Genomic DNA, 180,380 nt, shown 5'->3' with positions numbered 1-180,380 from the left:
GGCATGGGCGGGGGCGAGGTCGGTGGCGAGCGCGAGGCCCACCGTCTGCGTGGTGTGGAGCCCAGCCCCGACGAGGAGGAAGGCGAGTGCGGCCGCCACGTGGCCGACCCAGTGCGGCCCGGTGGTGTCGCCGGACAGGATCAGCAGGGCGAAGGGCATGATGGCGAGGCCGCCGAACTGCAGCAGCGTGCCGAACCAGATGTAGGGAACCCGCCGCCAGCCCAGCACCGAGCGGTGCGTGTCCGAGCGGAAGCCGACGAGCGCCCGCAAAGGCGCGAAGACCAGCGGCAGCGACAGCATCACCGCGACGATCCAGGCCGGCACCTCGAGCTCGACGATCATCACCCGGTTCAGCGTGCCGATCAGCAGCACCGCAGCCATGCCAACGGTGGCTTGGAACAGCGCGAGTCTGAGCAGGCGGCCAAGGGGCAGTTCCACCGTCGCCGCGTCGGCGAAGGGGAGGATCGACGGGCCGATGCGCAGGAGCGCATCGGTGAGGGCGCGGGTCGGCTTCATGAGCGACGAAGCTCCAGCGCGTTCGACAGGTAGAAGAAGCTGTTGATCCGCTTGGTGCGCTCCACCGAGAAACGGCCCAGCGCCGATTCCTTGGCGATCAGCCGCTTCAGCCCGCCCTCGGTGACCGGCACGATCGCGGGTGCCCGGTCGCTCTTCGGGAAGAACGAGCCTGCCGCGTGCATCACGGTGAGGAGCGCGGTGCGCGGCGCCACGGTGAAGACGATCGAGCCGTCGGTGCGCAGGGCCAGTTCGGCCAGGGCGCGGACGATGTCGGTGCTGCGATAGTGGATCAGCGAATCCATCGCGACGACGTGATCGAAGCGGCCGAGCCAGGGATCGAGCATGTCGCCCACGCGAAAGTCGATCGAGCCGGGGCCGGCGATCTCCGGCAGGCGTTCACGGGCGAGGCCGACGAGCGTCGGCGAGACGTCGATGGCGACGACCTCGGCCCCGCGCCGGGCCGCTTCGACGGCAAGCGCTCCGGTGCCGCAGCCGGCATCGAGCAGGCGCTTGCCGGTCATGTCCTCCGGCAGCCACGAGAGCAGGTTCGCCCGCATGGCGTCGCGCCCGGCCCGCACCGTCGCGCGGATCTTGGAGACCGGCGCATCGGAGGTCAGGCGCGACCAGGCCTCGACCGCGGTGCGGTCGAAATAGGTGGTGAGCTGGCCGCGGCGGAGGCTGTAGGTCGAGCTGGTCATCGCGCGAAAAACCTCAATCGAACCCGAGGAACTCGAACAGGTCGCGGTCCTTCATCGGCGTGGCGAGGCATGGATCGCCGCCGGCCCAGAGCGTCTCGGCGAGTTTCATGTATTCGGCGACGACGAGGTCGCGCTCCGGCGAGGCTTCCATCTCGAACAACGTCGACTTCTTGAGGCGCGAGCGCCGGACGATGTCGAGATCGGGGAAATGGGCGAGACGCTTGAGGCCGACGGCGTCGTTGAAGCGGTCGATCTCGTCGGTCTTAGCCGAACGGTTGGCGATGACGCCGCCGAGGCGGACATTGTAGTTCTTCGACTTGGTGTGGATCGCCGCGACGATGCGGTTCATCGCGAAGATCGAGTCGAAATCGTTCGCGGTGACGATCACCGCCCGGTCGGCATGCTGGAGCGGCGAGGCGAAGCCGCCGCAGACCACGTCGCCGAGCACGTCGAAGATCACCACGTCGGTGTCTTCGAGGAGGTGATGCTCCTTGAGCAGCTTCACGGTCTGGCCGACGACGTAGCCGCCGCAACCGGTGCCGGCGGGCGGTCCGCCGGCCTCGACGCACTTCACGCCGTTATAGCCCTCGACCACGAAGTCCTCGACGCGCAGCTCTTCCGAGTGGAAGCCGACGGCTTCGAGGGCATCGATCACTGTGGGGGCGAGGCGCTTGGTGAGCGTGAAGGTCGAATCGTGCTTCGGGTCGCAGCCGATCTGTAGGACGCGCTTGCCCAGCTTCGAAAAGGCGACCGAGAGGTTCGACGACGTCGTCGACTTGCCGATGCCGCCCTTGCCGTAGACCGCGAACACCTTGGCGGTGTCGATCTTCAGGTCCGGATCGAGTTCGACCTGGAGGCTGCCCTCTTCCTTGCGTCCGATGACCGGGTTGCGAATGGCGATGTTCATGCGGCGACTCCTGCCGGGATACTTGCCGTGATGCCTTCGAGGCGGTCTTCGAGCTCTTCCTCGGCACGGTCGAGCGCGTCGCGCGTCTCCGAGTCGGGGGTCCAGAAGCCGCGGCGGTGCGCCTCGATCAGTCGCTGGGCGACCTTGGCCGAGGCGGTCGGGTTGAGCGCGGCCATGCGTTCGCGCATGGCGGGGTCGAGCACGTAGGTCTCGGTGATGCGCTGGTAGACCCAGGGCGCCACCGCGCCGGAGGTGGCCGACCAGCCCATGGTGTTGGTGAGATGCGCCTCGATCTGGCGCACGCCCTCGTAGCCGTGGCCGAGCATGCCCTCGGTCCATTTAGGGTTGAGCATGCGCGTACGGGTCTCGAGCGAGACCTGCTCGGAGAGCGAGCGCACGACGCCCTCGCCCCGGGTCTGGTCACTGATGAAGATCGGCACCGCGTCGCCCTTGGCGCGGGCCACCGCCCGGCCCATGCCGCCGAGACCGTCGAAGTAATGGTCGACGGAGGTGACGCCGACTTCGACCGAGTCGAGGTTCTGGTAGGCGAGGTCGACCTTGGCGAGCACGCTCGCCATCAGCCCGCGCTGCGCGGCGGCCTTGCCGTCGCGGCCGTAGGCGAAGCCCTTGCGGCGCGAGAAGGTCTCGGAGATCTCGTCCTCGTCCTCCCAGCGGCCGGATTCGACGAGCTGGTTGACGTTGGCGCCGTAGGTGCCCTCGGCGTTCGAGAAGACCCGGAGCGCCGCCGTCTCGATGTCGCAGCCATGCTCGGCCTGATGGGCCAGGGTGTGCTTGCGGACGAAGTTCTGCTCGACCGGCTCGTCGGCGGTGGCGGCGAGGAACGAGGCCTCGGCGAGAAGCTTCGTCTGCAGCGGCAGCAGGTCGCGAAAGATGCCGGAGAGGGTGACCACGACGTCGATGCGCGGGCGGCCGAGGGTTTCGAGCGGGATCAGCGTCGCGCCGCAGAGCCGGCCGTAGCCGTCGAAGCGGGGCGTTGCGCCGACGAGGGCCAGGGCCTGGGCGATCGGGCCGCCCTCGCTCTTCAGGTTGTCGGTGCCCCAGAGCACGATGGCGACGCTCTCGGGCAGCGGCGCACCCTCGTCGCGATAGCGGGCGAGGATGCGGTCGGCCTGCCGCCGGCCGTCGGCCACGGCGAAGGCGGAGGGGAGCCGGTAGGGGTCGAAGCCGTGGATGTTGCGGCCCGTGGGCAGAACGGACGGGTTGCGCAGCAGGTCGCCGCCGGCGACGGGGGGAATGAAGCGGCCGTCGAGCGCCCGCAGCAGGGCGGGGATCTCGTGGTCGCGTGACAGCAGTGCGTCGGTCTCGCGCAAGGCCGTGAAGGCTGCGCGGTGGGTGTCGTCGAGCGGCAGGCCGCCGGCTGAGAGGGCCGCGTCGATGCTCTCGCCGGCGACCAGGGCTTCGATGCCGGCGCGCTCGGGGATCAGGCCGTTCGAGGCCTCCGCCAGCGCGAGCAGCAGGTCGACCCGCTCTTCGGGCGGCGTGCCCTGGCCGACGACGTGCAGGCCGTGCGGGATCAGGGTGTGTTCGAGTTCGGAGATCGCGAGGCCGAGCTTCAGCACCTTGCCGCCGAGGTCGTCGGCCCAGATCGGCTCGGCCGGCACGAGGTCGAGGGCGGCGGCCTGGATCTGGATCAGCTCGGCGAGGTCGTGGCGCTCGCCTTCGGCCTCGGGCTCCAGGGCACGCCAGCGCTCGATCGAACTCTTGAGGTCGATCAGGCCGCGATAGAGTCCGGCCTGGGCGAGACTCGGCGTCATGTAGCTGACCATGGTGGCCGCGGAGCGGCGCTTGGCGATCATGCCCTCGGAGGGGTTGTTGGCGGCGTAGAGGTAGATATTCGGCAGCGATCCGATCAGCCGCTCCGGCCAGCAGGATTCGGACATCCCGGTCTGCTTGCCGGGCATGAATTCCAGCGCGCCGTGCGTGCCGAAATGCAGCACGGCGTCGGCGCGGAAATCCTCGCGCAGGTAGCGGTAGAAGGCCGAGAAGGCGTGCGTCGGCGCGAAGCCGCGCTCGAACAGCAGCCGCATCGGGTCGCCCTCGTAGCCGAAGCCCGGCTGCACGCCGACGAAGACGTTTCCGAGCTGCACGCCGAGGACGAACAGGACCGAGCCGTTGCTGTTCTGGCGGCCCGGAGCCGGCCCCCATTGCGCCTCGATCTCGGCGAGATGCCGCTCGCGACGGACGTGGTCGTCGGCGGGAATGCGGTGATGGACGTTGGCGGGCGTGCCGTAGCGGGCGGCGTTACCGGCGAGCACCGCGTTGCGCAGATCGTCGACGCTCTCCGGGATCTCGACGTCGTAGCCCTCGGCCTTGAGGCCCTTCAGGGTGTTGTGGAGCGACTGGTAGACCGAGAGGAAGGCGGCCGTGCCGATCGAGCCGGCATTCGGCGGGAAGCCGAACAGCACGATCGCGATCTTGCGCTCCGCCACGGCCTTGCGACGCAGCGACACCAGCCGCTCGACGCGGGCGGCCAGCATGTCGGCCCGCTCGGGATGGGCGCGCATGTCGCGGGCGTTCGCGCCCATCGAATTGCTCGAACGTCCGCCGAACACCATCGGCGCGGTGGCGCCGTCGAGTTCGGGGATCGCCACCATCATCGTGGCCTCGACCGGCGAGAGGCCGCGATCGGAGCCTTCCCACTGCTCGATGGTCTGGAATTCGAGCGCGTGGGCGGCGAGGTAGGGCACGTCGAGGCCGGCCAGGGTCGCCTCGGCCGCGGCCGCATCGTTGTAGGCCGGGCCGCCGACGAGGGAGAAGCCGGTGAGCGAGACCACGGCATCCACCGCCGGGCGGCCGTCGCGCGTGAAGAAGGCCTCGACCGCCGGGCGGTTGTCGAGGCCGCTGGCGAAGGCCGGCACGACGGAGAGCCCGCGGCCTTCCAGCGCCGCGATCACGCCGTCGTAATGCGCGGTGTTTCCGGCGAGCACGTAGGAGCGCATCACCAGCAGGCCGACGCGGCCCTTGCCGGCAGCAGTCACGGGAAGCCGCGAGACGTCTTCGCCGATGCGGCCGCTCATGCGCGGGTGGTAGAGGCCGGTCTCGGGGTAGCTCAGCGGCGACGCCGCTGCGGCGATCTCGCGCCAGGCTTCGCGCGGGCCGGCGGCGTAGCGGCCGACGAGGAAGCGCACGAGGTTGGCGATGTTCTCGTCCGAGCCCGAGAGCCAGTATTGCAACACGAGGAAGTAGGAGCGCAGGTCCTGCGCCTTGCCGGGGATGAAGCGCAGGATTTTTGGCAGCTTGCGGATCATCGCCATCTGCTTGGCGCCGTTGCCCTGGGCCCCCGGCTTGCCGCGCAGCTTCTTCAGGAAGTCGAGGGCGCCCGGCGTCGTCCCGTCCATGTTGAGACGGTTCATCCGCGTGGTCTTGACGATCTCGGAGGCCGAGAGCGCGCCGATCATCGCGTCGCACTGCCCGCGCCGCGCCAGCAGCGACGGCAGGATCGCCTTCACGTGCTCGTCGATGAACAGCATCGCGGAGAAGACGATGTCGGCGCGGGCGATGTCGGCCTTGCACGCTTCGAGCGCGCGCGGGTTGGTGTCCCATTCGGACGCCGCGTGGAAGTCGACCACGAGGCCCGGCATCTCGTCGCGGAGCCGCAGGCGGCCGCGCTCGAGCGCGCTCGCCATGTGGTTGTCCATCGTCACGAGGACGATGCGGAGCGTCGGGCGCTCAGCGGCCGAAATGCGCTTTGGCATCGTACAGGGTCTCGACTGTGATGATCGCGAGTTCGCGCTCGCGGGCGAAACGTTCGGTGTTCGCGCGGGCCTTGCCGCGCACGAAGAAGGGGATCTTTCGCAGTTCCTTTTCGGCGTCGGCGGCCCAGGGGGCGGGGCCGTCGATGGTGATCGATGCAGGGATCGGGGGCGCAGGCGACGGCGCGAGCGGCGGAGCAGCCGTCGCCTGCTCCACGGCGTCGGCGCTCTCCCTCGGCTTGCCGCCGAGATGCGAGGGCGCGACGCCATCGTGGAATTCGGGGTCCTCCCGGAACATGCCGAGGAGATGCTCTTCGAGGCCCATCATCAGCGGGTGGACCCAGGTGTCGAACAGGACGTTGGCGCCCTCGAAGCCCATCTGCGGCGAGTGGCGGGCCGGGAAATCCTGGACGTGGATCGGCGCCGAGATCACCGCGCAGGGCACGCCGAGGCGCTTGGCGATGTGGCGCTCCATCTGCGTGCCGAGCACCAATTCCGGCTGCGCCGCCTGGATCGCGGCCTCGACGTCGAGGTAGTCGTCGGAGATCAGCGCCTCGATTCCGTGCTCCGCCGCCTCGGCCCGGATCTCCCGGGCGAACTCACGAGAGTAGGTGCCGAGGCCGACGACCTTGAAGCCGAGTTCGGTCGCGGCGATCCGGGCGGCGGAGAGGGCATGGGTGGCGTCGCCGAAGATGAAGACGCGCTTGCCCGTGAGGTAGGTCGAGTCGACCGAGCGCGAGTACCAGGGCAGCCGCGAGGGCGCGCCGGCGAGCACCGGTGCCGGATCGACGCCGGCCAGTTTCGCGACCGCCTCGACGAAGCGCTCGGTGGCTTTCACGCCGATCGGGACGATATCGACGAAGGGCTGCTTGTGGGTCTTCTCGAGGTATTGCGCAGCGGCTTTGGCGATCTCGGGATACATCACGACGTTGAAATCCGCCGCGCTCAGCGTGCCGAGATCGGCCGGGGTGGCGCCCATCGGGGCGACCACGTTCACGTCGATGCCGAGTGCACCGAGGAGTTTGCGGATCTCGACGATGTCGTCGCGGTGGCGGAAGCCGAGGGCGGTGGGGCCGAGGATGTTGCAGATCGGCCGGCGGTTTTCACGGGGCGCGCGCTCGACCGGCTGATTGGCGAGAGCCCGGACCAACCGATAGAAAGTCTCGGAGGCGCCCCAGTTTTCCTTCTTCTGGTAGGCCGGTAGCTCCAGCGGGATCACCGGGATCGGCAGGGCCAGCGCCTTGGCGAGGCCGCCCGGATCGTCCTGGATCAGCTCCGCCGTGCAGGACGCGCCGACGATCATCGCCTGCGGCTGGAAGCGCTCGTAGGCTTTCGCGACGGCGTTCTTAAAGATCTCGGCGGTGTCGCGGCCGAGGTCCTGAGCCTGGAAGGTGGTGTAGGTGACGGGCGGGCGGGCATCGCGCCGCTCGATCATCGTGAAGAGCAGGTCGGCGTAGGTGTCGCCCTGAGGCGCGTGCAGCACGTAGTGCAGGCCCTTCATCGCCGTGGCGATGCGCATCGCGCCGATATGGGGAGGCCCCTCGTAGGTCCAGACGGTGAGCTGCATCAGGAGCGCTCCCCACCGAAGTGGACGCCGGTTCGGCGCAAGGGAGCGCGACCGCCCTGGAAGCTGAGATCATGCATGATTGCGCAGCGATTAGGCATGATCTCAAACCTCCAGCCGCGTCCGCCGCACCAGCGGGCGGCAGAAGAGTTCGGCGAGGTCGCCGGCCTGGTCGTAGCCCTGGATCGGCGTGAACAGGAGCTCGATCGACCACTTGGTGGACAGCCCCTCCGCTTCGAGCGGGTTTGCGAGGCCGAGGCCGCAGATCGTGAGGTCGGGCTTGGCCGCCCGGCAGCGGTCCATCTGGTCGTCGAGGCTCTGGCCCTCGTTGACGACGGTGCCGCGCGGCAGCAGTTCGAGCTCGTCGGCGAGATGGGCACGGTGCAGGTACGGCGTGCCGACCTCGACCAGCTCGGTTCCCATCTCACGGGATAGGAAGCGGGCCAGCGGCACTTCGAGCTGCGAATCGGGGAAGAAGAAGATGCGCTTGCCCGCGAGCCGCTCCCGGTAATGGGCGAGAGCCTGGCCGGCGCGCTTCCTGCCCGGTGCCGTCGCCGCCTCGAAATGCTGCGGATCGACACCGAACGCGTCGGCGGCGGCCTGCAGCCAGCGGGTCGTACCCTCGGCCCCGAGGGGGAACGGTGCGGCAATCCGCCGGGCGCCACGCTCTTCGAGGGCGCGGGCGGTGTCGGTGAGGAAGGGCTGGGCCAGCAGGTAGCGGGTGTTGCGCCCCACCGCCGGCATCTCGTTCGCCCGGCGCGCAGGCAGGAAGCGCACGTCGTCCAGGCCCATCTCGGCGAAGATGCGCGCGAACTGGTCCTCGACCACGTCGGCCAGAGCGCCGACCACGAGGAGCGAGGCGGCGGCTTCCGCCGGTTCGGCCGGCAGGTCGGGCACCAAGGACGCCAGGCAAGCATCCTCGCCCTGCGTAAACGTCGTCTCGATGCCGGAGCCCGAATAGTTCAGCACACGCACGTCGGGCGCGAGGCTCTTGGACAGGCGCAGGGCGGCGCGGCTGAGATCGAGTTTGATCACTTCCGACGGGCAGGAGCCTACGAGGAAGAGCAGCTTGATGTCCGGCCGGCGCTCGATGAGGCGACCGACGACGCGGTCGAGCTCGTCGTTCATGTCGGCGATGCCGGCGAGATCGCGCTCGTCGATGATCGCGGTCGCAAAGCGCGGCTCGGCGAAGATCATCACGCCGGCGGCCGACTGGATCAGGTGGGCGCAGGTGCGCGACCCGACCACGAGGAAGAACGCGTCCTGGATCTTGCGGTGCAGCCAGACGATGCCGGTGAGGCCGCAGAACACGGCGCGCTGGCCGTATTCCTGGCGAATCTCGACGCCGCAGCCGGCGGCATCGGGTAGAGGAGCGTGAGCGTTCATCGCGCGCCCTCCGCCATCATCGGGAGGGAGCCGGCGTCGGGCGAGGCCTGGAGGCGCGCGGCGCGCAGCTTCAGAATGAACTGGCCGGCATTGACCACGTAGGTCGCGTAGGCGGCGAGCGCCAGGATGAGCAGGGCGTGGGGTTCGAGCCAGCCGGTGGTGAGGGCGATGAGATAGGCCGTGTGCAGCGCCAGGACGGCCATGCTGAACACGTCTTCCCAGTAGAAGGCCGGGGCGAACAGGTAGCGCCCGAAGACCGCCTTCTCCCAGATCGAGCCGGTCACCATGATCGCGTAGAGCGTGAGCGTCTTGACGACCACGGAGAGGTTGGCGGCGAAAAGCCCTTCGCCGGTGGCGAGGGTGCGCAGCACCAGCGTGAGGCTGACGAGGAAGACCAGGAACTGCAGGGGAGCGAGCACGCCCTGAACGATCGTCCAGGGCGAGGCGTCCCGCCGCTGGCGTTCGGCGCTCGTGTAGAGCGGTGGTGCCGGCTGGTCCCGTCTCGGACCCATGCTTCCGCCCTCTGGTTGCCTCAGGTCCCGTCGTTGCGGGGCCTCCCGGATGACCCGAGCCTAAGGCGGAGATCCGGCAAGTGTCAATCCAGCTTTACGTCCATTCACGTTTACATGCGTTTTCGTCTTTGTTGGAATTCTACCATTGCCAAGAAGCCGGTCTCGGCTATCGTAGGATGAATTAAAGTGGGAACAACCTGAAGTCGCTTGCCGACCCAGACGTCCAGCCGAGCCGCACGGAATGGGAGACGCAGATGGGCGCCTGGAGGCATTACGGACGAGGCTTCGAGCCCGCCGCCGCGCCACCCGAGTGCGGCTCCGTGCCGTCGCACAGCCCGAGTCGCGCCCCCGACACCGCCAAGCATGACGGCTTCTCCCTTCAGGGCGATCTGGCGCGAATCATCGAAGGCGAGATCCTTCCCCGGTTGATGCTCGCGCATCGCGAGGCCGCCGAGCCCACGCGGCTGATGGTCGAGCGGCGTCCGTCCCAGGATCAGATCGCGCAATTCAGCGCGTTGCTGCTTGATCCCGCTGCCGACGACATCACCGAGCATGTCCTTGCGCTGCTCGACGAGGGGCTTTCCCTCGACAGCCTCCTCTTGGACCTGCTCGCCCCCGCGGCGCGCCACCTCGGCGAGTTGTGGGAGGAGGACGAATGCGACTTCCTCGACGTCACCGTCGCGATCGGGCGGCTCCATGCCGTGACGCGCGAACTGTGCTCGCAGATGGAAGGCGAATCGGGACGCGGCAACGGGCGCAGCATCCTGCTGCTGCCGTGTCCCGGCGAAACGCACATCTTTTGCCTGTCTATCGTCGCGAGCTTCTTCCGGGAGGCGGGCTGGGAGGTCACGACGACGGGGGCGGATCCCGGCTTCGATCTCGTCGAACTCGTGCGGGCCGAGTGGTTCGACGTCATCGGCCTAACGCTCTCCTACGACGTTCTGCTTCCGGCCCTGACGCAGGCCGTGCGCGACCTGCGCAAGGCCTCCTGCAATCGCCAGGTCCGCGTGATGGTCGGCGGACCCCTTTTCGTTCGCCACCCCGAGCAGGTTCGTCTCGCCGGCGCCGACGCGATGGCGAGCGACGGGAAAATCGCCCCTGGTATCGCCGAAAGCTTGCTTGAAAAGCGGGCGCAAGCCTGCTGAAAGGACCCGCTTTACTCTGTAACGAAGTGGTGAACTTGACCTCGCTGGCGAGACCTATCCCGCATCGCCCCTCCGCGGCGTTGCAGCAGGCGGCCGGTCTCCTCGATGGCGAGGCGACCGGGATCCTGATTGCTGCCACCACGGACCTGTCGCTCGTGGTGGACGAGGACGGGATCATCCGCGACGCAGCCTTCAGCGGCGACGATCTCGGCTCCGAGGGCGTGGAGACGTGGCTCGGGCGCCCCTGGATCGACACGGTGACGATCGAGAGCCGGCCGAAGATCGATGCGCTCCTGCGCGATGCCGCGCCGGGCGCGATCACCCGCTGGCGGCAGGTCAATCATCCCTCGCCGCGCGGTATCGACCTGCCGGTCCGCTACTCGACGATGCGCCCGAAGATCGGCGGTCCCGTCATCGTGCTCGGACGCGACCTGCGTTCCGTCGCCGCGCTCCAGCGCCGGCTGACCGAGACGCAGCAGGCGCTGGAGCGCGACTACGTCCGCCTTCGCGCCGCCGAGACCCGCTACAAGCTGCTGTTCCAGCTTTCGGGCGAGCCGGTGCTCGTGGTCGACGCGGGCACGCGGCGGGTGACCGAGGTCAATCCCGCCGCGGCCCGGCGGCTCGGCCGGCCGCAGAAGCGGGTGATGGGCCAGGATGTCGTCGAGCTGTTCGACCCGTCGAGCGCGCGCGACCTGCAGGTCCTGTTCGCGGGTCTGCGCGTGACGGGACAGGCCGCCGACCTACAGGGCCGCCTGGCTGGCGGACGTGGCGAGACCCGCATCTCCGCCTCGTTGTTCCGCGGAGAGACTGCGACGAGCGTGCTCCTGCGGCTCTCCCCGGAGCCGGCGCAGCTCGAGGTTGCCCATCACGGCACGGCCAACGCCCTCGGCGTGATCGCGAAGCTGCCCGAGGGCTTCGTCGTCACTGATACCGCTCGCCGCATCCTGACGGCCAACCCCGCCTTCCTCGACCTCGCCCAGCTCGCCACCGAGGAGCAGGTGCGCGGAGAGCCGCTGGAACGCTGGCTCGGCCGCGAGGAGACCGAGGCCCAGGCCTTGTTCGCGACGCTGCAGGAGCACGGCGCGGTGCGCCATTTCGCGACGGCCCTGCGCGGCAGCTACGGCTCCTCGGAGGAGGTGGAGGTCGCGGCCGTCTCGGTGAGCGGGGGCGAGCAGCCCTGCTTCGGCTTCACAATCCGCTCGATGCCGCGCCGTCCGAATGCGGCGGCGTCCACGGGCGGCGGCCTGCCTCGCTCGGTCGAGCAGATGACCGAACTGGTCGGGCGCGTCTCGATGAAGACGCTCGTGCGCGAGACCACCGACCTGATCGAGAAGCTCTGCATCGAGGCGGCTCTGCGCATCACCCGCGACAACCGCGCCTCGGCGGCCGAGATGCTCGGCCTGAGCCGGCAGGGGCTCTACGCCAAGATGCGCCGCTACGGCATCGGCGACCTCGACTCACACGATAGTGAACTCAACTGATCGGCATTATCCTGCGGAAAATCTGCGGATGGGCTGGCGCCGATCGCGGCGCACAGGTTGTTTGTGTAAACAAAACTTGACACCTGGGCCGCCGGAAATCTAGCCTCGGATCATGCAAACGCCCCCTCCGAGCGCCGTCGCCGCGTGTCTCAGGTTGCCGAGCGGGCGTGCTCAGGTCCGGGCCTGCCGCTGCCCCACGGCCATCACAGGCGCTCTGCGATGACCCCTCTGTCGTTCTCCTGGTTTCAGATCGTCCGGCTCGGCCTCGTCCAGACGGCGCTCGGCGCGGTGGTCGTGCTGATGACCTCGACCATCAACCGCGTGATGGTGGTGGAGCTGGCGCTGCCGGCCATGGTGCCCGGCGCCCTTGTCGCCCTGCATTACGCGGTGCAGATCCTGCGCCCGCGCTGGGGCTACGGCTCCGACAGAGGCGGCCGCCGCACGCCCTGGATCGTCGGCGGCATGGCGGCTTTGGCGCTGGGCGGCTTCGGCGCGGCCGCTGCCACGGCGCTCTGCGAAACCGACGTCGCGGCCGGGCTCGCGCTCGCGGTGCTCTCCTTCCTGGCGGTCGGCATGGGCGCGGGCGCCGCCGGCACCTCGCTGCTCGTGCTTCTCGCCACCGGCGTCGACGACCGCCGCCGGGGCGCCGCCGCCACCGTCGTCTGGGTGATGATGATCGTCGGCTTCGCGGTGACCGCACCGCTCGCCGGCCATTTCCTCGATCCGTTCTCGGGCGCGCGGCTGATGGCGGTGTCCGGTACCGTCTCCGTCATCGCCTTCCTCGTCGCCGTGCTGGCCGTCACCGGGATCGAGCCCCCGCGTTCAGTCGCGGCATCCGCGAACGCGAAGACCGGCAAGAACTTCATGGAGGTGCTGGCGCGGGTCTGGGCCGAGCCGATCTCGCGGCGTTTCACGGTGTTCATCTTCGTGTCGATGCTGGCCTACAGCGCGCAGGAACTGATCCTCGAACCCTATGCCGGCCTGATCTTCGAGATGACGCCGGGCGCGACCACCAAGCTCTCAGGGCTCCAGCATGGCGGCGTGCTCGCCGGGATGCTGCTGGTAGCCGGCATCACCATGGGCATCGGCGGCCCGGTCTTCGGCTCGCTGAAGCTCTGGACGGCAATCGGCTGCCTCGGTTCGGCCGTGGCGCTCGGCGCCATCGCGGCCGGCGGACCCGTCGGCGCGGCCTTTCCCCTGCGGCAGGCGGTGTTCGCCCTTGGGCTTTCGAACGGCGTCTACGCGGTCGCCGCGATCGGATCGATGATGGGGCTCGCGGGCCAGGGCGGCGAGGCCGAGCGCGGCACCCGCATGGGCGTCTGGGGCGCGGCCCAGGGCATCGCCTTCGGGGCCGGCGGCTTCCTCGGCACGGCGGCCGTGGACTTCGCCCGGCTCGTCACCACCGATCCGACCTACGCCTACGCCTCGGTCTTCGCCGGCGAGGCCGTGCTCTTCGTCGGCGCCGCGATCATCGCGATGCGGATCGAGCACGCCCCGGCCACGGCGCGACGCGCCAACCCGCTGACGCAGGCGGCGACCTTTCAGCTCGATCCCGGTTTTGAGGCGAGGTAGCTCCTATGTCCGAGTCTCCTGTCGATCTTGAAGTCTTCGACGTCGTCGTGGTCGGAGGTGGTCCCTCCGGCGCCACCGCGGCCACCGACCTCGCGCGGGCGGGGCGCCGCGTGCTGCTTCTCGACAAACCGGGCCGGATCAAGCCCTGCGGCGGCGCGATCCCGCCGCGCCTGATCCGCGATTTCGCGATCCCCGACGACCTCATCGTCGCCCGCGTCCGCTCAGCCCGGATGATCTCGCCCAAGGACAAGCGCGTCGACATGCCGATCGGCGAAGGCTTCGTCGGCATGGTCGACCGCGAGCATTTCGACCCCTGGCTGCGCAACCGCGCCGCGCTGGCCGGCGCCGAATTGCGCGAGGCCTCCTACGACCGCATCCTTCGCGATGGGCAGGGAGCGACCATCGTCCACTACACGACCGGCAAGGGGAGCGACCTCGCCCGTCACTCCGTCCGCACCCGCCTCGTCATCGGCGCCGACGGGGCGACCTCCCCGGTCGGCCGCGCCGAGATCCCCGGCCACGACCGGATGAAGTCGGTCTTCGCCTATCACGAGATCGTCAGGCGCCCCGCCGACGGCAGCGGCGACTACGAGGCGACGCGCTGCGACGTCTACTACCAGGGCAAGCACTCGCCGGACTTCTATTCCTGGGTGTTTCCGCACGGCGAGACCATCAGCGTCGGCACCGGCTCGGCCCACAAGGGCTTTTCCCTGCGCTCCTCGATCCGGGCCTTGCGCGAGGCCAGCGGCCTCGATGCCGGCGAGACCGTGCGACGCGAGGGCGCGCCGATTCCGCTGAAGCCCCTCAAGCGCTGGGACAACGGCCGCGACGTCTTGCTCGCGGGGGACGCCGCCGGCGTCGTCGCCCCGGCCTCGGGCGAAGGCATCTACTACGCCATGCTCGGCGGGCGCCTCTCGGCGGAAGCCGCCGACGTCTTCCTGCGGACCGGCGATCCCCGCTCGCTCGCCCTGGCGCGCCGCCGCTTCATGAAGCTGCACGGCCGCGTCTTCATGATCCTCGGCATGATGCAGTGGTTCTGGTACCGCAACGACGGCTTGCGCGAGCGCTTCGTCTCGATCTGCCGCGACAAGGACGTCCAGCAGCTCACCTGGGACAGTTACATGAACAAGGAGCTGGTCCGGAAGAAGCCGGTCGCGCACATGAAAATCTTCTTCAAGGACCTCGCGCACCTGTTCCGCTGGGTCTCTCCGTGACGGCACTCCTCGGGGACGGCTGGGTCCCTCCCCTGGTCGCAGCGATCGTGGCGGTGCTCGTCGCAGTCGCGGGCGCCGTCGCGACGACGACGGACGCGTGGTACGGCGGGCTGCGCAAGCCCGCATGGAAGCCGCCGGACTGGGCCTTCGGCCCGGTCTGGACCGTGATCTTCGCGCTCACGGCCACGGCCGGCGTGCTCGCCTGGAACGGCGATCCGAGCCCTGTCGCCCGCGGCGCCCTGATCGCGGCCTACGGCGTCAACATCGTGCTGAACATCGCCTGGAGCGTGATCTTCTTCCGGATGCGGCGGCCGGACCTCGCGCTGGTCGAGGTCGTTCTGCTCTGGCTCTCGATCCTCGCCCTGGTGCTCGTGACCGGCCGCGTCACGCTCGTGGCGGCGCTCCTGAACCTGCCCTATCTCGGCTGGGTCAGCGTCGCGACCTTCCTCAACCTGCGGATCGTGCAGCTCAATCCGCGCCTGCGGGAGGCCTGAACCGATGCCCGAGCTCTTTGCCAGCGGCCGCATCGTCGACGGCATCCTCGTGCTCGTCGCCCTCGAGGCCGTCGCGCTGCTGGTCTGGCGCTGGCGGCGCGGACGCGGCCCCTCGCCGCTCGCCTTGATCGGCAACCTCGCCTCCGGCGCGTCGCTGATGCTGGCGGTACGCGCGGCGCTCACCGGTGCCGACTGGACGGTGATCGCCGGGTTTCTGCTGGCATCGCTCGTCGCGCACCTCACGGACCTGTGTCTCAGGTTACGGGATGAACAGCCGGAGGCGCTTCGTCGCAGATCACAGTCGAGCGAGCCGGGAACATCGCCCGAGACAGCAGCGTTCACCGCCCGGACCCAGCCTGGAATGATTTCACCTTAAATCTGCCCGGCACACGGAGACGCGCTTCATGGCCCATCGCACCGCGCTCGCATTCGGATTGCTGATCGGTGCCGGCCTCTTCGCTCCTCCCCCCGCCTCCGCCCAGGGCGCTGAAACGGATCCGGTGAAGCGCGGCGCGTATCTCGCCACCGCCGGTGACTGCGTCGCCTGCCACACCGCCCCCGGCGGCAAGCCGTTCGCCGGCAATTACCCGCTCAACACGCCGATCGGCGTGATCATGACCCCGAACCTCACCCCGGACAAGGAAACCGGCCTCGGCAACTGGACCGAGGAGGACTTCGAGAAGTCGTTCCGGCACGGCATCGGCAAGGACGGCAAGTACCTGTACCCGGCCTTTCCCTTCGGCTGGTACACCAAGGTCACGAGCGACGACACCAAGGCGATCTTCGCATATCTGAAGTCGTTGCCGGCGGTGAACGAGAAGAAGAAGGACAACGGGATCGACTTCCCGTTCAACATTCGCTCCGCGCTGATCACATGGCGGACGGCCTTTTTCAAGGAAGGTGAGTTCAGGCCCGACCCGAACGCCAGCGCCGAGGTGAACCGCGGGGGATACTTGGTCGAAGGTCTCGGCCATTGCGGCATGTGCCACAACGAGAACAAGCTCGTCGGCAATTCGAGCCTCGCGGGCAAGCTCGGCGGCGGCGTCATCGACGGCTGGTACGCGCCGAACATCACCCCCGATGACCACCAGGGCATCGGCGCCTGGACCGACGAAGAGGTCGTGTCCTACCTCAAGACCGGCACCGCTCCCGGCAACCGCCCCGGCGTCGCCGCCGGGCCGATGCGCCAGACCATCGACGAGTCCCTCTCCAAGATGACCGATGCCGACCTGAAGGCGATCGTCGCCTATCTGCGCTCGGTGCCCGCCAAGAAGACCTTCAAGCAGCAGGAGTTGCAGGCATACAACCAGCCCGGCGCGCCCGGCGGCGAGACCTACCTGACCTACTGCTCCTCCTGCCACCGGCCGGACGGCAAGGGTGTCGAGGGGGCGATCCCGGCGCTCGCAGGCAACAGCTCGGTCCAGACCAAGGGGCCGGAATCGGTTTTGCGCGTGATCTACGGTGGGCTTGCCGCCCAAAATGGCTACGCGCCGATGCCGGCGATCGGCCAGGAGATGACCGAGCAGCAGGTCAAGGAGGTCACCGACTACGTCCGCAACTCCTGGGGCAACAGCGCTCCGGTCATGAATGCGGGATCTGCCGTCTCGACGGCGAAGGAGGCGACGAAGACGATGCTGGCCGGCACCGCGCCCTGCGCCGAGATCGCCCCGGACAAGCTCAAGACAGCCTTCGACGAGGCCGGCGTCGCCGACGCCCTGAAGGGTATCTCGCAGACCGACTTCGTGCCGCGTCTCTCCCAGATCGTGCCGAAGGTAAAGGCCGCCGCGACCGGCGCCAGCGACGACGACATCGTCAACGGCCTGCAGGCCGCCTTCTGCCGGGCCGGGACGGCCGCCGGCCAGCAGGACAAGCCGGGCTGGACCGCGATCCTCGGCTCCTTCGGCAGCGTCGCCTACAGCCAAGTGCGCCACCCCGAGAAGCAGGCCAGCGCCAAGCCCGGCGCACCGCCGGCCTCGGACATGAGCGCACCGAGCCGGAACTGACCCGGACTAACGGTTCAGGTCAGCCGGAGCCGGGCGAAGTCGAGTTCGGTCTCGACCGACCTCAGGAGATAATCCAGGGCGTTGGCGTCGAGCCCGGCCTCCTTGAGGCGCTTGCGCAACTCGGCCGTCTCCGCCGCCGGATCCTTGGAGGGCCGCTTCGCCGGCATCAGGCGCCTCAGCATCGGGCTCATCAGCGCATCGCGATCGTAGCCGCGATGCGCAGCAAGACGGCGAATGCGCCCGATCAGGGCGTCGAAATCCTGGTCGGCGGCCCGATAGCCGGCGGCCGGTGACCGCCGAGGTCGCAAAAGCATGGTGCAGGGCTCCGTCCGATCCTCCGCAACCCTACCGCGTAACCGTCTAGATTTCGTTCCAGCCCGTTGTGAGCCGGCATGGTGGGCGGTGACGGGCTCGAACCGCCGACCCTCTCCGTGTAAAGCATGGCGTCAGGTGTCGCTCGAATGCCCGCTCACTAATTAATTTCCGAAATATCAGCTATTTAGCGCTCGGACCCTCACATACCTGTTGCCATAGGCGATCAAAAATAATCAGGAGTTTGCTTCCCATCGCTTCCCAGCCGAGGCCGTTGTGCGGCTTTCTCGTACCAATTTCGCCACCCTGAAAATTGCGGACGGGAAAACCGAGCGAATCGTGTTCGATGATGCGCTACCGGGTTTCGGGCTGCGGTTGAGAGCTGGCGGCAAGCGCACATGGATCGTGCAATACCGGATTGGGGCGAAACACCGCCGTGTCACGTTCGGGAATGCCGAAGCTGTAGACCCCGAGGACGCACGGAAGCGGGCACGGGATATTCTCGCGAAGGTCCACCTTGGCGGCGATCCGCAAGGTGATAAGGCCGAGGCACGCGCCCGGGCCGCCCTGACTGTGGCGATCATCGCCGGGCAATACCTGTTGACCGCGAAAAAGCGGCTACGGCCGAATTCTTATGCGGAGGCCGATCGGTATCTGGTCCGGTATGTCGCCCCGATCGGGGATTTCCCGGTGCACGGTCTCAAGCGTCGCGACGTGGCGGTGTGGCTCAACGAGATCGCCGAACAGCGCGGACCACACGCTGCCAACCGAGCACGAACCTGCCTCTCAGCAATGTATACGTGGGCCATGCGACAGGGGTACGTGGATGCGAATCCGGTAATTGCGACTGGAAAAGCTGTCGAGGAAATTAGCCGAACGCGCGTCCTCACACAGCTAGAAATCTGCGAGGTTTGGAACGCAACGCAGGACGACGATTACGGGCGAATTGTCCGGCTGCTCTTTTTGACGGGGCAGCGTCGAAATGAGGTCGGCGCGATGCGATGGTCGGAAATTGACGAAGCTGCGAGGATATGGCGGCTGCCCGCCGAGCGAACCAAAAATGGGCTGCCCCACGACGTGCCATTATCGGACGCGGCGCTTGCGGTAATAAATGGCGTGCCGGTCCGAGAAAATCGGGATTTCCTGTTCGGCGAAAGAGCAGGTGCATTTCAGGGTTGGTCGAAATCCAAATTCGCACTCGACAAGCGCATTGACCTACAGCGCGGGTGGTTTTCCGGTGAGGGGGCCGTTTCCGTTGCGCCGTGGAGAATTCACGATATCCGCCGGACGGTAGTCACGCACATGAATGAGCACCTTGGGATATTACCCCACGTGGTCGAGGCGGTGGTCAATCATATTACCGGCCCATCGAAAATGGGCGTGGCTGGAATTTATAACCGAGCAATTTATGCGGGCGAGAAACGCCACGCCCTCAATAAATGGGCGGAATATGTTTTTGAGCGAATGAGAATGCGAGAACAAATAAATTCAGATGGCTCGGCAAACTCGGATTTAGTTTCATCAAGCGTTTTGACAGAACCGAACCACTTCAGAAACCGCTGAGATAGCTCTTGACAGCTTGAAGTATCTTGACCAGATCTATCGTGTTGGAGTCTGAGCAAGGGCCTATCAATGGTGCAAGATTATCTGGCCGGTTTACCAATGGAAGTTGTATCGCGTCTCGCGCTTGACAGAGTAGTTGGGACAAAAGAAGCAGCTATGCTGTGCAATATTTCCGTCGTTCATTTACGGCGTCTTGTAAAACAGAACAAAGTTCCTGCGCCAGTTCGTTTGAGCGAGAGGAAGATGGGCTGGCGCCTTGGAACGCTAAATGAATTCATTGCCCAGCGGGGCGGATGAGCCATGGGGCAAGCTGTAGTAGCGCTTGAGGGCGGTGGAGCGCCCGCCGTAGGTATGCAGGTCGCCTCGCCGCCTGCCGGTCGCCAGCGGCGCACCCCTGCCCCCGTAGACGCCGCTGTAGGCGTGGGGCACCCGCAGATGCCCTTGGACCACATAGCCCGCGGTCTCGCCAGGATCGCCGTGAAGGGCGTGCGCACCGCCAAGGTGGTCGATATGGGCGGGGTGCCCGTCGTGATGACGAAGGACCTCCCCAAAGGCGTCCACGCCATGATGCTGGTGGACCGTATCGTGGCCGTCAGAACCGCCACAGGGCGTGTGGTGGCTACGGTGGCACGGGCACGGGATGCACTTCCCTGTTCCACTGCCCTGCCCGACGCTGGCGAGTCTAACGAGACAGGTGCATTCGACCGCCCAAGCGCCCTGGACGCTGCAACCGTCAGCCTCGGTGCATGACGATTTCGAGGGCGCAAAAACGTGCCCTCGCCATTTTCCAATTTTCGGGCACGTTGCCCGCCGGTCCGTGACAAGCCCGTTTAGGCTAAATCTGCACGTCGCTGAGAATAATGCTCAGTGAATTCTCGGACCCGGTGGCTACTAGTTGCCTATGCAAGAATGCCTCGCATAGCGACGACCGGTATCTAATACCGCATTCGCGAGGACGATAGGTCGGCTTGAAATAGAGCTAGGCCCGAGCGTTACCGCGTGATGGCTAATTCCACGTGATGGCTCGAACAACCACCGAGCTAAATTGTGGAGAATTCAAATGTCGAGCCGCAACCAAAATCGAAACGACAAACTTGCGCCGTCGATCCGTGCACGTAGGCTTGAAATCAAGTCCACTGGATTTGTCCGGTCCCTCGAAAATCTAACCAGTGAGGAAATAGCAGAGGCGAAAAAATTAGACTCGGAGGCTTCGCGTATGCGTCAGCACCAATTAGAAAAAAGATCTCGTTTATACCCTAATTGGCTTGAGAGGCGTTCATTATGGACGGTTTATGCTTGGGCTATGCACCCTGAGTACGATGTTTTTGTGGATTTGCTCCTACGGGACGAAACGGATGGCGCTGTAGATCGTGCTCGTCTGCCGGGCGTTTCGGTCGAGGCTGTCCAAGAACGCATTGAGCTTGTGGACACGGCGCTAGCAGACCGCTTGCAGCAAATTGAAGAGCGATAAACGCAGCGGGAGCGCGTCCGCCAAGACTGCGCTCCCGCTTTTTCAGGCTTGCCGGCCGCAGATGTCGCCAAATAATCCGCACCTTTTACCGAGACCTAATTTAATGAACGCACCCCTCAAGTCAACGCCGAGTTTTCGTGCGGCAACACAGCATTTCATCGATTCTGGAATATCCGACCGTTCGCTGATTCCGATCGCTCCTGTTGGCGCGAAAATATCCAGCAAGGGACACTTGGAAGACCGTAGCCTCGGCAAAGCCCCCGGGAGGTTTTTGCCCCGAGAGAATGCGTGGTGTGGTCTCGGCAAAAACGGCGATGGGGACCAGTGCGTAATTGAGGGCGGCACCCCGGACGACGCTCGGGAGTGGCTGAATTGGCCAACACAGAACGCTGGCCTCTTGGGACGGTACTATCCGGCTATCGACAGCGATGCCGAGAGCCCGGAGGCCGCCGCCGTCGTGGTCGAGGCAATGGAGCGGGTGTTCGGAAAGGGCGTACTGGCGGCCGAGCGGTTGCGTGGGGAATCACCGCGCCGCCTCTTTGCCTTCGAATGCCGCGACCCCGACGATCCGGCAGCCCAGGTCCAGTGCTGGAGCCTGAGATTTCGACTCCCATCAGACCCTGAGGGCGAATTTCATGGCCTCGATATCATCGGCCGCGGCAAACAGTTCGTGGCGGCTGGCACGCATCCGAGCGGATCGCCCTACCGCTGGCATCCGGATTATGCCCTGTGCGGCCTGTACGGGGCCGATGAACTGGCGCGTGCCGACAATGCTGACATGCTCGAATTCCGGGCCGTCCTGACAGGATTGATCGAGGATCGCGGGGGTGAGGTTCGGCAGGGGACCAGTGCCGGCGGGGGAGGCAAAACGCGGGACCATTCCGACGTCGACCCCATTATGCCCGTGGAGGATGTTTTTGCTGGCCTGGACGCCCTGCCGAACAGCCGGGACCACTTCCCCGACCGGATAGACATCGTGCGCTTCCTAGCCTCGCTGAGGGCCGCCCTCGGATGCGAGGCCGAACCGAATCGGGACCGGATCGAGGAATGGGCGTGCGCCGACCCGGTGTGGTGCTCGCCGGAATATTTCGCGAAGGTGTGGGACAGTTTCGACGGGGAGCGCGTCCGCCAGCATGCATTAGACGAGACGTTCCGAAAAAATCGGATCTGGATAAGCGCACAGTCCGATTTTCCACCGCTCACGGCCGAGGAAAAGGCAGGGATCGCAAAAAGCATCGAACAGGCAAAGGCGAGCAAGGACGCCCTTTTAGGTCTGTTCCCACCCGAATACGCTATCGGCATTGTAAATATTGCCAGCAACAATCCAATTTGCGAAATCCGCCGCAAATCCAACCCGGGCGTCTCGGTGCGCGGGCTGGATTTCTACATGGGCCGCTGTGACTGGATCGGTACAAAGCCCTTGGACGCGCTGCGCGCGAGCGGACGATACTCTCCAACCGAGAAGGGGTTTTGGGAGTTTGTCCGAGACCTCAGGCGAAACCATCCTCAAATGTTTTTCGATGGCACTACCCTGGACCCACGCCATCCACGTGGGGCGGTGGTGCCAGAACAAAACCCGGACGGCCCGCCCACGCTCAGACTCAATATGCGATTCCAATCTCCGATTATCCGACTGGCAGAAAAGCCCCCGCGAAACCCTGAGCAAGCCAAGGAGGACCTTGAGCTTTGGCTGGATTTCGTAGGACGCCTGTTTGGCCCCGATGCAGATTACGAATTGGATACCCTCGCCTACATGGTCCAGACGGGCAATAGACCCGGCAATTTCCTCTATATGGTCGGCGACCCCGGTGTCGGAAAAACCTCGCATATCCAAATTCAGGCAGCGTTATTCGACGGGCTTGGTCGAAACCAGGGGGCGATAGACGGCACCAAACTGGTATCGGAGGGCTCTCGCCGTTTTGCTCTTGCCGGTATCGAGGGGCGCCGCGTTGTCAGCATCCAGGAATTGCCCGACAATATTTCGGCCACGGCGCGGTCGCAAATTACCGCCACTCTTAAGCAAGTTGTCGATATAGGTGGTGGAGGGGACTACATCCAAATCGAGCGGAAGGGGAAGGATATCATGACGATCCCAAACCACGCCCGGATATGCGTGAGCACGAACTACGAAAACGCCTTACCGATCGAGCAAAACGACCGCCGATGCTTCTACGTCCGGTGCAATATCACGGCCGCGGACAAGCCTTCGTCGGCCTTTTATGAGCGCCTTGCCGCAGTCGGGAAAAGCCCGGAGCGGTTGGCGGCGTTGTGGCGATATCTCGAAGCCCGCAGCATCCTCGACTATGACCCGGCGAAACCCCCGCCTCTCTCGCACGCGAAACTGGAGGCGCAGATTGCCGGGATTGATAATCCAGCAAAGCGGCACGTCATGGCTGCGCTCGAATTGCTGAAGGCCCACGGGCGGGAAATGACCGATATGCGGGAACTAGCCGCTATCGCATCGCGGATGAGCGAGAACGAATACCAAAACTCAGACAGCGCCTTGGACTGTCGGGAGAATTACGATTTCCAAGGCGCCGGTGCTGGTTTGCAGGAAGCGCTCCGGCATCTGCAGGCGGAAGCCGTCAAGGTCGGCGTGGGCAAGGACGGCCGCGGCTACAAGGTCGATGGCGGCCGAAAGCGTCTATCCATCATCTATGCCTTCAAGGGCACCCCGGTGCTCAAGCGGCTGGCCGGGGCAGACCGTGCCGACGTGCTAGACGCACTGGATCGAGACCGAGCACAGCACCCGCTCAGCGACCGGCACCCGCTGCGAGCGTTCGCCGGCCCGCGTGAGCCGGAGGACGAAGGGGTTTGGTAGCCGACGCCTGAGGCCGGCGGCCCGGCGCGTAGCGGTTTCGGGGTGTCTCGGGGCCACCAGGGCTGTGCAGTAGCTATTTGCACGTGAGGCCGTGCCGCAGGTCGAGCACGGCTTGCGCGGCGCTGCCCGGCGAGGACTGTGCCACGCATCTGGCGCCGCCAGGGGGGCCTCGCCCCGCCCCGGGCTTCACCTGCGGAGATCGGGCTTGTTCAGCCGCCCCTCTGGTCGGCGTGCCGGGCTTGCGTCGGCGTCTACATGATTGAGTTGGACCCCATGCCGATCAAGGCCGCGCTAGCCTATTCCCCCTAGTTAATTCCGAGTCTGCCAATTTGGGATAATTAATTCCGCTCGGGCCATCGGAGCCAATTAAATCGGCTCAAGCGGCGGGTGGGTAGCGCGCTCGGGCTGTGCGTGGAGAACGTCACCGGATGCTGCTCGGAAAGGACCGGGGTGTGGACCAGGGTAGGGACCGCGTAAGGGACCAGGGTAAGGACCAGGGTAAGGACCAGGGTGTTTATAGGATAAGCTACTGATATAACTTGGTTATCTTGGAAGGCGCTTTCTGATAGGGGCGAATCTCATGCGAGCGCGCGCCTGCGCCCGCCCACCCGCACACGCGCCCGCACGGCAAAATCTGGGGGGACCCTGGTCCACCCTGGTCCCGCTGGTCCTTTGCCTCTTTGTTCTGGCGGACCGAACGGAATCATTTGGGAGAGTGCCGGTCACCGGCATGCGTCTGGTTCAGGTTTGTCAAATCGCCGGCACCAGACAGTCGCAGATACATCACGGCCTTGCGAGCAAGCCGATCGAGTGTTACAAAGCAATCAACGAACATCGATCGCAACGTAACGAGCAGTCGGAATGGCTGAGGGGCGGTTTATCAGCTACCTGAGAGTGAGCACCGCGAAGCAAGGCGCAAGCGGCCTCGGGCTGGAGGCCCAGCGCGCGGCCGTTACCGAATATCTCAACGGCGGCCGTTGGACCGTCATCAACGAAGTGGTCGAGGTCGAGAGCGGCAAGCGGAACGACCGCCCCAAGCTCGCCGAGGCGCTGCGCCTCTGCCGGCTACACAATGCGACGCTGGTCATCGCGAAGCTGGACCGCCTATCCCGCGACGCCGCCTTTCTGCTGAATCTCCAGGCCGGCAACGTGCGCTTCGTGGCCGCCGATATGCCCGAGGCCAACGAAATGGTGGTCGGCATCATGGCCGTAGTGGCACAGGCAGAGCGAAAGATGATCTCGACCCGCACCAAGGCCGCCTTGGCCGCCGCCAAGGCACGTGGAGTGAAGCTCGGGGGCGATAGAGGCGTCGTCCCGCCGGCAGGCGCCAGCGCCCGCGGAGGCGCCGTCACGAAGTCTAGGGCCTCCGCTCGCGCGTGGGACGTGGCGCCGGTTATCGAGGAAGTACAAGCGGACGGTGCCGTGTCCCTGCGGCAGATTGCGGCCGGCTTGAATGCCCGGGGCATCCCCACCGCCCGGGGTGGCCAGTGGTCGGCCGTCCAGGTTAAGCGCGTCATGGAACAGCCCTGATAAGGTTCGGGGCGCTACCGGCAGCCATTGCCCCCGAGGCGAGCCCATAAGGGTCCCCCACGGCAGCCCGAGGCCGTCCACCAGGGCAAACCTGCTTGAAGGCCCCCCACCCCGGGCAAGAGGCTCGGCGCGGCGATTATAGCGGTGGTCACGTGCCACGGTCCCCCGAACCGGTTCTGTGACCCCCCACCTACCCCATTAAATTGGCGCAGGCTCACTCGGCAAAAACCCGGGGGCATGTCGGTGCGAAGACCGCCTACATCGCGCCAAGTTCACCGTGGGAGAAGCGCCCGCCATCGGTCGCATCGTCGAACGTCGTCATGGCGACCAAGCCGCTGGTGCGGAGCGCGGCCGTGATGGTGGTGGTTTTCCAGTGCCCCTGTGGGACGCCGACGCGGCAGCGTTCACCACGTGGGGCGCGGCCGTAGCGGCGCGCCATGGCCGTGGTCGCCGCGGTCTCGTCGAGGAAAACGAGCCTGTCGGGATCGAGTTCGTCCTGGGCCTCGAACCAGTCCTCGCGCTCGGCCTTAACGTCCGCGCGGTCCTGCTCAGCGGCGTGCGCTGTGTTTTTTTGCGCGTGATCCCATCACGCTTGAAGAAGCGCAACAGCCCGCTCTCGCTGGTCGCCACGCTCTGCTCGGCCAGCAGGATACTTAACTCCGACAGGAAGATCGTCGTCCGTGCCTCGTAGAGGCTTAGGATCAGGTCCGCATGCGTCTCGATGTGCCGCGAGCGCCGGTCGCCGCCTTGCGGCTTAGCCGCCACCCGGCCGTCCTGCCCGTAGCTCTCTTGTGAGCGTATCGCGCTGGACGGGCTGCCCCCGAAGCGCTTGGCGGCCCCGCGACGCGAGGCCCCTTCCTCCACGGCATGAACGACGCGCTCACGCAAATCGGACGACAACGGTGACGACATCGACCCTCCTGTCAAAAGCGGACAGGGAACCAGACCAGTCCGCTTCTGAAAACCTGGACCGACTCCACGTGATCGGCCGCCGCTCTAGTTGAAGGCCTGGAAGCGGACGTTCAGCTTTGCGCCCATCGTGGTCGTTTGCCTGGGTTCCGCAATATCTCAAAAGCGGACAGGAGAAGGTCGCGTAGTCGAAGGAAGGTCGGGCCGGCCACCGAATTGTCAGAGGAAGGGTTCGGTCCGCTCCAGCACAATCTTGCGGATCCGGTCCAGCATGGGTTCGCCGGTGCCGGCGTATTTGGAGGGGAGCGCGAGGACGGTTACCGCGTCGAACAACTGCCTTGCGCAGCTCGCCATCGCGACCGACGCGCGCGACGCTGAAAGTTCGATTGTTTGCGCAAGCGTCTTGAACGCTTCGGGGTCCAGGCGGCTGTCCTTTCCGGCGAGTTTAAGTGCCATCCGATCGTGTTCGAGGTTCGGAAAAACTCGCGTCGTCACCACGTCGTAGACTGGCGCCAAGCGGACCGAATCGAATCGCGCAGCCTCCGCATCGGCAACTTTGAGGAGCGCGACGTTTTTTAAGTGCATGTCGCCGTCGGCGATCAACCACGCGAAGACGGCGCGGCGGAATAGTAGCTCCACATCAGCATCCGGGTCCGTGGACAGGGGGCGTAGCCCTCGGGCTGCCCGTTCAATGGTGCTGTCGTATTTCCGGCTGGGTGGGAGATCGAGAACGGAGCAGAAATCCTCCATCGCGATGCGGTGCGCATCGTCTCTCGTTCGTCTGATGTCGAACCGCTCGACGAGCAAGGCCGGAGCCATGCCGTCGGGCATGTCGATAAGGGCAAACTCGGGGACAATGAATTGTGCGGCCTGGGCCAGGCTTAAGCAGATCCACTCGACTAGTGGAAGGTTTTCGAAACCGCTCGTGCCTGCAGGCTTGAGGATGTGAGTGAAAGGCATGTTAACAGCCGGGGTCAGATCCCCCTTCCGATCGAGATTCATTGGTGCCTTGATCTGGACGCCGGATAGTCTCGGCGTATCGCTTCTGGCAAACAGCTCTGCGAGCTTCTCTTGAAAAGATTGCTCGATATTCTGCTTGGTCGGGCCGCCATAGCGGCCCGTAAACAGTCCGTGTTTCTGAAAAACGGCCAAGCGGCCGTCGATGACATCCACCGGCAGGGTCGCGATCTCATTTGGGTCCTGAACGATGATCACGTTGGACATGTAGCGACTTCCGCTTCGCAGCGTCTCGCGTTCGTCCCGGTCGTTTAGGACCTGCGCCAGCCATCCCTCCGGCAGGAGCGATTCGATAAAGGGCGGTAGGCTGCCGGGACGCGTTTCCCGTATCAACACAAGCTGTTCATTGTCGGCTGCCTTCCATCGCCATTCGGCTCCGTCGTGCACTAGGTTGCCGACGATCTCGCCGTGCCACGCCACGACCAGATCGAGACGGGCCTGGTTGACAGGTGCCGCAGCTTGAACATTGTTCAGCAGATAATGTTCGGCGGCTTCGGCTTCGCGCACCCACTTATTTGCCCGACCGATCGTCCAGAGTGCGTCTGCCGCACGGTCGCGGCTCCCGAATTCCTGGATCAGCCGGTCGGCCATTTGCTTGCGCAGACCGGGGTCGATTGCACCCGCATGCTCGCTACGCTGCCGAAATGCCTCCAGAAAGCGTTGCCGTGGCGAGGACGCTTTGAGATGGATCTCGCCCATGTCATCGCCGACCATCACAGGGACCGTCGAGGGCTTCTGCGGTGCTTCGTTCTGGATGATCTCTAAAGCGCGTATGCGGGTCCGCTGGTTCCGCCGCCCGGTCAGGAACAAGCGACCGTCTACGGTCGGTGCCAGATTTGCCGCGCTGTAACCGGATAAATAGGCGTTCGGATACAAGAAGGCTGCTATGCGGACCGCATGGTCAATGATCGTTCGATTTATGTCGTCGGATGCGTCTACATAGATGCTGCGGTACACTCCGATCAGCTGGCCGACTTCAGCCGCTGCGTGCGCGCTTACGCGATCAATCGTCTCTCCGACAAGATGGAGTGCCATCGAATTTTCCCGTATCTCAGATGCGCGAAAGTTATGAGACGCACGGCGAAAAGCCAACGGGCTTAGCGGAACGGCATCGAAAATCGGCTCATTATGCGATCTACCTCACGATGGCGGTTCCAATGTCGCGAATTTTCGCGCATTATGATCCGGAGACCCTGGAACGTATCGCAACCATGACCCATTCAATCCCGACCGATGTCTTACGATACGTTCGCGACGCGGCCGACCTTACCCAGGCAGCGTTGGCCAAACTGATTGGGACAGTTCCAAGCGTTCTGTCCAAGCTTGAACGCGCCGAGGAAGCCGAACCCGAAATGGCAGAGCGCTACTTGAGCGCCATCGCGTCCGATCTCGCAAAGGAAGTCCAGGATTATTACGGTCGGACATGGCTTCAGGAAAGGCCGCCCTCGTTCCTGCATCCCGATCGAGAAGACCTCTGGACCATAAATCAAGCGCTTGCCGATCTAGCCGCGTTCGCAGCCGAAAATAACGATCCCATTCTACGCGGCCCGATAGGGCTTCTTGAGGGAGAGCTGCGGACGGCCGAGGCTTACCTGCGGAGACGCGATCACGTCATCGCATGGGTCGGCGACATAGGCGTGGGTAAGACGACGGCACTGACCTACGCGGTTGGACTGCTCGTCGGAGATGGCAGAAGCGGACGCAAACCCGCGTTTCCGGTCGGTTCTGGGCGAACGACCGTCTGCGAGACAGCTATTCGGAGCGCTCCTACCTACGGAATCCTCGTCGATGCGCTCGAGGACGAGGAGGTTTTGCGCCTGACCCGTGAACTCGTTTCCAGTCTCGTACCCGGCGCGACCGGCAGCGGCGTTTCCGCTGAAATCTCTCGCGTTCTGCGCAACATGTCCGAGACGAAACCCGAGTCTACCCTGGTCGGAGACGAGATCATATCGATCGACCCAATCGTCGAATACTTCAAAGGGAAACTCGGCATCGACGAAATAACCGATCGCCTTGTTGCCGCTATGAAGCTCGCGGATCGCAGGGAGCGGCAGATCATCCTACCCGAAGGAAGCGAAGATGGCCTAACTTGGGTTTCGACCCTTGTAACGAAGATTAACAACGGTCTCGAAAAACGCTTCAGCGTACCGCGCCGGATAACAGTGCTGATGCCATCAGCACATCTCGGCGCCGATAGTCAAAGTCTGCAGGTCGTCGACACGAGAGGCGTGGAGAGCGTGACGCAGCGCCCGGACCTTGCCGAGCATAGCGACGATCCGAGGACCCTCATGGTCCTTTGCACGAAGTTTGCCGATGCGCCGAACACCACGGTGCAGCGCCAGCTGCAGGAATCGGTCGAGAGCGGCTCGGACGCGGCCGAGAAATGCCGCCAATGCATTCTTGTCCTTCCTCGAGGAGACGAGGCGCTTGAAATGCCTGGATTCGACTTGCCGCTCCCGTCCCGACAGCAGGGCTACGCAATCCGTCGAAAGGATGTGCAGCAGGCTTTGTCGCAAGCTAGCCTACCCCAAACATCCGTCTACTTCTTCGATGCCCGAAACGACGATCCCGAAAAATTCTGGGCACAACTTCGTAGCCAAGTTGCGTCGATGCGAGCGGTCTATGGCGCTCGGGGACGTGCGGCTGCCGAAGGTGTCGCCAACTTGCGCGACAATGTCGATAGCGTTCGCGCGGCCCAAGCACGCAAGGATGTTGAGCAGGAAATGGAGCGAATTCTTGGTCAGGTTGCTGACCTTCCCGACATCAAGCGCCTCGCTCATCAAAACCTGATGGACCAGATGGCGATTGGCCATCACAGCTCGATCGCTGCATCAATCGTACGTCGCGGTGAATGGAATTCCTTCCAGTTCTCGCACATTCTCGGACAGGGCGTCCGTATCGACGCGAATCTTCGGACCAGTCCCCTTGCGCTACGGATCGAGCACAAGCTGGACGACCTAGAGGACAAGTATCAGGACCTCGCCGCAGTAGTCCGGAGCCTTCAGGCGCTTCGCGAGCGGCTTGCGGAGCGGCGTCAGGACTTCCTCGCGATCGCCCGAATTATCGGACGCGACGCCTACGGATCGCTGCTCGACGACGCAGATATCTGGACCAAAAGCGCGAGCCGCTACGGTCAAGGCTCCGGATACAAGCGCGACGTCGCAAGCATGTGGCGCGACTGGTTTGAAACCAGCCCGGACGCCGCCGACACGGCGAAAGCTACAAGCCACAGGCTACAGGATGCCTGGACCTCATCGGTCATCGAACCGCTTCTGCAAACAACACGTAGCGAATCGGACGGTACAGATTGACTTAAAAACTAGCGGTGGCTCCAACGTCCGTTTTGCCCACTGCTATGCCGGAAGCCGCCGTTCCGCCTTCGGCCAAATCGCGTCATTCGACATCGCTGCTTTGCGCCATCATCGGACATTCAAAGTGAGCCTCTAAGCAGACGTCCTGAAGGGTAAGGCCCTCAGGCTCCGGCGCGATGCTCATCATCGGCCGCCCCGACTGACCGAGGAGGGTAGTGCTGCTTACAAGATCATGGAACTGCGTCGCACCTCGCTCCGATCAGCCCACGAACTCTTCCACAATCAGATATCTGCCATCGGCATCAACGGGAGGCCAAGCTCCTTTAAGAACGCGTTGTGATTCACTGTGGCAATCCGGATTTCCTCTTCGAGTTTAATTAGCTCCTCGTGGGTTGCTGCAAGTTCTACCTCTTTGTTGACCACAGACGTGCTGATGTAGCGGGATATGTTCAGGCTGAAGCCTTCCTCAGCAATTCGATCCATACTCACGCGCTTGGAGTAACGGCTTTCTTCCGTGCGGAATTGGTAAGTGGAGATAATCTTTCCAATATGATCCGGCGCCCCATTCTTGCCATTTCCCAAATTATTTTGGCGCTTGTCCCTCAAGAAATATTCGGCCGCGTTGATGAAAAGCACGTCGTCGGGCTTCTTGCACTTCTTCAACACGAGGATGCAGACCGGGATGCCGGTTGAGTAGAACAGGTTGGCAGGCAGGCCTATGACCGTGTCGATGTGACCATCCTTCAGCAGCTTGGTTCGAATACGCTCCTCCGCGCCGCTTCGGAAGAGCACGCCGTGCGGCAGGATGATCGCCATAACGCCCTCATCCTTTAAATAGTGGAAGCCGTGCAGCAGGAATGCAAAGTCGGCGGCAGATTTGGGCGCCAGTCCGTAATTCTTGAACCGCACATCGTCGCCCATGGCCTCTGTCGGTTCCCAGCGGAGGCTGAAGGGCGGGTTAGCCACGATGGCATCGAAGGAGGGCTTTTTGGCGGGGTTCAACTCGCGCAGGATGTCCCAGTCGTTGGTGAGCGTGTCGCCGTGATAGATTTCGAACTCGGTGTCCTTCACGCCGTGCAGCAACATGTTCATGCGTGCGAGGTTGTATGTGGTGATGTTCTTTTCCTGCCCGTAGATTTTGCCGATGCCGTGCGGCCCCATGCGCTTGCGCACATTCAGCAGCAGCGAACCGGAGCCACACGAGAAATCAAACACGCTGGCGAGCCGTTCTCGCTTTCCGGTAGCGGGCTCCTGGCTGTCGAGCGTCACGATCGCGGACAGGATGTCTGACACCTGTTGCGGGGTATAGAACTCGCCTGCCTTCTTGCCCGAACCGGCGGCGAATTGGCCTATCAGATATTCGTAGGCGTCGCCCAGCGCATCAACATCAGAGGAGAAGTTGGCGAGCCCTTTGGCGATCTCTGTGATGATGGCGCAGAGCTTGGCGTTGCGATCAGCGTATGTCCGGCCGAGCTTGTCAGAGCCGAGATTGATTTCCGAGAACAGGCCTCCGAACGTGCTTTGGAACGAGTCGTTTTCGATGTATTTAAAGCCTGCTTGCAGGGTATTGAGCAACTCGCTGTCTTGTGTGCGCGCCAAATGGGCGATGCTGGTCCAGAGGTGCTCCGGCTTGATGACATAGTGCGCTTTAAGGCGCATCTGATGTTCAAAAGGCGCAACATCATCGGGATACTGCGCGTACCACACAGATAGAGGCGAGCGCCCGCCATTGCCGATCGCGCTGGTATTGGGGTAGTCGCGCCCCAGCTCCTTCTTCGCGGCCACCTCGTAATTGTCGGAGAGGTAGCGCAGAAAGAGGAAAGACAGCATGTAATCACGAAAATCGTCCGCGTTCATCGCTCCGCGCAACTGGTCGGCAATATTCCAGAGCGTCCTGCCCAGCTGCTTTTGAATTTGGTCGTTCATTGTACTTCCTGTACATCTTCAGGGAACAAAGCTGGGCTGAATGGATGCAGCGTAATAAACTGCTTCAGCAGCCTGCCAAAGTGCTCCTTGTTCTCAGGTATCATCTCGCGTGGCTCATATAACGAGTAGTCACCATGGCTCATCAGGTCGATAACCCGTTTGTAGATCGTCTCGTTTGGATCGTTCACTTCCGGCTTGATGCAGTCGTGCCATCTGGGATAGCCAAAGAAAGCGGCGGTCTGCTCCATGACCCGGCGCAACATGTTAAAATGATGAGTATACAGCGCCTCTGATTTCTGCGCCTGATGCATCTCAACCAGCGACGCTAGATGATAAAGAAACGGCGTACTATCGGTCTCTTGCACCTTGAAAATTTGCCCGCCCGCCTGTTTTTTCCGAATCAGAAAGTACATCCGAGGTTTCTTCATCTCGTTGCAGAGCACGTTGAAAAACAGCACGTGATGCGACGACACAACCACCCGAATGCGGCTCGGCGCGTCCTTCAACATCTGAGAAAGGTGATTCGCCACCATCACAGCGTTGGATTCATCGAGCGAAGAGATAGGGTCGTCTATGTACACATAGCGGACCCAAGTGTATGCCTCGGCCTCGTCTAGAGCGAGCTGAACGACGGCCAGGAAGAAGCACCAGATGAAAATGTTCTCTTCGCCGCGGGAAATCTTGATGTCTTCAACCGTGGCAGTGGTGCCAGCCGTTTCTACCACTCTCGAAAAACTGACCGCCCATTCCGTCGTATCGATCCTGAAGTCGAAATCGGTATAACGATGCAGCAGAGGACGGATACGGTTATCCATCTCCAACTCGTCCAAGCCCGCGAAAAAACGCGAGTTGCTGTTGATCTTAAGCACACGCGCACGGTCGTTCGCCAGATCGTTGTCCCAAAAGAAAAGGTCTTCGGTGAAGGCATTAAAGTAGAGCGTGTCCTGCAATGTCGTCTCGCCATCAGCACTCATCACCTTGCCGAGGTCCTTGAACGCGGTCGACAACCGAGTCTTGCCTGTGCCGTTATAGGCATAGATCAGAACCGATTTCTTCGCCTCAAGCTCGTCCCGCAGGTGCTGTGCCAACGAGCGCAGATCGTCGAAGGAGGCGTTTGGCACAGATTAAGCCTCCCCAACCCGGGGGAAAAGCCGCTGCATCAGCCCCTTCTTGTGGGTCTTGAGAGCGTCTAGCTTTTGGGCCTCGGTGGCGATAAGGCCATCTAGTGAGTTAAGGCAGTCGGCGACGCGCTGCTGCTCAGCCAACAGAGCCGGCCATGCCAACTCTAGGGAATTAAAGCGCGAGCTACCAAGATGAGCCACAGATGTTGTTTTGGTGGCAACGTTTGCAAAAGTTCCGTCTTTCTGGCATTTCCGAAAGGCTTGCGCCGCGAACTCCCGACAGGTTGAAGGGTACGCACGAAAGCGAAGTAGTTGGTTCTGCATCGCGCAACGTCCATCGAACTCGTCGCGGTACATCGCGGCGCGCCCGACGAGTTCCAGCGACTGGCCTTCGTTCAACAAGATGTCTCCATCGAGAATCTCAAAACGATCGAACTCAGCGTCTGTCATCGGCATCGTCAGCACATCTGAAAGGTCGATTGCGCCGTCCAAGACATTTTTCGTTCTCAGATATGGCCGCTGCGGGCCCAGTGCATTGACCGCCAAGGCCTTTCCCGCGAGCACACTGCCTCGTTCATCGACCCTCTTCACCTCCCACCCCTCCGCGTCGCGGAACTCAGGAAAGCGGAGGCGCGGTTGGGTCTCGGCTTCCTGGGTAAAAAGCTGCTGCATTAGGCCCTTCTTGTGGGCCCCTAGCGCCTCCACCTTCCGCCCCTGCGCCTCGATCAGCGCATCTGCAGAGTCCAGGCACTCCGCTATTTTTTGTTGCTCAGGAAGGTCTGGAACACAGATGTCACCCTTAAGGACATCAGCGTTATTGACCTTCATGTCATTCTTGGCGCCCTTCCTTACGATGGGCTGCAAGTACGAATTCAGGTGAAAGTCGACGGAAAAGAAATGATCTAAATAAGCTGGGCAGCAGTCAGGAGTGGGGCGATAGACCGCATACAAGGTGGAGACTATCCCGCGTTTGCCTTTGTTTTTCTTGATGATTCCGTAAGGATTTTTCTTGAGGGGGCTCTTGGTATAAACAATGTCACCGTGCTCAACGACATGATAGTCCTTGACGGTCACGCCAGCATAAGAGCGCCCCATGAACTCGATCTGGTTAACACAGCCATACTCACCAGATACGGAAAGAACGTCAGCGGGGCCAAGCTCAAGTGACCTGTTCCGATGCTTCGCCTCGAACAAGAGAGAGTTTAGCTTCGTGACGTGCCAGCCGTTTGCATCCTGAAACTCAGGAAAGCGCAAATTCGGCGAAGGAGCCGGTTCGCCATCCTTCGCTGTAGTGAATGTCCCTTTACTGCTCATAAGCGCTCAGCCCCGAAATCTCGCGCCCACCGGCGCGCTTAAGCAGCAGCGGCATCAGGTCGGCCATCAGGTCCAGTTCCTTCACCCGCCGCGCCTTCCAGTTCAGGCCAAGGGGCTCCATCAGGTCAGTCAGTGTCTCTCCGTCAAAGACCGAGCGTTGCAGGATGGTGTTGATGAAGCCCTGCAGCGCCTCCCCGGCCAGCCCGTGCTTACCCGCAATACCCGCCAGTTCAGCCGCGCTCTTTTCCGTCTTAAAGCGGTTGTAGCCGTCACGGATGGCCTTCTCATTAAGCCCCTCACCTGCCTTCAGCGTGGTGATATAGGCGGCGATATCTTCACGCTCGTCCATGAACTTGGCATCGGACTGGATCAGGCCGATCAGCTCGTGACGACTCATCTTCTGCTTGTCGGGGATCGCCTCGGAATAGCGGGCGATGAGGCCCATGATAAAGTCGTAGTCGATGACGGCAGAGGCAAAGAGGACAAACTCGAAATCGAGTTGGTCAGCTTCCGGCGTAGGCTTGTCTGCGCCCTTGCCCTGCTGAGCCCGAAGGCGCTGGGCTGTTTGCAGATAGGCACCGCGGAAACCCAGAAGTATTTCGCGCGGAAGGACCCGTTCGATCGTCGCGGCGTTACCCGGCGTCAAATCGGTGTACTGGTCAAGCTGGGTCTTAAGCCGTTGGACCTCCTTGAAATGCTCGATGAAGGCCGCGCGAGCCGCGTCGCCCTTAAGGTTGGGTACAGCGTCGGGGGCGCAGTAGAGGCCCTGCGATCTCATGAAGATATCAAGTTTCTGGACAGCGTTTTCCAACTTTTTGATGACCACAGGAGCCTTTTCGACCAGCCAGATTTCGCGTGCCTTTTCGGCGGCCGCCTCTCCCGAGAAGAGGGTGATCGCGGCATCGACGGCATCTTGCTGTTGGCGAAAATCGAGGATGTTGCCATAGGGCTTGGTGGCGTTCAGCACGCGATTCGTGCGCGAGAAAGCCTGGATCAGGCTGTGATGCCTCAGGTTCTTATCGACGTAGAGAGTGTTCAGGAACTTGGAATCAAAGCCGGTCAGCAGCATGTCAACGACAATCGTGATGTCGATCTTGTGGTACGGCTGATTGGGGTATGCCTTCTTGAGATCGGCATCCGGCCATTGCTGATCCTTGATGCGCTTCTGCACGTCTTGATAGTAGAGATCAAATTCACCAATCTTGTGGTTCGTGCCGTACTGGGCGTTGTAATCGGCGAGGATGGCCTTCAGCGCTTCCTTTTTTTTCTCCGGCTCAACCGCGTTGTCTTCCTTTTCCTGCGGCAGGTCTTCCTGGATTTGCTTCACATCAGAGTCGCCGTCAGCCGGCGGGGAGAAGACACAGGCAATGTTCAGCGGCCGGAAGCCGGGATCGGCGGCCAGTTTCTCGGCTAGCTTGGTTTTGAAAAGGGAATGATACTCGATGGCATCGTTGATCGATGACGTGGCAAGTAGGGCGTTGAACCGGCGCTGTCCGGTGGCCGCGTCGTGCTTGGACAGAATCGCCTCGATTACCGCCCGCTTCGCCAGTGGTTCACCCGGCTTGGGCACAGTCTTGCCCTGCGGCTTGTAATAGTCAACGTGGAACCGAAGGACGTTGCCGTCCTCGATCGCATGCGTGATCGTGTAGGTGTGCAGACGCTGCTGGAAGAGATCTTCCGTCGTCCTCATACTTGCCTGAGTGTCTTCGATTTTCTGCTGAGCCGCATTCTGATCGAAGATGGGGGTCCCCGTGAAGCCGAAGAGCTGAGCGCGCGGGAAAAATTCCTTGATGGCCTTGTGATTCTCTCCGAATTGCGAGCGGTGGCATTCGTCGAAGATGAAAGCAATTCGCTTGTCGCGAAGTGGTTCGAGCTGTTCCTTGAAGCTCTTCCTGCCGTCCTTTTTCTGCTGCTTGTTGCGCTTACTATTTTCGTCCAATGCGAGGCCGAGCTTTTGGATCGTGCAGACGATGACCTTGTCGGCGTAGTCGTCTGAGACCAGGCGGCGGACAAGAGATGCAGTGTTGGTATTTTCCTCGACGCAGCCTTCCTGGAACTTGTTGAACTCGTCGCGCGTCTGCCGATCGAGATCCTTCCGGTCCACGACGAAGAGACACTTCTCGATGTCCGGATTGTCTTTGAGGAGCGTTGACGCCTTGAAAGAAGTCAGTGTCTTGCCGCTGCCCGTCGTATGCCAGACGTAGCCGTTACCGCAGTCTTGCGCGATGGAGTCGACAATCGCCTTGACCGCGTAGACCTGGTACGGCCGCATCATCAGGAGCTTCTGCTCGCTCGCCACTAAAACCATGTAACGGCTGATCGTCTGGCCGAGGGTGCACTTGACGAGGAAGGTCTCGGCAAAACTGTCGAGGTGGACAATTTTCTTGTTGTCGACATCCGCAAACTCGTAGACCGGCAGAAAACGCTCTTCCGCATTGAATGCGAAGTGCCGAGCATTGTTGTTTGCGAAGTAGAACGTCTTATCGCGGTTGCTGACGATAAATAGTTGGAGGAAGCACAGAATTGTCTTCGTGTAGCCGTTTCCCGGATCGTTCTTGTACTCAACGATTTGCTCCACAGCACGACGCGGGCTGATCCCGAGACTCTTCAGTTCTACCTGAACGACCGGCACCCCGTTGATCAAGAGAAGGACGTCATAGCGATGGTGACTGTTGTCCGTATTGATGCGAAGCTGGTTGATAACCTCGAAAGAGTTCTTGCACCAATCTTTGATGTTGACGAGGGCGTAATTGAGCGGAGTGCCATCATCTCGCGTAAAGCTGCTTCGCTCACGAAGAGTCCGCGCGGCGGTAAAAACATCCGGCGTGACAATTTCGTCTATGAGACGAGCGAATTCGGAGTCAGTGAGGCGAACGCTATTTAATGATTCAAACTTCCCGCGGAAATTGCTCTCTAACGCTACACGATCTCGGATATCGGGACGGTAGTCCCATTTGAGATCCTTCAGCTTTGTGACGAGCGACTGCTCCAAGGCGCGTTCGAGGTTATCCATAGGGAAAGCCGCGGTCGAGGTTGTCCATGGGGGGAGCATCGCTCCCCAAGCTCTGAGGGGTATGCGTGATTTGCATTAGGGCGCCAGTACCTCAGACAGAGAAAAAAAGGTAGCAGGCGTAGGCGTTGCAACGTCCCATGATTGTCGCTCTGCGCGTGCCAAGATCGGGACTGTAAGCCGATCACAATGGCATGCCCAGGTTGGCGGTTTGGCTACCCTGATCATCGCTGCACCCTATGCAGCACCCTTAAAGCCGTACTGTCAGCAAGCGGACGTTTGGGGCGTCCGCAACGGGTCACGACCGGACCTTCCCCTTTCGGCTCGAAGCAGACGTTCTACCTCTGACCCAAAAAAAGGCCGCGCGCGATCGCAGCGGCCTTTCCGACTGGTACTTTGTGGCGGTTAAGCCTCCGGGGTGTACATGGCCTCCACCTCCCACAAACCGGACGGCTGGCTGTGGAGCTGCCAGAAGTGCTCGGCTACTGCTGTGGCGTCCTTCTGGCTGTTCATGAAGCCCGCAACCGTCACGGTAGCGACGTGCACGCCCTTCTCCTTGAACGGCTGAGGGCTAGGGGGGCAAAGGGCACAGTCCGTCTAATTGAGGCTCCGTGCGCTTTAGGCCACCGTGCAGGGTAAACTGCGAGCGCAAGGATGCAACATGCGTTCTGATGCTTCCCATAGGCTTCCCAAGGGATTTATTGGGAAGCAACTAAGCTGGAAAAATCACGCTAACTATTTGATATCTTTGGTGGGCGGTGACGGACTCGAACCGCCGACCCTCTCCGTGTAAAGGAGACGCTCTACCAACTGAGCTAACCGCCCGGGCAACGGCCGGGAGCGTTACGGAAAGCGCCCGGGTTTCGCAAGCGTCGCGGGCGGTTCAATAATGCGGTGGCGGGGCCTCGGGGCCGCTGCCGGCGCCGCGGGCGGAGGCTTCTTCGAGTTGGGCGGCGAGGCGCTCGACGCTGCGGGTGAGCTTGTCGATCATGCGCCATTGCGCGGTGATCGTGGCGTTCAGGTCCTCGATCACGGCCTCCTGCTCGGTGAGGCGGATCTCGAGGCGGTCGAGGCGGGCGTCGGTCATCAGCGCAGGGCCTCCGGCGGGTGGTCCGGCCGCTCGACGAGGCCCGGCCCGAGCGCGATGCGGTCGTCGAAAACGAAGCAGTCGCCGGTCCAGCGGCTCTCCGCCTCCGGCACGGTCTCCAGGTATTTCAGGATGCCGCCCTTGAGGAGATGCACGGTCGCGAAGCCGCGCCCCTTGAGATAGGCCCCGGCCTTCTCGCAGCGGATGCCGCCGGTGCAGAACAGCGCGATCTCCGGTGTCGCCGCCGGGTCGAGTTCGTCCGCGAACGCACGAAACTCCCCGAAGGTCTTCAGGCCGGGATCGACGGCGCCTTCGAACGTGCCGAGCGCTACCTCGAAGGCGTTACGGGTGTCGACCAGCAGCAGGTCCGGCCGCTCCAGCAGGGCGTTCCAATCCTCCGGCGCGACATTGGTGCCCGTGCCGCGCGCCGGATCGGTGGCGCCGTCGTCGAAGGTGACGATCTCGGGCTTGAGCTTGACCTTGAGCCGGCGAAACGGCGGGCCTTCCGCCGTCGAGAGCTTATATTCGAGGTTGTCGAGCCGCCCGCCGAAGAGGTTCGGGGCGTTCAGTTCGCTCAGGAACGCGTCGATCGCCTCCGCCGACCCCACCACCGTCCCGTTGATCCCCTCCCCAGCCAGCAGCAGCGTGCCGGTGATGCCGAGCGACCCGCACAGGGCCTGCAGCGGCGCCTGCAACGCGGCGGCGTCGGGGAGCGGGGTGAACTGGTAGAGGGCGGCGACGGTGTGGGGCATTGGGATGCGCATCTAACAGTACCGCGCATGCGGGGAAACTTTCGATGTGCCGCGATGTATCAAGACCACCAACGGAATGGTTCTGTAACTCCGAGGACGGTCGAGCCCCTGACGGGAGCGCGAAGCCATTTCACCTATCGTAGGACTTAAATCTTGACATTCCGATGGCGATTGGATAGAAGGGCCAATCTTCGGAGGCTTGCGCGATGTCACGTCACTTAGACTTTGATCGAGCTTTGCAAATTGCGCGTATAGATCTAGCGCGTCTCAAACTGAAGACAGCACTTGTGCGGCACGCACTCGGTCAGAAAGGATATAATCCAAGCCAGCCTCGCAATCCTGCAGGCCAACCCAATGGAGGTCGGTGGACAGGAGACGACGGATCAGAGGCATCGAAAAGCCGCCAAGCTCGGCAAAACCCACGAATACGTCTCGCTCAGAATTCTCAGGATTTCTGTGACGATCAGTACAAACGTGATGTCTTTCAATGTAAAATGGTCGGCTTGCGGAGTTGCTACTCCCAGGCAATGGTTCGTCTCGTGGCATGTGAGCGTGGTCACGATATTCCGCCGCTGAATTATTGACGAGGGAAAATGATCATCGCGACCCGCAATCTCAGTGTTCAAGAAAATGGCGTACGACATCCGGTTCAAGTTCGTCTATTTGCACCTGAACAAGACGGCGACAGCTGGATGTGTCGATATGAGATCGATTGGCCGGAAGTCACGAGGAAAAGTTTTGCCGCCGGATTGGACACGATTCAGGCGCTGCACTTGGCACTGCAAAAAATCGGTATCGATATCTACATGAGCAAGCATCATGAATCCGGGGCGCTCATCTGGATCGATCCCGATGATGGGTATGGATTTCCGGTTCCGAAAAATGGACGGGATTTCCTTATCGGGTCGGATAAAGCCTTCGAAGGTCGATAGCCTTACGAGGTCTTGCCGGGACGCCATTTGATCAATGCGCCTCCTCCCAATTCCCAGCCGCCCGCGCCTCCACCACCAGCGGCACGCGCAACACCACAGCTGGCGCCGGCGCCTCCACCATCACCCGTGAAATCACCGGGATCGCCGCTGCGATCTCCTCCTCCGGCGCCTCGAACACCAGTTCGTCGTGCACCTGCAGCAACATGCGTACGTTCAGGCGCTCGGCCTTCAAGGCTCCCTCCATGCGGATCATCGCCCGGCGGATAATGTCGGCGGCGGTGCCCTGGATCGGGGCGTTGATGGCCTGGCGCTCGACCGAGGCGCGCTCGTTCGGGTTGTTGGAGCGGATCTGCGGGTAGTGGCAGACGCGGCCGAACAGCGTCTTGACGTAGCCGTGCTCGCGGCAGGATTTCTTCGTGGTGTCGATGTAGTCGCGGATGCCGGGAAACCGCTCGAAATACTGCTTGATGAAGGCCGAGGCCTCTTCGCGGCCGATGCCGAGGCGGTCGGCGAGGCCGAAGGCCGAGATGCCGTAGATGATGCCGAAGTTGATCGTTTTCGCCTTGCGGCGGAGGTCGCTCGTCATCTGGTCGAGGGGCACGCTGAACATGGCGGAGGCCGTGGCCGCGTGGATGTCGAGGCCCTGCTCGAAGGCTTCGCGCAGCTGCGGAATGTCGGCGATGTGGGCGAGGAGCCGCAGCTCGATTTGGCTATAGTCGGCCGAGATCAGCCGCGTGCCCTCGGGCGCGACGAAGGCCTTGCGGATGCGGCGGCCCTCCTCCGTGCGGATCGGGATATTCTGTAAGTTTGGTTCGGAGGAAGAGAGCCGGCCGGTCGTCGTCGCGGCGAGCGCGAACGAGGTGTGGATGCGGTCGTCCGAGCGGTCGGCGTGCTCCTGCAGCGAGTCGGTGTAGGTCGATTTCAGCTTCGAGAGCTGGCGCCAGTTCAGGATTTTCTTCGGGAGGTCGTGGCCGGCCTGGGCCAGCTCTTCGAGAAGAGTCGCGGGGGTGGCCCACTGGCCGGACGGGGTCTTCTTGGCGCCGGGCAGGCCCATCTTGCCGAACAGGATGTCGCCGATCTGCTTCGGCGAGCCGACCTGGAATTTCTCCCCGGCGTCCTCTTGGATCTCCTCTTCGAGCCGCGCCAGGATCTGCGAAAAATCGCCCGAGAGGCGGCTCAGCATGTTGCGGTCGATGCGGATGCCCTCCGCTTCCATGCGGGCGAGCACGGGAATCAGCGGCCGCTCCAGGGTCTCGTAGACGGTGACGCGCCGCTCGGCCGCGAGCCGCGGCTTCATCATCCGCCACAGGCGGAAGGTTACGTCGGCATCCTCGGCGGCGTAGGCGGTGGCCTTGTCCAGGGGTACGCGCTCGAAGGTGATCTTGTTGCGGCCGGTGCCGCAGACCTCGGAGAAGCTGATCGGCGTGTGGCCGAGATGGCGCTTGGAGAGCTCGTCCATGCCGTGCCCGCCCTTGCCGGCATCGAGGACGTAGGAGATCAGCATGGTGTCGTCGAAGGGCGTGATGGCGATATCGTAGCGCGCCAGCACCGACAGGTCGTACTTGATGTTCTGGCCGATCTTGAGCGTGCCGGGGTCTTCCAGCAGCGGCTTGAGTGCCGCCATCGCCTCCTTCAGCGGGATCTGGCCCGCGACCGGCTCGGTGATCTCAGACGCGCCCTTGTCCCCGAACAGGTCGCCGCCGCCCTTGGCCTCCATGTGGGCCAGCGGGATGTAGGCGGCGCGGCCCGCGCCGACGCAGAGCGAGACGCCGACGAGGCCGGCGCGCTGCGCGTCCAGCGCATCGGTCTCGGTGTCGACGGCGACCACGCCCGCCTCGAACGCTTCGGCGATCCAGGCATCGAGCTGTTCGCGCGAGCGGATGGTCTCGTAGGCGGCGGTGTCGAACGGCTTGACGGATTCAGCCGCGCGCGCGCTGACGACGGTGGACGGCGTCGGCTCGGCCGGGCCGCGTTTTTTGGCAGTCGGCGCATCGGGTAGATCGAGACCGGCGAAGGGGTCGACGTCTGGGGGGGCTTCGCCGGGGCCCCGCTCGGCGCCGCCGGCCTCGGTCTCGGGATCGTCGAAGGGCACGTCGCTGTGCGGGTCCCCTGCCCCGGGCGCGAGCGCGGGGTCCGGCTTCACCTTCTCCGGGTCGACATGCAGCATGTCGGCGATGCGGCGGGTGAGCGTGTTGAACTCCATCGCCTTCAGGAAGCCGACGAGTTTTTGCGGGTCGGGCTGCGGCACGCCGAGGTCGTCGAGACCGACGGGCACGGCGACGTCCTCGACCAGCGCCACCAGCTTTCGCGAGAGCCGGGCCTGCTCGATGTTGGCGAGCAGGGTCTCGCGGCGCTTCGGCTGCTTGATCTCGCCCGCGCGCTCCAGCAGCGGCTCGAGGCCGCCATATTCCTTGATCAGCGCGGCGGCCGTCTTGAGGCCGATGCCGGGGACGCCCGGCACGTTGTCCGAGGTGTCGCCGATCAGCGCGAGCGCATCGCCGATTTGGTCCGGGTTCAGCCCCTCCCACTTCGCGACGATGGCCTCGCAATCGAGGTTGCGCTCGGGCCGATAGCCCGGTTTGCCCTTGGCGCCGGATTCGAAATCGTAGAACCGGATCTTTTCGGAGACGAGCTGCATCAGGTCCTTGTCGGAGGACACGATGATGACGCCGGCCCCGCGCGCCTCGGCCTGCCGCGCATAGGTCGCTATCAGGTCGTCGGCTTCGTACGTGTCCATCTCGATGGCGTGCAGGCCGAAGGCGCGCACCGCGTCGCGCATCAGCGGCATCTGCCGCTTGAGGTCGTCCGGTGCGTCGGGGCGGTGCGCCTTGTATTCGGGGTAGAGCGCCTTGCGGAACGAGTTCTCGGATTTGTCGAAGACGATGCCGAGATGGCTCGGCTTGATCCCGGCCGCGCCGTCCTGGAGGAACTGGGCGATCTTGGTACAGAACAGCCGCACCGCCCCCGTCGGCAGGCCGTCCGAGGGCCGGGTGTTGTACTTCTGGTCCTGGTTGATCGACTGGAAATACGCGCGGAAGATGAAGGACGAGCCGTCCACCAGGATCACCTGATCGCCGTCGCCGACGGGCTTCTTCGGTTGGGCGTCTGGCTCGGCGGTCATGCGGTCGGACTCTTGTGCGGGTCGTGGCCCTGTCTAGAGGGACGCGCGCGGGCGCGCCACCGTCGCCATGGGCAACGGAGCCGCGGGCCGGGCGTTCTCGATGCCGACGGGATCGCCCGCTTTCAACGAAGACGTTACGGGAGAACAGGATGAGGAAACACGTCAGATCGGGCCTGCTCGCTGCTTTCGCTTCGCTCGCGGTCTCCGGCGCGGCCTTCGCGGCCGACGATCACGGACTGGTGGAGACGCCCGACGCGGCGTCGGTGACATACGGTCCCGGCCCGGCGAACCTGCCGAAGGGCACGCAGCTCGCGGTGCTCTCAGGCGACCCTTCGAAGCCCGGCCCGTTCGCGCTGCGGATCAAGTTTCCCGCCAACACGCTGATCGCGCCGCACACCCATTCGAAGCCCGAGACGCTGACGATCCTCGGCGGCGCGATCTTCCACGAGCACGGCAAGACGGTCGACAAGACCAAGGGCAAAGAGCTGCGGGTCGGCGGCTTCGTCTACCTGCCGGAACTGATGCCGCATTCGCTCTGGACCACGGACCAGCCGGTGGAGCTGCAGGTGAACGGCTCCGGCCCCTTCGGTGTCGACTACATCGACCCCGCCGACGACCCGAGCGAGAGCCGATAGCCCACGGGGCATCGCCGCGGCGGCATCGTGCGGCGGAGCAGGAGCACCGCCGTTTTCGTGTGGAGCGAGGCGCGAAGGGACAAGCTGTCGATCGCTGCCGCGATCGCCGTCGAAGCTTCGAATAAATATTCGCCAGTCCAGAAACGCGTTCATGATAATTTAAGATTTAATCGCTGCGTGCGCGGAACCCTCCAGCGCATCCTTCCGTTGAAATCGGGTCGGCCCAGCTTGGCGGAGCCGTAAGGGAGAAGGCATGCGCTTGCACTGGAATGCCCGCGCTCGAAAGCCTCTCGCCGTCGGTCTTGCCGCGGCCGGTTTGATCGTCATGACCGTCGGCGTCCATGCCCAGGACGGCGGCAGCTTCTTCGACATGTTGTTCGGTGCCCAGCCGCGACAGGCGGCCCCTGTCGCGCCAGCCTATGGCGGCCAAGGCGCCTATGGCGACGGCTATCGTCGTCGTGCCCGTTCCGATCGGCGGCATGCTTGGAAGCTCAAGACGCGCTACGCCGCCCTGCCCCGCGCGGAAGCGGTCAAGGGCGATCCCGACAAGATCCTCGGCAAGCAGCCGGTCGATCAGAAGGCGATTCTCGACAACCCGACCAAGGCGCTCCTCGAAGACAAGACGCTGCGGCCCGGCGACATCGTCGTGATGCCCGGTGGCCCGAAGGTGTTCACCGGCGGCTCCGAAAAACGCCATCGCATGAGCGACTTCGAGGACGTCAAGCATTCGCGCATGGTCGACAGGAAGACGCGTGGACAGCTTCTGGCGATGATGGTGCCGCTCGGCGCGATGCCGGCCGATCAGGCCCGCAAGGTCATGGCGGTGAAGCTCAAGCTCGCCACGCAGGACGAGATCGAGGCTGCCGAGGCCGGTAGCGCTCTCAAGGAGGCCACCGCCGGCCCGCGCATGATCATGCCGTGGAAGACCACGCCCTGACGTGATCGGTGGGGCTCAGGTCGCCAAGTCGCCGACGCGCTTGAGATCGTTCACGAAGGCCGCATAAGCCGCGGCCTTCGCAGCCTCGTCCGGCAGGCGCAGCAGGTAGGACGGGTGGACGGTAATGAACCCCTGGAAGGGCTTGCCGCCGAAAGCGAAGGGTCCGCGATTACGCGTGATCGGCACGGCCTTGCCGGCCAGGGCCAGCACCGCCGTCGCCCCGAGCGCCACCACGATCTTCGGCCCGACGAACTCCAGTTCGCGATCGAGCCACCAGCGGTAATGGCTGACCTCGCCGGCCGTCGGCTTCTCGTGGATCCGGCGCTTGCCGCGCTGGGTGAACTTGAAGTGCTTCACCGCATTCGTGACGTAGGCGTCGCCGCGCGTCAGCCCCGCCTCCTGCATCGCCCGTGAAAACAGCTGTCCGGCCGGCCCGACGAAGGGGCGCCCCTGCAGGTCTTCCTGGTCGCCCGGCTGCTCGCCGACGAAGGCGATCGTGGCGCCCAAAGGTCCCTCTCCGAGCACGGCCTGCGTCGCGCCGGGCACCAGAGGCTCCGAGCGCTTGATGATGGCGTTGAGCTCGTCGAGCGAGGTCGGGTTCTGGTCGGCCATCGCGGCGACGGCCTTTGCGGGATCGCGCTTGATCGGCATTTGCGGCGGCCTCTCGATCATCTCCGTGGTGCGGGCGGCGGCCTGCCGGACTAGGGCCGGGATCGCGGCCGTTTCCGGCATGTTCTTCCAATACTTCTTCGGCATCTCGGCCCGCATGGCGTCGAGGTTGAGCCGGGCCGGGTTGAAGGTGCTCTCGTAATAGCCCTGCCAGCCCGCCTCGAAGCCGTCGCCGTCCGGCACGTCCTCGCGCCGGCCCGGCGGGCCGAAGCGGACGGTCTCGCCGTCCCAATGCGCGGAGCCCTCCGGCGTGAGGATCGACCAGTCGAAGGCGCGGAAGCGGTCGACGAAGAACGGTGCGGCCGCTTCCAGGATGTGATGGTCCGGCTCGAACCAGGCCGCGAAGGTCTCGCGGACACCGCCGGCCACGCGGCGGAAGCGCAGGAAGGCGTGCATCTTGTGCAGGTCGCGCCCGATCGCCTTCCGCATCAGGTGCAGGCGGTGGACGAGCGGATCGCTCGCGACCTCGAGCAGCGCGCGTTCGCCGCGGGTGACGCGCCAGATCAGGGCGTAGAGCAGGGCGTAGCGCTCCGGGTCGCGGTGGGGCACCACCATCGGGATCAGGGCGGCGACGGCGCGGGGCAGGCTGAGCGGCGGGCCTCCGGTCTGCACGACGGCGCTGTCGAACAGGCCCGGCGCCTCGCCGATCTGCCAGAGCACGTGTTCGGGGGGGAAGCCGGCGGCGATCAGGCGGCGGGCGGCGGCGCGGAAGCCCGTGAGATCGGCGCCGGGGGCGAGTGAGGCGACGGAAACCCCTCTCTCCTCTCCTGCGGAGAGGGAAGGGTTCGACGGCAGCACGCTCGGCATCAAAACAAGCTCAACTGCTGCGCCGGCTCCGCCAACTGTGCCCTTAAGTCGAGCCGTTGGCTCCCCGCGCTCGGCTTGAAGTCTTCCGCGATCAGGAACGCCCGTGCCCGCTTCAGCCCCGAAGTCAGCCGGGCGACGTCGTCGAGACGAAGCGACGTATGGCGGCGCGCCTTGAGAATCGTGTCGACCGCGCGGGTCCCCAAACCCGGAACCCGAAGAAGCATCTCGCGGTCGGCGCGATTCACGTCGACCGGGAAGAGATGGCGGTTCTTGAGGGCCCAGGCGAGCTTGGGGTCGACATCGAGCGCCAGCATGCCGCCGTCGGTGGCGTCCGCGACTTCCTGGGCCGAGAACTTGTAATACCGGATCATCCAATCGGCCTGGTAGAGCCGGTGCTCGCGCTTCAGCGGGGGCGCCTGCGGCGGCAGGGCCGAGGAGGCGTCGGGGATTGGGCTGAAGGCGGAGTAGTAGACGCGCTTCAGGCCGAAGGTGCTGTAGAGGAACGAACTCTTGGCGATCATCGCGGAATCGTCGGTGGCGTCGGCGCCGACGATGACCTGGGTGGATTGCCCGGCCGGCGAGAAGCGCCGTTTCTCCGCCTTCGCCTCGACGATGCGCTCGCCGATCTGGCCCATGGCGTGCTGGATCGTGGCGCCACTCTTCTCCGGCGCCAGCTGATTCAGGCTTTCGTCGGTCGGCAGCTCGATGTTGATCGAGAGCCGGTCGGCGTAGAGGCCGGCCTCCTCGATCAGCCAGGGGCTCGCCTCGGGGATCGACTTGAGGTGGATGTAGCCGCGGAAGCCGTGCTCGCGCCGGAGCTTCTTCGCCACCAGCGTCATCTGCTCCATCGTGTAGTCGGGCGAGCGGATGATGCCGGAGGAGAGGAACAGGCCCTCGATGTAGTTGCGCTTGTAGAACTCGACAGTGAGTGTGACGACCTCATCGACCGAGAAGCGGGCGCGCTGCACGTTCGAAGAGCGCCGGTTCACGCAATAGACGCAGTCGAACAGGCAATAGTTTGTCAGCAGGATCTTGAGGAGCGAGACGCAGCGGCCGTCCGGCGTGTAGGCGTGGCAGATGCCGGCGCCCGTGGTCGAGCCGAGTCCATCCTTGCCGGCCTTGCGCTTCGGTGCACCCGACGAGGCGCAGGACGCGTCGTACTTGGCGGCATCCGCAAGGACGCGGAGTTTCTTGGCGAGAGCTTCATCCATCGAACGGAAGATGAACGTCCCGTCCGGTGCGAACAAGGCCGGAGGCGCTGGAACCACGCCTCCGGCCGCGCGAAGGGGTGTGACCGATCAGCCCTGGTCGAGCGTGGCCTGAAGCGTGACCTCGGCGGTGAGCAGCTTCGAGATCGGGCAACCGGTCTTGGCGTTGCCGGTCAACTCGTCGAACTTCGCCTGGTCGATGCCGGGGATCTTCGCGGTCAGCGTCAGGGCCGACTTGGTGACCTTGAAGCCGTCACCGTCCTTGACCAGCGTCACCACCGACTTGGTGTCGAGGGCGTCGGCCTTGAGGCCGGCCTCCTGCAACTGGAAGGCGAGCGCCATGGTGAAGCAGCTCGCATGGGCCGCCGCGATCAGCTCCTCCGGATTGGTGCCGGGCTCGTTCTCGAAGCGGGTGTTGAAACCGTAGGGGTTCTTGTCGAGCACGCCCGACTGCGTCGTGATCGTGCCCTTGCCGGACTTGCCGTCGCCTTCCCAGTGGGCGCTCGCGTGGCGGTCGGTCATTCGGTACTCCTTGCATCGGGATGGTTGCGCAATGGAGATCGAGGTGGTGCGCAACGCCGCGAAGTCGAGGCCTGTCTCTACGGGTCCGGCCCGTCGTCGGTCGCGTCGATGACCGCTTTCGCCACCGGATAAGAGAACCCGGCCCGCGCCATCGCCGCGAGATCGCGTTCGCGGTAGGCCGTTCGCGCCTCCGCCCTGCGATGCGGGCCGAGGCGGCGGCGGCGGGCATAGGCCTGCGCGGCCGTCGATTCGATGGTCCCGCTATCCTCCGCCTCCTCCTGTTCGGCAGCGAAGGCGGCTTCGACGACGGCGCGGTCGACACCCTTGGCGGCGAGCGCCGCTCCGGCCCCGCGGGTCGAGGCGCCGCGCCGGCGCAATGTCGCGAGGCGGGCCGTGGTGAAACGCTCGTCGTCGACGAGGCCGGCGCGCACGGCGCGGGCGACGGTCTCGTCGATGATGCCGGAATGCTGGCCCGGATCCTCGTCGCGCTCGCGGGAGCGTTTGGCCACGCGACGGGCTAGTACGCGGCGCAGCATCTCCTGCGTGGCGCTGTAGCGGTCGAGGTAGTGCAGGGCGACGCGCTCCAGCCACGCGGCCGTGACGGGAGGCGTGGGTCTTGCTTTCGCTCCAGGCGCAACATTCCGGGGCTTCATCGGTTCTTCACGATCTGGACAGGTTTCCGATCCATGATTTCGGTATGGATAGCACGCCGCAACGATCGCTTCGGCGCTCCGTCGCCGCCTTCCTGTCTGCCTTCCTCATGAGGCGGGAATGGCTCCTCGTCCTGCTCGCTCTCGGCCTCGCGGCCGTCGCCGGGGCCGTGGTCTATCTGTCCCGTCCGACAACCCTCACCGTTGCGGTCGGCCCGCGCGACGGCGCCGAGGCGGCGCTGATGGACGCCTATGCGAAGGCGCTCTCGCGTAACCGCGAAGACATCCGCCTGAACCTGCTGCCGCTCGACGGCGTTGAGGACAGCGCCAGGGCGCTTCAGGAGAATCGCGCCGACCTCGCCGTGGTGCGCCCGGACGTGAAGCTGCCGGATAACGGGTTGACGCTCGCCGTGCTGCACGACGAGGCCCTGATCGTCGCCGCGCCCGAATCCTCCGGCATCGAGACCTTCCCGGATCTCTCGAAGCGCCGCCTCGGCGTCCTCGTCCGCCACGAGGCCGACCTCGGCTTCATCAACCACCTGCTCGACTTCTACGATTTCGTGCCCGCCACGGGCAGCGAGGCCGCCATCGGCAACGCCCTCGGCGCGGGCCGCGTCGGCATCGTCCCACTCAAGGCCTCCGAGGTGAAGGCGGCGCTCGACGAGAAGCGGGTCGACGCCGTCGCGGTGATCGCCTCGCCCGCCTCCAAGCCGGCGGTGTCCGTCGTGCGCGCCGTCGCCGCGGCCTCCACCGACCGCAAGGTGACGCTCGTCGGCGTGCCGGACGGCAAGGCGATCATCCAGCGCTTTCCAGAGCTGCAGCCGATCTCGGTGCCGGCCGGCACCTTCGGCGGCCGCCCGAAGCTGCCGGAAGAGGATGTGGAGACCTTGGGCGTCTCCTACCGCCTGATGGCGCGCGGCTCGGTGAGTCGGGTCGCGGTGGCCTCGGTGGTTCAGCACCTGTTCGAGTGGCGGCCGCGGCTCGCCGCGGTCACGCCGCTGGCCAACCAGGTCAAGGCGCCGGAATACGAGACCACCGTCACCGCGACGAGCGCACGTCTGCCGAACCACCCCGGCGCCGTCGACTATTTCGAACGCGAGCAGCAGACGTTCCTCGAACGCTACGAGGACTGGATCTACCTGCTCGCGTTCTTCGGCGGCACGATCGGCTCCGCCTTCGCCTGGCTCGGCCAGCGTCTCGCCCGCAAGCGCCGCGAGCGCGTCGACGGCGTGCTCGACCGCCTGCTCGACATCCTGGCCGAGGTCCGGAACGCGGAAAGCATCGAAGCGCTCACCGCCATCGGCCGCGAGATGGACGGGCTCGTCGCCGACGTGGTGCGTCAGGCCCGCGAGCGCTCGATCGACACCCGCGTGCTCAGCGCGCTGATCCTCGCCATCGATGCCGTCCATGCCGCGCTGGACGACGCCCGCCGCAGCCTCGGCGTCGTAGCGCCCCTGGCCGAGAGCCCCGGTACGGCTCGAGTGCGTACGGCCCGGCTGCTGTCGCTGAACTTTCCGGCGGCCGAGTAGAGCAGGCGTCCTCAGCCCTTCGCGTCGTCGAGCAGGCCGGCCAGCCCCTCGCGATAGGTTGGGAATGCGAGTTGCACCCCGAGTTCGTCGCGGATCAGGCGATTCCGCACGCGCTTGTTCTCGCCATAGAAACTGCGCGCCATCGGGCTGAGTTCGGCTGTCTCGAAATCGACCACTGGCGGCAGCGGCAGGCCGGTGAGCGCCGCGGCGTGCTCGATCACGGTCTGCGGCGGCGTCGGCTCGTCGTCGGTGACGTTGTAGATCGCGCCCGCCCGTGGCCGCGCGATCGAGGCGGCGAGCGTGGTGGCGATGTCGGCGACGTGGATGCGGTTGAAGACCTGGCCCTCCTTCACGATCCGCTGCGACTTGCCCTCGCGCAACTTGGTGATCGGGCTTCGGCCGGGGCCGTAGATGCCCGAGAGCCGAAACACCTGCACCGCCTTGCCGGTCTCGGCGCCGAGCGCCAGCCAGCCCTCTTCCGCTTCGAGCCGTCCCTTGGACCGGCCGCTCTTCGGCAAGGCCGCGACGCTCTCGTCGATCCAGCCGCCGTTCTGGTCGCCGTAGACGCCGATGGTCGAGAGGTAGCCGATCCAGCCGATCCGGCTCTCGGCGATGGCCTCCCGGTGGCGGGCGAGGACGGTGTCGCCCTCTCGGCCCGGCGGGGCCGAGACCAGCAGCAGGTCGGTGTCGGCGAGGTCTCCGGCGATGCGGTCGTCGTCGGTGTCGGGGCCGAAGGCGCGCATGGCGAACCCTGTCTCCGCGGCGATCGCCTCCGCCCGCGCCTCTTCCGTGACGGTGGCCCGCACGGTCGCGAAGCGCGCCCGCTCGCGCTCGGCGAAATGCCGGGCCGTGTAGCCGAGGCCGAAGACGAAGAGGTTCATGCGGTTGGAGTTCCGGTTGGGGCTGGAGTGGTCCGCCGGGCCTTCCCTCTCTCCCCTGCGGGAGAGGGTGGCCCGCGAAGCGGGTCGGGAGAGGGGGGCGACGGTGCCGGAGAGGGCGCACCCCTCTCCCGACCCCTGCTGACGCAGGGGCCACCCTCCCCCGCAGAGGGGGGAGGGTTCAAGGCGCGCCATTCTTGTTTCACGTCGGCGTCGCTCTCGCCCGGCGCATGCTCGGCGTAAAGCGCCCTCACCCGTATCCCGTCGAGCAACCGCCCGCACGCCCAGACGGCGGCCCCGCGTACCACCGGGGCCGGGTCGTCGAGACACCGCACGGCCTCCTCGGCCAACGCCGCATCCCCAGAATTGCCGACCGCGATCAGCACGTTGCGCAGGAAGCGATCACGCCCGGTGCGCTTGATCGGCGTCCCCGCGAAATGCGCGCGAAAGCCGGTGTCGTCCAGGCGTACCAGATCCGCCAGCGCCGGCGAGGCGAGGTCGGCCCGAGCCGCCATCTTCGCCTCCCCGGCCTGCACGGCGAACTTGTTCCACGGGCACACCGCGAGGCAGTCGTCACACCCAAAGATCCGGTTGCCGATGGACTCGCGGAATTCGTGCGGGATCGGTCCCTCGTGTTCGATGGTGAGGTAGGAGATGCAGCGCCGCGCATCGAGCCGGTAGGGCGCGGGGAACGCGTTCGTCGGGCAGATGTCGAGGCAGCGCCGGCAGGAGCCGCAGGAATCGCGGCCCGGCGCGTCGGGTTCGAGCTCGGCGGCAGTGTAGATCGCGCCGAGAAGCAGCCAGTTGCCGTGTTCGCGCGAGACCAGCACCGTGTGCTTGCCCTGCCAGCCGAGGCCGGCGGCCTCCGCCAGGGGTTTTTCCATCACCGGCGCGGTATCGACGAACACCTTGGCGGAATGCCCGCTGCGGGCCGAGAGGAGTCCGCCGACCTCTTTCAGCTTGCCCTTGATGACCTCGTGGTAGTCGCGGCGCTGCGCGTAGGCGGCGATGCTGCCGCGGTCCTTTCGCGCGAGGTTGTCGAGGGGATCATGCTCGGGCCCGGCATTGAGACCGAGCATGACGATGCTGCGCACGCCGCCCCAGAGCGCGGCCGGGTCGGCGCGCTGGTCGCTGCGCTCGGTCATCCAGGCCATCTCGCCGTGGTGGCCCTCCGCGAGCCAATGGGCGAGGCGGCCGGCCAGTCCCGGCACGGCGTCGGGACGGGTGACGGCGAAGCTGTCGAAGCCGAGCTTTTTCGCGCGGTCCTCGATGACCGCGCGCAGGTCGCCGCCCGTCAGAAACCGGCTCGGTGCCTTCAGAAGTCCAGGTCCGCGTAATGCGCGGCCGGGGCCATGCCCGGCGCCCGGTCGGCGAGGATCGCGCGGAAGGACGGGCGCGACTTTAGCCGCGCGTACCAGTCCCTCGCCATCTCGTCCTCTTCCCATGGCACGTCGCCGAGATAATCCACGCAGGACAGGTGGGCCGCAGCCGCGAGATCGGCATAGGTCAGATGGTCGCCCGCGATCCAGCGCCTCTGGCCGATCAGGTAGCCGATATACTTCAGATGATAGCGCACGTTGGCGCGCGCCGCGCGGATCGCACCCATGTCCGGCGGACCGCCGCCGTCGGCGCTCTTCATGAAGCGTTTGTAGATCTTTTCGGTGACGAGGTACTCGGTCACCTCAGTGTCGAACTTGACGAGGAACCAGTGCAGCAGGCGCCGCACCTCGACCCGCGCGGTGGTGGTGTCGGGCAGGAGCCGGCGACCGCTGAGACCTAGGCCTCGGGTCTCGTCGAGATATTCCGCGATGATGCCGGCGCCGGGGATCGCGAGGCCGGTCTGCTCCACGAGCACCGGCGTCGATCCTGCCGGGTTGAGCAGCAGGAAGGCGTCGCGGCGCTCCCAGGGGCGCTCTTCCACGAGTTCCGGCTCCATGCCCATCTCGGCAAGCGCGAGACGGATGAAGCGGGAATGCGGGCAGAAGGGGGAGTGGTGCAGCGTCGCCATTCAGGCCGTATTCTGGCTGGGAAGGCCGGCGGGACGGGCGGCGGAATAACGTTTATTGCCCGATCGTTGCCGCCTCATTAACACGCTCGAACCACGGCGGTAACCGCCCATCAACCGTCACGGGCGACATCTCCCGGATGATCGGCGCGCGTCGCACGTGTTGCCGCCACCCCGTCACAGCGAGTCAGGCACGCCGATGGATTTCGCAAATATTCTGAAGGCGCTGGTGCTCGCCGTGGTCGAGGGGGCCACCGAGTTCATCCCGGTTTCCTCCACCGGCCACCAGCTCCTGATCGGGCATTTCATCGGCTTCAAGTCGCCGAACAACACCTACGAGGTGCTGATCCAGCTCGGCGCGGTGCTCGCGATCCTCTATGCCTATTTCGGGCGCCTCACGAAAATCGCGACCGCGTTGCCGACCGACCCGCGGGCGCGCCGATTCGTCGCCTCGATCCTGCTCGCCTTCATCCCGGCGGCGATCATCGGCGGCCTCTTCTCGAAGTATATCAAGTTCTATCTGTTCAACCCGTGGATCGTCTGCGCCACTCTGGTGGCCGGCGGGCTCGTGTTGCTGGTGATCGACGAGGCCGACCCCTACCAGCAGACCGACGCGGAGGGCGAGGACGACCGCAAGGTCCGCACGGAGCGGATCGAGCGCAAGGACGACGTCTTCGAATTCAGCCTGCCGATGGCGCTGAAGATCGGTGTCTTCCAGTGCCTTGCCATGATCCCCGGCGTGTCGCGTTCCGGCGCCACCATCGTCGGCGCCATGCTGATGGGCGCGAGCAAGCGCGCAGCGACCGAGTTCTCGTTCTACCTCGCCATGCCGACCATGGCCGGCGCCTTCGCCAAGGACCTGCTCGACAATTACAAGAACCTGTCGAGCGACGACGCCCTGGTGATCGTCATCGGCTTCGTCGCGGCGTTCATCGCGGCGCTCGTCGTCGTACGCAGCGTACTCGACTACGTGTCCAAGCATGGCTTTTGGCTGTTTGCCTGGTGGCGGATCATCGTCGGATCGCTCGGATTCGCGGGGCTGATCCTGTTCGGCTGACGCGCTTTTTCGGTTCGGACCCCATCCGGTTTCCGGAGGCTCCGTCGAACGCGCCGCATCGGGAGCTCATTCACCGAGAAGCGAAGATTTTCCCGATCTTCGTGGCCATCTCACGCGGCTTACCGCTAAGGTTCGCCCGCACTGCCTCCGCGTCCGGTTCGACCGCGCAGGTCGATGACCATGGCGACGCCCTGTCGCCCGGAGGACAGCATGGGACGCGTCTCCACCCTCACGGCCCTCACCCTCCTGCTCGGCGCCCCGGCGCTGGCGGCGGGGGAGACCCCGTTCGAGACGGTCAAGGGCTGGGAGGTCGAGCACGCGGCGCCCGGCTCGAAGGGCCCGTCCTGCCTGATGAGCAAGTCCTACAAGGACGCAGACGACGACAACGCCGAGAACGCCCTGGTCTTCGCGCTGGCGGGGGATCAGGCCATCGTGAGCTTCGTCTACGAGCACTGGACATGGGATAAGAACGAGAAGCTCCAGGTTCCCCTTGTCCTCGACAAGAAGGTCGCCATCGCCAAATCGGCCTGGACGGGCGACGGCCAGACCCTGACGGCCCTGCTCACGGACAGCATCGTGCCGAACCTTCTGGCCGCCAAGACGATGGTGCTCAAGCTCGACGGCGCCGACGCGGACTTCAAGCTCGCCGGGTTCGCCGAGGCCTACGCCTCGCTGCGTCGCTGCGAAAGTGCGCCGGCCAAGGCCCCCGTCGCTGCGGCTCCGCCGGCGGTTGCCGTCGCGGCCGCGTCATCGTCGGAATCGACCCATATCGAGAAGGCCATGACCTTCCCGGGGGACGGCGACGTTCCGCCCCAGACGGTCTTCGCCCGCACGGCACCCAAGATCCTGCTGGCTCTGGCGGTTCCCGCCGCCAAGCCCGGCGACAGCCTCACGGCGGCCTGGATCGCGGAGAAGACGGACGGCACGCCAGCGAATTTCACGATTGCGTCCATCGCGATCCCGCTGGGGGCAAGTCCCACCGTCTCGTCCAGCTTGGGTAAGCCCGATGCCGGCTGGCCTCCGGGTCAGTACCGGGTCGACGTGAGCCATAACGGCGGCCCCATCGAATTCAGCCAGCGCTTCACCGTCCAACCGTAGACCATCCCTTACATCCGCGGGCTCGGGCTTTCGTGCCCACGAGGCGCAAACCCGACGTCAGCCGATTGCACGGCCCCTTGAGGCAGTGCATGGGCTTGCGGCGACGTCACGGGCATCTCAAAACCCGTGGGACATGCCAATGCCGGGGCCTTGAGACCGATGGAAGACCGTCCGCTAGCCGAGCTGTTCGAGCCCGCGACCGAGGCGCGCTGGCGTGAGGCCGTCCAGGCGGCCCTGAAGGGCGGCGACTTCGAGAAGCGCCTCGTCGCGAAGACCGCCGACGGCCTGCGCATCGAGCCGCTCTACCCGGCCGCCGCGCCGATCGCACAGCCGGTGCGCGCGCCCGGCCCGTGGCGGCTATCGCAGCGCGTCGACCATCCCGATTTCGAGAAGGCCGCGGCGCAGGCGCTCGCCGACCTCGAAGGGGGCGCCGACTCCCTGACGATCGTCCATGCCGCCTCGCCTACCGCCCGCGGCTTCGGCCTCGACATCGGAGGCGTCGAAGACCTCGACGCGGCGCTTGACGGGGTGATGCTCACGATCATCGCCCTGCGGCTGGATGCCGGCCCCAAGGGATTCGAACTCGCCGCGCATCTCAAGGCGCTCGTCGAGAAGCGCGGCGACGATCCGGCCGAGCTCGACATCGATCTCGGCCTCGATCCCATCGGCCTCTTCGCTGCCACCGGCCATGCGTCCGAGGGCTGGCAGACGGGACTCGCCAAGGCCGTCGTCGATTTCGAGGCCTATCGCGGCCGCGTCGCGCTCGCCGACGGGCGCGCCTATCACGAGGCCGGCGCCAGCGAGGTGCAGGAACTCGCCGCGGTGCTGTCCACGGCCGTCGCCTATCTGCGCGCGCTCGAGGCCGAGGGCGTCTCGCTCGATCGTGCCCGCGATGCGCTCTCCATCCTGCTCGTCGCCGATGCCGACGAGTTCCTGACCATCGCCAAGTTCCGCGCGATCCGCCGGCTCTGGGCGCGCGTCGAGCAGGCCTGCGGCCTCGATCCAAAGCCCCTGCGCCTCCACGCCGAATCCGCCTGGCGGATGATGAGCCGCCGCGATCCCTTCGTGAACATCTTGCGCACCGGCATGGCCGCGGCCTCGGCTGGCCTCGGCGGCGCGGATTCCGTCGCCGTCCTGCCCTACACCCTGGCGCTCGGCCTGCCGGACGCGTTCGCGCGCCGCGTCGGCCGCAACAGCCAGACCATCCTCATCGAGGAATCGAGCCTGGCCAAGGTTTCGGATCCAGCCGCCGGTGCCGGCGGCTTCGAGTCGTTGACCGCCTCGCTCACCGAGGGCGCCTGGGCGGCGTTCCAGGAGATCGAGGCCGAGGGCGGCATCCTCGCCAGTCTGAAGGCCGGCAAGGTCCAGGCCCGCATCGCCGCAGTTCGCGAGGCCCGTGCCAGGCGCATCGCGACCCGGCGCGAGCCGCTCACGGGCGCCAGCGAGTTCCCGTTCCTCGCCGAGAAGCCGGTGGAGGTTCTCGAGATTGCACCGAAGGCGCCCGCCGCCGTCGGCGAAGGCGCCCTGCCCTCCCTGCGCCTGACCGAGCCGTTCGAGGCACTCCGCGATTCCTCCGACGCCTACCTCACGGCGCACGCGGCACGTCCGGCTGTGTTCCTGGCCAATCTCGGCCCCGTGGCGGTTCACAACGCCCGCTCGACTTTCGCCGCCAACGCCTTCGCGGCCGGCGGTATCGCGGCGCTCGGCAACGAAGGCTTTTCGGATCCGGCAGACCTCGCTCAGGCGTTCAAGGAATCCGGTGCGGCCATTGCCTGCATCTGCTCCTCGGACAAGCTCTACGAGACCGATGCAGCGCCCGCCGCGAAGGCGCTGAAGGAGGCGGGTGCCGACACGGTCTATCTCGCGGGCAAGCCGGCCGATGCCGACGCCCTGACATCGGCGGGCGTCGACGGCTTCCTGTTCGCGGGCTGCGATCTGCTCGCCCTGCTCACGCAGGCCCAGGAGCGGGCGACCGCGAAAGCTTGAGCCTGAAACCTCAGGTCGCCTCGGACGTTTCTGCTGGGTTAGAAACCGCAAGCGCTACGCCGCAGGGGCCGTCCATGAGAATCCCGATCCTCGCCGCCACCATCGTCGCCGTGTCCGTCGGCGGCCTCACTGGTCCGGCGGACGCCGCCAAGCGCAAGGTTGCAGTTCCGAACAAGTTCGACGGCAACTGGAGCATCGAGGTGGTCACGCAGGACGGACCCTGCGATCGCGCCTATCGCTACGGCATCCAGGTCTACAAGGGCGAGGCGATCTATCCGGGTGGGGACGTGTCCATCCGGGGTCGCGTTTCGAAGGCCGGCCTGGTGTCCGGCGTGATCGCCCGGGGCTCCGATTCCGCTCAGGTCACCGGACGGCTCACCGTCGGCGGATCCGGCGGCGGCAGCTGGGGCAGCACCGGCAACGGACCGATCGGCTGCAGCGGCCGCTGGACTGCCGTCAAGCGCGGCTGAGTGTCGGCCGCCTCAGCGGTCGTTTTCTGTGGCGCGGCGGTGACAGGTGCGGCGGCGGCGTGCGGCAGTTCATTTTGCGCCGCACATCGCCCTGTTCCGGGCTCATTTCTCCGGTGATACTCGATCGCATCAGCCCTGCTTCGAGGCACCTGTCATGAAAGCGCTCCTCGCTTCCGGTCTGGCCGTCGTTCTGTTCACGGCGGGTGCGCAGGCCCGGCCCGAGCAGCGCGTTCCCGGCAAGCCGCATCCGGTCATGGCTCCGCTCGAGCAGGCGGCCACGGATTGCTTCGCCGAAACGGTGATGGCGAACCCAAAGGCGACCGGTCTCGCCAGAGCGGGGCGCTGGTATGATGCGGCCGGGGTGATCGGCTTCCTGTGCCGGCCGGAAGTCGGGCGCATGGTGCAGGCCCATGACCGGCTTTACGGTGCCGGAACGGGCGACCGCTACTTCAAGGGCGCCTATGCACGTCACCTCGACAAGCAGCTCGAGGCCCGCCTGCAGCCGATGCTCGAAACGAAGACGCTCGCGAGTGCCGAGCCGCCGGCCGACAAGTCGGGCGCCGGGCTGCCTGCCGATGCGGCATCTGCCGCCGAGACGGCGCAGTGACGTTGTGACGCTTGGGGCCGGCGGTCCCTTCGCTCGCCCCGTCACCTCAGTTTAGCAGCGACACCTCGGGCCGCTCCAGCTGGCGGGCGAGGGACGACGCGATCTCGATGAGCACCATGTCGACGAGCGCGTGCAGGGTCGGACTCTGGATGTCCTGAACCGCGCCCCGCAGGTCGATCGCCAGACCCGCAGCGCGATCCAGTGCGGCGAGCACCTTTTGGGCCTTCAACGGCACCGTCGCGGCCTCGGTGCCGGGGTAGTCGAAAAGGGCGCCGCAGGCCCAGTCCGCCGTATCGTGCTCATCGAACGACAGCCGCATGAGATCGAGGATCGTGCGCGGCGCGGCATCGCCGGTGTCGGACACCCGATAGATCGTCTGCTCGAGGCCTTTCCGACCATGGCTCACCCGTCCCGAAAAGGCGGCGCGGTCCTTCGGATGAAGCGCCGGCACGAAGGCCGAGACCGGCGCACCCTCGCGAATGATCGCGGGATCGAGGCGGAAGATCCGCGCCATGCCGACGCACGGGAAAATCCGGTTCTCCGCGATGTTCCACTCGAAAAGGCCGACGATGTTCGCCGCGTCGAGGATCGGCTCCAATGGGGCGAGATCCGGCCAGGGCGGAAGGCGCTGCAGATGGGGCAAGATAGACCTTCCAGGCCGGGAATGGAGCGATCCGCATCATCGGCTGCGGCACCGGGAAACAACGGCAACGGTCAACACTGTATCGGCCGGCCGTTCCGTCGCCAAGTTGTCATGGTTCTTGGATGCCGTTATTCCGCCGCAACAGCAATCTTCGCCCGTGGCGGGACAGATGTGCCCGGGCGGCATACAGGCCGCTACGGTTGAACTTTTGCCCGCTCGGCGCCGAGCGCCTCCGCCCTCGTCCGATCTTCCTTCGTCAGCCCGGTCAGCGATTGATCGAGCCACGCATCCGACAATCCCTGGGCCGCCGCCGCAAGGTTCCAGGCTCCGGCCTCGACGAGGTTCTTGTTGACGCCGCGGCCGACGACATAGAGACGGGCGACCCGGTTCTGCGCGATGGCGTTGCCGCGTGCTGCCGCATGCAGGAAATAGCGTGCGGCACGCGCCTCGTCCTTGGCTACGCCGGTGCCGTTGAACAGCAGGATCGCGAATTCGACCTCGCCGGCGAGATCGCCGTTGTCGGCGGCCCGTCGAAAGTAATCTGCGGCCTTGGCCGGATCCTTCGCAACGCCGCGGCCCTGAAGATAGAGCACGCCGAGATCGTGCTGCGCCGGAGCGAGTTCGGTCTTGGCCGCCTTCTCGAACAGGGCCGCAGCCGTCACGACGTCCTCGGGCTTGCCGGAACTCAGCTGGAGTAGCGCAAGATTGTAGGAAGCGGATGCCTCGCCCTTCTCGGAGGCCTGTTCCAGCCAGTGTTTGCCAGCCTTCTGGTCCTTGGCCTGACCGCGCCCGTCCATCGCCATCAACCCGAGGGACGCCATGGCGTGCGCGTCGCCGAGGCCTGCGGCGAGGCGGTACCATTCCAGCGCCCGCTTCGGGTCCTGCTTCACGCCCAGGCCCTGATTGTAGAGCTCGCCGAGCAACGTCAGCGCTGCCGCATCCTTCGGGTTGGTCTCGATGCGTTTCGAGGCTTCCCGGAAGGCGGTCTTGTAGCGCCCGCGCTGGTAGGCGCCGTACGCCATGTCGGCGTTTGCGGTGGAGGCCGGCCGCAAGCCTTCGGCATTCGGCGTGTAGGGCGTTGGGAGATCGCGGGAGAACCCCTTGGGCGCCACTTTGGGATCGACCGACTTCAGCGTCTGGTCCATCGTCGGGGGGACGATGGAAGGCGGGTTCGGAGCCGCCAGGGCATCGAGCGGGCTCGCCAGCAGCGCCAGGGCGAAGAGGCCGGCTCCGACCCGCGTCATCGTGCCGCGCCCGCTGCCGTGAGCGCCTCCATCGCCGCCGCGACGTCGTCGGGCGCATCGAACCAGAGAGATCCCTCCAGCCCAACGAACTCGGCGCCGGTCTTCGCGAGCGCCTCGACCTCCACCGCCTCTACCGCCACCGCGATGCACGGCGTCTCGAAGATTTCCGCCCACCACGCCGCCCGCTCGCGGACGAGCTCGCGGTCCGGCGCGACGCCGTCCGGATAGAGGCCGCCGAACATCAGGTAGTCGGCCTGGGTCTCGCCCGCCGCCATCGCGGCGTGCTTCGATTCGAGAAAGCCGCCGCAGCCGAGGATGCGGCCGTCGCGCAGCCGCCCGCGGAGGTCGCGCAACTCCGTCTCGTCCGCCTTGTCGACGTGGACGCCGTCCGCCCCGCCGCGGGCGGCGACGCCGACGGGATCGCCCTGGAAGCCGGGGATGCAGACGACGACGGCCGCGCCATGCTCCTGCACCGGCGGCGCCAGGCGCTTCACGAGGCTCACGAGGTAGCGCTCGTCGGACGGGGCGAGGCGCAGGATCACCGCAGCGACGTCACCGGCCGCGCAGGCCGCTCTCAGCGCGTCGATCGTCTTCTCGGCCTGCGCGTCGTCGATGCCGTAGGGCGTCAGCAAGGCGAGGCGGGGGGCGTCTTCGGACATCGGCTCCGCGGGTGGCTGACGCCCTCCCCGGATCGGGGAGGATCGACGTGGGGATGGATCTCGCGGGGGACTTCGATCCTCCCGCGAACGAGACTGGCGATCAGCCGTCGATGCGCGGGTCGAGCGAACCGTCCGCGTAGCGCTTGGCCATCTGGGCGACGGAAATCGGGCGGATCTTGGAGCCCTGGCCGGCGGTGCCGAACTCCTCGAAGCGCTGCTTGCAGAGCTTCGTCATCGCCTCCATGGCGGGCTTCAGGTACTTCCGCGGATCGAACTCGGCCGGATTCTCCGTGAGGATCTTCCGGATCTGGCCGGTCATCGCCATGCGGTTGTCGGTGTCGATGTTGATCTTGCGCACGCCGTGCTTGATGCCGCGCTGGATCTCCTCCACCGGCACGCCCCAGGTCGGCTTCATCTGCCCGCCATACTGGTTGATGATGTCCTGCAGGTCCTGCGGCACCGAGGAGGAACCGTGCATGACGAGGTGGGTCGTCGGCAGGCGGCGGTGAATCTCCTCGATCACGTTCATGGCGAGCACGTCGCCGTCAGGCTGCTTCGTGAACTTGTAGGCGCCATGGCTGGTGCCCATGGCCACCGCCAGCGCATCGACCTTGGTCTCGCGCACGAACTTCACGGCTTCGTCCGGGTCGGTGAGGAGCTGGTCGTGGGAGAGCTCACCCTCGGCGCCGTGGCCGTCCTCGGCCTCGCCCGTGCCGCTCTCGAGCGAGCCGAGCACGCCGAGCTCGCCCTCGACCGAGACACCGGCCCAATGGGCCATCTTGGTGACGTTGCGGGTAATCTCGACGTTGTAGGCGTAGTCGGCCGGGGTCTTGCCGTCGGCCTTCAGCGAGCCGTCCATCATCACCGAGGTGAAGCCGTACTGGATCGCGGTGGCGCAGGTGGCTTCGTTGTTGCCGTGGTCGAGATGCATACAGACGGGGATGTGCGGATAGATCTCGACGAGCCCGTCGATGAGCTTGGCCAGCACCACGTCGTTGGCATAGGCGCGCGCGCCCTTGCTGGCCTGCAGGATCACGGGCGAATCGGTGGCGTCGGCCGCGGCCATGATCGCCAGCCCCTGCTCCATGTTGTTCAGGTTGAACGCGGGCACGCCGTAGCCATGCTCGGCGGCGTGATCCAGGAGCTGCCGAAGGGTGATGCGTGCCATGTTCCGTTCCCCATGCCAGTCGATCGGCATCGAACGGCCGATCCCAAACAAACCACCTCATCGTGAGGTGCCGTAGCAGAGCGGAGGCCTCGAAGGAGGGCTCCTGTTACCACTGCGATCCCTGGAGCCCTCCTTCGAGGCCTGCTGACGCAGGCACCTCAGGGCGATGGTGGGATCGCGCCGTGCGTTCTCAGCCCTTCGCCCGCAGCGCTTCGACGCCCGGCAGCTCCTTGCCTTCGAGCCATTCGAGGAAGGCGCCGCCCGCCGTCGAGACGTAGGTGAAGTCGTCGGCCACGCCCGCATGGTTGAGTGCGGCGACGGTGTCGCCGCCGCCCGCGACGGAGACCAGCTTGCCGGCTTTCGTCCGCTCGGCGGCATGACGCGCCGCCGCGACGGTGGCGGCGTCGAACGGCGTCAGCTCGAAGGCGCCGAGCGGGCCGTTCCAGACCAGCGTCGCGGCCTCGTCGATCGCAGCATTGACGAGTTTTACGGAATCTGGACCGGCATCGAGGATCATCGCGTCCGCGGGCACCGCGTCGACCGAAAGCGTCTCGGTGATGGGATTTGCCTTGAATTCCTTCGCCGTCACGGCGTCGGTCGGGAGGATGATGCGGCAGTTCGCGGCCTTGGCGGCCTCGATGATGCGCAACGCCGTATCCGCGAGATCCTTTTCACAGAGCGACTTGCCGACATCCTTGCCCTGGGCATGCAGAAAGGTGTTGGCCATGCCGCCGCCGATCACCAGCATGTCGACCTTGGCGACGAGGTTCTGCAGTAGGTCGATCTTGGTGGAGACCTTGGCGCCGCCGACCAGCGCAATCACCGGATGTTTCGGCGCTTCCAGGCCCTTGGTCAGCGCCTCGAGTTCCGCCTGCATGCCGCGCCCGGCATAGGCCGGCAGCAGCCGCGCGATGCCCTCGGTCGAGGCATGGGCGCGGTGGGCGGCGGAGAAGGCGTCGTTGACGTAGAGATCGCCGTTCTCGGCGAGCGCCCTGGCGAAATCGGGGTCGTTCTTTTCCTCGCCCGGATGGTAGCGGGTGTTTTCCAGGAGCAGGACGTCGCCGTCCTTCAATGCGGCGGTTGCGGCCCTGGCCGGAGCGCCGATGCAATCCTCCGCGAAGGCGACCTCGCGCCCGAGCGCCTTGGACAGCGGTCCGACGACGGGCAGGAGGGAGTCCTTCGGATCGCGCTTGCCCTTCGGCCTGCCGAAATGCGCGAGCAGGACGACGCGGCCGCCCTTGTCGGCGATGGCGCGGATCGTCGGCACGATGCGCTCGATCCGGGTTGCGTCGGTGACGCGGCCCCCGTCCATCGGCACGTTGAGGTCGACGCGCACGAGCACGCGCTGGCCTGCGAGCGAACCGGCGTCGTCGAGGGTACGGAAGGCGCTCATCGGGTCTCGCTCAGGGCTGCGTCGCGGCGGGGGCGGCGCGCTGGGGCAGCATGCTGTCGATGTTGAGCCGCTGTACCGCCACGGTGAGTACCACGGTGAGCACCGCGGTGATGATCGCGGTGAGCACCAGGGCACCGGTGCCGGGGCTGCGCTTCACGCGCTCGTTGATGCTGCGGACTTCGCCGCGGAGCGCCGCGAGATCGGACTGGCGGGCCACCTCGTTCATGCGGGTGGTGGCGCCCTCGATCTTCTCCTCCATGCGGGAGAGGAGCTGCTCGGAGCGGGCGTACTTGTCCTCGATCCGCGCAGTCTTGTCCTCGATCCGGGCGAGCTGGTCTCCGACCGCGGAGCCGGCCGGCGCCGGCGTGCTCGGCGCCACGGCGGCGGCCGGCTTCTCGACGGCCGCCGGTGTCGGAGCGGGAGCGGGGGCTGGCGAAGCCGACATGAAATTCGGTCCACCGATCTTGGTCTGAGCGTCGTCGGCCATCGTTGAAAAGACTCCGGCTGTCGTTCGAGGAGGCGATGCATCCGGAGGGCACCGCCCCCCGGCGCCGATCAGATCAGCTTGCCCAGTGCAACCGCCGTATCGACCATGCGGTTCGAGAAGCCCCACTCGTTGTCGTACCAGGCCAGGATCCGCACGAAGGTGCCGTCCATGACCTTGGTCTGATCGAGGTGGAAGGTCGAGGAATGCGGGTCGTGGTTGAAGTCGATCGAGACGTTGGGCTGGTCGGTATAGGCGAGCACGCCCTTGAGCGGGCCGTCGGCCGCCGCCTTGATCGCGTCGTTGATCTCCTGAACCGAGGTCTCGCGCTTGGCCGTGAAGACGAGGTCCACCGCCGAGACGTTCGGGGTCGGCACGCGGATCGAGGTGCCGTCGAGCTTGCCCTTCAGCTCCGGCAGCACGAGCCCGACGGCCTTGGCGGCGCCCGTCGAGGTCGGGATCATGGAGAGCGCGGCGGCACGGGCCCGGTAGAGGTCCTTGTGCATCTGGTCGAGCGAGGGCTGGTCGTTGGTGTAGGAGTGGATCGTCGTCATGAAGCCGCGCTCGATCCCGACGAGATCGTGCAGCACCTTGGCCACCGGCACGAGGCAGTTGGTGGTGCAGGAGGCGTTCGAGATCACGAGGTGGTCGGCGGTCAGCTTGTCGTGGTTGACGCCGTAGACGACCGTCAGGTCTGCGCCGTCGGCCGGGGCCGAGACGATGACGCGCTTGGCGCCCGCCTCGAGATGGGCCTTGGCCTTGTCCTTCGAGGTGAAGATGCCGGTGCATTCGAGCGCGATGTCGACGCCGAGTTCGCGGTGCGGCAGCTCGGCCGGGTTGCGCACGGCCGTGACCTTGATGCGCTTGCCGTCGACGATGATGAACTCGCCGTCGACCTCGACCTTGCTGTTGAAGCGGCCGTGGATCGAATCGAAGCGCAGCAGGTGGGCGTTGGTCTCGACCGGGCCGAGATCGTTGATGGCCACCACCTCGATGTCGGTGCGGCCGGCTTCGTGGATGGCGCGCAGCACGTTGCGGCCGATGCGCCCGAACCCGTTGATGGCAACCTTCACCGTCACGGCGTGACTCCTTCGCAAGCTGCGGCGCTCCGGCGCCGTTCGATCGGACAATGTTGCGCCGCCACGAGGCGGCACCCGCCGCTCCATGACGGCTCCGCTTGAACCTCGGATGAACCGGGGTGGATCGGCGGCGCCGCGGCCCGGCGGGCGCTCGGGATCATCCGGGCGGCGGACGATCTGCGCGAGGGGCCGGAAGGTGTCACGGGCTGGAATTCCGGAAAACTGTGCGCGCCATGAGACGATCGCGGCGCGCGCCGGGTCTCTAACATGGCGATGGGGGCTGTCAAAGCACGCGGAAGCGCTTCGAAAGGGGATTATGGCGCGGCGAAGGCTGGAAAATTCTTGTCCGCCGGGCGAAACCACGGACGTGGGAGAATGGTGCGAATGGCGGTGATCGCGGACGCGTTGCGGCGGCTGGACTTGGCCATGGTGCGCCTCGAAGCGGCGGTCACCCGGCGCGTCGAGGCCGAGACGGCCCGGGCCGACCGTGACGTCGAGCTGGCGCTGATGGACGAGGACCGCGCGCGCCTCGCCGCCGAGCTCGATGCGGCGAGCGCGCAACTCGCCCGCATGGCGAGCGTCACCGGCGACGTGGAGCGCCGCCTTGGCCGCGCCATCGAGACCGTCGAGACCGTGCTCGACCGCCGCCCGCCGTCGCGTCCCGGGGCCTGAGGGAGACCCGCATGGCCCATGTCACCGTCACCATCGCCGGCAAGACCTACCGCATGGCCTGCGGCGCGGGCGAGGAGGATCACCTCACCGCCCTCGCCACCGGCTTCGACGCCAAGGTCGCCGAGATGCGAAAGGCCTTCGGCGAGATCGGCGACATGCGCCTCCACGTCATGGCCGCCCTCACCGTCTCGGACGAACTCGCCGAGCTGAAGAGCCGTTTCGCCGCATTGGAAGCAGAAGCCGCGGGCCTGCGCGAAGCCGCATCGTCCGGCGAGGCTCGGTTGGCAGAGGGGATCGAGAAGACCGCCGAGCGGATCGAGCGGTTGACGCAGTCGCTGAATACGCCGGCACCGCGGGTGGACGCCACTGGATCGGACGGGGATCGGTAACAGAAGGGTCCCGTGCCCTGCGCAGGCGGCCGGGCGCCGGATCGATTGATTGTCGGCAAATTCCCCGGCCCCGAACGGCTGGTGCCACTGGCGTCCGAGCCCCGTCGCGATTACATCGGTGAGGCGGGGCTGCAGGGTTCGACTGGAGCACTATCCCCGGGGCCTTATCGACTCCCCAGGGAGCTGTCCCTGGCCTTGTCCCTGGACTTGGCCAACACGGCGCCCACCTACACTGTAGGTTTCCCGGGATCGATCCTCCGACGGCCCACGTGGCTCCGCACCTTCATTTTTCAGACATGCCCGACACGCCTGCTCTCCCCGACAAGGCCCGCCTGCGGGCCGAGGTTCTTGCCCGACGCGACGCGCTGGAACCGGAGGCGCGTAAGGCCGGCTCGGTCGCCGTCGCCGAGACCGTGATTGGCATTCCGGCGCTGGGAGACGCGGAACTCGTCGGCGGGTTCTGGCCGATCCGCAGCGAGATCGACCCGCGTCCCCTCATCGAAAGGCTGTTTGCACGCGGCCAGCGCGTGGCGTTGCCGAAGGTGACGCCCAGCGGCCTCGTGTTTCGCGAGTGGCGAGCGGGCGAAGCCCTGGTGCGCGGCGGTTTCGGGTTGAGCGAACCGCGCGACGACTTGCCCGAAGTGTTTCCCACAGCGCTGATCGTGCCGCTGGCGGCCTTCGACCGCACCGGTAACCGCATCGGCTACGGCAAGGGCTATTACGATATGGCGATCGAGCGCCTCTCCAGACGCGGCCAGGTTCTGACCATCGGCATCGCTTTCTCGGTGCAGGAGGTCGCGCACGTGCCGGCCGAGCCGCACGACCGGCCCCTCGACCATCTCGTCACCGAAACCGGCCTCGTGCCGCTGTCGAGGTCTTAGTTTTGCGACTGCTCTTCCTCGGCGACGTCGTCGGCCGTCCCGGTCGCCACGTGGTCGCCGACAGGCTCCCGCGCCTGCGCGAGCGCTGGCGGCTCGATTGCGTCGTAGTCAACGGCGAGAACGCGGCCGGCGGATTCGGGATCACCGAGTCGATCTGCGACGAGATCCTCCAGGCCGGCGCCGACGTCGTCACCCTCGGCAACCACTCCTTCGATCAGCGCGAAGCGCTCGTCTTCATCGAGCGCCAGCCCCGCCTGATCCGCCCGGCCAATTACCCGCCAGGCACGCCGGGGCGCGGCGCGGCCGTGGTCGAGACCCGCACCGGCGCGCGCGTCCTCGTGGTCAACGTGATGGGCCGGCTGTTCATCGATCCGATGGACGACCCCTTCACCGCGGTCGACCGCGAACTGTCCTCCTGCCCCCTGCGCGACGCGGCCGACGCGGTGATCGTCGACGTCCATGCCGAGGCGACCAGCGAGAAGGAGGCCTTCGGCTGGTTTCTCGACGGCCGGGCGAGCCTCGTCGTCGGCACGCACACGCACGTGCCCACCGCAGACCACCGCATCCTGCCCGGCGGCACCGCCTACCTCACCGATGCCGGCATGTGCGGCGACTACGATTCCATGCTCGGCATGCAGAAGGAGGAGCCGCTGCGCCGCTTCCTGCAGAAGACGCCGGGATCGCGGCTGGAGCCAGCTACCGGCGAGGGCACGCTCTGCGGCATCGCCGTCGAGACCGACGATGCCACCGGGCTCGCCAAGGCCGTCCATGCTGTGCGTCTGGGGCCGCACCTGGAGGAAACCTGGCCGCGCGCGTGGGATTGAGGCGTGTGAGCGCGCTGCGGAGTACGCGCGCGGCTTGATCGGTCCGGGACCAGACGCCAGAGTGCGCGCCGATCGGCCCCGCCTCGCAACAGGTGGGCTCGACCCAACGAGAGCCCGGATCCGATGGCGGCCCGACCCGCGTCCCCTCCCCTCAGCAAGCCCGGCATCTACCTCGTCCGGATGCTGGTCTTCCTGATTCTCGTCGGCTTCCTCGCCTTCGTTCTCTTCCGGCAGATCACCCCGGCCTTCCTCGCCAATCCGGGCCTGAACGGCCTCATCCTCGGCGTCCTGCTGATCGCGGTGCTGCTCGCCTTCGGGCAGGTGTTTCGGCTCTTCCGCGAGGTCTCCTACGTCAACGCGGTCGCGGCCGGCGAAACGCCGGCCAAGGGCGGGGCGCGCCTGCTCGGCCCCCTCGTGCCGGCGATCGATGCGCGCCGGGACGGCGCGACGCTCTCGGGGACCCGCGCCCATCTCGACACCACCGCCGTGCGCCTCGACGAGGGCCGCGAGATCCTGCGCTACGTCGCCGGCATCCTGATCCTGCTCGGCCTGCTCGGCACCTTCTGGGGCTTGATCGACACGCTCTCGGCGGTCGGCAACGTGATCAGCGGCATGCGCGGCGGCGGCGACGCCGCCGTGATGTTCGACGAACTCAAGAACGGCCTCGCCGTGCCGCTCTCCGGAATCGGCCTCGCCTTCTCGGCCTCGCTGTTCGGCCTCGCCAGCTCCCTGGTGATCGGCTTCCTCGACCTCCAGGCCGGTCAGGCCCATGCCCGCTTCCACAACGAGCTGGAGGATTGGCTGGTCTCGGGCGAGGAGCAGGCGGTGACCGTGAAGGGTGCCGTCCCAGCGCCGCAGCAGGACCCGGCTTTCTCCCGCGAATTGCAGGAGACCCTCGATCGGCTCACCAAGGTCGTCGCCGAGGGTTCTGGCAGCCGTTCGGCCACGCAGGCCATGACCAATCTGGCCGAGGGTATCCAGGGCCTGGTGCAGCACATGCGCGCCGAGCAGCAGATGATCCGCGACTGGGTCGAGGCCCAGGCCAGCCGCGAAAAGGAGTTGAAGCAGGTGCTCGACCGGCTCGGCCGCGAGCGCGTGGACTCGTAGGATGGCTTCTTCCCGCGTCCGCAGCGCACGCGGCATCAACGTCTGGCCGGGCTATGTCGACGCGCTGGCCACGCTGCTGCTCTCGGTGGTGTTCCTGCTCACGATCTTCGTCGTGGGGCAGTTCTTCCTCTCGCAGGAGCTGACGGGGCGCGACGAGGTATTAAACCGCCTCAACCGCCAGATCGCCGACCTCACCGACCTGCTCGCCCTGGAGCGCTCGAGCCGCCGCACGCAGGAGGAGAGCGCCGCCTCGCTCAAGAGCAGCCTGGAGCGCGCCGAGAGCGACCGCGACCGCTTCCAGGCTCTGGCCGACGCGGCGCAGGCGGACAAGGGCCAGTCGGCCGACGTCGACAAGCAACTCGTGGCCGAGCGCGGAGCCACCACGCGGGCGCAGAACCAGATCGACGTGCTCAACGACCAGATCCGCGCCATGCGCCGCCAACTCGCGGCGCTGGAGGACGCGCTCTCGGCCTCGGAGAAGCGCGACAAGGAAAGCCAGACCCGCATCGCCGAACTCGGCAGCCGCCTCAACGTCGCGCTCGCCCAGCGCGTGCAGGAACTCGCCCGCTACCGCTCCGACTTCTTCGGGCGCCTGCGCCAGATCATCGGCAACCGCTCCGACGTCCGTATCGTCGGCGACCGCTTCGTGCTGCAGTCGGAGGTGCTGTTCCCGGTCGGGTCCGCGACCCTGAAGCCAGAGGCTGGCCCAGAGATCGACCGCATCGCGAACGCGATCCTCGACATCGCCAAGGAAATTCCGGCCGACATTCCCTGGGTGCTGCGCGTCGACGGCCACACCGATACGCGGCCGATCCAGTCGGCGCAGTTCCCTTCGAACTGGTCGCTCTCGGCGGCGCGCGCCATCGCCGTGGTGCAGTATCTTCGCGGGAAGGGCATCCCGCCGCAGCGATTGCTGGCGGGTGCCTTCGGCGAATTCCAGCCGCTCGATGCAGGGAGCACCGAGGAGGCCTATGCGAAGAACCGGCGGATCGAGATGAAGCTGACGGAGCGGTGACGCGTCACGCGGAGGCGAAGATGCCGCGATACGCGAACAACCCCGGCGCACCGCCGGTCATCAGGAACAGCACCGCATCGCCCGGCCGATAGGCCCCGGCCCGCACGTCGGCGAGCAAACCCGAAAAAGCCTTGCCGCTATAGACCGGATCGAGCAGCAGCCCTTCGGTCGTCGCCATCAGCCGCACCGCTTCCAGCATCCCGTCCGTCGGAATGCCGTAGCCGTCGCCGCGGTGGTCGCCGTCGATGACGATGGCGTCGCCGGGAAGCGAGACGCCGATCAGGTCGGCGGTGGCCTCGGCCTTCTCCAATGTGATCCGTCGGGCCTCCTCGAGCGGCGCGAGCACCGTGTAGGATTTCGCCAGACGGGGATTACGTCCGAGCGCCGTCAAGCCGGCGACGAGCCCGGCATGGGTGCCGCTGCTGCCGTTGGCGGTGACGACCTGCGCGAGGTCGAGACCCATCGCCGCCGACTGATCCAGGACCTCGGCGGCACAGGCGGCGTAGCCGAGGCAGCCGAGCGCGCTCGATCCGCCGGAGGGGAAGACCGCGACGCGCCGGCCCTCCCGCTCCAGTTCGGCGGCCCGCGCGTGGGCGGCGGCAAGCGAATCTGCGTCGCCCGGCAGCAGGTGCACGCGGGCGCCGAACAGTTCGTGCAGGAGCCGGTTGCCGTTGCCGGTATAGTCGGGATCGTCGCGGGCCACCGAATGCGTGAGGAATAGCTCGCAGGCAAATCCGCAGCGTGCGGCCGCCGCAGCGGTCAGCCGGGCGTGGTTCGATTGCAGGGCGCCGACCGTGATGACGGTGTCGGCGCCGTCCGCCCGCGCCTGCCCGAGCAGGAATTCGAGCTTGCGCAGCTTGTTGCCGCCACCGCCCACCGGGCCGATGTCGTCCCGCTTCACGAACAGGCGTACGCCGGCGAGCGCAGCGCCGAGATGCCGGCTCAGCCCGTCGAGGGGCTGGATCGGCGTCGGCGCGTCGGTCAACGCGACTCGTGGGAAGCGGGAGAGGTCGAGCATCGGCTACTCCGCCGGCAAGATTTCCGCGGACAAGGCTTCGCGCTTGAGGTGCGGGTCGCGCGGCCGGGCGCTGTCGTCGAGGGCGTCGGTGAATTGCAGGCTCGCGAGCTGCGCGTAGAGCTTTCCGCGGGCGAGCAGGCTCTCGTGGGTCCCCTCCTCGACGATGCGGCCGCCGTCGAGCACCAGGATGCGGTCGGCGGCGCGGATCGTGGCGAGGCGGTGGGCGATGACCAGGGTGGTGCGGCCCTCCATCAGATGGTCGAGGGCGTTCTGCACGGCGCGCTCGCTCTCGGCGTCGAGGGCCGAGGTCGCCTCGTCGAGGAGCAGGATCGGGGCGTCCTTGAGGATGGCGCGGGCGATGGCGACGCGCTGGCGCTGGCCGCCGGACAGCGTCATGCCGCGCTCGCCGACCACGGTGTCGTAGCCCTGCGGCAGGGCCCGGATGAAGCCGTCGGCATTGGCGAGCTGCGCCGCCCGCACCACGTCGGCCTCGCTCGCGTCAGGTCGCCCGTAGCGGATGTTGTCGACGATGCTGCCCGAAAACACCGTCGGATCCTGCGGCACCAGCGAGAGGCGTTCGCGCAGCGCATCCGGATCGGCGGCGGTGATGTCGACGCCGTCGACGCGCACGTGCCCGCCCTGCGGATCGTAGAAGCGCAGCAGCAACTGCAGCACCGTGGTCTTGCCGGCGCCCGAGGGGCCGACCAGCGCCACGCGCTCGCCCGAGGCGACGTTGAAGCTGATGCCGTCGAGCGCGTTGTGGCCGGGCCGGGTCGGATAGACGAAGCGCACGTCCTCGAACGCGACCTCACCCCGCGGCGGTTGCGGGAAGCTGACCGGATTGAGAGGTGTCCGGATCGTCGGTTCGGTGGCCAGGATCTCGCCGAGGCGCTCGGCAGCGCCTGCCGCCTGCGCCAGTTCGCCGTAGACCTCGGAGAGCTGTCCCAGCGCACTCGCGCCGAACACGGCGTAGAGCACGAACTGCGACAGCACGCCGGCGGTCATGGTGTTCGAGAGGACGCTCTGCGCGCCGTACCACATCACCCCGACGACGGAGCCGGAGATCAGGAAGATCGCCACGCCCGTCAGGATCGCGCGGGCCGTGATCGAGGCGAGGGCTGCGGAATAGGCGTTCTCGGCAGCGCCCCGGAAGCGCGTGGTGGTGGCCGGCCCCATGCCGAAGGCCTGCATGGTGCGCACCGCACCGATCGCCTCCGAGGCATAGGCGGATGCGTCGGCGAGGCGATCCTGCGCCGCCCGCGAGCGGCGGCGGACGCCGCGCCCCGACAGGATCAGCGGAAACACGATCAGCGGGATGGCGCCGAGCACCAGGATCGAGAGCTTCGGGCTCGTCCAGACCATCATCGCGACGGCGCCGACGAAGAGGAAGGCGTTGCGCAGCAGGATCGAGATCGAGACGCCGAACACGGCCTTCACCTGCGTCGCGTCGGCGGTGAGGCGTGAGACGATCTCGCCGGATTGCGTGCGGTCGAAGAAGGCCGGATCGAGTGTGGTCAGCCGAGCGAAGACCGCGCTGCGCAGGTCCGCGACCACGCGCTCGCCGAGGCTCACCACGGTATAGTAGCGGCCGGCGCTGGAGAGCGCGAGCACCGCCACGACGCCGAGCAGCGCCAGGAAGTAGCTGTCGATGAAGGTGTGGCCCTCGGGCGAGAAGCCGTGGTCGATCACCCGGCGGATCGCCACGGGCACCACCAGCGTGGCGCCGCTCGCGAAGACCAGCGAGAGGAAGGCCGCGAAGATGCGTCCGCGATAGACGGCAGCGAAGGGAATCAGCGGCTTCAGCGCACCGAGCGGCGCGCGCTTGGCGGCATCGCCGCTCGCGTCGGCCGTGCCTGCCCCGCCCCTTCGCTTTCCCCTCGCCCCACGGGCGGTGTCACGCGCGGCGGCCATCGGTCCTCGTCATCGTTTCGTCCCTGTCGTGTCTTGCTTATGGTTCTGGCGCCGGCCTTGTTCGCCGGGTGCGGCTGGGGTATAGGCCCGGCTTCACCGAAACGCGCGTGATATTCGGCCGCGGACCGCTGCGCCGTCCGGTCGGCGTGACCCAATCAGGACTTCGTCATGGCAAAAGATGCGGCCGCCAAGGCCAAGGGGACCGAGCATCCCGACTACCACTTCATCAAGGTCGTGATGACCGACGGGTCCGACTACATGACCCGGTCGACCTACGGCAAGGAGGGCGACGTCCTCAACCTCGACATCGACCCCTCGACGCACCCGGCCTGGACCGGCGGCGAGCAGAAGATGCTCGATCGCGGCGGCCGCGTCTCGCGCTTCAACTCGCGCTTCGGCAGCATGGCCTTCGGCAAGAAGTAATTTTTGGGGCTCTGGCGTTCGGCCAGGTCTCGGACAGAAAAAAGGCGGCGCCCGAGGGCGCCGCCTTTTTCGTGTCCGGTGCCGATCGGGACGATCAGAGTCCGCCGAAGGCCGAGCGCAGCAAGCCCTGCTGGGCCGCGACCGGGCTCTCGACCGGGCGCGGTGTCGGGCGATCTTCGGTGATCAGGCCGTCGAGGTGCAGGATACGGGCATGCAGCCGGCGCGAACGCTCGACGAGATCCTGAAGCCGCTCCGGCAGCAAGGCGAAGCCGTCGCCTTCGTCGATCATCCGGGTTTCCGACGCGGTCAGCTTGACCCTCCGCTTCTCTTCCTGTGCTTGGCCATGGGTGATCTCGCCCTCGGCGACGGCGCGCTGGACCAGCAGCCACGATGCGATCTGCATCAGGCGCGTGGTGAGCCGCATGCTCTCGCCGGCATAGGCCAGCGTCGCATCACGCGAGGCGCCCCGCGACTCGTCGCGCCCGTTGCCGTCGAGATAGGCCGCCGTCTCCTCGACCAGGGTCATGCCGTCGCGGAACAGGCCCTTGAAGCTTTCGGAGGCGACGTAGGTTTCGCCGAAGCTGACCCAGTCGCTGTCGTCCCGGAACATGACGTCTAAGCCGGTCATCGTGTCTCCTGTGGCCCATCCGTTTGGATACGGCTTGAGAAAGCGAATCCGTGGGGCCGACGGAGTGAACCTAGCGCATTCCGCGCCGGCCGCACCGTTTACCAGGGCTTAACGTTAATCGGCCGGCTTGGTGCCTCGGCGCCCGTTCACGTTCACGCGCGGCCGGAGGGCGCGACGGCGCAAAAAAAAGCCGCCCCGGAGGACGGCTTTGACGAAGTCGAACAGGGAGGCATCAAACAGAGTGGACGGAACCACTCGATATCCAGCGCACTGGACATGCTCTCGTCATGACTTCGAAAGGTTAATGGACCGTTACGGTCCGCCTTCCCCGCCGGCCCGCTGGCCTTGTCAGGGCAGGCCCCTTCTACGATCTGAGGCATGCCGGGCCGTCCGGCCGAGGCCAGGCCAGAGGACGAGGCGTGAGCAAAACCGAAAAACAGAAGATGCTGGCCGGTGAACTCTACCGGCCGGGCGATCCCGAGATCCAGGCGGACATCGCGGCCACCAAGGACTGGATGGTCTGCTACAACGCGGCCTTCGCCGCGTCCCCGGCCGAGCGGCGTGCCTTGCTCGCCGAGCGCTTCTCCCATGTCGGAGCCGACGCGGTGATCCGGCCGCCGTTCTTCTGCGACTACGGCTTCAACATCAGCATCGGCGACGGTGCGTTCATGAACTTCAACTGCGTGATTCTCGACGTCTGCAGCGTCACCATCGGCCACGGCACGCAGATCGGTCCGGCCGTTCAGATCTACGCGGCGGATCATCCGCGCGATCCCGAGCCGCGCAGGGCCGGGCTCGAATTCGGCCGGCCGGTGGTGATCGGCTGCAACGTCTGGATCGGTGGCGGTGCACTGATCATGCCGGGCGTCACCGTCGGCGACGACGCCGTGATCGGCGCGGGCGCCGTGGTGACGCGGGACGTCGCCCCCGGCACGACGGTCGCCGGCAATCCGGCGCGTCCGATCGTGAGCCGAAGCATGGCGTCGAAATGACCTGTTCGAATTGACTTGGGCAGGACCATCCGACATAAGCCCGCGTCATGTGAAGCGGCGCCCCCTTTCGGGCGCTCTTCGCGCTTGCCGACACATTTCTTGAGGGACGGTTCGGTCCTCAGCGCGCCCTGGCGCCGCTTGGATCCTCATCCCGTCCGCCGGAGTCCATGCCATGAAGAGAACCTACCAGCCGAGCAAGCTCGTTCGGAAGCGCCGCCACGGTTTCCGCGCGCGTATGGCGACGGCCGGCGGCCGCAAGGTCATCGCCGCCCGCCGCGCCCACGGCCGCAAGAAGCTTTCCGCCTAAGTCAGCGGATTGCGCGTACCGGCCCGTCGGGGCCGGGCGCCGGAGGTCAGTGGCTGTGCCGAGCATTCGACGCCTGAGGCGGCGACCGGACTTCCTCGCCGCGGCATCCGGCCGGCGCTACCATACCGAGCGCATGACTGCGCAGGGTCGCCTCCGCGAGCCTGGCGAGATGCGCGACGGCGGCCCCGCCGAGGGGGTCTATCTCGGCTTCACCATCACCAAGCGGGTCGGCCACGCCACCGAGCGGAACCGCATCAGGCGCCGCCTGCGCGGTGCCATCGCGGTGCTCGGCGACGACGCGCCCGGCTGCCCGGCCGATGTCGTCTTGGTGGCGCGCCGCCCTGCCCTCGATGCCGCCTTCGAAACGCTCGTCGATGACCTGCGCCGGTCGCTCAAGGCGGTGACCAAGCCGCGCGGCCCCAAGGACACGCCTGCTGGCAGGAGTGGCGGCTCCGGCGCCGCGGCCCCTGGCGCTCGGCCCCGAACGGGGGCACATGTCCCCCGCCAGCCGAATCCCGGCAAGATCAAAACACAGACGGCGCACGGATCGACCGATGGGTAACGACAAGACGAACATGTTCGTCGCGATCGCCTTGTCTCTGGCGGTGCTGCTCGGCTGGAACTACTTCGTCGCTGCGCCGATGAGCGAGCGCCAGCGTCAGACCCAGGCCCAGAACAAGGCCGCCGGTCAGCCGCTGGGCAGCGATGCCGTCCCTACGCCGAGCTCGAAGGAGGGTGGCCCCTCCGCTCCCGTGCCCGGCACCGTGCCGAGCGCCGGTCAAGCGCCCGTCTCGCGCGACGAGGCCATCGCCCGTTCGGCGCGTCTGCGCGTCGACACCCCGGCCTTGTTCGGCTCGATCGCCCTCAAGGGCGGCCGCATCGACGACATCCTCCTGAAGAATTACCACGAGACCGTCAGCGACGAGAGCCCGCGCATCGTCCTGCTCTCGCCCACCGGCAGCGCCAACCCCTACTATGCCGAGTTCGGCTGGGTCGGTGCCGATGCCGGCCCGTTGCCGAATTCCGAGACGGTCTGGAAGGCCGATGCCGAGGTTCTGACGCCGGGCAAGCCCGTGACCCTGACCTGGGACAACGGTGCCGGCCTCACCTTCAAGCGCATCGTCGCCGTCGACGACAAGTTCATGTTCACGGTACGCGACGAGATCGACAACACCGGTTCCAAGGCCGTCACCCTCTATCCCTACAGCCTCGTCTCGCGCTGGGGTAAGCCGCAGACCCAGGGCTACTACGTGCTGCACGAAGGCCTGATCGGCGTGCTCGGCACCGATGGCCTGCAGGAATACACCTACGACCACGTCGCCAAGGAGCCCGCCTACGGCGGTGCGAACACCAAGGGCAAGGCCTGGACGAACGTGACCGGCGGCTTCGTCGGCATCACCGACAAGTATTGGGCTGCGGCCTCGATCCCCGATCAGGACAAGCCCTTCACCGGCGCCTTCACCGAGCGGACCGATGGCGCCACCAAGGTCTACCAGACCAGCGTGCGCGGCGATGCCGTCTCCGTCGCGCCCGGCGCGTCCTCGGTCGCCACGCAGCGCCTGTTCGCCGGCGCCAAGGAGGTCAACCAGATCAACGCCTACCAGAAGGAACTCGGCATCAAGCAGTTCGATCTGATGATCGACTGGGGCTGGTTCTGGTTCCTGACCAAGCCGATGTTCAAGGCGCTGGATTTCTTCTTCCACTTGCTCGGAAACTTCGGCGTCTCGATCCTGCTCGTGACCGCGATTCTGAAGCTGTTCTTCCTGCCGATCGCCAACCGCTCCTACGTCTCCATGGCCAAGATGAAGGCCGTGCAGCCCGAGATGGCCTCCATCCGGGAGCGGTACAAAGACGACAAGATGAAACAGCAGCAGGCCATGATGGAGCTGTACAAGAAGGAAAAGATCAATCCGGTCGCCGGCTGTTGGCCGGTGCTGATCCAGATCCCGGTCTTCTTCGCGCTCTACAAGGTGCTGTTCATCACCATCGAGATGCGGCACGCGCCGTTCTTCGGCTGGATCCAGGATCTTGCCGCGCCGGATCCGACGAGCCTGCTCAACCTGTTCGGCCTGCTGCCGTTCGCGGCGCCCGACTTCGTCCATCTCGGCGTCTGGCCGCTGGTGATGGGCGTGACGATGTTCGTGCAGATGAAGATGAACCCCACGCCGCCGGACCCTGTCCAGGCGCAGGTCTTCACCTTCATGCCGATCATCTTCACCTTCATGCTCGGCTCGTTCCCGGCTGGCCTCGTGATCTACTGGGCCTGGAACAACACCCTCTCGGTGATCCAGCAATACGTCATCATGCGCCGCAACGGCGTGAAGGTGGAGTTGTGGGACAACCTGAGGGGCACGTTCAGCAAGAAGACGCCGCCCGGCAAGGGCGCCGCCGCCAAAAGCTGAAGATCAAGGGCTGACGTGACTTCATCCGACACCGAACAGGCCGGCCTCACCGAGGCCGGCCGCCTGCTTTTCGCCGGAGCCGCCGACTTCATCGCCGCCGCGCCGTCGATCGGCGTGCTGCCGCCGATGGACGGCGTCGAGATCGCCTTCGCCGGCCGCTCCAACGTCGGAAAGTCGAGCCTCGTCAACGCGCTGACGGGCCGGAATACCCTGGCGCGCACCTCGCACACGCCGGGACGCACCCAGCAGCTCAACTTCTTCAAGATCGGCGAGCGTCTGACGCTGGTCGACATGCCGGGCTACGGCTACGCCGCGGTGGAGAAAGCCAAGGTCGCGGCCTGGACCGAACTGATCCACGCCTACCTCAAGGGCCGGGCCAACCTCGCCCGCGTCTTCATGCTGATCGACTCGCGCCACGGCCTGAAGGAGATCGACACGGACGTGCTCGACGGCCTCGACAAGGCGGCGGTGTCCTACCAGATCGTGCTGACCAAGGGTGACGCGCTCAAGAAGCATGAGATCGACGCGCGCATCGCGGGCATCCAGGCAGCCATCGCGCGCCGGCCTGCGGCGTTTCCCGAAATCCTGCTGACTTCGAGCCGTGATGACCGCGGCGTGGCGGAGTTGCGCGCTTGCGTGGCGCGGCTGTTGTCCGAGCGCGGCGCGTGACCCCACTCGACCGCGTTCTCCTCGCGCTCGCCGGCCTCTCGGGCCTGCTCGGCGTCGCAGCGAGTGCGGCTGCCGCCCATACCAGCGGCTGCGAGACGCTGAAGACCGCCGCGCAGTTCCTGCTGTTTCACGCGCCGCTCGTCGTTGGGCTCGTGACGCTCGGCGCTTCCGGGCTGACCGGCCCGCGCATCACCCGCGCGGCGGCGGCCGCGGTGCTGATCGGCCTCGCGCTGTTCAGCGGCGATCTCGCCATGCGGTCGCTGACCGGCGCCGCCCTGTTCCAGATGGCCGCGCCGTCCGGCGGTTTCGCGCTGATGGGCGGTTGGCTGCTGGTCGCCGTCGCGGCCTTGGTGCCCGTGCGCCGCTGACTCCTACTTGATCAGGTCCGGCAATGGCGGCGTCACACCCGCCGGCAACGCGGTGCGAGCCATGTTCAGGGTCATGGCGAGCAACGTGTAGTAGCCGTTGATCCCGGCGAGATCGATCGCGCCCTGTTCCCCGAACTTCTCCACGACACGTGCGTAGGTCTTGTCGCTGACCGCCTTGTTGCGGTGGAGCTCGGTCGCGAAGGCGTAAACTAGGGTCTCGTCCTCGCCCATCGCGTCGGGGCGGCGTCCCTCCCGGACGGCCTCGACGATGGCCGGATCGAGACCGGCCTTCCGCGCGATCGGCTCGTGGATCTGCCATTCGAGCTGCTGGCTCCACTCTCGCGCCGTGAGCAGGATTGTGAACTCGCTGAGCTTCAGCGGCACGACGCTGTTGTAGCGCAGGTAGAGTCCCATGTTGCTGGCGTTCAGCATCAGTTGCGGGCTGCGCAGCAGCGGCACGAACGGGCCGAACACCGGCACCTTGCGGGCCACCAGGAACTCTTCGGAGGCCTTCTTCTGGGCCTCAGTCTGCGTGTCGGCCGGGATCTCCGGCATCCGGTCCTGCGCGCGTGCGGCTGAGGGTGCCAGGAGGCCGAACGCGAAGGCGAGTGCAATGCGCGTACGCATGTTCATAAATCCCGTCGGCCGTCAGCCGGGCAAAACCGGCGGATGATACTCCAGCGTGAAGGCCAGCGCCCACAGCAGGAACAGCACAACCGGCAGGTGGAAGATCAGTTGCAGGAAGCTGAAGCCGACGATGTCGCGCGCCTTCAGGCCGAGGATGCCGAGCAGCGGCAGCATGAAGAACGGGTTGATCAGGTTCGGCAGGGCCTCCGCTGCGTTGTAGACCTGCACCGCCCAGCCGAGATGCACTTTCAGCTCGTTGGCCGCCTGCATCACGTAAGGCGCCTCCAGCAGCCACTTGCCCCCGCCGGACGGCACGAAGAAGCCGAGCACGGCCGAATAGACGCCCATCGCCAGCGGGAAGCTGCCCTGCGTGTTCAGCGCGACGAAGGCGTGGGTGATGACGTCGGCGATGCTGCTGCCGGCGGCATTCTTGGCGCCCGTCAGGATCGCGGCGATGGCGGCATAGAACGGGAACTGGATCAGGATACCGGCGGTGGCGGGCACCGCTTTCCCAAGCGCGTTCAGGAAGCGCTTCGGCCGCCAATGCAGAACGAAGCCGAGCATCAGGAACAGGAAGTTGTAGGTGTTGAGGTTCGAGATCGCGACGATCCAGTCCTGGCGCGCGAATTCCTGGATCAGCCAGCCGACGGCGAGAAATCCGATCAGGATGGTGAGCAGCGGGGCGTGTTCCAGCCATTCGCCGGGCTGTCGGGGGCCGGTGATCGGCTCCTCTTCGCGGCGCGGATCGATGCCGAGATCCTGCGCCGTCACCGCGCTGTCGCGGCCCGGGGCGGAGGCGAGCGCGATCACCGCCGACATCGTGACGAGCACGGCGGCGATGAGCATCGACTGCCAGAGGAAGATCGTCTCGCTGAAGGGGATCACGCCGGTGATCGGCAAGAGGCTCGGCGGCAGGCTCTTGGCGTTGGCCTGGAGTTGTGCGGCCGAGGACGACAGGCCCATGGCCCAGGTCGCGCCGAGGCCGAGATAGGCGGCGGCGCCTGCCGCGCGGTAATCCATGCGCAGATCTTCGCGGCGCGCCAGCGCGCGGGCCAGAAGTCCGCCGAAGATCAGGCTCAGGCCCCAGCTCAGCAGGGAGGACAGCATCGTCGCGATGGCGATGAGGCCGATCGCGCCGCGCCCCGTCTTCGGCACCAGCGCGATGCGGTCGATCAGGGCCTGCACGGGCGGCGAGGTCGCGACGACGTAGCCGCCGATGGTCACGAAGACCATCTGCATGGTGAAGGGGATCAGGCTCCAGAAGCCGTCGCCGAAACTCTTGGTGACCGCCTGGACCGGCGCACCGTTGAGGAGCGCGGCCCCCGCCACGATGACCACGGCGATGGCCACGAACACGAAGGCGTCCGGGAACCACTTCTCCGCCCATTCGGTGAAGCGGAGCGCCAGACGCGCCAGGGCGCTTTCCTCTTTGCGTGGTCCTCGGTCGGGGTCGCTGCCCTGCCTCGGTGTCCGCTGCGCGTGTTCGGCCATGGTCGCCCTCTCCTGCGCAGCATAGGCGCCGAAACCGGGCGCGGCCTCAAGGGACTACGGCGCTCAAGGCGCGCGAACGCTCAGGAATTCCACGGCCTTCGCCTGTTCCGCCACGAAGACGCCCGCGGTCAGCGCGCCGCCATAGACCGCGCCGGTGTCGAGGTTGGTGCGATAGGCATGAACCTCCGCGCGCGTGTCCGAGAGCGGCGTGTGTCCATGGACAACGTGGCGGCCGAAATCGTGAGGCTCTGAGAGAAACGGTTCGCGGATCCAGAGTCGCGTCTCGATGTCGGGATCGGGCACCTCAGCCTCCGGCCGGAAGCCGGCATGGACGTACCAGCGCAGGGCGTCTTCGTGCAGCGTCGGCAGCGCCTCGATCCAGTCGAGCACGTCGCCGGGCAACTCTTCCGGCCCCGCGGCGCCGAACGCGGCGAGCGTCTCCGCGCCGCCGTTCTGGAGCCAGAGATCGAGGGCGCCGCGCTCCTGCAGTGTCTTCAACAGCATCGCCTCGTGGTTGCCCATCAGGCAGACGACCGCCTCCTCCTCGCGCCATTGCAGCTTGCGCAAGGTTTCGATCACTCGCGCACTGTCGGGGCCGCGGTCGATATAGTCGCCGAGGAAGACGAGTTTCCGCGCGCGGCACGCCGCGTGAGCGTCGATTTTTTCGAGCAGGGCGTCGAGAAGGTCGGCGCAGCCGTGGATGTCGCCGATGGCGTATGTCAGCGTTGCCGCAATCATCCTCTCGTTGTCGGGGCAAAGTCTTGCCGACGCAATGACGAGGACGACACCCGGCGGCGATGACCGCCGCCGGCAGAGCGTTTAGTTCAGCGTCGCCCCCAACGGCCGCCGCTCGCCGCCAACCGAAACGTCGCCGATCATCAGCCCCATCGGCCCGAGCCGCACCGGCACCGCCTCGCCGTCGTGGAGCTGCCCGGAGAGCAGCAGTTCCGCGAGCGGATCCTGCACGGTCTTCTGGATCACGCGCTTGAGCGGGCGTGCCCCGTAGGCCGGGTCGTAGCCCCTGTCGGCGAGCCAGCCCTCGGCCTCGTCGTCGATATCGAGGGCGATCTTGCGCTCGTCGAGCAGTTTCTGCAGCCGGGCGAGTTGGATCTTGACGATCGCACCCATCTCGGAGCGAGCGAGGCGGTGGAACAGGATGATCTCGTCGATCCGGTTGAGGAATTCCGGCCGGAAGTGCCCGCGCACCACGCCCATCACCTCCTCGCGCACCACGTCCGTGTCCTCGCCCGCCGGCTGATTCACCAGATATTCGGAGCCGAGATTCGACGTCATGATCAGCAGCGTGTTGCGGAAATCGACCGTGCGGCCCTGCCCGTCCGTCAGGCGCCCGTCGTCGAGCACCTGCAGCAGGACGTTGAACACGTCCGGATGCGCCTTCTCGACCTCGTCGAACAGCACGACCTGATAGGGCCGCCGCCGCACCGCTTCGGTCAGCGCCCCGCCCTCCTCGTAGCCGACATAGCCGGGAGGCGCGCCGATCAGCCGGGCGACCGCATGCTTCTCCATGTATTCCGACATGTCGATGCGCACGAGGGCGGTGTCGTCGTCGAACAGGAAGCCGGCGAGCGCCTTGGTCAGCTCGGTCTTGCCGACGCCGGTGGGGCCGAGGAACATGAACGAGCCGATCGGCCGGTTCGGGTCCTGCAGTCCGGCCCGCGCCCGCCGCACGGCGGTCGAGACCGCCTCCACCGCCTCGCGCTGGCCGACGACGCGCTTCGCCAACGCATCTTCCATCGCCAGCAGCTTTTCGCGCTCGCCCTCCAACATCTTGTCGACGGGCACGCCGGTCCAGCGCGAGACCACGCCGGCGATGTGGGCCGGCGTCACCGCCTCCTCCATCATGCCGTCGCGGTCCGCAGCGGATTCGGCCGCGGCCTCGATCTCGGCGAGCGTCTTCTCCAGTCCCGGGATCACGCCGTAGGCGAGCTCGCCCGCGCGCTGGTACTGGCCCTGGCGCTGGGCGTTGGCGAGGTCGGTGCGGGCCTCGTCGAGCTTCTTCTTGAGGTCGGCCGCGGCGCCGAGCTTGTCCTTCTCCGATTTCCAGCGGGCCGTGATCGACGCGGACTGCTCCTCGAGCTCGGCCAGCTCCTTCTGCAGGCGCTGGAGCCGGTCACGGGAGGCGGCGTCGGTCTCCCTCTTGAGGGCCTCGCCCTCGATCTTGAGCCGCACGATCTCGCGGTCGACGTTGTCGAGTTCCTCCGGCTTCGAATCGACCTGCATGCGCAGGCGCGAACCGGCCTCGTCCATCAGGTCGATCGCCTTGTCGGGCAGGAAGCGGTCGGTGATGTAGCGGTTCGACAACGTCGCCGCCGCGACCAGGGCGGAATCCTGGATGCGCACGCCGTGGTGCTGCTCGTACTTCTCCTTGAGGCCGCGCAGGATCGAGACCGTATCCTCTACGGTGGGCTCGGAGACGAAGACCGGCTGGAAGCGCCGGGCCAGAGCCGCGTCCTTCTCGACATGCTTGCGGTACTCGTCGAGCGTGGTCGCGCCGACGCAGTGCAGCTCGCCGCGGGCCAAAGCGGGCTTCAGAAGATTCGACGCATCCATGGCGCCGTCGGCCTTTCCGGCGCCGACCAGCGTGTGCATCTCGTCGATGAACAGGATGATGCCGCCGGCCGCAGCCGTGACCTCGGACAGCACGCCCTTCAGCCGCTCCTCGAATTCTCCGCGGTACTTGGCGCCCGCGATGAGCGCGCCGAGGTCGAGCGCCAGCAGGCTCTTCTCCTTCAAGCTCTCCGGCACGTCGCCGTTGACGATGCGCAGGGCCAGCCCCTCGACGATGGCGGTCTTGCCGACGCCGGGCTCGCCGATGAGGACGGGATTGTTTTTGGTGCGCCGTGACAGCACCTGGATGGTGCGGCGGATCTCCTCGTCACGCCCGATCACCGGGTCGAGTTTGCCCTCGCGGGCAGCCTCCGTGAGGTCGCGGGCGTACTTCTTCAGCGCGTCGTAGGCGTTCTCGGCCGAGGCGTTGTCGGCGGTGCGGCCCTTGCGCAATGCGTTAATTGCGGCATTGAGCGAGGCCGCTGTGACGCCGGCGGCGGCGAGCGCCCGGCCGGCCTCGGATTCCTTCTCGACGGCGAAGGCGAGTAGGAGCCGTTCGACCGTGACGTAGCTGTCGCCAGCCTTCTCGGCGGCTTTTTCCGCCGTGTCGAACAGGCGCACGAGATCGCGCGTCGCCTGCGGCTGCGCACTGTTCCCCGAAACCTTCGGCTGCTTGGCGAGCCACTGTTCGATCTGGGCCAGCGCGACCTTCGACTGGCCGCCGGCTCGGTCGATCAGGCCCGCGCAGAGCCCTTCCGTGTCGTCGAGGAGCACCTTGAGCAGGTGCCCCGGGGCGAGCTGCGGATGCCCCTCGCGCATCGCCAGCGACTGCGCCGCCTGGACGAAGCCGCGAGCCCGCTCCGTGTATTTCTCGAAATTCATGCGTCGATACCCTCATCCCGATCGAACGCCCTGCCCGGCCAACCGGCACAGCCACGCCCGATGCGACCTCCCGCGGGGTCGGCCCCGCCGGGACACCGACGCCTCATGAGGCCGCCGGTGAGAGGAATTTGGTGTTGTATATTCGTGACACAAGGGGTCTGAACGGGCCGACTGCGTAAGCCGAGATCGCTGCTTGGTGGCTTGTCGCGAGGCAGCGCCGGGATTAGCCCGGTTTCATGAGCCAGCCTTCGGAAATCCGCATCGCGCATCTCTATCGTTACCCTGTCAAAGGGCTCTCCCCCGAACGCGTCGCCTCGGCCGAGCTGGAAACCAGCGGCTACTTTCCCGGCGACCGGCTCTACGCGATCGAGAACGGGCCTTCGGGCTTCAACGAGGTCGCACCGCGCCACCTGCCCAAGATCGTCTACCTGATGCTGATGCGGAACGAGGCGCTGGCCCGGCTGCGCACCCGCTTCGACGACGCATCACACAGGCTCACCATCGAGTACGGAGACGATGCCCCGGTCGTCTACGACCTCGGCAGCCGTGAGGGGCGCGATGCACTCGCCGCGTTCATGAAAGGCTTTCTGCCGCACGAATTGCGTGGCGAGCCGCGGGTGCTGGAGGCCCCCCCGGGCTACCGCTTCACGGATTCGCGGACGGGCTTCGTGTCGTTCATCAATCTCGCCAGCGTGCGCGCGGTCGAGGACTTCGTCGGCGCGCCGGTCGACCCGCTGCGTTTTCGCGGCAACGTCCTCCTCGACGGTCTCGACCCCTGGGCCGAACTCGACCTCGTCGGCCGCATCGTCGAGGCGCCGGGGGGCGCCCGGCTCAAGGTTACCGCGCGGACGCAGCGCTGCGCGGCGACGAACGTCGATCCGCAGACCGGCTTTCGCGATCTCGCGATCCCGCGCGCGCTCGACGAGCGGCTCGGCCACATGGATTGCGGCGTCTATGCCGAGGTGATCGCAGGCGGCGTCCTGCGCGAGGGCGACGCTCTCACGCTCGACAGGTAAAGCGCCGCGTTCCGCGCGGCGGCGGTCATCCGCCGGGCGCGCGGAACGCGACCCTCGGCCGAGGGTCGCGCGAACGACAGTCAGTGATCGACAGGCTCGGCCACCGCGGCGAGCTTGGTGCGCCGTTCGCACATGATCTTGAGGTAGCGTCCGTCTCCGCCTGGAAGGCCTGCCGAGGCAGCGGAGGCCTGGGCGTGCATCATGCACTCCATGGCCGAATGTGCCGGTGCGACGATGATGTCGAGGGCGGTATCGCGCGAGCAGTCCACGGAGGAGAGCGTGGTCGCGCAGACGAGGGCGACGGCGAGAAGTTCAGGCATGACGGACCCCATTTTCGTGTTGCGAAAAGGTCCGCGGGGTTGCTCCGGCGTGGGAGTCACCGCGTGGTCGTTGCCTGGGCGTCCCCCTCTTGCTTATCGTCTTGCGGGCGTATCACGCAGAGGCCGTGCCAAATCTGCCTGAGCACTCCCGGTTGGGGGCCTGACGTGTGATGCATGTCACAGCGCGCGGCGAGGTCGAACGGTCAGTCGCGGGCCTTGAGCCAGGCCGGCTCAGGCTCGCTGCGCGGCATCAGGGCGGCCACGGCGTCGAGGTCGACGGTGAAGTTCTGGGTCAGGCGATCCCAGATCTCGGCCTGCGACGGCGCATTCTGACCGAAGGCGTGGAGCGCGCGCGCCAGGAGATTGGGGCTGGTCAGTGTCGGGCGCGGGGTGAACAGGTCGGTATCGAGCATGGTCGTGTTCCTGGGCGGCAGGAACACTATCCGTCGGCATGGTTAATCGAGCGTTAAATTTGATCTTTTGTTAAGGCCCGCTCGTTAAGCAGTCTGCCGAAGCTTTCGCCAGCACCGTCGATCTTATCCCGGCATGACGTGCGCCCGGCGCGCTGTTCCGCAGCGCCGGGGGCTAATCCGATCCGTTCGCCTCGCCGCCGACCTCGCCGAAGATCGGGACGAAAGCCGCCCGCAACGCCATGTCGGCTTCGTCCATCGAGACGATCCGCCCGAGGTCGGCGAGGCTGGTGACGCCGTGCCGGCGCACCCCGCACGGCACGATGCCCGAGAAATGCGAGAGATCCGGCTCCACGTTGAGGCTGATGCCGTGCAGGCTCACCCAGCGCCGGACGCGGATGCCGATCGCCGCGATCTTGTCCTCGACGCCCTCCCCCTTCTCCGGACGCCGCACCCAGACGCCGACGCGGTCCTCGCGGCGCTCCGCGCGCACGTTGAAGGCGTCGAGGCTGGCGATGAGCCAGGCCTCCAGGCTGGCCACGTAGGCACGCAGATCCTGCCGGCGGCGGCCGAGGTCGAGCATCACGTAGGCCACGCGCTGGCCCGGTCCGTGATAGGTGAACTGCCCTCCCCGCCCCGTTCGATGCACGGGAAAGCGCTCCGGCTCGACGAGGTCGACGTCCTGGGCGGAGGTGCCCGCGGTGTAGAGCGGCGGGTGCTCCAGCAGCCAGACGAGCTCTGGGGCATTTCCCCGCGCGATGGCGGCCGCACGCGCCTCCATGGCCTCCACGGCCTCCTCGTAGCCGACCGGCGTATCGCTCACCCGCCACACCACCGGCGGCGAGCCGGACGCGGGCAGGAACGAGACCGGGCTCACCGACAGGCGCGGGGTGGAGTTTCGTGGGCCGATCGCCCCGTCGTTTACCAAGGCTTCACCATAACGCGCGGAAGGTCGGTGCTGGCATCATACCCATGGATCCCGCCGCGTCGGCGCCGGGGCCATCGGTACAGGAAACGTGGCGTGGCCGTTCTCGAAGACCTCAAGGTCGACCTCAAGGTGGTGCTCGGGCGCAGCCACATGCCGCTGCACATGCTGCTGCGCATGGGCCGCGGCGCCGTGATCGAACTCGAATCCACCGAGACCGATATGGTCGAGATTCTCGCCAACGACCACCCGATCGCGCGCGGCCAGATCGTGGTGACGGGCAACCGCATATCGATCGAGGTCACCGAGCTGATCCGCAAGGCCTCCGTCATCCGCACCCCCGGCGTGACCATCGGCGAAGGCGAGGTCCCGATCCTCGAACGGGGCGACGACCGCGCTTGACGCAAGGGGGCGAGCCGGCGCCGTCGTGCGATTGGCTCGGCGAAAGTGGAAACCGCGCTTGTGCCTGCCGAAACCATCTGGTACTCGCTGCGCCGCTCACACGGGCTGACCGGCCCCGCTCGCGGCGCTGGCCCGGGACATGTGGCGAGCGGCCATGGCGGAATTGGTAGACGCGCTAGCTTGAGGTGCTAGTCCCGCGAGGGGTGGAGGTTCGAGTCCTCTTGGCCGCACCAACCTAACGGTTGGTGTTTTTTCTAGATCGACGCTTCCGACGATCGAGGCGCAGACTTTGCCCTCGGAGGCGAGCGCGTAGCTCAGCTGGTAGAGCAACGGACTTTTAATCTGTAGGTCCTGGGTTCGAGTCCCAGCGCGCTCACCACATTGCTCGGACGGGCTGCCGAGGCCCGGCGTGCGGGTGATCCCGCAAGATCTCACCTCCTCATGATTGTATGCGTGTGCGGGCCTCGTCGAGGATGCGCGCCAGGGAGTTCGCCAGAGCGATACGCGGCTGCCAGCCCGTCGCGCGGGTGAGCGCCGAGGCGTCGCCGCTGGCCGTCGGAATCTCGGAGGGGCGCAGCCGGTCGGTCGCGATGCGGATTTCGAACGGCACCCGCGCCCTTTCGCGCAGGCCGTCGAGCAGTTCGGAAATCGGCCGGGCGCGACCCGACCCGACATTGAAGATGCTGGCCGTCTCAAAGTCGTCCGTCCTGCGGATCACGGCGGCATAGGCGGCAACGACGTCGCCGACGTCTAGGAAGTCGCGCCGGGCGGACAGGTCGCCGACCTCCAGCACCGGCTCGGACAGCCCGGCCTCGATCCGGGCGATCTGGCAGGCGAAGGAGGCGACGACGAAGCGCTCGTCCTGCCCTGGGCCGATATGGTTGAACGGCCGTAGCGCGACCGACCTGATGCCGGCGGCGGGCAGTACGTCGGCGAGCAGGCGCTCTCCCGCGAGCTTCGTGCGGGCATAGGTGTTGGCGGGCATCGGCACGGTGCGCTCGTCGAGTGCCGTGCCTGCGAGGAAGGCGCGCCCGTAGACCTCGCCGGAACTCGCGAACAGGAGGGTGGAGCCCGGCGCACCCGCGATCACGGCCTCGGCGAGATTGAGCAACCCGACGACGTTCGCCTGCCAGGTTTCCGCCGGCGAGCCGCCGGCCTGACTCACGGATGAGAGACCTGCGAGATGCAGGATGTGGGTCGGCGCGAAGCCGGCGACGAAGCGCGAGAGGCCGTCACGGTCGAGCAGGTCGATCGCGGCCAGGATCGCGCCTTCGGGCGCGGCCTTGGAGATGTGGAGGTCGAGCCCCGCCAGTGCGTCGCCCGGCGCCTGGGCCTCGGCCAGAGCCCGCAGCGCGTGACGGCCGACGAAGCCGCCGACGCCGGTGATCAGGATACGTGGCAGCGTCCGCTCCCCTTGCTCGACGCGACGGACGTCGCGTCGCGGTCCGATGGCTTATCGGACAAATCCGGCTTGCAGACGAGTTTCGCCCATCGGCGCCGTCCTCAAGCCAATTCAGAGCTATGACGCGATGGGTGCCGCAAGGAAGATCGAGCGCGGCGCCGGGGCCCCCGTCCATCACCGCGAGTTCACGGCCCGGTAAGCCCGAGCCGATACGAACGCATCGCGAGCGCGCTGCTCGCCGCATGTCGGGGAGGCCTATCATCGACTCTCGGTCCGTCGCCGCCTATGGCCGCATCCGACACCGCGCCTGTTCACGCAGCCACCGCACGGAGCCCCTCGTCATGAACGCACAGGCGGGGCCTGCCTCCCGGGACCGGCCCTCCGAGGGCTTCACCGTCGGCGAGCCGCCAGCGTTCGGCGCGCGCAGGAACGAATAGTATCGGGCCCTCATCGGCGAAAGCCAGCGATTCAGGGCTGGGCCGAATGCTCATGGCGTCTCGTGAAATCTATTCGCGTCGTCGAAACGCCGAATCAACAACTCGAGCGGCTCTGCATAATCTCCACGAAGCCCGAGCCGGTCGTGCGCACCCTCCAGCTGAATCGTCGCCTGATCTACGAGGCACGCAGCTGAAAAGGAGCGCGACCTGCTCGATCCAACTGAAATTCGTGGCGGACCTCGCATCCGCTGCCTGATCCGATCCAACGCACGGGACGAACGGAAATGAGTGAGAACCCCACGTCGAAAAGCGCCGACGTCAGTTCATCCGAAGGTGTCGCGGCCGACGAACTGAGGCAGTTCATCGAGCGGATCGAAAGGCTGGAGGAAGAGAAGGCGGGCATTGGCGGCGATATCAAGGAGGTCTTCCAGGAACTTCGCGGCAGGGGCTTCGACGTCAAGGCCGTGCGGACATTGATCCGCATGCGTAAGAAAGATCATAGCGAGCGCCAGGAAGAAGAAGCGATCTTGGATCTCTATATGCAGGCTCTCGGCATGGTCTGAAAATGAGATTGTAAATTATTCTATATTTGAAGGCTGAAAACATTTTGGAATTGGCCCGGCCGATAGCAGTTGTTTGAGATCGGTCGGGCTTTGATTTGCGGTCTGACGGCGATTGCGCCATCTGGCCATGATCGTGAGGCACCTCGTCGGGAACGGATCGAACCGAAGGATGCCGGGGTGTTGCCCGTCGCATCGCGTACCGAGGCCGGGCCGCCGGGACGCGTCGCGGTGGCTTCTCGAAGCGCCTGCGAACTCAGTCGGCACGGTCTTTCGCAAGAATCGGATCCATCGATAGAGAATCTTCTACTGCGGCTGCAAAACAAAGAAACAGATTTCGCCGGACCTCGGCTATATCGATCGCATACAATATTATGCGGACGGGGTCGGCTGACATGGTCGAAGTTCTGAATCGGCGCGGTTTTCTGAAGGCGTCCACGGCTTTCGCGACGGGGGCGGCAGCCGGCTTCTCCTGCATCGAGCTCGCCAGCGCTGCCCCGATCGAGATACCGACGATCGACAGGTTGAGCCTGCGCGTCTTGATCGATTCGGCTCACGATCAGTTCCTCAAGCCCAGCACGGTCCGGGGCGTGGTGCATCAGCCGCCCGGCAATGGCCGCGGGAGCGACTATCGCAAGGTCCTGCACAACCAGTGGGGCTTGTCCCTCTTCGTCGAATCGCAGCGCGCGGACGAGTCCCGGACGATCCTGCTCGATTTCGGCTACAGCCCCGACGCGCTCCTGAACAACATCGAGATCCTGAAGGTCGACCCGACCAAGATCGACGCCCTGATCGTGAGCCACGGCCATCACGATCATTACGGCGGCCTGACCGGATTTCTCGACAGCTATCGGGACAAGCTCGCACCCGACGTGAAGCTCTATGCCGGCGGCGAGGACAATTTCTGCCACCGCGTCAGCCCGAGCGGCGTGCAGGGCCAGTTCACGGATTTCGGCCAGCTCGATCGACGCGAACTGGCCGCGCGGCGGATCACCACCGTCCTGTGCGAGACGCCGACGGTGGTGGCCGGCCACGCCTTCACCACGGGCCAGATCAAGCGCTCGTCGATCGAGCGCATCCTGCCCAACACGTTCGTGGAGCGCGGCAGCAAGGACGGCCTGGGCTGCGATGCGAGCCACTATTCGCCGCCGGAACTGCAGGGCAAGATCCTGCCGGACGAGCACGTCCACGAGCACGCGACGTGCTTCAACATCAAGGACAAGGGGCTCGTCGTCATCAGCTCCTGCGGCCATGTCGGCATCGTGAACTCTGTCCGGCAGGCCCAGGAGGTCTCCGGCGTGAAGAAGGTTCACGCCATCGTCGGCGGCTTCCATCTCGGGCCGGCCCCGAAGGAGTATCTCAGCCAGGTCGTCGCCGAGATCGGGAAGCTCGAGCCCGACGTCGTCATCCCGATGCATTGCAGTGGCCTGAATTTCGCGCTCGAAGCGCAGGCACAGATGCCGGCCGGCATCCTCGTTCCGACTACGGGCAGCCGGCTCACGTTCGGTGCGTAGCCTCGCGGCCGGTGCGGCGCTTCTGGCGGTCCTCGGCTGCCACCCGGCGCTGCCGGCATCGGGCGAGAGCCCGACCCGTCAGCGCTCCGCGGCCGAGCTGATGGACGTGCTGATGTGGAATCGCGAGCCGGTCGGCGGCCCGTTCGCGCTCGTCGATCACGAGGGCCGCCCGAGGACGGAGGCGGATGTCCGCGGCAGGCTCCTGCTCGTGTATTTCGGCTTCACGTCCTGTCCCGACATCTGCCCGACGGACCTCCAAGAGATCGCGCGGGTCCTGACCATGCTCGGGGACGAGGGCGACGCGATCCAGCCGCTCTTCGTCACGCTCGATCCCGAGCGCGACACGGTCGCCGCGCTCGCCGAGTACGTGCCGAACTTCCATCCGCGTCTGGTCGGCCTGACCGGGAGTGTCGAGAGCGTCCGCGTGGCCGCCGACGCCTACAAGGTCTTCTACGAGAAGGTCGCGCGCGCGAACGGCGAGTACACGATCGACCACTCGGCCTTCATTTATCTGATGGACCGGTCCGGCGGCTATCTCGGCTTCTTCCCGCCGGGCACCTCGGCCGAGCGGATGCTGACGATCATCCGGCCGCATCTGGCGCGGCGCTGAGGTCGCTGCGCTCTTGTTAGGGGATCGGTGTCGCGTGTGGTCGGCCCGGATGCCTTGAGCCCTTCGAGCAACCCCATTTCCATGGTCCTCGGGATCGCGTTCGCGATCTGAGCAGCCTCTGGATCGGATAGATGCGAAACGCGGAACGACGAGTTTCAGGGGCCGGTGTTACGCCGGAGCTGCCGAAACATCGCCAGGGCAGGGTCGGTCCCGCCGTCAAACGATCGACCACCAAGCCTGAAAACCTGGTGGAGCTGAGCGGGCTCGAACCTACGTTCGATTAACCCATTGCGGTTATGGAAGTCTTTGGACGACCGAAGGATTTCGGGACGCATCCTGGGACGAACGTGGGACTTATCCTCCCGTAGCTTCGGATCTTACCCTTGCCTCGCCAGCCAGATCCCAAGAAGGCCTATCTCGAACTCCACGGCACGACCTGGCGCGTCAGCGTCGCCGTTCCGAAGGAGGCTCGCAAGACGCTCGGCACCGGGCGGCTGAAGCACAACCTCGGCACCGACAGCCTCACCGTCGCGAACGTCCTCAAGCGACAGCACGTCGAGCGTTTCAAGAAACAGATCCAGGACGCCCTCGACGCGATCCGCGGCCCGAGCAAGTCCGACCTGCACGTCGCACTTGAGCTGGGCAAGGTTGCGGTACGGCTGCGGGAGCAAGGGTCGCCTGAGGAGTGGCGCGCCTTCACCGACGCTGTCTACGAGCGCCACGCCGAGATCCGTTTCAAGGATGCCCGCTGGATCACGGTCGAGGACCCGGAGCACGGTCCGTTCGAGCAGGAAGAGGCGCGTCCGGAGCAGGCCCGGAAAGCCGACCTGTTCTCCGACGTCGCCTACGGGCGCGCGACGCCCATCGACCTTCACCATGAGGCCTACCTGGCGCAGCTGTTCGTGACACGGCGTACGAAGTCCGACGACGAACGCGCCCTCAAGCTCATCCTTCAGTGGTGCGCGAGGGATGGAATCCCCCCGTCGGTCGAGAGGATCGACGGGAAGAGGGCCTATGCCTTCGCCGATGCCCTGAAGGAGATGACCGGTCTCGATCATGTGACGCTCAACAAGTACATCGGTCGCCTGTCGTCGTACTGGCAATACCTGGTGCAGCGGACGGATGCGGCGAAGACCAACGTGTTCGCCGGCGTCGTGGTGAAGGGACCGAAAAAGCCCCACGACCAGAAGGAGCGGCCCTTCTCGAACGGAGAACTGGCACGGCTGCTCCTGGGGCCGGCGACGCCGCACATGTCGGACTTGATGATGATTGGCGCGCTGACCGGCGCCCGTCTCGACGCCATCGTCCGGCTTAGGGTGTGCGATACCGCGAACCGCTGCCTGCTGTTCCAGCCGCAGAAGTCGGAGACGACCGCGCGCTACGTCCCCGTGCATCCGGACCTCGCGGTGGTGATCGCGCGGCGAACGGCGGGGAAGGCGCCAAGCGACGACCTCTTCCCCGAATGGCCGCCTGTGTTGGACCCCAACTCGAAGCGCGAGCGCAGCTTCAAGGCCTCGAACCATTTCACGGATTACCGACGTTCGATCGGCGTCAGCCACGACATCCCTGGGGTGCGGCGCTCCCTCGTAAATTTCCACTCATTCCGGCGGTGGTTCATCTCCCGCTTGGAACAGGCAGACGTTGCCGACAGCCTGATCGCCGCCGTTGTCGGCCACAAGCGCAGCGGCATCACGCTCGGCGTCTACAGCGAGGGTCCGGTGATGCGGTCCGCGCGCAGGGCTGTGGCGAAGGTGAGATTGCCGCCGCTGGACGGCAGCCGTGTGCAGGAGCCGGACCAGGTCATCGCGCGGTCTTAGCCGTCGCGCCGACATCCGGCCCGAGACGTCACCCGAAGGTCCGGCATCCCCTTGCGCCCCGCCCGAAACCCTAGCCTCGCCGACGGCAGGGAATTGCCGGCGAGGGCCATCCCGAAGGAGGCTTTCCCATCAGCCCAGCATACGACTCCTACATCAGGTCGCCTGCCTGGCAGGCGAGCCCGGCCCGCCTGGCCGAGATCGAGGCGGCGGGACGCCGGTGCCGTGTCTGCTACGCGGGGGCGGCGGACGCCGTGCTGGAGGTCCACCATCGAACCTACCTCCGCTTCGGTCGCGAGCATCCCTCGGACCTGACGTTGCTGTGCAGACCCTGCCACCGGGTGGTGACGGACGAGCTGCGCCGTCGCCGTTACGCCCGCAGACCGGTCGGGCCGCCGCAGGACGTCCGAGACCTAGTTCCCGGTCGCCGCCTGACCGGCCGGGCCGCGAGACCTTGGCCGCGTCGGCCATCTGCCGCCCGTTCATCCCGCCGGGCAGGCCGACGTCGGTCATCAGCAGGTCGATGCGCACGTCCGATTGCAGCACCTTGAGGCCCGAGGTGCCGTCCGCCGCCTCGATGGCGGCGTAGCCAAGATCCTCCAGCGCCTCCGTGACGAGCATCCGCACCGTGGGCTCGTCGTCGACCACGAGCACCGTGTCTCCGACCTTGGCCCGGGCCACCTCCGACAGGTCGGGGACCGCTTCGGACGCCTCCGCCTCGCCGCGGTGGCGTGGCAGATAAAGGCAGACCATCGTGCCGTTGCCGGGCTCGGAGCAGATCCGCACCTGACCGCCCGACTGCTTGGCGAAGCCGTAGATCATGCTCAGGTCGAGGCCCGTGCCCTCACCCATCGGCTTGGTGGTGAAGAACGGATCGAATGCCTTCGCCACCACCTCCGGTGGCATGCCGCTGCCGTTGTCCTAGACGCACAGCGCCACGTACTGCTCCGGCTCCAGGTCGCGCTCGCGGGCGCTCCGACATCGGCGCCCTATTCACCGACGTCGACATGCCGGGCACCATGTGGGGGATGACCCTGGCTGGGCGCGTGCACGAGGCCTGGCCCGATATCCGTCTCGTCGTAACCTCTGGACGACAGTGGTTCGCCGACGGCGAGATCCCCGATCACGGCCTGTTCGTGCCGAAGCAGTACAGCTCGGATCAGGTCATCGATGCGATCCGTCACGCGACCTGATCCGAGCCATACGGCCTTGAGCATCCTCATCTCAGCCGGGGCTGGAAGCCGATGTCGATCGCCACGGCCTTCAAGCGGTCGGGCTCGCGTTCCTTGCGCTCGGAGTAGCGGTCGACGAGGTAATCGGATCGCTCGCGGGTCAGGAGCGTGAATTTGAGCAGTTCCTCGCAGACATCGACCACCCGGTCGTAGAGCGGCCCGGGCTTCATCCGGCCGGCGTCGTCGAACTCCTTGTAGGCCATCGGCACAGACGACTGGTTCGGGATAGTGATCATCCGCATCCAGCGCCCGAGCACGCGCAGACCGTTGACCGCGTTAAACGATTGCGAACCCCCCGAGACCTGCATCACGGCCAGGGTCCGCCCTTGCGTCGGGCGCACTGACCCTTCCGCTAGCGGCAGCCAGTCGATCTGGCTTTTGATGACCCCGGTCATGGCGCCGTGCCGCTCGGGGCTGACCCAGACATGGCCCTCGGACCAGATCGAGAGGTTCCGGAGTTCCTGGACCTTGGGGTGATCGGGCGCGGCGTCGTCGGGCAGCGGCAGGCCGTGCGCGTCGTAGATCCGCACCTCGCCGCCCATCGCCTCCAGGAGGCGCGCGGCCTCGTAGGCGAGGAAGCGGCTGAACGAGCGCTCCCGGAGCGAGCCGTAGAGGATCAGGAAGCGCGGGGCGTGGGTGAACGGCGCCCCCACCTGCATTTCGGCCGTCGTCGGGACTACGAAGTGCCCCTCGCTCAGGTTCGGCAGGCCGTCGGCGAAGGGCTGTCGAGGCTTGTCCAAGGAGCTTCTATCCTCTACGTTTCAACGATGGTTGAGATATTGACATCATGATGGACGAACGGCAAGCCGTCGCCGCCTTTGCGGCCCTCGGCCAGGAGCATCGCCTGCGCATCGTGCGCCAGCTCGTCACCGCGGGGCCTAACGGGATGGCTGCCGGCATGCTGGCCGAGGCGGTCGGCGTGTCCGGCACCAACCTGTCGTTCCACCTGAAGGAACTCAGCCATTCCGGCTTGGTCACCTCCCGGCGCGAGGGCCGGTCGATCATCTACATCGCCGCCTACCCGGACCTTTCCGAGCTCATCCAGTTCCTGATGCGCGATTGCTGCCAGGGCCGCCCCGAGGTCTGCGCCCCGGCCGTCGCCGCCCTATCCGCCTGCTGCAAGGAGACCGCCTGATGGACGTCGTGATCTACCACAACCCGGATTGCGGCACGTCCCGCAACACCCTGGCCCTGATCCGCAACGCCGGCATCGAGCCGCACGTGATCGAGTACCTGAAGATGCCGCCGAACCGGATCATAATCCGCCAGCTCGCGCAGCGCGCCGGCATCACCGTGCGCGACCTCCTGCGGGAGAAGGGTACGCCCTATGCCGAGCTCGGCCTGGGCGACGCGACGCTCACGGACGACCGGCTTCTCGATGCCATCGAGGCTCACCCGATCCTGCTGAACCGCCCCTTGGTCGTGAGCCCGACGGGCGTAGCCCTGTGCCGTCCCTCCGAGGCGGTCCTCGACCTCCTGCCGGCCCAGCAGGGCGAGTTCGTCAAGGAGAACGGCGAGCGCGTCGTCGACGAGCACGGGCGGCGCGTCGCCACCGCCTGATACGTCCCGAGCTTCCAAGAACAAGAAACGGTCCCGATGCTCGCTCTCGCCATCTTCGTGGTCACCCTGGTCTTCGTCATCTGGCAGCCGAAGGGGTTTGGCATCGGGTGGAGCGCGCTGATCGGGGCCGGGGTGGCGCTGGCCACCGGGGTTATCCACGAGGGTGACATTCCAGCGGTCTGGCACATCGTCTGGGACGCCACGTTCACCTTCGTCGCGCTGATCATCATCTCGCTGCTGCTCGACGAGGCCGGCTTCTTCCACTGGGCGGCGCTCCACATCGCCCGGTGGGGCGGCGGCCGGGGGCGCCTGCTGTTCCCGTTGGTGATCCTGCTCGGCGCCGCCATCGCGGCGGTGTTCGCCAACGACGGCGCCGCCCTGCTGCTGACCCCCATCGTGCTGGCCATCCTGCTGCGCCTGGACTTCAAGCCGGCGGCCGCGCTGGCCTTCATCGTCGCCTGCGGGTTCGTGGCGGATTCAACCAGCCTACCGCTGGTGATCTCGAACCTCGTCAACATCGTCAGCGCGAACTTCTTCGACATCTCGTTCAGCCGCTACGCCGCGGTGATGGTGCCGGTGAACCTCGTCTCGCTCGCGGCGACCCTGTTGGTGCTGTGGCTGTTCTACCGGCGCGACCTGCCGGCAACGTACCCGGTGGCCGAACTGGAAGCGCCGCGGCACGCGATCAAGGACCCGCTGGTCTTCAGGGCGGCCTTCCCGCTTCTTGGGGTGTTGCTGATCGCCTACTTCGTGACGGCCCCATTCGCCGTGCCGGTCTCGGTGGTCACCAGCGCCGGCGCCCTCGTGCTGCTGGCGCTGGCCAATCGCAGCCGGGTCATCCCGATCCGCAAGGTGCTCGCCGGAGCTCCCTGGCAGATCGTCCTCTTCAGCCTCGGCATGTACCTCGTCGTCTACGGCCTGAAGAACGCCGGCCTGACCGACTACTTGGCGCAAGGCCTCGTCTGGCTTTCGGGCCACGGACCGTTCGTCGCCACCATCGGCACGGGGGTCGCCGCAGCCATCCTGTCCTCGGTCATGAACAACATGCCGAGCGTGCTGGTGGGCGCGCTCTCGATCCAGCAGGCCCCGGACCTGTCGCCCTTGATGCGCGAGCTCATGGTCTACGCCAACGTCATCGGCTGCGACCTCGGTCCGAAGTTCACGCCCATCGGCAGCTTGGCGACCTTGCTCTGGCTGCACGTCCTCGACACGAAGGGCCAGCGCATCACTTGGGGCCAGTACATGCGGGTCGGCCTCGTGATCACCCCTCCGGTGTTGCTCGTCACCCTGGCGGCCCTGGCGCTGTGGCTACCGATGCTTGGGGCTCGGTAGCGTAGCGATGACCCGTCGCGCCGCTGGTCCGCCATGTCGGCCCTGGGCGTAATCCAGGTCCTGACCTGGGGCTCCTCGTTCTACCTTCCGTCGGTATTGGCGAAGCCAGCGTCTTAGTACACGGGGCTGACGTATGCGGGCGCCGATGCGACCTATTCCCTACTTGGCGTGCTCGCCCTGGCGATCGTCGCGCTTGTTGTCTGCCTTCAGCGCGTCAGGCAGTCCGGTCGCTTCCTTGCCGACCCGCGATGTGGCATCGTCCGTCCGTGACCTTCTGGCTCGCCTTCCGGCGGCTGCTTCCGCTTTTCGCAGTGCTCAGCCTCGCCCTCGCGCCGGTGACCGCTTCCGCGGCCGCCGCGGGCATGCGCGCGCCGACGGCCGTCGAGGGACACGCCATGGCGATGCCTGACGACGCCATGGACGACATGCCGTGCTGCCCCAAGGAACGGCCTGACCTTCCCGATTGCTCCAAGGCCTGCCCGCTCATGGCGCTGTGCCTGGCAAAGGTGGCCACGGGCTTGCCCGGCGGTTTCGGGATGCCCGTACGCCTCGCTGTCGTCGAGGGAACGGTGTGGGTCGTCACCGCGTCCTTCGAAAGCCTCTCGCAAGGGCCACCCTCCGAGCCTCCCCGAGCCTGAATTCGATGTCGCCGGCGCTTGCGCCGGCACGGTGACGCGCGTCCGCGCGTGGCCATCCATCGCGTTCAGGAGACAAGCCCCGTGACCATAAACCCTTTCGCGCGCGCCATGACCGCCGCGCTGCTCGGCCTCGCCCTCACCTCGGCGGCCAGGGCCGATATCAAGGACTACGAGTTCCAGCTCGTGAAGAACGAAGCGAAGCAGGGCGACGCCATCCTAGACGTCCGCCTCGTCGACAAGCGCACGTCCAAGCCTGTGTCCGATGCCGTGATCTTCGCCAAGCGCATCGACATGGCCCCGGACAGCATGGAGGAGATGACGTCCAGGATCGAGCAGATGCCCTCGCCGGAACCAGGCATCTACCGGTTCAAGGCGAAGCTGACGATGGCCGGCGGCTGGCGCCTGTCGCTCGGGGCCAAGGTCCCCGGCGAGACCGGTACCGTCGAGAACAAGCTGGTGCTCAAGGCCACCAAATGAGTCGGTCGGCTTGGGCAGCCGGGACCCTCGCCGCGATCGCGGCGGGGGTTTTGGGATATGGCGCGGGGCGGGAGGGGAGCCACGTGCCGGCGCTCGTCCAGCAGGCGCGGACAGGGTTTGCCCATTGGCTGCCGGGAACATCCCGGCCGGCTTCCCCGATGCAGGCCCCGGTCGCGGCGAAGGCGACGGGACCGGTCGTCTACTTTCAAGACCCGGACGGGAAGCCGGACTACGCCTCCGAACCCAAGCGGACGGCGGACGGTCGCGACTACCGCGCCGTCCGCGCGAGCGAGGACGTGCGCTTCGATGAACCCGACGAGGCCGAGGCGATGCCCGACGCCGGCCACGGCGACATGGCAATGGGTCAGCCCACGACGCCTGCGAGCGCCCGCAAGGTGCGGTTCTACCGCAACCCGATGGGCCTGCCCGACACCTCGCCGACCCCGAAGAAGGACTCGATGGGGATGGACTACCTCCCCGTCTACGAGGGCGAGGACACCGACGACGGCACCGTGAGGATCTCGCCGGGCAAGCTCCAGCGCACCGGGGTCCGGACGGCGGTCGCCGAGCGACGCGTCCTGTCGATGCCGGTGCGCGCGCCGGGCGCCATCGAGGAGGACGAGCGCCGGATCTCGGTCATCGCGATGCGCACCGACGCATTCATCGAGAAGGTCGAGGCCGTCACCACCGGCGACCACGTCCACAAGGGCCAGCCGCTCCTGCGCCTGTTCTCGCCGGAGATGAACGCGGCCGCGGCGCAGTACCTCACCGGCATCGGCTACGAGGGCGCCCGCCGGCGCCTGGAGAACCTCGGCATCCCGCCCGAGGTCATCGACGAGATCGAGCGCACCCGAAAGGTGCCCTCCACCATCACGTGGTCGGCGCCCCGCGACGGCGTCGTGGTCGAGCGCAACGTCTCCGACGGCATGCGCGCGAAGTCCGGCGACACCCTCTTCAAGCTCGTCGACCATTCCAAGGTCTGGGTCCTCGCCGACGTGACCGAACGCGACCTGGCGGCCGTGGCCGAAGGCCAGACGGCGACCGTGCGCGCCAGGACCTTTCCGGATCGCGTCTTCACCGGCGCGGTGACCCGGATCTACCCGCACCTCGCCATGGGGACCCGGACCGCCCGCCTGCGCATCGAGCTGCCCAACCCGAACGGCGACCTGCGCCCGGGCATGTTCGCCGACGTGACGATCGCCACCGGCAGCGACAAGCCGGTGGTGGCGGTGCCCGACGACGCGGTCATCGACACCGGCACGAAACAGGTCGTCCTGCTCGACAGGGGCGAGGGCCGCTTCGAGCCGCGGCCGGTCAGGCTCGGCACCCGTGGCGACGGCTACGTCGAGATCCGCGACGGCATCGTCGCCGGCGACCGCGTGGTGACGTCGGCGAACTTCCTCATCGATGCCGAGAGCAACCTGAAGGCGGCCCTCCAAGGTCTTTCCGAGCCGAAGCCCGATCCCGGGCCGCAGGCCGCCGCCGAGGGGAAGGCGCCATGATCGCCCGCCTGATCGCCTGGTCGGCGAGGAATCTGATGCTGGTCCTGATCGGGACGGTGTTCGCGGTGGGAGCCGGGCTCTACGCCCTCAAAACCCTCCCGCTCGACGCGATCCCGGACCTCTCGGACGTCCAGACCATCGTCTACACCGAGTACCCCGGGCAGGCGCCCCAGGTCATCGAGGATCAGGTAACCTACCCGCTGATCACCGCGATGTTGACGGTGCCGCGGTCGAAGGTCGTGCGCGGCTTCTCGTTCTTCGGGGTCTCGTTCGTCTACGTGATCTTCGAGGACGGCACCGACCCGTACTGGGCCCGCAGCCGGGTGCTCGAATACCTCAACACCGTGGCCAAGCGCCTGCCGGCCGGCGTGACCCCGACGCTGGGACCGGACGCGACCGGGGTCGGCTGGGTCTACCAGTACGTCGTGGTCGCCAAGGAACGCACGCTGGCCGAACTCCGCTCGCTCCAGGACTGGGTCGTCCGCTTCGGGGCGTCGCGTGCCGAGGGCGTCGCCGAGGTCGCGGGCGTCGGCGGCTTCGTGAAGCAGTACAACGTAGTGGTCGATCCGAACCGGCTGCGGGCGCAGGGCATCACCCTGTCGAAGCTCCGGGACGCGGTCCGGGCGAGCAATGCCGACGTCGGCGGCCGCACCGTCGAGCTCTCGGAGTTCGAGTTCGTGGTCCGCGGAAAGGGCTACCTTCGGAGCGTCGCCGACATCGAGAGCATCGTCCTCAAGACCGAGGCGGGCACCCCCCTGCGGGTGAAGGACGTCGCCCGGGTCGAGCTCGGTCCGGACGAGCGCCGCGGCATCACCGAGATAAACGGCGACGGCGAGGTCGCCGGCGGCATCGTCCTTCAACGCTTCGGGGCGAACGCCCTGAACGTCATCGAGAACGTGAAAGCCCGCCTTTCCGAGGTCGCCGCCAGCCTGCCCAAGGGCACGGAGATCCTGCCGGTCTACGACCGCTCGCACCTGATCGAGGCGGCCATCGAGACCCTCAAGGGCACGCTGATCGAGGAGAGCGCCATCGTCGCCCTCGTCTGCGTCGTGTTCCTGCTCCACGTCCGCAGCGCGCTGGTCGCGATCCTGATGCTGCCGGTCGGCATCCTGATGGCGTTCGCGGGCATGAAGGCCCTCGGGCTCGGGGCCAACATCATGAGCCTGGGCGGCATCGCCATCGCGGTGGGTGCCATGATCGACGCCGCCATCGTGATGATCGAGAACGCCCACAAGCACCTGGAACGGGCGCCGCCGGACAAACCCAGGGTCGAGATCCTGATCGAGGCGGCGGGCGAGGTCGGGCCGTCGCTGTTCTTCTCGCTCCTCATCATCACGGTGAGCTTCCTGCCGATCTTCACCCTGGAGAGCCAGGAGGGCCGCCTGTTCGGTCCGCTGGCCTTCACCAAGACGTTCGCCATGGCGGCGGCGGCGGTGCTGTCCCTGACCCTCGTCCCGGCGCTGATGGTCCTGTTCGTCCGCGGCCGGATCATCCCCGAGCACCGCAACCCGGTGAACAGGTTCCTGATCTGGATCTACCGCCCCCTCATCGCAGGCGTCCTGCGGGCGCGGGTGCTCACCATCCTGCTGGCTCTCGTCGTCCTGGCGGCGACGGCGTGGCCGGCGAGCCGGCTCGGCTCGGAGTTCATGCCCGACCTCGACGAGGGCACCCTCATGTACATGCCCACCACCCTGCCGGGCATCTCGGTGACCAAGGCCGGCGACCTGCTCGCCACCCAGGACAGGATCATAAAATCCTTCCCCGAGGTGGCCTCGGTCTACGGCAAGGCCGGACGGGCCAACACCGCGACCGACCCGGCGCCGTCGGAGATGTTCGAGACCATCGTCAACCTGAAGCCGAAGGCCGAGTGGCGCCCCGGGGTCACGACGGCGAGCCTGAGGGCCGAGATGGACGCCGCGCTCCAGTTCCCCGGGGTCTCGAACGCCTGGACCCAGCCGATCCGCGCCCGCATCGACATGCTCTCGACCGGCATCCGCACGCCGGTTGGGATCAAGGTGCTGGGGACGGACCTGACCGAGATGGAGAAGGTCGCCCGCCAGGTCGAGGCGGTGGTGAAGGCGGTGCCGGGCACGTCGAGCGCCTACGCCGAGCGCGTCCAGGGCGGCTACTTCCTCGACATCACCCCCGACCGCGAGGTGCTGGGTCGGTACGGGCTGACGGTCGGCGAGGTGCAGGACGTGATCGGGATGGCGCTGGGTGGCGAGAGCGTCACCGACACCGTCGAGGGCCGCGAGCGCTATACCGTCAACGTACGCTACCCGCGCGCCTTCCGCTCCGACCCGCGATCTATCGCCTCCGAGGTCCAGGTGCCGATTGCTGGCGGGGGTACGGTGCCGCTCGGTGAGGTCGCCAAGGTGCAGTTGAACCGCGGCCCGACACAGATCCGGACCGAAAACGGTCAGCTCGCGGTCTTCATCTACGTCGACGTCGCCGGTCGCGACCTAGGGGGCTACGTCGCCGAGGCGAGGTTGGCTGTAGCCAACGAGGTCAACCTCCCACAGGGCACCCTGGTGCAGTGGAGCGGACAGGTCGAGTACCTCGACCGTGCAACCGCCCGGCTGAAGGTCGTGGTGCCGCTGACGCTGCTGATCGTGTTCCTGCTGCTCTACCTCAACTTCCAGAGGCTCACCGAGACGCTCATCGTCATGCTGTCGCTGCCCTTCGCCCTCGTCGGCGGGGTCTGGCTGATGTGGTGGATGGGCTTCAACCTGTCGGTGGCGGTCGCGGTCGGCTTCATCGCGCTGGCCGGCGTGGCCGCAGAGACCGGGGTAATCATGCTGGTCTACCTCGACCATGCGCTGGCCGAGATCCGGGCCGGATGCGACCGCGACGGCAGGGCATTCACCCGGAAGGACCTGCGACGGGCCATCATGGTCGGCGCGGTCGAGCGGGTCCGCCCGAAGATGATGACGGTGGTCGCCATTATGGCCGGACTCCTGCCCATCCTCTGGAGCACGGGATCGGGCTCGGACGTGATGCAGCGGATCGCGGTGCCGATGATCGGCGGCATGGTCTCGTCGACCGTGCTGACCCTGCTGGTGATCCCGGCTGTCTACGGCTTGGTAAAGGGGTGGGGCCTTCCGGATGTCGAGGAGGTACGCGAACCCGTCTTCGGGCAGGCTATGCCCTTGGCGGCCGAATGAGGGAACGAAAGGAGAATGAACATCCATGATGCGATGCGGCCGTCGCGGCGGTCGCTGGTGTTCGGAACGTTGGCCTCGGTGTCCTTCGCGCGCCTCGCGATGGCCGACGCGCTGGCGCTGGTGGCCAAGGACCCGAATTGCGGGTGCTGCGGGTAGTGGATCCCCCACGTGCGGGAGTCGGGCTTCACGGAGACCGTGAGCACGGGACCGGTGAACCCCATCAAGGTACGCCTCGGCGTGCCGCGATACCTGGCGGCGTGCCACACCGCCCAGGTGGGCGGCTACGTCGTGGAGGGACACGTCCCGGCCGGGGCGATCAAGCGGCTGCTGGTCGAGAGGCCAGAGCGGACTGGGCTGGCCGTGCCGGGGATGCCCGTCGGATCGCCCGGCATGGAGGTCGAGGGCATGGAGCCCGATACCTACGCGGTGGTGCTGTTCGGGCCGACGGGACGAAGCACGTTCGCGCGTCACCGCGGCGGTGAGGTGGCTTAGTATCCAGAGACGCTCAGGGCTCCTGGGGGGAGAGTGCGTTCTTCCATTCGGCTGAACGAGGAAGGGTGGAACGCGCATCACGCATTCCACCCCCGAGGCGAGCTGCGCACGGTCCGACCGAACCGCGGGAAGCCGAATGCCTACATGCGGTGACCGCGGTGATGGCCCATCATGTGGCCGCGGCGATGGCCGTGACCCATCATGTGATGACCATGCCCGTGGCGCATCATGCGATGGCCGTGATGGTGACCATGACCCATCATGCGATGGCCGTGCATGCCGTGCATGCCGTGCATGCCGTCCATCCGGACCTCGGTCACGGTGGTCGGGGCATCGACGGCGCCGATCATACCGGCGGCAGCCGAAGCCGGGGCGACCGAAACAGCGCCCAGGGTTGCCAGGATGGCGGCGGCGAACAGGGACTTCTTCATGGGCTTCCTCATGTCGTTGTCGGAGATGCGTCGGAACGGACGGCAACCGAGTGCGGGGAACGGCTCCGCTTACAAAACCGTTCCGCGGGGTACGTTCTTCTCCAACTCACGTGCTTTACGAAATATTGGATTTCTGCCGTGCTGATCGTCAGCCCCGCCTTTCGCCTCAGCCGCCGAGCCCATCGGACCCATCAGCCGCCCCTGGCCGGCCAACGATGATGCAGGTCGTCGATGACGTAGGCATGGGCGTGACGGCGGTCTCCATGCAGGTGCGGGTGCCGGACGTCGAGGTCCGCGTGCGCGTGCTCGATCACGTCGGGGTCCGGCGCCGGCCATAGCCGGGCCGCCGCGGCGACACCGGCAAGCGTCACTGCCCCGAGGATCGCCAGCGTGGCGGACATTCCAACGGACGGGCCGAGCCAGCCGGCCAGCGGATAGGTGAGCAACCACGCCGCATGGGACAGGGCGAACTGGGCGGCGAAGACGGCCGGCCGGTCCTCCGGGGTCGCCGAGCGGCGCAGGAGTCTGCCGGTAGGGGTCTGCACGGCGCAGTAGGCGATGCCGAGCACCAGCCAGGTCCCGAGGAGAAGCGGCCAGCCGATGGTCCCGCCCCCGGTCATGGCGGCGACACCTAGGAGAACCACGCCGCTTAGGGCCGCCGCGGGGATCATGACGGCGCGGTCCGATAGTCGGTCGAGCAGGCGCGGCAGTGCCAGGGCGGCGATCATGGAGCCGCCTCCGAACAGGCCGAGGGCAAGGGCCACGTCGGTCTGGGCTCGGCCCAAGAGGCCCTGCACGATCACCACGGTGTTGACGATGACCATTGCGCCGGCCGCGGCGACCGCGAGGTTCAGGGCGAGCAAACCGCGCAGGCGCGGCGTCGCGAGGTAGATCCGAAGGCCGCGCGTCGTTCGGTCGTAGATGCCGCCCTGCCAGTCGGACCGTGTGGCGGTTGGCAAGGTGACTGACACCACCAATGCTGCCGAACACAGGAAGCCGACGACGGTGCCGCCGAACAGCGCGTTGTAGGGGACGACCGTCAGGAGAAGCGCCGCCAGGGTCGGGCTGACCAGGTTCTCCAGGTCGTAGGCGAGGCGCGAGAGCGAGAGGGCGCGGGTGTAGTCCCGTTCGTCCGGCAGAATGTCTGGGATGGTTGCCTGGAAGGTTGGGGTGAACGCCGCCGAGGCCGATTGCAGGACGAAGATCAGCAAGTAGATCTGCCAGACTTGATCGACGAAGGGCAGCGTCAGGGCGATGGCGGCGCGGACGAGGTCCGTGGCAACCAGGAATGCGCGTCGTGGCAACCGACCCGTGAAGGCCTGGGCCACCGGGGCGACGAGGACGTAGGCGACCATCTTGATGGCCAGCGCCGTGCCCAAGACCGTGCCTGCGCGATCGCCCGCGATCCGGAATGCCAGAAGGCCGAGGGCGACCGTTAGCAGGCCGGTGCCGACCAGGGCGATGACCTGGGCCGCGAAGAGATGGCGGTAGGTGCGATGGGCGAGGACGCTCAGCATCAGGTCCTCAAAGGTACTTCGCTAGGGCCTTGAACTCGGCGATGGCATCCCTGGCCGCCTTGGCGCCGTGCTCGATCCCATGGCCGAGGCAATGCTCGACATGATCCTCGATCATCAGGCGCTTCGCATTCGTGATCGCGCTCTCGACCGCATGGAGTTGCTGGGCGAGGTCCACGCAAGGCCGGCCTTGCTCGATCATGGCGATGACGCCAGCAAGGTGGCCATGGGCTCGCTTCAGGCGCTTGACGAGGTCCGGATGCGAGGCGTGTTCCATCCCCAGATCCTATCCCCCTGGAGGGGATATCGCAAACGTTCGGCGCCATCGTTCCCATGCCGTCATGGCATCTATGAGAGCCGCCGAAACAGTGTTGGGACCGGGGCGATCAGGATCGTTGCCGTCAGGAACGCCCGTCCGGCGTCCTTGCGGACGTGCGGTCTGACCCTGCGCCGCCCCCAGCCCCCTCCCCAGGACTCCATCCGGCATCCGAGCTTCTTGCCCTTCACGGCATGGACAACCGATACCGACGGATCTTGCGATCGTCGGCCAGGTATTCCGAACGGTGTCGCGTCGGGAGGCTCACGGGACGCCCGGGCCGAGCAGCTCAGCCACGTGGGCGTCGGCGGGGTGACCCGTGGCGGCGCGGTGGCTTTCCGAGCAGGCCGCGTAGTCCGGGCCGGAGGCCGACATCACTAGCTCCCGCGTACCGTCGGGCATCGCGCGCGTTGCAAGGACGGTCCGTCCTGAGGGCCATTCGAGCGATCCGGGTACGGGTCCCGGTCGCGGCTTACCGTATCGAAGGATCCCTTCCCGCCGGACGGCGTCACGCGCGATGACGTGGGCCGCGTCGGCTAGCGGCCGCCCGACCCAGACGACCTGCTGGAGGCCCTCCTCCCGGCAGACCACGAGGACCACCTCGACTGTGTCGGGACCCGAGGCGAGCGGTTTGTCGTGCAGGTAGTATAGCCCGGTCAGGTTGGCCTCGCGGTCGATCATGGAGGGCGTGTCGATCCGGTCCACCGGACCCCATGCCAGTCCGAACGGCCCCTCGCCGGCGGGTCGCTCCGCCGCGTGCGCCGTCCCGGCCAGGGCCGCCAGAACGAACGCGGTCGTGAAGCCCCATCGGCAGGTCATCGGCCTACTCCGCGGCCTGGGGAACCATGGGATGGGGGCCGGCCCCGGCATCCGTCGCCTTGGCTTGGTCGGGGACGACGGCCCCGGCGAAGCGGGCGTACAGCGCCGGCAGCACGACCAGCGTTAGGAGCGTCGCCGATATGAGGCCGCCGATCACTACCGTCGCCAGGGGACGCTGGACCTCCGCACCGGTCTCCGTCGCCAGGGCCATCGGCACGAACCCGAGCGACGCCACCAGGGCGGTCATCGCCACCGGCCGAAGCCGGGTCATGGCGCCTTCGAGGATCGCCTCGCGGCGCGGCTTCCCCTCCGCGATCAGCTGCTTGATGTAGGTCAGCATCACGAGTCCGTTGAGGACGGCCACCCCCGACAGGGCGATGAACCCCACCGCCGCCGGCACCGAGAACGGCATCCCCCGCAGCCAAAGGGCGGCGATGCCACCGGTCAACGCCAGCGGGACGGCGCTGAACACCAGCAGGGCGTCCCTGGCCGAGTTCAGGGCCGAGAACAGCAGCAGGAAGATCAGGAAGAAGCATACCGGCACCACCACCATCAGGCGCTGGCGGGCCGAGGCCAGGTTTTCGAACTGGCCGCCCCAGGTCACGTAGTACCCCGCCTGAAGCTGAACCCCGGACGCGACCTTGGCCTGCGCCTCGGCCACGAGCGATCCGATGTCGCGGCCGCGCACGTTGGCGGTGACCACGACCCGACGCCGCCCGTTTTCGCGCGAGATCTGGTTCGGTCCCTCGGTGACGGAGAAGCTCGCCACCTGTTTCAGGAGCACCGAGGACGCCCGCCCGTTAACGCCCGGAGGCAGCGGTACCGGTATGTTCTCAAGGGCCTCGCGGTCCTCGCGCACCTTGTCGTTCAGGCGCACGACGATGGGGAAGCGCCGGTCGCCCTCGAACACCGTGCCCGCCTCGCGACCCCCGATGGCCGCGCCGATGACGTCCTGGATGGCGGAGGTGCTCAGGCCAAGGCGGGCCGCCTCGACCTTGTTGATCTTGATCTCAAGGAACGGCAGGCCCGCCGTCTGCTCGACCTTCACGTCGTCGGCGCCCTCGGTCCCGCGCAGGATCGCGGCGACCTGGTTGGCCGCCTTGAGCATCGGCTCGAACTCCTCGCCGAACACCTTCACGGCGAGGTCGCCGCGGGTGCCGGCCAGGAGCTCGTTGAAGCGAAGCTGGATCGGCTGGGAGAACTCGTAGACGTTGCCAGCGAGTGCCCCCAAGGCCTTCTCGATCTGCTCCTGCAGCTCGGCCTTCGACAGGTCCGCGTCGGGCCATTCCTCCTGCGGCTTCAGGATGACGAAGGTGTCGGACGAGCTCGGCGGCATCGGGTCGGAAGCAACCTCCGCGGTGCCGGTCTTGGAGAAGACGTAGGCTACCTGGGGGAAGCGGCTGATCGCCTGCTCGACCTTCAGCTGCATCGCCTGGGACTGGGTCAGGGAGGTCGAGGGGATGCGCTGGGCGTTCAGCGCGATGCTCTTCTCGTCGAGCTGGGGGATGAACTCCTGCCCCAGCTTGGTGAACAGGAACCCGGCGCCGACGAGCAGCACCAGGGCGACCGCGACGAAGGTCATCGGGACGCGCAGGGCGGCGCCGAGGATGGGGCGGTAGGCGGCCTTGATCCCGCGGATGAGGACGTTGTCTGTCTCGGTCACCTTGCCGGTGATGACGATTGCGATCATCGCCGGCACGAAGGTGAGCGAAAGGATGAACGCCGAGACGAGGGCGATGATGACGGTGAGCGCCATCGGTTCGAACATCTTGCCCTCGACCCCGGTGAAGGTGAGGAGCGGCACGTAGACGAGGATGATGATGGCCTGCCCGTAGAGGGAGGGCTTGATCATCTCCTCGGCCGAGGCCCGAACGGTCGACAGGCGTTCCTCCAGGTCGAGCTTGCGCCCGAGCTCCCCCTGCCGCTCGGCGAGATGCCTCAGGGCGTTCTCGGTGATGATGACGGCGCCGTCGACGATGAGGCCGAAGTCGAGCGCGCCGAGGCTCATCAGGTTGGCGCTGATCCGGCCCTGGACCATGCCGGTCATGGTCATCAGCATCGCCACCGGGATGACGAGGGCGGTGACAATGGCCGCGCGGATGTTGCCGAGCAGCAGGAACAGGATGACGATGACGAGGGCGGCGCCCTCGGCCAGGTTCTTGGCGACGGTCCGGATCGTGGCCTCGACCAGCAGGGTCCGGTTGAGGACGGTCTGCACCTCCACGCCGGGGGGGAGCGTGCGCCGGATCACCGTCATCCTCGCGTCGACGGCGGCCGAGACCGTCCGGCTGTTCTCGCCGATCAGCATCAGGGCGGTACCGATGACGACCTCGCGCCCGTCCTCGCTGCCCGACCCGGTGCGCAGGTCGCGCCCGATCCGGACCTCGGCGATGTCGGAGATGCGGACCGGCACGCCGCCGCGCGTGGTGACGACCACAGAGCCGATGTCCTCCATGGTCTCCAGGCGGCCGGCGGCGCGCACGACGTATCCCTCGCCGTTGTCCTCCAGGTACCGTGCGCCCTGGTTGGCGTTGTTGGCCTCCAGCGCCCGGCCGATGTCGGCGAAGGACAGGTCGAGGGCGGTGAGCTTCATCGGGTCGGGCTGGACGTGGTACTGCTTGTCGAAGCCGCCGATGCTGTCGACGCCGGCGACACCCGGGACGGTTTTCACCTGGGGGCGGATGATCCAGTCCTGGACCGTACGCAGGTAGGCCGTGCGTTCGAGTTCCGTCGCGAGTCGTTGGCCCTCGGGTGTCAGGTAGCTTCCGTCCGATTGCCACCCGGCCTTACCGTCCGGAGAGACCTTGCGCTCCTTGGATTGGGCGTAGTGGATCGACCACATGTAGATTTCGCCAAGGCCCGTCGAGATCGGGCCCATATGCGGCTCGGCTCCCGGCGGCATGGTCGACTTCGCCTCGCCGATGCGCTCCGCGACCTGCTGGCGGGCGAAATATATTCCAGTCGCCTCCGAAAAGACGGCGGTGACCTGCGAAAACCCGTTCCGCGACAGCGAGCGGGTATATTCCAGGCCCTTGATCCCGGCGAGCGCGGTCTCGACCGGGTAAGTCACTTGCTTCTCAATATCGACGGGCGAAAGCGACGGAGCCGTCGTATTGATCTGCACCTGGTTGTTGGTGATGTCGGGCACGGCGTCGATGGGGAGCTTGGTCAGCGAAAACACGCCGAAGCCTGCCGCGAGGAGCGACAGGAGCACCACCAGCCAGCGCTGGTGGACGGAAAAGTCGAGGATCTTCGAGATCATTGCCGCGCCCCCCTCAATGGTCGTGGTCGGCTTCGGCCTTGCCGAGCTCGGCCTTCAGGACGAAGGAGTTGGCCACTGCGACCTCGTCTCCGGGCTTGAGGCCGGTGAGGATCTCGAAGGCGTCGTCGTCGGCCTTGCCGATCGTCACGTCCCGGCGTTCGAACCCGTCCGTATTGCGGACGAAGACGACTTTCTCTCCGCCGATGGTCTGGATGGCGGATTTGGGCAGGCGGACCTTCACCTTGTCCTGGGCGATCTCGACCTCGGTGGTGACGAAGGTGCCGGGCCGCCAGGCCATGTCCTTGTTCGGCAGGGCGACGATGACCCTGGCGGAGCGCGTGTCCGGGTTGAGGATCGGGCTGACGAATACGACCTTGCCCTCGGCGCCGGCGTCGTCGCCCCCGACGATGGTCACCTTGGCGCCCTCGCGGACCTTCGACAGTTCGGTGGTGGGGACGGCGAGCTCGATCCACACGGAAGACAGGTCGGCGACGGTGTAGACGTCGGCAGGATCGCCCTCCTTGCCGACGGCGGTGCCGACGTCGACCTTGCGCTCGACCACACGCCCGGCGAGGGGCGACCTCAGTTCGTAGCGGCGCAGGCTCGATGAGTTCGGGGTTGTCTCGTCCTTCTTGGCCGAAGCGGCGACCTCGGTCGCGTTGAGGCCGAGCGCCGAGAGCTTCTGCCTAGCCAAGTCGACGCGCAGGGTCGCCTCCGAGTAGGCCGCCCTTGCGTTCAGGAATGCGGACTCGGCCGAGATCTTCTTGTCCCAGAGCGCCTGTTGGCGGTCGAAGTTGGTCTTCTCCAGGTCCGCCTTCACCGTCGCGGTGAGGAAGTCGCTCTTGGCCTCGGCCACCTCGCGGCTGTCGAGGACGGCCACGACCTCCCCCTTGGCCACCGCCTCGCCGAGGCGTTTGCGCATTTCGGACACGGTGCCGATCACCCTCACGGGCACCCGGGCGATGCGGTCGGCGTCTTGGGTGATGGTTCCTGGCACTAGCAGGTGGCGCGAGAGGATGCCGCCCTCGACCGTCGCCAGTCTGATATCCTGCTCCGCGGCCTGCTCGGCCGTCATCTTGATCTTGCCCTCGCCCTCCTCGTCGTGGCCGTGCGCCTCGCCCTCGGCGTGCTTGTGGCCGGCGGCTTCCGGCTTGGCCTCACCTTCGGAATGCTTGTGCTCCCCGGGAGGCTCGGGCTCGCCCTCGGCATGCACATGGCCGTGCTCGGCGTGACCGTGTCCGTCGTCGGTCGCGGTGGCCGCGGGCTTGGTCATGGCCGCATTGGTGGGCGGTGCCCCCCGGGCTTTCGTCATGCCGGCGGCGGCGAGTGCGCCCTGAACGGCCTCGGATACACGGGGGAAGGCACCGCCGATGGCGATGCCGATGGCCAGGAAGGCCACGGATAGAAATGCACGCATGGGAATGGGCCGGGTTCCGACCGGGAGGCCGCATCACCGCTCGGGCGGCTGAAGACGGTCCCGTACTGGGTCTTTCGCGAAGGTGAGGCAGCCGAGCCCCGCGAGGGACCGGCCGGGACGCGCCACGGACGTGGCTGCGTCGCCTCAGATGCGAGGCGGCCTAGGGAGGCGATCGGGGGAAACGGACCCGCCTCTGGTGGTCAGCGTGGCGTATATAGCGCGCCCAGTTTCCCGAGTTGGCGATGTCAGCGTGCCGTCGACACTGAGCGCCTGATGGCACCCGCAGTTCGCGTGGCAGGCAGGGCAGGCATCGGCATGATCGGCCGTCGCCCCGTCGGCCGATGCCGTAAGCTCGTGCCCGACGGATCGATGGGCCTCGGCAGAGTGGATCGCGCCAGGGACGACCAGTGCCAGCACCAGGACGAACGAAAGTATGCGGATGGTCGTCGCCCACCAGCCGCGTGACGTCTCGTAAGCCTTGATCCGGGATCCTGTGCCCATGGCTGCCTTATGAACGACTCCGCACCACCCGTACATCACAGATGATCAAGTCGCTGTCCGACCCTCAATCGTCGTCGTGATGATGGTGATGGTGATGCCGGTCCTCGAAGTATGCCGGGCGCTCGTCGTAGTGAGGCCGATGGCGGTGCACGACTACGTCGTCATGGTCACCGTGGCGGTAGCGGTCGACGTGGACGTGATCCTCGCGTCGCTCGAAGCCGCCGCCGTAGTATTGGGCCGACGCGGCGACCGGAGCGAGGATTAGGCTCAAGGCTGCCAAGACGGGAATTCGGGCTCGCATCACTCGTCCCTCGGGCTGGTGTCATAGTCAGGATGGGCGCGGACAGTTGAACGATGGCTGAAAACCCCGTTCATCCATCCACGCCCGAGTCGTGGGTCAGTGGCGCTCGATGACCGTGGTGGAGTGCTCACCGCCGTGGTCATCGTGGTGGTCGTCGTGATGATGATGGTCGCGCACGACCTCGTGGTGGTCATCGTGATGGTCATGATGACCATCGCCATGGACGCCGACGCCGCCTGGCCCGACGTCGATGTGCTGCGCGAGGGCAGCGACCGGAGCGAGGGCCAACGACAGTGCGGCGGCGTATGCGAGAAGGCTCGTCTTCATGTTCACTCTCCCGTGATCGAAAGCGAGCGAGCAACGCATCGGTACGCAAAAACCGATCCTAATAATCCCGGCCCGACCCGGGAAATTTCGGCAAGAAAGTGCCGACTACCTAAATTCCTGATGCCGAATGCCCCGCGGTCGTCGCCGTTTCCGTCACACGACTTGGTCGGATACGAGTGGGCAAGCGGTGTCGCCGCCGGTCTCGATCTGGAGGGTGGTGTGGCCGATGCCGAACCGTTTCTTGATCCCGGCGGCCGCGTCCATGAGGAAGGCGTCGTCGTGTCGGCCGCCGGGCATCAGGAGATGGGCCGTGAGACAGGTTTCCGTGGTGCTCATCGCCCAGACGTGCAGGTCGTGCAGGGCGGTGACCCCGGGCAGGCCTTCGAGGTGGCTTCGGACTGCGTCAGGGTCGATGCCCGGCGGGACGGCGGCGAGGGACAGGGTGAGGCTGTCGCGCAGGAGTCCCCAGGTGCTCCAGACGATGACCGCCACGATGGCGAGGCTGACGACGGGATCGAGCCAGGTCCAGCCGGTGTAGAGGATCACGAGGCCGGCGATGACCACGCCCGCCGAGACGGCGGCGTCCGCGGCCATGTGTAGGAAGGCGCCCTTGATGTTGATGTCGCCCTTTGCGCCGGAGGCGAACAGCCAGGCGGTGATGCCGTTCACGAGGATGCCGATCGCGGCGACGATCATCACTGTCTTGCCGGCGACCGGTGCGGGCTCGCCGAAGCGCTGGATCGCCTCCCAGGCGATTGCGCCGACAGCGATCAGCAGGAACACCGCGTTGAACAAGGCCGCCAGGATCGACGAGCCCTTCATCCTGTAGGTGTAGCGGGCGCTCGGTGCGCGCTTGGCCAGCACCATTGCGACCCAGGCCACCACCAGCCCGAGCACATCCGAGAGGTTGTGGCCGGCGTCGGCCAGCAGGGCCATCGAGTTAGAAAGCACCCCGTAGGTGGCCTCGACGCCGACGAAGCCGACGTTGAGGGCGATGCCGATGGCGAACGCCTTGCCGAAGCTCGCGGGGGCATGGGAATGGCCCGGCCCGTGTGAATGGCCCGCATGGCCCTCGGCCGAGTGGGCCTCGTGGTCATGCGATCCGTGATCGTGGCTGGCGTATGCGTCGTGCGTTGTCATGGCGTCCTGTAGGGGGCGGTATCGGTCGATGGATTGCGGCGGGGCCTATTCGGCTGGCGTTGGGTGGGTCGCGATGGTGCCTTCGCGGTGCTCCGCCCAGGCCTGCCGCAGGATCTGGACGGATGAGGTCAGGAAGATGCCGGCCATGACCGCCGCCACGGCGAGATCGGGCCAGGCGCTGGAGGAGCCCCAGACTCCGAGCGCGGCGACCATCACGACGACGTTGCCGATCGCATCGTTGCGCGAGCACAGCCAGACCGAGCGCACGTTGGCGTCGCCGTCCTTGTAGCGGCGAAGGAGGAGGACCGATCCGAGGTTCGCGGCCAGCGCCATCATGCCGATGATGCCCATCACCTCGGCCTGGGGCACGCCGAGGACCATCGTCTGGTAGACTGTGCTGCCGAACACCCAGAGCGCCATCAGGAACAGCGACGCGCCCTTGAACAGGGCTGCCTTCGAGCGGGTGGCCAGGGTGGCGCCGATCACCGCGAGGCTCAGTCCGTAGGTGACGGTGTCGGCGAGGAAGTCGAGGGCGTCGGCCTTGAGCGCTTGCGAGCCGGCGAGTTGGCCGGCCGCCATCTCGGTCACGAACATCGCGCCGTTGATGCCGATGACCGTCCACAGGACGGCCTTGTAGTGCGGGTCGACGCCGTCGAAGACTGGGACGCCGGCCGAGCAGCATGAGACTTCGGAAGCCACATGGTCTTGGCCGTGATTGGAGGAGGCTGAGACTGGCGGCGCAAGCCTGGGCGGCGAACCGGATTTTGAAACCGTCGTCGCGCCGCAGCAATGATCGCTCATGTCTTCGCCTTTCCAACGGACGAGGAGGAGCGTACGACCTCTAGCGGCTAGAGCTGCAAGCGGAAAATCATGGAAATCTCCATCGGCGAGCTGTCGCGACAGACCGGCGTGAAAGTCCCCACGATTCGTTACTACGAGCAGGTCGGGTTGATGCCGGAGCCCCCCCGCACGACCGGCTCTCAGCGTCGCTACGGGGAGGCCGAGGTGGCGCGTCTCAACTTCATCCGACATTCCCGCGAACTTGGTTTCGAGGTCGATGCCGTCCGGGAGCTGTTGACATTGAACGCCCATCCGGAGCGCTCTTGTGCCGAGGTCGACGCGATCGCCCGTCGCCATCTCGCTGAGGTCGAACGACGTATCGAAAAGCTTACGGGATTGCGGGACGAGTTGAACCGGATGATCGCGGAATGCGGCCAGGGTCGCGTCGGCGAATGCCGTGTGATCGAGACGCTATCGGATCATGGCCAGTGCGCCCACGAAAGCCACTGACACGGCATCCACGTCCGGACTGACCGTCCGGTATTTTCGGCGCCATGCCCGGGTTCGCCGGTCGCGTATGCATCAGCACTTGCGCAGACGGCGGTTCTCCTTGTCGCGCCCGAGACTACGCCACCGAAGTACGTGCCGTTGATCTCGACTACCCCGTCGAGCCTAAGCCCTTCGTCCCTAATGCGGTCGGCCTCCTTCGGTCGGCCGTCATTCCCCCTTGCGACGATACCACCTGGTGCGGTCTTTCCGCGTCTCGCGCTCGAAATACTTCGTGTGGGTCACCCGGATGCCCATCTTCCTGTTGAGCGTGCCCCGCGACAGGGGAGCGCCATTGCTGATCGCTTGGCGGGCCACGAACGGGGACAGGAGCTTGATCACCTCGCGGTCCTGCACCCAGACGTCCGGTGGCAGCACGCTCCCGATCTCGCGCATGACGCGATCCCAGAACTCCTCCGCCACGAGGTCGCCCACGCGCTCCCGCAGCTTCGCCACTTCGGCTTCCAACTCCGCTACGCGCGCCTTCGAGAGCTCGGCTTCGCGTAAGGCCACCTCCGCCTTCACGTATGCCTCGTCCATAAGCTCGCGCGCGGCTTGCCTCTCGGCCTCCACCTTTCGCCGTCTGTCCTCGAACCGTTCCGAGGCCTCGATCAGCGCGGCTTGCCAAGCCCGCTCCATGAATGCGGCGTGCTCGCTCTTGAGCCGGGCCGGAAACTCCTTGGCGTCCAGCCTGGCATCGTAATGACGGGCCGCCTTCCATGACAGGAGATGGGGGCCGACCTTGCGCGGCGACCTGCCCCGCAGACGTCCCTGCAGGACCGCGATCACCCGGTCCTGGTTGACCGGCTCGCCCGTACGATGGACCTCGTCCGCCGCTGACCAGACATCCTCTTCCAAAGTCATCCCTGGCCCCTCCCCAAGGGAGGTTAAGCCCGCCGCGCTCGACAATTCCTTAATGGCAGGGAAGCGAGTCCCTCCGAGTCGGGAAGCAGGAAGTAGAAAGCGTGATCCGCTTCCCACTTCCCCACGTATTTCGTCGCGTGTCCTGAGCGCCGGCGCCCCGGCCCGGTAACCCCACTGCGAAAAGCTGACGGAAGCCCCTTCCCTTCCGTTAACGATAGCGGCCATAAAGCTCTAGCCACTAGAGGTTTTGCTTGATGATGGATGCAATCGTGGGGTACTATTGCCTCGTTAGTCCTCCCGGCATGCGTATTGAGGCCCGGAATGAACATCGTATTCTTCGCCGACGACCCTTCGGCAGTCCACGCCTCCCTTCTTGCAGACTACGCCCTCAATAGTCCCACCCCCCGCCGGCCGACGGCCGGGCCGGGTTTCCTGGCGGGGGCCGAAGCCGTCGCCGACCGCCTTCCCGACCGTCTGGAGGCCGCATCGTGCGATGGGGGCACCCTGATCGCGGCGCTCCCGCTGCGGTTGCTCCAGACCCCCTCGATCCGCGAACGGCTCGACCTCGCCGTCGTCACCTGTGGATCGGACCCGGAGTCGGCTGAGCGCGCCGTCGACGCACTGTCCTCGGACAGGAATGGATCCACGCGTGAATGCCCGCCGGCTTGGTTGCTCCCCTGCCGGCGGCAGGAGTGGCCGGACCTGCTGCGCGTCCTTCCGACCTCCGTCGGCGTACGGCGAGGACGGGGTCTCGGCTATCTTCGTTCCGGAGGTCCCGCCGGCGCGACGGCCCGACAGGCTCTCGGGCTGGCCGCAGCCCTGCTCGTCGCCGCAGAGGACCCTTACCTCCCCGCATTGGAGCCGGGGCAGGTCCTCGACATCCTGTCGGGCCAGACGACGGCGGCCGGCCTGTCGCTGCGCAAGAGGCTCCTCGACCTCGTCGCCGACCTGGACGAAGCGGCCGACGAGCTGATGCCCGCCCGGGCGACACGGCGTCCCCGCGGGCGCGCAACCATGCCGGCGGATCCTCCGCGAGGCACCGCACCGAGACGGGCGTCGAACGGGTTGTATCTCCCCGAGGCGACCCAGGACCCGGATCCTTGGCGGACGGCGCGACGCGTTTCGAAAACCGTCAGAGAACAGTAATCGGAGGTACCGACATGACCTTACGTGCCGTCATCAGATCCGCGACAGACACCGCCCCGGCATACATATCCGATCCCGGCCGGGGTCGCCGAAACCGAGCGCATCAGGCCGAACGCGGTCGAGGGCGTTCGGCACGGCGAAGCGCCCAGGAGGGCAGCAGATCGCCTCCTCCCCCCGCGGTCGTACGGGACCTCGCGGAAGAGACCTTCGACGAGCCGACCGAGACGATGTGGTCGTCCGCGGTCCTCGATGCCGACTTCGACATGGATGCCGACGACCTGCTGGCCGGCGCCACGAGCATGCACCGCGCGGTCAACGCGGAAGAAGACGGGTGGGAGTGACCTGCGGAACTCGCGAACTGCCGGCGTTGCCGACAGTTCGCGATGCGACTTTCTAAAATCTCTAAAAGGCCTCGGCGAATTAACCAAGACGTCAATAGGCTACTTGCCTTCACTGTGATGTACTTGCTAAGAACGAGGGTTTCGTTCTATAATTCGCCATCCCATAAAACGCGTCCATCGCTTCGTCCGCAGCCTTCCCCTGCGGCCGCGAACCCGTCGGCGCCTTTGCGGAGATTGCGCATGATCATAGCTTTGTTTGGCGCGTCGGGCCGGACCGACGCCGCACATGCCGCCCTCATGCTGGTGGACGCCAAGCTCGTCGAGGGGGGAGCCGCGCGGTTCGTCCGCGTAACGCTGCCGGGCGAGGCGGAGCTGCCGAAGCCGCTTTACCGGCCGGACGACCTCGTCGTCGTTCAGGCAGAGGCGGCTGACGTCGGCGAGGTCCCCGCGATCGTCATCGGAGAAGTTGCGGCGGCGAGTCGTTCGGAGGGTGACCTAGTTCTGGACCTGCCTGCCGCCTGCCTCGCGTATCCGGATGTCCTGGATCGGATCGAGGTACCGGTCGTCGTCGTCGGGCCGACGCCCTTCGACGAGCATGCCGCGGCCTTCCTGTTGTACACCCTCGCCGGAAACCCGGTTGCCGAAGGTGTTAAACAGCCGTGGCCATGGCTCCTCGGCTGCGGCCGCGCGGATGCCCTCGCGTCTTCCACCTTCGAGCGCGCCATGGGCAGCATTGCCTGCGGCATGGACATAGCACGCACGCCGCGGGTGCTCCCCGTGACCTTACCGACGTTGAGCAGAGCCGAGGCGTTGCGCATCATAGTCGGAGACCGGAGCGCCCGCACGCTCGCGGTCGGCCTACCGCTTCTTGCAAGTCTTCGGGCCGCGCGGGAGAAACCCGATGCGTTTTCCATCGACGCCGGAAGCCTCGCTTCCGCTTTCAGCGCCGACGCGGACCCCGGCAAGACGGCCCACCGACGGGACGTCGGCGACCGGCTTCGGGATCTCGCCGATGCGCTGCAGGCTATCGAGGATTACGACTCCCCGACCCAGATCGAACTCGATTGCGCTCCCCGGATCGAGGACTGGAAGTCGGCGGGCCGCGAGGTGCGCGTCGTGACAGGTCGCGTCTACGGCCACCCCAATATCGCGGACGGGCGCCCTATCGTGACGTCCGACCTCTACGCCTCGGACGGCGCGTCCTGGGCGAGGACGCTCTCGCGATATTATCGCCTCGGCAAGCCCGCCCGAGGTCAGGACAGTCGCGACTTCCGTTAGGCGCGAGGCCCGTATCCCTGCCCGGCGCCTCCGTCCGAACGGCGGCGAGCGCCCCACCATGCCCTGCCGATGGAGAACGCATGCGCCCAAACCGCGCCAACGATGCCGCATGCGATCGGCGACCCAACGTCCGGCCGCTTTGCGATGCCAGCGCGACCGTCGATCGGCCGCTCGAAGCGTGGCGCACGCTCGACCGTGAACGGATCGGGCCGGACGTCGTGGCGACGATCCGCTGTGCTCTCTCCGATCCCGTCGCTATCCTCGACGGACGCTGGCCCGGCGTCCGACGCGGCGACGCGGCGTCTGCGGTCGGGGTGGCCGTGCGCATCCTCCGGCTGGCGGGGCTTCCTTCGCCGGTCTGCGACATCGCGATGTCGGCGGTGCTGGTTCACGCCGTCAAGGGCGACCCCGCCGCCGCCCTCGTGCTGGCACACGGCCTCCATGTCGTAGCGAGAGGACACCGAGACGCGGCCCGGCTGAACGGCTGCGGAAGGCTTTGGGCCGCCGGACCCTCGCGCGGCCCGCCCGACTCGCGCGCGTGATCTTTCCGCCAGTGAATGAAAATCCCTCCGACCTAGGATGGTGCATCGCATGCGGTTGTGGTTGTTCTCGGATCTGCACCTCGACCTGTCGCGGACGCCCTGGAGGCCGGAGGCCATCCCCGAGGCCGACGTCGCCGTGGTTGCCGGCGACATCGGCCAGGGCCTGGCGGACACGGTCTCTTGGCTCGCCGCGACCGTACGGCCCGCGATGCCCGTCGTGCTCGTCGCCGGCAACCACGAGTTCTACGGCGGCGCGATGGACGAGGAGCGCGCGCTCGGGAGAGAGGCGGCCAAACGGCAGGACATCGTCCTGCTCGACGACGCCAGCGCCGTCGTGGCCGGCTGCACCTTCAGCGGCTGCACGCTCTGGACCGACTATTGGCTCGACGGCGGCGAGGCGAGACCGGACAGGATGTCGGCCGCGCTCCACGGCCTGAACGACCATCGCCGGATCACCTCGACGCAACGTCCCGCTTGGAGGAGGTTCTGGCCGGAGGACGCGTTCAAGCTCCACGAAGCGTCCCGCATCTTCCTCCAAGATGCCCTGCTTCGCGTCGATCCGCCCGGCGGCCGCAACCGACCCCACGTCGTGGTCACGCATCATGCGCCGAGCCCCCGGTCGATCGCTGCGGCCTACGCCGGAAGCGCGCTGAACGCAGCCTTCGCCTCGGATCTCGACGCGTTCGTCCAGGCGGCGAGGCCCGACCTCTGGGTGCACGGACACACGCACGCCGCCTTCGACTACCGGCTCGGCGACACCCGCGTCGTCTGCAATCCGCGGGGCTACGACGGCGAGCGGACGGGCTTCGCCCCCGGCCTGGTCGTCGACGTGGGCTGACGCCTTCGAGCGGACGCCGCCCCTTCCCGATCCATCCCGAACGCGCCGGTCCCGGAACCGTCGCTCGGCCAAACGCGGGTGAACCATGCCAAGAGACGACCTCGCATTCTTCCGCGACGACATCGAAGACGAGTTGGTTTCCTCCTCGGGTCGGTCGGGTATCCGCAGGCCGGCCCTGGAAACGCTCGCCGCCTTCGCCTTGGAGGAAGTGCTTCCGACGGCGCTTCGCCGTCGCTTGGCGCGCTCGGGTCCCTTCGCCCTGGTGATCGAGGTGCCATCGGCCGATTGGGTCGAACCGGTCGCCAAGGCGTGCGCCGAGCTGGCGTCGTGGACGTCTTCGTTCGCACGATCCGGGTCCTCACGGACGGAGGACAGACCGGAACGCGGCAACGACAAGGTCGCCCAGACCCTCGCCCGCGGCGGCATGGCGCTCGGCGTGTCTCAGGCTCCCGAGCGCCTGCTTCCCGCGGCCCTCGTTGCCGTCGCCGACGCTCGTATCCGCATCGGCCAACCGTCGAATGCCGTCGTCGCCCGGGTCATCCGAAACGCCACCCGCGGGCGACTTGCCCCCATGCCGCCACGCATCGCGGCAGGCCTGACCTACTGGGAACTCTGTGCCGCGGTCAGGGGCTCTCCCCGCACCATCGTCGATCGCCTCGCCGCGCTCGGAAGGGCCAGGTCGGAGGCCGATCCGGCCGTCGCTGGCGCGCCGGCCTTCGGCGATCTCGTGGGCTACGGCGAAGCCCATGCCTGGGGACTTCGGTTCCTCGACGACCTGGAGGCTTGGAGGCGGGACGAGATCCCGTTCGACCGCATCGACCGCGCGGTCGTTTTTGGGTCGGAACCGGGACTTGGAAAGTCAAGCTATGTCCGCGCTTTGGCCAGGGCCGCCCGGCTGCCACTGTCGGTCAGTTCCGTCTCGACCTGGTTCACGCAATCGAACGGCTTCCTGGACGGCGTGCTGCGCCAGATCGACGGCGTGTTCGAGAACGCCGCTTCGAGATCGCCTTCGATTTTATTCCTAGATGAAATCGACAGTATACCAGATAGAAATACTCTAGATAGTCGCGCAAGAGAGTGGTGGAACACAGTAATAACTCACGTTCTCTTGACTATTGATCGAGTAATGTCTGATCCAACGATTAATCTCTGCATCGTCGGCGCCACGAACTTTGCGGATCGGCTCGACGCCGCTCTCGTCAGGCCAGGGCGGCTGAACCGCGTGATCTTCATCGGCTCGCCGTCTGCGGACGACCTGACCGTGATCGCACGACAGCATCTGGGCGACGACCTTGCCGGGAGCGACCTCGCCGTGTTCGGCGAGATCGCCTTCGGCGCCACCGGCGCCCAGGTCGCTGGTTGGGTCAAGGACGCGCGTACGGTGGCCCGCGCCGCCGGCCGCCCCGTCCTGCTCGACGACCTGCTCCGGGCCGCCGCTCCCCCGGACACCCGGCCCGAAAGCGTAAGATGGCGATGCGCGCTCCACGAGGCCGGTCACGCCGTCAGCGTCGAGATTCTCCGGACCGGGCACATCAAGCAAGTCGATATCGTCGCCCGCGCTTCGAACGGCGGCGCCACCGCCATCGTTCCGAACGACTTCTCGATGCCGCTGAAGGACGATATGGAGCGGCTGGTCGTGTCATTACTGTGCGGACGCGCCGCGGAATTGGTGTTCCTGCGCGAGGCCTGCGGCGGCTCCGGCGGCGCGAAAAACTCCGACCTCGCCCGTGCAACGGCGCTGGTCGCCGGCATCCACGGTTCCTTTGGCCTTGGAAGCGGCCTCGCCTACCTCGGCACCATGGACGAGGTCGCCAGGGGGTTGCGCAACGACGATGCCGCGCGAGTAGCGGTCGAGACCGACCTCGCCAGGCTTCAAGACGAGGCCGTCCAGCTGATCGAGCGTTACGCGGTTCCAGTGCGGACGGTCGCCGAGCGCCTGATCGCGCATCGGGTGGTCTCGGGCGACACGTTGAGAGCCATCCTCGCCAGATCGGATGCGGCCGGGGAGTGCCGCTCATGACGGAGCGCTTCGCATGCGCCGCGGATGGGCCCGACCGTACCGTCGTGGCCGCGCCGACGCGTCCCGCGCAGGGCGGCCTCCGGCTCTGGGTCATGTCCGACATGCGGATCGACCGCAGGCCCCTCGCCATGCCCGACCCACTCCCGGACTTCGACGCGTTCGTCGTCGCCGGCAACGTTTGTCCCGGCCTCGAAGCGTCGCTGCGCTGGCTCGCCGACACCCTCCATGGTCGCCAGGGCCGGCGTCCGGTGGTGCTGGTTCCCGGCAACGTCGAGTTCTGGGACGGACGACCAAAGGGCGAGAGCCTCCGGCGAGGCCGCATCCTCGCCGAGGATCTCGGCATCGCCTTGCTGTCGGACACCGCGCTCAGGGTGGAGGACAGAAATGGTTCGGGTGTCCACTTCGTCGGGAGCACGCTCTGGACCGACTGGGCGTTGCACGGTCGCAAGGCCGCGACCCTGGCGCGCGGATATGCGCGCCACTACCACCGCGACAACGGCAGGATCGCGGTGGCCGAGGGAGTGCCCTACCGGCCCCACGACGCCGCGGGCGCCCATGCTCGGTCGCGCGCCTTCATCGAGGACGTGCTGCTCTCGATCAAGGTAGCCGCGCAAGGCTTCGGCCTGTCGTCGACGGCCCTAGTGGAGGACGTACGGCCGGGCGATCGCGCCGTGGTCGTGACCCACCACGCGCCTAGCCGCGCCAGCCTGTGTTCGAGGTTGTCGTCCGATGCCTGCGAACCGTGGATCTCGGCATCATGCGCTTCGGACGTCGAGGACGCCATGAGGACGTGGGCCGCGCCCGCGGCCTGGATCCACGGGCACGTCCTGAGTCCTGCGGACCACGCGGTCGGGCGATGCCGCGTGGTCGCCAACCCGCGTCCGCGGACCACTGGCACCAATACCTTCGACCCCGCTTTCGTCGTGGAGGTTTAATCTTGGAAACGTCAGCCCAACGCACGTTGCCCTTCGCGACGCCCGCGCATTCGGTCAAGCCTTCCGACGAGCCCCGGCCGATGGCTGTGCGGCGCCCGGCTGGCTCCCCGTCGACCGAGCTGCCCCGACGACTCCTGGCGCTGGATATCGAGACCGTGCCGGATGACGTCATGCCGGCCGACTGGCCGCCGGACAAGTTCCCTAAAGCTCCTTGGCACCGGATCGTGGCAATCTCCTTCGTCGAAGCGGAGATCCGGCGGGACGAGGAAACCGGGCTTGAGGAATACCACCTGGCAGCGTGTCGCAGCGGCGGCGGCGAGGGCTGGGACGAGGGACGCCTGTTGAGGGCGTTTTGGAAGTTCTTCGACGAGGGGGACTTCCGCGTCGTCACCTGGAACGGAAGGAGCTTCGACATGCCGACGATCGTGGCGCGCTCGATGATGCATGGCATCTCGGCGGCGGCCTGGTACCGTCGCGGGACCAAGTGGGCGGGGTACGCCCATCGGTACGCGCCGGACTGGCATACCGACCTGATGGACGTGATGGCCGATTTCGGCGCGACCTCGCGGTTGACGCTTGAGGAGGCAGCGACCCTGCTCGGGCTGCCTGGCAAGCTGGGCGAGCATGGCAGCCGGGTAGCGGCGATGGTCGCGGATGGCCAGACGGGCCGGGTGCGCGACTATTGTGAGACCGACTGCCTGAACCTGGCGGTGCTGTACGTCCGCTTCGCGTTCCTGACCGGCAGGACCGGTCCGGAAGGGCATGACCGGTTCGTCGAGGAACTCATGGCCTACCTCGAACGCGAGCGATCCGGGCGCCCTCACCTCGGGCGTTTCCTCGACGGCTGGCGTGCCAACTTTGAGCGGCGTCCGCCACTCATCTCGAACGGGACCTGAGCCGATCTATCAAGTCCGCCGCGTCGAATTGGGAAGCGGATAACCCGGGACTTATTTGGGGCCCGTCTGGGACCTACTGGGACTTATTCGACGGCACCGCCGAACTAACGCCTTGCCCACCAACGGGTTTTTCGTCCCCGAAAAACCTGGTGGAGCTGAGCGGGATCGAACCGCTGACCTCCGCAGTGCGATTGCGGCGCTCTCCCATCTGAGCTACAGCCCCGTCGAGGCGCCGGCCTTGTAGGCTTGGGCGCCTCGCCCTGTCAATTGCCGCAAGAGCCCGTGGCCGCCCTCCGGCGCTGCCATTGCGGGTGTGCGGGCGCGCGGAACAGCAAGCCCCGGATGAACGCTCTTCTCTGGCTCTTCAACACTCTCATTCAGCTCTACATCTACATCCTGATCGCGAGCGCCGTGCTGAGCTGGCTCATCGCGTTCAACGTGGTGAACGTGCGCAGCCCGGTGGTCTCCCAGATCGGCGACTTCCTGTATCGGGTCACGGAGCCGGTCCTGCGCCCGATCCGCAACCTGTTGCCCAACCTCGGTGGCGTCGACGTCTCGCCGGTCATCCTCATCCTGCTGCTGCTCTTCGTGCAGAAGCTGGTGACCGACCTCGTCATCCAGGTGGCCTACTGAGAGTTTTTCGCCGGCACGCGCGCGAACGAACGTCTCCTTTTGGAGATATCGGCGTGGTCGGGCGTTGCCTGGGGACGCCGCGCCGCGACGCGTGCCAATCTTTGCGCCCTTTCCCGCGCCCCGCGCGGCCTACGCCATGTCCAGGACCACGAGACGCATGAAGACCAATCCCGGCCGCTTCTTCGAGGATTTCCGCCTCGGCGAGACCATCCGCCACGCGACGCCCCGCACCGTCACCACCGGCGACGTCGCGCTCTACACGGCGCTCTACGGCCCGCGTTTCGCGGTGCAGTCTTCGGACGCCTTCGCAAAGGCGATCGGCTATCCGGCGAGCCCGCTGGACGACCTGCTCACCTTCCACGTCGTCTTCGGCAAGACCGTGCCAGACATCTCGCTGAACGCGCTGGCCAATCTCGGCTATGCCGAGGGCGGCTTCCACAGGCCGGTCTATCCGGGCGAGACGCTCTCGACGGTCTCCGAGGTCATCGGCCTCAAGGAGAGCTCGAACAAGCAGACCGGCGTGGTCTACGTGCGTTCGACCGGCTCGGATTCCGCCGGCAAGACCGTGCTGAGCTATTGCCGCTGGGTGCTCGTGCGCAAACGCGATCCCGACGCGAAGATCGCCGAGGAGCGCGTGCCGGACCTCGCCAAGGTGGTCGACCCGGCCGACCTCGCCCATTCGCTGCCGCCGCTCTCGGCCGAGGCCTACGATCTCGACCTTGCCGGCAGCCCCTATCGCTTCTCGGATTACGTGGCGGGCGAGCGCATCGACCATGTCGACGGCATGACCGTCGAGGAGGCCGAGCACCAGATCGCCACGCGGCTGTTCCAGAACACCGCCAAGGTCCATTTCGACGCGCATGCGGTGAAGGAGACCCGGTTCGGCCGGCGGCTGATCTATGGTGGCCACGTCATCTCGCTCGCCCGCGCGCTGAGCTTCAACGGCCTCGCCAACGCCTTCGCGCTCGCCGGCATCAACGCTGGACGCCACGTGGCGCCGCTGTTTGCCGGCGATACCGTCTATGCCTGGAGCGAAGTGCTGGAGACGGCCGAGCTCCCGGGCCGCACGGATATCGGCGCGTTGCGCCTGCGCACCGTCGCCACCAAGAACCAGCCCTGCAGCAACTACCCCGACCGCCAGGGCGACGGCTACGACCCCGCCGTCATCCTCGACCTCGACTACTGGGCCTTCATGCCGCGCTGAGGCCCGGACCCGAAAAACCGCCGGTCTGTCGAAAGGCCGGCGGGTCAGAGACCGAGCGATCCGAGCACGGCGCGCCTGAGCGGGTTCGCCGGGTCGGAGAGCAGGCGTAAGGCCATCGTGCAGGCGATGACGACGAGGAGTGGGCGGATCAGGCGGGCGCCGAGTTTCACGGCCAGCGCCGATCCGGCCTGCGCGCCGATGACGGCCCCGAGCGCCATGGCGAGGCCGACTGGCCAGACCACGACGCCTTGCGCCGCGAACAGCGCGAGGCTGCCCAGGTTGCTCGCCGCGTTGGCCAGCTTGGTATGGGCCGTGGCGCGCACCACGCCGAGCCCGAGCAGCGTCACGAAGCCGATCATGTAGAACGAGCCGGCGCCCGGCCCGAACACGCCGTCGTAGAAGCCGATTGCGGGCGCCAGCGTCAGCGCGAACAGCCGCGGCGTGATCCGGGCCGTGGCATCTGCGTTGCCGAGGCGCCTCGCGGTCGCGAAGTAGAGCGCGATGCCGACGAGCAGCAGCGGTACCATCGTGTCGAGGGCGCTTTTCGGAAGCAGGCTCACGCAGAGCGCGCCGGCGACCGAGGCAGCGCCGGCCGCGAGTGCCGCCGGGATCGCCTCCGGCCAGCGGATCAGCCCGCGGCGGGCGAAGGCGATGCTGGCGGAGACGGAGCCGCCGCTGCCCTGGAGCTTGTTGGTGGCGATGGCGCTGACCGGATCGAGCCCGGCCAGCAGCAGGGCCGGCAAGGTCAGCAGGCCTCCGCCGCCGGCGATGGCATCGAAGCAGCCCGCGACGACGGCGATCCCGAACAGGCCGGCGAGCGTGCCGGTGTCGACGCCGCCGATCATGTGGAAAACCGGTCGGCTGTCTGGATTGCGCTCACGGGGATCGAGGCTCCGCGCCGGGTCGGCGCGCATGCTGTAGCTCGGGCCGTTCCGCCGGAGAACGTCGTCTCGCGCCGACGGCGACCCGCATTCTGCGCCGTCTCAGGATGCCTGCCGCAGATCCGCGAGCGGTAGCGCAGCCGGATGGCCGGCATCCGCGGCCAGACGGCTCGCGAACACATGCGGCTCCAGGGCCTTGCCGTACCGAAAGCCCTGGGCGAGCCGGCAGCCCATGTCACGCAAAGCCGCTTCCTGCTCGGCCGTCTCGATACCTTCCGCGATCACGTGCAGATCGAGGCCGCGCCCGATGTCGAGCATGCCCTTGACGATCGCCGCATCGAACGGGTCGGTCAGGAGATCGCGCACGAAGCTGCGGTCGATCTTGAGTTTCGTCAGCGGGAAGTTTTTGAGCGTCGAAAGCGAGGCGAAGCCGGTTCCGAAATCGTCGAAGGCGATGCCGACACCGCTCGCGTGGAGATTGCGCAGCGGCCGCAGCATGGTGTCGTCTGGCCGCAGGGCGGTGGTCTCCGTGACCTCGATCTCGATGTCGGCCGGGGCGAGGCCGTGGCGCTCCAGCGCCTCGGCGACGACCGCGTCGAGGGTGCCGGCACGCAGTTGGGCGCCGAAAAGGTTCACGGCGACGCGGGCGGCCGGAAGCCCGGAGGCGCGCCAGGCCGCCGTCTGCCGGCAGGCTTCGTCGATGGTCCACCAGCCGACGGAGAGGGCGAGGACGCTCGCCTCGATCGCCGGAAGGAACTCGCCCGGCAGCAGCAGCCCGCGCTCGGGATGGCGCCACCGGATCAGGGCTTCGGATCCGCAGATCCGGCCCGTCTCGATGTCGACCTGCGGTTGGTAGTGCAGCTCGAGTTCCCCCAGCTCCACGGCGATGCGCAGCCGGTCGAGCAGGTCGCGGCGGGCGGCCTCCGCGCTGCGCATCGCCGGCTCGAACAGCCGGAAGCAGCGGCCGCCGTCGCGGCGCGCCTGATGCAGGGCGAGGTCGGCGCTCGCCAGCACCTCCTCGGCTTCGCTGCCGTGGTTCGGCACGAGAGCTGCGCCGATGGCGACACCGACATGGAGCGGGTGGTCTCCGACCTGGATCGGCTCGGCGAAGGCCGAGACCAGCGCCTGCGCGCAGGCCTGCGCCGCGAGCGGATCGGCGCGCCCCGGCAACAGCACGGCGAGTTCGTCGCCCTGGATCCGCGCCAGAAGGGCGCCGGCATCGAGCCGGGCGGTGAGGCGGACGGAGAGGGCTTCGAGCAGGGCGTCGCCGATGGCGTAGCCGAGGCTGTCGTTGGCGCCGCGCAGGCCCTCGACGCCGAGCGCCAGCACCGTCGCCTCGCCGCCGCCGGCCTGGATGGCGCCGAGTTCCTCGACGACCCGGTTGCGGTTGGGCAGGCCGGAGCGCGGATCCTGGTGTGCGAGACGCAGCAGGCGGGCGTCGCGGTTGCGGCGCTCCGAGCTGTCGCGGATCACCGCGCCGATGGCGAGGCCCGCCTCGCTGCGCCAGCTCGACAGGGACAGCTCGATCGGCAGTTCGGTACCGTCGCGCTTCACCGCCGTGACTTCGACAGACTTGCCGGCGAGCCGCGGCGTTCCGCCGGCGACCATCGCGGCCATTCCGGCGGTGTGCGGGCCGTGGAACCGGGCCGGTACGATCACGCGCACGTTGAGCCCGAGCATGGCGCCCGGTTCGTAGCCGAGCATCCGCTCGCAGGCGGGGTTGGCCAGCCTGATCGTGCCCACGCCGTCGGAGATCAGCATGGCGAATTGGCTCGCACCCATGAAGCTGTGGGCGTGATCGCGGACCGCGCCGGCGCGCCCGGCTTCGAGACGCTCCGTCGCGATCCGGGCGAGACGCTTGAGGCGCGTGCGCGCCCGTCCGGGAAAGGCCGCGCGGGGAAGCCGGTCGGCCACGGAGAGCCAGCCGAGAATGTCGCCTTTCGGGCCGAGGAGCGGAACGCCCGCGTAGAACCGGATGCCGGCCTCTCCGGTCACGACCGCATGGGTGCGGCGGAGCGGATCAGCGAGGGCATCGTGCACGATCACGGCGCCGTCCGCTTCGATCCCGTGCGGGCAGGCGCCGCGAGCGTGGGCGAAATCGGTGAGGCCGGGCAGGCTCGCGCAGCCCCTCAGCCATTCCCGGTTGCCGCCGAGAAGCGAGATCGCGGCGATCGGCGTGTCGGCGATGTCGGCTGCGAATCCGAGCAGGCGGCCGAGACCGAACGTGTCGCGCGGCTCGCATGTGTCGGCCGAGGCCATGCCGAGGCAGCCCGCGGGCGCCGTGGCGACCGTGTCTCGGTCCGTCGGGCCGGCCGCACCGGTTGGCCTTATCGCGTCGTCGAGCATGCGTCGGGCGATCCTCGCCGTATCTCAGCGAAACCACCTTCCCCGCGACCTGCTTTCAAAGAGTTAAGGCCCGCCACCGAATGGACGCGGCACACAGGACGAAGTCGTCGGCACTATTGTCGTCCGCGACACCTGCCGGGACACGCTAGGCCCGACCGTTTTCGGTTCCCTTCCGAGATCGCGCGACGACGCGATCCCACCGAGACCGGCGGATCCAAGCAGGTTCTTCTTGAAGCCGCCGGGTATGTCCCTGCGCGTCAGTTGCGCACGACCACCTTGGTGCCGACCTTCACCCGGTCGTAGAGGTCGACGACGTCCTTGTTGGTCATGCGGATGCAGCCGGACGAGACGGCGGCGCCCATGGTCTCGGGCTCGTTCGAGCCGTGGATGCGATAGAGCGACGAGCCGAGATACATGGCGCGCGCGCCGAGCGGGTTGTCCTGGCCGCCGGCCATGTAGCGCGGCAGGTCGGGGCGCCGGGCCAGCATCTGCGACGGCGGGCGCCAGTCCGGCCATTCCTTCTTCATGGTGACGCTCTTCACGCCGGACCACGAAAAGCCCTGCCGGCCGACGCCGACGCCGTAGCGCACCGCCTCCCCGCCGGGCAGCACGTAGTAGAGCCGGCGCTCGCTCGTGGACACCACCACGGTCCCCGGCTTCTCCTTGCCGCGCCAGGCGACGGTGTCGCGCGGGATCGCCTGCGTCTTGAAGATGTTCATGAAGTCGGCGAGCGGCCCGCTGTCGAGCGGGTTGGCGCCGGCCTGGGGCGCGGAGCCCAAGCAGAGCATCGCGGCGATGGCGGCCGGTGCGATGGTGTGGCGGAAGGTCATGCCGAAACTGCTCCTCGTCGGTCCGGTGCGCGAAGCCGTCTGTCGGGGCCCTGCGCGAGCCTGTTCGGATTGGCAGTGGAGTTGGGGCGGAAGGGAGGCGCGTCTGTGCGCTTCGGGCAACAGCCTCGCGAAACCGACACGACGCGGGACGTCCCCGTTCTCCCGACGAAGGCAGGAACGTGCCGCCCGCGCACGCGCACCGCGGTAGTTTGGTTCCCTTCCAGAATGCACGAATGTACGGACACAATGTCGCGGTGGATTGCGCGGAGAGAGGAATCTCCCCAATGTCCATCCCCGTGACGGCTACGTACCTCTCCAGATGGACAGGCCGAGCTGCCGGTTGCGTGCTGGTTGCTCTCCTCTGCGTCCTGACGACGGCTCTGTTCGCGCTGGCCGACGCATCCGCGTCGAAGGCCGCGCCTTCGGGTTCTCTGCGGTCGCGGGTCGAGACCGCCTTCACGTCGGAAGGGGGCCGGGATCTCCCATCCACCTACGTGTCGGGTCGTGCCGTCGCCGATTCCGACAACCCCTTCGAGCATGGCCGGCTGCCCCTCGCTGATGCCGGCGTGCCGGCGCTGTGCCTCGCGTCGAGCAGGTCCGTGGTGACGGGGGATACGGGGCCTGTCGGGGCCGAAAGGCCGCTGCCGGAGCGTCCGCCCCGCCACTGACCGCGCCTGGACCTGCCCCCGGCACCAGCCCGCAGGTCCGCCGCCCGGATCGCATCGTCGCGGGATCGCCAAGATTTCCCGCTATCGAGCGATGCCGACGACACCGTGCAGGACCGGCACGGTCGCCGCATTCGTCGATGCGCTCCAACCGCGCGCCCGGCCGATTACCGGTCGGGCCCGACGAGACCACGGCTTCGAGACCCTTCGCGCCTCCCTCCGGGAGCGGACCCGGAGGTCCGGGCCAATCGGATCCGAGGAGGCCCCGGCGCCTCCGACTTGAGCGTATCGCAGGAGCGAACCCATCGTGACGTCGTCCCGCCCAAACCTCGGCCGAGCCGCACATGCCGGCCGGACCTGGACCGCCACGCTCGCCGCCAGCCTGATCCTCGTCGCGGTCTCCGCCTGCAACGAACAGAAGGCTGCCGCCCCCGTGCCGCTTCCGCCGCCGGAGGTCAGCGTGGTGAAGGTCAAGTCGCAGCCAATTCCCTACGTGCGCGACCTGCCCGGCCGCGTGGCCCCGATGCGGATCGCCGAGGTGCGCTCGCGCGTCTCCGGCCTCGTCACCAAGCGCCTGTTCGAGCAGGGCAGCGCGGTCCACGAGGGGGACATCCTCTACAAGATCGACCCGGCACCCTATCAGGTCGACCTCGCCAGCGCCGAGGCCACGCTGGCCAAGACCGAGGCGGCCCTGGTGCTCGCCTCGCAGCAGGCCGAACGGCTCGAGACGCTGCTCGCGCGCAACACCGCGAGCCAGGCCCAGTACGACACCGCCTATGCCGGTAAGAAGCAGGCCGAGGCCGAGGTCGCCGGGGCCAAGGCGACGCGCGACCGCGCGAAACTCAACCTGTCCTGGACCGACGTGCGTGCGCCGATCTCCGGCCGCATCGGCCGGGCGCTGCTCACCGAGGGCACGCTGATCGAATCCGGCACCACGGGGGTGCTGGCCACGATCCAGCAGCTCGACCCGATCTACGTCGACATCACCCAGTCGGTCGGCGAGCTGAACAAGCTCCGCCGCGACTTCGCCAGCGGCGAGCTCGACCGGCTGTCGCACGACGCGGCCAACGTCCACCTGATCATGGATGACGGCGCCCTCTATGGCTCGGCCGGCCGCCTGCTGTTCTCGGACGTCACCGCCGACCCGAGCACCGGTCAGGTCACGCTCCGCGTCCTGATCCCGAACCCGCACGACGAGCTTTTTCCCGGTATGTATGTCCGCGCCCGGATCAAGCAGGGCATCGACGTCGACGCCATCGCCGTGCCGCAGCAATCGATCCAGCGCACCAACGACGGCAAGTCCGAGGTCTGGATCGTGAAGGCCGACGGCCGCGTGATGTTGCAGCCCGTGGAGGTCGGGCCGGTGGTCGACGGCAACTGGGTGATCCGCGACGGGCTCGAACCCGGTCAGACCGTCGTCGTCGAAGGCTTCCAGAAGATCGTCGCCGGCATGGAGGTGACGACCCACGGCTGGAAGACCGAGGAGCCGGCCGGCGACAAGCCGCACGATGCCGACGCCTCCGACAAGGACTCGGCCGGGGCCGACGTGCCGGCCCAGCCCGTCGCTCAGGCTCGCTGAGGTTAGGCGAACAGCATGGCTCGCTTCTTCATCGACCGGCCGGTCTTCGCCTGGGTCGTCGCCCTGTTCATCATGCTGGGCGGCGCGCTCGCGATCCCGATGCTGCCGATCGCGCAGTATCCGGTGATCGCGCCGCCGGCGATCGCGCTCTCGACCCAGTATCCCGGGGCGTCCGTCGAAAATCTCTACACCGGCACGACGCGCCTGATCGAGGACGAGCTGAACGGCGCGGCCAACATCCTCAGCTTCGAATCCGCCTCCGACGGCTTCGGCGTCGTCGAGATCACCGCGAGCTTCAAGCCCGGCACAGATTCCGGCTATGCCGGCGTCGAGGTGCAGAACCGCCTGAAGCGCGTGGAAGCGCGTCTGCCCGCGGAAGTGCGCCAGCAGGGCATCCTGGTGGAGGAGGCCTCCGCCGCCACCCTCAACATCATCACGCTGATCTCCACCGACGGAAAGACCGACGAGGTCGGCCTCGGCGACTTCCTGATCCGCAACGTCATCAACGAGATCCGCCGTATCCCCGGCGTCGGGCGCGCGACGCTCTATTCGACAGAGCGTTCGCTCCGCATCTGGATCGATCCGGACAAGCTGCGCGGCCTCTCGCTCAATGCCGCCGACGTCACCAAGGCGATCGGGAAGCAGAACGTCCAGATCGCCTCGGGCGCCGTCGGCGCTCAGCCGAGCCCGGAGACGCACGCGGTCAACTACCCCATCATCGTCAAGGGCCAGATGACGGAGCCGGACGCCTTCGGCGCCATCGTGCTCAGGGCCAACCCGGACGGCTCGAACGTACGCCTGCGCGACGTCTCGCGGATCGAGCTCGGCGGCGACGACTACAAGTTCACCACGCGCCTCAACGGCGGCCCGGCCGCCGGCATCTCGGTGACGCTGGCGCCGGACGGCAACGCCATGGAGACCGCCAAGGCGATCCGCTCCAAGATGGTGGAGCTGTCCCAGTTCTTCCCCGACACGGTGAAGTGGGACATCCCCTACGACATCACGCCCGCGGTCGAAGCGTCCATCGAAAAGGTGCTGCACACGCTGGTCGAAGCCGTGGTGCTCGTCTTCATCGTGATGTTCCTGTTCCTGCAGAACATCCGCTACACGCTGATCCCGACCATCGTCGTGCCGATCGCGCTGCTGGGCACCTGCACGGTGATGCTGCTCGCCGGCTTCTCGCTCAACGTGCTGACCATGTTCGGCATGGTGCTCGCCATCGGCATCCTCGTCGACGACGCCATCGTCGTCGTCGAGAACGTCGAGCGCATCATGAACGAGGAGGGTCTTCCGCCGAAGGAGGCCACCAAGAAGGCCATGGAGCAGATCACCGGCGCCATCATCGGCATCACGCTGGTGTTGATCGCGGTGTTCATCCCGATGGCGTTCTTCCCCGGGTCGGTGGGCATCATCTACCGGCAGTTCTCGATCGCGATGGTGACCTCGATCGCCTTCTCGGCGCTCCTCGCCCTCTCGCTGACGCCGGCCCTCTGCGCCACGCTGCTCAAGCCCATCGAGAAGGGCCACGGCCACGCCAAGGGCGGGTTCTTCGGATGGTTCAACCGCGTCGTCGACCGCGAGACCGCCCGCTATGCCGGCGGTGTCGGCTGGTTCATCAAGAAGGCCGGGCGGGTCATGGTGATCTACCTCGCCCTCGTCGCGGGCGTCGCCTTCGCCTTCATGCGCATGCCCGAAGGCTTCTTGCCGCTGGAGGACCAGGGCTTCTTCACCGTCGACATCCAGACCCCGCCGGGCTCGTCCTACAACCGCACCATCACGGCGGTGAAGAAGGTCGAGGACCACCTGCTCGCCCAGCCCGGCGTCGCCACGGTGACGATGATCAACGGCTTCTCGTTCTCCGGCCAGGGCCAGATGACGAGCCAGGCCTTCGTCACACTCAAGGACTGGTCGGAGCGCGACGCCAGCCAGTCCGCCGCCGCCCTGGTGCGCGGCACCAACGATGCGATGGCGGGCTATCGCGACGCGGTCTTCGACGCGCAGGAGCCGCCGCCGATCGACAACCTCGGCAACGCCGCTGGCTTCTCGTTCCGACTGCAGGACCGTGCCCAGAAGGGCTATTCGGCGCTTCTCGCGGCGCAGGAGCAGCTGCTCTCGCTCGCCAAGAAGAGCCCCGTCCTCGTCAAGATGAAGATCGAAGGCCTGCCGCCGGCACCCCAGGCCGAACTCGTGATCGACCGCGAAAAGGCCGCCGCCCTCGGCGTTGCGTTCGAGGACATCAACGAGACGATCCAGGTCAATCTCGGCTCGGTCTACGTCAACGACTTCCCCAACCGGGGCAAGATGCAGCGCGTGATCGTGCAGTCGGACGACCTGCAGCGGCTCGGCGCATCGGACCTGCTGAACTACGCCGTGAAGAACGCGCAGGGCACTATGGTGCCGATGTCGTCCTTCGCCGACCTGAAATGGAGCGTCGGCCCGGCCCAGATCGTCGGCTTCAACGGCTACCAGTCGGTGCGCTTCACCGGCGAGCCCGCCCCCGGCTACACCTCCGGCGACACCATCAGGGAGATGGAGCGGCTGATGACCTACCTGCCGAAGGGGTTCGGCTACGCCTGGACCGGACAGTCTCTGCAGGAGAAGGAAGCCGGCAGCCAAGCGAGCCTGCTCCTCGCCCTCTCGGTGCTGATCGTCTTCCTCTGCCTCGCGGCGCTCTACGAGAGCTGGGCGATTCCTCTCTCTGTGCTCTTGGTGATCCCCCTCGGCGTCATCGGCTCGGTGGCCGCGGTCTACCTGCGCGGCATGCCGAACGACGTGTATTTCAAGATCGGCCTCATCACGATCATCGGCCTCTCGGCCAAGAACGCGATCCTGATCGTGGAATTCGCAAAAGACCTCTGGAAGCCCGGCACCTCGATCGTCGAGGCGACGATCACCGCCGCGCGCCTGCGCTTCCGCCCGATCGTGATGACCTCGCTGGCCTTCATCTTCGGCGTGGTGCCGCTCGCCATCGCCACCGGCGCCGCCTCGAAGAGCCAGCAGGCCATCGGCACCGGCGTGATGGGCGGCATGATCTCGGCCACCGTGCTCGCGGTGTTCTTCGTGCCGGTGTTTTTCGTGGTGGTGATGCGGTTGTTCAAGCGGCGGGAGGTGGAGGCCGGGGAGCTAGCTACCACGGAGCCGGGGGCCACGCGTGGGATGGCGCCGCATTCGGTGCCTGCGGAGTAAGGCTGGGATCGGCGTCGGCCGTGCTTCGGGGCCCGCGACAGCGGGCCTCGAAGCGTCGTCCAGAGGGCTCAACCGCTCCTGGGACGCACAACCCGCCGCGCGCCGTACCCGACCAGCGCCCAGAGAAACGCACCCACCGTCCGCACCGGAAAGAACGTCGGTAGGTCGGACGCGACCGGGGCCGGCCACGGGATGCCGATGGCGGTGATCATCCACGACGCGAGCACGGAAACCGCGAGCCCGGCGATAGCCGCCAGAAACAGCTTGCCGAACTGGTTCGCGCTCCAGCCGAGCAAGACAGAAACCAGGATCAGCACCGGGTCGAACGCCGCCATGATCCAGACGGCGAACGGGTAGACCGGAACGGAGAGATGCTCGGCGGGGGTCACGCCCACCAGGCCTTGGGCAGGCGCGTGCGCCCGGCCGCGTCTTCGATCACCTGAGAGGCCGCGAACAGCGTTTCCTCGTCGAACGGGCGCCCGATCAGCTGGAGGCCGAGGGGCAGGCCCTGGGCGTCGAGGCCAGCCGGCACCGAGATGCCGGGGAGCCCGGCCATGTTCACCGTCACCGTGAACACGTCGTTGAGATACATCTCGACCGGGTCGGCCGAGGTGGTTTCGCCGATGCCGAAGGCGGCGGAGGGGGTTGCGGGCGTCAGGATCGCGTCGATTCCGGCGGCATAGGCCTGCTCGAAGTCGCGCTTGATCAGCGTGCGGATCTTCTGGGCGCGCACATAGTAGGCGTCGTAATAGCCGGCCGAGAGCACGTAGGTGCCGATCATGATGCGGCGGCGCACCTCCGGGCCGAAGCCGGCGGCGCGGGTGTTCTCGTACATCCCGGCGATGTCCTTGCCGGGCACGCGCAGGCCGTAGCGCACGCCGTCGTAGCGGGCGAGGTTCGAGGAGGCCTCGGCCGGGGCGACGATGTAATAGGCCGGCAGCGCGTATTGCGTGTGCGGCAGCGAGATTTCCTTGATGGTCGCGCCGGCGGCCCGAAGCCATTCCGCGCCCTGGTCCCACAACTTCTGGATCTCGGGCGACATGCCGTCGACCCGGTATTCCTTCGGTATGCCGATGGTCAGGCCCTTCACGCCGCGCGAGACCGCCGCCTCGAAATCCGGCACCGGCACGTCCACCGAGGTGGTGTCGCGCGGATCGTGGCCGGCCATGGAGCCGAGCAGGATCGCGCAGTCGCGGGTGGTGCGGGCGATCGGACCGGCCTGGTCGAGGGACGAGGCATAGGCGACGATGCCCCAGCGCGAGCAGCGCCCGTATGTCGGCTTGATGCCGACGGTGCCGGTGAAGGCGGCCGGCTGGCGGATCGAGCCGCCGGTGTCGGTGGCGGTGGCGCCGAGGCAGAGATGCGCGGCGACGGCGGCCGACGAACCGCCCGAGGAGCCGCCGGGCACGAGCGCCGCGTCGGAGCCGTTGCGGCGCCAAGGCGAGATCACGTTGCCGTAGGCGCTGGTCTCGTTCGACGAGCCCATGGCGAACTCGTCGAGGTTGAGCTTGCCCAACATCACCGCGCCGTCGCGCCAGAGCTGGGTCGAGACGTTCGACTCGTAATGCGGCTCGAAGCCTTCGAGGATCTTGGAGCCAGCCGTCGTGTGGACGCCCTGGGTGCAGAACAGATCCTTGATGCCGAGCGGCAGGCCTTCCAGCGGCCGCGCCTCGCCCTTGGCGATCTTCGCGTCGCTGACCTCGGCCATCTTGAGCGCGCGGTCCGGCGTCTCGACGAGATAGGCGTTGAGCACCCGCGCCTTTTCCAGCGCATCGATATGCGCCTGCGCGATCTCGCGCGCCGAGAATGTCTTTGAGACGAGCCCGTCGCGGGCTTCGGCCAGGGTGAGTTCGTTGAGTGCCGTCATGCGACTTCCGAATGGTCGCCTCGTGGGCGAGACGGGCGCTCTCCTCCCCCTTGTGGGGAGGAGGAAGGAGGTGGGGGTGGTGCCGCTCGTCTGCGCGGCATCAGGCGGAACCACCCCCACCCTCTATCCCTCCCCAAAGGGGCGAGGGAAGGCGGTTCGCGCCTTGATCCTAATCTACTCGACGACCTTCGGAACCAGAAAATAGCCGTCCTCGGTCTCCGGGGCGTTGGCGACGATGTCGCCCGCGCGGCCACCCTCGGTGACTGCGTCCACGCGCTTTTTCATCACCATCGGGGTGACCGAGGTCATCGGCTCGACGCCGTCGACGTCGACCGCGTTGAGCTGCTCGACGAAGGCGAGGATCGCGTTCAGCTCGCCTTGCAGCGGCGCCACGTCCTCATCCGCGACCGCGATGCGCGCCAGATGCGCGATGCGCCGTACCGTCTTCGCGTCGACCGACATGCCGCCCTTTACCGCCCTCACCGGGAACGGCTGGCTATAGCACCGCCGCTCGCACGCGGGCAACGCTCGCAGGCGCAGGGGCCGTCACGTGATGATGTGGCCGTGCGTGCTCGGCAGGTTCACCGAGATCCCGGGCGGGTGATACAGTTCGGCCCGCCGCGCGCCCATCACCAGCACTTCGACCGCGAGGACCAGCATCAGGAGATGCCGGCGCCGCAGCCGCCACTGCCCCAGCCTGACGACCGCCGGGTCGGGCTTCGCGCGATCCATCGTCGGGCTGGCTGCGGTCAAGGGCGGTCCGAAAAATGGTTAAGCAATCGTTAACGCTACCATGCCGGACCCGATCCCGGTCGCGCCATGATGATCTCTGCGTATGGTGAAGCGGCCGGTGGACAACCCGGTCGCGCGGGACGTAAGCCCGTTTCCATCGCTGCGCTTTTCCGGGAGGCCGATCATGTGGCAGGGCGTCTTCACGGAGTTCCGGCCGGGGCTCCTCTCGACCGAGGTGGATCTCGACCGGGCCGAGGCCGAGCTCGGCTTCGCACTCCCCGCCTCCTACCGGGCCTTCGCCCGCGAATGCGGAGCGGGCCGCATCGGCGGGCAATTGCGCATCGCGACGCCGGTGCCGGAGACCGCCGCCGACCTCGTCACCCGCGCGCATGTCATCGCCCACAGCGTCGCCGTGGCGATCGACAGCCTCAAGGAGAATCCCCTCACCCGCGACGAGCCGCATCGCTTCACCGTCGAAGGCGATTCCGACGCGGCGCTGATGGAGCGGGCCGCGTTCTTCGGCGAGACCGAGGGCGGCAGCTTCCTGTTCTGGGACGTGATCCCGGACGCCTCCGAGTACGAGATCTGGGCGCTCGATGCCGATCTCGAAACCATCCACTACGGCGGGCCCGACCTGCTCGCCCTGGTGCGCGGCCTCCAGGGCGCCGAAATCCTGCACATCCTCGGCGGTGCCGAGGCCCCCCTTCCCGCCGCGTTCGCGGGCGACGACGCCGAAGCCCTCGCCCGGATCGGCGCGGAGGCCGCGCCAGCCGAAGGTCGGGCGTGAACCGGGAGGCGATCGCGGCCTTCGTCGAGGCGTCGCGCGGGGCGCCGCGGCTGATGGGTGTCGACCTCGGCACCAAGACCATCGGTCTCGCGCTCTCCGATGTCGGCCGGCAGATCGCCTCGTCGCTGGAGACGATCAGACGCGTAAAATTCACGCCCGATGCCGGCCGTCTCGCCGAGTTGTGCGGACGCCATCAGGTCGGCGGCCTCGTCATCGGCCTGCCGCTGAACATGGACGGCTCGGAAGGGCCGCGGGTGCAATCGACCCGCAGCTTCGTGCGCAACCTCAAGCCGATCCTGCCGCTTCCGGTCTTCTTCCACGACGAACGCCTGTCGAGCGCCGCTGTGAACCGGATGCTGATCGACGCCGACACCTCCCGCGCGCGGCGGGGCGAGGTCGTCGACAAGCTCGCCGCCGCCTACATCCTGCAGGGGTTTCTCGACGTGATGCGGGGCCTTCTGGAGGCCGAGACCGAAGAGCCCGCTACCTGGTGATGCGCGCGATGACTGCCTCGCGCTCGCGCCGGCTGGCGGCCAGTCTCTCCCTCACGGCCGAGACGACGCTGGCCCGCGCCCGCTCCGGCGTGCCGGATTCGAAGGGCGGCGCCGGGGCGTATTCGAGGTGGAGCTGGATCGCCCGGGCCGCGTCGTCGCTGACGAGTTCGGCGACGAGCGTCAGGGCGAAGTCGATCCCAGCCGTCACGCCGCCTCCGGTGATCAGGTTGCCGTCCTGAACGACGCGGCCCTTGGTCGGGATGGCGCCGAAGGGCGCGAGCAGGTCGTGCGCCCCCCAATGCGTCGTCGCCCTGCGCCCCTTCAGCAGCCCGGCGGCGCCGAGCACCAGGGATCCGGTGCAGACGGAGGTGACGTAGCGGGCGCTCGCGGCCTGCAGGCGAATGAAATCGAGGATCGTCTCGTCCGTGAGGAGGGCGTTCACGCCGGCGCCGCCGGGGATGCAGATCACGTCGAGCTTCGGGCAATCGCCGAGTGTCGTCGTCGGCGTCAGGACGAGGCCTGTGGCGCTCGTGATCGGGTCGAGGGTCTTGGCGACGAGGTGGACCTCGACGTTCGGCAGCAGGGCGAAGACCTCGTAAGGGCCGGTGAGATCCAGTTGCTGGACCTTGGGGAAGGTCAGGAGGCCGATCTGAAGGGGCAAGGGCTTCGCTTCAATTCCGGAATGGCAGGATGTTGCAGCCTTAACGGATCGTCCGCGCTCATGCCTGTTCGCCGTCTGCCCGGCAGCCATGCGCGCAGGACGACGCACGAACGCCCACGGCACCGTTGCCGGCGCTGGCGTGCCGTGAAGACTCGGGCGACATGAGCCCGCGTTCCCTCACTCTCACTGCCGCGCTGATCGCGCGTGCCCATCCGGCGCCGGTCGCCGACGACGAGACCGCCCTGCAGGTGCTTACCGACGCGGAGCTCGCGCCCGGCCTCGCCCGGGCCATCGCCGCCCGCTCGGGCGCCGACGCACCGCTCTGGGTCTTCGCCTACGGATCGCTGATGTGGAACCCGGAATTCGCGGTCGCCGAGCGGCGGATCGGGCATCTGCGCGGTTGGCACCGGCGGTTCTGCCTGCTGCAACGCCGCTTTCGCGGCACGCCCGAGCGGCCCGGCGTCGTGCTGGCGCTCGACCGGGGCGGCTCGTGCCGCGGCGTCGCCTTCCGGCTCGACGGGCGCGATCCCCACGCCGTGCTGATGCCGGTCTGGCGGCGCGAGATGAAGGGCCGGGGCTACGCGGCACGCTGGGTCGCCGTCGAGACCGGCGAGGGGCCGGTCACCGCGCTGACCTTCGTCGTGAACCGCGCCAGCGACCGCTACACCGGCCGCCTCGACGAGCCGGCGATCGCCGACACCATCGCGACGGGCTGCGGGCATCTCGGCCCTAGCGCCGAGTACCTGTTCCACACCGTCACGGCCTGTGCCGCGCTCGGCATCCACGATCCGCACCTGTGGCGGTTGCAGGCTTTGGTGGCGGAACGGTTGGGGGCCTGAGGCATCAGCGGGCCGTCAGCGACACCGCGCCGTTGGCATGCCGCTCGACGCGGCCGTCGAGTTCGAGTTCGAGGAGCGTCGTCTGGACGACACGCACCGGGAGGCCGGCGGCGCGGGACAGGGCGTCGGTACCGATCGGCGTCGGGCTGAGGAACGCGAGCAGCCGGGTGCGGTCGTCGCGCGGCTCCTCGGCATCCGGGTCGAAGTCCAGGGAGGCCGACGGAACCCGGATGGCCGTGCCGTCGAGTTCGATCTCGTCCCAGAAGTCCGGCTGCTCCTCCAGGGCCGGCCGCTTCGGGCCGAGGGCCGCGCCTTCGCCGTAGACGTCGGCCTGCTCCACGAGCGGGGCGATTACCGCGAGGATGTGATCCACCTCCCCCACCAGGGTCGCGCCCTGCCGGATCAGGTCGTTGGTGCCCTCCGCACGCGGGTCGAGCGGCGAGCCCGGCACCGCGAAGACTTCGCGGCCCTGTTCCAGGGCATAGCGGGCGGTGATGAGCGAGCCGGATCGCCGCGCCGCCTCGACCACCAGCGTTCCGAGGCCGAGCCCCGAGATGATGCGGTTGCGCCGGGGAAAGTCGCGCCCGCGCGGCTCCCAGCCCATCGGCATCTCGGCCACCAGCGCCCCTCCCCCGTCGAGGATCTTTTCGACGAGCGCGGCGTGGTTGGCAGGGTAGATCCGGTCGTGACCGCCCGCGAGGACCGCGACGGTGCCGGTGGGCAGCGAGGCCTTGTGCGCGGCGGCGTCGATGCCTCGGGCGAGCCCCGACACGATCACCAGCCCGGCCTCGCCGAGGCCGCGGGCCAGCCGCTCCGTAAAGGTCATCCCGGCGGCGGAGGCGTTGCGGGAGCCGACGATGGCGAGCGCGGGTTTCGCCAGCGCATCGACGTTGCCGCGCACCGCGATCAGCGGCGGTGCGGCGTCCGTCGCCTGCAGGCTGCGCGGAAAGGCGTCTTCACCGGTGGCGAGGAAGCGCACGCCGAGACGGCCGGCGGCGGCGATCTCCTTTTCGATCTCGGCCCGGGAGGGCGGCTTCACCGGCTTGCCGGCGCGCCGGGTGATCTCGGGCAGCGCGTCGAGCGCCCCTGAGGCACCGCCGAAGCGGTTGATCAGACCGCGAAACGTGCGGGGGCCGACGCCGTCGGTGCGGATCAGGCGCAGCCAGTCGAGGCGCTGCGCGTCTGTGAGCTGCATCGCCCCCTCCGTGCCGGGAGGGTGATCGCGAAAAATCAGCCCTTCTGCCCGATGCGCCCTTCGGTGCCGCCGATCAGCCGGCGGATGTTGGGCGCGTGCTTCCACCATAGCAGCGCGGCGAGTGCGAGGAACAGCAGCGCGACCTGCCGATGATCCAATGCCCACAGGACGAGCGGCGTCGCGGCCGAGGCCACGAGAGCGGCGAGGGACGAGTATTTCAGCGTGAAGGCGAGTCCGAGCCAGATCGCGGCGAAGGCGAGCAGCGCCGGCGGGCTCAGGGCCAGCAGCACGCCGAGGAAGGTCGCGACGCCCTTGCCGCCCTTGAAGCCGAGCCAGACCGGAAAGAGATGGCCGAGGAAGGCGCCGAGCCCGGCCGCCAGCGCCGGCCCCTCGCCCCAGAGCCCGGCGATCAGCACCGGCAGAGTGCCCTTGAGGGCGTCGAGCAGGAGCGTCGCGGCGGCGAGGCCCTTGCGGCCGGTGCGCAGCACGTTGGTCGCGCCGATATTGCCCGAGCCGATAGACCGCACGTCGCCGAGCCCGGCGAACTTTGTGAGGATCAGCCCGAAGGGAATCGACCCGAGCAGGTAGCCGAGGGCGAGCCCCGCCAGGATCAGAGGCCAGCCGGCATCGAAACTCATGCGGCACTCTCAAAAAAATCGGAGCGGTGGACGATGCGGCCGCCGACCAGCGTCAGCATCGCCGCGCCCTGCAGCCGCGCCTCGTCGAACGGCGAGTTCTTGGAGCGCGACTTCAGCGCGCGCTTGTCGAGGACGTAAGGCACGTCGGTGTCGATCAGCACGAGGTCGGCCGGTGCGCCGACAGCGAGCCGGCCCGCCTCGCGGCCGAGCAGTTTCGCGGGGTTGGCCGAGAGGGCGGCGAGCAACCGGGCGAGCGGCATGTCGCCGGTATGGAGGAGGCGGAGCGCCGCCCCGAGCAGCGTCTCGATGCCGAGCGCCCCGTCGGCGGCCTCGGCGAAGGGCAGGCGCTTGGTCTCGACGTCCTGCGGGTTGTGATCGGAGACGATCACGTCGATGACGCCGTCGTTCAGCGCCTGCACCACCGCGTGCCGGTCGGCCTCGGTACGCAGCGGCGGCGAGAGCTTGCAGAAGGTGCGATAGTGACCGATGTCGCCCTCGTTCAGCACGAGGTTGTTCACGGACACGCCGCAAGTGACGGGCAGCCCGTCCTGTTTCGCCCGCCGGACGATCTCGACCGAGTCGGCGCAGGAGATCATCGCTGCGTGGTAGCGGGCGCCGGTGAGGCGCACGAGGCGGATGTCACGCTCCAGCATCACCGTCTCGGCCTCGCGCGGGATGCCGGTGAGGCCGAGACGCGAGGCCATCTCGCCCTCGTTCATCACGCCTTCGCCGACGAGGTCCGGCTCCTCGACATGCTGCATCAGCAGCGCGCCGAAATCGCGGGCATAGGTCAGCGCGCGGCGCATCACCTGCGCGTTGGTGACGGCCTTGAGCCCATCGGTGAAGGCGACGGCGCCGGCCTCCTGCAGCAGGCCGAACTCGGTCATCTCCTTACCCGCCAGCCCCTTCGTTATGGCGGCGGCGGGCAGCACGGTGACGCAGGCCGTATCGCGCGCCCGGCGCAGCACGAAGTCGACGATCGGCGCGCCGTCGATCACCGGGTTGGTGTCGGGCATGCAGACCAGCGTGGTGACGCCGCCGGCCGCCGCGGCGGCGCTGGCGCTCGCAAGGGTTTCGCGATGCTCGGCGCCGGGCTCGCCGACGAAGGCACGCAGGTCGATCAGGCCGGACGTGAGCAGCAGGCTGCCACAGTCGATTTTTTGCGAATTTTCGGGGGTGCCGGGGGCGGTGCCCCAGGCGATGTCGGCGATGCGGCCGTCTTCGATCAGGATGGAGCCGAGACCCTCGCGGCCGGTGGCCGGGTCGAGGAGGGTGGCGTTGAGCAGAACGAGCGCGGTCATTCCCCTCTCCCCTCTGCGGGAGAGGGTGGCCCGCGAAGCGGGTCGGGAGAGGGGAGCGACGTTTCCGGAGATGGCGCTCCCCTCTCCCGACCCTCGCTGACGCGAGGGCCACCCTCCCCCGCAGAGGGGGGAGGACTGGGTGCGCGAGCTTCTACTGCGGCGCCAACGACCTCAAGCACCGCATCGCAACTGCTCAGCACCAGATCATTCGAGAACCGAAGCACCTGAAACCCTTGTTGCCTTAGCCAAGCATCGCGCTCGGCATCGCGTCGGCGCCGGGTTTCCGCTTCGCGCGGCGGCCCGTCAAGCTCGACCACGACACGGGCCGACGCGCAGAGGAAATCGACGATGTAAGGTGTCATCGGCACCTGTCGCCGGAACTTGATCCCGCCGAAGCGACCGGCGCGAACCTGTTGCCAGAACAGGGCTTCCGCCTGCGTCATGGCGCTGCGCTGGCCACGGGCGAAAGCGCGAAGCCCTCGGTCGACTGGGTTCAGCGAACCAGAGCGTTCGATCACGGCCGACTCCCGCATGACATGCCAAGGTCGTCCCTCAGTCTTCCGCCTCACAACGCATCTGGGAGGTACCTGCCTGATATCGGCGAAGGTCACCGGCACGCATGTTCCTGTGATCGGCGCAGCACCCGTTTGCCTTGTGGGGCTTGCAGAGCAGGCAGCCCGACCGGGCGTTTTTCGGTCGCTTCCTCTTGTGATGCATCGCGTGCCTCCCGGACACAGATCATGCCACAGCGAAACGGCGCGTCGTGAGAGGACTCAACCTTTCAAAATCAAAAAAGCGACCACAATCACCCGTTCGGCAGATGCGTCGCGAGCACTTCGAGCACCGCCATCCGCACCGCCACCCCCATCTCGACCTGCTCGCGGATCAGCGACTGCGCTCCGTCGGCGATCTCTGACGAGATCTCGACGCCGCGGTTCATCGGGCCGGGATGCATCACCAGGGCGTCGGGGGCGGCCAGCGCCAGCTTGTCGGCGTCGAGACCGTAATAGCGAAAATACTCCTTCACGCTGGGCACGAACGAGCCGTTCATCCGCTCGCGCTGGAGGCGCAGCATCATGACGATGTCGCAGCCGTCGAGACCCTTGCGCATGTCCGTGAACACCTCGACGCCGAAGCGCTCGATGCCGGTGGGGAGCAGGGTCGAGGGGCCGATGACGCGGACGCGGGCGCCGAGCGCCTGGAGCAGGATGATGTTCGAGCGGGCGACGCGCGAGTGCAGGACATCGCCGCAGATCGCGACGCGCAGGCCTTCGATGCGGCCCTTGTTGCGGCGGATGGTGAGCCCGTCGAGGAGCGCCTGGGTCGGGTGCTCGTGGGCGCCGTCGCCGGCATTCACCACCGAGCAGTCGACCTTGCGAGCGAGCAGATGCACGGCGCCGGCCGCGTGATGACGCACCACGATGATGTCGGGTCGCATGGCGTTGAGCGTCGCCGCGGTGTCGATGAGCGTCTCGCCCTTCTTCACCGAGGAGGAGGCGACGGACATGTTCATCACGTCGGCGCCCAGCCGCTTGCCGGCGAGCTCGAACGAGGATTGCGTGCGCGTCGAGGGCTCGAAGAATAGGTTGATCTGCGTGCGGCCGCGCAGCGTGGTGCGCTTCTTCTCGACCTGCCGCGACAGCGCGACCGCCGCCTCGGACTGATCGAGCAGCGCCTCGATGTCGAGGCGCGACAACCCCTCGATGCCGAGGAGATGGCGGTGGGGGAAGCGCGTCGGGGCGGAGGCGGCGGTCATCACAGGGGTTGAGGCTATATTCAGGGGCGAACGGGGCGGCAAGGCGCGCATCGAGCTCCAGGACAATCGGTTCGAGCCCCCCGTTCGGAACAGAGTTTCGTCCCAGCCCCGAATACGTCCTCGAGAAAATATTGAACGATCGCCGGCTAACTCCGTTTCTGAGGTGTCCGGCAGGCGACTTCGTGCGGCGCGGCGACGCGACTCGAACGAGCCTGCAGAAACCTAAAGGTACCCGATGAAGGTTCGTCTTTTCCTCACCGCCAGCGCCCTCTCGCTCGGTCTCGGCCTGTCCTCCGCCGCCGTCGCGCAGGGCATGCAGCCGATGCAGGGACAGCCCGGCATGGAGCAGGGCCAGATGGGTGACGACATGGGCCAGGAGCAGCGGCCGATGAAGCGCACGGCGTCCAAGAAGAAGATGAAGAAGTCCATGAAGAGCCAGAAGGCGATGCGCGGCAATTCCCGCATGAACCAGGGCTCCGGCATGGAGCAGGGCGGCGCAGGAGCCGCAGGCGGCGCCGACGACGGGATGTAACTTTTCGTCCTCGATCGCCGTATGACCTTATGTCCGCCCGTCCGGTTCGACCGGGCGGGCGGTCGTCGTTCGAACAGCATGGACGTGGAAGCCTTGGCCGCCAGCACGATGCCCGCCCCCACCGACCACACCGAGACGGTGCGACGGAAATGGACCTTCCGGCATCCCCTCGTGATCCGGCTGGCCCATTGGATCAACGTGGTCTGCCTCGCGGTGCTGCTGATGAGCGGCCTGCAGATCTTCAACGCGCATCCGGCCCTGTACTGGGGCTCGAAGTCGACCTTCGACGCGCCGGCGCTCGCCATCACCGACGACCAGACCGCGGACGGCACGGCGCGCGGGATCGTCCAGATCGCGGGTCACACCTTCGACACCACCGGCTGGCTCGGGCTCTCGACCTACCAGGGCGAGGATGTCGCCCGCGCCTTTCCGGCCTGGGCCACGCTGCCGGCGAGCCAGAACCTCGCGACGGGCCGGCGCTGGCACTTCCTGTTCGCTTGGGCCTTCGTCATCAATGGGTTCATTTATCTGCTCTACGGGATCGGCAGCGGGCAGTTGCGCCGCCGCATCATTCCCGACGGAGATCAGATCAAGGGCTTCTGGTCCTCGATCCGCGAGCACCTGACGCTGCATTTCCCGAAGGGCGAGGAGGCGCGGCGCTACAATGTGCTGCAGAAGCTGACCTACCTGATCGTCGTACTGGGGCTGCTGCCGCTGATGGTGCTGACCGGTCTCGGGATGTCGCCGGGCGTCAACGCCGTCGCACCCCTCATCCTCGACGTGTTCGGCGGCCGGCAATCCGCCCGAACGATCCACTTCATCGTCGTGAACCTACTGATCCTGTTCGTGATCGTGCACGTGTTGCTGGTGCTCGTATCGGGTGTCTGGAACAACATGCGCTCGATGCTGACCGGTTGGTACACGATCGAGGACGAGACGACCCACGAGCGGAGAGCCGGACGATGACGCGCCGCCTGAACATTCCCGTTCCGCATCGCCGGGGCTTCCTCACCGGGTTCGCCGGCCTGTTCGGCGTGGCGTCGCTCGGCGGCTGCGATAAGTTCGCGGAGAGCACGCGGGGTGTAGAGACCCTGAAGCTCGGCGAAGACGCCAACATGTACGTCCAGCGTCTCGCCCTGACGCCGGCGTCGCTCGCACGCGAATTTTCGGAAGCCGACATTTCGAAGTGGTTCAAGCCGAACGGCACGACCGACCCCGAGGACAAGCCCTACAAGGCGCTGGCAGCCAAGGGTTTCGAGACCTTCCAGCTGCGCATCGACGGCCTCGTCGACAATCCCCAGACGCTGTCGCTGGCGGATCTGCGTGCCCTCCCCTCCCGCACACAGATCACCCGGCACGATTGCGTCGAGGGCTGGAGCGCCATCGGCAAGTGGACCGGCGTGCCGCTGTCGGAACTTTTGAAGAAGGCCGGCTTGAAGCCGCAGGCGCGCTACATCGTCTTCCACTGCGCCGACACGATGGAACTGGCGCCGGGCGGCGACACGGATGAGCAGGCCGCAGACGATGCGGCGCCAACGGACGCGAAGGCCGAATCCGACGGCGGCAGCGCCGCCGCGGATGCCGGCTCGGCCGATACCGGTGCGAAGATGACCGGCGGCGGCGATGCCAAGGGGAAGAAGCCCGACGCGAAGAAGGCGGCCGCCAGCGAAGAGACGCCCTCGGACGCGCCCGGCGGCCGGCCGATCCGCTACTACGAGAGCATCGACCTCACCGACGCCTTCCACCCGCAGACCATCGTCGCCTACGACATGAACGGCAAGCCGCTGCCCGTCTCGAACGGAGCGCCGCTGCGCCTGCGCGTCGAGCGCCAGCTCGGCTACAAGCAGGCCAAGTACATCATGCGCATCGAGGTCGCCGACAGCCTCGCAAAGTTCGGCCAGGGCAACGGCGGTTATTGGGAGGACAACGGGTACGAGTGGTACGCGGGGATTTGAAGGCTACCGAGCCTGATCTGCGATTACCGTCTCTGATGACAGAAGGCGCTTTGCAGGAATGGCAACAGGCCCGTATAATACGTACCGTACGTAACGTCTGTCCCGAGGCTGATCGTGAGTGACCTGACCCGGGTAAGTTCGAAAGAGCTAGTTCGAAATTTCGGGTCGCTCTCGGATAGGGCTTTGAGCGAGCCGGTCGCGATCACACGTAACGGTCGTGACCGCCTCGTACTCTTGTCAGTCGAGGAATACGCTCGGCTCAAGCGTCGCGACCGCAGAGTCCATGACGTTGCGGACCTGTCCGATGCCGCGCTCGATTTGGTCGAGCGCAGCGAGATGGACCCGCGCCACGATCATCTTGATTCGCTCCTGGTCGACTGGACGCCGTGACTCTGCCCAGGCCGGAGCCCGGCCTCGTCATCCGCTACGCCTACCCCTGGCTCTCCGAACATCGTGCCGGATGCGAAGAAGGCGTGAAGGATCGGCCGTGTGCGATCGTGCTGACCGTAGCCGACGAGGCTGACGTGACGCGCTGCCTTGTCGTACCCGTCACCCACAGCGCACCGAGTACATCGACTGAAGCGCTCGAACTGCCTCCCGAGGCGAAGAGGCATCTCGGCCTCGATTCCGAGCGGTCCTGGGTCATCCTGTCCGAATGTAACGACTTCGTCTGGCCCGGCCCCGATCTCCGCCGGGCCGGCACGCAGTGTGATGCGTCCATCGCCTACGGTTTCCTGCCGCCGCGCTTCTTCGCAGAGCTGCGACGCCGGTTCGTTGCGTTGGCACGCGAGCGCCGGAACCTTCGCGTCATTCGGACCGACTGACTCCGCTCCGATTTGACAACCCGCCCGGCCTAACCCACTTCGGTCGCGGTACGAGGCCCCGGCTGTTGCTGGGAGCGCGTCGGCGCATTTCCGAATAACAGGTCGTCGCGCCGAGGCTTCGTGAGGGGCAGAGGTTCATGAAAGTCGTCGTCGTCGAGTCGCCGGCCAAGGCCAAGACGATCAACAAGTACCTCGGCAAGGATTACGAGGTCCTGGCCTCGTTCGGCCATATCCGCGACCTGCCGGCCAAGGACGGCTCGGTCGATCCGGAAGCCGACTTCGCGATGCTGTGGGAGCTGCAGGACAAGGGCTCGCAGCGCGTCTCCGAGATCGCCCGGGCGATCAAGGGCGCGGAAAAGCTCATCCTCGCGACCGACCCGGATCGCGAGGGCGAGGCGATCTCCTGGCATGTCGTCGAGGCGCTCACCGCCAAGAAGGCGCTCAAGGGCATCCCGATCGAGCGCGTGACCTTCAACGCCATCACCAAGGCCTCCGTTGACGCGGCGATGAAGAAGCCGCGCCAGATCGACCAGGCGCTGGTCGACGCCTATCTGGCGCGCCGCGCTCTCGATTACCTCGTCGGCTTCAACCTCTCGCCGGTGCTGTGGCGCAAGCTTCCCGGGGCCAAGTCGGCCGGTCGCGTGCAGTCGGTGGCCCTGCGGCTCGTCGTCGAGCGCGAGATGGAGATCGAGCGCTTCAAGCCCCGCGAGTACTGGTCGCTGGTGGCGACGCTCGTGACCGAAGAGGGTGCGATGTTCGAGGCCCGGCTGACCGGGGCCGACGGCAAGCGGATCCAGCGGCTCGACGTCGGCAACGGCGAGGACGCCGCGCGCTTCAAGAAGGATCTCGAACTCGCGACCTTCCAGGTGGCCTCGGTCGAGGCCAAGCCCGCCAAGCGCCACCCCGCCCCGCCCTTCACGACCTCGACGCTGCAGCAGGAGGCCTCCCGCAAGCTCGGGATGGCGCCGGCCCAGACGATGCGGGTCGCGCAGCGCCTCTACGAGGGCGTCGACATCGGCGGCGAGACGGTCGGCCTGATCACCTACATGCGGACCGACGGCGTCGACATGGCGCCGGAGGCGATCAAGGACGCCCGCTCCGTGATCGGCAAGGAATACGGCCCGCGCTACGTGCCGGACGTGCCGCGCAAGTACACGGTGAAGGCCAAGAATGCCCAGGAGGCCCACGAGGCCGTGCGCCCGACCGAGATGAGCCGGCTGCCGAAGCAGGTCGCGCGCATGCTCGATTCCGAGCAGGCCAAGCTCTACGACCTGATCTGGACGCGGACCGTCGCGAGCCAGATGGAATCGGCCGAACTCGAGCGCACCACCGTCGAGATCACCGCCAAGGTCGGCCCGCGCACCATCGAGTTGCGCGCCACCGGACAGGTCGTGAAATTCGATGGCTTCCTCACCCTCTACCAGGAGGGCAAGGACGACGAGGAGGACGAGGACGGCAAGCGCCTGCCGCCGATGGCCGCCGGCGACCCGCTCAAGCGCGAGCGCATCGCCTCGACCCAGCACTTCACCGAGCCGCCGCCGCGCTTTTCGGAGGCGAGCCTCGTCAAGCGCATGGAAGAGCTCGGCATCGGCCGGCCCTCGACCTATGCCGCCGTGCTCCAGACCCTGCGCGACCGAGAATACGTCAAGATCGAAAAGAAGCGGCTGCAGCCGGAGGACAAGGGTCGGCTCGTTACCGGCTTCCTCGAGAGCTTCTTCAAGCGCTACGTGGAGTACGACTTCACGGCCGACCTCGAAGGCCAGCTCGACCGGGTCTCCAACGCCGAGATCGACTGGCGCGACGTTCTGCGCGACTTCTGGCGCGACTTCTCTGCCGCGATCGGCGGTACCAAGGAGCTGCGCGTCACCGAGGTGCTGGAGGCGCTGAACGGCCTCCTCGGTCCGCACATCTTTCCGGAGAAGGCCGACGGCTCGAACCCGCGCACCTGCCCGACCTGCAACACCGGCCAACTCTCGCTGAAGCTCGGCAAGTTCGGCGCTTTCGTCGGCTGTTCGAACTATCCCGATTGCAAGTTCACCCGCCAGCTCGCCACCTCCGGTGCCGAGGGCGAGGATGACGGCACGTCCGAGGGCGGCCAGCCGGGCGTGCGGGTGCTCGGCGACGATCCCGCCACCGGCCTGCCCGTAACCATCCGCGACGGGCGCTTCGGGACGTTCCTGCAGCTCGGCGAGGCCTCCACCGAGAAGGACGCCGCGAAGCCGAAGCGCTCGTCGCTGCCGAAGGGCATGGCGGCCTCCAGCGTCGATCTCGCCATCGCCCTGCGGCTGCTGTCGCTGCCGCGCGAGGTGGCGAAGCACCCCGAGAGCGGTGAGCCGATCCTCGCGAGCATCGGCCGCTACGGCCCTTACGTGCAGCACGGAAAGACCTACGCCAACCTCGGCAAGGACGACGACGTGCTCGAGATCGGCGGCAATCGCGCCATCGACCTCATCGTCGCCAAGGAGCAGGGCGGCGGCCGCGGCCGGCCGTCGAGCGATCCGGGCCGCGCGCTGGGCAAGGACGAGGCCACGGGCCGCGACCTCGTGGTCAAGGCCGGCAAGTACGGGCCCTATGTCAGCGACGGCGACGTCAACGCCACGCTGCCGAAGTCCATGTCCGCCGACGCCCTCACGCTCGCCGAGGGCATCGACCTGGTGAACGCCAAGCGCGCCTCGGGCGGCGGCAAGAAGGCGCCGGCGCGGGGCCGCAAGACGGCGGCAAAGAAGCCGGCGGCGGGAGCTGCGAAGAAGGCTCCGGCGAAGAAGCCGGCGGCCAAGAAGGCGGCGGCGAAGAAGAGCGCGAGCTGAGGGCCATTGCCCTCGGCTTCCACCGGGCAGTGCAGAGTCGTAGTTCTCGAATCCACTGCACTGCGTTAGGCTGTCTACATGGCTGATCGCTCCGATAGCTCCACGATTGACCCTGCGCCGCAGCACCCTCCTGCGGGCTCGGCGGACCAAACGCGGTTCGCCGCGGACGCCCTCCGTTTGGAGACGATCCCTGACGAGCACCGGGCCTCGGTGATCCGTGGCCTCGCTGATCTACGAGACGGCCGGATTGCCGCCGCCGCCGACGCCGAGGTCGAAGCCGTCTACCGTCGCTTCGGCCGTTGAGAGTTCAGTACACCCGCAACGCGCTCGACGATCTCGCCGGCATCATCGCCTATCTCGCCCCGCGAAACCCCTATGCCGGTGAGAGACTGCGCGTCGACATCCGCGCTGCCGTAGATCGCCTCGCCGACCATCCCTTCAGCGGCCGTGAGCAGGAACGAGGAAGCCGTGCGGCGGATCGTGTCGCCCGGCTATCGCTACGCAATCTACTACCACGTTGATCCGCAGGCCGATTTGGTCTCGATCCTCGCCATACTGCATCCGGCGTGCGAGCAGCCGTTCCAGAGTGTGTGACGGCAGCGCCCTTGCGGCCAATCCCCGACCCGCCTAGTTTTCCATTCAGCATCACGAGTTGAGCCGACGCTCAACGCCAACCTGCCCTTCCCGGCAAGGTGGCGCCCTGATCAAACAGGGGATGCGGCCGGTCCGGCAACCAAGGGGACTTCGCCGCGCGTCAGCTCATCCGAATGGAAAAGAGCCGTGGCCGACATCCTCACCGAGCAGCAATTCGCCAGCGACAATTATTCGGGGATTTGCCCGGAGGCCTGGAACGCGATGGCCGAGGCCAACACGGGCCACGCCCCCGCCTATGGCGCCGATGCTTGGACCGAGCGGGCGGCGGAAGCCTTCAGAAACCTGTTCGAGACCGACTGCGAGGTGTTCTTCGCCTTCAACGGCACGGCGGCGAATTCGATGGCGCTCGCCTCGCTCTGCCAAAGCTATCACAGCGTGATCTGCGCCGAGAGCGCCCATGTCGAGACCGACGAGTGCGGCGCGCCGGAATTCTTCTCCGGCGGCTCGAAGCTGCTGACCGCGCCGACGACGGACGGGCTGCTGACGCCCGAGGCGGTGCGGGCGGTGGCCGGACGGCGCAGCGACATCCACTTCCCGAAGCCGCGCGCGGTGACGATCACGCAATCGACCGAGACCGGCCGGGTCTATTCCGTCGCGCAACTGCAGGCGCTCTCCGAAACCTGCCGGAGCCTCGGCCTGCGCCTGCACATGGACGGTGCCCGCTTCGCCAACGCCTGCGCCTCGCTGCAGCGCTCGCCCGCAGAGCTGACCTGGAAATCCGGCGTCGACGTGCTCTGCTTCGGCGGCACCAAGAACGGCATGGCGGTGGGCGAGGCGATCCTGTTCTTCGACCGGGCGATGGCGGAGGACTTCGACTACCGCTGCAAGCAGGCCGGCCAGCTCGCCTCGAAGATGCGCTACCTCTCGGCCCCCTGGGTCGGGATGCTGGAGAGCGGAGCCTGGCTCCGCAACGCCGAGCACGCCAATGCCTGCGCCCGAAGGCTCGCCGCCGCGGTGGCCGACGTGCCGGGTGTGTCCGCGATGTTCCCGGTCGAGGCGAACGCCGTATTTCTATCGGCGGCGCCGGACGTGCTCGACGCCCTCGCCCGGCGGGGCTGGCGCTTCTACACCTTCATCGGCGGCGGAGCGCGGTTCATGTTCGCCTGGGATACGGCGCCCGAGCGGGTCGATGCCCTGGCGCGGGACATCCGCGCCTGCGCGGTGCCGGTGGCGGCCTGAGGCTTCCGCGTCAAACGAGGTAGGTGATCGTCGCGGCAACGGCCGTGGCGAAGGTCGCGAGGGTGATCGCGGCCGGCGTCAGCAGCATCGGCCCGCGCAGGGCGGAGACCCGCTCCCCCTCGTCGGCACACCCGAAAGCCTGTCCGGCCGCCTGCTCGAGGCGGACGAGGGAGAGATGACGCGCTTGGGCGGCGGCGGTGGTCATCGAAAAAGTCTCCCTGTGGCGTCGGGTCGGCGGCAAAGCTTGACCATTGCGTTAACCAACGCGCGAATGTCGCACCCGGTTCCGTGCCGGAGGCGGCCTGCGACGCGATGTTAACCACGGCGAGCCGACACTCCGATGACACCGGGCTGCCTGCGCCGGCCGGCGTGTCGGCCGCTCACTGGCTCGGCCCCGGCCCGCATGCGATGATGCGCTGCGCCCGGGCGACGGAATCGCGCTGTTTGTTTCCGTTCTGTTCTGGTACGATCGAGGGATGAAGGCGAATGCTGCGCGACCAAACCCAGGCGTCCGGAGCCGCCGCGTGAGCGACCCCGCACGCGATCTGTTCGGTCCCGGAGCCAAGGGAGCAGCCGCCACGCCGAAGGACGTCCAGCCGGACGCCGCCGAGCGCCGCCGCAAGGTCGCGGTCGTGCCGGCGGTCGAGAGCGCCGAGGCGGGCTATAACGCCTCCGACATCGAGGTGCTGGAGGGGTTGGAGCCGGTGCGGCGCCGGCCCGGCATGTATATTGGCGGCACGGACGACCGCGCCCTGCACCACCTCTTCGCCGAGGTGATCGACAATTCGATGGACGAGGCGGTGGCGGGCCATGCCAGCTTCATCGAGGTGGAGCTCGAGGAAGGCGGCAGCCTCGTCGTGACCGATAACGGCCGCGGCATCCCCATCGACCCGCACCCGAAGTTTCCCGGCAAGTCGGCGCTCGAGGTCATCATGACCACGCTGCATGCCGGCGGTAAATTCGATTCCAAGGTCTACGAGACCTCCGGCGGCCTGCACGGCGTCGGCATCTCGGTGGTGAACGCCCTGTCGGACGTTCTCGAAGTCGAGGTCGCCCGCAACCAGACCCTCTACCGCCAGAATTTTTCCCGCGGGCATGCGCAGGGGCCGATCGTCGAGGTCGGGCGCGTCAACAACCGGCGCGGCACCCGCGTGCGCTTCCACCCCGACGCCCAAATCTTCGGGGCCCACCATTTCGACCCGCGCCGCCTCTTCAAGATGGCGCGCTCCAAGGCCTACCTCTTCGGCGGCGTCGAGATCCGCTGGCGCTGCGCGCCGTCCCTCGTCGAGGGCATGGAGGGAGTCCCGTCCGAAGCCGTGCATAAATTCCCCGGCGGCCTGCGCGACTATCTCGGCCGCGAGATCGACGGCAAGGAGCTCGTCACCGAAGCGGTGTTTTCGGGCAAGATCACCAAGCCCGGCGGCCACGGCTCCATGGAATGGGCCGTCGCCTGGATGGTGCAGGACGACGGGGTGTCGTCCTCCTACTGCAACACGATCCCGACGCCCGAGGGCGGCACCCACGAGGCGGGCCTGCGCGTCGCGCTGCTCCGGGCGCTCCGCGAGCATGCCGAGCGCGTGAACCAGGCCAAGCGCATGGCCCACGTCACCACCGACGACGTCATGGCCACCTGCGCCTCGATGCTGTCCGTGTTCATCCGCGAGCCGGAATTCCAGGGCCAGACCAAGGACAAGCTCGCCACCGTCGAGGCCTCGCGCATCGTCGAGACCGGGATCCGAGACGCCTTCGACCATTGGCTCGCCGCCTCCCCGGCCCAGGCCAACAAGCTCTTGGACTGGGTGATCGACCGCGCCGAGGAGCGCCTGCGCCGCCGCCAGGAGAAGGAGGTCGCCCGCAAGAGCGCCACCCGCAAGCTGCGCCTGCCCGGCAAGCTGGCCGACTGCTCGGCCGCCGGCACGGCCGGCTCCGAGATCTTCATCGTCGAGGGCGATTCGGCCGGCGGCTCCGCCAAGCAGGCGCGCGACCGGAAGACCCAAGCCATTCTCCCCTTGCGCGGAAAGATCCTGAACGTCGCTTCGGCCAGCCGGGACAAGCTCGGCGCCAACCAGCTCATCGGCGACCTGACCCTGGCGCTCGGTTGCGGCACCCTCGCCAACTTCCGCGAGGCGGACCTGCGCTACGACAAGGTGATCATCATGACGGACGCCGACGTCGACGGCGCCCACATCGCCTCGCTGCTGATCACCTTCTTCTACCGGCAGATGCCGAAACTGATCGACAAGGGCCACCTCTACCTCGCGATCCCCCCGCTCTACCGCCTGCAGCAGGGCGCGAAGATCCACTACGCCCGCGACGACGCCGACAAGGACCGGATCATCAAGACCGTCTTCAAGGCCGGCAAGGTCGAGATCGGCCGCTTCAAGGGCCTCGGCGAGATGATGCCCGCCCAGTTGAAGGAGACCACGATGGACCCGAAGAAGCGCACGCTGCTCCGGGTCGCGATTCTGGACGAGGCCCGCGAGAGCACCGGCGACACCGTCGACCGGCTGATGGGCAACAAGCCGGAGGCGCGGTTCGCGTTCATTCAGGAGCGGGCGGCGTTCGCGGATGGGGCTGAGTTGGATATTTGAATTTTCTGATTGAGCAGTTAGTTTGAGAGACGGAAACGTCCAAAAATTACCTGTGAGCTAAGGCATGAAACAGATTTTGATTCTGCATATTGCTTGGATGAGAGATTACTGTGGGTTAAAAAATGATAAGCCTTATGGTCAGTTTGGGCATATGACACAGGGTGGAAGCCCTCACGAAGCATTCAATTTTCTTCCCTATAAAGACCGATGTTATGGTTATGCTGCTGTTAGCAATGGTCGTGTAAATCTCCAAAAGCTTGGTGGTGATACCGAGGCTGAATACTTAGATAATATTCTCGTTATTTGGACTGCAACGCACCCTTCTCAAAGAGATCCGATAAGCAAACGGAGATATCGATACGTCGTAGGGTGGTATAACAAAGCCCGTGTCTCGGCCGACATGATGGAGCGGTCCAAAATAGCGGCTGCAAAAGAATTAAAGGATATAGACAAACTTATATATATAGCCTCTGCAAATGCTTTTGATTGCTGTCTCCTTAAAGAAGTAGATCGAATATTTGAAGTTCCAGCTATGATAAAAGGGTACCCAGGCGTATCGCCTGCATTTTATCCCAGCGAAAACAGCAATCAAGAATGGATTTTAAGTCTTAGAGATTATATTGAAACAAAAAGCATTTTAGAAAATAAAGCTTTAAAAAATATTATCGACAATCTTGATGGGGCTACTTCTGAGCGTAGAGAGTATCTACGCGAAGTTTTTGTCCGAGATGCCAAGCATGTGAAAGAATTAAAAAAGCTGTATGGTGGACGATGCCAGATTTCCGGTCAGAAAGTCTTGGAAGATTTTTCAGTAGATATAACAGAGGCCCATCATATTAGATGGCTAACGCGCGGGGGCTCTGATGAAAAGGATAATATGATTGTTTTATCTCCTAATCTACATGCCGCTATTCATGCGACCAATGCAGAATTTAATTGGTCTGAACTAAGTTTCGACATTGGCGGGAAAAAATTTCCGGTCATTCTAAATAAACATTTAAAAAATAAATAGTACCGGAAATATTTTCAGTGCCGAGAAGTGCCAAAAATCGCGTAAGGCGCAAAATTTCGGACGTTCTCAGTATTAACGTTCGGCAAGAAGATTGTCATGATTTTCCGGGCGTCCGTCAAGTCTTCGGCGGCTTTGTCAAGATAGGCTCACCCCCGGTTTCACAGCGTCACGCCGTCGCGCCGCAGTTCGCCCATCCATGCAGTCCGCTCTGTGTAGGCGCCGGCCTGCAGCGGCAGAGCGTTGAAGACGGCACCGGTCGCCATCAGGATATCGGTTTCGATCTCGGCGAGAGCCTGGGACTCGCGGTCGAAGCTATGCAGCTCGGTCAGGAAGAGGCCGATATCGTAATCGGAATCGGGCCGTGCGTCCCCTCGCGCCCGCGAGCCGAACAGCACGATGCGGTCGATCCGTTTGCCGTAGATACGGTCCACGGCGGTGCGGAAGCGCATCAAGACTGGATCGTCCGCTGGATTGACGGCCATGACTGCCTTCCTCGGATGCGTGAGAAATAGCATGGAGATCGGCAGTTCCGCCACGGGGCGGGGCTCGCCGCCCGCAACTCTCGCGTTCCCCGTCGGCGTCGCCGGCCAGCGCGTCATCAGCAGGAGGCTTCGCCGTCATTGCGAGGCGGAGCCGAAGCAATCCAGGGCCGACGCGCCGACGGTGCGGTTGTGGCCCTGGATCGCTTCGCTGCGCTCGCGATGACGGAGCGGGCTGCGACGCCGTTGGCGGCCCTCGGAGCCATGCCGGCATCGTCTCGGACGAAGCCGAGCGGACCGTCACCGGCCCGACCTCCAGAATGCAATTTACGATACATCTTAACGTCGGCGTTTCACCCCCCGTGCTGTGGTGCCGGGTGACAGTCTCGATCACCGAGAGCTGAAAGCGCGCGCCATGATCACGACAGACACCGCGCCGGCGCCGTCCGAGCCCGGCGGGCGCGGCGGCCGGATCGGGCGGCGGCTCGTCGGGCAGATCTGCCTCGTCGGCCTGATGATCACCATCGTCCTGTCGGGGTTCTTCTTCACCAACTGGAACCAGCAGAGGCTGATCGACCTGCGCGAGGGCGGGCGGCAGATGCGCATTGCGCAGGAAGGCCTGATGGAGGCCGAGGCCTATGTTCTGAACACCTCGCTCGGCGACCAGGACACAGAGTATTCCGCCTACAGCCGGGCCTTCGAGGCGTTGCACAGCCGTGAAGACAAGCTGGCGCAGCTCGACCGCTTCCTGCGAGCGCAGGACGGCACGCGGCCCTCGGCGGTCGCGCTCGTGAAGGCGCTGGAGACGAGCTGGACGGAGGTCCTGGCGGTCGCGCGCGACGGCCGGTTCGCCGAGGCGCGGGGTCTGCTGCAGCAGCGCCGCAGTGCGGCCCAGGTGGCCCGGCTCCGGAGCGCGTTCGACGCCTTCCTCACCGATTGGAACGCGCATTTCGCGATCCACGAGAGCCGCATCGAGATCGGCAAGGTCTTCGTGCTCGTCGCTCAGATCCTGATCGGCGCGATGATGATCTTCGCCTTCCGCTCCGGCGCGCGGGATGCGAAGGCGCGGCTCGCCGCCATGGCCGAGATGGACCGGTCGCGCACCCAGGTCGGCCACCTCTTCGGCATGACCGACATGCTGCAGAGCGCAGCGGACCATCACGATGCGAACGCGGTGCTGCGGGCGACGGCCGGCGAGCTGATCGGCGGCTTCGGCGGCGCGCTCTACGTCTTCAACAACTCGCGCGACCGCCTCGTGCTCTCGACCTCCTGGGCCTGCGACGATGCCGCGGCTTTGCCCGAGCAGATCACGGTCAATCAGTGCTGGGCGATGAAGCGCGGCAAGCCGCACATCAACCGCAGCGGCGCGCGGGCGCTCTGCTGCGAGCACCACGCCTCCAGCCTCGCCGCCCTGGAAATCCCCATGGCGGCGCGCGGCGAGAATCTCGGCCTCCTGCAGATCTTCGCGCACGGGGCGGGTGCCGAAGAGCGGCTGGCGGCGATCCTGCCGCTGAGCTCGGCGCTGGGCGACGCCATGTCGCTCGCCCTCTCGAACATCGCTCTGCGCGAAAAGCTGCGCAACCAGGCCCTGCGCGACCCGCTGACGGGCCTCTACAACCGGCGCTACATGGAGGACAGCCTCGACCGCTACGTGCGCCTCGCCGAGCGCGAGGGCCGCAAGGTCTCGGTGATCATGATCGACCTCGACCACTTCAAGCGGCTCAACGACGAGCACGGCCATGCCACCGGCGATGCCGTGCTGCGCGAGGCCGCGGCGGCGATCGTCGGCACCCTGCGGGAGACCGACGTGGCCTGCCGCTACGGTGGCGAGGAGATGATCGTGTTCCTGCCCGACTGCAGCCTCGAGGACGCGGCGATCAAGGCCGAGCAGATCCGCGCCCGCATCGAGAGCCTCTCGGGCGCCCACGGCGCCCAGGTCTCGGCCTCCCTCGGCGTCTCCTCGGTGCCCTGCACGTCGAGCAACAGCGCCGACCTCGTCAAGGCGGCCGACACCGCCCTCTACAAGGCCAAGCACAACGGTCGCAACCGGGTCGCGCTCGCCCCGGTGCGCGCGGGACGGCGCAGCTGGGCGGACGGGGGCGAGAGCGGGGATGGTGTGTTGCCCATCGCCGCGGAGTGATGGTTTTGGAGAGGCGCATTGGTGATGGCGGCGTGTCGGAAGCCGTAGCTTGCAGTGTCGGCGTCCCTGTCCCTCGTACCGCTTCCGGTTGATCCGGTCGGGCCGTGCGCATCCCCTCGCCCCGCTTGCGGGGAGAGGGCTTCGGCGACCTCGTCGTCGCCGAAGCGTGGTGGCAGACGACGGTGAGGGGGCTTCGGCGGAGGAGCCACGATCGGCGTCGCCCCCTCACCGTCGCTTCGGCTTCGCCTCCGCTACCCACATGGACGATACGGTCCGTGCGGGCCACTCCCAGCATGCGGGGAGAGGGGGCACGCGCACCAAGCAACCTGATCTGCTGGAAACGGTCTCACTCCCACGTTCGCGGCTGGCGCCCCTCGCCGGCCCCACGACCGCAGACGGTGGTCTTCTGGATAGTGTAGGATTATTAGCATAGGAGCGGCGCGCCGTCAAGACCGTCCGGCGTCGCGTGCGCGCGACGAAACGGGGCGGTTTCGCGGCCCGGATCGCGTGGGACGGCCTGGGACAGGCGGGACGAACGTCCCGAATTTCCGGCGAAACGAACGGCGGCCGAGCCCCTCGGGCCGGCGCCCTTTTTCCCGGCCGGGTACTCGTGCGATACGCCCCGACCGTGCTCCCCGACTTCCGCCAGAGCCTCGCCACCCCGGCCCTCCTCGCCCACCGCCGGCTCGGCTGCGTCGCCGGCGTCAGCGACTGGCGGCCGTGACCCCGCCCTTGCCCTGCGCGGCCTGAGCGAGCAGAGACCGGGCATCGACGGCTTGAGGACACCCGTGAGCGACACGCCTGCCCATTCGAGCCCCGCCGGAGCCGCGGCGTGAAGCCCCTCGTCGATCTCGTGCGGGTGATGCGCCCCCGCGACCGGCGGCGGCTGGTGCTGCTGCTGATCGGGCTCGCCCTGGCGGCCCTGTTCGAGGTGGTCGGCGTCGCCTCGGTGGTGCCGTTCCTGACGCTCGTCGGCGACCCGGCGGCGGCGGCGCGCATCCCTGCCCTCGCCGCGATCCGGCAATCGCTCGGCCTCGTCGACGACCACGCCTTCCTAGTGACGACGGGGATCGCGGCCCTCATCGCCATCCTCACCACCAGCGTCGTCAACGCCGCTCTCGCATTCACCCAGCTCCTCTTCACGAACCTCGCCGGCTACGGCTTCGCGCGGCGCCTGCTCGCCGTCTATGTCGACCGCGAGCGGATGTTCTTCGCGCATACGAACAGCGCCGAACTCGCCAAGAACGTGCTCAGCGAGACCGACCGGCTCGTCGTCGGCGTGCTGACGCCGACCCTGGTGATCGCCTCGCGCGGCGCTTCGGCGCTCGCCGTGATCGTGTTTCTGATCCTCTATCAGCCGCGTCTCGCGCTGCTCCTCGGGGGCGGCTTCGGCGGACTTTACGTGTTGATCTTCCTGGTGATGCGGGCGCGGCTGGCGCGGATCGGCGCCCGTGCGGTGGTCGACAACGAGCGGCGCTACCGGATCGTGCAGGAGACCTTCGGGGCGCTGACGGAACTGAAGCTCTACGGACGGGCCGAGACCTTCTCCTCGGGCTTCGATGCGCCGGCCCGGGCCTATGCCAGGGACTCCGCCGAGAGCCTGGTGACCGGGCAACTGCCGCGCTACGTCATCGAATCCCTGGCCTTCGGCGGCGTCATCGTCGTGGTGCTGTTCGCCCTGTCTCGGGGCTACGATACCGCCGGGCTGCTACCGCTGCTCGGGCTGTTCGCCTTCGCCGGCTACCGCATGCTGCCGGCCTTCCAGAACATCTTCAACTCGTTGGCGCTCATCCGCTTTTACCTGCCGGCAGTGAAGGTGGTGGCGGACGAACTGAAGAGCGAGCGCTTGCCAGAACCGCGTGGGCAGGAACGCCTGCCCTTCTCGAAGGCGATACGGCTGAGCGGCCTCGGCTTCGACTACGAGCCCGGCCGCCCAACGCTCGACGGCATCGACCTGACGATCCCGGCCAACGCCACCATCGGGCTCGTCGGCCGCACAGGGTCCGGCAAGTCGACGCTGGTGGGGCTCGTGCTCGGCATCCTGACGCCCACCCGCGGCACCATCCGCATCGACGGTCACGCCCTCGATGCGGCGAGTCTGCCGGCCTGGCAGAACCGCATCGGCTACGTGCCGCAGGACGTCTTCCTGATCGACGGGACGATCGCCGAAAACATCGCGCTCGGCGTTCCGGCGGATGAGGTGGACCAGGGTGCGATCGAGCGTGCCGCGCGGCTCGCCGGCATCCACGATTTCGTGCTCGGCTTGGCCCAGGGCTACGCCACCGGCGTCGGCGAGCGCGGTACCCGGCTCAGTGGCGGCCAGCGCCAGCGCATCGGCATCGCCCGCGCGCTCTATCACGACCCGGACGTCATCGTGTTCGACGAGGCCACCAGCGCCCTTGATGCTGAGACCGAGACGGCGGTGATGGCGGCCCTCGGAGCGCTTGCCGGCACGCGCACGATCATCATGATCGCCCACCGCCTGACCTCGCTGCGCCACGCCGACATGGTCCACGTTCTGGAGGCCGGCCGCTTGGTGACTTCCGGCCCGCCGGAGATCGTGATCCCCGAACTCGCCAAGGTTCTGCCGGGACAGACGACGGAGGCTTAAGCCTCTGCCAGGACGCGTGTCCCGCCGACGCTGGGCATCAGCCGGCGAAGCACGAGATGCGTCGGCAGGAACAGCAGGGCCGGCAGCCCGACGACCATCGCCGCGAGCCAGGCCCAGGCCGGCATCCAGGCTTGCGCGACCGCATCGCTGAAGCCCCAGACGTAGTTGATGTTCACCGGCAGTAGGCCGGCATCCGGCCGCGGCGACGGCATCAGAAAGAAGCAGATCAAAAGGGTTGCGACCGCCATCGCGCTCCAGATCGGTAGCGCCCGCCGGTCGTAGCCGAGCCGGGCGACCAGGAAGACGAGCAGCAGCGGCAGCCAGCCGTGGAAGCCCGACAACGCCCGCAAGAGCAATGGTTTGGAGGCGTCGAACATGTACTCCGTCATGCCGGTGATCGGAATTCCGACGGCACCGCCGAGGAAATCGACGATCCAGAGCAACTGCGGTGCGAGGATGCCGACGGCGCAGAGTGAGATCAGCAGTGGGCTCTCGATCCAGATCCCGACCAGCGTCAGCAGCACGGCCTGATCGCAGAAGTAAAGGAAGTTCGTCGGCCCGTAATGGGTGAGGTAGACCGGGAGAAGCAGGGCGGCGAAGGCCGTATAGGCGAGCTTCACTGCGATCGGGATTTTCTTGTCGTTTGGCGGCGAGTTGATGGCTGCCGTCGAGACGGCGGTCGGGGAGGTCATCGTCGTCTCCGGGGCGTTCATCGGCTGGTGATGGCCCGCGGCGGCATCGTACCGCCGCGAGTGCAAGCGGTGCGTTTCCTCAATCCTTGCCGACCGACATCAGCAGGCGCTCGGTGCGGGCATCCTCGATACGGTTATGCATGCGGCGCCCTTCGTGAACATCGCGCATCGTCTTGGTGCAGGTCACGCAGGACTGGACGAGCATCACCACGCCCATGGCGAAGTAGCCTTTCATCCAGAAATCGATCGGCATGAACAGAATACCGATGGCGACCATGCCGGCCGAGGCGATGAAGGAGCCGTAGGTGAAGGTCACCCAGGCGCCGGAATGCTGATGAATGGTTTCGGTGGTCATGGCGGAGGCTCCTTTGGACGGCTGTGATGCGGTGAGGGGTCAGGCGGCTTCGGCCCGTCGGCGCAGGCGGTCGAGAACGGCATCGGCGCTCGTGTTGCTGTGCGGGCCGAAACCTTCGCGCTCCATGCGCTCGGCGATGTCGGCGCCGGGATCGGCTTCGGAGAGCGCAGCCTCGGTGTCGGCGGCCTCCTGCTGCAGTTCACGCAGGCGCTCGAGCGTGGCCTCGGCTTCGGAAAGTGTCGCCAACTCGCCTGGGCCCGGATTAACCCGCATGCGGCGGACCGCTTCCGCGGCGGCCGCAGTCCGGCGTCCGCGCTCGAGTTCGGCCTGTCGCCTGTTGGCGTCGGCAACGAGAGAACGGATGCGGACGACCTCTGTCTCGTAGCGGCTGCGGGCAGCGCGGATCGCATCGCGCTCGGATTCGAGCTCTGCGATGGCCTGCGCGGCTTCTCTGGCGAGATCCTCGCGGCCTCCGGAGAGCGCGGCGACGGCGCGCGTTTCCAAGTCTGCGGCGCGGGCTTCCACCTCCGCAAGCTTGCGGCCTTCGGCGAGATCGGCGGCGACTGCCGCTGCCAGCGCCCGCCGGCTGCGCTCGAGCGAGGCGCGGGTCTCACGGACCTGCTGGTCGAGGATCAGAAGGGCATTACGATCGAGAAATTCCTCGCTGGCGCGGGCGGTGGCGCCTCTGGCGAGGATGCGGACCAGCTTGAACATCGTTGCGTCTCCACATGCGTGAGCGGTGTCACGCAGGATGAGTCACACGAGTTTGCACGCTGTTCAAGTGACATTTTGCACGTCGTGCAAAGAGAGGCTTCGATCGGGTAGGCGATCCGTGGACGGTACGATGCACTGCCGTTGTTCACGTCACGGCGCGCGGTCTCGAAATTGGCAGTCTTCCGGTGCCTCGGAGGCGGCACCCGGTCCGCCATCGCGGCTTCGAGAAACTCACTGGTTCTCGCGGGCGGCGAGCCAGGACAGCGTGAAATATACGAAGATGGCCAAGCCCTGGATTGCGACCAGCACGATCGGCATCGGCAGCAACTGCGGTGTCAGTACGGCCAGCGTGATGCCGCTGGTGGCAGCGAGGAGCCACACCACGCCGCCCCATGCGCTGGTCAGCCAGAGGCCTACCGCGGCGGTGAAGTCGATCACGGCGAAGTAGACGATCACCGTCTGGCGGCCGAGCGGCTCGCTTTCGAAGGAAGGTGCGCCGGGCAGCACATCGACGATGTCCGCCCAGGTCAGAATACCCTTGGCGATCCAGACAAGCGCTACAATGCGCATGAACCAGACGAGGACGGTGTCCCAGCGGGTCTGCCGGCGTTCGACGCGCTCAATACGGTCGTTGGCGCCCTCGGCACTGCCGATACGGCCGCGGCCGTCCCGTGTGGTACCGACTTTGGTCAGAGCCTTCACAGATGTGGCCTGCTCAAGCGAAGGACGGTTCGGAGCCGCCGATCGGCTCGAAAGCGGTGGCGATTGCAGCCATGTCGACCGCGTCGAGGGTGGCCGGCTGCCAGCTGGGCTTGCCGTCCTTGTCGACGATGACAGAGCGCACGCCCTCGTAGAAGTCGTGGCCACGCATCACGCGGGTGCAGAGGCGGTACTCGATCAGCATCGCTTCCTCGAAACTCAAGTCGACGCCCCGCCGCATCTGCTCGAAGGCAATGAGCGCGCTCGTCGGGGAGCGCGAGCGGATCAGGGCCGCCGTCTCTGCGGCGAAGGATGCGCCGGAGGAAGCCGCCACGTCGAGGCGGCCGAGAACGTCGTGCACGCTGTCGGCGGAAAAACACTCGTCGATCAGGCTGCGCTCGGTAACGAGCGGGCCGGTCCCGGGCGGCTCGGCCGCGTAGGCTGCAAGCGTCGCTTCTATGTCGTCACCCTGGGCAAGCGCATCGACGATGGCGTCGAAGTCGGCGGCCTTGGCCGAATGCGTGGCAAGGCCGAGAGCGAGGGCCTCGCTCGCGCCCACGCGTGCGCCCGTCACCGCGAGGTAGGTGCCGGTGCGGCCGGGCAGGCGCGGCAGCGCGTAGGTCATCCCGACATCGGGAAAGTAACCGATGCCGGTCTCGGGCATCGCAAACATGTACTTTTCGGAGGCCACGCGGATATCGCCATGCACCGAGATGCCGACGCCGCCGCCCATGACCACGCCCTCGATCAGGGCCACGTAGGGCTTCGGGTAGCGCTTCACGTAGGCGTCGAGTTGGTACTCGGCGAGCCAGAACGCGAGGGTCTCCTCGAAGCAGCCAGCCTTGCCGAGCTCGTAGATCTGGCGAATGTCGCCGCCTGCGCAGAAGGCGCGGCCGCCTGTGCCACGTACGACGATCCGGGTGACGGCCTCCTCCGTTTCCCAGGACCGCAGTTGGGCATGCATCGCCTGGATCATCGGCAGCGTCAGCGCATTGAGCGCCTTCGGCCGGTTCAGGATGATCAGGCCAGCGGCGCCGCGCCTCTCCAGGATGATTTCAGGATCGGCCCGATCCGACATGCACGCCCCTCTCGTTGAGGCGCTTAGACGAAGTCTTACGGTTTCCGTCAATCAGCGCGGAACGGCGGCTCACCGGATTGCGTGGGGAACCAACGAGCGCTGCGACGCAGGCGTGCTCATTGATTGTCGACGGCCGCCCTCAATGCCGGCGTCCAGCGCGCGACCTCGCTCTCAACGAGTTTTTGCAGGGCGGCAGGCCCCCGGTCGGCGCCCTGAGGAACCTTGCCGCCGAGCTTGAGCAGACGGTCGCGGGTCGGCGGGTCGTCCAGGGCCGCGTTGAGCGCCTCGACGAGCCTGGCCCGGACCTCCTTCGGCAGGCCCTTCGGTGCGAACACGGCGTTCCAGGCGGTCACCTCGAACTCGGGCAGCCCCGCTTCGCGGGTGGTCGGCACGTCCGGCAGCACCGGCGAGCGTTCGTGGGTGGCGATGGCATAGGCCCGGATCGTGCCGGCCTGGAGATGGGGAGCGACGTTGACGATCTGGTCGGTGAGGAAGTCGACCTGACCGGCGATCAGGTCGTTCACCGCCGGGCCGGTGCCGCGATAGACCACGAAGGTCGGCTTCGCGTTGACGATCGAGTCGAACAGCATCCCGGCGGAATGCGAAACCGATCCGACGCCGGCATGGGCCTGACTGTAGGCCGTGCCGTTGTCGTGCAGAGCCGCGATGAAGCCCTTCAGGTCGCTCGCCGGAAAGTCCTTCCGGGCGACGATCACAACCGGCGTGCCGGCGGCGACGCCGATCGGGTCGAAGGTCCGGGCTGGGTCGTATTTCAGGGCGCGGAACAGAGCGGGCGCCGCCCCGTGCGTGCCCATGTGGCCCATCATGATCGTGTAGCCGTCGGCCTCGGCCAGCGAGGCCTGGGTGATGCCTGTGGTGCCGCCGCCGCCCGTGACGTTCTCGATCGCCACCGGTTGGCCCAGCGCCTTGGCCATCGGGGGGACGACGATCCGGGCGATCGTGTCGGTCGGACCGCCGGCCGCGAAGGGTACGACGAGGGTGATCGGCCGGTTGGGATAGGCGTGCTGCGCCATGACGGCCGCCGGTGCAGCTGCGACCGCCGCCGTAGCAAGAATACCCAAAATCAGCGGTCGGCAGAGACTCAAGGCAGACATCGGACATCCTCCGCGAGGACTACGCCACACTGGTACGAGCGCATGGGCACATTGGGCAAGGCTCGTGCCGATCGGTGTCGAGACCGCGGCAGTGCCCCGACGCATGGGTCGAGGCAAGCCCCATGACCTCTGCCACGCATCAAGAGGCGGCCGTTCCGAGCTTGCGCCGGGCGGGCTCCACGTCCCTGTCGCCGCCTTCTGGCGCGTCCTGCGCCGTTACGGGACTGCGCGCAGCGCCGGTGCCGACGGCGCTCGCGATCTGGCCGAGGGCGTCGCGCATCGGCTCGAGGCCCTGCACGGTGACGACGCTCGAGGCCGGTCCCATCGCCGGGATGAAGCCCGCGTCCGAGAGGGTCTTGAACACCGAGAAGTTCAGATCGCTCTGGACCTTCTGGCCGAGGTTGACGTCGGTCACGAGGGCGATCAGGTCGAACTCGAGGAACGGATCGCCGATCTTCTTGAAGACCACCCGCGGCGGCGGCTCCTTGAGCACGTCGGCATGGGCGCTGGCGCAGGCCACGAGCATCTCGGCGGCCCGGACCGGATCCTGGTTGCGCAGCACGCTCACCGAGATGATGACCCGGCCGGTGCGGTCTCCGCGGACCCGGTTCTTCACCACGCCCGAGATCAGGTTCGAGTTCGGCACGATCACGGCCGAGCGGTCGAAGGTCTGGATCTCGGTGGAGCGGACCGAGATGCGCTTCACGATGCCCTCGCTGTCGCCGATCAGCACCTGATCGCCGACGCGGATCGGGCGTTCCCAAAGCAGCAGCAAGCCCGAGACGAAGTTGTTGACGATCGACTGCAGACCGAAACCGATACCGACGGAGAGCGCGCCGGCGACGATGGTCAGCTTTTCCAGGCTCAGGCCCAAATAGGAGAACGCGAGCGCCAGCGCGAGCAGGAAGCCAACATAGCCGGCTACCGTCGAGATCGAGTTGCGCAGGCCGGCGTCGAGATCTGTCGCCGGCAGGTAGGTGTTTTCGAGCCAACGCTGGATCGACCGTGTGATGAACACGCCGAGCACGAGGATGCCGACGCCGAAGACGATCGCCGAGAGCGAGATCGTGACGTCGCCGACCTTGAAGCCGAAGAAGGCCGAGCGCAGCGAGGAGAAAACGTCATTCGAATCGAGCCCCCAGGGCGCCAGCGCCAGCAGTACCGCCACCGCGACGAGCACGACCCGGGCGAAGCCCGTGGCGAGCACGGCGATCTGGTTCAGCGAGCGCTTGCGGAGGCCCGTATTCGCCTGCAGCGCGGTCGCGATCTTGGTATCGTCCGAGAGCGAGCCGCCGATGAAGACGTCGGCGCTGGCGATGAGCAGCCAGAGCAGGACGAACAGGCTCGCTGTCCAGATCAGCTGATCGACGAGAAAGGCCGAGAGCGCCACGTAGCCGACGATCGCGCCGAGGCCGACGAGGACCGTCGCCGCCCAGCCGAGCAGGCGCAACGGCCCGCCGATGCTGCTCGACGTCTCGGTGGCGACGTAGGGACCGAAGCAGGCCTCCTCCTTCTCGGCCGTATCAGCGAAGCGGTGCAGGCCGATGGCCAGGAGCAGCGCGGCCGTGACCGCGCCGATGCCGCGGGTGGCGATCGAGATCGAGAGCGCGGCGTAGATGCCGGAATTGAGCGCCTCGGTGGATTTCGACACGGTGATGACCACCGCGATGCTCACCGCGAGAAGCTGGATGCGCCAGGCGGCGGCATCGCTCACCGGCGTCGGCCGCCAGGCCGGCTTGCCGACGGCGAGGAGCGCGTCGCTGAGCGCCTGCACGAAAGCGATGAAGGCCAGCCCGATCAGAATTGCGCTGGCTACCGGCATCAGCCGGGTCGGGAGCAGGTCGGTGGCGTCGAGGGCGTAGTAGACGGCGTAGCTTCCGGCGACGGCCGGCACCGTTCCGAGGAGCAGCACGCGCCAAGCCGCCAGGAGCTTTGCACGTCGGGTCGGATTCGCGACCTTCGGATCGCGCCGGCCGAGCTTGGGCGCGATGTTGCGGCGCCCGAAATACAGCGCGAACGAGATGCCGAAGGCGATGCCGAGGACCAGCAGGTTCCAGAGACTGCCGTTGCGCGCGAACAGCGTGACGATGTCCTCGAGTGCCGCCTGAAGGGAATTCAGATCGCGCGGCAGGTCCGCGCCGATCTTCATCCAGAGATCGGGACTGAACAGCGCCGAAGAGCGCTCGAACAGGCCGCGAGTGAAGGCGGCACGGCGCTTGTTGGTGATCTGGTCGACGATCTGGTCGCTCTGGACGAGCAACGACTTGGCGAGCCGCTGGGTCTCGTCGATCTCGGTTACGGCGTGCTCGCGTTCGACGCGCTCCTTGGCGACGTCCTCGCCCTCCTCAGTGTCCTTTGGCTTCGGCCCGAGTTGGGTCTGACGCTCCCGGGCGGCTTCAAGGCGTGGTTCGAGGGCGGCGATGATCGCGCGGATCCGGTCGGAGACGGCCTCCAGCCCGTCGCGAGCGCGGGTGAGATCGCCGGCGCCGACGTTGCGGCCGGTCACGGCCTTCTCGCGACCGTCGAGGTTGCCCTTGATCTCGTCGAGGCGCTCGCGGACCGTTTTGATGCCCTCCGAGACGGCGGGCTTCGGTGCGGGCTTTGCGACGGGCGAAGGTGGCGCCGTTTGCGGCGTCGCGCCCGGCTGCGGAACGGCCTGCGACTTGTCGCCGCCGGCCTGAGGCACGGGAGCGGTCTTCTGGTCCTGCTGCGGGCTCGGCGCGGCTCCCTGCCCGACCGCTCCCGTCGGCACCGCAAGGGCGGCCGCCGCCAGAACGGCCGAGAAGCACGCGATGCGTGCGGCGCGAAAGGTCGATCGAACCATCGTCGTCCTTGTTCGAGTGCGGGGCGCGCTCGGTGCGAGCGTGCCTCCAGGCCGAATCACTTTGAGGGGCTGCTCCGATCTGCACAGGAGCATGGGGCGGCTCGCGGTCTCCGTCCCCGGCATCGCTCCCTCCGTCGCGGATCAATGGGGCGAAACGGTGCAAGGCGCGCGCGTGGCAGCCCGGCAATCGCGGAACCTGTGCGCCCGCCGTCTCGCCGATACGGCCCACCTTCACAACCCTGTCACGTCGATATTAGACTGAGCAGCAATGGACATGGCCTTGTCGTCTCGCTGCCGGGCAGCGACGACCGTCGTGACGACGTCCGACGCTCTTGCTGCCCACGTGTCATCGGCTGCCCTTTTCGGCAGTCGTCGCTGGCGTTTCCAGTCCACTCCCGTCTCGCACCGACGTTTCAGCAGTCCAGCGGCCAAGCTTCCGAAGGCTTGGCCGTGCGCTTGGGGGTGCCATATTGTGCCGTATCGGAGTATTGGACCGAGCCACGAGGTCAGAGCTCGTGCACGCGATCAGAGAGTTGCGTCTATGACGAGCATCCGAGCCTGCGTCGCCGACCCGAATATCTCTAGGCGTTCCGAACGACCGGACGCCGCGCCCCTTGGTGCCAGGAGGGCCGCATGAACGCGCCCGTCGGCAATCTTCGCACCCTCGTCCTCAATGCCGACATGCAGCCCGTGAGCTGGGCGCCGCTCTCCGTCTGGAACTGGCAGGACGCCCTCGTCGCCGTGCTGCAGGACCGGGTGATCCAGGTGAAGACCTACGACGACATCGAGGTCCACTCCGCCAGCCAGGCGTTCCAGGTGCCCTCGGTCGTCGCCCTTAAGAGCTATCACCGGCGCAAGAAGGTCGCCTTCACGCGCTACCACCTCTTCCTGCGCGACGAGTTCACTTGTCAGTATTGCGGCGAGCGCCTGCCCCCGCAGGAACTGACCTTCGACCACGTCAACCCGCGCTCGAAGGGCGGCGAGTCGGTCTGGTCGAACATCGTTGCGAGCTGCAGCGCCGACAATCTGCGCAAGGGCAACCGCTCGCTCGCGAAGAGCGGCCTGAACCTGCGTCGCCAGCCCTTCGAACCGTCGCCCTACCAGCTCGACGCCATCGCCAGGCGCCTGCCCAAGGCGAAGAACGAACTGCACAACACTTGGCTCGACTTTCTGTACTGGGACAGCCCGCTCGAAACCTGAGGACGGGTGCCGGACGCCCGCGTGCGATCCGGCACCACCCCCGTCCCCGATCCTTGTCATTGACGGCCTTGAAGAACCGTTGGGCGAGGAGACCGCCGTGGCCTGGGCCATCCTGTTCGTTGCCGGCCTGTTCGAGATCGGTTGGGCGATCGGGCTGAAATACGCTGACGGATTCACGAAACTCTGGCCGTCTGTATGGACGCTTGTCAGCATGGTCATCAGCGTCGTGCTGCTGTCGTTCGCGGTTAGGACGCTGCCGATCGGCACCGGTTATGCCGTCTGGACCGGCATCGGCACGGTCGGCACCGCGTTCTCGGAATTGTGCTGTTCGCCGAGCCCGTCACCGCCACGCGCATCGGATGCATCACCCTCGTCGTCGCGGGCATTTTGGGGTTGAAGCTCGCTGAATGATGATCAAAGCGGCGGTAAAACCGTAGCGCCCGACCGCCAAGCGAGGTCGAGGATCAGTCCGCGCGGGTGGGTATCGATTACCGGCGCGACCGGCAGGCCGGCGGCGCTGAGCAGATTCGCTGTCCAGTGGTTGCAGACATTCGCGAACGAGAAGCGGCCGGTGCCGGCATAGAACAGGCTCGGCCCGTAGAGGCCCGGGCCGTCCTCGACCGGCTGCTGCCCGTCCAGGCGAAACGCCGCGTCGAGGCGAGCGAGGAGCCGAGCGAGGCCCGCCGGGGAGACGCGGATCGGCACGATCTCGGCATTCGGGAAGGCGGCGCGCAGGTTGTCTGGCAGTCCGACCACCTGGACCACGCCCGCAGCGCCGCCGGGCGTGAACAGCGCCTTCGCCGCCAGCATCCAATCGACATCCGCCACCGTCGGCGTCGTCCGATAGAAGCGGGCTTCGCCCCAGCCGAATTCGATTTTCTGGTAGTTGCGGAAGCGGGTGGCCACGGCACGGAGCGCTGCGCCCGTGCCCTCCCCCGTCAGCGCCTCGTGCGGCAGCACGACGCCCGAATGCCAGCCGTGGCTGACGAGGTGGATCGTTCGGGAATTGGTGTCCGTGGGTGGGTAGAGGGCCGGGTCACCCGGCTTCGCCGTCAGGACGACAGCGAAGAAGAACACGATGAGCAGGCCGGCCGCTGCGAGGCCGAAGCTGCGCAGCCATCCCATGGCGCTTCGATCCGGTCTTCAGCTCTGATCCGTCAACCGCGCCAGCGCCTCTCGGATCTTTTCGAGTTTCGCGGCCTCGCTGTCGCGACGTTCGCGCTGCTCTTCGATTACGTCCTCCGGGGCACGGGCGACGAAGTCGGCGTTGCCGAGCTTAGAGTCGATCTTGCCAATCTCGGTGACCGTGCGGCCCTCCTCCTTCCGAAGGCGCGCGACCTCGGCGCCGAGATCGACAATCCCTTCTAGAGGAAGAGCGGCGACAGTGCCGCGTACCAAGAGCTGCACCGAGTTCTTCGGCGCTTCCGCCACGAAACGGATCTCCGAGAGGCGGGCGAGACGAAGGAGGGTGTCGTGCCAGTGCCCGACGCGCTCGCGCACGCTCTCATCGACGGCGACGAGCGCCAGCGGAATCTGCGCACCGGCCGGAACGTTGGTCTCCGAGCGGGCCGAGCGGATTTCCGAGACGAGATCGACCACGACGCCGACCTCCGACTCGGCGGAGCTGTCGGCGAGCCCGGACAGATCCGGCCAGGGCGCGAGCGTGAGCAGCCCGCGATCGGCGATGCCCTCCCCCTTGATCGCCCACAGCTCTTCCGTGAGGAACGGCATGAACGGGTGCAGCAGCTTGGCGATCTGGTCGATCAGGAACGCGATGGTCTTCTGCGTCTCGTCCTTCAGCGCGGCGTCAACGCCCTCGCCCTGCAGCACGGGCTTGGCGAGTTCGAGATACCAGTCACAGAAGATGTTCCAGACGAAGCGGTAGGCTGCGGCGGCGGCATCGTTGAATCGGTAGGCGTCGAGCGCCGTACCCACTTCGGTCACCGCGCGGGCAGCCTCGCCGAGCGCCCAACGGTTAAGGACGGCGTTCGCGCTCTCCGGCCGGAAGGCGGGATCGAGGCGGCAGCCGTTCAGTTCGGCGAAGCGCGAGGCGTTCCAGAGCTTCGTCGCGAAGTTGCGGTAGCTCTCGACCTGGTTCGGCCCGAGCTTGATGTCGCGCCCGGGCGCGGCGAGCGCGGCCAGGGTGAAACGCAGGGCATCGGCGCCGTATTGCTCGATCAGGCCGATCGGATCGACGACGTTGCCCTTGGATTTCGACATCTTGGCGCCGGTGGCGTCGCGCACCAGGGCGTGCAGGTACACCGTGTCGAAGGGCACCTTGTCGGTGAGATGCAGGCCCATCATCATCATGCGGGCGACCCAGAAGAACAGGATGTCCTTGCCGGTGACCAGAGTGTTGGTCGGGTAGTAGCGTGCGAGTTCCGGTGTCGTCTCGGGCCAGCCGAGGGTCGAGAACGGCCAGAGCGCCGAGGAGAACCACGTGTCGAGGACGTCCTCGTCACGCCGCAGCGTGACGGGACCGCCACGGGCCGCGTCGGCCTTGGCCTGCGCCTCGGCTTCGCTCATGGCGACGTAGATGCCGCCCTCCTCGTCATACCAGACCGGGATCTGGTGGCCCCACCAGAGCTGGCGCGAGATGCACCACGGCTCGATGTTGGTGAGCCACTGGAAGAAGACCTTTTCGTTGTTCTCGGGGACGAACCGGGTCTGGCCGTCGCGCACGGCCTGAAGCGCGCGCTCGGCCAGCGGCTTGACGTTCACGTACCATTGATCGGTGAGATAGGGCTCGATCACGACGCCGGAGCGGTCGCCATGCGGCACCGCATGGGCGTTCGGCTCGATCTTGAGCAGCAGGCCACGCTCTTCCATCAGCGCGACGACGCGCTTGCGGGCGACGGCGCGGTCGAGGCCGTGCAGTTCGAGCGCCGGCGGCTCCGGCTCGGCACCCTCGAAGAAGGCGTCGTTGCCGACGAGCAGCATCTGCCCCTCCTCGTCGAGCACGTTGATCGGGCGCAAGGAGTGCCGCTTGCCGACCTCGAAGTCGTTGAAATCGTGGGCCGGGGTGATCTTGACTGCACCGGTGCCCTTCTCGGGATCGGAATAGGTGTCGGCGACGATCGGGATCGGCCGACGCACCAGAGGCAGCAGCACCCGCTTTCCGACCAGCGTCGTATAGCGCTCGTCCTCCGGATGCACCGCGACGGCGGTGTCGCCGAGCATGGTTTCGGGCCGCGTCGTGGCGACCGTGATGGTTTCGCCGGTGAGCGCGCCGGCCTCGTCCACGACCGGATAGTCGAAGTACCAGAGGTGCCCCTTGGTCTCGACCTGCAGGACCTCGAGGTCGGAGATCGCGGTCTGGAACTTCGGATCCCAGTTCACGAGGCGCTTGTCGCGGTAGATCAGGCCCTGTGCGTGGAGGTCGACGAAGGTCTTGAGGACGGCCTGCGACAGGCCCTCGTCCATGGTGAAGCGTTCGCGCGACCAGTCGCAGGAGGCACCGAGGCGCTTCAGCTGGCCGACGATGGCCCCGCCCGACTCCGCCTTCCAGGCCCAGACCTTTTCGAGAAAGGCCTCACGGCCGAGCTCGCGCCGGCCCGGCTGCTGGGTTTCCATGAGACGGCGCTCGACCACCATCTGCGTGGCGATGCCGGCGTGATCGGTGCCCGGTTGCCAGAGCACGTCGCGTCCGCGCATGCGCTCGAAGCGACAGAGGATGTCCTGCAGCGTGTTGTTGAGTGCGTGGCCGATATGCAGCGATCCCGTCACGTTCGGCGGCGGGATCACGATGCAATAGGGCTCGGCGCCGGCGCGCTCGGGCCTGCCGGCCCTGAAGGCGCCCTCGGCCTCCCAGGCAGCACCGACGCGCGCTTCGACGGCGGCGGGATCGAAGGTCTTGTCCATCATGAGGCGGTCGGGCCGATCGTGCGGGCGGTCTTTTGAAGATGCCGCCGCTTTCAACCCTTCGCCGCCCTGCCGTCAACCACGGGGCATCGCTCGGCGCCCGAGACCCGGCGTCCGAGCCTCGGTATCCGAAACTTAGCGTCCCCTCGCGACCCGCTCGATCTCCGCGCGAACCAGCCGCTCGACCATCGTCGGCAGGTTGTCGTCGAGCCAGGACTTCAGCATCGGCCGAAGCATGTCCTTGACGAGGTCCTCCAGCGTGCGGGCATTGTTCGTCAGCACGGTGTGGGCGAGCATCGTGAAGTGCTGTCCGACGCTGTCGTCGGTCGTTTTCGAGACGAGACGCTCCACCACCTGCTCTTCGACGGCGGCCTGCAATCGCTCCGGCGCGCTGCTCTGCGGAGGGGGCGGAGGGGCTACCGGGACCGGCTCGGGCTCCGGCGTCGAAAAATCGACCTCGTCGATGTCGAATTCGATCTCGGGCGGATCGAATGCGACGGGCTGTGGGCGCCGCACGGGCTTGGCGACCTGAGCGAGATCGAGCACGTCGTCGAGCCGGGGCTTGGGCGCAGGCGGCGGCGCGGCTTCGGGCTCTGCCTCGGGCGCGTTGTCGTCGGCGATGATGCGACGGATGGAGGCGAGGATGTCCTCCATCGACGGCTCCCCCGCAGAGGAGTCCTTCATCGTATCCGGAAACTTCGGGCTTGCAGCACTCATCCTGACGACGACTCACGCGAGGGGTGCGGAAAAGAATCGGCTATGATGGTTAATATTTTACGCTCATCCCTTGAGGATAAGCCGAACTCTCCGAGTTGCCGAAGAGGATTTTAGCGTCTCGTGCAAGATTCCCGGCCGACGGGATTGCTCCCACTGGTTACGGCAATGCAGTGGGAGTTTCGTCAGATGCACTGTCTCGTCGTCGGCCGATCGATGATTCCCGCTTTAGCGTCCGTCCGGTGTGCTCACCCCGTACCAGAGGTCCTTGACCTGATCGAAATGCTCTTTCGGGCTGTAGGCTGCTACGGGCAAAGAGGTGTAGCGCACGGTCAATCGGCCGATCGTCTGTACGACGTCGTAGGAATTCACCACCCGGTCGCGCTGGGCCAGGATCAGGTTGACGCGCGAGTTCAGGAGTTCCTGCTGTGCGTTCAACACGTCGAGAGTCGTGCGCTGGCCGACGCGGGCCTCCTCGCGGACGCCGTTCAACGCCACCTCGTTCGCCTGGACCTGGGCCTGAGAGGCCAGCACCTGGGCCTTGGCGGCTTCGAGGCGTCCCCAGGCCTGCACGATCAATGAGCGGACCGAGTCGCGGTCGCGCTCGGCGATGAGTCTGGCTTGGCCGACCAACTCCTTGGCCTGACGGATCTGCGAGTACTCGGTACCGCCCTGATAGATCGGAACGGAGATCCGTCCGACGATGGACGCGGTCACGCCGTTGTCGCCCGGCAACTGCTGGTCGTAGCGCTGCTGCACCAAGCCGGAGATGCCGGCCGTCGGGTAGAGCATGCTCTCGGCCACCTTGACCTGCAGTTCCGCCGCGTCGACCGCATGGAACGAAGCAAGGATCTGCGGGTGCTCGCGCAATCCGATATTGACGGCTTCTTCCAAGCTCTTGGGCACGTAGCGGTCGAGCGGCCGGCCCGGAGCCAGCTGGCGCGGTTCGACGCCGATGTTCTGCCGGTAGATGCCGATCGAGGAGCGCAACTGCGACTCGGCCGCACTGACCTGGGAGCGGGCACCAGAGAGACGCGCCTCGGCTTGGGCCACGTCGGTACGGGTCACCTCGCCGACATTGAAGCGATCACGGGTCTGGCGGAGCTGCTCTTCGAGCACCTCGACGTTGTTGCGCTGCAGTTCGAGATTCGCGGTGTCGCGCAGCACGTTCATGTACGATTGCGCAGCGTTGAAAAGCGTCGTCATTTCCGTGAGACGGATGGCCTCCCGGTTGGTCAGCACGTTCGACTCGGCTTGACGAGTCTGGTTGTCGGTTCGGAAGCCGTTGAAAAGCGTCTGGTTGATCGTCAGGGACGCTCCGCCGGGGCGCGTCACGAGCGCGCCGCCATTCGTTGTAGACCCTGACCCAATGCCCGAGCCGAGAAGTCCGCCTCCTCCCGCACGCTGACCGGCCAGGATGCCTTCGAATTGTTGGACGCCGATATCGGCGTCGAGTGACACGGTCGGGCGATAGCCCGCTTGCGCCTGGCTCACGGTCTCATCGACCGAGCGCAGCCGCGCACGCTCCGAATTGAGAGCCGGATTCGCGGCATATGCCCGCGACAACGCGCTCTCCAAGGTCTCGGCTCCGGCGGGTACGGCAGCTACGAGCGCCAGAACTGCAGCGCCCGACAACCTACGCGACCACCGTGCCGCTGGTGTCCTTACACTCACGCTCATCAGCCCTTGCGGTTTCTGAATGAACCGGCGGCCGCGTATTGCAACGCGGCCTCTAACGCGTCGAACACGCGATGCCAGCTTGCCCGCCTCGGAGCGAGCTTAGCCGATACACGGCACCACCGACCAGATTGCGCGGGATGGCAATGTTCGATTGATCGACGGTGCCACATAAAGGCGACACCGCTCCAAGATAGCTGCTGCGCAGGATCAGAAGGTGAAACCGTGTGACGTGGTGAAGTCCCTCAGTGCCGGCAGATTGGCATCGAAGAGCGGACGGGAGCCGAATGCGTCGCCTGCGCGGACGAACAGCGTCACCTTCGCGCTACGGTCCGGGCCAAACAGGCAGACAAGGCGTCCGTCTGTGCGGAGCTGGTCGAGAAGGCCCTGCGGCCGGGTCTCGATGCGGCCCTGAACGAGAATCGCATCATAGGGGCTCTGCGCCGCTGCGCCTTCGCGGAGTGGTCCATGGATGACCTCGGCGGTCTGGCCGAGGCGTTCACGTGCCGCCTGCGCCAGATCTGCCTGGCATTCGAGGGCGACGACGCGTGCGTCGAGTTCGGAGAGGAGTGCGGTGCCGTAACCGTAACCTGCCGCAACGTCGAGGACGCGCGCGCCGGGCCGGATCTTGAGCGCCTGGATCATGCGGGCCAGTACCATCGGAGCGGGCATCGCCCGGCCCCCGCCGTCATCTGCACCGATTCTCAGGGTACGGTCGATGTAAGCGAAATCCTCCGTCCCCGGCTGCACGAATCGCTCGCGCGGCACGGTGGCGAAGGCGTCGAGAACGGCAACGTCGTTCACATCGAAGGTGCGCAGCTGGCAATCGACCATGAGCTGCCGTGCCTGGGCGTGATCGAGCATGAGATGCCGCACCATCTTCGGAAGGCGCCGTCGCAGCCTTGGACGACCCCCTTGGTCGCCCGGCGCTCCAGCAGCGGCCGGGTTGTCGTGGATCGATTCCAAAAACGCAAGATTTTCGCGATAGGGATCGACAGCCGACCGGTTGGCAGAGACGAAAAAGGTGGAGCTTCTGCCCTACCGATCCTCGTCCCTACGGCCCATCGGGCCGACAGTGCGGGCCGCCCGAGATATGGCCGTACTGCTTCACCGGACAGCTTTGTTGCCGGGCGTTGCCTTCGTGTCGCGTTGGCGTGACGGCCGCTGAAAAGCGGCCCATCATCTGCGCCGAGAGTGCCGCAGCCCCGGCTCCGGTAAGCGTAGAAAGCGCGGCGCGCCTCATGCGAAGCTTTGAGCTTGGCATGCCGAGGGTCTGAGTTTGGCGGTGTCGAAAAATTTGATGGAGGCCTCGCCCGGAATCGAACCGGGGTGCAAGGATTTGCAGTCCTCTGCGTAACCACTCCGCCACGAGGCCAACCAGTCCGGGCCGCGCCTAAGGGCGACCATCGTCTCCCGACCGGGCGGCCGATCGGGGGAGGACGGGTCTCTAGCAGAGCCGCAGGCCGATCGGCAACGGTGTTCCTGCAGCGTGATGACAGGTTCGTTCAACTTAATCTTTCCGAGAGGAAGCCGGCTTGGCAGATCGATCCAACGCCGACCACATTCCTGGCGCTCAGCCCCTTGCGTTCTTCGCCGGCGATGGGCTAAGGACCCCGCCGTGACGCGGAAGCGGCGCCGGTGATCCCCGATAGCTCAGTTGGTAGAGCAAGCGACTGTTAATCGCTTTGTCGCAGGTTCGAGTCCTGCTCGGGGAGCCAACCTTTTAAAGTCCTGAAAACCCTCATCTTTCGTGCCGGATCGCTTCTGCGGATCGGGGCGTTGAGCAATGGTGCTTGCTGGGCTGTCGGCCGAAGAAGCGTTTCCGTGGTCTTTGCTTTGAGCGGCTTCGTTCAGGTCGCCGGCATTCGCGCGACGGCTGCGATCCGTGACCGCGGAGGCGGTTGTGCGCCTGCTCCGCACGGAACTCGCGTTTTAGTTCCCAATCCACAGGCCCCTGAAACCTATGCTTGACTCTACCCATTATCGGAGTCGTTATAAGAACAAATAGGGAACATGAATGGCTTCGGCGCAACCCATCACCTTGTCCGCGTTGCGCCGTGCCGTTTCAGCCCTCGAGCCGGGCGAGGTCGTGTGCGCCGCAAATCGGTTTCGGCTGGGCTTGGCCTCGCTCGATGACTGGCTCGGCGGCGGGCTCGCTTACGGTGCGCTGCACGAGGTCTATGCCGAGCGGGTGGCGGATGCCGCAGCGGCGGCAGGTTTCGGGCTTGGCATGGCCGCTCGGGCGGCCGCGGGACGGTCCCTCGTCTGGGCGCGGCAGGATTTCGTCGGGATCGAGACCGGGCAACTCCACGGCGCAGGGCTCGCCGCCTTCGGGCTCGACCCGCAGAGCCTGATTCTGGTGCGCGCGCGCGATCCCACCGCTGCCCTGCGGGCGGTGGCCGAGGCGGCGCGCTGCGCTGCGATCGGTGCGGCCCTCGTCGAGATCTGGGGCGATCCGCGGGTCCTGGACCTCAAGGCGAGCCGGCGGCTGGCACTGGCGGCAGGCGCCTCGGGAGTCACCCTGGTGATGATTCGGCTCCAGGCCGAACCCTGTCCAAGCGCGGCGGCGAGCCGCTGGGGCATCGCGGCGTCGGCCTCGGTGCCGCTGGAGGCGAATGCCCCCGGCCGTCCGGCCTTCGCGGCCTCCCTGCTGCGTCATCGCTCCGGGCTCGGCCAACGCAGCTGGAGGCTGGAGTGGGACCGTGACAGCGCATCCTTCGCACCCGCGTCGCTACCTCGCCCTGTGGT

General features: G+C 66.7%; 162 protein-coding genes, 6 tRNA genes, 1 other RNA gene, 4 pseudogenes and 1 riboswitch (1 of these 174 only partly in view). Of the genes and pseudogenes, 88 read left to right on the top strand and 85 right to left on the bottom strand.

Translation table 11 applies throughout. The features are described 5' to 3' along the window. The 7 genes from FV217_RS01070 to bchF form a co-directional block, all read right to left on the bottom strand. Positions 1–516, bottom strand: a 516-nt coding sequence (locus tag FV217_RS01070; RefSeq protein ID WP_147813389.1) for a PucC family protein, incomplete at its 3' end; no start/stop codon positions are given. Continuing rightward, complete coding sequence (bchM, locus tag FV217_RS01065) at positions 513–1,214, bottom strand: magnesium protoporphyrin IX methyltransferase (RefSeq protein WP_147813386.1); 702 nt, start codon at positions 1,212–1,214, stop codon at positions 513–515. The genes bchM and FV217_RS01070, both read right to left, overlap by 4 nt. Before the next feature lie 13 nt (positions 1,215–1,227). Further along, the gene (bchL, locus tag FV217_RS01060; RefSeq protein WP_147813384.1) at positions 1,228–2,121 is read right to left on the bottom strand and encodes a ferredoxin:protochlorophyllide reductase (ATP-dependent) iron-sulfur ATP-binding protein; all 894 of its coding nucleotides are present in this window, start codon (positions 2,119–2,121) and stop codon (positions 1,228–1,230) included. Then, on the bottom strand, positions 2,118–5,837 hold the full coding sequence (locus FV217_RS01055; protein WP_147813382.1) for a magnesium chelatase subunit H: 3,720 nt from the start codon (positions 5,835–5,837) through the stop codon (positions 2,118–2,120). The genes bchL and FV217_RS01055 overlap by 4 nt, the downstream gene beginning before the upstream one ends. Then, positions 5,812–7,401, bottom strand: coding sequence for a ferredoxin:protochlorophyllide reductase (ATP-dependent) subunit B (bchB, locus tag FV217_RS01050; protein WP_147813380.1), 1,590 nt, complete (start codon positions 7,399–7,401; stop codon positions 5,812–5,814). The genes FV217_RS01055 and bchB overlap by 26 nt, the downstream gene beginning before the upstream one ends. A gap of 102 nt (positions 7,402–7,503) precedes the next feature. Beyond that, on the bottom strand, positions 7,504–8,784 hold the full coding sequence (locus tag FV217_RS01045; RefSeq protein ID WP_147813378.1) for a ferredoxin:protochlorophyllide reductase (ATP-dependent) subunit N: 1,281 nt from the start codon (positions 8,782–8,784) through the stop codon (positions 7,504–7,506). Continuing rightward, on the bottom strand, positions 8,781–9,296 hold the full coding sequence (gene bchF, locus FV217_RS01040) for a 2-vinyl bacteriochlorophyllide hydratase (RefSeq protein ID WP_147813376.1): 516 nt from the start codon (positions 9,294–9,296) through the stop codon (positions 8,781–8,783). Before bchF ends, FV217_RS01045 begins: the two co-directional genes overlap by 4 nt. Before the next feature lie 254 nt (positions 9,297–9,550). Here bchF and FV217_RS01035 point away from each other — a divergent pair, with 254 nt between their 5' ends. The 7 genes from FV217_RS01035 (at position 9,551) to FV217_RS01005 (ending at position 17,205) form a co-directional block, all read left to right on the top strand. Further along, complete coding sequence (locus tag FV217_RS01035) at positions 9,551–10,441, top strand: cobalamin B12-binding domain-containing protein (protein ID WP_147813374.1); 891 nt, start codon at positions 9,551–9,553, stop codon at positions 10,439–10,441. 26 nt (positions 10,442–10,467) lie between these two features. Then, entirely contained in the window at positions 10,468–11,922 is a 1,455-nt protein-coding gene (ppsR, locus tag FV217_RS01030) for a transcriptional regulator PpsR (RefSeq protein WP_147813373.1), read from the top strand. Positions 11,923–12,141: 219 nt separating this feature from the next. Further along, complete coding sequence (locus tag FV217_RS01025) at positions 12,142–13,494, top strand: BCD family MFS transporter (RefSeq protein WP_147813370.1); 1,353 nt, start codon at positions 12,142–12,144, stop codon at positions 13,492–13,494. A 5-nt stretch (positions 13,495–13,499) separates the two neighbouring features. Then, entirely contained in the window at positions 13,500–14,708 is a 1,209-nt protein-coding gene (locus FV217_RS01020) for a geranylgeranyl diphosphate reductase (protein WP_147813368.1), read from the top strand. After that, positions 14,705–15,202, top strand: coding sequence for a TspO/MBR family protein (locus FV217_RS01015; protein ID WP_147813366.1), 498 nt, complete (start codon positions 14,705–14,707; stop codon positions 15,200–15,202). The genes FV217_RS01020 and FV217_RS01015 overlap by 4 nt, the downstream gene beginning before the upstream one ends. 4 nt (positions 15,203–15,206) lie before the next feature. Continuing rightward, positions 15,207–15,578, top strand: a complete 372-nt coding sequence (locus FV217_RS01010) for a hypothetical protein (protein ID WP_147813364.1) — start codon at positions 15,207–15,209, stop codon at positions 15,576–15,578. Positions 15,579–15,606: 28 nt separating this feature from the next. Further along, positions 15,607–17,205 (top strand): c-type cytochrome, encoded by a 1,599-nt coding sequence (locus FV217_RS01005; protein WP_147813362.1) that lies wholly within the window; start codon positions 15,607–15,609, stop codon positions 17,203–17,205. A gap of 14 nt (positions 17,206–17,219) precedes the next feature. Here FV217_RS01005 and FV217_RS01000 read toward each other — a convergent pair whose 3' ends face one another. Continuing rightward, the gene (locus FV217_RS01000; RefSeq protein WP_147813360.1) at positions 17,220–17,519 is read right to left on the bottom strand and encodes a hypothetical protein; all 300 of its coding nucleotides are present in this window, start codon (positions 17,517–17,519) and stop codon (positions 17,220–17,222) included. A gap of 274 nt (positions 17,520–17,793) precedes the next feature. On the opposite strand from FV217_RS01000, the gene FV217_RS00995 reads away from it, so the two are divergent. From FV217_RS00995 to FV217_RS00975, 6 genes are all read left to right on the top strand, one after another. Continuing rightward, positions 17,794–19,080: a site-specific integrase gene (locus FV217_RS00995; protein WP_147813358.1), complete on the top strand. Its 1,287-nt coding sequence runs from the start codon at positions 17,794–17,796 to the stop codon at positions 19,078–19,080. A 69-nt stretch (positions 19,081–19,149) separates the two neighbouring features. After that, the gene (locus FV217_RS22615) at positions 19,150–19,377 is read left to right on the top strand and encodes a hypothetical protein (protein WP_187272384.1); all 228 of its coding nucleotides are present in this window, start codon (positions 19,150–19,152) and stop codon (positions 19,375–19,377) included. Positions 19,378–19,557: 180 nt separating this feature from the next. Further along, positions 19,558–19,830: a hypothetical protein gene (locus FV217_RS00990; RefSeq protein ID WP_147813356.1), complete on the top strand. Its 273-nt coding sequence runs from the start codon at positions 19,558–19,560 to the stop codon at positions 19,828–19,830. A 310-nt stretch (positions 19,831–20,140) separates the two neighbouring features. Continuing rightward, the gene (locus FV217_RS00985; RefSeq protein WP_147813354.1) at positions 20,141–20,551 is read left to right on the top strand and encodes a hypothetical protein; all 411 of its coding nucleotides are present in this window, start codon (positions 20,141–20,143) and stop codon (positions 20,549–20,551) included. Positions 20,552–20,654: 103 nt separating this feature from the next. Continuing rightward, complete coding sequence (locus tag FV217_RS00980) at positions 20,655–23,372, top strand: DUF5906 domain-containing protein (RefSeq protein WP_187272383.1); 2,718 nt, start codon at positions 20,655–20,657, stop codon at positions 23,370–23,372. 861 nt (positions 23,373–24,233) lie between these two features. Next, positions 24,234–24,902, top strand: coding sequence for a recombinase family protein (locus FV217_RS00975; protein ID WP_147813350.1), 669 nt, complete (start codon positions 24,234–24,236; stop codon positions 24,900–24,902). A gap of 322 nt (positions 24,903–25,224) precedes the next feature. Here the strand turns inward: FV217_RS00975 and FV217_RS23270 are convergent. Both FV217_RS23270 and FV217_RS00965 read right to left on the bottom strand, forming a co-directional pair. Beyond that, positions 25,225–25,814: pseudogene (locus FV217_RS23270) on the bottom strand (IS630 family transposase); the annotation flags it as partial. Positions 25,815–26,030: 216 nt separating this feature from the next. Continuing rightward, complete coding sequence (locus FV217_RS00965) at positions 26,031–27,863, bottom strand: HipA domain-containing protein (RefSeq protein WP_147813346.1); 1,833 nt, start codon at positions 27,861–27,863, stop codon at positions 26,031–26,033. A 20-nt stretch (positions 27,864–27,883) separates the two neighbouring features. Here FV217_RS00965 and FV217_RS00960 point away from each other — a divergent pair, with 20 nt between their 5' ends. Further along, on the top strand, positions 27,884–30,139 hold the full coding sequence (locus FV217_RS00960) for a helix-turn-helix domain-containing protein (protein ID WP_187272382.1): 2,256 nt from the start codon (positions 27,884–27,886) through the stop codon (positions 30,137–30,139). Between the two features lie 282 nt (positions 30,140–30,421). Here FV217_RS00960 and FV217_RS00955 read toward each other — a convergent pair whose 3' ends face one another. The 8 genes from FV217_RS00955 to FV217_RS00920 all read right to left on the bottom strand — a co-directional run bounded on the left by FV217_RS00955 (position 30,422) and on the right by FV217_RS00920 (position 39,349). Beyond that, a complete protein-coding gene (locus FV217_RS00955; protein ID WP_147813342.1) occupies positions 30,422–32,065 on the bottom strand; it encodes a type I restriction-modification system subunit M in 1,644 nt (547 codons plus the stop codon). Further along, positions 32,062–33,186, bottom strand: a complete 1,125-nt coding sequence (locus tag FV217_RS00950; protein ID WP_147813340.1) for an AAA family ATPase — start codon at positions 33,184–33,186, stop codon at positions 32,062–32,064. The genes FV217_RS00955 and FV217_RS00950 overlap by 4 nt, the downstream gene beginning before the upstream one ends. Positions 33,187–33,189: 3 nt before the next feature. Next, positions 33,190–34,500, bottom strand: a complete 1,311-nt coding sequence (locus FV217_RS00945; protein ID WP_147813338.1) for a restriction endonuclease subunit S — start codon at positions 34,498–34,500, stop codon at positions 33,190–33,192. Beyond that, positions 34,490–37,513 (bottom strand): type I restriction endonuclease subunit R, encoded by a 3,024-nt coding sequence (locus FV217_RS00940; protein WP_147813336.1) that lies wholly within the window; start codon positions 37,511–37,513, stop codon positions 34,490–34,492. Before FV217_RS00940 ends, FV217_RS00945 begins: the two co-directional genes overlap by 11 nt. 402 nt (positions 37,514–37,915) lie before the next feature. Further along, a complete protein-coding gene (locus FV217_RS00935; protein ID WP_187272381.1) occupies positions 37,916–38,056 on the bottom strand; it encodes a hypothetical protein in 141 nt (46 codons plus the stop codon). A gap of 203 nt (positions 38,057–38,259) precedes the next feature. Continuing rightward, positions 38,260–38,335: transfer RNA gene (locus tag FV217_RS00930), tRNA-Val, on the bottom strand. A 58-nt stretch (positions 38,336–38,393) separates the two neighbouring features. Continuing rightward, positions 38,394–38,597 (bottom strand): SlyX family protein, encoded by a 204-nt coding sequence (locus FV217_RS00925; RefSeq protein ID WP_147813334.1) that lies wholly within the window; start codon positions 38,595–38,597, stop codon positions 38,394–38,396. Then, positions 38,597–39,349 carry a rhodanese-like domain-containing protein gene (locus FV217_RS00920; RefSeq protein ID WP_147813332.1) on the bottom strand — a complete coding sequence of 251 codons (753 nt, stop codon included), beginning with the start codon at positions 39,347–39,349 and terminating at the stop codon, positions 38,597–38,599. Before FV217_RS00920 ends, FV217_RS00925 begins: the two co-directional genes overlap by 1 nt. A 593-nt stretch (positions 39,350–39,942) precedes the next feature. On the opposite strand from FV217_RS00920, the gene FV217_RS00915 reads away from it, so the two are divergent. Then, on the top strand, positions 39,943–40,281 hold the full coding sequence (locus FV217_RS00915) for a hypothetical protein (RefSeq protein ID WP_147813330.1): 339 nt from the start codon (positions 39,943–39,945) through the stop codon (positions 40,279–40,281). A 31-nt stretch (positions 40,282–40,312) separates the two neighbouring features. On the opposite strand, the gene polA is transcribed toward FV217_RS00915, so the two are convergent. Next, entirely contained in the window at positions 40,313–43,402 is a 3,090-nt protein-coding gene (polA, locus tag FV217_RS00910) for a DNA polymerase I (RefSeq protein WP_147813328.1), read from the bottom strand. Positions 43,403–43,551: 149 nt separating this feature from the next. Here polA and FV217_RS00905 point away from each other — a divergent pair, with 149 nt between their 5' ends. Together FV217_RS00905 and FV217_RS00900 are read left to right on the top strand one after the other, a co-directional pair. Continuing rightward, the gene (locus FV217_RS00905) at positions 43,552–44,037 is read left to right on the top strand and encodes a cupin domain-containing protein (RefSeq protein WP_147813326.1); all 486 of its coding nucleotides are present in this window, start codon (positions 43,552–43,554) and stop codon (positions 44,035–44,037) included. Positions 44,038–44,290: 253 nt separating this feature from the next. Next, positions 44,291–44,974 carry a hypothetical protein gene (locus tag FV217_RS00900; RefSeq protein ID WP_147813324.1) on the top strand — a complete coding sequence of 228 codons (684 nt, stop codon included), beginning with the start codon at positions 44,291–44,293 and terminating at the stop codon, positions 44,972–44,974. Between the two features lie 15 nt (positions 44,975–44,989). Here the strand turns inward: FV217_RS00900 and FV217_RS00895 are convergent, their stop codons facing one another. The 4 genes from FV217_RS00895 to FV217_RS00880 form a co-directional block, all read right to left on the bottom strand. Further along, positions 44,990–46,450: a UdgX family uracil-DNA binding protein gene (locus FV217_RS00895; RefSeq protein ID WP_147813322.1), complete on the bottom strand. Its 1,461-nt coding sequence runs from the start codon at positions 46,448–46,450 to the stop codon at positions 44,990–44,992. Continuing rightward, positions 46,450–47,661 (bottom strand): putative DNA modification/repair radical SAM protein, encoded by a 1,212-nt coding sequence (locus FV217_RS00890; RefSeq protein ID WP_147813320.1) that lies wholly within the window; start codon positions 47,659–47,661, stop codon positions 46,450–46,452. The genes FV217_RS00895 and FV217_RS00890 overlap by 1 nt, the downstream gene beginning before the upstream one ends. Positions 47,662–47,748: 87 nt before the next feature. Next, positions 47,749–48,180 (bottom strand): OsmC family protein, encoded by a 432-nt coding sequence (locus FV217_RS00885; protein ID WP_147813318.1) that lies wholly within the window; start codon positions 48,178–48,180, stop codon positions 47,749–47,751. Between the two features lie 77 nt (positions 48,181–48,257). Further along, a complete protein-coding gene (locus tag FV217_RS00880; protein ID WP_147813316.1) occupies positions 48,258–48,833 on the bottom strand; it encodes a RecX family transcriptional regulator in 576 nt (191 codons plus the stop codon). Between the two features lie 107 nt (positions 48,834–48,940). Between FV217_RS00880 and FV217_RS00875 the strand changes: the two genes are divergently transcribed. Then, entirely contained in the window at positions 48,941–50,359 is a 1,419-nt protein-coding gene (locus tag FV217_RS00875) for a TAXI family TRAP transporter solute-binding subunit (RefSeq protein WP_147813433.1), read from the top strand. Positions 50,360–50,370: 11 nt separating this feature from the next. Here the strand turns inward: FV217_RS00875 and FV217_RS00870 are convergent, their stop codons facing one another. Genes FV217_RS00870 through FV217_RS00860 form a run of 3 tightly spaced genes read right to left on the bottom strand, consistent with a single transcriptional unit; the run spans position 50,371 to position 53,245 of the window. Further along, entirely contained in the window at positions 50,371–51,240 is an 870-nt protein-coding gene (locus FV217_RS00870) for an SDR family oxidoreductase (protein WP_147813314.1), read from the bottom strand. Then, positions 51,237–52,520, bottom strand: coding sequence for a tRNA epoxyqueuosine(34) reductase QueG (gene queG, locus FV217_RS00865; RefSeq protein WP_147813431.1), 1,284 nt, complete (start codon positions 52,518–52,520; stop codon positions 51,237–51,239). The genes FV217_RS00870 and queG overlap by 4 nt, the downstream gene beginning before the upstream one ends. A gap of 32 nt (positions 52,521–52,552) precedes the next feature. Next, positions 52,553–53,245 carry a glutathione S-transferase family protein gene (locus FV217_RS00860; protein ID WP_147813312.1) on the bottom strand — a complete coding sequence of 231 codons (693 nt, stop codon included), beginning with the start codon at positions 53,243–53,245 and terminating at the stop codon, positions 52,553–52,555. Positions 53,246–53,441: 196 nt separating this feature from the next. Here FV217_RS00860 and FV217_RS00855 point away from each other — a divergent pair, with 196 nt between their 5' ends. The 5 genes from FV217_RS00855 to FV217_RS00835 all read left to right on the top strand — a co-directional run bounded on the left by FV217_RS00855 (position 53,442) and on the right by FV217_RS00835 (position 58,460). Then, on the top strand, positions 53,442–54,299 hold the full coding sequence (locus FV217_RS00855) for an undecaprenyl-diphosphate phosphatase (RefSeq protein ID WP_147813310.1): 858 nt from the start codon (positions 53,442–53,444) through the stop codon (positions 54,297–54,299). Between the two features lie 210 nt (positions 54,300–54,509). Further along, positions 54,510–55,397, top strand: a complete 888-nt coding sequence (locus FV217_RS00850) for a hypothetical protein (protein WP_147813308.1) — start codon at positions 54,510–54,512, stop codon at positions 55,395–55,397. Between the two features lie 159 nt (positions 55,398–55,556). After that, positions 55,557–57,383, top strand: coding sequence for a methylmalonyl-CoA mutase subunit beta (locus tag FV217_RS00845; protein WP_147813306.1), 1,827 nt, complete (start codon positions 55,557–55,559; stop codon positions 57,381–57,383). A gap of 74 nt (positions 57,384–57,457) precedes the next feature. Next, positions 57,458–57,853: a hypothetical protein gene (locus FV217_RS00840; protein WP_147813304.1), complete on the top strand. Its 396-nt coding sequence runs from the start codon at positions 57,458–57,460 to the stop codon at positions 57,851–57,853. 154 nt (positions 57,854–58,007) lie between these two features. Continuing rightward, on the top strand, positions 58,008–58,460 hold the full coding sequence (locus FV217_RS00835; protein ID WP_147813302.1) for a hypothetical protein: 453 nt from the start codon (positions 58,008–58,010) through the stop codon (positions 58,458–58,460). A gap of 46 nt (positions 58,461–58,506) precedes the next feature. Here FV217_RS00835 and FV217_RS00830 read toward each other — a convergent pair whose 3' ends face one another. The 7 genes from FV217_RS00830 to gap all read right to left on the bottom strand — a co-directional run bounded on the left by FV217_RS00830 (position 58,507) and on the right by gap (position 65,130). Continuing rightward, positions 58,507–59,103: a hypothetical protein gene (locus tag FV217_RS00830; protein WP_147813300.1), complete on the bottom strand. Its 597-nt coding sequence runs from the start codon at positions 59,101–59,103 to the stop codon at positions 58,507–58,509. A gap of 194 nt (positions 59,104–59,297) precedes the next feature. Next, positions 59,298–60,347 carry a tetratricopeptide repeat protein gene (locus tag FV217_RS00825; protein WP_147813298.1) on the bottom strand — a complete coding sequence of 350 codons (1,050 nt, stop codon included), beginning with the start codon at positions 60,345–60,347 and terminating at the stop codon, positions 59,298–59,300. Further along, complete coding sequence (locus tag FV217_RS00820; RefSeq protein WP_147813296.1) at positions 60,344–61,006, bottom strand: thiamine phosphate synthase; 663 nt, start codon at positions 61,004–61,006, stop codon at positions 60,344–60,346. Before FV217_RS00820 ends, FV217_RS00825 begins: the two co-directional genes overlap by 4 nt. Positions 61,007–61,106: 100 nt before the next feature. Then, entirely contained in the window at positions 61,107–62,174 is a 1,068-nt protein-coding gene (fba, locus tag FV217_RS00815; protein ID WP_147813294.1) for a class II fructose-bisphosphate aldolase, read from the bottom strand. Positions 62,175–62,364: 190 nt separating this feature from the next. Continuing rightward, on the bottom strand, positions 62,365–63,567 hold the full coding sequence (locus tag FV217_RS00810) for a phosphoglycerate kinase (protein ID WP_147813291.1): 1,203 nt from the start codon (positions 63,565–63,567) through the stop codon (positions 62,365–62,367). 10 nt (positions 63,568–63,577) lie between these two features. Beyond that, positions 63,578–64,054 carry a hypothetical protein gene (locus FV217_RS00805; protein WP_238231089.1) on the bottom strand — a complete coding sequence of 159 codons (477 nt, stop codon included), beginning with the start codon at positions 64,052–64,054 and terminating at the stop codon, positions 63,578–63,580. A gap of 68 nt (positions 64,055–64,122) precedes the next feature. Beyond that, complete coding sequence (gene gap / locus FV217_RS00800; protein ID WP_147813289.1) at positions 64,123–65,130, bottom strand: type I glyceraldehyde-3-phosphate dehydrogenase; 1,008 nt, start codon at positions 65,128–65,130, stop codon at positions 64,123–64,125. 384 nt (positions 65,131–65,514) lie between these two features. On the opposite strand from gap, the gene FV217_RS00795 reads away from it, so the two are divergent. From FV217_RS00795 to FV217_RS00765, 7 genes are all read left to right on the top strand, one after another. Continuing rightward, positions 65,515–65,802: a DUF4164 family protein gene (locus tag FV217_RS00795; protein ID WP_238231091.1), complete on the top strand. Its 288-nt coding sequence runs from the start codon at positions 65,515–65,517 to the stop codon at positions 65,800–65,802. Positions 65,803–65,813: 11 nt separating this feature from the next. Continuing rightward, positions 65,814–66,191 carry a cell division protein ZapA gene (locus FV217_RS00790; protein ID WP_147813285.1) on the top strand — a complete coding sequence of 126 codons (378 nt, stop codon included), beginning with the start codon at positions 65,814–65,816 and terminating at the stop codon, positions 66,189–66,191. Between the two features lie 123 nt (positions 66,192–66,314). After that, a non-coding RNA gene (ssrS, locus tag FV217_RS00785) (6S RNA) lies at positions 66,315–66,471 on the top strand. Between the two features lie 16 nt (positions 66,472–66,487). Further along, positions 66,488–67,072 carry a 5-formyltetrahydrofolate cyclo-ligase gene (locus FV217_RS00780; RefSeq protein WP_147813427.1) on the top strand — a complete coding sequence of 195 codons (585 nt, stop codon included), beginning with the start codon at positions 66,488–66,490 and terminating at the stop codon, positions 67,070–67,072. A 2-nt stretch (positions 67,073–67,074) separates the two neighbouring features. After that, the gene (locus tag FV217_RS00775) at positions 67,075–67,896 is read left to right on the top strand and encodes a TIGR00282 family metallophosphoesterase (RefSeq protein WP_147813283.1); all 822 of its coding nucleotides are present in this window, start codon (positions 67,075–67,077) and stop codon (positions 67,894–67,896) included. Between the two features lie 123 nt (positions 67,897–68,019). After that, the gene (locus tag FV217_RS00770) at positions 68,020–69,003 is read left to right on the top strand and encodes a MotA/TolQ/ExbB proton channel family protein (RefSeq protein ID WP_147813281.1); all 984 of its coding nucleotides are present in this window, start codon (positions 68,020–68,022) and stop codon (positions 69,001–69,003) included. 1 nt (position 69,004) lies between these two features. After that, entirely contained in the window at positions 69,005–70,018 is a 1,014-nt protein-coding gene (locus tag FV217_RS00765; RefSeq protein ID WP_147813279.1) for a peptidoglycan -binding protein, read from the top strand. Positions 70,019–70,022: 4 nt separating this feature from the next. On the opposite strand, the gene FV217_RS00760 is transcribed toward FV217_RS00765, so the two are convergent. Next, complete coding sequence (locus FV217_RS00760; RefSeq protein WP_147813277.1) at positions 70,023–71,036, bottom strand: D-cysteine desulfhydrase family protein; 1,014 nt, start codon at positions 71,034–71,036, stop codon at positions 70,023–70,025. Positions 71,037–71,039: 3 nt separating this feature from the next. Continuing rightward, positions 71,040–72,947: an ABC transporter transmembrane domain-containing protein gene (locus FV217_RS00755; RefSeq protein WP_147813275.1), complete on the bottom strand. Its 1,908-nt coding sequence runs from the start codon at positions 72,945–72,947 to the stop codon at positions 71,040–71,042. Positions 72,948–73,115: 168 nt separating this feature from the next. Here FV217_RS00755 and rpmE point away from each other — a divergent pair, with 168 nt between their 5' ends. Beyond that, positions 73,116–73,370: a 50S ribosomal protein L31 gene (rpmE, locus tag FV217_RS00750; RefSeq protein ID WP_147813273.1), complete on the top strand. Its 255-nt coding sequence runs from the start codon at positions 73,116–73,118 to the stop codon at positions 73,368–73,370. A 94-nt stretch (positions 73,371–73,464) separates the two neighbouring features. Here the strand turns inward: rpmE and FV217_RS00745 are convergent, their stop codons facing one another. Then, positions 73,465–73,998 carry a DUF1465 family protein gene (locus tag FV217_RS00745; RefSeq protein WP_147813271.1) on the bottom strand — a complete coding sequence of 178 codons (534 nt, stop codon included), beginning with the start codon at positions 73,996–73,998 and terminating at the stop codon, positions 73,465–73,467. A gap of 419 nt (positions 73,999–74,417) precedes the next feature. Here FV217_RS00745 and FV217_RS00740 point away from each other — a divergent pair, with 419 nt between their 5' ends. The 6 genes from FV217_RS00740 (at position 74,418) to FV217_RS00715 (ending at position 78,736) form a co-directional block, all read left to right on the top strand. Then, positions 74,418–74,990, top strand: a complete 573-nt coding sequence (locus FV217_RS00740; RefSeq protein ID WP_147813269.1) for a sugar O-acetyltransferase — start codon at positions 74,418–74,420, stop codon at positions 74,988–74,990. A 172-nt stretch (positions 74,991–75,162) separates the two neighbouring features. Then, positions 75,163–75,297 (top strand): 50S ribosomal protein L34, encoded by a 135-nt coding sequence (gene rpmH, locus FV217_RS00735; protein ID WP_055947927.1) that lies wholly within the window; start codon positions 75,163–75,165, stop codon positions 75,295–75,297. 55 nt (positions 75,298–75,352) lie between these two features. Then, positions 75,353–75,859, top strand: coding sequence for a ribonuclease P protein component (locus FV217_RS00730; RefSeq protein ID WP_147813266.1), 507 nt, complete (start codon positions 75,353–75,355; stop codon positions 75,857–75,859). Beyond that, positions 75,852–77,699: a membrane protein insertase YidC gene (gene yidC, locus FV217_RS00725; RefSeq protein ID WP_147813264.1), complete on the top strand. Its 1,848-nt coding sequence runs from the start codon at positions 75,852–75,854 to the stop codon at positions 77,697–77,699. The genes FV217_RS00730 and yidC overlap by 8 nt, the downstream gene beginning before the upstream one ends. A 15-nt stretch (positions 77,700–77,714) precedes the next feature. Beyond that, positions 77,715–78,368: a ribosome biogenesis GTP-binding protein YihA/YsxC gene (yihA, locus tag FV217_RS00720; RefSeq protein ID WP_147813262.1), complete on the top strand. Its 654-nt coding sequence runs from the start codon at positions 77,715–77,717 to the stop codon at positions 78,366–78,368. Next, entirely contained in the window at positions 78,365–78,736 is a 372-nt protein-coding gene (locus FV217_RS00715) for a DUF423 domain-containing protein (protein WP_147813260.1), read from the top strand. The genes yihA and FV217_RS00715 overlap by 4 nt, the downstream gene beginning before the upstream one ends. A 3-nt stretch (positions 78,737–78,739) precedes the next feature. On the opposite strand, the gene FV217_RS00710 is transcribed toward FV217_RS00715, so the two are convergent. The 4 genes from FV217_RS00710 to clpB form a co-directional block, all read right to left on the bottom strand. After that, the gene (locus FV217_RS00710; protein ID WP_147813258.1) at positions 78,740–79,363 is read right to left on the bottom strand and encodes a carboxymuconolactone decarboxylase family protein; all 624 of its coding nucleotides are present in this window, start codon (positions 79,361–79,363) and stop codon (positions 78,740–78,742) included. Positions 79,364–79,384: 21 nt separating this feature from the next. Further along, positions 79,385–80,854, bottom strand: a complete 1,470-nt coding sequence (locus tag FV217_RS00705) for a TIGR00366 family protein (protein WP_147813256.1) — start codon at positions 80,852–80,854, stop codon at positions 79,385–79,387. A 63-nt stretch (positions 80,855–80,917) separates the two neighbouring features. Beyond that, positions 80,918–81,592: a metallophosphoesterase family protein gene (locus FV217_RS00700; protein WP_147813254.1), complete on the bottom strand. Its 675-nt coding sequence runs from the start codon at positions 81,590–81,592 to the stop codon at positions 80,918–80,920. Between the two features lie 81 nt (positions 81,593–81,673). Further along, positions 81,674–84,304 (bottom strand): ATP-dependent chaperone ClpB, encoded by a 2,631-nt coding sequence (clpB, locus tag FV217_RS00695; RefSeq protein WP_147813252.1) that lies wholly within the window; start codon positions 84,302–84,304, stop codon positions 81,674–81,676. 236 nt (positions 84,305–84,540) lie between these two features. Between clpB and FV217_RS00690 the strand changes: the two genes are divergently transcribed. Further along, positions 84,541–85,320 carry an MOSC N-terminal beta barrel domain-containing protein gene (locus tag FV217_RS00690; protein ID WP_147813250.1) on the top strand — a complete coding sequence of 260 codons (780 nt, stop codon included), beginning with the start codon at positions 84,541–84,543 and terminating at the stop codon, positions 85,318–85,320. An 80-nt stretch (positions 85,321–85,400) separates the two neighbouring features. Here the strand turns inward: FV217_RS00690 and FV217_RS00685 are convergent, their stop codons facing one another. From FV217_RS00685 to lipB, 3 genes are all read right to left on the bottom strand, one after another. Next, positions 85,401–85,640: a hypothetical protein gene (locus FV217_RS00685; protein WP_147813248.1), complete on the bottom strand. Its 240-nt coding sequence runs from the start codon at positions 85,638–85,640 to the stop codon at positions 85,401–85,403. 203 nt (positions 85,641–85,843) lie between these two features. After that, on the bottom strand, positions 85,844–86,053 hold the full coding sequence (locus FV217_RS00680; RefSeq protein WP_147813246.1) for a hypothetical protein: 210 nt from the start codon (positions 86,051–86,053) through the stop codon (positions 85,844–85,846). 172 nt (positions 86,054–86,225) lie between these two features. Then, a complete protein-coding gene (gene lipB / locus FV217_RS00675; protein WP_246682697.1) occupies positions 86,226–86,885 on the bottom strand; it encodes a lipoyl(octanoyl) transferase LipB in 660 nt (219 codons plus the stop codon). A 186-nt stretch (positions 86,886–87,071) separates the two neighbouring features. On the opposite strand from lipB, the gene FV217_RS00670 reads away from it, so the two are divergent. The 3 genes from FV217_RS00670 to FV217_RS00660 all read left to right on the top strand — a co-directional run bounded on the left by FV217_RS00670 (position 87,072) and on the right by FV217_RS00660 (position 87,756). Continuing rightward, a complete protein-coding gene (locus FV217_RS00670) occupies positions 87,072–87,377 on the top strand; it encodes a FliM/FliN family flagellar motor switch protein (RefSeq protein ID WP_147813244.1) in 306 nt (101 codons plus the stop codon). Positions 87,378–87,525: 148 nt separating this feature from the next. Next, positions 87,526–87,610: transfer RNA gene (locus FV217_RS00665), tRNA-Leu, on the top strand. 70 nt (positions 87,611–87,680) lie between these two features. Then, positions 87,681–87,756, top strand: a tRNA-Lys gene (locus tag FV217_RS00660). Positions 87,757–87,816: 60 nt separating this feature from the next. On the opposite strand, the gene FV217_RS00655 is transcribed toward FV217_RS00660, so the two are convergent. Then, positions 87,817–88,719 (bottom strand): GDP-mannose 4,6-dehydratase, encoded by a 903-nt coding sequence (locus FV217_RS00655; RefSeq protein ID WP_238231141.1) that lies wholly within the window; start codon positions 88,717–88,719, stop codon positions 87,817–87,819. Positions 88,720–89,500: 781 nt separating this feature from the next. On the opposite strand from FV217_RS00655, the gene FV217_RS00650 reads away from it, so the two are divergent. From FV217_RS00650 to FV217_RS00635, 4 genes are all read left to right on the top strand, one after another. Beyond that, complete coding sequence (locus tag FV217_RS00650) at positions 89,501–89,779, top strand: DUF2312 domain-containing protein (RefSeq protein WP_147813240.1); 279 nt, start codon at positions 89,501–89,503, stop codon at positions 89,777–89,779. A 392-nt stretch (positions 89,780–90,171) separates the two neighbouring features. After that, positions 90,172–91,290 carry an MBL fold metallo-hydrolase gene (locus tag FV217_RS00645; RefSeq protein ID WP_147813238.1) on the top strand — a complete coding sequence of 373 codons (1,119 nt, stop codon included), beginning with the start codon at positions 90,172–90,174 and terminating at the stop codon, positions 91,288–91,290. Then, entirely contained in the window at positions 91,283–91,900 is a 618-nt protein-coding gene (locus FV217_RS00640; RefSeq protein WP_238231098.1) for an SCO family protein, read from the top strand. The genes FV217_RS00645 and FV217_RS00640 overlap by 8 nt, the downstream gene beginning before the upstream one ends. A 383-nt stretch (positions 91,901–92,283) precedes the next feature. Beyond that, on the top strand, positions 92,284–93,717 hold the full coding sequence (locus FV217_RS00635) for an integrase (protein WP_147813235.1): 1,434 nt from the start codon (positions 92,284–92,286) through the stop codon (positions 93,715–93,717). Positions 93,718–94,155: 438 nt separating this feature from the next. Here the strand turns inward: FV217_RS00635 and FV217_RS00630 are convergent. Beyond that, positions 94,156–94,689: pseudogene (locus tag FV217_RS00630) on the bottom strand (ATP-binding protein); the annotation flags it as partial. A 32-nt stretch (positions 94,690–94,721) separates the two neighbouring features. Here FV217_RS00630 and FV217_RS00625 point away from each other — a divergent pair. After that, the gene (locus tag FV217_RS00625) at positions 94,722–94,907 is read left to right on the top strand and encodes a hypothetical protein (RefSeq protein WP_348641943.1); all 186 of its coding nucleotides are present in this window, start codon (positions 94,722–94,724) and stop codon (positions 94,905–94,907) included. A 26-nt stretch (positions 94,908–94,933) separates the two neighbouring features. Here the strand turns inward: FV217_RS00625 and arsH are convergent, their stop codons facing one another. Further along, positions 94,934–95,686: an arsenical resistance protein ArsH gene (arsH, locus tag FV217_RS00620; RefSeq protein WP_147813233.1), complete on the bottom strand. Its 753-nt coding sequence runs from the start codon at positions 95,684–95,686 to the stop codon at positions 94,934–94,936. Between the two features lie 47 nt (positions 95,687–95,733). Here arsH and FV217_RS00615 point away from each other — a divergent pair, with 47 nt between their 5' ends. The 8 genes and pseudogenes from FV217_RS00615 (at position 95,734) to FV217_RS00580 (ending at position 104,111) form a co-directional block, all read left to right on the top strand. After that, complete coding sequence (locus FV217_RS00615; RefSeq protein ID WP_147813231.1) at positions 95,734–96,081, top strand: metalloregulator ArsR/SmtB family transcription factor; 348 nt, start codon at positions 95,734–95,736, stop codon at positions 96,079–96,081. After that, positions 96,081–96,506 (top strand): arsenate reductase (glutaredoxin), encoded by a 426-nt coding sequence (gene arsC, locus FV217_RS00610; RefSeq protein ID WP_147813229.1) that lies wholly within the window; start codon positions 96,081–96,083, stop codon positions 96,504–96,506. Before FV217_RS00615 ends, arsC begins: the two co-directional genes overlap by 1 nt. Before the next feature lie 36 nt (positions 96,507–96,542). Then, complete coding sequence (locus tag FV217_RS00605; protein ID WP_147813227.1) at positions 96,543–97,838, top strand: arsenic transporter; 1,296 nt, start codon at positions 96,543–96,545, stop codon at positions 97,836–97,838. A 266-nt stretch (positions 97,839–98,104) separates the two neighbouring features. Then, positions 98,105–98,476: a hypothetical protein gene (locus FV217_RS00600; RefSeq protein ID WP_147813420.1), complete on the top strand. Its 372-nt coding sequence runs from the start codon at positions 98,105–98,107 to the stop codon at positions 98,474–98,476. 81 nt (positions 98,477–98,557) lie between these two features. After that, complete coding sequence (locus FV217_RS00595; protein WP_147813225.1) at positions 98,558–98,953, top strand: FixH family protein; 396 nt, start codon at positions 98,558–98,560, stop codon at positions 98,951–98,953. Then, complete coding sequence (locus FV217_RS00590) at positions 98,950–100,455, top strand: efflux RND transporter periplasmic adaptor subunit (protein ID WP_147813223.1); 1,506 nt, start codon at positions 98,950–98,952, stop codon at positions 100,453–100,455. Before FV217_RS00595 ends, FV217_RS00590 begins: the two co-directional genes overlap by 4 nt. Continuing rightward, complete coding sequence (locus FV217_RS00585) at positions 100,452–103,619, top strand: CusA/CzcA family heavy metal efflux RND transporter (protein ID WP_147813221.1); 3,168 nt, start codon at positions 100,452–100,454, stop codon at positions 103,617–103,619. Before FV217_RS00590 ends, FV217_RS00585 begins: the two co-directional genes overlap by 4 nt. A 15-nt stretch (positions 103,620–103,634) precedes the next feature. Further along, positions 103,635–104,111 (top strand): annotated as a pseudogene (locus FV217_RS00580) (DUF411 domain-containing protein). Positions 104,112–104,251: 140 nt separating this feature from the next. Here the strand turns inward: FV217_RS00580 and FV217_RS22610 are convergent. The 6 genes from FV217_RS22610 to FV217_RS00550 form a co-directional block, all read right to left on the bottom strand. Continuing rightward, positions 104,252–104,542: a hypothetical protein gene (locus FV217_RS22610; RefSeq protein ID WP_187272379.1), complete on the bottom strand. Its 291-nt coding sequence runs from the start codon at positions 104,540–104,542 to the stop codon at positions 104,252–104,254. Between the two features lie 191 nt (positions 104,543–104,733). Further along, positions 104,734–106,059, bottom strand: coding sequence for an MFS transporter (locus FV217_RS00570; RefSeq protein WP_147813219.1), 1,326 nt, complete (start codon positions 106,057–106,059; stop codon positions 104,734–104,736). Positions 106,060–106,066: 7 nt separating this feature from the next. After that, complete coding sequence (locus FV217_RS00565; RefSeq protein ID WP_147813217.1) at positions 106,067–106,333, bottom strand: metal-sensing transcriptional repressor; 267 nt, start codon at positions 106,331–106,333, stop codon at positions 106,067–106,069. 303 nt (positions 106,334–106,636) lie between these two features. Then, positions 106,637–107,191 carry a threonyl-trna synthetase gene (locus FV217_RS00560; protein ID WP_147813215.1) on the bottom strand — a complete coding sequence of 185 codons (555 nt, stop codon included), beginning with the start codon at positions 107,189–107,191 and terminating at the stop codon, positions 106,637–106,639. A 4-nt stretch (positions 107,192–107,195) separates the two neighbouring features. Then, a complete protein-coding gene (locus tag FV217_RS00555) occupies positions 107,196–110,453 on the bottom strand; it encodes a CusA/CzcA family heavy metal efflux RND transporter (protein WP_147813213.1) in 3,258 nt (1,085 codons plus the stop codon). Between the two features lie 13 nt (positions 110,454–110,466). Further along, positions 110,467–111,870 (bottom strand): efflux RND transporter periplasmic adaptor subunit, encoded by a 1,404-nt coding sequence (locus FV217_RS00550; RefSeq protein ID WP_147813211.1) that lies wholly within the window; start codon positions 111,868–111,870, stop codon positions 110,467–110,469. Positions 111,871–112,447: 577 nt separating this feature from the next. Here FV217_RS00550 and FV217_RS22605 point away from each other — a divergent pair. Continuing rightward, entirely contained in the window at positions 112,448–112,636 is a 189-nt protein-coding gene (locus FV217_RS22605) for a hypothetical protein (RefSeq protein ID WP_210245110.1), read from the top strand. 132 nt (positions 112,637–112,768) lie between these two features. Here the strand turns inward: FV217_RS22605 and FV217_RS00535 are convergent, their stop codons facing one another. The 3 genes from FV217_RS00535 to FV217_RS00525 all read right to left on the bottom strand — a co-directional run bounded on the left by FV217_RS00535 (position 112,769) and on the right by FV217_RS00525 (position 114,940). After that, the gene (locus tag FV217_RS00535; RefSeq protein WP_147813207.1) at positions 112,769–112,999 is read right to left on the bottom strand and encodes a hypothetical protein; all 231 of its coding nucleotides are present in this window, start codon (positions 112,997–112,999) and stop codon (positions 112,769–112,771) included. 153 nt (positions 113,000–113,152) lie between these two features. Then, positions 113,153–114,139, bottom strand: a complete 987-nt coding sequence (locus FV217_RS00530; protein ID WP_147813205.1) for a cation diffusion facilitator family transporter — start codon at positions 114,137–114,139, stop codon at positions 113,153–113,155. A 45-nt stretch (positions 114,140–114,184) separates the two neighbouring features. After that, positions 114,185–114,940: a cation transporter gene (locus FV217_RS00525; protein WP_147813202.1), complete on the bottom strand. Its 756-nt coding sequence runs from the start codon at positions 114,938–114,940 to the stop codon at positions 114,185–114,187. A gap of 69 nt (positions 114,941–115,009) precedes the next feature. Between FV217_RS00525 and FV217_RS00520 the strand changes: the two genes are divergently transcribed. Beyond that, positions 115,010–115,429 carry a helix-turn-helix domain-containing protein gene (locus FV217_RS00520; protein WP_147813200.1) on the top strand — a complete coding sequence of 140 codons (420 nt, stop codon included), beginning with the start codon at positions 115,010–115,012 and terminating at the stop codon, positions 115,427–115,429. Positions 115,430–115,636: 207 nt separating this feature from the next. On the opposite strand, the gene FV217_RS00515 is transcribed toward FV217_RS00520, so the two are convergent. Continuing rightward, complete coding sequence (locus FV217_RS00515; protein ID WP_187272377.1) at positions 115,637–116,329, bottom strand: DNA-binding protein; 693 nt, start codon at positions 116,327–116,329, stop codon at positions 115,637–115,639. Between the two features lie 321 nt (positions 116,330–116,650). Between FV217_RS00515 and FV217_RS00510 the strand changes: the two genes are divergently transcribed. The 7 genes from FV217_RS00510 to FV217_RS00480 all read left to right on the top strand — a co-directional run bounded on the left by FV217_RS00510 (position 116,651) and on the right by FV217_RS00480 (position 124,325). After that, positions 116,651–117,475, top strand: a complete 825-nt coding sequence (locus tag FV217_RS00510) for a hypothetical protein (RefSeq protein WP_147813196.1) — start codon at positions 116,651–116,653, stop codon at positions 117,473–117,475. 581 nt (positions 117,476–118,056) lie between these two features. Next, complete coding sequence (locus FV217_RS00505; protein WP_147813194.1) at positions 118,057–119,094, top strand: DUF6634 family protein; 1,038 nt, start codon at positions 118,057–118,059, stop codon at positions 119,092–119,094. Between the two features lie 80 nt (positions 119,095–119,174). Continuing rightward, positions 119,175–119,636 (top strand): hypothetical protein, encoded by a 462-nt coding sequence (locus FV217_RS00500; RefSeq protein WP_147813193.1) that lies wholly within the window; start codon positions 119,175–119,177, stop codon positions 119,634–119,636. Between the two features lie 49 nt (positions 119,637–119,685). Beyond that, positions 119,686–120,474, top strand: coding sequence for a metallophosphoesterase (locus tag FV217_RS00495; protein WP_147813191.1), 789 nt, complete (start codon positions 119,686–119,688; stop codon positions 120,472–120,474). 424 nt (positions 120,475–120,898) lie between these two features. Then, positions 120,899–122,494: an AAA family ATPase gene (locus FV217_RS00490; protein WP_246682694.1), complete on the top strand. Its 1,596-nt coding sequence runs from the start codon at positions 120,899–120,901 to the stop codon at positions 122,492–122,494. Beyond that, a complete protein-coding gene (locus FV217_RS00485) occupies positions 122,491–123,429 on the top strand; it encodes a metallophosphoesterase (RefSeq protein ID WP_147813187.1) in 939 nt (312 codons plus the stop codon). The genes FV217_RS00490 and FV217_RS00485 overlap by 4 nt, the downstream gene beginning before the upstream one ends. Positions 123,430–123,455: 26 nt before the next feature. After that, the gene (locus FV217_RS00480; RefSeq protein WP_246682693.1) at positions 123,456–124,325 is read left to right on the top strand and encodes a 3'-5' exonuclease; all 870 of its coding nucleotides are present in this window, start codon (positions 123,456–123,458) and stop codon (positions 124,323–124,325) included. A gap of 147 nt (positions 124,326–124,472) precedes the next feature. On the opposite strand, the gene FV217_RS00475 is transcribed toward FV217_RS00480, so the two are convergent. Beyond that, positions 124,473–124,548: transfer RNA gene (locus tag FV217_RS00475), tRNA-Ala, on the bottom strand. Positions 124,549–124,667: 119 nt separating this feature from the next. Here FV217_RS00475 and FV217_RS00470 point away from each other — a divergent pair. Both FV217_RS00470 and FV217_RS00465 read left to right on the top strand, forming a co-directional pair. Next, on the top strand, positions 124,668–124,958 hold the full coding sequence (locus FV217_RS00470) for a YggT family protein (RefSeq protein ID WP_147076177.1): 291 nt from the start codon (positions 124,668–124,670) through the stop codon (positions 124,956–124,958). A gap of 157 nt (positions 124,959–125,115) precedes the next feature. Then, positions 125,116–126,162 (top strand): MaoC family dehydratase, encoded by a 1,047-nt coding sequence (locus FV217_RS00465; protein WP_147813185.1) that lies wholly within the window; start codon positions 125,116–125,118, stop codon positions 126,160–126,162. A gap of 44 nt (positions 126,163–126,206) precedes the next feature. Here FV217_RS00465 and FV217_RS00460 read toward each other — a convergent pair whose 3' ends face one another. From FV217_RS00460 to FV217_RS00450, 3 genes are all read right to left on the bottom strand, one after another. After that, a complete protein-coding gene (locus FV217_RS00460) occupies positions 126,207–127,007 on the bottom strand; it encodes a TSUP family transporter (RefSeq protein WP_147813414.1) in 801 nt (266 codons plus the stop codon). 138 nt (positions 127,008–127,145) lie between these two features. Then, the gene (locus tag FV217_RS00455; protein ID WP_147813183.1) at positions 127,146–129,389 is read right to left on the bottom strand and encodes an EAL domain-containing protein; all 2,244 of its coding nucleotides are present in this window, start codon (positions 129,387–129,389) and stop codon (positions 127,146–127,148) included. 257 nt (positions 129,390–129,646) lie between these two features. Next, a complete protein-coding gene (locus FV217_RS00450) occupies positions 129,647–130,177 on the bottom strand; it encodes a L,D-transpeptidase (RefSeq protein ID WP_238231143.1) in 531 nt (176 codons plus the stop codon). A 386-nt stretch (positions 130,178–130,563) separates the two neighbouring features. On the opposite strand from FV217_RS00450, the gene FV217_RS00445 reads away from it, so the two are divergent. The 3 genes from FV217_RS00445 to FV217_RS00435 all read left to right on the top strand — a co-directional run bounded on the left by FV217_RS00445 (position 130,564) and on the right by FV217_RS00435 (position 135,649). Continuing rightward, positions 130,564–130,887 (top strand): hypothetical protein, encoded by a 324-nt coding sequence (locus FV217_RS00445; RefSeq protein WP_147813179.1) that lies wholly within the window; start codon positions 130,564–130,566, stop codon positions 130,885–130,887. Between the two features lie 379 nt (positions 130,888–131,266). Then, positions 131,267–132,463 (top strand): efflux RND transporter periplasmic adaptor subunit, encoded by a 1,197-nt coding sequence (locus tag FV217_RS00440; RefSeq protein ID WP_238231145.1) that lies wholly within the window; start codon positions 131,267–131,269, stop codon positions 132,461–132,463. Between the two features lie 15 nt (positions 132,464–132,478). After that, on the top strand, positions 132,479–135,649 hold the full coding sequence (locus FV217_RS00435; RefSeq protein WP_238231104.1) for a multidrug efflux RND transporter permease subunit: 3,171 nt from the start codon (positions 132,479–132,481) through the stop codon (positions 135,647–135,649). A gap of 68 nt (positions 135,650–135,717) precedes the next feature. On the opposite strand, the gene FV217_RS00430 is transcribed toward FV217_RS00435, so the two are convergent. The 4 genes from FV217_RS00430 to FV217_RS00415 form a co-directional block, all read right to left on the bottom strand. Beyond that, the gene (locus FV217_RS00430; protein WP_147813412.1) at positions 135,718–135,984 is read right to left on the bottom strand and encodes a hypothetical protein; all 267 of its coding nucleotides are present in this window, start codon (positions 135,982–135,984) and stop codon (positions 135,718–135,720) included. A 50-nt stretch (positions 135,985–136,034) separates the two neighbouring features. Next, positions 136,035–137,516 carry an Asp-tRNA(Asn)/Glu-tRNA(Gln) amidotransferase subunit GatA gene (gene gatA, locus FV217_RS00425; RefSeq protein ID WP_147813175.1) on the bottom strand — a complete coding sequence of 494 codons (1,482 nt, stop codon included), beginning with the start codon at positions 137,514–137,516 and terminating at the stop codon, positions 136,035–136,037. Between the two features lie 174 nt (positions 137,517–137,690). Beyond that, positions 137,691–137,978 carry an Asp-tRNA(Asn)/Glu-tRNA(Gln) amidotransferase subunit GatC gene (gatC, locus tag FV217_RS00420; RefSeq protein WP_147813173.1) on the bottom strand — a complete coding sequence of 96 codons (288 nt, stop codon included), beginning with the start codon at positions 137,976–137,978 and terminating at the stop codon, positions 137,691–137,693. 84 nt (positions 137,979–138,062) lie between these two features. Next, a complete protein-coding gene (locus tag FV217_RS00415) occupies positions 138,063–138,269 on the bottom strand; it encodes a hypothetical protein (protein ID WP_238231106.1) in 207 nt (68 codons plus the stop codon). 163 nt (positions 138,270–138,432) lie between these two features. On the opposite strand from FV217_RS00415, the gene FV217_RS00410 reads away from it, so the two are divergent. Continuing rightward, positions 138,433–139,035, top strand: coding sequence for an SMI1/KNR4 family protein (locus FV217_RS00410; RefSeq protein WP_147813171.1), 603 nt, complete (start codon positions 138,433–138,435; stop codon positions 139,033–139,035). Continuing rightward, positions 139,032–139,529, top strand: coding sequence for a Holliday junction resolvase RuvX (gene ruvX, locus FV217_RS00405; protein WP_147813169.1), 498 nt, complete (start codon positions 139,032–139,034; stop codon positions 139,527–139,529). The genes FV217_RS00410 and ruvX overlap by 4 nt, the downstream gene beginning before the upstream one ends. Here ruvX and FV217_RS00400 read toward each other — a convergent pair. Beyond that, positions 139,519–140,190 carry a DJ-1/PfpI family protein gene (locus FV217_RS00400; RefSeq protein WP_147813167.1) on the bottom strand — a complete coding sequence of 224 codons (672 nt, stop codon included), beginning with the start codon at positions 140,188–140,190 and terminating at the stop codon, positions 139,519–139,521. The two genes, ruvX and FV217_RS00400, sit on opposite strands and share 11 nt — an antisense overlap. Before the next feature lie 161 nt (positions 140,191–140,351). Between FV217_RS00400 and FV217_RS00395 the strand changes: the two genes are divergently transcribed. Then, positions 140,352–141,029, top strand: coding sequence for a gamma-glutamylcyclotransferase (locus FV217_RS00395; protein ID WP_147813165.1), 678 nt, complete (start codon positions 140,352–140,354; stop codon positions 141,027–141,029). Between the two features lie 4 nt (positions 141,030–141,033). On the opposite strand, the gene dprA is transcribed toward FV217_RS00395, so the two are convergent. From dprA to FV217_RS00370, 5 genes are all read right to left on the bottom strand, one after another. Beyond that, on the bottom strand, positions 141,034–142,224 hold the full coding sequence (gene dprA / locus FV217_RS00390) for a DNA-processing protein DprA (protein WP_147813163.1): 1,191 nt from the start codon (positions 142,222–142,224) through the stop codon (positions 141,034–141,036). Positions 142,225–142,259: 35 nt separating this feature from the next. Continuing rightward, the gene (gene plsY / locus FV217_RS00385; RefSeq protein WP_147813161.1) at positions 142,260–142,862 is read right to left on the bottom strand and encodes a glycerol-3-phosphate 1-O-acyltransferase PlsY; all 603 of its coding nucleotides are present in this window, start codon (positions 142,860–142,862) and stop codon (positions 142,260–142,262) included. After that, complete coding sequence (locus FV217_RS00380) at positions 142,859–144,163, bottom strand: dihydroorotase (RefSeq protein WP_147813159.1); 1,305 nt, start codon at positions 144,161–144,163, stop codon at positions 142,859–142,861. The genes plsY and FV217_RS00380 overlap by 4 nt, the downstream gene beginning before the upstream one ends. Beyond that, complete coding sequence (locus tag FV217_RS00375; RefSeq protein WP_246682696.1) at positions 144,160–144,606, bottom strand: DUF559 domain-containing protein; 447 nt, start codon at positions 144,604–144,606, stop codon at positions 144,160–144,162. Before FV217_RS00375 ends, FV217_RS00380 begins: the two co-directional genes overlap by 4 nt. Before the next feature lie 362 nt (positions 144,607–144,968). Next, positions 144,969–145,919, bottom strand: coding sequence for an aspartate carbamoyltransferase catalytic subunit (locus tag FV217_RS00370; RefSeq protein ID WP_147813155.1), 951 nt, complete (start codon positions 145,917–145,919; stop codon positions 144,969–144,971). Positions 145,920–146,154: 235 nt separating this feature from the next. Here FV217_RS00370 and FV217_RS00365 point away from each other — a divergent pair, with 235 nt between their 5' ends. The 9 genes from FV217_RS00365 to FV217_RS00325 all read left to right on the top strand — a co-directional run bounded on the left by FV217_RS00365 (position 146,155) and on the right by FV217_RS00325 (position 153,870). Then, complete coding sequence (locus tag FV217_RS00365) at positions 146,155–146,451, top strand: hypothetical protein (RefSeq protein WP_147813153.1); 297 nt, start codon at positions 146,155–146,157, stop codon at positions 146,449–146,451. A gap of 108 nt (positions 146,452–146,559) precedes the next feature. Beyond that, complete coding sequence (locus FV217_RS00360) at positions 146,560–147,417, top strand: cytochrome b/b6 domain-containing protein (RefSeq protein ID WP_147813408.1); 858 nt, start codon at positions 146,560–146,562, stop codon at positions 147,415–147,417. Then, on the top strand, positions 147,414–148,406 hold the full coding sequence (locus FV217_RS00355; protein ID WP_147813151.1) for a molybdopterin-dependent oxidoreductase: 993 nt from the start codon (positions 147,414–147,416) through the stop codon (positions 148,404–148,406). Before FV217_RS00360 ends, FV217_RS00355 begins: the two co-directional genes overlap by 4 nt. 114 nt (positions 148,407–148,520) lie before the next feature. Further along, complete coding sequence (locus FV217_RS00350) at positions 148,521–148,796, top strand: type II toxin-antitoxin system Phd/YefM family antitoxin (protein WP_306424627.1); 276 nt, start codon at positions 148,521–148,523, stop codon at positions 148,794–148,796. Beyond that, positions 148,793–149,230, top strand: a complete 438-nt coding sequence (locus FV217_RS00345) for a hypothetical protein (RefSeq protein WP_147813149.1) — start codon at positions 148,793–148,795, stop codon at positions 149,228–149,230. The genes FV217_RS00350 and FV217_RS00345 overlap by 4 nt, the downstream gene beginning before the upstream one ends. A 137-nt stretch (positions 149,231–149,367) precedes the next feature. Next, positions 149,368–152,037, top strand: a complete 2,670-nt coding sequence (topA, locus tag FV217_RS00340; protein WP_147813147.1) for a type I DNA topoisomerase — start codon at positions 149,368–149,370, stop codon at positions 152,035–152,037. A 78-nt stretch (positions 152,038–152,115) separates the two neighbouring features. Further along, positions 152,116–152,340, top strand: a complete 225-nt coding sequence (locus FV217_RS00335) for a hypothetical protein (RefSeq protein ID WP_147813145.1) — start codon at positions 152,116–152,118, stop codon at positions 152,338–152,340. A gap of 144 nt (positions 152,341–152,484) precedes the next feature. Next, positions 152,485–152,631 (top strand): hypothetical protein, encoded by a 147-nt coding sequence (locus FV217_RS23265; RefSeq protein ID WP_246682692.1) that lies wholly within the window; start codon positions 152,485–152,487, stop codon positions 152,629–152,631. A 43-nt stretch (positions 152,632–152,674) separates the two neighbouring features. Next, a riboswitch (SAM-I-IV-variant riboswitch) is annotated at positions 152,675–152,784 on the top strand. A 42-nt stretch (positions 152,785–152,826) separates the two neighbouring features. Then, positions 152,827–153,870, top strand: coding sequence for a low specificity L-threonine aldolase (locus tag FV217_RS00325; RefSeq protein ID WP_147813403.1), 1,044 nt, complete (start codon positions 152,827–152,829; stop codon positions 153,868–153,870). A 10-nt stretch (positions 153,871–153,880) separates the two neighbouring features. Here the strand turns inward: FV217_RS00325 and FV217_RS00320 are convergent, their stop codons facing one another. Beyond that, the gene (locus tag FV217_RS00320; protein WP_147813141.1) at positions 153,881–154,075 is read right to left on the bottom strand and encodes a hypothetical protein; all 195 of its coding nucleotides are present in this window, start codon (positions 154,073–154,075) and stop codon (positions 153,881–153,883) included. A 319-nt stretch (positions 154,076–154,394) separates the two neighbouring features. Here FV217_RS00320 and parE point away from each other — a divergent pair, with 319 nt between their 5' ends. Next, positions 154,395–156,461: a DNA topoisomerase IV subunit B gene (parE, locus tag FV217_RS00315; protein WP_147813139.1), complete on the top strand. Its 2,067-nt coding sequence runs from the start codon at positions 154,395–154,397 to the stop codon at positions 156,459–156,461. A gap of 64 nt (positions 156,462–156,525) precedes the next feature. Continuing rightward, the gene (locus FV217_RS00310; RefSeq protein ID WP_147813137.1) at positions 156,526–157,473 is read left to right on the top strand and encodes a hypothetical protein; all 948 of its coding nucleotides are present in this window, start codon (positions 156,526–156,528) and stop codon (positions 157,471–157,473) included. Positions 157,474–157,631: 158 nt separating this feature from the next. On the opposite strand, the gene FV217_RS00305 is transcribed toward FV217_RS00310, so the two are convergent. Next, positions 157,632–158,009, bottom strand: a complete 378-nt coding sequence (locus tag FV217_RS00305) for a nucleotidyltransferase domain-containing protein (RefSeq protein ID WP_238231114.1) — start codon at positions 158,007–158,009, stop codon at positions 157,632–157,634. A gap of 358 nt (positions 158,010–158,367) precedes the next feature. Here FV217_RS00305 and FV217_RS00300 point away from each other — a divergent pair, with 358 nt between their 5' ends. Together FV217_RS00300 and FV217_RS00295 are read left to right on the top strand one after the other, a co-directional pair. Beyond that, on the top strand, positions 158,368–160,092 hold the full coding sequence (locus FV217_RS00300) for a GGDEF domain-containing protein (RefSeq protein ID WP_147813135.1): 1,725 nt from the start codon (positions 158,368–158,370) through the stop codon (positions 160,090–160,092). Between the two features lie 832 nt (positions 160,093–160,924). After that, complete coding sequence (locus tag FV217_RS00295) at positions 160,925–162,703, top strand: ABC transporter ATP-binding protein (protein WP_147813133.1); 1,779 nt, start codon at positions 160,925–160,927, stop codon at positions 162,701–162,703. Here the strand turns inward: FV217_RS00295 and FV217_RS00290 are convergent. The 7 genes from FV217_RS00290 to FV217_RS00260 form a co-directional block, all read right to left on the bottom strand. Beyond that, complete coding sequence (locus FV217_RS00290; protein ID WP_147813131.1) at positions 162,700–163,395, bottom strand: hypothetical protein; 696 nt, start codon at positions 163,393–163,395, stop codon at positions 162,700–162,702. The genes FV217_RS00295 and FV217_RS00290 overlap by 4 nt on opposite strands. 79 nt (positions 163,396–163,474) lie before the next feature. Then, positions 163,475–163,750: a YiaA/YiaB family inner membrane protein gene (locus FV217_RS00285; protein WP_147813129.1), complete on the bottom strand. Its 276-nt coding sequence runs from the start codon at positions 163,748–163,750 to the stop codon at positions 163,475–163,477. Positions 163,751–163,789: 39 nt separating this feature from the next. Further along, entirely contained in the window at positions 163,790–164,464 is a 675-nt protein-coding gene (locus tag FV217_RS00280) for a PspA/IM30 family protein (RefSeq protein WP_147813127.1), read from the bottom strand. A 231-nt stretch (positions 164,465–164,695) separates the two neighbouring features. Further along, positions 164,696–165,166 (bottom strand): DUF6163 family protein, encoded by a 471-nt coding sequence (locus FV217_RS00275; protein WP_147813125.1) that lies wholly within the window; start codon positions 165,164–165,166, stop codon positions 164,696–164,698. A 13-nt stretch (positions 165,167–165,179) separates the two neighbouring features. Continuing rightward, positions 165,180–166,241 (bottom strand): enoyl-CoA hydratase/isomerase family protein, encoded by a 1,062-nt coding sequence (locus FV217_RS00270; protein ID WP_147813123.1) that lies wholly within the window; start codon positions 166,239–166,241, stop codon positions 165,180–165,182. A gap of 116 nt (positions 166,242–166,357) precedes the next feature. Next, positions 166,358–167,275, bottom strand: coding sequence for a tripartite tricarboxylate transporter substrate-binding protein (locus tag FV217_RS00265; protein ID WP_147813399.1), 918 nt, complete (start codon positions 167,273–167,275; stop codon positions 166,358–166,360). Between the two features lie 220 nt (positions 167,276–167,495). After that, a complete protein-coding gene (locus FV217_RS00260) occupies positions 167,496–170,180 on the bottom strand; it encodes a DUF3772 domain-containing protein (protein WP_147813121.1) in 2,685 nt (894 codons plus the stop codon). Between the two features lie 633 nt (positions 170,181–170,813). Here FV217_RS00260 and FV217_RS00255 point away from each other — a divergent pair. Together FV217_RS00255 and sugE are read left to right on the top strand one after the other, a co-directional pair. Next, complete coding sequence (locus tag FV217_RS00255; RefSeq protein WP_147813119.1) at positions 170,814–171,380, top strand: HNH endonuclease; 567 nt, start codon at positions 170,814–170,816, stop codon at positions 171,378–171,380. A gap of 97 nt (positions 171,381–171,477) precedes the next feature. Next, positions 171,478–171,791, top strand: a pseudogene (gene sugE, locus FV217_RS00250) (quaternary ammonium compound efflux SMR transporter SugE). A 3-nt stretch (positions 171,792–171,794) separates the two neighbouring features. Here sugE and FV217_RS00245 read toward each other — a convergent pair. From FV217_RS00245 to FV217_RS00220, 6 genes are all read right to left on the bottom strand, one after another. Beyond that, a complete protein-coding gene (locus tag FV217_RS00245; protein ID WP_147813117.1) occupies positions 171,795–172,505 on the bottom strand; it encodes a DUF2459 domain-containing protein in 711 nt (236 codons plus the stop codon). A gap of 18 nt (positions 172,506–172,523) precedes the next feature. Further along, positions 172,524–175,244 carry a valine--tRNA ligase gene (locus FV217_RS00240; protein ID WP_147813115.1) on the bottom strand — a complete coding sequence of 907 codons (2,721 nt, stop codon included), beginning with the start codon at positions 175,242–175,244 and terminating at the stop codon, positions 172,524–172,526. A gap of 132 nt (positions 175,245–175,376) precedes the next feature. Beyond that, positions 175,377–175,895: a DUF2497 domain-containing protein gene (locus FV217_RS00235; RefSeq protein ID WP_147813397.1), complete on the bottom strand. Its 519-nt coding sequence runs from the start codon at positions 175,893–175,895 to the stop codon at positions 175,377–175,379. Positions 175,896–176,183: 288 nt separating this feature from the next. After that, positions 176,184–177,635, bottom strand: a complete 1,452-nt coding sequence (locus FV217_RS00230; protein ID WP_147813113.1) for a TolC family outer membrane protein — start codon at positions 177,633–177,635, stop codon at positions 176,184–176,186. A gap of 207 nt (positions 177,636–177,842) precedes the next feature. Further along, entirely contained in the window at positions 177,843–178,496 is a 654-nt protein-coding gene (locus FV217_RS00225) for a protein-L-isoaspartate O-methyltransferase (protein ID WP_147813111.1), read from the bottom strand. Between the two features lie 437 nt (positions 178,497–178,933). Then, positions 178,934–179,007 (bottom strand) — tRNA-Cys (locus FV217_RS00220). A gap of 267 nt (positions 179,008–179,274) precedes the next feature. Here FV217_RS00220 and FV217_RS00215 point away from each other — a divergent pair. Both FV217_RS00215 and FV217_RS22600 read left to right on the top strand, forming a co-directional pair. Beyond that, a tRNA-Asn gene (locus FV217_RS00215) sits at positions 179,275–179,350 on the top strand. A gap of 401 nt (positions 179,351–179,751) precedes the next feature. Continuing rightward, positions 179,752–180,380, top strand: partial view of a hypothetical protein gene (locus tag FV217_RS22600; RefSeq protein ID WP_187272374.1) — the 5' portion only. Its footprint extends 64 nt past the window's final position; 629 of the gene's 693 nt are visible here — the first part of the coding sequence; its start codon is at positions 179,752–179,754; the stop codon falls past the right edge of the window.

The sequence above is a fragment of the Methylobacterium sp. WL9 genome (genome assembly GCF_008040035.1).
GTDB lineage: Bacteria > Pseudomonadota > Alphaproteobacteria > Rhizobiales > Beijerinckiaceae > Methylobacterium > Methylobacterium thuringiense.
Note: the sequence above shows the minus strand (reverse complement) of the source record. Positions and strands in the feature narration are given on the sequence as shown.

Coding starts and splice junctions, on each gene's coding strand:
- FV217_RS00825 (WP_147813298.1), bottom strand. CDS start 60,347: ATGACGCGGGTCGGAGCCGGCCTCTTCGCCCTGGCGCTGCTGGCGAGC.
- FV217_RS00290 (WP_147813131.1), bottom strand. CDS start 163,395: ATGACCTCCCCGACCGCCGTCTCGACGGCAGCCATCAACTCGCCGCCA.
- FV217_RS00460 (WP_147813414.1), bottom strand. CDS start 127,007: ATGATCGGCGGCGTCGACACCGGCACGCTCGCCGGCCTGTTCGGGATC.
- FV217_RS00535 (WP_147813207.1), bottom strand. CDS start 112,999: ATGAAGACGAGCCTTCTCGCATACGCCGCCGCACTGTCGTTGGCCCTC.
- FV217_RS00510 (WP_147813196.1), top strand. CDS start 116,651: ATGAACATCGTATTCTTCGCCGACGACCCTTCGGCAGTCCACGCCTCC.
- FV217_RS00920 (WP_147813332.1), bottom strand. CDS start 39,349: ATGCCCCACACCGTCGCCGCCCTCTACCAGTTCACCCCGCTCCCCGAC.
- FV217_RS00680 (WP_147813246.1), bottom strand. CDS start 86,053: ATGCTCGATACCGACCTGTTCACCCCGCGCCCGACACTGACCAGCCCC.
- FV217_RS00225 (WP_147813111.1), bottom strand. CDS start 178,496: ATGCTCGATCACGCCCAGGCACGGCAGCTCATGGTCGATTGCCAGCTG.
- FV217_RS00450 (WP_238231143.1), bottom strand. CDS start 130,177: ATGCTCTGCTTGGGCTCCGCGCCCCAGGCCGGCGCCAACCCGCTCGAC.
- FV217_RS00885 (WP_147813318.1), bottom strand. CDS start 48,180: ATGACCGACCGCCACGCGAGCGCCCACTGGGAAGGCGACGGCAAGTCC.
- FV217_RS00985 (WP_147813354.1), top strand. CDS start 20,141: ATGTCGAGCCGCAACCAAAATCGAAACGACAAACTTGCGCCGTCGATC.
- FV217_RS00700 (WP_147813254.1), bottom strand. CDS start 81,592: ATGATTGCGGCAACGCTGACATACGCCATCGGCGACATCCACGGCTGC.
- FV217_RS00835 (WP_147813302.1), top strand. CDS start 58,008: ATGAAAGCGCTCCTCGCTTCCGGTCTGGCCGTCGTTCTGTTCACGGCG.
- FV217_RS00585 (WP_147813221.1), top strand. CDS start 100,452: ATGATCGCCCGCCTGATCGCCTGGTCGGCGAGGAATCTGATGCTGGTC.
- dprA (WP_147813163.1), bottom strand. CDS start 142,224: ATGCAGCTCACAGACGCGCAGCGCCTCGACTGGCTGCGCCTGATCCGC.
- polA (WP_147813328.1), bottom strand. CDS start 43,402: ATGACCGCCGAGCCAGACGCCCAACCGAAGAAGCCCGTCGGCGACGGC.
- FV217_RS00875 (WP_147813433.1), top strand. CDS start 48,941: ATGAGGCGGGAATGGCTCCTCGTCCTGCTCGCTCTCGGCCTCGCGGCC.
- FV217_RS00965 (WP_147813346.1), bottom strand. CDS start 27,863: ATGGCACTCCATCTTGTCGGAGAGACGATTGATCGCGTAAGCGCGCAC.
- FV217_RS00605 (WP_147813227.1), top strand. CDS start 96,543: ATGCTCGCTCTCGCCATCTTCGTGGTCACCCTGGTCTTCGTCATCTGG.
- gatC (WP_147813173.1), bottom strand. CDS start 137,978: ATGTCGGTCGACGCGAAGACGGTACGGCGCATCGCGCATCTGGCGCGC.
- FV217_RS00870 (WP_147813314.1), bottom strand. CDS start 51,240: ATGAACCTCTTCGTCTTCGGCCTCGGCTACACGGCCCGGCATTTCGCC.
- FV217_RS00650 (WP_147813240.1), top strand. CDS start 89,501: ATGAGTGAGAACCCCACGTCGAAAAGCGCCGACGTCAGTTCATCCGAA.
- FV217_RS00240 (WP_147813115.1), bottom strand. CDS start 175,244: ATGATGGACAAGACCTTCGATCCCGCCGCCGTCGAAGCGCGCGTCGGT.
- FV217_RS00790 (WP_147813285.1), top strand. CDS start 65,814: ATGGCCCATGTCACCGTCACCATCGCCGGCAAGACCTACCGCATGGCC.
- FV217_RS00245 (WP_147813117.1), bottom strand. CDS start 172,505: ATGGGATGGCTGCGCAGCTTCGGCCTCGCAGCGGCCGGCCTGCTCATC.
- FV217_RS00525 (WP_147813202.1), bottom strand. CDS start 114,940: ATGAGCGATCATTGCTGCGGCGCGACGACGGTTTCAAAATCCGGTTCG.
- FV217_RS00505 (WP_147813194.1), top strand. CDS start 118,057: ATGATCATAGCTTTGTTTGGCGCGTCGGGCCGGACCGACGCCGCACAT.
- FV217_RS00410 (WP_147813171.1), top strand. CDS start 138,433: ATGTGGCAGGGCGTCTTCACGGAGTTCCGGCCGGGGCTCCTCTCGACC.
- FV217_RS00300 (WP_147813135.1), top strand. CDS start 158,368: ATGATCACGACAGACACCGCGCCGGCGCCGTCCGAGCCCGGCGGGCGC.
- FV217_RS00615 (WP_147813231.1), top strand. CDS start 95,734: ATGATGGACGAACGGCAAGCCGTCGCCGCCTTTGCGGCCCTCGGCCAG.
- FV217_RS00230 (WP_147813113.1), bottom strand. CDS start 177,635: ATGAGCGTGAGTGTAAGGACACCAGCGGCACGGTGGTCGCGTAGGTTG.
- FV217_RS00770 (WP_147813281.1), top strand. CDS start 68,020: ATGGCGGCCCGACCCGCGTCCCCTCCCCTCAGCAAGCCCGGCATCTAC.
- FV217_RS00555 (WP_147813213.1), bottom strand. CDS start 110,453: ATGATCTCGAAGATCCTCGACTTTTCCGTCCACCAGCGCTGGCTGGTG.
- FV217_RS00975 (WP_147813350.1), top strand. CDS start 24,234: ATGGCTGAGGGGCGGTTTATCAGCTACCTGAGAGTGAGCACCGCGAAG.
- FV217_RS00530 (WP_147813205.1), bottom strand. CDS start 114,139: ATGACAACGCACGACGCATACGCCAGCCACGATCACGGATCGCATGAC.
- rpmH (WP_055947927.1), top strand. CDS start 75,163: ATGAAGAGAACCTACCAGCCGAGCAAGCTCGTTCGGAAGCGCCGCCAC.
- FV217_RS00905 (WP_147813326.1), top strand. CDS start 43,552: ATGAGGAAACACGTCAGATCGGGCCTGCTCGCTGCTTTCGCTTCGCTC.
- FV217_RS00235 (WP_147813397.1), bottom strand. CDS start 175,895: ATGGAGGACATCCTCGCCTCCATCCGTCGCATCATCGCCGACGACAAC.
- FV217_RS00945 (WP_147813338.1), bottom strand. CDS start 34,500: ATGAGCAGTAAAGGGACATTCACTACAGCGAAGGATGGCGAACCGGCT.
- FV217_RS00845 (WP_147813306.1), top strand. CDS start 55,557: ATGGAAGACCGTCCGCTAGCCGAGCTGTTCGAGCCCGCGACCGAGGCG.
- FV217_RS00900 (WP_147813324.1), top strand. CDS start 44,291: ATGCGCTTGCACTGGAATGCCCGCGCTCGAAAGCCTCTCGCCGTCGGT.
- FV217_RS00265 (WP_147813399.1), bottom strand. CDS start 167,275: ATGGCGCAGCACGCCTATCCCAACCGGCCGATCACCCTCGTCGTACCC.
- FV217_RS00455 (WP_147813183.1), bottom strand. CDS start 129,389: ATGCTCGACGACGCGATAAGGCCAACCGGTGCGGCCGGCCCGACGGAC.
- FV217_RS00375 (WP_246682696.1), bottom strand. CDS start 144,606: ATGACGCAGGCGGAAGCCCTGTTCTGGCAACAGGTTCGCGCCGGTCGC.
- FV217_RS00395 (WP_147813165.1), top strand. CDS start 140,352: ATGAGCCCGCGTTCCCTCACTCTCACTGCCGCGCTGATCGCGCGTGCC.
- FV217_RS00285 (WP_147813129.1), bottom strand. CDS start 163,750: ATGACCACCGAAACCATTCATCAGCATTCCGGCGCCTGGGTGACCTTC.
- FV217_RS01020 (WP_147813368.1), top strand. CDS start 13,500: ATGTCCGAGTCTCCTGTCGATCTTGAAGTCTTCGACGTCGTCGTGGTC.
- FV217_RS00490 (WP_246682694.1), top strand. CDS start 120,899: ATGGCGCTCGGCGTGTCTCAGGCTCCCGAGCGCCTGCTTCCCGCGGCC.
- FV217_RS00355 (WP_147813151.1), top strand. CDS start 147,414: ATGACGCGCCGCCTGAACATTCCCGTTCCGCATCGCCGGGGCTTCCTC.
- FV217_RS00550 (WP_147813211.1), bottom strand. CDS start 111,870: ATGCGTGCATTTCTATCCGTGGCCTTCCTGGCCATCGGCATCGCCATC.
- FV217_RS00760 (WP_147813277.1), bottom strand. CDS start 71,036: ATGCTCGACCTCTCCCGCTTCCCACGAGTCGCGTTGACCGACGCGCCG.
- FV217_RS00465 (WP_147813185.1), top strand. CDS start 125,116: ATGAAGACCAATCCCGGCCGCTTCTTCGAGGATTTCCGCCTCGGCGAG.
- FV217_RS00370 (WP_147813155.1), bottom strand. CDS start 145,919: ATGACCGCCGCCTCCGCCCCGACGCGCTTCCCCCACCGCCATCTCCTC.
- FV217_RS00255 (WP_147813119.1), top strand. CDS start 170,814: ATGAACGCGCCCGTCGGCAATCTTCGCACCCTCGTCCTCAATGCCGAC.
- FV217_RS00320 (WP_147813141.1), bottom strand. CDS start 154,075: ATGACCACCGCCGCCGCCCAAGCGCGTCATCTCTCCCTCGTCCGCCTC.
- FV217_RS00745 (WP_147813271.1), bottom strand. CDS start 73,998: ATGACCGGCTTAGACGTCATGTTCCGGGACGACAGCGACTGGGTCAGC.
- FV217_RS01035 (WP_147813374.1), top strand. CDS start 9,551: ATGGGCGCCTGGAGGCATTACGGACGAGGCTTCGAGCCCGCCGCCGCG.
- FV217_RS00765 (WP_147813279.1), top strand. CDS start 69,005: ATGGCTTCTTCCCGCGTCCGCAGCGCACGCGGCATCAACGTCTGGCCG.
- arsC (WP_147813229.1), top strand. CDS start 96,081: ATGGACGTCGTGATCTACCACAACCCGGATTGCGGCACGTCCCGCAAC.
- FV217_RS00270 (WP_147813123.1), bottom strand. CDS start 166,241: ATGTCGGATCGGGCCGATCCTGAAATCATCCTGGAGAGGCGCGGCGCC.
- FV217_RS00780 (WP_147813427.1), top strand. CDS start 66,488: ATGCCCGACACGCCTGCTCTCCCCGACAAGGCCCGCCTGCGGGCCGAG.
- plsY (WP_147813161.1), bottom strand. CDS start 142,862: ATGAGTTTCGATGCCGGCTGGCCTCTGATCCTGGCGGGGCTCGCCCTC.
- FV217_RS01055 (WP_147813382.1), bottom strand. CDS start 5,837: ATGCCAAAGCGCATTTCGGCCGCTGAGCGCCCGACGCTCCGCATCGTC.
- FV217_RS00795 (WP_238231091.1), top strand. CDS start 65,515: ATGGCGGTGATCGCGGACGCGTTGCGGCGGCTGGACTTGGCCATGGTG.
- FV217_RS00365 (WP_147813153.1), top strand. CDS start 146,155: ATGAAGGTTCGTCTTTTCCTCACCGCCAGCGCCCTCTCGCTCGGTCTC.
- FV217_RS01010 (WP_147813364.1), top strand. CDS start 15,207: ATGCCCGAGCTCTTTGCCAGCGGCCGCATCGTCGACGGCATCCTCGTG.
- FV217_RS00645 (WP_147813238.1), top strand. CDS start 90,172: ATGGTCGAAGTTCTGAATCGGCGCGGTTTTCTGAAGGCGTCCACGGCT.
- FV217_RS01000 (WP_147813360.1), bottom strand. CDS start 17,519: ATGCTTTTGCGACCTCGGCGGTCACCGGCCGCCGGCTATCGGGCCGCC.
- FV217_RS00850 (WP_147813308.1), top strand. CDS start 54,510: ATGGGACGCGTCTCCACCCTCACGGCCCTCACCCTCCTGCTCGGCGCC.
- FV217_RS00485 (WP_147813187.1), top strand. CDS start 122,491: ATGACGGAGCGCTTCGCATGCGCCGCGGATGGGCCCGACCGTACCGTC.
- FV217_RS00280 (WP_147813127.1), bottom strand. CDS start 164,464: ATGTTCAAGCTGGTCCGCATCCTCGCCAGAGGCGCCACCGCCCGCGCC.
- FV217_RS00570 (WP_147813219.1), bottom strand. CDS start 106,059: ATGCTGAGCGTCCTCGCCCATCGCACCTACCGCCATCTCTTCGCGGCC.
- gatA (WP_147813175.1), bottom strand. CDS start 137,516: ATGACGGCACTCAACGAACTCACCCTGGCCGAAGCCCGCGACGGGCTC.
- FV217_RS00810 (WP_147813291.1), bottom strand. CDS start 63,567: ATGAGCGCCTTCCGTACCCTCGACGACGCCGGTTCGCTCGCAGGCCAG.
- FV217_RS00435 (WP_238231104.1), top strand. CDS start 132,479: ATGGCTCGCTTCTTCATCGACCGGCCGGTCTTCGCCTGGGTCGTCGCC.
- FV217_RS00625 (WP_348641943.1), top strand. CDS start 94,722: ATGCCGGGCACCATGTGGGGGATGACCCTGGCTGGGCGCGTGCACGAG.
- rpmE (WP_147813273.1), top strand. CDS start 73,116: ATGGCAAAAGATGCGGCCGCCAAGGCCAAGGGGACCGAGCATCCCGAC.
- FV217_RS00470 (WP_147076177.1), top strand. CDS start 124,668: ATGAACGCTCTTCTCTGGCTCTTCAACACTCTCATTCAGCTCTACATC.
- FV217_RS00895 (WP_147813322.1), bottom strand. CDS start 46,450: ATGCCGAGCGTGCTGCCGTCGAACCCTTCCCTCTCCGCAGGAGAGGAG.
- FV217_RS00940 (WP_147813336.1), bottom strand. CDS start 37,513: ATGGATAACCTCGAACGCGCCTTGGAGCAGTCGCTCGTCACAAAGCTG.
- fba (WP_147813294.1), bottom strand. CDS start 62,174: ATGGCACGCATCACCCTTCGGCAGCTCCTGGATCACGCCGCCGAGCAT.
- FV217_RS00955 (WP_147813342.1), bottom strand. CDS start 32,065: ATGAACGACCAAATTCAAAAGCAGCTGGGCAGGACGCTCTGGAATATT.
- FV217_RS00380 (WP_147813159.1), bottom strand. CDS start 144,163: ATGACCGCGCTCGTTCTGCTCAACGCCACCCTCCTCGACCCGGCCACC.
- FV217_RS00960 (WP_187272382.1), top strand. CDS start 27,884: ATGCGCGAAAGTTATGAGACGCACGGCGAAAAGCCAACGGGCTTAGCG.
- FV217_RS00520 (WP_147813200.1), top strand. CDS start 115,010: ATGGAAATCTCCATCGGCGAGCTGTCGCGACAGACCGGCGTGAAAGTC.
- FV217_RS00590 (WP_147813223.1), top strand. CDS start 98,950: ATGAGTCGGTCGGCTTGGGCAGCCGGGACCCTCGCCGCGATCGCGGCG.
- FV217_RS00495 (WP_147813191.1), top strand. CDS start 119,686: ATGCGGTTGTGGTTGTTCTCGGATCTGCACCTCGACCTGTCGCGGACG.
- FV217_RS00880 (WP_147813316.1), bottom strand. CDS start 48,833: ATGAAGCCCCGGAATGTTGCGCCTGGAGCGAAAGCAAGACCCACGCCT.
- FV217_RS00705 (WP_147813256.1), bottom strand. CDS start 80,854: ATGGCCGAACACGCGCAGCGGACACCGAGGCAGGGCAGCGACCCCGAC.
- FV217_RS01005 (WP_147813362.1), top strand. CDS start 15,607: ATGGCCCATCGCACCGCGCTCGCATTCGGATTGCTGATCGGTGCCGGC.
- FV217_RS00685 (WP_147813248.1), bottom strand. CDS start 85,640: ATGCCTGAACTTCTCGCCGTCGCCCTCGTCTGCGCGACCACGCTCTCC.
- FV217_RS00860 (WP_147813312.1), bottom strand. CDS start 53,245: ATGGCGACGCTGCACCACTCCCCCTTCTGCCCGCATTCCCGCTTCATC.
- FV217_RS00260 (WP_147813121.1), bottom strand. CDS start 170,180: ATGGTTCGATCGACCTTTCGCGCCGCACGCATCGCGTGCTTCTCGGCC.
- FV217_RS22610 (WP_187272379.1), bottom strand. CDS start 104,542: ATGAAGAAGTCCCTGTTCGCCGCCGCCATCCTGGCAACCCTGGGCGCT.
- FV217_RS00890 (WP_147813320.1), bottom strand. CDS start 47,661: ATGGATGAAGCTCTCGCCAAGAAACTCCGCGTCCTTGCGGATGCCGCC.
- FV217_RS01045 (WP_147813378.1), bottom strand. CDS start 8,784: ATGAACGCTCACGCTCCTCTACCCGATGCCGCCGGCTGCGGCGTCGAG.
- bchM (WP_147813386.1), bottom strand. CDS start 1,214: ATGACCAGCTCGACCTACAGCCTCCGCCGCGGCCAGCTCACCACCTAT.
- bchF (WP_147813376.1), bottom strand. CDS start 9,296: ATGGGTCCGAGACGGGACCAGCCGGCACCACCGCTCTACACGAGCGCC.
- topA (WP_147813147.1), top strand. CDS start 149,368: ATGAAAGTCGTCGTCGTCGAGTCGCCGGCCAAGGCCAAGACGATCAAC.
- FV217_RS00310 (WP_147813137.1), top strand. CDS start 156,526: ATGAAACAGATTTTGATTCTGCATATTGCTTGGATGAGAGATTACTGT.
- FV217_RS00710 (WP_147813258.1), bottom strand. CDS start 79,363: ATGCGTACGCGCATTGCACTCGCCTTCGCGTTCGGCCTCCTGGCACCC.
- FV217_RS00360 (WP_147813408.1), top strand. CDS start 146,560: ATGCCCGCCCCCACCGACCACACCGAGACGGTGCGACGGAAATGGACC.
- FV217_RS00500 (WP_147813193.1), top strand. CDS start 119,175: ATGCGCCCAAACCGCGCCAACGATGCCGCATGCGATCGGCGACCCAAC.
- FV217_RS22615 (WP_187272384.1), top strand. CDS start 19,150: ATGGTGCAAGATTATCTGGCCGGTTTACCAATGGAAGTTGTATCGCGT.
- bchB (WP_147813380.1), bottom strand. CDS start 7,401: ATGCAGCTCACCGTCTGGACCTACGAGGGGCCTCCCCATATCGGCGCG.
- FV217_RS00560 (WP_147813215.1), bottom strand. CDS start 107,191: ATGACCTGCCGATGGGGCTTCACGACCGCGTTCGTTCTGGCGGCCCTG.
- FV217_RS00805 (WP_238231089.1), bottom strand. CDS start 64,054: ATGGCCGACGACGCTCAGACCAAGATCGGTGGACCGAATTTCATGTCG.
- FV217_RS00925 (WP_147813334.1), bottom strand. CDS start 38,597: ATGACCGACGCCCGCCTCGACCGCCTCGAGATCCGCCTCACCGAGCAG.
- clpB (WP_147813252.1), bottom strand. CDS start 84,304: ATGAATTTCGAGAAATACACGGAGCGGGCTCGCGGCTTCGTCCAGGCG.
- FV217_RS00820 (WP_147813296.1), bottom strand. CDS start 61,006: ATGTCCGAAGACGCCCCCCGCCTCGCCTTGCTGACGCCCTACGGCATC.
- yidC (WP_147813264.1), top strand. CDS start 75,852: ATGGGTAACGACAAGACGAACATGTTCGTCGCGATCGCCTTGTCTCTG.
- FV217_RS00855 (WP_147813310.1), top strand. CDS start 53,442: ATGGATTTCGCAAATATTCTGAAGGCGCTGGTGCTCGCCGTGGTCGAG.
- FV217_RS00690 (WP_147813250.1), top strand. CDS start 84,541: ATGAGCCAGCCTTCGGAAATCCGCATCGCGCATCTCTATCGTTACCCT.
- FV217_RS00565 (WP_147813217.1), bottom strand. CDS start 106,333: ATGGAACACGCCTCGCATCCGGACCTCGTCAAGCGCCTGAAGCGAGCC.
- FV217_RS00335 (WP_147813145.1), top strand. CDS start 152,116: ATGGCTGATCGCTCCGATAGCTCCACGATTGACCCTGCGCCGCAGCAC.
- FV217_RS00515 (WP_187272377.1), bottom strand. CDS start 116,329: ATGACTTTGGAAGAGGATGTCTGGTCAGCGGCGGACGAGGTCCATCGT.
- FV217_RS00430 (WP_147813412.1), bottom strand. CDS start 135,984: ATGGCGGCGTTCGACCCGGTGCTGATCCTGGTTTCTGTCTTGCTCGGC.
- FV217_RS00755 (WP_147813275.1), bottom strand. CDS start 72,947: ATGGCCGCCGCGCGTGACACCGCCCGTGGGGCGAGGGGAAAGCGAAGG.
- bchL (WP_147813384.1), bottom strand. CDS start 2,121: ATGAACATCGCCATTCGCAACCCGGTCATCGGACGCAAGGAAGAGGGC.
- FV217_RS00840 (WP_147813304.1), top strand. CDS start 57,458: ATGAGAATCCCGATCCTCGCCGCCACCATCGTCGCCGTGTCCGTCGGC.
- FV217_RS00915 (WP_147813330.1), top strand. CDS start 39,943: ATGATCATCGCGACCCGCAATCTCAGTGTTCAAGAAAATGGCGTACGA.
- FV217_RS00980 (WP_187272383.1), top strand. CDS start 20,655: ATGAACGCACCCCTCAAGTCAACGCCGAGTTTTCGTGCGGCAACACAG.
- FV217_RS01025 (WP_147813370.1), top strand. CDS start 12,142: ATGACCCCTCTGTCGTTCTCCTGGTTTCAGATCGTCCGGCTCGGCCTC.